The organism is Burkholderia sp. BCC0397, from assembly GCF_902832865.1.
Lineage (GTDB): Bacteria > Pseudomonadota > Gammaproteobacteria > Burkholderiales > Burkholderiaceae > Burkholderia.
Genome location: NZ_CADFDL010000018.1, coordinates 1 through 162,073, shown reverse-complemented (window position 1 = coordinate 162,073; position 162,073 = coordinate 1). Strand labels below are relative to the sequence as shown.

General features: G+C 65.2%; 132 protein-coding genes and 3 pseudogenes. 71 read left to right on the top strand and 64 right to left on the bottom strand.

Annotated features, from left to right (window positions below; translation table 11 throughout):
• The 7 genes and pseudogenes from HWX03_RS33850 to HWX03_RS33820 form a co-directional block, all read right to left on the bottom strand.
• Positions 1–1,044 (bottom strand): annotated as a pseudogene (locus HWX03_RS33850) (lytic transglycosylase domain-containing protein); the annotation flags it as partial.
• A 61-nt stretch (positions 1,045–1,105) separates the two neighbouring features.
• Complete coding sequence (locus tag HWX03_RS33845; RefSeq protein WP_175874280.1) at positions 1,106–3,610, bottom strand: type VI secretion system Vgr family protein; 2,505 nt, start codon at positions 3,608–3,610, stop codon at positions 1,106–1,108.
• A 797-nt stretch (positions 3,611–4,407) separates the two neighbouring features.
• Positions 4,408–5,514, bottom strand: coding sequence for a porin (locus HWX03_RS33840; RefSeq protein ID WP_174387596.1), 1,107 nt, complete (start codon positions 5,512–5,514; stop codon positions 4,408–4,410).
• Between the two features lie 63 nt (positions 5,515–5,577).
• Positions 5,578–5,997, bottom strand: a complete 420-nt coding sequence (locus HWX03_RS33835) for a DoxX family protein (RefSeq protein WP_175874270.1) — start codon at positions 5,995–5,997, stop codon at positions 5,578–5,580.
• 173 nt (positions 5,998–6,170) lie between these two features.
• Entirely contained in the window at positions 6,171–7,448 is a 1,278-nt protein-coding gene (locus HWX03_RS33830) for a cytochrome c (RefSeq protein WP_175874269.1), read from the bottom strand.
• A gap of 2 nt (positions 7,449–7,450) precedes the next feature.
• The gene (locus tag HWX03_RS33825; protein WP_174432826.1) at positions 7,451–9,070 is read right to left on the bottom strand and encodes a GMC family oxidoreductase; all 1,620 of its coding nucleotides are present in this window, start codon (positions 9,068–9,070) and stop codon (positions 7,451–7,453) included.
• The gene (locus HWX03_RS33820; RefSeq protein WP_175821568.1) at positions 9,070–9,576 is read right to left on the bottom strand and encodes a sugar dehydrogenase complex small subunit; all 507 of its coding nucleotides are present in this window, start codon (positions 9,574–9,576) and stop codon (positions 9,070–9,072) included. Before HWX03_RS33820 ends, HWX03_RS33825 begins: the two co-directional genes overlap by 1 nt.
• Positions 9,577–9,886: 310 nt before the next feature.
• Here HWX03_RS33820 and HWX03_RS33815 point away from each other — a divergent pair, with 310 nt between their 5' ends.
• Both HWX03_RS33815 and pbpC read left to right on the top strand, forming a co-directional pair.
• The gene (locus HWX03_RS33815) at positions 9,887–15,937 is read left to right on the top strand and encodes an MG2 domain-containing protein (protein ID WP_175874268.1); all 6,051 of its coding nucleotides are present in this window, start codon (positions 9,887–9,889) and stop codon (positions 15,935–15,937) included.
• A gap of 10 nt (positions 15,938–15,947) precedes the next feature.
• A complete protein-coding gene (gene pbpC / locus HWX03_RS33810; RefSeq protein WP_175874267.1) occupies positions 15,948–18,203 on the top strand; it encodes a penicillin-binding protein 1C in 2,256 nt (751 codons plus the stop codon).
• A 15-nt stretch (positions 18,204–18,218) separates the two neighbouring features.
• On the opposite strand, the gene HWX03_RS33805 is transcribed toward pbpC, so the two are convergent.
• Both HWX03_RS33805 and HWX03_RS37125 read right to left on the bottom strand, forming a co-directional pair.
• Positions 18,219–18,839: a LemA family protein gene (locus HWX03_RS33805; protein WP_175874266.1), complete on the bottom strand. Its 621-nt coding sequence runs from the start codon at positions 18,837–18,839 to the stop codon at positions 18,219–18,221.
• Positions 18,840–18,920: 81 nt separating this feature from the next.
• A complete protein-coding gene (locus HWX03_RS37125) occupies positions 18,921–20,189 on the bottom strand; it encodes a TPM domain-containing protein (RefSeq protein WP_175874265.1) in 1,269 nt (422 codons plus the stop codon).
• Positions 20,190–20,609: 420 nt separating this feature from the next.
• On the opposite strand from HWX03_RS37125, the gene HWX03_RS33795 reads away from it, so the two are divergent.
• The 5 genes from HWX03_RS33795 to HWX03_RS33775 all read left to right on the top strand — a co-directional run bounded on the left by HWX03_RS33795 (position 20,610) and on the right by HWX03_RS33775 (position 26,356).
• The gene (locus HWX03_RS33795) at positions 20,610–20,981 is read left to right on the top strand and encodes a hypothetical protein (protein ID WP_244132843.1); all 372 of its coding nucleotides are present in this window, start codon (positions 20,610–20,612) and stop codon (positions 20,979–20,981) included.
• Between the two features lie 136 nt (positions 20,982–21,117).
• Positions 21,118–21,807: a hypothetical protein gene (locus HWX03_RS33790; RefSeq protein WP_175874264.1), complete on the top strand. Its 690-nt coding sequence runs from the start codon at positions 21,118–21,120 to the stop codon at positions 21,805–21,807.
• A gap of 3 nt (positions 21,808–21,810) precedes the next feature.
• On the top strand, positions 21,811–22,128 hold the full coding sequence (locus HWX03_RS33785; RefSeq protein ID WP_175874263.1) for a hypothetical protein: 318 nt from the start codon (positions 21,811–21,813) through the stop codon (positions 22,126–22,128).
• Positions 22,129–22,195: 67 nt separating this feature from the next.
• Complete coding sequence (locus HWX03_RS33780; RefSeq protein WP_175874262.1) at positions 22,196–25,408, top strand: DEAD/DEAH box helicase; 3,213 nt, start codon at positions 22,196–22,198, stop codon at positions 25,406–25,408.
• A 3-nt stretch (positions 25,409–25,411) separates the two neighbouring features.
• The gene (locus tag HWX03_RS33775; RefSeq protein ID WP_175874261.1) at positions 25,412–26,356 is read left to right on the top strand and encodes a hypothetical protein; all 945 of its coding nucleotides are present in this window, start codon (positions 25,412–25,414) and stop codon (positions 26,354–26,356) included.
• A 106-nt stretch (positions 26,357–26,462) separates the two neighbouring features.
• Here the strand turns inward: HWX03_RS33775 and HWX03_RS33770 are convergent, their stop codons facing one another.
• Positions 26,463–27,710 carry a multidrug effflux MFS transporter gene (locus HWX03_RS33770; protein ID WP_175874260.1) on the bottom strand — a complete coding sequence of 416 codons (1,248 nt, stop codon included), beginning with the start codon at positions 27,708–27,710 and terminating at the stop codon, positions 26,463–26,465.
• 298 nt (positions 27,711–28,008) lie between these two features.
• Here HWX03_RS33770 and HWX03_RS33765 point away from each other — a divergent pair, with 298 nt between their 5' ends.
• The 3 genes from HWX03_RS33765 to HWX03_RS33755 all read left to right on the top strand — a co-directional run bounded on the left by HWX03_RS33765 (position 28,009) and on the right by HWX03_RS33755 (position 30,483).
• Positions 28,009–28,569 carry a hypothetical protein gene (locus HWX03_RS33765; RefSeq protein ID WP_175874259.1) on the top strand — a complete coding sequence of 187 codons (561 nt, stop codon included), beginning with the start codon at positions 28,009–28,011 and terminating at the stop codon, positions 28,567–28,569.
• Between the two features lie 293 nt (positions 28,570–28,862).
• Positions 28,863–29,723, top strand: coding sequence for a DUF1989 domain-containing protein (locus tag HWX03_RS33760; protein ID WP_175874258.1), 861 nt, complete (start codon positions 28,863–28,865; stop codon positions 29,721–29,723).
• A gap of 85 nt (positions 29,724–29,808) precedes the next feature.
• Entirely contained in the window at positions 29,809–30,483 is a 675-nt protein-coding gene (locus tag HWX03_RS33755; RefSeq protein WP_175874257.1) for a GntR family transcriptional regulator, read from the top strand.
• A gap of 61 nt (positions 30,484–30,544) precedes the next feature.
• On the opposite strand, the gene HWX03_RS33750 is transcribed toward HWX03_RS33755, so the two are convergent.
• The 5 genes from HWX03_RS33750 to HWX03_RS33730 all read right to left on the bottom strand — a co-directional run bounded on the left by HWX03_RS33750 (position 30,545) and on the right by HWX03_RS33730 (position 36,153).
• On the bottom strand, positions 30,545–30,943 hold the full coding sequence (locus HWX03_RS33750; protein WP_175874256.1) for an ectoine synthase: 399 nt from the start codon (positions 30,941–30,943) through the stop codon (positions 30,545–30,547).
• Between the two features lie 61 nt (positions 30,944–31,004).
• Positions 31,005–32,351, bottom strand: coding sequence for an amidase family protein (locus HWX03_RS33745; RefSeq protein ID WP_175874255.1), 1,347 nt, complete (start codon positions 32,349–32,351; stop codon positions 31,005–31,007).
• 23 nt (positions 32,352–32,374) lie between these two features.
• The gene (locus tag HWX03_RS33740; protein WP_175874254.1) at positions 32,375–33,877 is read right to left on the bottom strand and encodes an amino acid ABC transporter permease/ATP-binding protein; all 1,503 of its coding nucleotides are present in this window, start codon (positions 33,875–33,877) and stop codon (positions 32,375–32,377) included.
• Positions 33,878–33,978: 101 nt separating this feature from the next.
• Positions 33,979–34,821 (bottom strand): ABC transporter substrate-binding protein, encoded by an 843-nt coding sequence (locus tag HWX03_RS33735; RefSeq protein WP_175874253.1) that lies wholly within the window; start codon positions 34,819–34,821, stop codon positions 33,979–33,981.
• A 435-nt stretch (positions 34,822–35,256) separates the two neighbouring features.
• Entirely contained in the window at positions 35,257–36,153 is an 897-nt protein-coding gene (locus HWX03_RS33730) for a glutamate/aspartate ABC transporter substrate-binding protein (protein WP_175874252.1), read from the bottom strand.
• Between the two features lie 2 nt (positions 36,154–36,155).
• Here HWX03_RS33730 and HWX03_RS33725 point away from each other — a divergent pair, with 2 nt between their 5' ends.
• From HWX03_RS33725 to HWX03_RS33705, 5 genes are all read left to right on the top strand, one after another.
• Positions 36,156–36,575, top strand: coding sequence for a hypothetical protein (locus HWX03_RS33725; protein ID WP_175821581.1), 420 nt, complete (start codon positions 36,156–36,158; stop codon positions 36,573–36,575).
• A complete protein-coding gene (locus HWX03_RS33720) occupies positions 36,572–38,236 on the top strand; it encodes a S8 family peptidase (protein WP_175874251.1) in 1,665 nt (554 codons plus the stop codon). Before HWX03_RS33725 ends, HWX03_RS33720 begins: the two co-directional genes overlap by 4 nt.
• A gap of 509 nt (positions 38,237–38,745) precedes the next feature.
• A complete protein-coding gene (locus tag HWX03_RS33715) occupies positions 38,746–38,904 on the top strand; it encodes a hypothetical protein (protein ID WP_175821583.1) in 159 nt (52 codons plus the stop codon).
• A gap of 47 nt (positions 38,905–38,951) precedes the next feature.
• Positions 38,952–41,717, top strand: a complete 2,766-nt coding sequence (gene mgtA, locus HWX03_RS33710; RefSeq protein WP_175874250.1) for a magnesium-translocating P-type ATPase — start codon at positions 38,952–38,954, stop codon at positions 41,715–41,717.
• 208 nt (positions 41,718–41,925) lie between these two features.
• The gene (locus HWX03_RS33705) at positions 41,926–42,978 is read left to right on the top strand and encodes an RNA-guided endonuclease TnpB family protein (RefSeq protein ID WP_175874278.1); all 1,053 of its coding nucleotides are present in this window, start codon (positions 41,926–41,928) and stop codon (positions 42,976–42,978) included.
• A 19-nt stretch (positions 42,979–42,997) separates the two neighbouring features.
• Here the strand turns inward: HWX03_RS33705 and HWX03_RS33700 are convergent, their stop codons facing one another.
• Both HWX03_RS33700 and HWX03_RS33695 read right to left on the bottom strand, forming a co-directional pair.
• The gene (locus HWX03_RS33700) at positions 42,998–43,282 is read right to left on the bottom strand and encodes a transcriptional regulator (protein WP_071332416.1); all 285 of its coding nucleotides are present in this window, start codon (positions 43,280–43,282) and stop codon (positions 42,998–43,000) included.
• A 71-nt stretch (positions 43,283–43,353) separates the two neighbouring features.
• Positions 43,354–44,229, bottom strand: a complete 876-nt coding sequence (locus tag HWX03_RS33695) for a LysR substrate-binding domain-containing protein (RefSeq protein WP_175874249.1) — start codon at positions 44,227–44,229, stop codon at positions 43,354–43,356.
• Between the two features lie 51 nt (positions 44,230–44,280).
• Between HWX03_RS33695 and HWX03_RS33690 the strand changes: the two genes are divergently transcribed.
• From HWX03_RS33690 to HWX03_RS33665, 6 genes are all read left to right on the top strand, one after another.
• Positions 44,281–44,559: a hypothetical protein gene (locus HWX03_RS33690; RefSeq protein WP_175821587.1), complete on the top strand. Its 279-nt coding sequence runs from the start codon at positions 44,281–44,283 to the stop codon at positions 44,557–44,559.
• Between the two features lie 197 nt (positions 44,560–44,756).
• On the top strand, positions 44,757–45,839 hold the full coding sequence (locus HWX03_RS33685) for a serine hydrolase (protein ID WP_175874248.1): 1,083 nt from the start codon (positions 44,757–44,759) through the stop codon (positions 45,837–45,839).
• A gap of 44 nt (positions 45,840–45,883) precedes the next feature.
• Positions 45,884–46,117 carry a hypothetical protein gene (locus HWX03_RS33680; protein ID WP_175822102.1) on the top strand — a complete coding sequence of 78 codons (234 nt, stop codon included), beginning with the start codon at positions 45,884–45,886 and terminating at the stop codon, positions 46,115–46,117.
• Between the two features lie 81 nt (positions 46,118–46,198).
• Complete coding sequence (locus HWX03_RS33675) at positions 46,199–46,654, top strand: MarR family transcriptional regulator (protein WP_175874247.1); 456 nt, start codon at positions 46,199–46,201, stop codon at positions 46,652–46,654.
• 68 nt (positions 46,655–46,722) lie between these two features.
• Complete coding sequence (locus HWX03_RS33670; protein WP_175874246.1) at positions 46,723–47,286, top strand: cysteine hydrolase; 564 nt, start codon at positions 46,723–46,725, stop codon at positions 47,284–47,286.
• On the top strand, positions 47,283–48,743 hold the full coding sequence (locus HWX03_RS33665; RefSeq protein WP_175874245.1) for a DHA2 family efflux MFS transporter permease subunit: 1,461 nt from the start codon (positions 47,283–47,285) through the stop codon (positions 48,741–48,743). The genes HWX03_RS33670 and HWX03_RS33665 overlap by 4 nt, the downstream gene beginning before the upstream one ends.
• A 36-nt stretch (positions 48,744–48,779) precedes the next feature.
• Here HWX03_RS33665 and HWX03_RS33660 read toward each other — a convergent pair whose 3' ends face one another.
• Positions 48,780–49,379: a LysE family transporter gene (locus HWX03_RS33660; RefSeq protein WP_175874244.1), complete on the bottom strand. Its 600-nt coding sequence runs from the start codon at positions 49,377–49,379 to the stop codon at positions 48,780–48,782.
• 96 nt (positions 49,380–49,475) lie between these two features.
• Here HWX03_RS33660 and HWX03_RS33655 point away from each other — a divergent pair, with 96 nt between their 5' ends.
• On the top strand, positions 49,476–50,351 hold the full coding sequence (locus HWX03_RS33655) for a LysR substrate-binding domain-containing protein (protein ID WP_175821593.1): 876 nt from the start codon (positions 49,476–49,478) through the stop codon (positions 50,349–50,351).
• Between the two features lie 103 nt (positions 50,352–50,454).
• Here HWX03_RS33655 and HWX03_RS33650 read toward each other — a convergent pair whose 3' ends face one another.
• Complete coding sequence (locus HWX03_RS33650) at positions 50,455–52,173, bottom strand: SulP family inorganic anion transporter (protein ID WP_175874243.1); 1,719 nt, start codon at positions 52,171–52,173, stop codon at positions 50,455–50,457.
• A 454-nt stretch (positions 52,174–52,627) separates the two neighbouring features.
• Here HWX03_RS33650 and HWX03_RS33645 point away from each other — a divergent pair, with 454 nt between their 5' ends.
• Complete coding sequence (locus HWX03_RS33645; RefSeq protein ID WP_175874242.1) at positions 52,628–53,869, top strand: mechanosensitive ion channel family protein; 1,242 nt, start codon at positions 52,628–52,630, stop codon at positions 53,867–53,869.
• Between the two features lie 51 nt (positions 53,870–53,920).
• On the opposite strand, the gene HWX03_RS33640 is transcribed toward HWX03_RS33645, so the two are convergent.
• Positions 53,921–55,342 (bottom strand): PLP-dependent aminotransferase family protein, encoded by a 1,422-nt coding sequence (locus tag HWX03_RS33640; RefSeq protein ID WP_175874241.1) that lies wholly within the window; start codon positions 55,340–55,342, stop codon positions 53,921–53,923.
• Between the two features lie 152 nt (positions 55,343–55,494).
• Between HWX03_RS33640 and HWX03_RS33635 the strand changes: the two genes are divergently transcribed.
• Positions 55,495–57,819, top strand: coding sequence for an FdhF/YdeP family oxidoreductase (locus HWX03_RS33635; RefSeq protein ID WP_175874240.1), 2,325 nt, complete (start codon positions 55,495–55,497; stop codon positions 57,817–57,819).
• A 12-nt stretch (positions 57,820–57,831) separates the two neighbouring features.
• Positions 57,832–58,752 (top strand): bestrophin family ion channel, encoded by a 921-nt coding sequence (locus HWX03_RS33630; protein ID WP_175821597.1) that lies wholly within the window; start codon positions 57,832–57,834, stop codon positions 58,750–58,752.
• A 12-nt stretch (positions 58,753–58,764) separates the two neighbouring features.
• Here the strand turns inward: HWX03_RS33630 and HWX03_RS33625 are convergent, their stop codons facing one another.
• Positions 58,765–60,795 (bottom strand): FUSC family protein, encoded by a 2,031-nt coding sequence (locus tag HWX03_RS33625; RefSeq protein WP_175874239.1) that lies wholly within the window; start codon positions 60,793–60,795, stop codon positions 58,765–58,767.
• A gap of 146 nt (positions 60,796–60,941) precedes the next feature.
• Between HWX03_RS33625 and HWX03_RS33620 the strand changes: the two genes are divergently transcribed.
• The 5 genes from HWX03_RS33620 (at position 60,942) to HWX03_RS33600 (ending at position 67,544) form a co-directional block, all read left to right on the top strand.
• Entirely contained in the window at positions 60,942–61,844 is a 903-nt protein-coding gene (locus tag HWX03_RS33620) for a LysR family transcriptional regulator (RefSeq protein WP_175822104.1), read from the top strand.
• Positions 61,845–62,239: 395 nt separating this feature from the next.
• Positions 62,240–63,799 (top strand): DHA2 family efflux MFS transporter permease subunit, encoded by a 1,560-nt coding sequence (locus HWX03_RS33615; protein ID WP_175874238.1) that lies wholly within the window; start codon positions 62,240–62,242, stop codon positions 63,797–63,799.
• 284 nt (positions 63,800–64,083) lie between these two features.
• Positions 64,084–64,416, top strand: coding sequence for a sugar ABC transporter ATPase (locus tag HWX03_RS33610; RefSeq protein ID WP_175874237.1), 333 nt, complete (start codon positions 64,084–64,086; stop codon positions 64,414–64,416).
• 130 nt (positions 64,417–64,546) lie between these two features.
• Entirely contained in the window at positions 64,547–66,136 is a 1,590-nt protein-coding gene (locus HWX03_RS33605) for an ABC transporter substrate-binding protein (protein WP_175874236.1), read from the top strand.
• Positions 66,137–66,290: 154 nt separating this feature from the next.
• The gene (locus tag HWX03_RS33600) at positions 66,291–67,544 is read left to right on the top strand and encodes a hypothetical protein (RefSeq protein WP_175874235.1); all 1,254 of its coding nucleotides are present in this window, start codon (positions 66,291–66,293) and stop codon (positions 67,542–67,544) included.
• An 18-nt stretch (positions 67,545–67,562) separates the two neighbouring features.
• Here the strand turns inward: HWX03_RS33600 and HWX03_RS33595 are convergent, their stop codons facing one another.
• The 4 genes from HWX03_RS33595 to HWX03_RS33580 form a co-directional block, all read right to left on the bottom strand.
• Positions 67,563–68,879, bottom strand: coding sequence for an Nramp family divalent metal transporter (locus tag HWX03_RS33595; protein WP_175874234.1), 1,317 nt, complete (start codon positions 68,877–68,879; stop codon positions 67,563–67,565).
• A gap of 93 nt (positions 68,880–68,972) precedes the next feature.
• The gene (locus HWX03_RS33590; RefSeq protein ID WP_175822105.1) at positions 68,973–70,229 is read right to left on the bottom strand and encodes an oxalate decarboxylase family bicupin; all 1,257 of its coding nucleotides are present in this window, start codon (positions 70,227–70,229) and stop codon (positions 68,973–68,975) included.
• Positions 70,230–70,568: 339 nt separating this feature from the next.
• Positions 70,569–71,903, bottom strand: coding sequence for a type II toxin-antitoxin system HipA family toxin (locus tag HWX03_RS33585; RefSeq protein ID WP_175874233.1), 1,335 nt, complete (start codon positions 71,901–71,903; stop codon positions 70,569–70,571).
• A gap of 3 nt (positions 71,904–71,906) precedes the next feature.
• Positions 71,907–72,155 (bottom strand): helix-turn-helix transcriptional regulator, encoded by a 249-nt coding sequence (locus HWX03_RS33580; protein WP_174430212.1) that lies wholly within the window; start codon positions 72,153–72,155, stop codon positions 71,907–71,909.
• Positions 72,156–72,414: 259 nt separating this feature from the next.
• Here HWX03_RS33580 and HWX03_RS33575 point away from each other — a divergent pair, with 259 nt between their 5' ends.
• From HWX03_RS33575 to HWX03_RS33535, 9 genes are all read left to right on the top strand, one after another.
• Positions 72,415–73,302 (top strand): MurR/RpiR family transcriptional regulator, encoded by an 888-nt coding sequence (locus HWX03_RS33575; RefSeq protein ID WP_175821605.1) that lies wholly within the window; start codon positions 72,415–72,417, stop codon positions 73,300–73,302.
• A gap of 17 nt (positions 73,303–73,319) precedes the next feature.
• The gene (gene ddpX, locus HWX03_RS33570) at positions 73,320–73,883 is read left to right on the top strand and encodes a D-alanyl-D-alanine dipeptidase (RefSeq protein WP_175874277.1); all 564 of its coding nucleotides are present in this window, start codon (positions 73,320–73,322) and stop codon (positions 73,881–73,883) included.
• Positions 73,884–73,944: 61 nt separating this feature from the next.
• Complete coding sequence (locus tag HWX03_RS33565; protein WP_175874232.1) at positions 73,945–75,546, top strand: ABC transporter substrate-binding protein; 1,602 nt, start codon at positions 73,945–73,947, stop codon at positions 75,544–75,546.
• Positions 75,547–75,556: 10 nt separating this feature from the next.
• Entirely contained in the window at positions 75,557–76,627 is a 1,071-nt protein-coding gene (locus HWX03_RS33560; protein WP_175874231.1) for an ABC transporter permease, read from the top strand.
• Positions 76,628–76,693: 66 nt separating this feature from the next.
• A complete protein-coding gene (gene nikC / locus HWX03_RS33555; RefSeq protein WP_175874230.1) occupies positions 76,694–77,608 on the top strand; it encodes a nickel transporter permease in 915 nt (304 codons plus the stop codon).
• Position 77,609: 1 nt separating this feature from the next.
• Complete coding sequence (locus HWX03_RS33550) at positions 77,610–78,524, top strand: ABC transporter ATP-binding protein (RefSeq protein ID WP_175874229.1); 915 nt, start codon at positions 77,610–77,612, stop codon at positions 78,522–78,524.
• Positions 78,521–79,297 carry an ABC transporter ATP-binding protein gene (locus HWX03_RS33545; protein WP_175821610.1) on the top strand — a complete coding sequence of 259 codons (777 nt, stop codon included), beginning with the start codon at positions 78,521–78,523 and terminating at the stop codon, positions 79,295–79,297. Before HWX03_RS33550 ends, HWX03_RS33545 begins: the two co-directional genes overlap by 4 nt.
• A gap of 126 nt (positions 79,298–79,423) precedes the next feature.
• Entirely contained in the window at positions 79,424–79,678 is a 255-nt protein-coding gene (locus tag HWX03_RS33540; protein ID WP_006478831.1) for a GlsB/YeaQ/YmgE family stress response membrane protein, read from the top strand.
• Positions 79,679–80,042: 364 nt separating this feature from the next.
• A complete protein-coding gene (locus tag HWX03_RS33535) occupies positions 80,043–80,378 on the top strand; it encodes a type 1 fimbrial protein (protein ID WP_175821611.1) in 336 nt (111 codons plus the stop codon).
• 25 nt (positions 80,379–80,403) lie between these two features.
• Here HWX03_RS33535 and HWX03_RS33530 read toward each other — a convergent pair whose 3' ends face one another.
• The 3 genes from HWX03_RS33530 to HWX03_RS33520 all read right to left on the bottom strand — a co-directional run bounded on the left by HWX03_RS33530 (position 80,404) and on the right by HWX03_RS33520 (position 83,372).
• A complete protein-coding gene (locus HWX03_RS33530) occupies positions 80,404–81,276 on the bottom strand; it encodes a LysR substrate-binding domain-containing protein (RefSeq protein ID WP_174389283.1) in 873 nt (290 codons plus the stop codon).
• Positions 81,277–81,382: 106 nt separating this feature from the next.
• On the bottom strand, positions 81,383–82,282 hold the full coding sequence (bla, locus tag HWX03_RS33525; RefSeq protein ID WP_175874228.1) for a class A beta-lactamase: 900 nt from the start codon (positions 82,280–82,282) through the stop codon (positions 81,383–81,385).
• Positions 82,283–82,490: 208 nt separating this feature from the next.
• Positions 82,491–83,372, bottom strand: a complete 882-nt coding sequence (locus HWX03_RS33520; protein WP_175874227.1) for a peptidoglycan DD-metalloendopeptidase family protein — start codon at positions 83,370–83,372, stop codon at positions 82,491–82,493.
• A gap of 498 nt (positions 83,373–83,870) precedes the next feature.
• Here HWX03_RS33520 and HWX03_RS33515 point away from each other — a divergent pair, with 498 nt between their 5' ends.
• The 3 genes from HWX03_RS33515 (at position 83,871) to HWX03_RS33505 (ending at position 87,858) form a co-directional block, all read left to right on the top strand.
• Positions 83,871–84,767 carry a LysR substrate-binding domain-containing protein gene (locus tag HWX03_RS33515; protein ID WP_174389281.1) on the top strand — a complete coding sequence of 299 codons (897 nt, stop codon included), beginning with the start codon at positions 83,871–83,873 and terminating at the stop codon, positions 84,765–84,767.
• Positions 84,768–84,813: 46 nt separating this feature from the next.
• The gene (locus tag HWX03_RS33510; RefSeq protein ID WP_175874226.1) at positions 84,814–85,200 is read left to right on the top strand and encodes an ester cyclase; all 387 of its coding nucleotides are present in this window, start codon (positions 84,814–84,816) and stop codon (positions 85,198–85,200) included.
• Between the two features lie 495 nt (positions 85,201–85,695).
• Positions 85,696–87,858 (top strand): hypothetical protein, encoded by a 2,163-nt coding sequence (locus HWX03_RS33505; protein ID WP_175874225.1) that lies wholly within the window; start codon positions 85,696–85,698, stop codon positions 87,856–87,858.
• Positions 87,859–87,941: 83 nt separating this feature from the next.
• Here HWX03_RS33505 and HWX03_RS33500 read toward each other — a convergent pair whose 3' ends face one another.
• Together HWX03_RS33500 and HWX03_RS33495 are read right to left on the bottom strand one after the other, a co-directional pair.
• Positions 87,942–88,682, bottom strand: a complete 741-nt coding sequence (locus tag HWX03_RS33500; protein WP_175874224.1) for a sulfite exporter TauE/SafE family protein — start codon at positions 88,680–88,682, stop codon at positions 87,942–87,944.
• Positions 88,683–88,815: 133 nt separating this feature from the next.
• Positions 88,816–89,817, bottom strand: coding sequence for an aldo/keto reductase (locus HWX03_RS33495; RefSeq protein ID WP_175874223.1), 1,002 nt, complete (start codon positions 89,815–89,817; stop codon positions 88,816–88,818).
• A gap of 141 nt (positions 89,818–89,958) precedes the next feature.
• On the opposite strand from HWX03_RS33495, the gene HWX03_RS33490 reads away from it, so the two are divergent.
• Positions 89,959–90,870 (top strand): LysR family transcriptional regulator, encoded by a 912-nt coding sequence (locus HWX03_RS33490; protein ID WP_175874222.1) that lies wholly within the window; start codon positions 89,959–89,961, stop codon positions 90,868–90,870.
• Between the two features lie 46 nt (positions 90,871–90,916).
• On the opposite strand, the gene HWX03_RS33485 is transcribed toward HWX03_RS33490, so the two are convergent.
• The gene (locus tag HWX03_RS33485; RefSeq protein ID WP_175821619.1) at positions 90,917–92,071 is read right to left on the bottom strand and encodes a porin; all 1,155 of its coding nucleotides are present in this window, start codon (positions 92,069–92,071) and stop codon (positions 90,917–90,919) included.
• Positions 92,072–92,452: 381 nt separating this feature from the next.
• Here HWX03_RS33485 and HWX03_RS33480 point away from each other — a divergent pair, with 381 nt between their 5' ends.
• Positions 92,453–93,550, top strand: a complete 1,098-nt coding sequence (locus HWX03_RS33480; protein WP_175874221.1) for an OpgC domain-containing protein — start codon at positions 92,453–92,455, stop codon at positions 93,548–93,550.
• Positions 93,551–93,611: 61 nt separating this feature from the next.
• Positions 93,612–94,559: an alpha/beta hydrolase-fold protein gene (locus HWX03_RS33475; RefSeq protein WP_175874220.1), complete on the top strand. Its 948-nt coding sequence runs from the start codon at positions 93,612–93,614 to the stop codon at positions 94,557–94,559.
• Between the two features lie 108 nt (positions 94,560–94,667).
• On the opposite strand, the gene HWX03_RS33470 is transcribed toward HWX03_RS33475, so the two are convergent.
• Together HWX03_RS33470 and HWX03_RS33465 are read right to left on the bottom strand one after the other, a co-directional pair.
• Complete coding sequence (locus HWX03_RS33470; protein ID WP_175874219.1) at positions 94,668–95,918, bottom strand: MFS transporter; 1,251 nt, start codon at positions 95,916–95,918, stop codon at positions 94,668–94,670.
• Between the two features lie 316 nt (positions 95,919–96,234).
• The gene (locus tag HWX03_RS33465) at positions 96,235–97,449 is read right to left on the bottom strand and encodes an FAD-dependent monooxygenase (protein ID WP_175874218.1); all 1,215 of its coding nucleotides are present in this window, start codon (positions 97,447–97,449) and stop codon (positions 96,235–96,237) included.
• Positions 97,450–97,612: 163 nt separating this feature from the next.
• Between HWX03_RS33465 and HWX03_RS33460 the strand changes: the two genes are divergently transcribed.
• From HWX03_RS33460 to HWX03_RS33450, 3 genes are all read left to right on the top strand, one after another.
• On the top strand, positions 97,613–98,557 hold the full coding sequence (locus HWX03_RS33460) for a LysR family transcriptional regulator (protein ID WP_175874217.1): 945 nt from the start codon (positions 97,613–97,615) through the stop codon (positions 98,555–98,557).
• Between the two features lie 34 nt (positions 98,558–98,591).
• Positions 98,592–98,963 (top strand): hypothetical protein, encoded by a 372-nt coding sequence (locus HWX03_RS33455; RefSeq protein WP_175874216.1) that lies wholly within the window; start codon positions 98,592–98,594, stop codon positions 98,961–98,963.
• A 151-nt stretch (positions 98,964–99,114) separates the two neighbouring features.
• The gene (locus tag HWX03_RS33450; protein ID WP_175874215.1) at positions 99,115–99,873 is read left to right on the top strand and encodes an SDR family oxidoreductase; all 759 of its coding nucleotides are present in this window, start codon (positions 99,115–99,117) and stop codon (positions 99,871–99,873) included.
• Between the two features lie 102 nt (positions 99,874–99,975).
• Here the strand turns inward: HWX03_RS33450 and HWX03_RS33445 are convergent, their stop codons facing one another.
• Positions 99,976–100,350 carry a hypothetical protein gene (locus HWX03_RS33445; RefSeq protein WP_175874214.1) on the bottom strand — a complete coding sequence of 125 codons (375 nt, stop codon included), beginning with the start codon at positions 100,348–100,350 and terminating at the stop codon, positions 99,976–99,978.
• A gap of 317 nt (positions 100,351–100,667) precedes the next feature.
• On the opposite strand from HWX03_RS33445, the gene HWX03_RS33440 reads away from it, so the two are divergent.
• From HWX03_RS33440 to HWX03_RS33420, 5 genes are all read left to right on the top strand, one after another.
• Positions 100,668–101,591: a LysR family transcriptional regulator gene (locus HWX03_RS33440; protein ID WP_175874213.1), complete on the top strand. Its 924-nt coding sequence runs from the start codon at positions 100,668–100,670 to the stop codon at positions 101,589–101,591.
• A 21-nt stretch (positions 101,592–101,612) separates the two neighbouring features.
• Positions 101,613–102,287 carry a response regulator transcription factor gene (locus HWX03_RS33435; protein WP_175874212.1) on the top strand — a complete coding sequence of 225 codons (675 nt, stop codon included), beginning with the start codon at positions 101,613–101,615 and terminating at the stop codon, positions 102,285–102,287.
• Positions 102,288–102,439: 152 nt separating this feature from the next.
• Positions 102,440–105,694: an efflux RND transporter permease subunit gene (locus HWX03_RS33430; RefSeq protein ID WP_175874211.1), complete on the top strand. Its 3,255-nt coding sequence runs from the start codon at positions 102,440–102,442 to the stop codon at positions 105,692–105,694.
• Positions 105,684–106,889 (top strand): efflux RND transporter periplasmic adaptor subunit, encoded by a 1,206-nt coding sequence (locus HWX03_RS33425; protein WP_175874210.1) that lies wholly within the window; start codon positions 105,684–105,686, stop codon positions 106,887–106,889. Before HWX03_RS33430 ends, HWX03_RS33425 begins: the two co-directional genes overlap by 11 nt.
• Positions 106,882–108,348, top strand: a complete 1,467-nt coding sequence (locus HWX03_RS33420) for an efflux transporter outer membrane subunit (RefSeq protein ID WP_175874209.1) — start codon at positions 106,882–106,884, stop codon at positions 108,346–108,348. Before HWX03_RS33425 ends, HWX03_RS33420 begins: the two co-directional genes overlap by 8 nt.
• An 89-nt stretch (positions 108,349–108,437) precedes the next feature.
• On the opposite strand, the gene HWX03_RS33415 is transcribed toward HWX03_RS33420, so the two are convergent.
• Positions 108,438–109,613, bottom strand: coding sequence for a porin (locus HWX03_RS33415; protein WP_175874208.1), 1,176 nt, complete (start codon positions 109,611–109,613; stop codon positions 108,438–108,440).
• A 323-nt stretch (positions 109,614–109,936) separates the two neighbouring features.
• Here HWX03_RS33415 and HWX03_RS33410 point away from each other — a divergent pair, with 323 nt between their 5' ends.
• Entirely contained in the window at positions 109,937–110,209 is a 273-nt protein-coding gene (locus HWX03_RS33410) for a DUF4148 domain-containing protein (protein WP_175874207.1), read from the top strand.
• 89 nt (positions 110,210–110,298) lie between these two features.
• Here HWX03_RS33410 and HWX03_RS33405 read toward each other — a convergent pair whose 3' ends face one another.
• The 4 genes from HWX03_RS33405 to HWX03_RS33390 all read right to left on the bottom strand — a co-directional run bounded on the left by HWX03_RS33405 (position 110,299) and on the right by HWX03_RS33390 (position 113,368).
• Positions 110,299–110,541 carry a hypothetical protein gene (locus tag HWX03_RS33405; protein WP_175874206.1) on the bottom strand — a complete coding sequence of 81 codons (243 nt, stop codon included), beginning with the start codon at positions 110,539–110,541 and terminating at the stop codon, positions 110,299–110,301.
• Positions 110,538–111,221 carry a response regulator transcription factor gene (locus HWX03_RS33400; RefSeq protein ID WP_175874205.1) on the bottom strand — a complete coding sequence of 228 codons (684 nt, stop codon included), beginning with the start codon at positions 111,219–111,221 and terminating at the stop codon, positions 110,538–110,540. Before HWX03_RS33400 ends, HWX03_RS33405 begins: the two co-directional genes overlap by 4 nt.
• Positions 111,222–111,279: 58 nt before the next feature.
• Positions 111,280–112,611, bottom strand: coding sequence for a HAMP domain-containing sensor histidine kinase (locus HWX03_RS33395; RefSeq protein ID WP_244132844.1), 1,332 nt, complete (start codon positions 112,609–112,611; stop codon positions 111,280–111,282).
• A gap of 79 nt (positions 112,612–112,690) precedes the next feature.
• Positions 112,691–113,368 (bottom strand): response regulator transcription factor, encoded by a 678-nt coding sequence (locus tag HWX03_RS33390; RefSeq protein ID WP_175822106.1) that lies wholly within the window; start codon positions 113,366–113,368, stop codon positions 112,691–112,693.
• A gap of 847 nt (positions 113,369–114,215) precedes the next feature.
• On the opposite strand from HWX03_RS33390, the gene HWX03_RS33385 reads away from it, so the two are divergent.
• The 4 genes from HWX03_RS33385 (at position 114,216) to HWX03_RS33370 (ending at position 118,043) form a co-directional block, all read left to right on the top strand.
• The gene (locus HWX03_RS33385) at positions 114,216–114,521 is read left to right on the top strand and encodes a DUF4148 domain-containing protein (RefSeq protein WP_175821635.1); all 306 of its coding nucleotides are present in this window, start codon (positions 114,216–114,218) and stop codon (positions 114,519–114,521) included.
• A 389-nt stretch (positions 114,522–114,910) separates the two neighbouring features.
• Positions 114,911–116,080: a porin gene (locus tag HWX03_RS33380; RefSeq protein WP_175874203.1), complete on the top strand. Its 1,170-nt coding sequence runs from the start codon at positions 114,911–114,913 to the stop codon at positions 116,078–116,080.
• Between the two features lie 702 nt (positions 116,081–116,782).
• Positions 116,783–117,133 (top strand): hypothetical protein, encoded by a 351-nt coding sequence (locus HWX03_RS33375; protein WP_175874202.1) that lies wholly within the window; start codon positions 116,783–116,785, stop codon positions 117,131–117,133.
• Positions 117,134–117,158: 25 nt separating this feature from the next.
• Entirely contained in the window at positions 117,159–118,043 is an 885-nt protein-coding gene (locus tag HWX03_RS33370; protein ID WP_175874201.1) for a glutathione binding-like protein, read from the top strand.
• A 21-nt stretch (positions 118,044–118,064) separates the two neighbouring features.
• On the opposite strand, the gene HWX03_RS33365 is transcribed toward HWX03_RS33370, so the two are convergent.
• The 3 genes from HWX03_RS33365 to HWX03_RS33355 all read right to left on the bottom strand — a co-directional run bounded on the left by HWX03_RS33365 (position 118,065) and on the right by HWX03_RS33355 (position 121,428).
• On the bottom strand, positions 118,065–118,700 hold the full coding sequence (locus tag HWX03_RS33365) for an ABC transporter ATP-binding protein (RefSeq protein ID WP_175874276.1): 636 nt from the start codon (positions 118,698–118,700) through the stop codon (positions 118,065–118,067).
• Between the two features lie 11 nt (positions 118,701–118,711).
• The gene (locus tag HWX03_RS33360) at positions 118,712–119,914 is read right to left on the bottom strand and encodes a hypothetical protein (protein ID WP_175874200.1); all 1,203 of its coding nucleotides are present in this window, start codon (positions 119,912–119,914) and stop codon (positions 118,712–118,714) included.
• A gap of 113 nt (positions 119,915–120,027) precedes the next feature.
• The gene (locus HWX03_RS33355; RefSeq protein WP_175874199.1) at positions 120,028–121,428 is read right to left on the bottom strand and encodes an MFS transporter; all 1,401 of its coding nucleotides are present in this window, start codon (positions 121,426–121,428) and stop codon (positions 120,028–120,030) included.
• Between the two features lie 96 nt (positions 121,429–121,524).
• On the opposite strand from HWX03_RS33355, the gene HWX03_RS33350 reads away from it, so the two are divergent.
• On the top strand, positions 121,525–122,397 hold the full coding sequence (locus tag HWX03_RS33350) for a LysR family transcriptional regulator (RefSeq protein ID WP_175874198.1): 873 nt from the start codon (positions 121,525–121,527) through the stop codon (positions 122,395–122,397).
• Positions 122,398–122,564: 167 nt separating this feature from the next.
• Here HWX03_RS33350 and HWX03_RS33345 read toward each other — a convergent pair whose 3' ends face one another.
• Entirely contained in the window at positions 122,565–123,566 is a 1,002-nt protein-coding gene (locus HWX03_RS33345) for a zinc-binding dehydrogenase (RefSeq protein WP_175874197.1), read from the bottom strand.
• A gap of 135 nt (positions 123,567–123,701) precedes the next feature.
• Here HWX03_RS33345 and HWX03_RS33340 point away from each other — a divergent pair, with 135 nt between their 5' ends.
• Complete coding sequence (locus HWX03_RS33340; RefSeq protein ID WP_175874196.1) at positions 123,702–124,586, top strand: LysR family transcriptional regulator; 885 nt, start codon at positions 123,702–123,704, stop codon at positions 124,584–124,586.
• Between the two features lie 119 nt (positions 124,587–124,705).
• Here HWX03_RS33340 and HWX03_RS33335 read toward each other — a convergent pair whose 3' ends face one another.
• Positions 124,706–125,623, bottom strand: a complete 918-nt coding sequence (locus HWX03_RS33335; protein WP_175874195.1) for a LysR family transcriptional regulator — start codon at positions 125,621–125,623, stop codon at positions 124,706–124,708.
• A 116-nt stretch (positions 125,624–125,739) separates the two neighbouring features.
• Here HWX03_RS33335 and HWX03_RS33330 point away from each other — a divergent pair, with 116 nt between their 5' ends.
• Positions 125,740–126,552, top strand: a complete 813-nt coding sequence (locus HWX03_RS33330) for an alpha/beta hydrolase (RefSeq protein WP_175874194.1) — start codon at positions 125,740–125,742, stop codon at positions 126,550–126,552.
• 85 nt (positions 126,553–126,637) lie between these two features.
• Here the strand turns inward: HWX03_RS33330 and HWX03_RS33325 are convergent, their stop codons facing one another.
• The 8 genes from HWX03_RS33325 to urtA all read right to left on the bottom strand — a co-directional run bounded on the left by HWX03_RS33325 (position 126,638) and on the right by urtA (position 134,357).
• Positions 126,638–127,663 (bottom strand): aliphatic amidase, encoded by a 1,026-nt coding sequence (locus HWX03_RS33325; RefSeq protein ID WP_175874193.1) that lies wholly within the window; start codon positions 127,661–127,663, stop codon positions 126,638–126,640.
• Between the two features lie 77 nt (positions 127,664–127,740).
• Positions 127,741–128,076 (bottom strand): zinc ribbon domain-containing protein, encoded by a 336-nt coding sequence (locus tag HWX03_RS33320; RefSeq protein ID WP_175874275.1) that lies wholly within the window; start codon positions 128,074–128,076, stop codon positions 127,741–127,743.
• Positions 128,077–128,113: 37 nt separating this feature from the next.
• The gene (gene fmdA / locus HWX03_RS33315) at positions 128,114–129,352 is read right to left on the bottom strand and encodes a formamidase (RefSeq protein WP_174389255.1); all 1,239 of its coding nucleotides are present in this window, start codon (positions 129,350–129,352) and stop codon (positions 128,114–128,116) included.
• Between the two features lie 61 nt (positions 129,353–129,413).
• Positions 129,414–130,103 (bottom strand): urea ABC transporter ATP-binding subunit UrtE, encoded by a 690-nt coding sequence (gene urtE / locus HWX03_RS33310; protein ID WP_174389254.1) that lies wholly within the window; start codon positions 130,101–130,103, stop codon positions 129,414–129,416.
• 34 nt (positions 130,104–130,137) lie between these two features.
• A complete protein-coding gene (urtD, locus tag HWX03_RS33305) occupies positions 130,138–130,881 on the bottom strand; it encodes an urea ABC transporter ATP-binding protein UrtD (RefSeq protein ID WP_175874192.1) in 744 nt (247 codons plus the stop codon).
• Between the two features lie 3 nt (positions 130,882–130,884).
• On the bottom strand, positions 130,885–132,054 hold the full coding sequence (gene urtC, locus HWX03_RS33300) for an urea ABC transporter permease subunit UrtC (RefSeq protein ID WP_175874191.1): 1,170 nt from the start codon (positions 132,052–132,054) through the stop codon (positions 130,885–130,887).
• Between the two features lie 55 nt (positions 132,055–132,109).
• Positions 132,110–133,027, bottom strand: coding sequence for an urea ABC transporter permease subunit UrtB (urtB, locus tag HWX03_RS33295; RefSeq protein WP_175874190.1), 918 nt, complete (start codon positions 133,025–133,027; stop codon positions 132,110–132,112).
• Positions 133,028–133,082: 55 nt separating this feature from the next.
• A complete protein-coding gene (gene urtA / locus HWX03_RS33290; protein ID WP_175874189.1) occupies positions 133,083–134,357 on the bottom strand; it encodes an urea ABC transporter substrate-binding protein in 1,275 nt (424 codons plus the stop codon).
• Positions 134,358–134,581: 224 nt separating this feature from the next.
• Here urtA and HWX03_RS33285 point away from each other — a divergent pair, with 224 nt between their 5' ends.
• The 5 genes from HWX03_RS33285 (at position 134,582) to HWX03_RS33265 (ending at position 143,503) form a co-directional block, all read left to right on the top strand.
• Positions 134,582–138,001, top strand: a complete 3,420-nt coding sequence (locus tag HWX03_RS33285; RefSeq protein WP_175874188.1) for an ATP-binding protein — start codon at positions 134,582–134,584, stop codon at positions 137,999–138,001.
• 67 nt (positions 138,002–138,068) lie between these two features.
• Positions 138,069–139,007 (top strand): response regulator, encoded by a 939-nt coding sequence (locus HWX03_RS33280; RefSeq protein WP_175874274.1) that lies wholly within the window; start codon positions 138,069–138,071, stop codon positions 139,005–139,007.
• A 739-nt stretch (positions 139,008–139,746) separates the two neighbouring features.
• Positions 139,747–141,162, top strand: a complete 1,416-nt coding sequence (locus tag HWX03_RS33275; RefSeq protein ID WP_174430154.1) for a sugar porter family MFS transporter — start codon at positions 139,747–139,749, stop codon at positions 141,160–141,162.
• Between the two features lie 55 nt (positions 141,163–141,217).
• The gene (locus HWX03_RS33270; protein ID WP_175874187.1) at positions 141,218–141,946 is read left to right on the top strand and encodes an HAD-IA family hydrolase; all 729 of its coding nucleotides are present in this window, start codon (positions 141,218–141,220) and stop codon (positions 141,944–141,946) included.
• Between the two features lie 30 nt (positions 141,947–141,976).
• On the top strand, positions 141,977–143,503 hold the full coding sequence (locus HWX03_RS33265) for a mannitol dehydrogenase family protein (RefSeq protein WP_175874186.1): 1,527 nt from the start codon (positions 141,977–141,979) through the stop codon (positions 143,501–143,503).
• 111 nt (positions 143,504–143,614) lie between these two features.
• Here the strand turns inward: HWX03_RS33265 and HWX03_RS33260 are convergent, their stop codons facing one another.
• The gene (locus HWX03_RS33260; RefSeq protein WP_244132841.1) at positions 143,615–145,648 is read right to left on the bottom strand and encodes an FUSC family protein; all 2,034 of its coding nucleotides are present in this window, start codon (positions 145,646–145,648) and stop codon (positions 143,615–143,617) included.
• Between the two features lie 29 nt (positions 145,649–145,677).
• Entirely contained in the window at positions 145,678–146,775 is a 1,098-nt protein-coding gene (locus HWX03_RS33255) for a branched-chain amino acid aminotransferase (protein WP_175874185.1), read from the bottom strand.
• Positions 146,776–146,958: 183 nt separating this feature from the next.
• Here HWX03_RS33255 and HWX03_RS33250 point away from each other — a divergent pair, with 183 nt between their 5' ends.
• Positions 146,959–147,417, top strand: coding sequence for an Lrp/AsnC family transcriptional regulator (locus HWX03_RS33250; RefSeq protein ID WP_174430228.1), 459 nt, complete (start codon positions 146,959–146,961; stop codon positions 147,415–147,417).
• A gap of 121 nt (positions 147,418–147,538) precedes the next feature.
• On the opposite strand, the gene HWX03_RS33245 is transcribed toward HWX03_RS33250, so the two are convergent.
• From HWX03_RS33245 to HWX03_RS33205, 9 genes are all read right to left on the bottom strand, one after another.
• On the bottom strand, positions 147,539–148,687 hold the full coding sequence (locus tag HWX03_RS33245; RefSeq protein WP_174430149.1) for a porin: 1,149 nt from the start codon (positions 148,685–148,687) through the stop codon (positions 147,539–147,541).
• A 369-nt stretch (positions 148,688–149,056) separates the two neighbouring features.
• Positions 149,057–149,824 (bottom strand): class II aldolase/adducin family protein, encoded by a 768-nt coding sequence (locus HWX03_RS33240; RefSeq protein ID WP_175874184.1) that lies wholly within the window; start codon positions 149,822–149,824, stop codon positions 149,057–149,059.
• 39 nt (positions 149,825–149,863) lie between these two features.
• Positions 149,864–150,910, bottom strand: a complete 1,047-nt coding sequence (locus HWX03_RS33235) for a 2-dehydropantoate 2-reductase (RefSeq protein WP_175874183.1) — start codon at positions 150,908–150,910, stop codon at positions 149,864–149,866.
• A gap of 1 nt (position 150,911) precedes the next feature.
• On the bottom strand, positions 150,912–151,634 hold the full coding sequence (locus HWX03_RS33230; RefSeq protein WP_174430146.1) for an ABC transporter ATP-binding protein: 723 nt from the start codon (positions 151,632–151,634) through the stop codon (positions 150,912–150,914).
• On the bottom strand, positions 151,635–153,443 hold the full coding sequence (locus tag HWX03_RS33225; protein WP_175874182.1) for a branched-chain amino acid ABC transporter ATP-binding protein/permease: 1,809 nt from the start codon (positions 153,441–153,443) through the stop codon (positions 151,635–151,637).
• Complete coding sequence (locus tag HWX03_RS33220; RefSeq protein ID WP_175821662.1) at positions 153,440–154,477, bottom strand: branched-chain amino acid ABC transporter permease; 1,038 nt, start codon at positions 154,475–154,477, stop codon at positions 153,440–153,442. The genes HWX03_RS33225 and HWX03_RS33220 overlap by 4 nt, the downstream gene beginning before the upstream one ends.
• Positions 154,478–154,496: 19 nt before the next feature.
• Complete coding sequence (locus HWX03_RS33215; protein WP_174430143.1) at positions 154,497–155,651, bottom strand: ABC transporter substrate-binding protein; 1,155 nt, start codon at positions 155,649–155,651, stop codon at positions 154,497–154,499.
• A 53-nt stretch (positions 155,652–155,704) separates the two neighbouring features.
• Positions 155,705–156,244, bottom strand: coding sequence for a 4-hydroxyphenylacetate 3-monooxygenase, reductase component (gene hpaC, locus HWX03_RS33210; protein WP_175874272.1), 540 nt, complete (start codon positions 156,242–156,244; stop codon positions 155,705–155,707).
• 183 nt (positions 156,245–156,427) lie between these two features.
• Positions 156,428–156,577, bottom strand: coding sequence for a hypothetical protein (locus HWX03_RS33205; RefSeq protein WP_175874181.1), 150 nt, complete (start codon positions 156,575–156,577; stop codon positions 156,428–156,430).
• Between the two features lie 267 nt (positions 156,578–156,844).
• Between HWX03_RS33205 and HWX03_RS33200 the strand changes: the two genes are divergently transcribed.
• Complete coding sequence (locus HWX03_RS33200; RefSeq protein WP_175874180.1) at positions 156,845–157,489, top strand: response regulator; 645 nt, start codon at positions 156,845–156,847, stop codon at positions 157,487–157,489.
• Positions 157,490–157,655: 166 nt separating this feature from the next.
• Positions 157,656–158,141 (top strand): annotated as a pseudogene (locus tag HWX03_RS33195) (transposase); the annotation flags it as partial.
• Between the two features lie 110 nt (positions 158,142–158,251).
• Here the strand turns inward: HWX03_RS33195 and HWX03_RS33190 are convergent.
• Positions 158,252–158,611, bottom strand: a pseudogene (locus HWX03_RS33190) (DDE-type integrase/transposase/recombinase); the annotation flags it as partial.
• Positions 158,612–158,948: 337 nt separating this feature from the next.
• On the opposite strand from HWX03_RS33190, the gene HWX03_RS33185 reads away from it, so the two are divergent.
• Both HWX03_RS33185 and HWX03_RS33180 read left to right on the top strand, forming a co-directional pair.
• On the top strand, positions 158,949–160,031 hold the full coding sequence (locus HWX03_RS33185) for a porin (RefSeq protein ID WP_244132840.1): 1,083 nt from the start codon (positions 158,949–158,951) through the stop codon (positions 160,029–160,031).
• 64 nt (positions 160,032–160,095) lie between these two features.
• Entirely contained in the window at positions 160,096–162,012 is a 1,917-nt protein-coding gene (locus tag HWX03_RS33180; RefSeq protein WP_244132839.1) for a glycoside hydrolase family 3 protein, read from the top strand.
• Positions 162,013–162,073 lie beyond the last annotated feature (61 nt).

Genomic DNA, 162,073 nt, shown 5'->3' with positions numbered 1-162,073 from the left:
CGCGACGCTGCCTGCGATCAAATCGGCAGCATGATTGCCTCGGACGTTCCACTTAAAAATCTCAGAAAACTGTCCGAATGAGCGAGGCCACCTCTCTTCGCCTGCAATGATTTCGGCCCCAGTCGGTAATATCCCGATAATTTTACTCTTGCCGTTCGGCAATTCCCGAATGTGCAAACCTGCCTGGGGAGCCGGCAGATCGACATCTTGATCGCTATCCGCAGGCGGCGATTCCTTTCGATCGCTGTTGTTAATCGGCAGATCGTCGGCCCCATCGGTCCGCTTCTCGGGCGGCTGCGCAGGCGCCTTCGGTTTTGAAACGGTTTGCTTGTCCTTCGCCTTGTTGCCCACACGATAGTAGCGCTCGCCTTCCCAATACGACATCGGCGCGGGAAGTGCCGAGTCAGGCTTCGGGTTCGATTTCGCCTGCTCAATCGCCTTCTGGTAGCTGGCCCAATCCATCGTGTGCATGTACAGGCTGAAAAACACGAGGGATTTGTCGTTCGCCGGTTTGCTGTTGGACGGCTCGTTATTGGCCGGTGCCGGTGCCGGAGGCGTGGCGTTAGTCGATGCAGGCGCGGGAGCCGATGCGGGGGCCGATGCCGGAGCCGGTTTCGCGGGTTCCTTCGGGGCCGGTTTCGGCGGTAATTTCAGTTCATGCCGGACCAGTACAAAGCCCGTCGAGAAGTGCGCCAGACTGTTGTCCGGGTACTGCGTTTCCTCGTATTTCGTGTTCAGCCGGTACGCAACGATCTTGCCGTCCGCAATCGCGCGCACGCCGCCGTCCTGCTTCAGCATTTCCGCACTGCCGTCGGAGAAGTGCACGCCCCCGTGCCACACGCCGCTGACGCCCAACGGATAAAAGCCGTTCTCACACTTCGCCAGCGCCCTGAAATACGTCATCGGGTCGGCTGCGTCGTTCTTGCCTACCGGCGTGAAGGGGTAGGCCCAGCTCAGTGGTGTATCCGCCGGTTCGGCAGGTTTGGGGGCCGATTTTGGGGCGGCCGGTGGGTGGTGCTTCTTTTTAGGCGTTGTCTTGCTCATGATTCCCGACTCGGATTCGGTTTCAGAATTTCTTATGTTGATACGATACCGGCTGCGCGATTCAACCGGAGAACAGCGTAAAACGACCGCCGTCGGCCGATACCGGCGACGAATGCAACGGGTTTTTCAGCGTGCCGCTTGCGGCTCCCGCTTTCTCCCAATTCGCGCACTTTTCTACAATCTGCCCCGACGTTGCGTTCTCGATCATGTTCGCCGTCAGCTTGATATACGAACCGTTTGCGCCGATCCAGATTTCATCGGCCGACAGATACATCTTCTTGCCAGCCGTAATCTTCACATCTTGCGACGCGGCCAAACTCATCGAATCGTTCTGCGCCTGTAGGTCGATCGGGCCGCTCGCCGCGTAGATCTTGACGCCGAGTTTTTCCGCAAACAGGCTGATTTGCTCCAACACACTGGCGAGTAACGCCCGTCCGGCTGCGAGATTGATGTCCTCCCCGGCGACCACGTTGGTTTGCTTGTTTGCCGTGATATGCGCCGACCCTTGCGTCGATGCGGCAATGCCTTCCGGACTCGACAGCAGCATGATCGGCTTCGCGAAGCCATTTGCATTGCCCGTGCCGCCGCCTGCCGTGCGACCGCCCTTGGTCCTGCCAGCCACCGGGTGCTGCGTTGCGTCTGTGAAGGTTTTCAGCGCATCGTGGCCGTCTTGCTGGCTCTGCGCCCGATTTGTCTGGCTCGCCTTCGACGTCGTCGCCAGCATTGCTTCGGCGCGGGTAAGCTGTTCGGACGCTGCCGTCACACTCAGCGGTTGGGTCGCGGCGGGTTGCGTCGAAACGTAGAGCCCTTGTTCGGCCCGCAACGCACCGTAGCCCAATGACTTGAGGTCAAAGCCTTGCCCGATGAACGCACCCCGCGTGTTGCCCGAATGCTGGATCAGGTAGCCCAGGTGCAAATGCGAGCTATAACTCGTCGAGTACAAGTGCACACGGTTCTGCCCGCTGGCGTCGTCCATCATCAGTTGGTTGTAACCTTCGCCGCCGTATTCGCGCGACAGCAAGCCCGAGGTCAGCCCGTGCGTGTGCCATTCGGGCATGCTTTCGCCGCCATGCATTCTCGACAGAATCACGGGGCGATCACAATCACCGTTAATGAAGCCGATCAAGACTTCGTCGTTCTTGCGCAGCGGAAACATGCCGCCGCGCTTGTGGCCCGCATCGGGCATCGCCGCGCGTATCCACGCCGACACGTTCTGGTCGCCGTCATTGAGTCGATCGGATGTCAGCCGAACCTTCGCCCGCAGCATCGCATCCGTATAGATTTCTTCGTTCTCCGGCCCGCCGACGATGCCGGTCTGAAGCTGCATGACGGGCTTCTTGTGTTCGAACGGGCTGCGAAACGCAACGCAACGCCGTTGCGCTTCGATTTCGACGTGGAAAAATCCGACGCCGCCATCGTCGTGGCGCACGGACGAACCTGTACCGTTCGCACGCGCTTGCTCGACCTCTGTGCGCACGCTCTTGCGAAAACGCATCAGGTTTTCGAGACCCGGCACGTTATTCTGGATGAGCCAGTTCACGGAAAGAATCGCCATCTCGCGATCCTGTTCCGACTGCCCATCGTGCACGGGGTGCCCGGTCAGCACGCCATAACGACCAGGCCATGCGCAACGCAGTGCCCCCACCCCGTGGAAGCGCTGCGCGCGCGAGCGCCACTCTTCAGCAATAAAGTTCGCTTGAGTCTCGCCCATGTCGCGATCCGACCACGTATGCGCCCCTGTGTATTCGTACTGCTCGCCCAATCCCGGAACATCGTCAAGATCGAATGCGGGCATCGTGACGTGCTTGGAAAGGTCTGGACGTTTGTAGTCGAACGTGCCCGTGTCGAGTTCGGCCGACTGAATTTCCTGCGAATCGATCCATTCGCTCAGGCCGTCGAATTCCTCGTCCTGTACCGAGCGGCTAAACGAAATGGTCTTGTGTTTCAATTCGGGAACCGAGAAAAGATCGTCCATGATGACGACCTTGTGAGACTTGCCGTCCTGCGCAATATCGAAACGCGGAAAAAGGCCGAGTTCTTCGAATGTACGATGGACGTAGTTCCAGTCGGATTCCCATTGCATCCGCTGAGAATACGAACGCAACGCTTGGCGCAGTTGCCAACTAAAGTTACCGGCAGCCTGCGGATACTTTCCCAGCACATCGGATATGGTTTGTTGCGCGGGTGTTTCGATCCAGTCGCGCCGGTCACTACCGAGCCGCAGCAACGCAAGGAACGAATTGAAGCGGAGCTGGTAGTAGGTGTTGGCTCCGTCCCCGCCCAAGCGACTGAACGCAGTCACATAACCGTGAATCGGCATTTCACTACCGTCCATTTGCCGAATCCACAGCGTCACGGATTGCCGGATCAGCGCCTTGGCCTGAATCGTTTCGAGCCGCGTCGACGTTGCGTCGATCGTGAATTCGAAGTCTCGCCCAAGGCATGCACGCCCCCGGACATAAAGCGGGACCAACCAGTCTTCGCCAAGTGGCGTATCGAGGCGGACAATTCGTCCGTGTTGCACGTATTGCGTGCGCAGCGCCTTGTTCAGCAGATCGGAAACCATCAGGCTACCCCGTACCGTGTAGTAACAAAAACGGCCGCCGGGCAGCGCCGGGCGGCCGATTGGTATCTCATTGAAATAGGAAAAGGCCCGGAATTCCGACCGCTGCAGGGAGCCTTCGGGCGCCGGCGCGTTCAAACCGCTGAATCGCGCCGAGCCGGAATTCATCATGTCAAATCGTGATGCATCCCGTCATACGCTGATGATGTTTCACATTCAGTATCGCGGCGCGCCGAACGACTCCCCCGCAGCTTACATCATGCTTTCGATCAACGATGTCGCGGGAAGCACGGGCTCGCGGCCCGTCGAATGGCTGCATTCGACGGCGCCGGCAAAATCGTGATCGCCAGGATGAAGACGCGGCACTCCATCGTCACGGCGTGCCGCACGAGCGTCGGCGTCTGTTTTCGTGCGGTCCTGGCCGCCGATGCGCAATCTGCCTGGACACCCCCGTGCTGTCGGCCGAACGGATCGAATCGCAGCTCACATCAGTCAGAGCGCGACAAATCGCATAACCGTTGTTCGCCTCAAATTTCCAGGCCATAAACGTCAGAGAGTGTGAACACCTCGAGCGTGTACTACCGGCAACGCAATGCTCATGCGCGTCATGCGCCCCCGGCGAACCGATGGCCGAGCGACGTGCGGCAGCGATATAAAGGCCACCGCGTCTGGCACGACGCATCCAAATCCGGCCGCCGACACCAATATGCTCGTCGCGATGATCCTCGCAATCGCCGTAAACGCAAAAAGGCACGGACCTTGACCGCCCGTGCCTTTTTCACCTACATAAACCGCCTCACTCAGAACGTATGCATCATCCCCACATACGCACCTGTCTGCGACTCGCCCGTTATCGGACTCGTCCCCGACGTCGCATCCCGCGGCGTCGCAAGCAGCGAGAAGTTCGAATTCCCGCCGTTACGTACATACGCAACCGTCCCATACAGGAACGTGCGCTTCGACAGGTTGTACGTAGTGCCGAGCACGTACATCATCGCGTGCCCAGACGGATCGTGCGACGCATCGCCGCCGCCATCACCCACCTTCACGTAGTAGCCACCACCCGTGACGGCCCACTGCGGCGTAGCCGAGTAGGTAGCGCCAAGCCAGTAATGATCCGCACGATCGGCAACACCAGCCGGACTATCCGGCGCCTGATAGTGCGTATAAGCGCCCTGGATCTTGAACTTCGACACCTTCACGTTCGCCCCGACGAAGTACTCGCGCGATGCGGTAAAGATGTTGCTGAACTTGCCGTTGTTGTCGCGCAGCTCGTCGTAGATGCCGCGCACGTCGAGCACCGGCGAGTGGTACGAGATCATGATCCCGTCCGAGCGGCCGAAATCGTCGGCCGCACCGTAGTTGAAGCCGCGCGACTGGTTGCCGAACGCGTATTGCGCCTGCACGTCGAAGCCGCCGATCACCGGGCTGTGATATTCGATGTTGTTGCTGCTCTGCTGCCAGTTGCGGCCACGCACGAGCGACGCCGACGAAAACGCCTGCTGGACGAACGGATCGAATTCCCACACGCCGTCGCTGTCGATGAACAGGTTGCGGCCGGCCTGCAGTTGGCCCCACGTGTTGCTCTTCAACCCGACGTACGCGCGCCGTGACCACATGCGCCCGCCGCCCGTCTGGCCGTTCATCACCTGGAATGCGGTTTCCAGGTTGAACACCGTCGACATCCCGCCGCCGAGATCCTCGACGCCCTTCAGCCCGAACATGCTGGTGCCCCAGTCGCCGCTTTCCGCGCTCCAGCGCGTCCCGCTGCCACCGTTCGGCTTCGCGATGTGGTTCAGGTATTCGATGCCGCCGTCGATCCGGCCGTACAGCGTGACGCTCGTCTGTGCAAACGCAGCCGCCGGCGTGGCGGCCGCAATCAGCCATGCGAAGTATTTGAGTCGCAAAATGATGCCCCCTCGAAGTCTCGACCGTCCGACGCGCGCCCCATGCACGCGCCTCGGGTCTGCTTATCCGCGATCGATCGAAAAACGTCCGGGGCCGGCCGCGCAGAGCGCAAGCAAGCCGCCCGAGATCGCGATGTTCTTGTAGAAATGAATCATGTTGTTGATCTGCTCGCCGCCCGTCATCGTCCAGTAGTGGTGGCCGATGATGCCGGTGCCGATCGTATACAGCGCAAGCAACAGCACGAGCGGCCGCGTCTGGAAACCGACGAGGATCGCAATCCCGACGAACAGCTCCATCACGACGGAGATCGCCGCGGACACGATCGGCGCAGGCGCGCCCTCCGAACCCATGAACGCGATCGTACCGGAGAAGTCGACAATCTTCTTCCAGCCGAACATCACGAACAGGATTACAAGCAGGACTCGGGAAAGCAGCAGCAGCACATCGCGCTGGGACGCGAGAAACGGTTGATTCGGTGTCATGGTGTGATCAACGAAAACGATGCGCGCAACCGCACGCACCGGATTGCCTGTGAACCGGGGCGGACGGCCATTCGCGCCGCCCGCCCCGCTCTGCAACAACCGGCATCGGGGCCCGCCCGATGTGCTGTGCTCCTCCTCTTTTACGTTGTCGCCCTGCTTCGTCGCGTGCCGCGTCAGCGCAGCTTCGCGACGTCCTGCTCGGTCACCTTCGCGGCCGGATTGCCGAACTGCCCGGTCAGGTAGTTCGTCAGCGCGGCGATCTGCGCATCCGACAGCTCGTGGCGGAACGCCGGCATCCCGACGTCCTCGCTGCCGGCCTTGCGCTGCACGCCGTTCAGGATCACCTGTACGAGGTTGGTCGGATTCGGTGCGCCGACCGTCGAGTTGTGGAACAGCGGCGGGTAGTAACCGTCCGGCGTGCCCTTGCCTTGCATCTGGTGGCAGGTCGCGCAGTTGCCGAGATACAGCCGTGCCGGATCGATGCCCGACGACGCGAGCGCGACGCCGCGCAGCTTCTGGCCATCCTCGGCCGGCTTGCCCCACGACGAGCGCGACTGCTTCGCGTCGCCATTGGCCACGGCCGGCACCGTACGGATGTACGTCGAGATCGCGCCGATGTCGGCTTCGGTCATCTTCGAGAAGCTGTGCTCGATCGCCTCGGCCATCGGGCCGGCCGCCTGCGCGAGGCCCGGCACGCTGCCGGTGCGCAGGTACTGGACGAGCTGCTGCTGCGTCCAGCCGCCGATCCCCGCGTTCGGGTCGGACGTGATGTTGTAGCCGTCCCAGCCCGCGAGCACCGAGCCCGACAGGAAGCTGCCGCCCGCTTCGTCGAGCGACTTCTCCTGCATCGCGATGCCGCGCGGCGTGTGGCACGTGCTGCAGTGCGCGAGGCCCTGCACGAGATACGCGCCGCGGTTCCACTCGGCGCTCTGCGCCGGCTTCGGCTGGTATACGCCGTCCTTCAGGAACAGCCAGTTCCAGATCTTCAGCGGCCAGCGCATGCTCAGCAGCGCGGGGATCTCGTTCTTCGGCGGCGCCTGCTTGACCGGTTCGACGCCGTGCATGAAGTACGCGTACAGCGCCTGCACGTCGTCGTCGTTGATCTTCGCGTACGACACGTACGGCATCGCCGGGTACAGGTTGTCGCCGTTCTTCGACACGCCGTGACGCACCGCACGCTCGAAGTCGTCGAACGTCCAGTTGCCGATGCCCGTATCGGGATCGGGCGTGATGTTGCTCGTATAGATCTTGCCGAGCATCGGCACCGGCATGCCGAGGCCGCCCGCGAACGGCTTGCCGCCCTTCGCGGTGTGGCATGCCATGCAGTCGCCCGCGACCGCGAGGTATTCGCCGCGCTTGACCTGCGCCGGATCGGCCGAATCGGCCGCGCGCGCGAGGCCGGGCAGCGCGAGGTAGCCGGCAAGGAGGAAGGTGAGAGTAGATTTCCGCACGGTCAGACTTCCTTCTTCAGCGTGTCCGACATCCGCAGCGCGAGCGCCGCGATCGTCAGCGTCACGTTCACCGTACCGACGGTCGGCATCGTCGAGCTGCTCGAGATGAACAGGTTCGGATGGTCGAACGTGCGGCAGTCCTTGTCGACGACCGAGTCGCGTGCATCCGCGCCCATGATCGTCGCGCCGGTGATGTGGTTGTTCGGCGCGAACTCGTCGTTGAAGACGACGTCGGTGCCGCCGAGCACCTTCGCGGCCGTCGCGTAGACCTCGCGCGTGTGCACGGCGCCGCGCTTCACGTAATCGTCGATCGCATACGTGATCTCGGGGCGCGGGATGCCGATCGCGTCGGTGGCCGTCTTGCTCGGCACGATGCGGTTCTCGGGTTGCGGCAGGATTTCGTGGAAGCAGTCGAACTGCACGAAGCGCGCGGAACGGTCGCGGATCTGCGCGTCGAGCTCCTCGTGCTTCATCAGCTTGCCGGCCTTGAAGATCTTCTGCGTCTCCTGGTTGACGCGCGACATGTTCGACAGGTGGATCTTCTTCGCGGCTTCGGTCGCGCGGAACGGGCCGTCGCGGAAACCGATCAGCGACGTCATCTCCTGCGGGCCGCGGCCCGGCCACAGCTTCTCGTTCGCGTAGAACGACACGCCGGTGCCCGGGTGGTCCATCAGGTTGCGGCCGACCATGTCCGAGCTGTTCGCGACACCGTTCGGGAAATCGCGGTTCGCGGACATCAGCAGGATCTTCGGCGTCTCGATGCCGTTCGCGGCGATCACGAAGTACTTGCCCTCGACGCGATGGTCGGCGCCCGTCTTGTCCTTGTAGATCGCGGCGACGATGCGCTTGTCCGGCCCGGTCTCGAGCTTGTAGACGACCGCGCTGTCGATCAGCTTCGCGCCGGCCTGCTCGGCCTTCTCGACGTGGACGATGCCGTTGTACATCGCACCGATCGGGCAGATCGGCATGCAATTGTTGTTGCCGCAACAGGTCGGCCGGCCGTCGTACGGGCGGCTGTTGCGCGCGACGGGCTCGGTCACCACGTGGAACTTCGGGTCATAGCCGTTGAGCGCGCTCTTGATGGTCTGCTCGTTGAACGACAACGGCAGCGGCGGCATCGGGTACGCCTGCTTGCGCGGCGAGTACAGGTCTTCCTCGGGGCCCGGGCCCCACACGCCGAGTTCCTCCTCGGCGCGCTGATAGTAATGCTCGAGGTCGTCGTACTGGATCGGCCAGTCGCGGCCGACGCCGTACACGGTCTTCATCTTGAAGTCGTTCGGAATGAAGCGCCACGCCGACGCGGCCCAGTGCCACGTCGTGCCGCCCACCGCACGGATGTACTGCGAGTTGAACTTGTGCTCGCCCTTCAGGACCAGGTAGTCGTTCGGCGGGCCGTATTCCGGATGCGGGGCCCACGGGCTCGACGGGTACGGCGCCATGAAATCGGTCTTGTCGGCCTGGTTGCGAAAGCGCTCGACGATTTCCCAGCGCGGCATGCGCGGGCCGGCTTCCAGCAGGATCACGGACTTGCCCGCCATCGCGAGCTGGTGTGCAACGATCGCGCCGGCGACACCCGATCCGACGACGACGATGTCGGCTTTTTGCGTATCGGTATCGGCCATCAGGCTTGCCTCTCGGTCGGTTTTTCGGCCCAGAAGCCGGGTTTGTTGGGGCAATACGAAGGGATCACGAGCGTATCGGACACCACGCTGAACATTAATGCTTCTTCGTAGGTAATCACGACGTTGTCGACGATGCCGAGATACCACGCACCGAGAATCGTCAGTGCGAGCGATTCCTGGTCGGGATTCAGCGAGCCGGATGCGAGCGCACCGGCGAGTTGCGGCAGGCTGTCGGCCGTCTTGAACGAGCCCTTCTGCAATGCCTGCAGATAGCGCTGGCCGGTAATGCGGCTCAGCCCTTTCTTGCCGGTCAATGCTTCGGAAAGCGTCATGAACGTATCGAGCGGCGCGGTGCCGGGATCGTCGGCCAGGGCCCGCAACGCCAGCGAGCCGGTGAGGCCCGCTACCGTCAGCGCCAGTGCGCCCTGCAGCCATTGACGCCGCGTGATGCCGGTTACGGCTGCGTCGTTGTCACGACGCGAGTGGGGGGTGTTGTCGTTATGCATGTTTCCTTCTCTCGAACACCTGATTCGGGAAAACCACGCTTGATATTTCTCAAACATTGGCGCGGACCTGCAATGTACGCGCACAAGCCGGATCAAACAATCTTTTTATAGTCCATTTAATGTTCCGCAATCCGTGACAATCGACATTTCGCTGCATTTTTGTGTCGTCGACGCGACAAATCTGCGGCACGCACCCCCGTGTCGCGTGCCGACCACACACTGCACCTGCACGCCGTGCTGCGCGCGCACGACGGTCGGTTAGAATCCGGTGCAATCAAACAGAAAGCTTCCCTCCGAGGGCAATCGAGCGATGAAGCAGCGCGACAAGCACAACAAAGAAACGCATCAAACCAACCACACCACCCGGCTGCTCTGGCGTATCGGCGCCGTCGCGGCGCTCGGCGGCGCCGCGGCGCTGTCGCTGCATGCGGGCGCGGCGCGCACGGTGAGCGTGTCGCCGCAAGGCACCGTCACCGAAGTCCGGCAGAGCGTCGTCAAGTTCGACGAACCGATGGTCGCCTTCGGCTCGGCCTCCGCGCCGAATCCGGCGCGCGTGACCTGCAACGATTCGACGGCCGCCCGCGGCCAGGGCCACTGGCTCGACGACAAGACCTGGGTTTACGATTTCGAAAGCGACCTGCCGCCCGGCGTCCGCTGCTCGGTCGCGCTCAACGACACGCTGCGTTCGGTCGCCGGCAATGCGGCCAGCGGCCCGCGTCGCTTCACGTTCCAGACGGGCGGCCCGTTCCCGGTGTCGGTGCGCCCCGGCTCCCGCGAGATCGAGGAGCGGCAGGTCTTCGTGATGAAGCTGAATGGTCCGGCCGAGCCGCGCTCGGCGCTCGCGAACATCTGGTGCGAAGCGGCCGGCATCGGCAACCGCATTCCCGTCACCGCGGCCGACGACGATACGCGCACCGCCCTGCTCGATCATTTCGGGTTGAAGAAAGAGGCGGCGCGCGTGCTGACGCTGTCGTGCTCGCAGGCGCTGCCGGCGAGCGCGAAGATGCAGCTCGTGTACGGCAAGGGCGTCGCGAGCCCGAGCGGCATCGCGAACGAAACCGAACGGCGCTTCGATTTCACCGTGCGCGCACCGTTCGCCGCGAGCTTCTCGTGCGAACGCGAGAACGCGAAGGCGCCCTGCACGCCGCTGCGCCCGCTCACGCTGTCGTTCAACGCACCGATCTCGCGCAAGCAGGCCGACGCGATCAAGCTGCGCGGCCCCGACGGTTCGCTGTCGCCCACCTTCGCGGCCGACGATCACAGCGAGGAAGTGACGACCGTCACGTTCAACCCGCCGCTGCCGGCGCAGGCCGGCCTGACCGTCGAGCTGCCGTCGGGCCTGCGCGACGTGACCGACCGGCCGCTGTCCAACGCCGACCTGTTCCCGCTCGCGACGCGCACCGCGCCGATGCCGCCGCTCGCGAAATTCTCGTCGGGCACCTTCGGGATCGTCGAGCGCTTCGCCGAACCCGGTACGCCCGCGCTGGTGCCCGTCACGCTGCGCAACGTCGAGGCCGACCTGCATATCGCCGGCCTCAATGCCGGCGGCGCGCAATTCGCGAACCTGAAGGTCGAGAACGACACTGCGATCCGCCAGTGGATGCGCACCGTCGATCGCTTCGACAACTGGTCGATGACGGCCGGCTCGATCGACAACCAGATCCCCGGCCTGCTGGAACGCAAGGGCCAACACCCCGTCTACGTGCCGCTCGAGGCCGGCGAAAAGCAGCCCGCGCCGAAGAACCGCCGCATCGACGTGCGCTCGCTGTCGCTGCTGACGGGCGAGCCCGGCGCGCAGGTGCTGACGCTACCGAAGGCCGACCCGAAGACGCTGCGCCCGTTCGAGGTGGTCGGCGTGCCGATCGACAAGCCCGGCTTCTATGTGCTCGAACTCGCGTCGCCCGCGCTCGGCCGCTCGCTGCTCGCGAAGCCGTCGAGCATGTACGTGCGCACCACCGTGCTCGTCACGAACCTCGGCGTGCACCTGAAACAGGGCCGCGAGAACAACCTCGTGTGGGTCACGACGCTCGACAAGGGCAAGCCGGTGCCGAATGCGCAGATCCGCGTGTCGGACTGCAACGGCGACGAAATCGCGGCCGGCAAGACCGACGCGCAGGGCCTGCTGAAGATCGACGGGCCGTTCGAGTCGAAGCGCGCATGCAGTTCGTCGGAGCAGCGCTTTGACGACTACTTCGTGTCGGCCCGCGTCGACGATCCGAAGACGGGCCCCGACATGGCGTTCGTCAGCTCGGGCTGGAACCGCGGGATCGAATCGTGGCGCTTCAACGTGCCGACCGACACCGGCAGCGCGCCGACCGTGCGCGCGCATACAGTGTTCGACCGCACGCTGCTGCGCGCCGGCGAAACCGTGTCGATGAAGCATTTCATCCGCACCGAGACGCTGCAGAGCCTCGCGTTCCCGTCGCAATACCCGACGCGCGTGACGATCCGCCATCTCGGCACGGGCCAGACCTACAAGCTGCCGCTCACGTGGGCGGCCGACCACAGCGCAGACTCGCAGTTCACGCTGCCGGCCGCGGCGAAGCTCGGCGAGTACAGCGTCGAGCTCGAAGGCGGCCCGGACGATGCGCCGACTGCTACTTACTATAGCGGCAGCTTCCGCGTCGAGGCGTTCCGCCTGCCGGTGCTGAAAGGCTCGATCGGCGCACGCGACGCGCAGAAGAGCCCGCTCGTCGCCGTGAAGGAAGCGCCGCTCGCGGTGCAGATCGACTACGTGTCGGGCGGCGGCGCATCGAACCTGCCCGTGCAGGTGTCGGCGCTGATGAAATGGGCATCGCCGCCGTTCGCGGATCGTTTCGAGGATTTCAGCTTCACGCCGTACCGCCCCGATACGAGCGACGGCAACGCCGACGACGATTCGCAGGACGGCGACAACGCGTCGTCGTCGGCATCGAGCAACGATCCCGACGCGACGAAGCTGATCGCCGACAAGCTGCCGCTGACGCTCGACCGCAACGGCGCGGGCTCGGTCACGCTCAAGGGCCTGCCGGACGTCGACGCACCGAAGCGCATCGCGCTGGAGGCGACGTTCGCGGACCCGAACGGCGAAGTGCAGACGATCCGCGGCGACACGATCCTGTGGCCGGCCGCGGTGGTGGCCGGCATCAAGGCCGGCCGCTGGGTGTCGGTCGGCCAGCGCGTGCCGGTGCAGGCGCTCGCGGTCGACCTGCAGGGCAAGCCGCGCGCGTCGGTGCCGATCGAGATCAAGGGCGTCGCGCGCATCACGACGTCGTCGCGCAAGCGGATGGTCGGCGGCTTCTATGCGTACGACAACAAGAGCGACACGCGCGACCTCGGCGTGCTGTGCTCGGGCAAGACCGACGACAAGGGCCGCATGGCCTGCGACGCGACGCTCGAGCAGGCCGGCAACGTGCAGCTGATCGCGGTCGCGAAGGACGGCGACGGCCGTACGTCGAATGCATCGACGTCGGTATGGGTCACGCGCGAGGACGAACTCTGGTTCGGCGGCGACAACACCGACCGGATCGACGTGATCCCCGAGAAAACGTCGTACGAACCGGGCGAAACGGCCCGCTTCCAGGTGCGCATGCCGTTCCGCTACGCGACCGCGCTCGTCGCGGTCGAGCGCGGCGGCGTGATGGAAACGCACATCGTCGAGCTGAACGGCAAGAACCCGACCGTCGACCTGAAGGTCGGCGAATCGTGGGGGCCGAACGTCTACGTATCGGTGCTCGCACTGCGCGGCCGGATTCGCGAAGTGCCGTGGTATTCATTCTTCACGTGGGGCTGGAAGGCGCCGGTCGAATGGGCACGCGCGTTCTGGCGCGAAGGCCGCCACTATGAGGCGCCGACCGCGTTCGTCGACCTGTCGAAGCCCGCGTTCCGCTATGGCCTCGGCGAGATCAAGGTCGGCACGGGCGTGCATCGCCTCGGCGTGACCGTGACGACCGACGCGACGCGCTACACGGTACGCAGCAAGGCGCAGGCGCACGTGAAGGTCACGCTGCCGAACGGCCAGCCGGCACCGGCCGGCACGCAGATTGCGATCGCGGCCGTCGATGAAGCGCTGCTCGAACTGATGCCGAACAACAGCTGGGACCTGCTCGACGCGATGCTGCGCCGGCGTGCGTACGGCGTCGAGACGGCCACCGCGCAGATGGAAATCATCGGCCGCCGCCACTTCGGCCGCAAGGCCGTGCCGGCCGGCGGCGGCGGCGGCAGCGCGCCGACCCGCGAGCTGTTCGACACCCTGCTGCTGTGGAACCCGCGCGTGACGCTCGACGCGAACGGCAGCGCAACCGTCGAGGTGCCGCTGAACGACGCGCTCACGCGCTTCCGGATCGTCGCGATCGCGGCGGTCGGCCCCGACCGTTTCGGCACGGGCAGCACGTCGATCCGCAGCACGCAGGATCTGCAACTGATCTCCGGCCTGCCGCCGCTCGTGCGCGAAGGCGACGCGTTCCGCGCGCAGGTCACGCTGCGCAACACGACCGACCGCGCGATGCAGGTCGTCGTGACGCCGCGCGTGACGGGCCTCGACGTCGCGCCGCAAACCGTGTCGCTGGCGGCGAATGCGGCGACCGAAGTCGCGTGGACGATCACCGTACCCGAGCAGGCGCTCGATGCGGCCGGCGCGCTGAACTGGCGCATCGAGGCGGCCGAGCAAGGCGGCAAGCGCGCGTCCGACGCGCTGGCGGTCGCGCAAAAGGTCGTGCCCGCACTGCCGGTAACGGTGCAGCAGGCGACGCTCGCGCAGGTCGACGGCACGCTGACGGTGCCCGTGTCGGCCCCGGCCGGCGCGGTGAGCAACGCACAGGGCGCACCGCGCGGCGGCATCGCCGTGTCGCTGCAGTCGAAGCTCGCCGACGGCCTGCCCGGCGTGCGCCGCTGGTTTGAGCGCTATCCGTACCGCTGCCTTGAACAGCAGACCTCGCGTGCGATCGGGCTGCGCGACCCCGCGCAATGGCAGGCGCTGATCGCGCGCATGCCCGTCTACCTCGACAGCGACGGCCTGGCGAGCTACTTCCCGCCGTCGTCCGACGATTCGCACCACGGCAGCCCGACGCTGTCGTCGTACCTGCTCGTGGTGTCCGACGAAGCCAGCCGTCTCGATCCGCGCTTCGCGCTGCCGGAAGACCTGCGCACGCAGCTCGAAGCCGGGCTCGCGCGCTTCGTCGACGGCCGCCTCGAGCGCAACGCGTGGGCACCGCGCCAGGATCGCGACCTGCGCAAGCTCGCCGCGATCGAGGCGCTGTCGCGCTACGGCGCCGCGCAGGGCCGCATGCTCGGTTCGATCGAGATCGCGCCGAACCAGTGGCCGACGTCGGCGGTGATCGACTATCACGCGATCCTGACGCGCGTAAAGGACATCCCCCAACGCGACGAGAAACGTGCGCAGGTCGACCAGATTCTGCGGGCCCGCCTGACGTACCAGGGCACGCAGCTCGTGTTCTCGACCGCGCGCGACGACGACCTGTGGTGGCTGATGACCAGCAACGAGACCAACGCCGCGCGTCTCGCGCTGGAGTTCGCGGGCGACCCGGCGTGGAAGGACGAGATGCCGCGCGTGACGGCCGGCCTGCTCGCACTGCAACGCCAGGGCGCATGGCAGACGACGACGTCGAACGCGCTCGGCCTGCTCGCGGTCGAGCGCTTCTCGCGGACCTACGAGAGCACGCCGGTCGCCGGCGCGACGAAGGTTGCGCTGGGCGGCGACGAGCGCGCGATCTCGTGGTCGCAGGCGGCGTCGGCCGCGCCCGCCGATACGCCCGCGTCGGCCACGCCCGCGACCCGCGCGGCCGCCGCGCGCAGCGTGCTGATGCCGTGGCCGCGTGCGTCGCAGGGGCCGGCCACGCTGTCGGTCACGCAGGACGGCACCGGCCGCCCGTGGGCGACGGTCGAGAGCCTCGCGGCCGTGCCGCTGCGCGCGCCGTTCGCGGCCGGCTACCGGATCACGAAGACCGTCACGCCCGTGTCGCCGGCCGTCAAGGGCGCGCTGACGCGCGGCGACGTCGTGCGCGTGCATCTCGACATCGATGCGCAGAGCGACATGACGTGGGTCGCCGTCAACGATCCGATCCCGTCCGGCGCGACGATCCTCGGGTCGGGCCTCGGCCGCGATTCCGAAGCCGCGACGCAGGGCGAGAAAACGCCGGACGGCGCGTGGCCGACGTTCATCGAGCGCGACTTCGACGGCTATCGTGCGTACTACGACTATTTGCCGAAGGGCAAATTCTCGGTCGAGTACACGGTGCGGCTGAACAACGTCGGCACGTTCGGACTGCCGCCGACGCGCGTCGAGGCACTGTATGCGCCGTCCGTGTACGGCCTGTGGCCGAACCCGCAGATGACCGTGAAGCCGGCCGACGCGGGCAAGTGACGAGACCGCGATGATCGATCTGGCTTTGCCGCGGCCGGCGCGTTTCGCCGGCCGCGTATTCGTCGCGGTCGTGCTGGCCGCACCGCTCGTCGCGCATGCGCTGCCCGGCTACGACGACGTGCGCCGCAACTGGCGCAGTTCCGACTGGGTGCTGCTCGCGCGCGACGGCACGCCGCTGCAGCGCACCCGCATCGACCTCACCGAACGGCGCGGCGACTGGGTATCGCTCGCCGACGTATCGCCCGCGTTCCGCGAGGCGATCGTCGTGTCCGAGGACAAGCGCTTCTACGAACACAGCGGCGTCGACTGGCGCGGCATCGCCGGCGCCGCGTGGGGCAACCTGTGGAACGAGCGCACGCGCGGCGCGTCGACCGTCACGATGCAGCTCGCGGGCTTGCTCAGCGACTCGCCGCGCCGCTCGGGCCAGCGCTCGCTGCCGCAGAAGGCCACGCAGGCCGTGAACGCGCTGTGGCTCGAACGCAGCTGGCGCAAGGACCAGATCCTCGAGGCCTACCTGAACCTGGTGCCGTTCCGTGGCGAGACGATCGGGCTCGGCGCGCTGTCGCAGGTGCTGTTCGGCAAGGCGCCGTCGGGCCTCGACGCGCGCGAGGCCGCGATCGCGGCCGCACTCGTGCGTGCGCCCAACGCGGCGCCGGCGAAGATCGCCGAGCGCGCGTGCCGGATCCTGCGCGACATGCAGGCCGGGCAGGCGTGCGCGTCGCTCGACGGCTACGTGCAGCTCGTCACAGCGCGCCCGGCCAGCGCCGTGCGTAACGACGTCACGGCGGACGGCGCCGCCCTCGCCCCGCACTTCGCGCGGCGCATCGCGACCGAGGTCAAGCCGGCGGCCGGCGCGCAGGTGCGCACGACGCTCGATGCGCCGCTGCAGCGCTTCGCGCGCGATACGCTGATGCGCGCGCTGACCGAACTCAATGCGCCCGCGCACCGGCGCAACGTGCAGGACGGCGCGGTGGTCGTGATCGACAACGCGACCGGCGAGATCCGCGCGTGGGTCGGCTCGTCCGGGGCGCTGTCGAGCGCGCGCGACGTCGACGCCGTGCTCGCGCCGCGCCAGGCCGGCTCGACGCTCAAGCCGTTCCTCTATGCGCAGGCGCTCGACGAAAAGCGGCTGACGGCCGCGTCGCTGCTCGACGACGCGCCGATCAACCTCGCCGCCGGCGGCGGCCTGTACATTCCGCAGAACTACGACAAGGATTTCAAGGGCTGGGTAAGCGTGCGCAGCGCGCTCGGCGGCTCGCTGAACGTGCCGGCCGTGCGCACGCTCGTGCTCGTCACCCCGCACCGCTTCGCGCGCACGCTGACCGCGCTCGGCCTGCCGCTCGCGCAGGAAGGCGATTACTACGGCTTCAGCCTCGCGCTCGGCAGTGCGGACGTCACGCTGCTGTCGCTGACCAACGCATATCGCGCGCTCGCAAACGGCGGCGTCGCGCGCACGGTCGTCGACCTGCCGGCCACGGCACCGACGCCGGCCTCCGGTGCATCGGCGCCCGCGCGGGCAGACGCCGGCACGCGCGTGTTCAGCGAGGCGGCCAGCTTCGTCGTGACCGACATCCTGTCCGACAACAACGCGCGCGTGCGCACGTTCGGCTTCGACAACCCGCTCGCGACGCGCTTCTTTTCGGCAGTCAAGACCGGCACGAGCAAGGACATGCGCGACAACTGGACCATCGGTTTCACGTCGCGCTATACGGTCGGGGTGTGGGTCGGCAATGCGGACGGCTCGCCGATGTGGGACGTGTCGGGCGTGACGGGCGCGTCGCCCGTGTGGTCGGCCGTCGTCGGCTACCTGCACCGCGACCTGCCGAGCCGCGCGCCGCGGGCGCCGGCCGGCGTCGAAACACGCCGCATCACGTTCGAGCGCGACATCGAGCCGGCCCGCAGCGAGTGGTTCATCGCGGGCACGGCGGTCGACACGATCCGGCTCGCGGCGCCCGTCACGCCGGGCAAGGACGGCGCGCGTGCGCCGCTGACGATCGGCGCGCCGACCGACGGCACCATCTTCGCGATCGACCCGGACATTCCGCCGAAGAACCAGCGGATCTGGTTCGAGCGCTCGGCCGGGCGCGCGGCGAAATTCGCGTGGCGGCTCGACGACAAGGTGATCGGGCATGCCGACCGCGTCGCGTGGCTGCCGTGGCCGGGCCGGCACCGGCTCGAACTCGTCGATGCGCACGGCAGCGTTGCGGATACGATCAGCTTCGAGGTGCGCGGCGCGTTTGCGAAGCCGGCCGCACGCAAGCCGTGAGCGGGCGAGCCGGCCTTATTGGCCGGCCGTGTTCGCTTTCGGCGGCTGGGCGGAGAAGTCGAGTGCCGGCGCGGTCGAGATCGCCGCTTCGTTCGCGACGCTGAAATTCGGGCGCGGCTGATAGCCAAAGAGCTTCGCGATCAGGACACCCGGGAACTGGCGAATCTGCACGTTGTAGTGCTGCACCGTCTTGATGTAGCGGCCGCGCGCGACCGCGATGCGGTTCTCGGTGCCTTCGAGCTGCGTCTGCAGATCGCGGAACGCTTCGTTCGCCTTCAGCTCCGGGTAGCGTTCGGACACTACCATCAGGCGGCTCAGCGCGCCCGACAGCTCGCCCTGGCGCTGGTCGAACGCCGCGAGCGCGGCCGGATCCTTCGCCATCTCCGGCGTCATCTGCACGCTGCCCACGCGTGCGCGGGCCGACGCCACCTCGGTCAGCACGCGTTCCTCGTGCGACGCATAGCCCTTCACCGACGCGGCGAGGTTCGGCACGAGATCGGCGCGGCGCTGGTACTGGTTCAGCACTTCGGACCACGCGGCATTGATGTCCTCGTCGGACGACTGGATCGCGTTATAGCCGCACCCCGCGAGCGGAGCCAGCACGCAGCACACGAGCAGGATTCGAAACCATTTCATTATGGGTGACTTCCGAGTGAACGCTCCGGACGGAGCGGTAGTGAAAAAACGTGGCTTGCACGGGTGCGCCGGGCGTGGCGGCTACCAGCGGCCGGACGCGCCGCCGCCGCCGCTCGAACCGCCGCCGCCGCGGAACGAATCGGACGAGTCGGAACTGGACGAGCGTGAACTGGACGATGGCCACTTGAAGCCCGACGACGTCGAGGACGACGAAGACGACGAACTGCCGCCCGTCAGTTTGTCGACGATCCATAGGATCGCCACCAGCACGAAGAACACCGCGACCAGCACTTCACCCGGCGAATATCCCATCAGATGCCCGATCCCGATCAGCGCGAGCAACGTCCCGCCGATGATCGCCGTGTACTTGCGGATGCTTGCGGATCGGACGAGACCGATGCCGAGCAGCCAAGCCGCGACGCCGATGCCGGTCGGAACGAACGCGAGGGCCGCCAGGATCGCGTCGAGCTTGCCGTCGAAGATCGCGCCGACCGGCAGCATCACGATCGGTGCGATCGTCGCGACGAGATAGCTGGCCGGAAGCATGATCGGCCAGCGCAGCTTGCGCTTCTCGGTCAGCACGCCCAGTGCGACATTGGCCAGCCCGAGCAGCAGCCAGAATGTGAAACTGCCGTAGTCGACCGGCGGCTTGTCGAGCAAGCCGTTCGACAGTCGCCGTTCGGCGCGGGGCGCGACGTCGGCCGCCTCGTCACCGGGTTGCGCATCGGTCGATGCCGCCATTTCCGGCGGCGTCATCTCGCGCGCGAGCGCATCGACCGCGTCGCTCACGCCGGCTTCGATGCGATTCTCGCGAAACGCCGGCACGATTTGCTCGCGGATGATCCGGCCCGCGACGATGTCCGGAATCGCCCCTTCGAGCCCGTAGCCGACCTCGATACGCACGGTACGGTCGTTGAGCGCGGCGACGAGCAGCAGGCCGTTATCGATCTGGCTCTGGCCGAGCCTCCAGTGTTCGAATATGTTGGTCGCGAACTGCTCGATCGTCGACTGCCCGGTCGAGCCGACTAGCAGTACGGCCAGTTGCACGCCAAGCCGTTGCTCGAGCGCGGCGAGTCGATCGGTCAGTTCGGCCGCGCAGGCGGCGCTCAGCGCGCCGGTCAGATCCGTCACGCGACCTTTCAGCGTCGGGGCGGCTTCGGAGTGGCCGGCGACGGGATAGGCGGCCGCTGCAGCCACGCGCGTGCAGGCCGATGGTCCCGCGATCGACGGCTCGCCGGCCGACGATGCGGCGATGGCGATGCTGTCCGCATCTGCCGGCGCTGCAAGGGCGGCGCTGCCTGACAGCAACGCCGCGCCCGTCAGCATGGCCGCCGCCAGCGCGCTCCACATGCTGGATCGGCCGGTTGCGCTGCGCAGCCGCGTGGCTCGGGAAATGTCGTTGCGGAGCACGCGTGCTCGCGATGCCGGATCGCCATCGCGACCCGCCGAGCACGGCCGGCCCATCTGTCGTTTGAAGTTCATGTCGGAAACGGCATGCCGGCTCTCTCGTGCATGGCGCGTGCTCTCGTCGTTTTAATCGTCCCGCAGCATAACCAATTGCGAAGGGAACTGAAAGGTTTCCGGCCGACTTCCGGACCCCGTCATTTCAATATGCCGTCGTATCGTCCCGATGCGGGCGCATACGTCTCAAAGCGGTTGTCTTCCGCGGTTTCGATCAGCAACCTGCCACACGCGGTGCCTTCGTACACCGTTCGTTCCAGGCCGTGAAAGCGTATATGCAGTGCCAAGCCGCGAACCATTGTGGACGTGATGAATTGGTTCGACAATATCGAGCACGCTGTGCATTCGGGCACCGACGACGAACCGATGCAGGCCGATTCCGGACCGATAACGATGACACCCGAAACCGAGGGAAAACTGCTCCGGCATGGCGTACAGATCATCCCGCTCGTCTTGGGCCTGTATGCGGCCGACAGCCTGTGGGACGCGTATCAAAACGGCAGCATCCTGGAATGCCACCAGGCTCGAATGCACCCCATAACCTGCTGGTGGATCACGCCGGACATGGGCGAACACTTCCAGCGGCTGCTCGCCAGCCATTGGCACGTGCTCGGGCTCAGCATCCTGCTGAGCCTGCTGCTCACTTATGTCATGGCGCCGGCCCGCCCGCCGCGCCAATAGCGCATTCGCCCGGCGGTACCGCCGCAAACGGCAGACCGAACAGGCAAGCAGCCGGCCGGTTCGGGACATAGAATGACAGCAGCGCCGCATTCCCGACGCGCACCGATTGCCTCATTCTCTCGGATTGCCCGCGACCATGAACATTCGCCTTACGCGCTTCACCCGTCCCGCGCTGGGTGCGTTGTGCGTTGCAACGCTCGCCACGCTCCAGGCCTGCAACGGCGATGCCTGCTTCGGTGTCGATGCCTGTTTCAACGACAACACGCAAACCGTCTCGCTGGCGGGCACGGCCGCGACGGGCGACGCGCTCGCGAGCGCGCAAGTCACAGTCAATTGCGCGGCAGGCTCGGCGACGACGCTGACGGACGGCGGCGGCAACTACCACGTGACGCTGAACGCCGCGCCGCCATGCGTCATCACCGTGGCGTCGGGCGGCGCGAGCCTGCATTCGCTCGCCTACGCAGGCGGCACCTTCAATACGACGCCCGAGACCGAGCTGATGCTCGTCTATCTCGCGGCGCAACTCGGAACGAACACGGCCGGGCTGATCGGCAATTTCCAGGGCACCCTGCGCTACCAGCGGGCGATGAACAGCCCGGACACCGCGCAGGCCGCGCAATCGGCCGTGGTGACAAACCTGCAGCAGCGCTATGCGGTCACGCTCGCCGCGCCCGCGTTCCTGACCACGTCGTTCGTGGTCGGGCAACCGGGCGTCGACAGCGATCTCGTCGCGCTGGCCAAGGCTGGGGCGATCGATTCGAACGGACTGCCGGACCCGGTTGCCGTGTCGCTGTTGCAGCAGGCCGGGGCCGCGCATCCGCTGTAGGCGATGCAATCGTCGCTGCGCGGATTGATCGCGAGCGATCCTGCGGATATTTCCGATCCATCGCTCCAGCAATGCGCCAGCGCATGCCCTTGCCGATTGGTTGCAATCCATTCGGGAGTCCCGCCGCCGTTCTTTTCATGGGCCACGCATCCGATCCACTTCATTCGAAACCCGACCATTGAACCCCTGTCCTCTGGAATTATCGATATCGAATATATCGGCCTCATTCCTTCGAAATTCGGAATAAAAAGCGGTTTATCTCTTATTTTTTCAACAACCGACATCAAGCCGCGCATTTCAATTCATCGAACAATTAGGTAAAGTGCCTACCATCCGACGACGCGAGCATTTCATTCGCGCCACATAGCGCAACATCGGTCTGCATCAAATGAATACGAAAGCACAGATTCTTCGTTACTGGCGCGCCGCTGAAATCTTCAACCCGCAATCCGTTCCGGATATTGATCTGAAACCCGGAAAGCGAACGAAACAGACCGACCGGTTTACTCACGACGATCTTCTCGCGCCCTGGCAACCCGGGTTCACGCGTCTTCCGGCTGCGGGAAAGGACAGTGTATGGCGTCACGATGTCTACGGCGGTGTCTACCTCGTTCGGCGCGTACGCGAATTGCTCGAGTCGATCTTCGGGAAGGATCCACAATCGTTCGACTCGCGGCTCGACAGCCTGTCGGCATGCTTCCTGATTCGCGTCGATCATGACGGGCGCCCGCTCTTCGATACGTTCGTGCTGTCCGCATGCGTCTGGGCATGGGGACGTACGGCCACACCCGGACCCGATTCGCCGGACTGGCTCGACGGATTCGAATCATTCGCCGCCGACTTCCTGATCAAATTGCGCCAGCTATTCGCGGTTCCCGACGACGACGACGAAGGCAAGGCGCTACTCGCGAAGGAACTCGACGTCGGGCGCAAATTGACGTTGGGCGACATCGACTCGATCACCGCATTGCTGTTCGAGGAAATCGGCCTTGTGGAAGAAGCGCCGGACGAACGCGTCCGCGTTCAGTCGAAGCAGGTCGAGGCCGAAAAGGAGTATCGGGTCGACCGTGTCGACTTCCTGAACAGTTTCTTTGTCGACGACCTGACGCGGGTCGCGGACGCGTTCGAGCGGAACGACGCGGGCGCCGCTTTATCGTCCTATCTGAGGCCGGATCGCGAGATCGACAACGCGGCGCGCACCGACACCCGGCAATCGGTCGATTCGATGTACGAGACGCTGACTCCCAAGCGCTACCCCTCCGGACGCTGGCCGGCAAGCGGACACCACCCGCTGGTCTTCAGTCAGCAGTTCGCGATCAACCGCATGATTCACGAACTGGACAACGACGCCGGGATATTCAGCGTCAATGGACCGCCCGGCACAGGCAAGACCACCCTGCTTCGCGATCTCGTCGCGCACATCGTCGTCAAACGGGCTGAAATGCTTGCGTCGCTGCGCAACCCGGAAGACGCGTTCGACGGTGTCCGCGGCTGGGGATCCGGCAATCGTCAGCGGACCATCTATTTGTGGAAGCCGGAATTCTCGGGCTTCGAGATCGTGGTGGCCTCCGCCAATAATGGCGCCGTCGAAAACATCACGCTCGAACTGCCGGGAGCCGATGCAATCGACGACATGTGGAAATCGAGCGTCGACTATTTCCCGGATCTCGCCGCGCGCGCACTCGGCGGCGACAAGCCGGTCTGGGGCTTGCTCGCGGCCCGTCTCGGCAACAAGACGAACCGGACGGCATTCCTTCGCGACGTCTGGTGGGATGAACAAAAGGACGATCGCCGAACGAACGACGAGCCGGAGAGCGAAAAAGGACTACCGGGCCTCATCACTTGGCTCGGCGACCACGCCAGGCGCCGGCCTTCGATGTGGCGCGAGTCTGTCGAGCGCTTCCGGCGAGCCTGTGCCGATGAGTCGAAACTGCGGACGCAGCGCGAAGACTGGGCCCGGCAGGCCGACATGCTTCGTGCCGCGCGTTCGCGCCGGGATGCACTGAACGCACTTGCGCGGGAACGCAATCGGGCGACGGAGAACGCGACAAACGCCCACGAAATTGCTCGGGCACGTCACTCGACGGCTATCGAACGAGCAAGGCAGGCACACGTTCAAAAAAACGATCACTTGCATGCGCGCCCGGGTTTCTTCGAGAACGTGTTCAGCTTCGGTCGCGCGCACCGGGACTGGCGAATCAGATTTCTCGCGTGTATCGACGCCGAACAGCAAGCCAGCAATGCGATGGACACCGCCGCCGGCATTGTGGATCAAGCCGATGTCGCGCGCCGAGGCGCGGAACGACTCGAACGCGCGACCCACGACGAAATCGCGGTGCTGTCGGGTGACATTACGCGACTCGATGCCGGACTCGCCCAAGCGCGCATGGTCCTGGGCGATCATTTCGTCGATCGCGATTGTGCCGAGCGCACGGACGACGAGCGCGAACTATCGTCGCCATGGACGGACCGGGCATGGAACGACGCCCGGGCAAAGGTGTTCCTTGAAGCGCTGAACCTGCATCAGGCGTTCGCAGCCGAAAACGCCCATATCGTCCGTTCCAATCTGTTCGGCATGGTCGACATCCTGCAAGGCTCCGTACCGGGCGGCGTATCCCGCGAGGCCGTGAAATCCGCGTGGCAAACGCTTTTCGCCGTGGTACCGGTCATATCGAGCACGTTCGCTTCGTTCGGTCGCCTGTTCTCCAATCTTCAGCGAGAGGAAATCGGCTGGCTGTTGATCGACGAGGCCGGACAAGGGCTGCCGCAAGCCGCCGTAGGCGCGCTCTGGCGGGCCCGGCGGGCCGTCGTGGTCGGCGATCCGCTTCAACTCGAGCCGATCCTGCCGCTGCCGTTCACCTCGCAACAGGCGCTGCGCACCCGCTTCGGCGTCGAAACGACGTGGACGCCCGGCCGTCAGTCGATTCAGCGGCTCGCCGACCGGATCTCGACGGTCGGCACCTATCTTCCCGACCACGAAGGCAACCCGCTCTGGGTCAGCGCTCCGCTTCGGGTTCATCGCCGCTGCGACGTCGAGATGTTCAATGTCGCCAACAAAATCGCATACAACGGGATGATGGTATTCGGCACCGTCAAGCGGGCCCAACTCGCGCTTCCCGGCACGACCTGGATTCACGTCGAGGGACGCGATGCGAACGGACACTGGGTCCCCGACGAGGGACGTGCTGTCGCCACGATTCTCGATGACATTCACACACACGACGACGCCTCCGGAACGATCTACGTCATCTCCCCATTCCGGGAAGTGACGCAAGCTTTGCGCGACACGCTCGGCAATCGATACGGGAATGTCAAGATCGGCACGATCCATACGGTGCAGGGCAAGGAATCGGACGTCGTCCTGCTCGTACTGGGCGGCCATCCCGACCGCCCCCGCGCGAAAGCATGGGCGTCGGAAAAGCCGAATCTGCTCAACGTCGCCGTCAGCCGCGCGAAACGCAGACTCTACGTGATCGGCAATCGCGACGCGTGGCGCGACTATCCGTTCTTCAGCGAATGCGCCGCCACGCTCGAACATCGGACGACATGGCCGGGCGTCGCCGGGCACGGCACCGCGATGCTCCTGCGCGGCGAGGCATGACGAATGGACGACGTGATTGAACGCGCAGCGCATCGTGCCGGTTCGATCGATACGATCGACGCCGACACCTATTTCCAGTGGCTCCAACTCGCATATAAGGCACGGGCCGCGGGCGAAGACGTCGTCGTCGCGCTGCGCGCGGCGGGCACACCGGACGCCGACGCGCAAGCCATCGCATGCGGTCTCGACTTACCCGACGAGCCACGTTCCGTGCCGGCGGCTGCCGCCCGTATCGTGTCCGACGGGCTGCCTGACCATGGGATCGACGAACGCCGCAGCATTACACGACGGGTCGGGCGTCCGTCGTCGCGCGTACGATACGGGCGCCGGGTCGCAGTCGGCGCGGCACTCATTGCCGTCGCAGCCGGCGGAGTCCTCGCGCTGATCCATCGCCCGTCCGAGCGCCGGGCCGCGCCCCCCGCTCGGCCCGCCAGCCAGCAGCACGCGGCGGCCGCGATCGAGAATCGCCCGACATCGATACCGCGTCAGCAACGCGACAGCGAGCGGGCCTCGCCATCGGAATCGCCGCCGGCGCTCACGAAACACGCCCGCCCGCTGTCTCGCGACACATCGCTCAAACAAACGGACGATGCGCCCGCGCACACCACGCCGGCACCGGCGCCAATGGGCGCGGCTCGTCCGGAATCCTGTCCGCCGGGTGTCGATCGCCTCGGGTGCCCGGGCGCTGCGGGCCGCATCGAGCGCGAATCGTCGTGCCCCAACGGCTTCAGCCGCGCCGGATCGTCATGCGTGCCGGCCGCAATGCCGCAACACGCACACGCGATACCCACCGGTTTCGGATGGGAATGCGACGTGGGCTTCATTCAGACCGGCCGGATCTGCACGAAACTGCGCGTGCCACCCAACGCGCACGTCGATTTCACCGGACGCTCGTGGGAATGCGATTCAGGTTACGAACTCGCCGGCGAAAGCTGTCGCCCTTCGTGACGTACATACGGCCCACCCGTAAATTCGCGCCGTCACGATACGGCGGGCCTGGCAGACATTCGCAAATCGAGCCATGCATGGCTTGGCTGCGTTGCCAGCCGGCCTGTTACACCGCCTCCCCGCTCCCACACACCACCGGCGCCGCCTGCTGCTGCGACAGATACCGCAGCAGCTTCGTCACCATCCACACGACGATGAACGACAACGCGACGAAGAACACCGCCAGCGGCGTCAGCACCTGAATCGACACGAAACCGGCCAGGCCCATCATCGCGGACGACACGAGCAGCAGCGCGCAGCCGAGAATCGCGCTCGTCAAGCCGGCGATATGCGGAAACAGCGAATTGCCCTTGGCCATCAGCGTCGGATACATCGCGCCCGCGCAGAAGCCCATTACGAGCACCGGCGTCGCGAGCGTCCATACGCGCAGGCCGACGGTCAGCGCCAGCACCAGCATCGCGACGGACGCGCCCGCCATCACGCGCGCGCCGATACGCAGCCGTTGCTCGGCGCTCGGCAGCCCGCGGCCGTGAATCCGGTTCGACAGGCCGCCGAGGAAATACATGAGGCCGATGCCGAGCGCGAGATACCCGAAGAAGGTCGGCGGCTTGTGCAGCGTGGTCTGCACCATGAACGGCCCGACGATGTTGAACACCAGCAGGATGCTGTAGCACAGCCCCTGGGCGAGGAAGCAGCTCTGGAACACCGGGCTGGCCAGCACCTTGCCCGCGTTCGCCATCAGCGTGCGCGGCTCGAGATGCACCGGCTTCGGCAAGGTTTCGCGGTAATGCCACAGCAGCGCCCACATCGCCAGCGAGTAGACCAGCAGGAACACGAGGCACGCGCGCCAGCCGAACCATTCCTGCAGGTGCGCGCCGATCACCGGCGCGATGATCGGCGCCAGCCCCCATGCGATCGACATGTACGTGAATGCGTGCATCAACGCCTGGCCGGAGAACGAATCGGTGATGATCGCCTTCGCCAGCAGGTTGGTGGTCGCGATCCCGAAGCCCTGCAGGCAGCGCGCCAGCACGAACGTCTCGAGGTTCGGCGCGCCGAGCGACAGCAGGCAGCCGATCGTGTAGATCACGAGCCCGAACGCGAGCACGCGCTTGCGTCCGTAGGCGTCGGCGATCGGCCCGAAGATCAATTGGCCGAGCGCATAGGCCGCCATGTAGCCGGACACGCTCGACTGGATCGCCTGCGGCGTGGTCGCGAACGAACGGGCCATGTCGGGCAGTGCGGGCACGTAGATGTCGATCGCGAGCTGGCCGGCGGATGCGAACAGGCAGATCAGGAACAGCAGGAAGCGCGGCGAATTCGACTCGCGCGCGGGAGTGAGCGTGGCGTTCATGACGACTGGGAAGGAGATCGGTGCAGCAGTGCCGCACCGTCAATGTTCGAATGCCGAACACGCGTGCGGTCGTGGCGAATTCTGTATTGTGCCTGCTGTTGCACCGGGCGACAGGATTCCCCTGGCACGGGCGAGGTTGAATGCCGATTGCGGCAGGGCTCGACATGCGCTGATCGGGCCGGCCGGCGGCGGTTTTAATGTTGATTTAAGCCGACGGCCGCACTGTCTCGGGTGGCTCACTCCGTGAGCCGCACGTCATTGTTGATTCGATCAAGTCTCGTTTAATGGAGATACGAAGATGCGATTCCGTTCGTATATGGCGGCGGGCGCGCTGGCGCTGGCGCCCGTGTTCGCCCTGGCCGGGCAGGCCGGCGCGGTGGCCGCCGCCCAACCGATGTTCGTCAATGTCGACGGGCAGGCCGTGCCCGTGAAAGCCGAAACGCGCGTCGTCCAGACGGCGGTCGGCCCGATGAAGGTCAGCACGTGGAGCTGGCACAGCCCGCAAGGCTGCGCGAGCTTCGCGATGCAGACGTCGTCGTCGGGCGGCATGCCGAGCGCGGCGGCGTTGCGGCAAATGCAGGCGGCGCAGTACCGGATGCAGGTGGCGCAGTACCGGATGCAGGTGGCGCAGGCACAAATGGTCGCGATGCAGCAGCAGATGATGGCGCTGCAGCACATCGCGCTCGCCAACGCGTTCGCGATGCCGATGCCGCAGCCGGTCGGGTTCGCGATGGCGCCGTGGGCGATGCCGGAACCGGTCGTCGTGATCGTGCCGGCGCAACCTTCGACGCGTTCGACGGCGCCTGCCCAGGCGGCGCCGGCACGGCCGGCCGCGCGCGGGCCTGAAATCAAGGCCTGACGCGCGCTTCCGGCGCACGAGCGACCGGGCTCCAAAGTGAGACCGCCGGCATATGCCGGCGGTTTTTTATTTGCGGCGCCGGGCGTTTCGCCGAACGCGGCGCGTGCGCCGCCTCACCGCTCCCCCTCCGTACTTCCCTCCGATTGACACACCTCCCCGCCTTCCCCCTATACTCCCCGGAGCGCCAATTTATTGTTGAACAATCCAGCATGTGAATTGACGCCTGACCGGCCGCCACAAAAGGTTTCAGCCGGATCGCCGCATCTGCCAACCTTTGCCGAGAGTACCGCGTCATGTCGAACTATCCCGCCGCCTACCAGGTCACCAAGGGTTCCGTCCTGAACGTCGACAGGGCCTTCTATTCCGCGATCGCGCAGCGCCAGGACGCGCGCGAACGCATCGCGTCGCACGTCGTGCCGATCCGCAGCGGCTTCGCGTGGACGGTGCCGGCCGGCCACGTGTTCCGGATCGTCACGCTCGAAGGCCCGCAGGTCGCCGACTTCAACATGTGGAACCTGCACAATCCGCGCGAACGCATGTGGGCGTCGCGCACGCGCCAGTTGCAAGCCGCACACGTGACGACGTTCGACCGGCTGTGGTCGACGCTGCCGTACCTGCGCCCGATGGTCACGATCACCGACGACACGCTGGCCGACTATGGCGTCGACGGCGACGGCGGCCGCGTGCACGACCTGCTCGGCACGCGCTGCGACCCGTACGTGAACAAGCTGCTGACCGGCGAGGACTTCCATTTCCACTGCCACTCGAATCTCGTGCGCGCGGTGGCGCCGTACGGACTCACCGAATTCGACGTGCACGACGTGCTCAACGTGTTCCAGTGCACCGGCCTGAACGACCACGACAAGTACTTCATGAAGGCGTGCCCCGCGAAGCCGGGCGACTACCTCGAATTCTTCGCCGAAATCGACGTGCTGTGCGCGATGTCCACGTGCCCGGGCGGCGATCTGTCGGTGCCGATGTGGGGACCCGGCGCACGCGATCCGATCGACGTGTGCCGGCCGCTCGGCGTCGAGGTGTACCGGCTCGACCCGAGTTTGCTCGAAGGCTGGTCGTCGCCGTCCGTCGCGCCGTACCGCGGCCAGCACGGAATGCAGCCGCCGCAGGCCGACTGGCAGACCGGTAAAACGGCGTAACCTGGGCCGCAGCCCGTAGAATGGCGAAACGCCGCCGGCCGGCCACGCCGGCGGCGCACGATCAGGAGAGGAGCGAACGAACGGAATGGCAAGCGAAAAAGCGAGAGGACAGTCGGTCGCCGACCGGATCAGCCATCAACTGCGCGAACACATCATCAGCGGCAAGCTGCCGCCCGGCACCGCGCTGATCGAGATGGACCTCGCCGCCGAATACGATACGTCGCGCAACTCGCTCCGCGAAGTCCTGCACCAGCTTGGCCGTGAAGGGCTCGTCACGTTCGTGCGGCACAAGGGCGTCGTCGTGCGCACGCTGAATCGCCAGGACGTGCGCGATCTCTACGTCGCGCGCCGCACGCTCGAACTGCATGCGCTGAACACGGCCGAACTCGCGCAGCCGGCGCTGCTCGAGAAAATGCAGACCGCCATTCGTGCGGCCGAACGCGAACTCGACAAGGAAAACTGGCAGGCGGTCGGCACGCACAGCCTGCGGTTTCACCAGCACATCGTCGCGCTGCAGAAATCGGCGCTGCTCGACGAGTTCTTCCGAACCATCTCGGCGCAACTGCGCCTCGTCTTTGCCGCCGATCCCGACGAGAAGCGCATACAGACGCCCGACTGGATCCAACGCGAATACCGGATCTACGACCTGCTCACGCAGAATCGCCGCAGCGAGGCCGTCACCACGCTCACGCGCTATCTCGACGATTCCGAGCGGATGCTGATCGAAGCGATCAAGCGCAGCCATCGCGAGGTCGCCTGAACCGAATGCCGCCGCTGCGTGCCGCGCGATGCGGCCCTCAGCGGATACGCATCACGCGCGGTCAGGCTTGCGCTTCCGTCGGCAGCGCGTAACTGCCGTCTTCCCGGTGCGTTTCGAGCCCCGTCAGCGGCGGATTGAACACGCACACGAGGTGCAGGTCGCCGCGCGTCGCACGCAGGATATGCGGATCGTTCAGGTTCAGTGCATAGATCGTTCCGGGCGTGATCCGGTGCACGTCGCCGGTCGCCGTATCGACGACTTCCCCTTCTCCCGCCACGCAATAGTTGGTTTCGAAGTGGTTCTTGTAGTGCAGATGCAACTCCGCGCCTTCATGCACGCGTGTCTCGTGGACGGAATAGCCGACGCCGTCCTGCTTGACGATCATGCGTTTGCTGTCCCAGCCCGGACCGCTGGCGTGGCGTTCGGTATTGGCGATATCGGCCGATCTCACGATTATCATAAGTACCTCTGAATAGTGGCGATGAAAGATGGCAAGGCGATCCTTGCCGCAGGGAAACACGTCATGCGAATCCGGTCAGCGTACGTTCGACCGCGGCCGCGGCATCGAAGAGCCGTGCGTCTTCGCCGCGGCGTCCGGTGATCAGCAGGCCGACGGGCTGCCTGCTCTGCAGGTCGCCCGGCACACTGATGCTCGGCAGATCGAGCCGGTTCGCGAATTCGGTGAGCCGGAATGCCCGCGCGTTCTGCGCGAGATAGACGGCTTCGTCGGCCAGATCGGCCACGCGCGGAGGCAGCATCGGCACCGTCGGCGTCAGCACGGCATCCGCGTCGCCGAGATCGGCGTGATACGTGTCGGCAAGCGCGGCGAGACGCAGCAATGCGGCCGCATAGTCGTGCGCGCGCACGTGCTCGCCTGCGGCGATGCGCGGGCCAACCAATGGATCGTAGCGATCCGAGGCCGTTGCGAGACGCGCGCGATGCAGCATGAACGCCTCCGCTGCGATGATGCCGCCCGCGCGTGCGACGGCGCCGGCCTCGGCCACGCAATCGAGCCGCTTACGGCTGATCCGCGCGCCACGCGCGGAAAGACGCGACAACCACGCATCGAATGTGTGCCCGACGACAGGGTCGAGGTCGTCGGTGGCGAACGGCTCGGGCACGATGAAATGCAGATCGCGGATGCTTGCCGGTTGTCCTTGCCGGCGGGATGCGTCTGCGCCATGCAACGCCGCGTCCGCTTGCCGGCACAGACCGACCGTCGCGGCCAGCAAGCCCGGTACGTCGAAGCTGGTCGACAGAAACTGCATGCCGTCGGTCGCATAGCGTCCGCGCGAAGGCTTGAATCCGGTCACCCCGCAGAATGCCGCCGGAATGCGCGCGGAACCGCTCGTATCGGAACCCAGCGACAGGTCGGCCGCGCCGAGCGCCACCGACACCGCCGCACCCGAACTCGATCCGCCGGCCACCCGCTCGCGCCGCGCATCGAGCGGCGTCGTCGGCGTTCCATATGCGCGGTTCACCCCGAGCGCGCCGTACGCGAACTCGGTCATCGCCGTCTGCGCGACCAGCACCGCGCCGGCGCGACGCAGCGCCGACACCAGCGCGGCGTCGCTGCGCGCCGGCGGCTCGTCGGCCAGCACCCGGGAACCGGCATGCGTGACCCAGCCTTCGCAATCGAAACACGCCTTCACCGTCAGCACGGTGCCGGCCAGCGGCACGCCAGCCTCACCTTCGCGCCGCGCCGTATCGCGCGCACGCGCTTCGCCAGCCGCCGCTTGGTCGCGACGTGCGAGCCATGCGGTTCCGATGTCGCCGGGATGCGCATCCGCACGCTCGAGACACCCGCGCAGGCGGTCGGCACACGCCTGTTCGTTCATGTCGTCCTGCCGACGATCCGCGCCGTGCATGCCTGCTCCCGTCCGGTCATTCGTCATGCGAAGTGAACATGCTTGAGAAAGTCCTTCACGCGCGTATCCGCGCTGCCGCGAATCTGCTCCGGCGGCACGTCGTACAGGATCCGGCCGTTCTCCATGAACACGATCCGGTCGGACACCGTGAACGCGAAGTTCATTTCGTGGGTCACGATGATCATCGTCATCCCCTCCTTCGCGAGCGTTTCGACCACTTTCAGCACTTCGCCGACGAGTTCCGGGTCGAGCGCCGAGGTCGGCTCGTCGAACAGCATGATCGACGGCCGCGTCGCGAGTGCGCGCGCAATCGCGACGCGCTGCTGCTGGCCGCCCGACAACTGATGCGGATACTTGTTCGCATGCTCGAGCATCCCGACCTTCGACAGCAGCGACAACGCCTGCAGCCGGATCGCGGCCACATCGGCCTGGCGGTGATAGCACGGCGCCATCATCACGTTCTGCAGCGCGGTGCGATGCGGGAACAGGTTGAAGCTCTGGAACACCATGCCGATATCGAGAATCCGCTCGCTCGACACGCGCGGCGGATGCGAGCCCGACGCGCGAATGAATGACTCGCCGTACAGGTCGATCTCGCCCGCGTTCACCGGCGCGAGACCGTTGATGGTGCGAATCAGCGACGTCTTGCCGGAACCGGACGGGCCGATGATCGACACGACCTGCCCGGGCACGACGTCAAGATGAACGTCCTTCAGCACCTCGTGACGGCCGTAGCGCTGCTGCACGCCTTTCACGCGCAGCGCGAATTCGGCGCTCGCGCGCGGCCGCGGCGCGACGGCAGGCGCCGACAGCGGCAATTCGAGCGTCGCCGGGCCGGCCGGCGCGGACGTGCGGCGGCTCACGTCGAGGTGCCGCTCCAGATAACCGAGCAGCCGGCTGAACACGGTGACGATCAGCACGTAATAGAACGCGACGGCCAGCATCGTTTCGAACACGAGGAAATTCTGCGTGTACAGCCGCTGCCCGACGAGCAGGATCTCGGCCAGCGAAATCACCGACACCAGCGACGTCAGCTTCACGATCGTGATGAACTCGTTCGCGAGCGCCGGCAATGCGATGCGGATCGCCTGCGGCATCACGATCATCCGCTGGATGCCGGTGAAGCGGATGCCGAGCGCACGGCCGGCCTCGATCTGCCCGCGCGGCACCGACAGGATTCCGCCGCGATGAATCTCCGCAAAATACGCGGTCTCGCTCAGCACCATCGCGATCAGGCCGGCCGTGAACGGATCGGACAGCACCGCGCTGGTTGCGGGAAAGACCTGCGGCAGGTTGTAGATGAAGACCAGCAGCACGAGCAGCGGCAGGCTGCGGAAGAACCAGATGTAGATGGCCGCCGCGCGCTTCAGCAGCGGCTGGTGCGACTGCCGCGCGAGCGCCACCGGAAACCCGAGCAACACGCCGAGCACCCACGCGGCGACGCTGAGTTCGACGACCACGACGCACGCGCGCCAGAAATCCCTGTCCCACAAGAGCTGAAACGCATAGTGCCAATCGAACTGCATCGAAGACTCCTCAATCCGGGAGGGTGATGCGGCCGCCCGACGCGCCGCGCGCGGCAGGCGGGTCGCGCGTACGTCGCGCTTACTGCTCGTCTATTGCACGCTTACTTCGCAGTACCAAGCGCGGCGGCGACGTCGGCGGGCGTCGGTTCCTGCAGCCCGTATTTCTTCACGAGACTGTCGTATTCGCCGCTGCGCTTCGCCTCCTTCAGCGCGCCTTCGAGCGTGCCCAGCAGGCTGCCGTCGCCCTTCGTCACGCCCAGGCCGATCACGATCGGATACAGCAACGTGGTCGAACTGATTTCGACGCGCCCGTTCGTCTGCTTCGGAATCCCCTGCGCGACGGCCGCGTCCTCGATCTGGACGTCGACCGCTCTCGACATCAGCGCGGACGTCGCTTCCGGCGACGTCGGAAACTCGCGGATCGCGATCTCGTCGCGCCCAGCCGCCTTGCATGCGTCCTGCGACACCGCGCGCAGCCTGGGCGTCCACGACGCACCCTTGATCGAGCCGACCCGCTTGCCGCACAGGTCCTGCGGCGTCTTCGGCAGAAACGCGCTGCCCTTCGCCACCAGCAGCGACGCACCCGTCTTCAGGTACGGCACGAAATCGACCTGCTTCACGCGATCGGGCGTCACGTAGAGCGCGGACGCGACGACGTCGAAGCGGCGCGCCTTCATCCCGAGGATCAGGTCCGGAAAACGCGTGTCGAGAAACACCGGCTCCAGCTTCAGGTGACGCGCGAGCATCCGCGAGAACTCCGCGTCGAAACCGGCGGGTTTGCCGGCGTCCAGATACGCGTAAGGCGGATACGTGAGGTCCGAGCCCACCAGCAGCGTGCCGGGCCGCACCGTCTGCAGCGGAGCCGCCGCCGCGAACGAGCACGCGAAGGCCAGCGGCACGAGCGCGCCGCGGAGGAAACGACGAAGCGGAAAACGAGCTGACATCGCGAAGCTCCAGGGTTATTCGGCTCTCGCGCTGAAACACCGCAACGCCTCCCGTGCGCCACCGTACGCGGCTTTCCGGGATTTTCCGCCGAAAATTGTTGAACAATTTCGGCAGATTCTGACCAGTTCAAATTGAAATCTGAATCCGGGTTTACGCGACAGGCGGCGTGGCTGGATGCAAATCGCACGCGCATGCGCCGGCCGCCGTTCGGCGCCCGGCGCGGGATTCAGGCGAAAGGGAAAGAGTCGGAAAGGCGGGGCCGGACGGATGCCCGGCGAGGAATCAGGGAAACGGCTTCGTCATGCGACTCAGGTGGTACGGCGACCGCTCACGGCAGCCGCACGGCCATCGCATCGCCGCGAAAGAAACAGCGGAACTCGATCGCGCAGGCCGACACCGGACGTATCGAGCTGCCCATGCTCACGTCGACGCGATCAATACTGCGCCTGGTCCGTCGGATTCCTGAACAGCTGCTTCATCTCCGCCGACAGCGGATAGTTGAGGCTCACGCCCTTCGGCGGAATCGGTTGCGTGAACCACTGGTCGTACAGCTTCTCGGCCGCGCCGGAGGTCTGCATCTTCGCGATCACGCCGTCGACGACGCGCTTGAACGCCGGATCGTCCCTGCGCATCATGCACGCGTAGTTTTCGTGAACGAGCGGCGTGCCGGCGACCGTGTACGCACCCGGGTTGCGGTCCTTCGCGATCTCGCCGTACAGCAGCGGCTCGTCCATCACGAACGCCACCGCGCGCCCGGTTGTGACGTTCATGAACGCTTCGGCATGATCCTTCGCGCTGATGATCGTCATGTTCATCGCCTTCTCTTCGTTGAGCTTGCGCAACAGGCGCTCGTCCGACGTGCCGGCCGTCGTCGCGACCGTCTTGCCGGCCAGGTCCGCAAAGTCCTTCACGCCCGAATCCTTGCGCGTGCTGAAACGGATGCCGTACAGAAAGATGCTGTTCGAGAACGCGGCCTGCTTTTGCCGTTCGAGCGTGTTCGTCGTCGAGCCGCATTCGAAGTCGATCGTCCCGTTCTGCAGCAGCGGAATGCGGTTCTGCGACGTGATCGGGATTTCCTTCACCGCGAGGTTCGGCAGGTTCAGGTCCGTCTTCACCTGATCGATGATGCGCGACGCGATATCGCGCGAGTAGCCGATGTTCTTCTGCTGGTTGTCCGAATACGAAAACGGCACCGACGACTCGCGAATGCCCAGCGACACGACGCCCGTGTCCTTGATCTTCTTCAGCGTACCGGTAAGGGCCTGCGCGTGCGCGGTGCCGGCCAGCGCACAGGCCAGCGCGACGGCGAACCAACGGAAACGGCGATCCATGCGTGTCTCCTGACGAAACGTTGATCGAATCGCGATCCTACGCCCGACAAAATTCGCACCGCATCGGGGAAAGCGTCAAGCGCTTTCCGTCGCGGGCTTCACCGAGCGTAATCGTTTCCGCGGCGCGCAAAAGCGCCTGCGCCGCACGTTTCGCTGGGTCGACCGCCTGCAATCTTGCACCCCATGAACAGATCACCCGTTCCAAACGCGTGTTCATGCTGCAAAGCAGCATCGCAATCGTTTGCGTCTCGCGCCTTTTTCACACAAAACATATTCAAGAAGCCGCCTCATCAGCCGTTACCCAATGCATGGCGCGTCGCAGCAGCCTTGCGTGCGCCCGACAAAAACAAGGTCCGGTTTACGCCGGACCAGGCACCACCGCCGGCACGACGGTTATCTACGAGGATCGACTTTCAACATGAAAGCCAAACGCTTCAATTTCGCGCTGGCGCGCCCCGCACATGCGCGCATGCTCGCCGGCATGCTGTCCGCCGCCGCCCTGCTGCCCCTCGCCGGTTGCGGCGGAGGCGGCGGCGACGGCAGCAACCCGTCTTCGTCCAACGCGGCACCCGCACCGGCACCCGCACCGACGCCAACGCCCACTCCCGCACCCGCGCCGACCACCCCGCCCGTGTCGTCCGGCACCAACGCGTGCACGTCGCAGCAGGCCGCCGTGCAGATGGCCGCGCAGACCGCACCGGTCGAGCCGCCGGTCGATCACCTGATCGTCAAGCTGAAAACGCTGACGGCCACGCGCGCGATGGCGGCCATCGACAACGGCTCGCGACTCGACGCGGTGATCCAGCGCGCGATGACGCGCTGGATGGCGCCGGTGACCGGCAGCGCACGCGCGTACGCGAGCACGGTCCCGCAAACGCCGGTGAACGTGCAGGTCGAGCGAACGATCTCGAACGGCGCGGCCGTGCTGTCGCTCGGCCAGCGCATGGCCGCCACCGATGCCGCCGCGCTCGCACAGGCGTTCGCGGCCGACAGCGATGTCGACTACGCGGAACCGGATCACCCGATGCAGATCCGCGACACGCCGAGCGACCCGCTCTACAACCAGCAGTGGTACCTGTCCGACGCGACCGCCGGCATCGACCTGCCGCCCGCGTGGAACGTGACCAAGGGTTCGCCGACCGTCGTCACGGCCGTGCTCGATACCGGCTACCGGCCGCACGGCGACCTCACCGGCAATCTGATACAGCAAGGCTACAGCTTCATCAGCAACGTCAACACCAGCAACAACGGCTTGACGCGCAGCTCGGACGCAACCGATCCGGGCGACTGGGTCACGCAGCAGGAACTCGACAACGCCAGCGGCCCCTTCTATCACTGCGCAAGCCAGCCGAGCAACAGCAGCTGGCACGGCACGCGCGTGATGGGCGTGATCGGCGCGACCGCCAACAACGGCGCCGGCGTCGCCGGCGTATCGTGGCTCAGCAAGATCCTGCCGGTGCGCGTGCTCGGCAAGTGCGGCGGCGTGACGAGCGACATCGCCGACGGCATGCGCTGGGCAGCCGGCATTCCCGTCAACGGCGTGCCGAACAATCCGAATCCCGCGAAGATCATCAACCTGAGCCTCGGCGGGGTCGGCGCGTGCAGCACGACGTTCCAGCAGGCGATCGACGACGTGACCGCGAAAGGCGTGACCGTGGTCGTCGCGGCCGGCAACGACGGCCTGTCGACCGGGCTCGACCAGCCCGCGAACTGCCGCGGCGTGATCACCGTCGGCGCGACCGACGCGACGGGCCGCCGCGCATCGTTCAGCAACTTCGGCGCCGATGTCTCGCTGAGCGCACCGGGCGTCAACATCCTGTCGACGTCGAACACCGGCACGACGACGCCGGGCTCGGACACCTATGGCCTCGCGAACGGCACCAGCCTCGCGGCGCCGCAGGTAACGGGGGTCGCCGCGCTGATGCTGTCGGTGAACGGCAACCTCACGCCCGCGCAGGTCCTGCAGAAGCTGCAAGGCGGCACGCGCGCGGCGAAGCTGGCGGCCGGCACGTCGTGCACGGCGCTGCCGGCAGGCTCGGGCATCCTCGATGCAGGGGCCGCCGTCGCGACCGCGAACCAGTAACGGACACGCCGTTCGACGCAGCCGCGCGCATGCCGACATGGCACGCGCGCGGCTGTTTCGTGACGGGCTGTCGCACGCGCCCGCGAACGCGCACCGGCGCGATCAAGTATCTCGAAATAACGCCTGACAAAAGGGTTGACGCTTCGCACAGCGAGCCATTACCATCGCCCCCGTCTAGTTACATGGAGTGTTCTGTGAACACCGATGCGAGTTGTAGTTGGTGTCCGACCAACTTGACTGCTGCCTGAGGAAAACGCGCAGAGCCTCGTCTTCTGCCGCATCCCGGGAAGCAGGATGCGGCGCCCTTCCGGCCTGATTACCGGCCAGATCCCCCGCCGAATTTTCGATGTTGTCGAATGCACGCGACGCGCCGTCGCGCGTGTGCGTTCGTGTTGCGCGCGGCGTCAGCCGCGTGCGCTCTCCATTCGCGTGCCGTCCGGCCGCGCGCTTCGTTGCGCGCGCCGCTGCCGATCGCCCGTGCCGACTATCCGCAACCGACAGGAGTGCAGATGAACTCAGACGACAGTAGTCGATTACCGCTCGCCGGTGCGACGCTGCGCATCGACATGCCGACCGCATCGCGCGCGCCGGCGAGCGTTCCCGCCTTTACCGACCCACATCCGATCGCGCCTGACGCGACGCGGCGGGGAGCGCTCGTGCGTCGATAACGTCACGGCCGCTCCCCGCCCGCCGCCTCGTGCGCAAGGAGCGATTCATGACGACACGACACAACACCTCGCACAAGAAACAGCGCGGCTTCATCAAGGCCGGCGCCGGCCAGCAGAACGACCCGCGCACCATGCGCGCCGCGCAGGAAGCAGCCCGCCCGCTCGAAGACACGCTGAAGTCGCTGCACACCAGCACGCGCGGCCTCACCTACGACCAGGCCGCCGACCGCCTGCAGCATGACGGCCCGAACGAAATCGCGCACGACAAGCCGCCGCACTGGACCCGCCAGCTGCTGCTCTCGTTCCACAACCCGTTCGTCTACGTGCTGCTGGTGCTGGCCGCCATCAGCTTCTGCACCGACGTCTATTTCGCGGCGCCCGACGATCGCGATTACGTCGGCATGACGATCCTGCTGACGATGGTCACGATCAGCGCGCTGCTGCGCTTCGTGCAGGAATTCCGTTCGCTGCGCGCGGCCGAGAAGCTCAAGGCGATGGTCCGCACGACTGCCACCGTACAGCGCGCCATGACCGACACGTCGGAGCCGACGCGCCGCGAGGTGCCGATGCGCGAAGTCGTGACCGGCGACATCGTGCATCTTTCCGCCGGCGACATGATCCCCGCCGACGTGCGGCTGCTCGCGTCGCGCGACCTGTTCATCAGCCAGGCGGTGCTGACCGGCGAGGCGCTGCCCGTCGAGAAGTACGACACGCTCGGCGCGGTGGCCGGCAAATCCGCGAGCACGCACGCGGCCGGCGCGGCCAACGACGCACCGGCGTCGCTGCTCGATCTCGAGAACGTCTGCTTCATGGGCACCAACGTCGTCAGCGGTACGGCGACGGCGGTGGTCGTCGCGACCGGCGAAGACACGTACTTCGGCTCGCTCGCGCGCAACGTCGTGAGCCACAAGCGCATCGAGACGAGCTTCGACCGCGGTGTCGCGAGCGTCAGCTGGCTGCTGATCAAGTTCATGTTCGTGATGGTGCCGATCGTATTCATGATCAACGGCCTGACCAAGGGCGACTGGCTGAGCGCACTCACGTTCGCACTCGCGGTGGCCGTCGGCCTGACGCCCGAGATGCTGCCGATGATCGTCAGCGCGAACCTCGCGCGCGGCGCGGTCGCGATGGCGCGCCGCAAGGTCGTCGTCAAGCGGCTGAACTCGGTGCAGAACTTCGGCGCGATGGACGTGCTATGCACCGACAAGACCGGCACGCTCACGCAGGACAAGATCATCCTCGAACACCACCTCGACCTGTCCGGCCACAAGAACGAGGACATCCTGCGGCTCGGCTGGCTGAACAGCTTCCACCAGAGCGGCCAGAAGAACCTGATCGACATCGCGGTCGTCGCGCGCGCCGACGAGATCGGCGAACGCGTGAAGCCGCAGGGCTACAAGAAGATCGACGAACTGCCGTTCGACTTCGTGCGGCGCCGCCTGTCGGTCGTCGTCGAGGATACGCACGGCACGCACCTGCTGATCTGCAAGGGCGCGGTCGAGGAAATGCTGGCGGTTTCCACGCACGTGCAGGACGAAGACGGCGTGCGCCCGCTCGACTTCGTGGCCCGCAAGCGGCTGCTCGAACAGGCCACCGCGTACAACGAGGACGGCTTCCGCGTGCTCGTACTCGCCACGCGCATGATCCCGCGCGGCGACGAACGCGCGCAATACCGCACCGCCGACGAACACGATCTCGTCGTGCGCGGCTTCCTGACCTTCCTCGATCCGCCGAAGGAATCGGCCGCGCCGGCGCTCGCCGCGCTGCGCGGAAACGGCGTCGCGGTGAAGGTGCTGACGGGCGACAATCCGACCGTCACGATGAAGGTGTGCCGCCAGGTCGGCCTCGAACCCGGCAAGCCGATGCTCGGCACCGAAATCGAAGTGCTCGACGATGCCACGCTCGCGCAGGTGGTCGAACGCACGACCGTGTTCGCGAAGCTCACGCCGCTGCAGAAGGCGCGCATCGTCAAGGCGCTGCAGGCGAACGGCCACACGGTCGGCTTCCTCGGCGACGGCATCAACGACGCGCCCGCGCTGCGCGACGCCGACGTCGGCATCTCGGTCGACAGCGGCGCCGACATCGCGAAGGAAACCGCCGACATCATCCTGCTCGAAAAGAGCCTGATGGTGCTCGAGGAAGGCGTGATCAAGGGCCGCGAGACGTTCGGCAACATCCTGAAGTACCTGAACATGACCGCCAGCTCGAACTTCGGCAACGTGTTCTCGGTGCTCGTCGCCAGCGCGTTCCTGCCGTGGGAGCCGATGCTCGCGACGCAGCTGCTCGTGCTGAACCTGATCTACGACACGTCGCAGATGCTGCTGCCGTGGGACAAGATGGACCCCGAGTTCCTGAAGAAGCCGCGCAAGTGGGAAGCCGGCAACATCAGCCGCTTCATGCTGTGGGTCGGGCCCACGTCGTCGGTATTCGACATCACGACGTACATCCTGATGTGGACCGTGTTCGGCGCGGGCGCGCTGTATCACCTGAACGGCGGCGCGAGCGGCCAGATCGTGATGAATTCGGGCTGGTTCATCGAGAGCCTCGTGTCGCAGACGCTCGTCGTGCACCTGCTGCGCACGCAGAAGATCCCGTTCCTGCAGAGCACGGCCGCGCTGCCGGTGCTGCTGTCGACCTTCACCGCGATCGCGATCGGCTGCTGGCTGCCGTTCTCGCCGTTCGCGGATTCGCTCGGCTTCATGCACCTGCCGAACACCTACTGGCTGTGGCTCGCCGCGACGATGGTCGGCTACATCGTGCTCGCGCAGATCGTCAAGACGATCTACGTGCGCCGCTACAAGCAGTGGTTCTGATGTCGCGTCGATGACGACGTGCCGGCCCGTGCTCGCGAGCGACGAACGGGCCGGCGCGACGTCCGCGTCAAGCCACCCGTATGCAACGGGCCGCATCCGCGGCCCGTTTTTTTCATCAGAATTTGCTCCGAGAAACCCCGCCATTGATGGCGGGAAGGAAAGGCGTGCTGTTGACAGGCTGCTTCTTCCACGGGTTAGGATCACCTGCATGATTCTTGTCTACCGCTACCGGGTGAAGTCGCTCAACGGACTGCTTAACAAGCAGAGCCGTGCGGTGAACTACGTCTGGAACTTCTGCAATGACACGCAGAAGCACGCGCTCAAGTGGAGCAAGAAGTGGCCGACCGGTTTCGACTTGAATGTGCTCACGACCGGCAGCAGCAAGGAACTCGGCATTCACTCCGGCACGGTCAACGCGACGTGCGAGCAATACGCGAAGTCGCGCAGTCAGCACCGTCGGCCCTTCCTGCGCTATCGCGGCAGGAAATCGCTGGGCTGGGTGCCGCTGAAGGGGCGTGACCTGAAGCGCGAGGGTGACGCGTTCCGTTTCGCCGGCAACACCTTTCGCGTGTTCAACAGCCGACCGCTTCCCGAAGGGAGGATCAAGGACGGAACCAACTTTGCGCAGGATGCACGCGGCAACTGGTTTCTCAACATCGTGATCGAGATGCCGGATGTTCCGGCCCGACCTATCCATTCCGGTGTCGGCATCGATCTCGGCCTGAAAGACTTCGCCACACTTTCGACCGGCGAGAAGCTGCCCAATGACCCGTTCGGTCGACGAGCGGCGGAAAAGCTGGCGCAAGCGCAACGGGCGCGAAAGCACAGGCGGCATATCGCGAAGCTGCACGCCAAGGTCGCGAATGCGCGTGCCGATTTCCAGCACAAGCTCGCGCTCGATCTGGTGCGGCGCTTCGATTACATCGCGGTCGGCAACGTGTCGGCTGTCAACCTCGCCAGAACCAGGATGGCGAAGAGCGTCTACGACGCGTCCTGGTCGTCCTTCCGAAACAAACTCCGTTACAAAGCGGTCGCGCACGGGGCCACGTTCGAGGAAGTGGACGAAAGCGGTTCGACCCAGTCCTGTTCGGCGTGCGGGTCGAAAGACAGCACGACGCGGCCGAAAGGTATCGCGGGACTGCGAGTAAGAGAGTGGACCTGCAGTGACTGTGGTGTCGAGCATGATCGAGATACCAACGCTGCGCTGAACATTCTCCGATGCGGACGTGCATCGCCAGGTGTGGGAATCCTCCGCCTTTAGGCGCGGAGGAGGACGTCAATCATTGGGCGTCGTTCGCGCCGAACAGCTGCGCGCACACCGCGCGCCCTTCGTCGGTCAGCGCGGCGCTGCCGGTACCGTCCTCGTTCAGCGTCGTCGCGCTCAGGCCGGCGGCGTCCAACTGCGTCAGCACACGGCGCAGCGTGCTCATCGGCAGTTGCGTGCGCTTCGCGATCTTCGGCAGCGACCACGTCTTGCCGGCCGGATCGCTCGCGGCTTCGTTCAGCGTCGCGAGCGTGGCGACGAGTGCGGGATCGAGCGGGGATTCGTCGGATTCTGAAGTCATCGGTTCGGGTTCGTCGGCCGGCGTCGGGCCGGCATGCGTGGAGAAAACGATCGCGGACACTATACGCCGCGTCACGCCCCCTTGAGCGCGGCGCGCATGAACGACACGAAACGCGTGGTGACGGGATCGTCGCGATCGGCCCGCCACGCGAGCCCCACGCGCCACTTCGCGTCCCGGCCGTCGAGCGGCAGCACCGTCGCGTCGCGCAGCAGGTACCGCGCGCTCGACGGGATGAACGCGACGCCGACGCCGGCCGCGACCGACGTCAACACCGACTGCACGTCCTCCGCCTGCTGCATCACGTGCGGCACGAAGCGGCGCTCGACGCACCACCGGTCGATCTGTGCGGCCAGCCCCGGCCCGCGCGCACGCTGCAGCGCGATGAAGCCGATCTCGTTGAGCACGTCGAGGTTGACCGGCACGCGCTTGAAGCCGAGATGCGGCGGCACCGCGAGCGCGAGCGCTTCGTCGATCACCTTGAACGACGACAAGCCTTCGTCGGCAGGCAGACGCAGGAAACCCGCGTCGAGCTTGCCGGCGCGCAGCTGGCGTGTCTGTTCGGACGACGACAGGTCGCTCAGCGTCACCGCGATGCCTGGATTGCAACGGCGGAATTCGGCGATCAGTTTCGGCACGAGCGTCAGCACGGACAGGCAGATGCCGAGCCGCAAATGCCCGCGCTGCCCGCTGGTCGCTTCCCGCGCACGTGCCAGGATTTCGTCGGCATCGCGCACGAGCGCCTGCGCGTCGGGCAGGAAACGTTCGCCGAACGGCGTCAGTTCCGCACCATGCCGACCGCGCTCGAACAGCTTGCCGCCGAGGCTCGCCTCGAGCGCGCCGATCTGCTTGCTGAGCGCAGGCTGGCTCATGTGCAACGCATCGGCCGCACGGCTGAAATGGCACAGCTCGGTGACCGTCAGGAACGTGCGCAGTAATTTCAGTTCCATTCTTTAACGGAATCGTAACGATCAAAACATTCATTTTACCGATCGAATGCAATGGCGTTCAATACGGACATGCCCTTCCCGGAATTCACATTCATGTCTCTCGATCCAGCGTCCGACTGCGTAGTCGAGCCCTCATCCGATGTCGCGGACGCAAACGCATGCGCCGTTGCCGCCGATACCCGCGCACCGAAGCGTCGTGCCGAACGCACGGACGGGCGCAGCCGCCGCTTTCGCTTCGGCGATGTGCTGGAAGACGCGCCGCCACGCGCGGTGACGGGGTCGATCGCGATCAGTTTCGCGGTCGTGTCGCGGCGGAACTGGCCGCGCTGAACCGCGCACCTGCCCGCCTTTCATCCCACGCTCGCCGCTGCCCGGCAGCGCGAAAACGACCGAAATCCTCCTGTATCACGCGTCATTGCGCGTCATCCAATCGTCATCGCCCCGCGATCGACCGTATAATTTCCCGCACCCGCTGACCGCCCATGCATTCCGCGCAGCCGCATCGCGCGTGAAAAGGAGACTTTCGCTTGACCGGCCTCATCGCGCGCCTGCCTCGCGCCCGGACCACCCTGATCCTCGCCCTTTCGTTCCTGCTGCTCGCCTTCGCCACGAATGCGTCCGCGCAACGCGTGCAGCCGTATCGCACCGCCCATGCGCAGCCGCATGCCCACACGAAGGCCGTCAAGAAGAAACCCCATCGCAAGAAAAAGGCCGTCAAGCATCGCCGCTCGCGCGTGACGCATCAAGCGGTCAAACGCCACGCGGCACCCGCGCCGCAACAGCGGCGCGCGAAACGCACGACCGCCGTGCGGCCGCGCCCGCCCGCGAAGCCAAAGCTGCTCGCCAGTTGCGGCTACACCCCGCGCGCCGTCGGTTCGCTGCATTCACGCGCGGCCTACGTGCTCGACGTCGATTCCGGCACCCCGCTGCTGGCGCGCAACGCACGCACCGTACGGCCGATCGCATCGATCTCGAAACTGATGACGGCCGTCGTCGCGCGCGACGCCGACCGTCCGCTGAACGGCGTGCTGCGTGTGACCGCGCGCGATCGCGACACGATCAAGTTCACCGGTTCGCGCCTGCAGGTCGGCTCGGAACTGTCGCGCCGCGACATGTTCCATATCGCGCTGATGTCGTCGGAGAATCGCGCGGCCGCCGCGCTGAGCCGCGACTACCCGGGCGGGCGCGCCGCGTTCGTCAAGGCGATGAACCGCGAAGCGCGCCGGCTCGGCATGCGGCATACGCACTTCCGCGAGCCCACCGGCCTGTCGCCGCACAACGTGTCGACGGCGGAAGATCTCGCGCGGCTCGTCGGCGCGGCGGCGCAGGATCCGCTGATCCGCTATTTCTCGACCGATCTGTCGACCACCGTGCGCCCCGGCGACGGCGAACTCGTGTACGTGAATTCCGACCCGCTCGTGCGCTACCGCCGCCTGCCGATCCGGCTGCAGAAAACCGGCTTCATCAACGAATCGGGGCACGGTGTCGTGATGCGCATGCGTGTGAAGGGCCGCCGCGAAACGGTCGTGCTGCTCGGCGCGCCGACGCGTGCCGGCGTGTCGAGCGACGCAATCAAGATCCATCGCTGGCTGTCCTGTTCGATCCAGTAAGCGCACACGGGCAGCCGGCGCGTTCACGCTCCGGGAGCGACGCCATGCAGGACGAATACCGCTTCAACGCCTTCGGCCGGCTGCTCGCCGTGGTGCGCACGGACGGACGCTGGGCCGTGTTCGATCTCGGCGCCGAAGGCAAGCGGCGCCCGGCCAATCTGCAGATTCCGTCCACGCTCACCGCGGACGAACTCGGCCAGTACCTCGGCGATCTGCTGCACGAAAGCGCGACCCCGCGATACAGCGAAGTCGTACCGGTCGCGCATCGACGCGTGTAGTCGCACCGGAAAGCGCCGGGTAGCGCCGCCGGCCGGCGATCAATTCGACAGTTAAACTTGCAAGTTTAACTGTCGTGATCTATGATTCGCCGCATGAACCCGCCACGCAAACCCGGCGTTTCCGCCGACACCGTCGCCGCCGACCTGACCCTCGCGGTCGGCCAGCTCATCCGCCGGCTGCGCTCCGAAGTCGATTCCGAAGGGCTCGGCATGTCCCAGACGAGCGCGCTCGCGCGGCTCGATCGGCACGGGCCGATGACGACCGCCGATCTCGCGCGCGCCGAGGCGATGAAGCCGCAGTCGATGAAAGCGATCCTCGCGAGCCTCGAGGAAGACGCGCTCGTCGAGCGCGAACCGCATCCGACCGACGGCCGCCAGATCCTGTTCAAACTCACCGCCGCCGGCCTCGACGCACGACGCAAGCGCAACGCCGCGAAACACAAGTGGCTCGGCGCCGCGATCGAGAAGCTCGATCCGCAAGATATCGACACGCTTGTCGCAGCCATCCCGCTGATCCGCCGCATCGGCGAGCAGTGAACCCGGCCCGTGCGCCACGCAGCATGCGCGCGCACGGCTTTCCTCGCCCTCTCCCCCGGAGTCCCATCATGAGCGCAACCCGTCTCGACACGAACACGGCGCTGGTCGTCATCGACCTGCAGAAAGGCATCGTCGCCCTCCCCACCGCGCACCCGGTCGCACCGGTGATCGCCCGCGCCCGCGAACTGCTCGACGCATTCCGCAGCCGCGGCCTGCCGGTCGTGCTGGTCAACGTCGCGGGCGGCGCACCGGGCCGCACCGAGCAAGCGCCGCGCACGGCGCAGCTTCCCGCCGACTGGACCGAACTCGTGCCCGAACTGAACCGCCAGCCGAACGACCACGTCGTGACGAAGCAGACCTGGGGCGCCTTCACCGGCACCGGTCTCGACGCGCACCTGAAGGCAGCCGGCGTCACGCAGATCGTGCTGACCGGCGTCGCGACGAGCATCGGCGTCGAATCGACCGCGCGACAGGCGCACGAACTCGGCTACCACGTGACGCTCGCCGTCGACGCGATGACCGACCTCAACGCGGACGCGCACATCAACAGCATCGAGCGGCTGTTCCCGCGCCTCGGCGAGACCGGCACGACGCAGGACATCGTCGCGCTGCTCGACCGGCGCGGCGCGTGAGCGACGAACGCATCCAGCCGGCGCCGGGCCACGCGGCCGGCCGGCTCGATCCGTCGATCTGGAAAGTCAGCGCGGTCGCGACGCTCGGTTCGCTGCTGTCGCAGCTCGATGCGACGATCGTCAACGTATCGCTGTCGAGCCTCGCGACCGACCTGCATGCGAGCCTGTCGACGATCCAGTGGGTGACGAGCGGCTATCTGCTCGCGCTGACGCTGGTGCTGCCGCTGAACGGCTGGCTCGTCGACCGCATCGGTGCGAAGGCGCTGTACCTGTGGTGCTTCTCGGCGTTCACGTTGACGTCGGCGCTGTGCGGGCTCGCGTGGTCCGCGCCGTCGCTGATCGCGTTCCGCGTATTGCAAGGCGTCAGCGGCGGCTTGCTCGCGCCGATGGCGCAGATGATGATCGCGCGCGTCGCCGGCCAGCAGATGGCGCGCGTGATCGGCTACGCGGCGGTACCGGTGCTGCTCGCGCCGATCCTCGGCCCGGTCGTGGCCGGCGCGATCCTGCAGCACACGTCGTGGCGCTGGCTGTTTCTGGTGAACCTGCCCGTCGGCGCGCTCGCGCTCGCACTGGCCGCACGGTTCCTGCCCGGCGACCGGGACGAGGCACCGCGGCGCGAACTCGACTGGATCGGCCTCGCGTTGCTGTCGCCGGGCCTCGTGCTGTTCCTGTACGGCGTCGAGCGGATCGGCTCGGCGCTCGGCATCGCGGCGGTCGCAGGCTCGGCGCTGCTGCTGGTCATGTTCCTGCGCTTCGAGCGCCGCCAGGGCCAGCGTGCGCTGATCGATCTCGCACTGTTTCGCTCGCGCGTGTTCGGCGCGGCCGCCGGCACGCAGTTCCTGTCGAACGGCGCGCTGTATGCAGGCCAGATGCTGATTCCCGTGTTCCTGATCCAGGCATGCGGACGTACCCCGGGCGAAATGGGCTGGCTGTTCGCGCCGCTCGGGCTCGGCATGCTCGTCACCTATCCGTCGATGGGCGCGCTGACGAGCCGGTTCGGCGTACGGCGGCTGGCCGCCGCCGGCGCCTTGCTCGCACTCGTCGCCACGCTGCCGTTCGTGTTCCTCGCGCTGACCGGCTACGATCCGCTCGTGCTCGTACCGGCGCTGTTTCTGCGCGGCATGGGCCAGAGTGCGATCGGCGCGCCGTCGATCGCCGCCGCGTATGCATCGGTCGAGCGCCGTAACCTGCCGATGGCGACCACGTCGCTCAATATCGTGCAACGGCTCGGCGGCCCGACGTTCACGACGCTATGCACGCTGTTTCTCGCGTGGCGGTTGCAGGCCGAATCGACGTCGGCCGGCGGCACGCAGGCCGTCGCGTATGCGTGGGCGTTCGGCCTGCTGTGCGCGCTGCATGCGGCGAGCTTCGTGACGACGCTGCGGCTGCCGTTACGGTCGGCCGGTGCAGGTACCGACGACCCACGGGCGCGCAACGCACTGGCCGGTTCGCGCTGAAGACGGGACGGGCCGCGCCGCGTGCGCGGCCTCCCGCTACGGCAGCCACATCGGCACGATCGACGCCACGAGCAACAAGCCGAGCCCCGCATTCAGGCAACGCCACTGCCGCTCCGTGCGCAACACGCGAGCGAACAGCAGCCCGGCGAAACACCACAGCGACAACGACGCCATCGCGGCCACGCCGAATGCAAAGCCGAGCAGCACGCCGAGCCGCGCCGGCCCCGACGCGAGCGCCGCGAACGACGCGGCCGCGCCGAGCGTCATCGCCCAGCCTTTCGGGTTGTGCCAGAGCATCCACACGCCGCTGACGAACCCTTGCGGCCGGTGCACGTCGACATCGAGCCGCGGCTTGCCGCCACGGCCGATGCGCACGGCGAGCCACATCAGGTACGCCGAGCCGACCGCCTTCATCGCAAGCTGCAACGCGGGCAGCGCGAGCAGCACACCGCCGAGCCCGGCGGCGGCTGCCGCCGCCATCGACGCGAGGCCAGCCGCGATGCCCGCCATCAGCGGCAGCGAACGCCGATAGCCGAAATGAGCGCCCGATGCGGTCGCGAGCGTCGTCGCGCCACCCGGCGTCACGGTGGACACGATCACGAACAGCACCAGCGGCAAATAGTCGTGAAGCGGCACGAAGGCTCCCGGTTGTCGTTATTGAAGCTCCGTTTTTACCCGCGATTCTTCCATTACGACAGCGAAAGCTTTTTATGCCTGCCATTAGCGTTCATAATGCGACGCATGGCACGCAATCTCGACCTCGCGCTGCTGCGCGCATTCGTCTCGGTCGCCGATCATCGCAGCATGACGGCGGCCGGCCACGCGCTGCACCTGACGCAAGGCGCGATCAGCCAGCAGGTCGCGCGGCTCGAAATGTTGTCCGGCCCGCTGTTCGTCCGCGAGCATCGCAACCTGCTGCTGACGGCGGCCGGCGAGCGGCTGCTCGAACAGGCGCGCCGGCTGCTCGCCGTCCACGATGCGCTGCTCGCCGACCTGAGCGCCGGCGCGGTGGAAGGCGCGGTGCGTCTCGGTGCGCCGCAGGACCTCGTCGGCACCTGTCTCGCGCCGATCCTGAAAAGCTATGCGCACGCGCATCCGCAGGTCTCGCTCACGCTGGTGTGCGCGGCGTCGCCGGAGTTGCGGCGCGGGCTCACGCGCGGCGACCTCGATGTCGCGCTGATCGAGGCGCCGGTCGGATCGGCGCGCGGCGAGTGCATCGCCGTCGACCGGCTGGTGTGGGTCGGCGCGAAAGGCGGCGCCGCGCACCGGCGCTCGCCGCTGCCGGTATCGATGGTCGCGCAGACCTGCGCATTCCGCCCGACGGTGCTCGACGCACTGCGCGGCTGCGATCGCCCGTGGCGCACCGTGTTCGAGAACGGCAGCTTCGATGCGACGGCCGCGACCGTGCGCGCCGATCTCGCCCTGACCGTCTGGCTCGCGTCCACCGTGCCGCCCGATCTCGACATCCTGCCGGCCGGCAGCGGCCTGCCCGCCCTGCCGAATTTCTCGATCAACCTGCACGTGCCGCGCGGCCAGTGCACGCCGGCCGCGACGGAACTGGCCCGCTACCTGCGCAACGGTTTCGCGCGGCTGCGCGCGGTCGCGTAGCGCCGCTGCGCCAGGGCCTGTTCACGCTAATAACGGGCTTGCGCTGGCCCCACGAATGCATTTTTCCAAACAGGGGAACGTGCGTTATCAACGCGAACAGGCGCTACACCGTGCCCGGCTCCTGCGGCGCGGGCGTCGTGCCCGCTGCCTCCAGCGCTTGATGCAGCGTGGCGAAGATGCACGGCGCGCCGACCACCTCGGTGATCCCGTGACGATCCATGTCCGCGCGCAGATAGCGATTCACGCGCCCGAACAGCACGCCGATCCCGCGCGCATGCAGCGCCCTGACGAGATCGGCCAAGGTCCGCGCGGCCGAATAATCGACATCGGTGATCGCGCCCGCATCGACGACGAACCAGCGCGGCGGCACCGGCGCCGCGTCGACGAGCGCGGTCACTTCGGCAGCGAACAGGTGATCGTTCGCGAAGAACAGGTCGGAGCCGAACCGATAGACGATCAACCCGGGCGCCGTCATCGCGCCGCGCCGCGTGGGCACCGGCTGCCACCGTCCGTTGCCGGCGACGGGTTCGAGCACCATCGTGTGCGGCTGGTAGCTGTGGCGCACGTGCCGCATCAGCGACAGCGCGACGGCCAGCAGGATGCCCTGCTCGACGCCGATCGTTACGACCGCCGCAGCCGTGATCAGCGCGAGCGTGAATTCGCCGGGGCTTTCCCGGCGGATCGCCGCGAGGCTGCGCACGTTGATCAGCCCGAGCGCGATCGTGAACACGATGCCGGCCAGCACCGCATGCGGCAGATACTGCAGGGTCGGGCTGAAGAACAGCAGCACGACGGCGACGACAGCAGCGAACGCGAGATGCCCGACCTGGCTGCGTACGCCCGCGCCGTCGGCCATCGCCGTCTGCGTCGGGCTGCCGTTGACGACGAACGCCCCGCCGAGCGCCGCCGCCGCGTTCGCGGCCGCGAGGCCGAGGATGTCGGCATTGGTGTCGACGTCCTCGCCGTACTGCTGCGCGAACACGCGCGCGGCGGCCGCGCTCTGCGCGATGATCATCACGAAGCACGAAGCGGCGACCGGCACGAGATCGAGGAACTGCTGCCACGTGACGGCGGGCCAGCGCAGCGGCGGCAGCCCGCCCGCCACGGGCCCGAGCACCGCGATGCCGTGCGCGGCGAAGCCGAATGCACCGCTCGCGGCGATGCTGCCCGCGACCGCGATCATCGGCATCGGCACGCGCGGCAGGAACCGCTTGCACGCGAGAATCGCGACGACGACGAGCGCCGCGAGCGCGAGCGTCGGCCGGTGCGCGTGAACCAGGTGCGTGACGACATAGTCGAGTTGTGCGAGGCTGCGCGACGCCGGGTACGGCACGGACAGGCCGAGCATGTCGCCGAGCATCGCGATCGACACCTGCACGCCGACGCCGGCGAGGAAGCCGACCAGCACCGTGCGCGACAGGAAATCGGCGAGAAAACCGAGCTTGAAGATCCGCGCGAGCAGCAGCATCGCGGCGGTCAGCAACGCGACCATGCCGGCCAGCGCCGCATAGTCGGCGCTGCCGGCCGGCGCCATCGACGACAGCCGGCTCGCGAAAATCGTCGCGGTCGCCGAATCGGCGGCGACCACGAGATGGCGCGACGCACCGAAGCATGCGAACGCAACGAGCGGCAGGAACACCGTGTAGAGCCCCGTGACGGCCGGCATGCCGGCGATGCGTGCGTAGCCGAGCACCTGCGGGATGTCCATCGACGCGAGCGAAATGCCCGCGAAGATGTCGCGGATGGCGCCCGCGCGGCGGATCGGGAGGATACCTTGCAGCAGCCGCACGCGTGACGGACGGCTTTCGTTGGAATCTTGCATGCGTGAAATGCGTGAGGTCGAAATGACGGGGCCACGAACGGGTGCGCGACGATGTCGCGTGTCGCTCACCGTCGCCGGACGGGCCGCACGCCGACGCGCGCGGCACACCGACGACGCCTGCGACGTCCGCATGATTGCATGGATCGCCGATTGCGCGCATCTAAACGCGAAGGCCTGCCGTCATGGCTTCGGGCGCATCGCGTCCCGGCGTACGCCGCATCCGGCAACCGGCTCGCGCGCCGGCTTGCGGTGATGCGAATTCGCCGCCCGCCCTCACCTCGATGCAGAGGACACCTGCACAAAGGTGAGCCGATTCGGGAGCCGATCGACCCGCCTTCACGGCACGCCTCCGGAACCCGATGGCACAATCACGGTCCCTTTCATGTGCCCTTCACCGGGCGCGCGCCGCATCGCGGCGCCGATTCAACGCACGAGAAGGCCCCTGTCTGCCCCTATGACCCTGAACGAATCCTGGTTGACGCCGCTCGTCGGCATCCTCGTCCTGCTCGCCGCCGCCGGCGCGATCACCGCCGTCGTCCACTTCCTGCTGTTTCGCGTGGTCGCGCGTCTCGCGCGGCTGTCCGCCACGCGCGTCGACGACGCGCTGTTCGAATTCGGCGCGTTCAAATGGCTGAACCGCATCGTCCCGTTCGTCGTGATCAAGCTCGGGCTCGGCGCGGTGCCCGGCATCCCGACTGTGGCCGCGCAGGTCGTCGACAAGGTGCTGTTCGCGCTGATCGTGTTCCTCGTGACGATGACCATCAGCGCGACGCTGTCCGCACTCGAACACACGCACCGCACCACCCAGCGCGACCAGCCGCGCCTGTCGCTGAAAGGCGCGATGCAGCTCGTCAAGCTCGTGATGTTCATCACGGCCGCACTCGTCGTGATCGGCGACGCAACCGGCAAGCAGATCGGCCTGCTGCTGTCCGGCATCGGTGCGATGTCGGCGGTACTGATGCTGATCTTCAAGGACACGCTGCTCGGCCTCGTCGCGGGCGTGCAGCTGTCGTCGAACGACATGCTGCGGATCGGCGACTGGATCACGATGCCGTCGGCCGGCGCGGACGGCACGGTCATCGACATCACGCTGAACACGGTCAAGGTCGCGAACTTCGATCACACGATCATCACGGTGCCGACGTGGAAGCTGATCACCGAGAGCTACCAGAACTGGCGCGGAATGACCGAAGCGGGCGGCCGCCGCATCAAGCGCGCGCTGTTCGTCGATGCGACGAGCGTGCGCTTTCTCACGAACGACGAGATCGAACGGCTCGAACGCCTGACGCTGCTGAAGGACTATCTCGAGGACAAGGTCGACGCGATCGAGCAATGGAACGGCACGCTCGGCGCGGCCGGCGACTGCCCGGCGAACCGCCGCCAGTTGACGAATCTCGGCACGTTCCGCGCGTACGTCGCGAACTACCTGAAGGGCCATCCGCGCATCCGCGGCGACATGACGAACATGGCGCGACAACTGCCGCTCACGGCCGAGGGCATTCCGCTCGAACTGTACTGCTTCACCGATACGACGACGTGGGTCGACTACGAGACCATCCAGGCCGACCTGTTCGATCACCTGATCGCGGTGCTGCCGGAGTTCGGGCTGCGCGTGTACCAGCATCCGTCTGGCTTCGACATGCGGCAGATGGTCGACGCCGCGCAAGCCGGGCTGCACGCGCCGCGCGCGGCCTGATACCGGCCACGGCGGCCGGCCGCCGCCTGCCGTGCCGCCGGGCGGCAGCGCTCATCGCGCCGCACACTCCGACGCGAGCCGCCCCAACACCTTCAGCGCGTCCTCGATCTGCCGCGACCACGGGTAGCTGTAGTTGAGCCGGATGAAATGCCGGTAATCGGTACCGGCCGAGAACATGTGCCCGGGCCCGACCGTGATCCGCTGCGCGAGCGCCAGCGTATACAGCTTCATCGCATCGACCCGCGGCGGCAGCTCGACCCACAGCACATACCCGCCCTGCGGCTGCGACAGCCGCGTGCCTTCCGGGAAGAAACGCCGCACCATCGCACTCATCAGGCTCGCCTGCTGCGCATACAGCTTGCGCATGCGCCGCAGGTGAAAATCGTAGCCGTCGTATTTCAGGTATTCGGCGATCGCGAGTTGCTCGATCGCGGGCGTCGCGAGCGTGTTCAGGAATTTCAGCTTCTCGACCTGGTCGCGGTAACGGCCCGGCATCGCCCAGCCGATCCGGTAGCGCGGCGACAGGCTCTTCGTGAACGACGCGCAATGCAGCACCAGCCCCTGGCGATCGAACGACTTCAGCGCGCTCGGCGCCGTGTCGCCGAAGTGCAGCTCGTGATAGACGTCGCTCTCGATCGCCGGCACGCCGTGCTTCGCGAGCAGTTCGACCAGCGCGCGCTTGCGCGCATCGGGCATCTGGAAACCGAGCGGATTCTGGAAATTCGGCATCACCATGCATGCGGCGATGCGCTCGCGCGCGAGGATCCGCTCGAGCGCGTCGAGATCGATGCCGTCGCCCGGGTGCGTCGCGACTTCCAGCGCACGCATGCCCATCCGCTCGATCGCGTGGAGCATCGCGTAGAACGTCGGCGACTCCACCGCGATCGTGTCGCCCGGCTTCGCGACGGCCTGCAGGCACAGGTTGATCGCCTCGGTCGCGCCGATCGTCATCACGATCTCGCCGGGCTCGACCGCGACCCCGCGCTCCGCATAGCGCCGCGCGATCTGGCGAATCAGTTCCTGGTTGCCGGGCGGCAGGTCGTCGATCACGCCCCAGCGCGTGCGCCGCCGCCCGATCGTCTGCGCATAGCGCGCAAGCCGCTGCACCGGAAACTGCGACGCATCGGGATACGGCGAGCCGAGCGGCACCGCGTCGTCGCGCGCGATCGAGCGCAGCGTCGACAGCACGAGCCGGCTCACGTCCACCGCCGACGGCTCGGCAGCCGGCGCGGAAATATGCAGCTCGGCCTCGGCCGGCGCCGCCGCACGCGCCCGCGCGAAGTAGCCCGACTGCGGCCGGCTTTCGATCAGGCCGCGGCTTTCCAGCACGAGATACGCGCGCAGCACGGTCGTGACGCTGAGCTGCTGTTGCCGGCTCGCCTGCCGCACCGACGGAATCCGCTCGCCCGGCCGGTACACGCCCCGCTCGATCTGCGCCTGGAGATCGTCGGCCAGTTGTTCGTAACGCTTCACGCGCCTCCCTTTCAACTTCCCTTCAGCAACACAGTTGCGATCCGCACGGTATGAATGGTCGAAACTGTACTCTTTTTTGAAGTGAACAGGTGTACACACAGCGCGATGGGTGCCGCGCGTACTCTGCACGCATCGACCCCGACACCCGCATCATGAAAAAGAAATCCGCCACCGCGCGCATCGAACCGTATACCCACCCGGCCGCCGGCTGGGGCGCGCTGAAAGCCGTCACGATCAACCTGATCAAGGAAAAGGTCGCCGGCGGCAACTACCGTACGCTGCTGCGCCAGAACCAGCCGGACGGCTTCGACTGCCCGGGCTGCGCATGGCCCGACCGCCAGCACGCGTCGACGTTCGAATTCTGCGAGAACGGCGTGAAGGCCGTGGCCGCGGAAGCGACGAGCAAGCGCGTGACGCCCGAATTCTTCGCCGCGCACACGGTGACCGAACTGCTCGAACAGTCGGATTTCGAGCTCGAACAGCACGGCCGGCTCACCGACCCGATGGTGTACGACGCGCGGACCGACCGCTACGTGCCGATCGCGTGGGACGACGCGTTCGCGCTGATCGCGCGGCACCTGCGCGCACTGCCCGACCCGAACCAGGCCGCGTTCTACACGTCCGGCCGCGCGAGCAACGAGGCCGCGTTCCTGTACCAGTTGCTGGTGCGCCTGTACGGCACCAACAACTTCCCCGACTGCTCGAACATGTGCCACGAAGCGACGAGCCGCGGGCTGCCGGCGTCGGTCGGCGTCGGCAAGGGCACCGTCACACTCGACGATTTCGAGCACGCGGACACGCTGCTGATCTTCGGCCAGAACCCCGCGACCAACCACCCGCGGATGATGGGCGAGCTGCGCGAGTGCGCGAAGCGCGGCGCGACGATCGTGTCGATCAACCCGCTGAAGGAACGCGGGCTCGAGCGCTTCGCCGATCCGCAAAGCCCGCTCGAGATGCTGACGATGTCGGGCACGAAGATCGCATCGACGTTCATCCAGCCGACGATCGGCGGCGATTTCGCGCTGATCAAGGGGATGGCCAAGCGCGTGCTCGAACTCGACGACGCCGCGCGCGCCGCCGGTACGCCGCGCGTGCTCGACACCGCGTTCATCGGCGAGCACACGGCCGGCTTCGACGCGTTCGCCGACGATCTGCGCGCCGAAAGCTGGTCCGCGCTGACGGCCGAAAGCGGCGTGCCGTACGAGCAGATCGACGCGCTCGCGCACCTCTATGCGCGCAGCGAACGCGTGATCGCGACGTGGGGCATGGGCATCACGCAGCACAAGCATTCGGTCGCAACGGTGCAGATGCTGACGAACCTGATGCTGATGCGCGGCAACATCGGCCGCCCCGGCGCCGGCCTGTGCCCGGTGCGCGGCCACTCGAACGTGCAGGGCAACCGCACGGTCGGCATCGAGGAAAAGCCGTCGCAGGCGTTCCTCGACCGGCTCGGCCACGTGTTCGATTTCGAACCGCCGCGCCATCACGGCTACGACGTCGTCGAAACGATCGAAGGGATGCTCGAAGGCCATGTGAAGGTGCTGATCGGTCTCGGCGGCAACTTCGCGATGGCGACGCCCGACACGCCGCGCACGTGGGAAGGCATGCGCCGCTGCGACCTCTCGGTGCACATCACGACGAAGCTGAACCGCAGCCACCTGATCCACGGCCGCGACGCGCTGATCCTGCCGACGCTCGGCCGCACCGAGATCGACCTGCAGGACAACGTCGCGCAAGGCGTGACGGTCGAGGATTCGATGAGCATGGTCCACGTGTCGTACGGGATGAACAAGCCGGCGTCGCCGAACCTGATGTCGGAGCCGGCGATCGTCGCGCACATGGCGCACGCGCTGTTCGGCAGCGGCAAGATCGACTGGCTCGCGTACAAGGACGACTACGCGAAGATCCGCGATGCGATCGAGGCGACGCTCGACGGTTTCTACGACTACAACACGCGCATCGCGCGGCCGGGCGGCTTTCATCTGCGCGTGGCCTCGCGCGACCGCGAGTGGCTCACGCCGACGGGCAAGGCGAACTTCATCGCGCATGCGTTGCCGACCGACACGCCGATCCAGCGCGCCCGCGCGCTGCACGGCGAACGGCTGATGACGCTGATGACGACGCGCTCGCACGACCAGTACAACACGACCGTCTACGGGCTCGACGACCGCTATCGCGGCGTGTTCGGCCAGCGCCGCGTGGTGTTCGTCAACCGCGACGATCTCGCGATGCTGGGCCTTGCGGCCGGCGAATGGGTCGACATGGAAACCGTGTGGCACGACGGCATCGAGCGGCGCGCGGACGGCTTCCTGCTCGTCGAGTACGACATCCCGCGCGGCTGCATCGGCGCGTACTACCCGGAAACCAACCCGCTCGTGCCGCTCGACAGCGTCGGCGACGTGTGCAACACGCCGACGTCGAAGTCGGTGCCCGTGCTGCTGCATCGCGCGGCCGCGCCGGTGTCGGCCGCCGCCTGACGGAGCACGACGATGATCGTTCGTCCGCGCGAGCACTGGCTGCGGATGCTGCTCGTCTGGAACGGCTCGGTGCTGCCGACCATCCTGCCGCAGCTCGTGCTGACGCTCGCGATCAGCCTCGTCGCGGTGTGGGGCGGCGGCCGCGTGCTCGGCGAGAAGGTGCCGCTGAACCCGACGCCGTTCACGCTGATCGGCCTCACGCTCGCGATCTTCGCGGGGTTTCGCAACAACGCCAGCTACGAACGCTATCGCGAGGGCCGGCAGCTGTGGGGCGGCGTGCTGACCGCCACGCGCACGCTGGTGTCGCAGGCGCTCTGCTACGGCGCGGTCGACCGTGACGACGCATCGCGCCGCGCGTTCGTGCGCACGGTCGTCGCGTTCGTCTACGCGCTCAAGCACCAACTGCGCGGCACCGATCCGGCCGCGGACCTGCGCGGGCTGCTCGACGGCGCGACCCATGCGCGCGTCGCCGCTTCCCGGTTTCGCCCGGTCGTCATCGTGCACGCACTGCGCGAAGCGTTCGCCGCGCGCGCCGATGCAGGCCATCTCGCCGACACGCGGCTGTGGATGCTCGATGCGCGCCTCGACGAGCTCGTCGCGATGGTGAGCGGCTGCGAACGCATCGCGTCGACGCCGATTCCGTTTTCATACGACGTGCTGCTGCACCGGACCATCTACGCATATTGCGTGCTGCTGCCGTTCGGTCTCGTCGATTCGATCGGCGCAGCGACACCCTTCGTCACGGTTTTCGTCGCCTATACGCTGATCGCGCTCGACGCGATCGCGCATGCGATCGCCGAGCCGTTCGGCGACGGGCCGAACCATCTCGCCCTCGATGCGATGACGCGGCAGATCGAGCGCACGCTGCTCGAACTGAACCGCGAGCCGCTGCCGGCCGAGGTGACGCCCGGCCCGTCCTACCGCCTCACCTGACCCGCCGCACGCTCAATCGCGGCGGCCGCGCAGGAAGTCGCCATGCTCGGCGGCCGCGTCCGCGATCCGCCGCAGCAGGACCACGCCGTTCAGCAACGCATGCGCGTCGTCGCCGTCGCGCGCGGCCACGCGACGGCGCAACAGGCGGGCCGCTGCGGCGCAGCCCTGCTCGAGCCGCGCGAAATCGGCTCGCGCGATGCGCCCACGCACCACCGCCGCTGCGCGGCGCGCAGCCGGTTCGCGCGTGGCCAGTTCGGCGAGCGACAGCAGGCTGTCGCCGAGTCCCCAGATCGCGAGCAGATCGCGCATGTCGCGCTCGATCAATGTCTGCGGCAGGCTGCCCGCGAAACCGAGCTCGCGCGCGAGACGGTCGGCCGTGCGGCTCAGCCACGCGCTCGCGGGCCACGCCCGCGGATCGCGCGCGATCCCCGCCAGATCGCGGCGCACCGCGCGATGCAGGCGCCGCCGGCTCGTGCCGGGATCGCCGGGAAACACCAGCGCGAATACCAAAGCGCCGAACGCGATGCCGAGCAGCGTCGCGAGCGCGCTATTCAGGAACGCGGCGTCGCCGATGCGCGTCGTGTTGTCCGGCGACGTGAAATTCCAGAAGAAGATCGAGAACGCGCTGCCCATCGAGGCCGTGCGCGGATGGCGCATCGCGAGGCCGGTGCCGATCAGGAACACGCCGAGGATGTAGGCGAGCATTTCGAAGCCCGACACCGCCGGCAGCAGGATGAAGTTGCAGACGACGCCCGCGACCGCCGCACATGCCGTGCCTTTCAAGAAACCGACGATCGCACGCACCGAATTGGGGCGTGTCGAGAACAGTGCGCTCACCACGGCCGCGATCGCGACGAACCCGCCGCCCGCCGGCCACGCAGTGAAGATCCAGATCGCCGACGCGGCCAGCACCGCGATGAACGCGCGGATGCCGTTGTGGCACGCGAGCACCGGATCGCGGTGGAACGCGTAGCGCACGCGTGTGGGTGCAGGCACCGGCCCGTCGAGCAATGCCTGGCTCGCGAAAGCGCGGTCGAACCCGCCGAGCAGCGCCGACAGCCGGTCGAGCGTGAGCAGGCGCGACGTGTCCGGGGCGGCCGGCGCGGCGGCCTCGGCGCGCAGCGCGTCGTCCACGCGTGCGCGCAGTGCGGCCATCCGGTGCCCCGCGTCGCCCGATGCGGCGATACCGTCGAGCACCTGCGCCGCCTCGTCGACCAGCGGGTCCGGCGCATCGCCCGCGCGCGCCGCGTGTTCCCCAATCGCCTGCCCCGCCGCGTGCGCAGTCAGCACACCGAGCGCCGCCGCGCGCAAATGGCCGATCGCGTTGCGCACCGGCGGTGCGCCGGCCGCCGCATATTCTGCCGCGGTGTCGAGTTCGAGCGCATCCGCGAACAGCCGGTGCACGGCCGCGCCGTTCGGCTCGCGGCGCAGCGCGCCCGCGCCGACCGCCACCGCACGGTCGAGATAGCGCGCGAGCCGCGTCCGGACATCCTTCAGCGGCGCGCCCGGCGCGAACACCGTTTCGAACAGCGCGCCGCACAGGATGCCGACCACCACGTACAGGAACCGCGCGACCGCGATGTCGAACGCCTGCAGCGGCGCCGACACCGCGTCCATCGCGATGATCGCGGCCGTATAGCCGGCCAGTACCGCCGCATACGCGCGAAAATTCCGCTGGAACGTCGCGACGCCCGCACACAGGCCGATCCACGCGGCAAGCGCCGGCAGGAACAGTTCGGGTGTCTGCGCGAACGCGCCGGTCAGCGCGAGCGCGACGGCCGCACCGATCGCGGTACCGAGAATCCGGTACTGACTCTTCGACAGCCCCATCCCGCGACTGCCCTGCGCGACGATCCACACGGTCGAGGCCGCCCACATCGGATCGTCGAGATTCATCCGGAACGCGATATAGAGCGCGAGCAGCGACGCGGCAGTATTGCGGAGTGCGAATGCAAGCGCGCCGGGCGGCAACGTCGGGCGCGCGTCGCGCAGCGCGGCCCGGACGGCCGCGAGCGGCGGCATGCTGGGGAATGCGAATTTCATCCGGCGAGCATACGGTCGCGTGCCGGCCGCCACTACGGGGCAGCGGCGGAATGCGTTATTGCGCCGAGCGGGATAATCGGCTCGACCTGCAGTGATCCGGCCCGCGACGGTAAGATGCGCGCATGCCGACTACCGAAACGAATCGCATGGACCTCGAGAGCATCCGGATATTCTTGCGCGTGGTGGAACGCGGCAGCTTCACCGCCGCCGCCACGCAAATCGACATGCCGCTCAGCCGCGTGAGCCGCAAGATCAGGCAGCTCGAGGACGATCTCGGCGTCCAGTTGCTGTACCGCACGACGCGCCGCGTGTCCGTCACCGAAGCCGGGCGCGACTATTACGAACGTTGCCTGCGCGCCGAGGAGATCCTGCTCGACGCGGACCGTCAGGTGCGCGCGCTGCGCACGGAACCCGAAGGCACGCTGCGCGTGCTGGTGCCCTACGCGATCGGCCTGTTCGAACTGGAACCGGCGCTCGCCGAGTTTCGCCGGCGCTACCCGCTGGTCCAGCTCGTGCTGATCTACGACAACAGCGCGCTCGACCTCGTCGAACACGGCTTCGACGTCGCGCTGCGCGCCGGCGTGCTGACCGATTCCGGCTATGTCGCGCGTTCGCTCGGCTGGTCGCACGCGAAGTTCGCGGCCAGCCCGCGCTATCTCGACCGCGCCGGCCGGCCGCACACGCCGCAGGATCTCGCCGATCACGACATCCTGTTCGTCGGCCGCGACACGCCCGGCCTGACGCTGCGCCTCACCAACGCGGCCGGCGACGTCGCCGACGTGCCGGTTCGGCCCGTGCTGATCTCGAACGAATCGCTCACGGTGCTGCGCCAGGCCGCGAGCGGCGGCGGCATCGCGCTGATTTCGACCCACTTCACCACCCGGCGGCTCGAGAGCAACGAACTCGAAATCGTGCTGCCCGACTGGCATCGCACCGACGACGTCGAGCTGCACGCGCTCTACCCGAAGCGCGCGACGCTCGACAGCAAGGTGCGCGCATTCGTCGAGTTCCTGACCGAGATCTTCACCGCGTGGCGGACCGCGCCGTAGGCCTGCAATCGATGCACGTCGACTGCATTATTGCGGCGCAGGAAAGGAATTAATGAGCGCGCAAGCGTTGATCGCCGTTCGCCGCATCGTTAGCCTGTGACGATGAAAAAAGACCACGCACGCTACAGCAGCCACGCGAGCGCTGCCCGCCGACGCGTCACGCGCGTCGCGCCTTCCTGACCGGCCTGCCTGCTTGCCGAAGCCCGTCACGGCTTCGCCGATCCGATTGAACGCCTGAACCGCACGCTGTGCGCGAGCGGCCCCTCGTTTGCTGGGCCGCTCGCGCGCGGTGCGTGTCTGTCCGCTTCGCGGCCCGCCCGCGCAGGCGTCGCACGCGCGTGCGCGGCTGCCGGCGCGTGCGCCCCGCGGCCTCTCCTTCATCACGCAGGAACACCATGTCATCTCCGTCACCCCAGGCGCCGCTGTCGGGCGGCAAGCTCGCGATCGGCTCGATCGCGGTATCGCTCGCCATGTTCATGAACGTGCTCGACTCGTCGATCGCGAACGTCGCGATCCCGACGATCTCGGGCGACCTCGGCGTGTCGGTCGACGAAGGCACGTGGGTGATCACGATCTTCGCGGCGGCGAACGCGGTGTCGATTCCGCTGACCGGCTGGCTCACGCAGCGCTTCGGCCAGGTTCGCCTGTTCGTCACGTCGATCCTGCTGTTCGTGTTCGCGTCGTGGCTGTGCGGGATCGCGCCGAACCTGCCGACGCTGCTGGCCGCGCGGATCCTGCAAGGCGCGGTCGCGGGGCCGCTCGCGCCGTTGTCGCAGGCGCTGCTGCTCGGCGCGTGGCCACGGCAGAAGTCGTCGGCGGCGCTCGCGCTGTGGTCGATGACGGCGCTCGTCGGGCCGATCGCCGGGCCGTCGCTCGGCGGCTGGATCACCTACGACTACAACTGGTCGTGGATCTTCTACATCAACATTCCGGTCGGTTTCTTCGCGGCGGCCGTCACGTGGTTCGTGTTCCGCGATCGCGAATCGGCCACGCGCCGCATGCCGATCGATACGGTCGGCCTGCTCCTGCTCGTGCTGTGGGTCGCGTCGCTGCAGATCATGCTCGACAAGGGCAAGGATCTCGACTGGTTCAACTCGCCTGTGATCGTCGCACTGGGCATCGTCGCGCTGATCGGTTTCGCGTTCTTCCTCATATGGGAGCTGAACGAAGCCAACCCGATCGTCGACCTGCGGCTCTTCACGCAGCGCAACTTCGCGGGCGGCACGATCGCGATTTCCGTCGCGTACGGGATGTTCTTCGGCACGCTCGTGCTGCTGCCGCAATGGATGCAGGGCTATCTCGGCTACCGCGCGGTCGATTCGGGGCTCGCCACCGCGCCGCTCGGGGTGTTCGCGATCCTGCTCACGCCGGTCATGGGGCGCCTGTTGTCGCGCACCGATCCGCGCTATCTCGCGACGCTCGCGTTCGTCGGCTTCGCGGTCGTGTTCACGATGCGCACGACGTTCTACACCGACGTGTCGCACTGGGATCTCGTGCTGCCGACGCTGTTGCAAGGCATTCCGATGGCGATGTTCTTCGTGCCGCTGACGTCGATCATCCTGTCCGGGTTGCCGCCGGAAAAGATTCCGGCCGCGGCCGGCCTGTCGAATTTCGGCCGCACGTTCTGCGGCGCGGTGGGGACGTCGCTGATCAGCAATGCGTGGAACGACCGCACGATCCTGCACCACGTGCGGCTTACCGAACAGGCGAGCGTCACCAATCCGGTCTTCACGCAGCAGCTCGACACGACCCGTTCGCTGATGCACCTGAGCCCCGATTCGGCGCTCGCGTTCTTCAATGCGTCGGTCGATTCGCAAGCGGCCGTGATGGGATTGAACGACATCTTCTACGTGTCGGCGATCATCTTCATCGCGATCATCCCGCTCATCTGGATCACAAAACCGGCGCGCTCGGGCGGCGGCGAGGCCGATGCGGCGGCGGCCGGCGCGCATTGATCCGCATGCGCGGCGGCGGCTGGCCCGCGCCGGCAGCACGACGACCGGGCGATCCGGCGGTCACGACGACAACCGAAGCAAGCGCTCGTCCGGCAGCGGGCGCTTGTTGTATCGAATCGTTTCAACGCGCCAACGGCGTCAAATGCTGCCGGTATACTCCGTCGTCAGCCGCCTGTTGCATCGCCGTCCGTCAAAAACGGCCCGATTCCGGGCGGTTTCGTCGCGAAGCTTCGCGTTTCGCCACCCCGCGCCCCAGCCTCGATACGAGACACCCGACGACCACCATGAAACGATTCCTGCTGCTCCTTCCCGCCGCCCTGCTCGCCGCCTGCGGTTCCGCGCCCTCGTCCGATTCGGCCGGCTCGGGCGCCGCGCCGATGATCTACGTGTCGTCGCAACGTCCCGCCTACGCGGTCGCGAACTGCCTCGACAGCCGCCTGTCGGGCACCGAACAATCGCAGCACAACGGCGTGACCGATATCTCCGTCGGCTCGAATTCGTACTTCGTCACGCTGACGCCGTCGGGCAACGGCTCGGTGATCAAGGTCGTGCGCGGCTCGGGCAACGAACCGGCCGAGGAAGCGATGCGCTTCGCGGTCGCGCGCTGCGCGATCTGACGCATTCCGGCGCCGGGCGCCCGCCCGGCCCGCCGCCGCTGCGCGCCAACCGGCGCGCCTGCCGAATATTTTCATCCGGGTGCCCGTCGATGAGAGAATCGCACCACGATTCCTTTTCCATGGAGCCCGCATGAAGCACCTGCTGTCCCGGCTGTTCGTCAGCGCCGCGCTCGTCGCGCTTGTTCCGGCGCTGCCGGCGCAGGCTGCCACGCCGCCCGGCATCTTCGTCGTCGCCACGCAACTCGGCGAATTCACGACCCTCGACCCGAGCGGGATCTACGAGCTGGTGCCGTCCGAATACGTCGCGAACACCTACGAACGGCTGGTGCGCGTCGACCTGAAGGACCCGACGCGCTTCGACGGACAGATCGCGCAATCGTGGACGGTCGGCGCCGACGGCGTGACCTACACGTTCAAGCTGCGCCCGGGCCTCACGTTCCACTCCGGCAACCCGCTCACCGCCGACGACGTCGCGTGGTCGCTGCAGCGCACCATCCTGCTCGACAAAGGGCCGGCCGGCGTGCTCGCCGATCTCGGCCTGACGAAGGCGAACGTGACGCAGAAGGTGCGCGTGGTCGATCCGCAAACCGTCGTGCTCGAAACCGACCGCAAGTACGCGCCGAGCTTCGTGCTCAACGTGCTGAGCGCGTGTCCGGCCTCGGTCTTCGACAAGAAACTGCTGCTGTCGCACCAGCAAGGCAACGATTTCGGCAGCGGCTGGCTGCGCACCAACGACGCGGGTTCGGGCCCGTACCAGCTCGTCAAGTGGACGCCGAACGAGACCATCGTGCTGCAGCGCTTCGACAAATACCGCACGCCGTACCCGATGAAGCGCGTCGTGCTGCGCCACGTGCCCGAAGCGTCCGCGCAACGGCTGCTGCTGGAGAACGGCGACGCCGACGCCGCGCGCAACCTGAGCCCCGACAGCCTCGCCGCGCTGTCGAAGGCCGGCAAGATCAAGGTCGCGTCGTGGCCGGTGTCGGCGCTGCTGTACCTGAGCCTGAACACGAAGAACCCGAACCTCGCGAAGCCCGAGGTGCAGCAGGCGATGAAGTGGCTCGTCGATTACGACGGTATCCAGCGCAACATCGTCAGCACGACGTACAAGGTGCATCAGAGCTTCCTGCCCGAAGGCTTCCTCGGCACGCTGAACGCGCGGCCGTACAAGCAGGACGTCGCGAAGGCGAAGGCGCTGCTCGCGAAGGCCGGCTTGCCGAACGGTTTCGACGTGACGATGGACATGCCGAACGACTATCCGTACCTCGAGATCGCGCAGGCGCTGCAGGCGAACTTCGCGCAGGGCGGCATCCGCGTGAAGCTGATCCCCGGCGACGCGAAGCAGGCGATCGGCAAGTACCGCGCGCGCCAGCACGACATCTTCGTCGGCGAATGGTCGCCCGACTACATGGACCCGAACAGCAACGCGCGCGGTTTCGCGTGGAATCCGGACAACTCGGACCAGTCACCGACCAAGATGCTCGCGTGGCGCAACAGCTGGGACATCCCGCAACTGACGAAGGACACCGAGGCCGCGCTCGTCGAGCCGTCGCCCGCGAAGCGCGCGCAGCGTTACGAAGCGCTGCAGAAAGCCGTGCTCGCGAACTCGCCGTTCATCATCATGTTCGAGAAGGTCGTGCAGGTCGCCACGCGCCCCGGCGCGACCGGACCTGAAATCGGACCGATCAACGACCTCGTGTCATACCGCACGCTCGCGAAGTAATCGCGGCCGCCCGCCTGCGCGGCCACGCCGCCGCGCAGGTAATCGCCGCGGGCCGCCGTGCCGGCGCCGGGCCTGCGCCGAGCCGTGCGGCGGCGATCTACAATGACCGGCATCGCGCGGATACCGCGCCGGGCACACGTAACGGGACGAGAACATGCATTCGAGCGAGCACGCAGTCTGCGTGGCGATCAACGACAATAACCGCGCGTGGTACGAAATGCTCGTGCCGTTCCTGCTGTCGCTGCGGCACGCCGGCTACGACGGGCGGATCGCGGTGATCGGCTACGGGCTGTCCGACCGCAAGCGGCAAATCCTCGCGAGCCAGTCGGTCGACGTGATCGACGCGTCGGGCGCCTACGCGCTGCCGGTCGGCCGCTTCATCGAGGCCGCCGGGTATTGCGCGCGCCATCCGCAGATCCGCAAGCTCGCGCTGTACGACGCGGACATCTGGTTCTGCGCGCCGCCGTTCGACCTGTTCTCGCAGATCGGCGACGACCGGCTCCACGTGTGCCCCGACCCGCTGTTCTGCACGTTCGTCGTCACGCCGCTGATCGGCGAGCGGCGCGACCATCACTGGCGCCTCGTCGTCGACGAAGTCAACGCACGCCACGGCGGTGCGCTGCAGGCCGGCCTCGTCGCCGGGACCGCCGACGCATGGGCGCGTTATGCCGACCACCTGCGCGACTGCATCGCCCGCATCGGCACCGATTTCCAGGAATGCTTCGGCATCGATACGACGTTCCTGCATCTGTGGAGCGCGCAAGGCGAAACGGCGCTGCTCGACCCGGTCCATAACTTCGTCAGCAAGTACGGCATTCACGAATCGTTCGATGCGGGCAGCGGCAAGACGACGCTCAGGTATCACGGCGAGCCGATCCGCGCGCTGCACATGACCGGCGACATCCGCTTCCTCGACCGGTGGCGCTACTACGCGAACCACGCCGACGCCGCGTTGCGCGACGGCCGGCCGTTCGCGCTGTCGGACGGCACGCCGGCGCCGTCCGATGCGCTCGCTGCACGCATCGCGGCGGCGGAATACGTGCAGTCGGCCGGGCTGACCGTTGCGTCCGCGGCGATCGAGGCAAGCGCGGGCGCCTACCTGCAGGCGATCGACGAACCGGGCGGCACGATGCTCGTCGGCAGCGGCAACCACGAAATCGTGTTCACCGCGACCCGCGACATCGCACGGCTGAACGTCTATGTCACGCACCCGTCCGGCTCGCCGTCGCCGCTACTGTGCGAGGTGCTCGTCGACGGCCACGCGCAGCGCAAAGGCACCGAACTGATGGCGCATTTCTGGTACCAGGTGGCAGCCGGCGCCGTCATCACGCTGCGCGCGACGAGCCTCGGCGGCCAGCAGTGCAACGCGATCTGGCGGCTGCGCGAAGCGCCGGACATGCAGCAGTAAGCGCCGGCCCGCCCCCGTTCAATTGAACGCCGCCCATACCAGGTACGCATTCAGCCCGACAATCACGACCGTCGCCGCGCCGGCGACGATCCGCAGCGGCATCCGCATTGCATAAGCGCCCATCACGTCCGCGCGCGCCGACAGCATCAGCAGCGCGATCATCGGCATCGGCAGCACGAAGCTCAGCACGACCTGGCTCGCCACCATCGCCCGCGTGACGTCGCAGCCGAGCGCGACCACCACGAACGCGGGCGCGATCGTCACCGCGCGCCGCACCCAGATCGACATGCGGCGGTGGATGAAGCCCTGCATCACGACCTGCCCGGCCATCGTGCCGACCACCGAGCTCGACACGCCCGAGGTCAGCAGCGCGACGAGAAACAGCGCGCCGGCCGCCGGCCCGAGCACCGGGATCAGCGTGTGATAGGCGTCGCCGATGTCGGTCATGCCCGGCGCGGCCACGTGAAACGCCGACGACGCCATCATCACCATCGCGAGATTCACGAAACCGGCGAGCCCGAGCGCGATCACGACCTCGCGGTTCGAGAAACGCACGAGCCGCCGCCGCTGCGCGTCGTCGCGCGGCGCGGTGCGATCCTGCGTGAGGCCCGAATGCAGGTACAGCGTGTGCGGCATGATCGTCGCACCGATGATCCCGACTGCGATCGTCAGCGCCGCATGATCCGGAATCTGCGGAACCACCAGATGGAACGCGGCCGCACGCCAGTCCTGCGGCGCGATCAGCAGTTCGCCGAGATAGCACGCGCCGATCACGCCGACCAGCGCCGCGATCGCCGCTTCGAGCGGCCGGAAGCCGCGCTTTTCGAGCGCGAGGATCGCGCAGGTCGCGAACGCGGTCGCGATCATCCCCGCGAACAGCGACAGATGGCACAACAGTCCGAACGCGAGCGCGCCGCCGAGGAATTCGGCGAGGTCGGTCGCCATCGCGGCGATCTCGGATGCAATCCACATGCCCCACACGACCGGCGCGGGGAAGCGGTCGCGGCACAGTTCGGCGAGATTGCGGCCGGTCACGATGCCGAGCTTCGCCGACATCGCCTGGAACAGCATTGCGATCGCGTTCGCGGCCAGCACGACCCACAGCAGCCGGTAGCCGTACGCGGCGCCGGCCTGGATGTTGGTCGCGAAGTTGCCGGGGTCCATGTAGCCGATCGACGCGATCACGGCCGGGCCGACGAACGGCAGCCACGCGGCGACGCCGGTGCGGCGCCCTTCCAGCGCGGCCCGCGCCGCGCCTTCGGTGTGCTCGGTGTGCTCCGTGGACAGGCCCGGCAGCGCGAAGCCGCCGGCAGGTTTGCTCGGGACGGGAATCATGGTGGAGTTTCCGTTCGAATGAGAAAGGCTGATTCGGGCGCACGTGCCGTGGCCGGCCTGCCGCGTGCCGGCCATGGCAGGACGATGGCGGCGTTACAGCGGCACGACGTCGGGACGATTGCGCGGAAACTGCGCAATCACGTCCGGCGCGACGTTCAGGTGCGCTTCGACGAGCTTCGGCGGCGTATGCGCGAGCCAGTCGGACAACGACACCTCCGCATAGCGGTCGGTCTTGAAGATCTCGAGGAACACGAGGTCGGTCTGGCCGGTGTTCTGCACGTAGTGCCCGAGGCTCTTCTTCACATAGCCGACGTCGCCCGCGCGGAAATCGGCCGTCTGCGCCTTCGGCCCCGTATCGAACACCGTCATCCGCGCGTCGCCTTGCAGGTAGTACTGCCATTCGTCGGCGTTCGGGTGCCAGTGCAGCTCGCGCATGCCGCCCGGATGCACGGTGACGAGCGCCGCCGCGACGGTCGTCGACACGTTGAAGTTGGTGCTGTCCGCGATCCGCACCTCGCCGCCGCGCGTCTTCCTGACCGGCTTCATGTCGCCGAGCGAAAAGACGAACGGATGCGGCGGCGCACCGGCCGACGCGGCCGACGCGCGCTGCGCGTCCGCGAGCGGGCCCGGTTCGTCGCCCTGGAAGATCCACAGGTTGTCGAGCGGCACGTTCCTGAACGCGTCGGCCGGCACGCCGAAGTTGAGCGCGAGCACGTCGGGCGGCGTATGCGCGATCCAGTCGGTCAGCAACAGCGTGTTGAATTCCGATGCGCGGCCGTTATCGAATGCGAGCAGGAATTCGGCGCCGTCGCTGCCGAGGCCCTGCAGCGAATGCGGCAGGCCGGGCGGGAAATACCAGAGATCGCCGGTCTTGACGTCCTGCACCGACGGCCGCCCGAGTTCGTCGAGCACCGTGATCCGGCAGCGACCGTCGAGCATGATGGCCCACTCGGCCTGCTGGTGCCAGTGCATCTCGCGAATGCCGCCGCGCGTCAGCCGCATGTTGACGCCGGAAATGGTTTCGGAAATCGCGAAATCGTCCTGCGTGACTTCGCGCGCCCACCCGCCATTCTGAATCCGTTTATGGGCATTATTGAAAGACGCCCAGAATAACGGCATCCCGTTGATATCGGTGGCCGGCGGATCCTGAAAAGACGGAAATTGATTGGCGATGGCCGGATTTTTAGGCCCCGGGTCGGTCAGGCTCTGGCGGTTGCGCGCATTCACCGCGCCTTCCGGCGGGCGGTCCGGATTACCGAACGAGGCGGCCTTGGCCGATACCGCGATGCCCGCGGCAGCGATGGCGCCGGCCGTGCCCGCCAGCATCTTGCGTCGAGAAAGATTCGTCATGATTTCCTCTTCATTCCTGCAATCGAGAGAATTTCCATTACGGAACACTTGCCGTTTTTCGAATTATCGAAAATCAAACATCCCGTGACGCAAGTTAAATCCAATTTCCACGAAAAATTAAATGAATTATTAACCTTGATTCATGAGTTAATCTGATCGGCTTTAATTTTGTAATGATTGCGATGCAGCGGGAGGGATGAATGGCGACGAGAAGAGATCGATAGGCGCACCGCACGATGGCGGCCCAATGCCATTGATTCGGGTTTCCTGGCGCGCAAACCGGAACGGGAAAATGCGGATGCGCCGGCTTTCACCTGCCCGGCCGAGACCGGGACCGGGTCACTCTCGCGGCATGTCGGCAAGTCGTTGCGCGGCGAAGCGCAATCCGCCGAGAATGCGTTCGGCGATCCTCGCCGGAAACCCTGCCGGCAGCGCCGCGCCGACCGATTCGATCACGTGCGGCGTCATTGCGATGAGTCGTTCGACGATCGGCGTAGCGATATCGCCAAGCAGGCAATATTCAGCCATCGCAGTAAAGTGCCGGCGCGTGATATCGCGCATCGCATAGTGCTTGCGCTTGCCGTGCACGGCCATCGCGAGCTTCGCCTTGTGCCACGACCACTGGTTCGCGCCATCTCCCTCGACCGGCCAGATCGACATCACGTCGTAGAGCGGCGTCAGACGGAAGCGGCCGCCCGGCAGCAGGCGCAGACTGAAGTTCTTCGCATGCCCGTCCGGCGCGGCGAGCATCCAGAACACCACCAACGCGGTGAACAGCGTGTCGAGGTCGGCCTGCGCCGTTTCCGACCGGCGCAGGATGCCGGCCAGATCGGGCACGCCGGGGCCGCCCTGCGATTCGTATTTCAGATGCGGCGGCACACCGAGCGCCTGGCAAAAATCCTCTTGCGGCAAGCGCAACAGCCATCCGCCGTCACGATGCAGCGCACGATCGAAGCGCGCGACCGACAGCACCTTGTGTTCGCCGAAACGCAGGATGTCGGCAGCCGCCGTCGGCAGGCCGAACGCGCGCAGGATCGCGAGGCACAGCCACTCGTTTTCGACGGATGTCGTCAGATCCGCACGCTTGTTGCCGACCAGCCCGAGCGGCAACTTGAGGATATGCGTGGTCGGCGTCGCGCCATGCGGACGCATCCATCGCCCGTCGTGAAACAGCAGCGCGGTCTTTTCCTGCGCGCCGGCCAGCGACAGGCGGAAGTCGTCGTCGTCCTGCGCACCGCCCGCCGCCCCGCTCGCCTGATCGAGCACGCGCGCCACCTCGTCGTCGGACAACGGCGTACCGTCGATCCGGTCATGGCCGGTCGGGGTTTCATCCTCGCCGAGCAACTGCACCGCGCCGACACAGTCCCGGCCGAGCGCGGCGAGCAGATCGAACGGCTCGATCGTCGCCGTGCCGAACCGGGACGCAAGCCGGCGCCGAATCGCGTCGCTGTCGGGCAGCAGATTGTCGAAGTAGTGGTTCACGCGCTCGCCGCGCAACGGCGCAGGGCCGACGCCGAACGGCAGCGACAGCGACAGCGGGCGGCCGGCATCCGACTGTTTCCAGCCGGCGTCGTACAGCAGCTCCATGTCGCCGCGCGCGGGAATCCGCCACGTCCCGACCCGCTGACCGTTGGCCCAGATCGACAGCGCGCGGGTGTGCGATTTGCGCCCCATCGCTTACCACTCGACGTCGGCAGCGCCGCGCCCGTCCTTCGTGCGGATGCAGAGATCGAGACCGTACAGCGCGGTCAATTCGAGCAATTGGCTGAGCGACAGGCTTTCGGTACGCGTGGTCTCGAGCGACGACAGGCGCGACTGGCCGACGCCGATGCGCGCCGCCGCCTCAGCTTGCGTCAGCCCCTTCGCCTGACGCGCGGACGACAGGATTTCGCCCAGTTGAGCGGGGGTATTGACGATGAAATTCACGGCGAGTGTCCTGGATGCAATCCATGCAGTATATCTCTGACAGGCATAAACGCAAATTATCTCTGATAGGAATAAACGTGCAATATTTCTCACAGGAATATTTCCACGTTACGGTTCCTTGCTGCCCGGTCGTGGCGCGCACGTGCCTCGCTCCTATCACACACTGCCAAGTCATAGTTTTTATCCGCTGGCGTGATTGATTTTGGCTTTGTTAGATAGATGACATTGAATCGTTCAATGACAACGATCTAACAGACCCATGACCTGTGCATTCGCCCATACCGTCGAATCCCGCTTTGCCGAGCTGACACCGACGGCCAAGCGCATCGCGAGCTACATGCTCGCGAACCTCGATCGGCTCGGGCTCGAAACGGCCGACCAGATCGCGCAGCAGACCGGCACCAGCGGCATTTCGGTCGGGCGTTTCCTGCGCAGCGTCGGTTACCGGAATCTCGACGACCTGAAACGCGAACTGCGCGGCGGCAGCGACCGCCCGTGGATGATCACCGACCGCCTCGACGAGTACCGCCGCGTCGCCGCCACGCAAACGACCACCGGCGAGCGCGACAGCAACGGCAGCGACGGCACGCTCGCGTCGTCGCTCGAGCGCGAGCTCGACGCGATCCGCCACGTGTACCGCCTCGCCGAAAGCCCGGTGTTCGCGCAGGTGGCCGACCGGATCGCACATGCCGACGCCGTGTTCATCCTCGGTATCCAGTCGACGCGCGGCATCAGCAACGCATTCAGCAGCTACCTCGAATACCTGCGCCCGCGCGTGTTCTATTCCGACGGCCAGTCGGGCTCGTACGTCGATTCGCTGAACTCCGAATTCGAGCGGCCGTACTGCGTCGTCACCGATACGCGCGCGTATTCGCGCAGCGCGCGCCGCTATTGCCAGGCGGCCGCCGAGCGCGGCCAGCCGTTCGCGCTGGTCACCGATCTGTCGTGCCCGTGGGCGCGCGAATGGCCGGCCGACCTGCTGCAGGTGAAGACCGACGTCGGCCAGTTCTGGGATTCGCTCGCGCCGCTCACCTGCCTGTTCAACCTGCTGATCACGGCCGTGGTCGACCGCCTCGGCCCCGCGATCGACCGGCGCGTCGCGCGCAACCGCGAACTGCAGCGCACGTTCGACCAATTCGAATCATGAGCGAGCCCACCCTGCCGATGAACGATCACCGCCTCGTCGAAATCACGCCCGCCACGCATCGCGTCGAGATCGATCTCGTCTATGCGACCGAGCGCAACCTGACCGGCAAGCCGATCTACCGCCATGCGCACTGCCTGCTGCTCGAACCGGCCGAAGCCGCATTGCGCCGCGCGGTCGACGTCGCCGCGCAGGCCGGCTTCACGCTGCGCCTCTACGACGCGTACCGGCCGCCGCAGGCGCAGCAGGTGCTGTGGGAGTTCCTGCCCGATCCGAACTTCGTCGCCGATCTCGGCCGCGGCTCGAATCACAGCCGCGGCACCGCGCTCGACCTGACGCTCGTCGGCGCGAACGGCGCGCCGCTCGATATGGGCACGGGCTTCGACGAGATGGTTGCCGCGTCCGGCCACTTCCACGCGGGGCTGCCCGAAGCCGTGCAATGCAACCGCCTGTTGCTGCTCGGCGTGATGCATGCGGCCGGCTTCGCGCACATCGATAGCGAATGGTGGCACTACGAACTGCCCGGCTCGCACGCGTTGCCGCAGATCGACAACGCGGCCAGCGGCCCGTGGCGCCTGATGTAACGACGCTGCACGCCCCCCTTTCCGTTCACGTTCAACGACTTCAACGCCCCATGGAGCGCACATGAAATTCCCGATCTCCCGGCTCGTCGCGGCGCTGGCCGCCGCGTCCGTACTCGCCGCCGTTCCGCTTTCCGCCGCCCATGCGGAAACGCCGAAGGACATGTTCGTGATGGCCACGCTGCTCGACGAATTCACGACGCTCGATCCGGGCGAGATCTACGAGCTGGTGCCGGAGGAATACGTCGCGAATACGTACGACCGGCTCGTGCGCGTCGACCTGCGCGATCCGTCGAAATTCAACGGCGACGTCGCGCAATCGTGGACGGTGAGCCCCGACGGCCTGACCTATACGTTCAAGCTGCGCTCGGGCCTCAAGTTCCACTCGGGCAACCCGCTGACGGCCGACGACGTCGCGTGGTCGATCCAGCGCGCGGTGCTGCTCGACAAGGGGCCGGCCGCCGTGCTGACCGGCATCGGCCTCACGAAGGCGAACGTCGTCGCGAACGTGAAGAAGCTCGACGACGCGACGGTGTCGGTCACGACCGATCGCAAGTACGCGCCGACCTTCGTGCTGAACGTGCTCGGCTCGTGGCCCGCGTCGGTGCTCGACAGGAAGCTGCTGCTGTCGCACCAGCAGGGCAACGACTTCGGCAACGCATGGCTGAAGACCAACGAAGCGGGCTCCGGCGCATACAAGCTGGTCAAGTGGGCGGCCGGCGACAGCATCGTGCTGCAGCGCTTCGACGGCTACCGGCTGCCGCTCGCGATGAAGCGCATCGTGCTGCGCCACGTGCCCGAAGCCGCGAGCCAGCGCCTGCTGCTGGAAAACGGCGACGTCGATGCGGCGCGCGACTTGAGCCCCGACGATCTGGCGTCGGTGGTGAAGTCCGGCAAGGCGAAGGTCATGGCATCGCCGCAGGCGACGCTGCTGTATCTCGGCCTGAACACGAAGAACCCGACGCTCGCGAAACCCGACGTGCAGGAAGCGCTGAAATGGCTGGTCGATTATGCAGGCATCCAGGGCAACGTCGTGAAGACGACCTACAAGGTGCACCAGACCTTCCTGCCCGAAGGCTTCCTCGGCACGCTGAATTCCAACCCGTACAAGCTCGACGTCGCGAAGGCGAAGGCGCTGCTCGCGAAGGCCGGTGTGTCGAATGGCTTCTCGGTGACGATGGACGTGCGCAACGACTATCCGTACACGGAGATCGCGCAGGCGGTGCAGGCGAACTTCGCGCAAGCCGGCATCAAGGTCCAGCTGATCCCCGGCGACAACAAGCAGACGCTCGCGAAATACCGCGCGCGCCAGCACGACATCTACATCGGCGAATGGTCGGCCGACTACATCGACCCGCACAGCAACGCGCAGGGTTTCGCGTGGAATCCGGACAACGCCGACAAGTCGAGCTATAAAATGCTCGCCTGGCGCAACAGCTGGGACATCCCGCAACTGACGAAGGAAACCGACGCCGCGCTCGCCGAACCGACCGCCGCGAAGCGCGCGCAGTTGTATCAGACGATGCAGAAGGAAGTGCTCGCCCGCTCGCCGTTCGTGATCATGTTCGAGAAAGTCGCGCAGGTCGCGACGCGGCCCGGTGTGAGCGGGCTCGACGTCGGGCCGATCAACGATCTGGTGTCGTACCGCAACCTGAAGAAGCAATAAGGTTCGCCGCATGTCGACTCCCGCCTCCTCCCTCGAAGCACTGCGCACGCTGCCCGCGCGGCGTCCGGCCGTGCGCTGGGCACTGCGCGTGCTGCGCTGGGCGCTCACGCTCGCCGTCACGTTCGCGGGGCTGCTCGCGCTGACGTTCGTGATCGGCCTCAAGGTGCCGATCGATCCCGTGCTCGCGATCCTCGGCGATCGCGCGTCGGCCGAGGCCTACGCGGCCGAGCGCATCGCGCTCGGCCTCGACAAGCCGCTCGTCACGCAATTCCTGATCTACGCGCGTGACGTGCTGCACGGCAATCTCGGCGTATCGCTGCTGACCGCGAATCCGGTGCTCGACGACATCAAGCGCGTGTTTCCGGCCACGCTCGAACTGGCGACGATCGCGACGCTGATCGGCATCGCGATCGGCGTGCCGCTCGGCGTCGCGGCCGCCGTGAAGCACAACCGGCCGATCGACCACATCGCGCGCTTCGTCGGCCTGATCGGCAATTCGGTGCCGGTGTTCTGGCTCGGGCTGATGGGGCTGCTGCTGTTCTATGCGCGGCTGCACTGGGTCGGCGGCCCCGGCCGGCTCGATCCCGTGTACGACGGCATGGTCGACCCGCGCACCGGGAGCCTGCTGATCGATGCGGCGCTCGCGGGCGAGTGGGACGTATTCCGCAACGCGGTGTCGCACATCGCGCTGCCGGCCGCGATCCTCGGCTACTACTCGGTCGCGTATCTCAGCCGCATGACGCGCTCGTTCATGCTCGACCAGCTGAGCCAGGAATACATCGTCACCGCGCGTGCGAAAGGCTTGTCCGAGCGTCGCGTGATCTGGCGGCATGCGTTCGGCAACATCGCGGTGCCGCTGCTCACCGTGATCGCGCTCACGTACAGCAACCTGCTCGAAGGCTCGGTGCTGACCGAGATCGTGTTCGCGTGGCCGGGGCTCGGCTCGTACCTGACCGGCGCGCTGCTGAACGCCGACATGAGCGCGGTGCTCGGCGCGACGCTCGTGATCGGCGTGATGTTCATTACCGTCAACCTGCTGACCGACGCGCTGTACCGCGTGTTCGATCCCCGTGCGCGCTGAGGGCCGCCCCGACATGACCGCTTCCACTCCGCTTCTTTCATCGTCCATGCCGAAGGTCGTCCAATCATGAGCGCCGAGCGTCTCTCCCCGCGCGCGTGGCTGCTGTCCGACGCACCCGCGTCGCGCTCGCAGGCCGCGTTCGGCCTCGCGTACCGCCGCTGGCGCCGGTTCGCCGCGAATCCGCTCAACCTGTTCGGGCTCGCGATCCTGGTCGCGCTGATCGCGGTCGCGATCGTCGGCCCGCTGATCATGCCGCACGATCCGCTGCGCCAGGTATTGTCCGATCGCCTGCTGCCGCCCGGCTCTGCATCGCACTGGTTCGGCACCGACCAGCTCGGCCGCGACATCCTTTCGCGGCTGATCGCCGGGTCGCGCCTGACGCTCGGCATCGCGCTGCTCGTCGTCGTGATCGTCGTGCCGATCGGCCTCTTGATCGGCACGACGGCCGGCTATTGCGGCGGCTTCGTCGACAGCGTGCTGATGCGCATCACCGACATCGCGCTCGCGTTCCCGAAGATCGTGCTCGCGCTCGCCTTCGCGGCCGCGCTCGGCCCCGGCGTGATCAACGCGGTGGTCGCGATCTCGATCACCGCGTGGCCCGCGTATGCGCGGCTCGCGCGCGCCGAAACCATCCGCATCGCGCAGGCCGACTACATCCACGCGGCGCGGCTGCAAGGCGCGTCGGGCCCGCGCATCCTGCTGCGCTACATCATGCCGCTGTGCATGTCGTCGGTGATCGTGCGCGCGACGCTCGACATGGCCGGCATCATCCTGACCGTCGCGGGCCTCGGCTTTCTCGGCCTCGGCGCGCAGCCGCCGAGCCCCGAGTGGGGCTTCATGGTCGCGTCGGGCCGCAACGTGCTGCTCGACGCGTGGTGGGTCGCGACGCTGCCCGGCATCGCGATCCTGCTCGTGAGTCTCGCGTTCAACCTGCTCGGCGACGGGCTGCGCGACGTCTTCGATCCCCGCCATGGAGCATGACATGCCGATGATTTCCACCGCCGCCCCGGCACCGCTCTGCGAGATCGACGGGCTGAAGATCGGCTTTCGCGGGCACGACGGCACCGTCACCGACGCCGTGCGCGACCTGTCGCTGACGCTCGCGCCGGGCGAGCGGCTCGGCATCGTCGGCGAATCGGGCTCCGGCAAGTCGCTGACGGGCCGCGCGCTGCTCGGCCTGCTGCCCGACGCCGCGCGCTGCTCGGCGCGCACGATGCGCTTCGCCGGGCACGACCTGCTCGCGATGTCGGCGAATGAACGCAGGCAGCTGTGCGGCAGCCAGATGAGCATGATCCTGCAGGACCCGAAGTATTCGCTGAACCCGGTGATGACGGTCGCGAAACAGATGGGCGAAGCGTTTCGGCAGCGTGAACCGGGCTTGCGCGGCCGCGCGCTGCGCGAGCGGATCGTCGACGCGCTCGCGGCCGTGCAGATCCGCGACCCGGCGCGCGTCGCCGATGCGTATCCGCACGAGCTGTCGGGCGGCATGGGCCAGCGCGTGATGATCGCGATGATGGTGTCGACCGGCCCGCGCCTTTTGATCGCCGACGAACCGACCTCTGCGCTCGACGTCGCGGTGTCGATGCAGGTGCTCGCGGTACTCGACGCGATGATCGCGCGGCATGGCACGGGCCTGATGTTCATCAGCCACGACCTGCCGCTCGTGATGTCGTTCTGCGACCGCGTCGCGGTCATGTATGCCGGCCGCGTGGTCGAAACCTGCGCCGCGCGCGACCTGCGCGACGCGTCTCATCCCTATACGCGCGGGCTGCTCGCGGCGAATCCGCCGCTCGCGAACCCGCCCGACGAACTGCCGGTGCTGCGGCGCGACCCGGCGTGGCTCGACGCCGCGCCGCCGGCCGCCGCACGCGCCGATCGACAGGAGCCCGCACGATGATCGACGTCGATCACGCATCGATCCGTTTCCCGACCCGCACCGGTCACGTCGACGCCGTGCGCGACGCCAGCTTCGCGGTACGCGACGGCGAAGTGTTCGGGCTCGTCGGCGAATCGGGTTCCGGCAAGTCGACGCTGCTGCGTGCGCTGACGGGCCTCGTGCCGCTCGCGTCCGGCAGCCTGTCGATCGACGGCCGCCCGGTGGGCGGCACGCCCGATCGCGCGTTCCGCCGCCACGTGCAGATGGTGTTCCAGGATCCGTACGCGTCGCTGCATCCGCGCTTCACCGTCGACCAGACGCTGCGCGAGCCGTTGTCGATCCATGCGATCGGCGACGCCGATGCGCGGATCGCCCGCGCGCTCGCCGAAGTCGGCCTCGGCCCCGCGTTCCGCTTCCGCTATCCGCACCAGTTGTCGGGCGGCCAGCGGCAGCGCGTGGCGATCGCGCGCGCGCTGATCGTCGAGCCGCGGGTGCTGCTGCTCGACGAGCCGACCTCCGCGCTCGACGTGTCGGTGCAGGCGGAGATCCTGAACCTGCTGCGCCGCCTGCATCGCGAACGCAACCTGACGATGATCCTCGTCAGCCACAACCTCGCGGTGATCGGCTTCCTGTGCCAGCGCGTCGCGGTGATGCAGCACGGCGAGATCGTCGAGCAGCTGCGGATCGAGGACGTGCGGGCCGGGCAGGTCGCACGCGACTACACGCGCACGCTGCTGAATGCGACCGAAGGCTATCGCCGCCTCGATCCGGTGGCCGACGCGTCTGCCACGTGACATCCGCCGGACGCGGACGCATGCGATACTGCGCACGCCATGCGCCGGCTTGCCGCCGCATGGAACCCTTGTGCACCGCACGGGTCAATTTCCTTTCGTCAACAGCACAGCAATAGGGAGGCGTTCATGCTGCAATTCATCGAAACCCTGGTCGTGGGGCTCATCGTCGGCCTCCTTGCCCGCGCGCTCAAGCCGGGCGACGACAAGATGGGCATCCTGATGACCGTCGTGCTCGGCGTCGTCGGCTCGCTGGTCGCCGGCTACGTCGGCCGCGCGGCCGGCTGGTATGCACCGGGCCAGGGCGCGGGCTGGATCGCGTCGATCATCGGTGCGATCGTGCTGCTCGTCGTGGTGGGTGCGATCCGCAAGCGCGCGGGCTGAACACCGCCCACCCCGCTCCAGCGCAAAACGGCCGCTCGTTACACACGAGCGGCCGTTTTCTTTTGGCGCATCGCCATTCTCAGGATCGCCGAATCGTTGAGCGCTCAACGATTCACCGGCGAATCCCACATCCATTGACGTGCCTCCTTCGAGCTTACGTCATCGGCAATACCCTGACTTGCGGCCACGCAAATTTGAGATAAATTGATTGAAGGAACACGGCGTCGTTTGCTCATCGCCGCTATTTCCGGTTTCTCACTCAAGAGGTTCGATGAAATTGCCGTTTACGCATACAGCACCGCAGCGTTGACGGACTGCCATTCGAGCGGCCTCGCTGCGACGCGCTTCCTCTCTGGAGCCTGTCATGAAGCATCGTCTGTTTGCCGCCTCGTTCGCCCTGGCTGCCTCGCTTCTGGCCTCGTCCTCGTCATTTGCCGCCGGCGCGTCCGGCATCATCCACTTCACCGGCATGATCGTCGAGCCGCCGTGCGCCTTCGCGCTCGATACGGCCGACGCCGCGCATGCACACGTGCGCCCCGACTGCCCGCGCCCGGCGAGCGGACAAGTCGCGTTCGTCGACGCGGCCAGCCTGCGCACGATCAAGACCACGACCTTTACGCAGGCCTCGCGCGCAATCGTTTTACCTGACCGTCCGGGCAACGCGCGCGCGCCGATGATCGCCGTCGTGACCTACCAGTAGAACCCGCTGCCGGAACCGCCGCGCGTCAGTCGCGGTGGCGCGCGATCCAGTCGCTGAACGCGCGGATCTTCTGCTGGCTGCCGAGGTTCTCGGGGTAGACGAAGAAGTAGCGTGCGCCCGTTTCGAGCACGATGTCGAACGGCCGTTCGAGCCGGCGCGCGCTGACGTCGTCGTCGACGAGCGTCACGTCGCCGATCGCGACGCCGAAGCCCTGCATCGCCGCGTTCGTCGCGAGATCGAGCGTGTCGAACGTCGGCCCGCGCGCGGGATCCACACTACGCTCGCCAGCATGGTCGAGCCATGCGCGCCAGTCGCGGTGGTCGCGCGTCGGATGCAGCAGCGTATGGCGTGCGAGATCGCCGACCGCGCCGAGCGGCGACGCCTGCCGCAACTCGGGCGCACAAACGGGCGTGAGCCGCTCGTCGAACAGCGGCAGCGCGACGACGCCCGGGCCCGGCGACGTCCCGTAGACGATCGCCGCATCGAACGGCTCGCTCGAGAAATCGACGACGTGCTGCCACGCGGTCGTGATCTGCACGTGCAGATCGGGATGTTCGCCCTGGAAGCGCATGATGCGCGGCAGCATCCACCGTATCACGCAGGTTGGCACCTTCAGCGCGAGATCGGTGCGTTGCCGCGTGAGCTTCATCGAGATGTCCTCGATTCGCGCGAAGCTCTCGTCGACCACCGGCAACAACTGCTCGCCTTCGGCCGTCAGCGTGAGGCCCTTCGCATGCCGCTTGAACAGCGGAAAACCGTAATGCGCCTCGAGCGTCTGGATCTGCCGGCTCACCGCGCCCTGCGTGATGCACAGCTGCTCGGCCGCGCGCGTGAAGCTGCGGTGGCGAGCCACCGTCGAGAAGATCTGCAGCGCGTGCAGGGGCGGAAGTCGGCGCATGGCGAACGGGAAACGGAAAACGACGCGGAAGGACCGCACGCCGACGCCGGCGCGCGCTGATCGACACGATAAGCCAAACGCCGGCTTCGCGCGAGACGCCGCAGGTTCAGGCCGTCGCGGTGAGCGCGCCCGCCGCGATGCGCGCCGCCGCTGCGACGACATCCGCGCGCGCCGCGGCAGCGGCCTCCGGCTGCGTGAACGACACGGCCATCACGATCGGCGCGCGCGACGGCGGCCACAGCACCGCGATGTCGGTCGTCGTGCCGTAGCCGCCGGTGCCGGCCTTGTCGGCGACGCGCCAGCCGGGCGGTACGCCCGCCGCGATGCCGGTCGCCCCGCGTGCGCCGCCGACCATCCATTCCGTCAGTTGCGCGCGCTGCGGCTCGCGCAGCGCGTCGCCGAGCAGCAGCCGCTGCAGCGTGTCGACCATCGCGACCGGCGTCGACGTGTCGCGCTCGTCGCCGGGCGCGGCCTTGTTCAGTTCGGGCTCCCAGTGATCGAGGCGGAAGGTGGTGTCGCCGCTTTCGCGCGCGAACGCCGTGACGGCCTGCGGGCCGCCGAGCACGCCCATCAGCAGGTTGCCCGCACCCTTGTCGCCCGACTGCAGCATCGCCGCGCACAGTTGCGCGATCGTCATGCCGGTGTCGACGTGGCTCTCCGTAATCGGCGAGCCGGACACGATTTCATAACGGCGATACAGGATGCGGCGCGGCAGCAGCGATGCGTCGAGCGAGCCGCGCGCGAGCATCGCGGCGGCCGCCATGACCGCATACGTGCCGCACAGCGGGAAGCGCTCGCGCGCATGGTGCGCGATGCGCACGCCGTTCGACGTATCGAGCGCGGCGACGCCGAGCCGCCCGTTCGAGGCTTTTTCGAGCGCGGCGAGTTCGGCTTGTGCGGTGTGGGCGCGCCCCTGGTCGGCGACCGGCGCGGACGTGCATGCGGCAACGAACGGCGCGGCAACGGCGGCAAGCAACAGCGAGCGGCGTGTCGGAGAGTGTTCCATGAATGAGATCTGTTCTGTCGGAAACGGTGGCGCGAAGCAACGCGGCCGCGCATCGGCGACGCGCGACCATTCACGCCGACGGCCGGCCCGCGACGGCATTCGCCGCGCTTCCCCGAAAGACGCCCGTCGGCCCCGCGCGATGGCGGGATTCGCATGAACACCTAGCGTAGCAGCGACCGCCGTCGCATTCCAGCGAAACGCCCCTGCTTCACCCTTGCGACGAAGGCAGGTACGGCATCGGATTCACCGGCTTGCCGTCGCGTCGCACCTCGAACAGCAGCGCGACGCGCGAGTTGTCGAGGTCGCCCATCTCGGCGATCGCATCGCCCTGATGCACGATGTCGCCCGTCTTCACGAGCAGCTTGCGGTTGTGCGCATAGGCAGTCAGGAAATCCGCGTTGTGCTGGACGATGATCAGGCTGCCGTAATCGTTCAGGCCGGTGCCCGCATACATCACGCGGCCGTCGGCCGCGGCGCGAACCGGGTCGCCCGGCCGGCCGGCGATCTGGATGCCGCGGTTCTGCCCCGGCCGGAACCCTTCGACGATCTTGCCGTTTGCGGGCCACTTGAGCGCGACGCCGCCCGCATGGCGCCTGGTTTCCTTGACGACCTGGCGATCGCTCGCGGTCGATGCGGCGGCTTGCGAAGTGACTTGTGAAGCGGCCTGTGAACCGGCCTGCGCAGTGGCCTGATCACCCGCCGCGCCATTGCTCGCGACGGCCTGCGTGCCGGCCGCGCCCGCAGGCGGCAGCGGCTGCTGTTTGACGATGCGCAGCACCTGCCCCATGCGCAGCCTGCCGTTGCCGGTCAGCTTGTTCCAGGTGCGCAAGTCGGCCACGCTGCACTCGTTCGCGGAGGCGATGCCCGTCAGCGTGTCGCCGCGTTTCACGACGTACTTCTGCGCGACGAGAATCGGCGCGGGCGGCATGGCGGCGGCCGCCGGCGCGGCAGGCGGCCTCGAATCGGAAGGCTGCCCCGCCAGCGTGTCGCTCGGCGGAACGGACTGCGGACTTGCACAACCGGCCATGACGAGCACGGCGGCCAGGCCCGACAGCCACGCCGCCTTGCGGTGAATCTCGCGCGTTTTCATGGACGATCCGACTCCGGTTTGACAATCTTTCAAGCATCTCAAAAACGGAACGGCCGACGTGTAACCGGATGCAAACAATGATGACAAACGATCACGGACCGGATGCCGGCCGGCATTCGCTACCGGTAATACGGTCCGATCCGGAAAAACTTGATGGTCTTTTCGCAGAAAAGCGGAAGAATTTTCGTCGCAAAAAACTATGACCGGCTTGTTTCAATAGGCGCGAGCCACGCCGTTCACCGCAACCATGCGACGAATTCGGCACCGGCCCATGCGACGCCGATGCACAGGAACAGCAGATGCAGCGCGATCTTGAACGACACACTCCAGGACGAATCGATCTGCATGACAGGCTCCCGGTTGACGTGCGTCCATCATCGGCCATCGATCGCACCCCGAAAATGCGGAAGCGGCGAACCGGGTCTCAGGCTGCCCCTGAGACCGGCGCGGCGGTTCCTGCTAACTTATCGGCCATTCCCACCCATCGCTTCGCCCATCATGCGCTTCGACCTGACCGACCTGCGGCTCTTCCTGAACATCTGCGAAGCCGGCACGATCACGAGCGGCGCCGAACGGACGCACATCACGCTGCAGGCGGCGAGCGAACGCATTCGCGGGATGGAGGACGAACTCGGCGTGCCGCTGCTGCACCGGACCAAGTCGGGCGCGCAGGCAACCGATGCGGGCCGCGCGCTCGAACACCACGCGCGCACCGTGTTGCAGCAGATCGACCACATGCGCGGCGAACTGCAGCAATACGGCCAGGGGTTGCGCGGCCATATCCGGCTGCTGTGCAACACCGCGTCGCTGAGCGAATACCTGCCGGACGCGCTGGCCGATTACCTGCCGCGCCATCCGAAGCTGTCGATCAGCGTCGAGGAACGCTCGAGCCAGGAGATCGTGCATGCGATCCGCAACAAGACGGCCGAGGTCGGCATCGTCGCCGATTCGGTCGGGCTCGGCGGGCTCGAACAGAAGCCGTTCCGCGAAGACTGGCTGATCGTCGTCGTGCCGGCCGCGCATCCGCTCGCGTCGCACGACAAGGTCGCGTTCGACGACATCGCCGGCGAAGACTTCATCGGCCTCACCGACGGCAGCGCGCTGCAGGTGCATCTCGCCGACCAGGCGCGCGCGCTCGGCAAGCGGATCCGCTATCGCGTGCAGTTGAAGAGCTTCGACGCGATCTGCCGCGTGATCGCGAGCGGCGTGGGCATCGGCATCGTGTCGCGGCATGCGGCCGAGCGCGCGATGCAGACGATGGACGTACGGCTCGTCGAACTGTCCGATCCGTGGAGCCATCGAAAACTGACGCTGTGCGCGCGGTCGTTCGACGCGCTGCCGAAGTACACGCGCGAGTTCGTCGCGTTCTTGTCGGGCGACGCACCGCCGCGATGACGCGCGCCGCACTCGACTCGCCCCATCGACATACGGAGACATGCCCATGACCGATACCGACCTCGCCACCCGCTATCGCGCGTATATCGACTGCCTGAACCGGCAGGACTGGACGACGCTCGGCGAGTACGTGTCCGACGACGTGATCCACAACGACCGGCCACTCGGCCTCGCCGGTTACCGCGCGATGCTGGAACAGGACTTCCGCGACATTCCCGATCTGCGCTTCGAGATCCGGCTGCTCATGTGCGAGCCGCCGCGTGTCGCGTGCCGCCTCCGCTTTGCGTGTGCGCCGAAAGGGACGTTCATGGGGCTCGCCGTCGACGGCCGCAAGGTCACGTTCGCGGAGAACGTGTTCTATGAGTTTCACGAAGGCAAGATCCGCCAGGTGTGGTCGGTGATCGACAAGGCGGCGATCGAGAAGCAGCTTTGAATGTCGACGAACCGGCGGGTCGTTGCTCGCGGTGGCCGGTGGCGGTTCGATGCACGTCGATTCTTATGGATAACGTTTTCTCTCGCCATGCATCGAGCACCCGTTTCGATGCCATGCGCCCGCCCGCCGCGTCAAAGCCGATCTCTCTCACGCGATGAACACTCTATCATCAGAAAAAATCCCGATGATTTCCGCATAATTCCGATTCCCCTCCCGCACCCTCCGCTCTCGCCATTCGGGTTTCTACCGGCTCATCCGATGTGAAAGTTCATTGACATCACGCCGCTCGATGCCTAAATTTGGAAAACGTTTTCCATCGCTCGAGCGCGACGCCGGTCATGGCCCGCGCAGGGGGAACGTTTGCCCGCTCGATTTGTGATTCAGGCCGACCGTCTTCAGGGAACAGGTTGCAAGGCGGAGGCCGGGTACGGGCCTCGAGCGCGGCGTCGGCCACACGTGCCCGTCCTTCACCACTATTCAAAAATCGGAGACACCATGCATCCCCGCAGCAGATTCGCGCTCGGCGCCGCGCTCAGCGCCCTTTCCGTCGTGCTCGTCAGCGCATGCGGCGGCAACGACGTGACCAACACGCCGCCGTCGCCCCCTTCGTCCACCCCGCCCGCGCTCGCATCGAACTCGCTGCAGGCGCTCGTCTATGGCGCGCCCGACACCAGCGTGCCGGCCGGCGCGAACATCCCGGTCACGATGATGGGCCAGATGCGCGCGCTGTTCGACCTGATCCGGAAATCGCCCGATTTCACGCAGGTCGTGATGGATCTCGGCGACGGCACGCCCGTCCACGTGCTCGACACGAATACCGGCGACAAATTCCTGCCCGGCAAGCTCGCGCTCGGCCTGTCGTACATCCTGATCGACATGAAGTCGAAGAACGACCCGCAATACGCGAGCTACCTCGCGACGTACCAGACGATCACGACCGCGATGATGGCGCAGTCGGGCAGCAACTACACGTATGCGAACACGTCGTGGGGCGAGTACTACTACCTCGTCGCGCTGAACAACCTGAAGGCGCACGGGATGCTCAACGAAGTCTTCAGCGACGCGATGCTCGCGACGCTGCAGCAGCGGCTCACCTTCTGCGACATGTTCGGCCCCGATGCGAGCGGCAAGACCACGACGTGCCCGGCCGCCGGCACGCCGATCGACATCGCGTCGCTCAACACCGCGCAGAACTACTATGCGGTGTCCTACGGAATTGCCGGGCTGCGCCAGAAGCTCGGCTGGAGCAGCCCGTCGTTCGCGTCGAAGACCGATCCGGCGGTCGCGACGATGGGCGCGCGCGACGCGCTGCTGTACACGCTGACGAACCACATCCGCAACGACTCGTCGGGCGGATTCTCCGACGAAGCGTCGAACACGCACCCGACCTACTACGACCAGGCGCGCTTCGACCGCTACAGCACGCTGCTGATCGGCGAAGTGGTCGAGCGCACGTTCGAGATGGGCAACGAAGCGAATCTCACGCCGGAGCTGAAGGGCTATCTGCGCAAGTCGGTCGACCTGATCCTGCCGCAGCTGAACACCGACGGCCAGGGCTTCAACTACGGCCGCTCGATCGGCCCGTACGGCGATTCCGCGTTCATGGAGGTGCTGACGGCCGCGGCCAATGCCGGCGTGCTGACCGATCGCGAGAAGCAGGTTGCGTATGCGTTCATCTACCAGGCCGCGCGTCGTTTCGACACGTACTGGTACGACCCGTCGCTGCCGACGCCGTCGGTGAACATGTGGGTCAAGGGCCGCGGCACCGACACGTATCGCGGCAAGCCGCGCGTGATGGGCGAGAACTTCAGCCTGCTGCACCAGTACCTGTACGTGAACGCGTGGTGGAACAAGCTCGGCTTCGGCGGCCAGGCGCCGATGGCCGACGCGGACTACCGCGCGTGGCTCGACGCGCTGCCGCGCTACACGCTCACCTGGTACAACCAGCCGGGCGACGCCGCGCATCCGTACAGCGCCGCGCTGCTCACCGTGCGCGACGGCCGGCGCGTGATCAACCTGAACCTCAGCCAGGCGCCCGACTACAACGCGTACACGCCGTATTACCCGGTGCCGTTCTCCGACAAGCTGATCTACGGCACGACCGACCTCGGCTATGCGCTGCTGCTCCCGCAGGTGACGTACAACGCGAAAACCTACATTCCCGTCACGTATTACAAGAACCTGAACGTCCAGCAAGGCAACGGCCAGGTGATCGTGTCGTTCGATACGACGAAGTTCCGGCTCGCGTCGAAGAACGCCGCCTACACGACGGATCTCGACCTGCAGGTGCACACGGTGCTGACGTTCGCGCACGGCACGGTCTCGCGCAGCGATACGCTGAGTTCGGGCACGCTCGCGGGCAACCTCGCGGTCGAGACGGACTTCACGTCGTTCGCGGATTTCGCGTCGACGCAGGCCAATGGGGACGGCGTGTCGGTGACGTACGCGAACAGCGCCGCGACCGGCTATGCGGCATCCGGGTTCGACACCTGCGCGCTGTCCGCCTTCGACACGGCAAACGGCACGACGAATCCGCTGTCGACGACGCCGGTCGGGCAGTTGCATTCGAACTTCGCCTGCACGACGAAGCCGTTTGCGCTCGGCGCGGGCGCGACCCGCACGGTCGGGTGGACGCTGAGGTACGCCGATCCGGCGTGAGCGGAGCAAGCACCACCACGTGACCGATCCCGAAGCCGGTTGCCGAAACCGGCTTCGGGATCATTCAGCGCCCGGGCGCGCGTTCACCACCACCCCGACCCCGCCATATACGCGCCGAGCGCAATCAGCCCGACGAAGAAGCAGCGCTTGAACATCTTCTCGCTCATCACGCGCCGCGCATATTGCCCGCCGGCCATCCCCGCCAGCGCGGGCACGAGCGCGAGCGCCGACACGCCGAGATCGACCGTCTGCAGTGCGCCCGTCACGCGCAACTGCAGGCCGAGCACGATCGTCGATGCGGTGAACGACAGCCCGAGCGCCTGGATCAGATCGTCCTTCGACAGCCGCAACGCCTGCAGGTACGGCACGGCCGGTACGACGAACACGCCGGTCGCGGCCGTCACGACGCCCGTCAGGTAGCCGACCACGGCCGACAGCCATTTTTCATGGCGCCCCGGCGCGGGCAGCCGCGCCGCCGCCAGCCCCCACAGCCCGTACAGCACCAGCACGACGCCGAGCGCCGCGTGCGTCCACGTGCTGCCGGCCGCGAGCGCCGGCAACCCGCCCGTCAGCGTGCCGACCGTCAGGCCGGCGAGCAGCGGCCACAGCCGGCGCAGCAGCGCGCCGAACGACGGGCCGAGCCCCAACTGCCACACGTTGGTGATGAACGACGGCACGAGCAGCAGGCTCGCCGCGGCCGACGGCGGCATCGCGAGCGTCAGCAGCCCCATCGCGATCGTCGGCAGCCCGAGCCCGATCATGCCCTTGACTGCGCCGGCCAGCAGGAACACCAGCACGATGATCGTCAGCGTATGAATTGGCATGGCAGGCATTCCGTCCGTTGAGTACGGCGCCGATAGTGCCTGCCCGCCATGCCGCCCGCCATCTGGCTTTGCCTGAGGCTGGCTCGGGCCCGCCGGCCGGGCCTTTCGGGCCCCGTCGATCCGGCCCCATGAATCACCCCCGGCCCTGCTCGCTGTCGAGGTGCGCCATCTGCGCGGCCGGATAACGGTCGCCGGCAGCCGCCCCGGCGGGAACCGCCGCTTCGATGCGCTCGAGATCATCGACCGTTAGTTGCAATTCAGTCGCCAGCAAACCGTCCTGCAATTGCGTGCGCTTGCGCGCGCCGACCAGCGGCACGATGTCGGCGCCGCGCGACAGCACCCACGCGGTCGCGACCTGCGCCGGATTGCTGCCCTTCTCGTCGGCGATCGTGCGCAGCGCATCGACCAGCGCGAGGTTGTGCTCGAGGTTCTCGCCCTGGAAACGCGGGCTGGCCGCGCGGAAATCGCGCTCGCCGTGCCGCGCAGCGCTCCAGCCGCCGCCGAGCAACCCGCGCGACAGCACGCCGTACGCCGTCACACCGATCCCGAGTTCGCGGCACGCAGGCAGGATGTCGGCCTCGATCCCGCGCGACAGCAACGAGTATTCGATCTGCAGATCGGCGATCGGCGCGACGGCGGCCGCGCGGCGGATCGTGTCCGCACCGGCTTCCGACAGCCCGATATGGCGCACGTAGCCGGCCTTCACGAGATCGGCGATCGCGCCGACCGTCTCCTCGATCGGCACCGCCGGATCGACGCGCGCCGGCCGGTAGATGTCGATATGGTCGGTGCCGAGCCGCTTCAGCGAATACGCGACGAAGTTCCGGATCGCCGCAGGCCGCGCGTCGTAGCCGACAAACCCGCCGGCCGGGTCGCGCAGCGCGCCGAATTTCACGCTGATCAGCACCTGGTCGCGCGCCCGGCCGCGCAGCGCGTCGCGGATCAGCATTTCGTTGTCGCCCATGCCGTAGAAGTCGCCGGTATCGAGCAGCGTGATCCCATGGTCGAGCGCCGCGTGCAGCGTCGCGATGCTTTCGTCGCGATCCGCCGGCCCGTAGAAATCCGACATCCCCATGCAGCCGAGTGCGATCGCCGATACCTGCGGGCCGGTGCGGCCCAGTTGACGCTTGTCCATGTCCGTGTCCTTGCGGTGGTAACTGAATAAACCGGATTCTGAACGCATCGCGGCGCGCGATAAACGCGAAACCCCCAACCAATTCATTCAACGGTGAATAACAATGGAGCCTGTTCCAATCCGCCACGCTCCCGCCCCCGCATGGACCACCTGCAAGCAATGCGCATCTTCGCGCGCGTCGCCCATCTCGGCAGCTTCACGAAAGCGGCCGAGCAACTCCAGCTGCCGCGCCCGACGGTCAGCAACGCCGTCCAGTATCTGGAAAAGCACCTGAAGATCCGCCTGCTGCAACGCACGACGCGGCGCGTCGCGCTGACCGCCGAGGGCACGACCTACTACGAGCGCTGCGTGCGGTTACTGGCCGATCTCGACGACGTGGAAACGCTGTTCGAGGATGCCGGCGCGTCGCCGCGCGGCGTGATCCGCGTCGACTTGCCCGAACGTTTCGCGCTGAACCAGGTGATTCCGGCGCTGCCGGATTTTCACGCGCGCTACCCCGACCTGCGTGTCGTGATCAGCACGACCGACCGCTTCGTCGATCTCGTCGCGGACGGCATCGACTGCGCGGTGCGGGTCGGCGTGCTGTCCGACACGTCGCTGGTCGCGCGGCGCGTCGGCGAGATGGCCCAGATCAACTGCGCGTCGCCCGCCTATCTCGCGCGCCACGGCACGCCGCGCTCGCCGGACGAGCTGCCGGACCACGTCGCGGTCGGTTATTTCTCGAGCCGCACGGGCCGCGAGCTGGACTGGGAATATGCGGACATGGATTCGGGCGAGATGCACACGGTGAAGATGCACAGCGTCGTATCGGTCAACAGCTCGCAGGCGTATCTCGCGTGCTGCCTCGCGGGCCTCGGGCTGATCCAGGCGCCGCGCGACGGGCTCGCGCCGCAGCTCGCCGACGGCTCGCTGGTCGAGGTGCTGCCGGAATGGAATGCCGGGCCGTTGCCGGTGTCGGTGGTGTTTCCGACCGGCCGGCATCTCGCGCCGCGCGTGCGGATCTTCGTCGACTGGCTCGCGGAAACGCTCGGCGGCCCGCACCGGGCAGACTGACGACGGCCGTGCCGGGGCCCTTCTTCGCCCCGGCGCCGGCGCCCGGTCAGAACTTGTGGCGGATCGCCGCGCGCACCGAGAACTGGTTCGACGACGCCGACGGGCCGTCCGTCCCGACGACGTAGCCGCCGTCGGCTGCCGTGCCCGTCTTGTCGCCGCCCACCTTCTGCCACGCACCCTGCAGATACACGTCGGTGCGCTTCGACAGGCTGTAGTCGGCCATCAGGCCAACCGTGTGGTACTTCGGCTTGAACGAACCGGCCGCGGCATCGTACTTGCCGTCCGTGTACACGTACTGCGCGCCGAGGTAGAAATCGGGCGTGAGCTGGTACTTGCCGTTGATCTCGAAGTTCTGGAACTTCGTCGCGGTCAGCCCGAGGCCGGCGAACGTCGACGCCGGCAGGTAGACCGTCGACACCGGGTTCTTCATGTCGGTCTTCGTATAGACGACGCCGACCGTGGCCGGGCCGAACGTATAGTTGACCCCGCCGCCGAAGATGCGCAGCCGATCGGCGACGAAGTTCGCGTCGTCGGCCGCGATCGCGCCCGCGCTACCGACGCCCGGGTTGTTCGCCTGCAGGTACGCGGCCGCGACCTGCAGCCCGGCCAGCGAATACTGCGCGCCGATGCTGTACTGGCGGTTGTTCGAGAAGCCCGTGCTGTTGCTGAAGCTGTACGTGCCGCCGAACGACAGGCCGTTCCAGTCGGGGCTCGCGTACTTGACCGTGTTGTTGACGCGGAACGAGTTGTCCGTGTTGTCGTTGTCGAACGGGTGCGAGAACAGCGTGCCGCCCCAGTTACCGTTCGCGGTCAGCGGCGCGAGATAGTCGACGACGGAATCGTACTGGCGGCCGAACGTCAGCGTGCCGAAGCGCGATTCGGAAAGCCCGACGAACGCCTGACGGCCGAACATGCGGCCGCCCTGGCCGAGCCGGCCGTTGTTCACGTCGAAGCCGTTTTCCAGCGTGAAGATCGCCTTCAGCCCGCCGCCGAGATCCTCGCTGCCCTTCAGGCCCCACCGGCTGCCCTGCGCATAACCGCTCGCGAGCTGGTAATTCGTCTTTCCGACCCCATTGACGTTGACGTTGTTCGTGTAATTGAAGCCTTCGTCGATCAGGCCGTACAGCGTCACGCTGTTCTCGGCAAAGGCCGGCGCGGCGAACGCAGCGAGCGCGGCGACAAAAATGACGTGCTTCTTCATGACGGATCTCCGGAGCCGAGGGCCGGGCGGGCCGAACGCCCGGCGAATGTTTGAGCTGTTGTATGTGTGGCCCGCAGGGCGGACGACGCGGTGTGCGGCCGCGTGAGGACAAAATGGTGTCACGACGCAAACCGTCCGTCCATCGGGTGCCGAGCATCGCGCGCAAAGCGTTGCGCTCGTCCAACTGCCCCGTTGCGCGGACGGCCTGAGCGGGCTTATCGGCAGCGGCCGGCAGGCCCGCCATCCGCGTAAACCCGACAGGCGTCGCATCGGTGGCACAATGCGCATCCGTTCGCCATTTCTCCACGAAGTCATGCTTCCCCCCGATTCATGCGCGGCGCGTGCCGGCCGTGCCCGCGGCCCGCGCCGGAAGGCGCGCCGATGACCGCGCCGGCCCGGGCCGGCCGCTACGCCGAGCTCGATTTCTTCCGCGGCCTCGTGCTGCTCGTCATCGTCGTCGACCACATCGGCGGCAGCATCCTGTCGCGCGTCACGCTGCACGCGTACGCGCTGTGCGACGCGGCCGAGGTGTTCGTGTTCCTCGGCGGCTTCGCGACCGCCATTGCGTACAACTCGCTCGCCGAGCGGCACGACGAGGCCGCCGCGCGCCAGCGTTTCATCCGGCGCGCGTTCGAGATCTACCGCGCGTTCCTCGTGACGGCCGGCCTGATGCTGCTGATCACCGCCGCGCTGAATGCGTTCGCGATCGACGGCCCGAACATGCCGACCAACGATCTCGACGGGCTGCTGCACAAGCCGCTCGCCGCGCTGCGCGACATCCTGCTGTTCCGCCGCCAGCCGTACCTTGCGTCGGTGCTGCCGATGTACGCGTTCTTCGCGCTGCTCGTCCCGCTCGCGCTGCCGCTCGCGCGCACGCAGCCGTGGCTGATGCTCGCGTTCAGCGGATCGCTGTGGTACGCGGCGCCGCACGTCGCGCGCTTTCTGCCGACCGTCGAAGGCGCACCGTGGGATTTCAATCCGTTCGCGTGGCAGTTCCTGTTCGTGCTCGGCGTGATCGCACGCTGCCAGCCCGTCTACCAGACGCTCGCGCCGAAGCCGCAGGGCTGGCTCCTGACGGCCGCGTCGCTCGCGATCGTCGCGGCCGGCGCGTACTACCGGCTGCGCATCGAGCCGTTCCCGACCGATCCGTCGATCAAGCAGAACCTCGGCGCGCTGCGGCTCGTGAACTTCCTCGCGATCGCGTGGCTCGCCGCCAAGCTCGTGCACCTGGGCTGGATGAAGAAGGTCGCGCACACGATGCCGTGGATCGGCACGATCGGCCGGCAGGGATTGCTGTGCTTCGTCGCGGGCACCGGCATCTCGCTCGCGGTCGATTCGCTGCTCTACCAGGCGACCGAAGGCTATCTCGACGTGCCGCTCGGCCTGACCGCCGACGCCGTCGCGATCGGGCTGCTGTATCTCGTCGCCAAACTCTACGGGCCGCTCGTCGCGCGGCTGCCGTTCCGTTCGCGGCCATGACGCGCCGCGCCGTCATGCGCCGCTGCTACGATAGCCGGCGCCTCTCCTGAAACGATTCGCCATGCGCCGACTCGCCCTTCCGTTCGCCCTCGCCCTGATCGCCGGCGCCATCGCCACCGCCCATGCCACGCCGCCGTCGGCCGCGCCTGCTCCCGCGCCGGCGGCATCGCCCGCGCCGCCGGCCGTCCAGACCGCGACGACGCCGTCGGCCGCGCAGGAGCCGTCCGTCAATCCGGGCAGCAGCGTCGTGCTGCGCACGTTCCGGTCGGCGTCGCTGAAGCGCGACTGGTCGTACACGGTCTATCTGCCGCCCGGCTACAACCCGGAAGGTGCGCGCTACCCGGTGATGTACCTGCTGCACGGCAACGCGGGCAACGCGAACGACTGGGTCACGCAGGGCCGGCTGCAGGCCACTGCCGACACGCTGATCGAGCGCCACGACATCCCGCCCGTCGTGATCGTGATGCCGCAGGGCGGCACCGACTGGTACGTCGATCGCAAGGAGAAGATGCAGAGTGCGTTCCTCAACGACCTGCTGCCCGAAGTCGAAGCGCACTTCGCGGTGTCGAACCAGCGCGCGGGCCGCGCGATCGGCGGCGTGTCGATGGGCGGCTTCGGCGCGCTGCGCTTCTCGCTGCTCGAGCCGGGGCTGTTCTGCGGCGCGATGCTGCTGAGCCCCGCGATCTATGCGAACGAGCCGCCGCTCAATTCCGCCGCGCGCTACGTCGGCGTGTTCGGCGACCGGCAGTTCGATTCGCGCGTGTGGCATGAGCTGAACTACCCGGCGCTGCTGCGCGGCTATTTCGCGCGCAGCTGGCGCGTGCCGATGTTCATCGCGGCCGGCGACGACGACCTGACGATCCAGGCGGAATCGAGCGTGCTGTACACGCACCTGCGCCGGGCGCAGAACCCGGCCGAGCTGCGCATCGTCGACGGCGGGCATACGTGGGACGTCTGGCGCGGGTTGCTCGGGCAGGGGTTGAAGTATGCGCTGGAGTGCGTGAAGTGATGGCTGGCGGGCGTTCCGTGCAACATCAATCCAGCGGGGCCCTGCCGGGGAGCGGAACCAACGCCCGGCCCGATACCGTCCTGAAGACAGATACTGCATCGCCACGACTTACCGCGGCGAAACATTCTCATTGTCAGGCTGCTTGCGGCCTTCCTGCGGGTATGCACGCCTGAACACCGCGTAAGCCCCCACGGCGAGCCCGATCGAACCAGCGCCGACGAACGTCGACTCGATGCCTATGTGCTGGGCGACCCACGATCCTGCGATCGGCCCGACGACCAACGCCGTGAGTTGCAGGCTACGTGCCGACGTGGAAATGACGCCGAGCGCCTCCCGCGGCGCGTTCCTCTGCAACGTGATCGAATAGGACATTACCCCGCCACCGTAGCAAAAGCCGTTGATCACCCATAACAGGCAAAGCGCGCCAAGGTTCAATGTCGGCAGGGTGAGCGCCAGCGCGCCGGCTGCTACCACGGTTGTACTGAATCCCGCGAGGAATATCGGCATCGATTTGCTTACGCTGACGCGCGCAAGCACCTTTTTCAGGACGATTGCACAGCTGACCGCCCCGACGGCCGTACAACTGACGATGGTTCCGAACGCGCTGGACGGCAAGCCGTGATCACGCAGTAATACAACGACGATCGAGTCGTACAGACCCAGGATCGTCGAGAACGTCAACATCAGTCCCAGTGCGGAAGCCAAGGCGGGACGCTCCGAGAGCAGATGACGAACCAGCGTGAAATCAAGGAATCGACGCCGTGTCTTCGCATCAGGGCTTCTCCATCCGACGACCCGTGCCACACCGCACGCACATCCCATCGAAAAAACGGCCAGCATGCCCGTTAATGCAAATCCACCACGGGAATGGAGGACCAGCGACAATCCTGCTCCGAGCAACGGCGAGAGAATCTTCGTGCATTGATCGACGACCGATGTCAGCGTGACGGTCGACACAATTTGATCGTCCGATAGCAGTCGCCGTATCACGATCTGCTCCGCCGGGACCGTGCCGAGATTGCTGATGCCCTTCACCAGAACCCATGCAATGAACATCGTTTCGTTCGGTGCAAATGCGAGTCCCAGCGAGGTCACGAAGCGGGCAGTCGCACTCGACAGCATGATCAGCGCCGGAGACTTTCTATCTGCCAGCGCGCCGATGAACGGACCGGCCAAAAGCCCTGGCAAGCCGTACAACGCTGCGGCCAACCCGAGTGTTCCGGGACTTGCGTGATAGCTGAACGACAGCAGAGAAAAAATCAGCGTGAAATCAACCCAGATGGCAATGGAGTTGGCGATCCGTCCAAAAAAGAACGACGGATATCCGCGAACCGAAAATAAAGCGATCGTCGATTGCATCGCACCGCCCTTACCTGGGATTGAGCTTCATATACAGCTTGTCACGAGCGACGAAACCGTCCAGCCCCGCCTCCCTCGCATATCGCGCTAAATCACTCGTTCGGTTGACGAAGCCGGCTCCATGGAAATTCAGTGACGTATCGCATGGTACGCCGGCACCCGACACCGCGTCGCTTTGAGCAACGCATGGGCGCGCGGCTTCGCGATATCGAACAGGTCGAACACGACACCGGACATTCGACTGACTGCGCGTGACGCCGACGCGGCTCGCCGGCCCGCGTCCGGGGATATCAACATTCCCGGCGGGTGGTCCCCCTCAAAGCCACGTCCCGCCCTGCCGCTCGCTCGGCTCCGCATCGAGCGCATCGAAATCGTGAATCCAGCCCAGGTGATGCAGCACGCTGTCGCGGTCGGCCAGACGCGCATTGCGCGCCTGCGCGGCCGGCCCGTCGGGAAGATGCAGCACGTCGGCCGCCGAGATCGACGCGTATTGCACCTTGCGCGTCCGGCCGCGGCGCAGCCGCTCGTATGCTTCCTGCGCTTCGCGCCAATTACCCGGCCCGGCCATCGCCAACTGCGCGGCCAATACCACCGCATCCTCGATCGATTGATTCGCACCCTGCCCATGGTGCGGCACCAGTGCATGCGCGGCATCGCCGATCAACGTCACGCGCCCGCGGCTCCAGCGGCCGAGCGGCGGACGGTGGAACAGCCCCCAGCGCTGGCTGATCGGCACGGCAGTGATCATCTGCACCACCGCCGGATGCCAGTCGCCGAATACACGCAGTTGCTCGCCTTCCTCGGCCGGCATGACCCAGTCGCGCGACGGCCACGGTGAAGGATGCCGCTCGACCAGCAGGAAATTCTGGTCGCCGTTGTCGCCGATCGGATAGTGCAGCAGATGCCCGTGCGGCCCGACCCAGAACTGGATCGTGTCGGGATCGGGCAGCAAATCCATGCGCGCGGCCGGCACCACGCCGCGAAAGCCCGAGCAGCCCGAATACAGCGCATCGTCGTAACCGAGCATCCAGCGCCGCGTGATCGAACGCGCGCCGTCCGCTCCGATCACGAGATCGGCGTCGACGCGCGCACCATTGTCGAACGACAGCGTCACGCGATCGGGGTGCTGCGTCAGATCGACCAGCCGATGGCCGAGATGGATGCAGCCGGGACCGACCGCCGTCGACAGCACGGCCTGCAGATCCGCGCGATGCACGCCCCAGTACGCGCCGCCGAATTGCCGGCGGTAGTCGGGTTCGCCGCGATGATGGCCGATCACCGCGCCGCTGCGCCCGTCGCGATAGACGAGCCCCGGGATGTCCGCACATACCGCGTCGAAGGCCGCGCGCAAGCCCATGCGTTCGTAGAAGCGCGTCGCATTGGCCGACAGCGCGACGGCCGCGCCGACTTCGCGCAATTCAGGGGTCTGCTCGTAGAGTTGCGCATCGATGCCGTGCTCGCGCAATGCAAGCGCGAGGGTCAGGCCGCCGATACCGGCGCCGACGATCGCAATCTTCAGGTTCGTCTGCATGAAGGTGTCTCCGATATTCATGGGTGAGGTGCGCGACTTGTGCGGCGGTCATGTCGAATGCATGCACCGTATCGGTATTTTCAGGAGTGGACTTTTATCCAGCAATAAAATGAAATGAATCTGCTTCATCACTGAACGCAATAAACCGGGCCACGCAAAACCGATGGAACTGAGCGATATCGACCTCAACCTGCTGCTGCTTTTCCAGCGGCTGATGCAGGAACGGCGCGTGTCGAGCGTCGCCGAGCAGATGAACATGAGCCAGCCGGGCGTCAGCAATGCGCTCGCCAAGCTGCGCCGCCGGCTCGGCGATCCGCTGTTCGTGCGTGGGCCCGGCGGCGTCGTGCCGACGCCGTTCGCGCTGCGTCTCGCCGAACCCGTGTCGCATGCGCTCGCGACGCTGCATGCCGCACTGAACCCCGAGACCGGCTTCGATCCGAGGCGCGCCACGCGCACGCTGACCATCGGCATGACCGATATCGGCGAAGTCGTGTTCCTGCCCGCGCTGCTCGAACACCTGTCGCATGCGGCGCCGGGCATCGCGCTCAATACCGTGCGCAACACGAGCGTCAACCTCGGCGACGAAATGGCCGACGGCCGCGTCGATCTCGCGATCGGCCTGCTGCCGCAACTGAAGGGCGGGTTCTATCAGCGCCGGCTGTTCGATCAGCGCTATGTATGCCTGTTCCGACGCGGGCATCCGCTCGAGCGGGCGCCGCTGACGGTCGACGCGTGGCGCGACGCCGAACATCTGGTCGTGGTGTCGGCCGGCACCGGCCACGGGCAGGTGGACGAATGGTTGAAGCGGCGTCGCGTGAAGCGCCAGGTGCGGCTGACGGTGCCGCATTTCATGAGCGTGGGCTACATCCTGCAGCGCACCGACCTGATCGCGACGGTGCCCGAGCATCTCGCGCTGCAGCTCGCCGCGCCGTTCTCGCTCGGCTGGCGTGCGCTGCCCGTCACGCTGCCCGGTGCGCCGATCCATATGCTGTGGCATGCACGGGTCAATCAGGACGAAGGGAACCGCTGGCTGCGCGACGTCGTGGTCGAGTTGTTTGCGGAAACCGGCGCGCGAACGCGAAAGGCCGCACCCGCCCGGCGGAAATGATCATGGCGATCGCCTGTCACGGAGAACCGAGTCGATGATTCCCAGACGCGTGCATGCGCTCTATCTCAAACATCGTCCCGACGTGGATCTGGTCAAATGCGAATGGATCCATCTGCTGTCGACTGGCAGCGTCGATCGCGACCTTCTCTGGAAGATGCTGTCGACGATCGGTTCCGCGGACGTCGTGATCCACGTTCGTCGTAAGATCGGCGATTTTCTGCCGATCGAGCCCGCGATCGCTTTTATCGGCGAACACATCGGCAAAGGGCAGATGCTCGTCTCCGATCGCGCATTCACGAACTTCGTCATCGTCGCGCACAACGGCGTGGCGGCGACCTGGCCACAATGCCTGACGCGAAGCCGGATCGATTTACTGCCGGGCGCGCCAAACGCCACGGCGGTATAGTCGACCGATCGCGAGAGCGTGTCGCGCGGTCAATCGCGCTTCGCGGCTCCGCATCAACAGGCATGTCGCGCATTTCGACTACATTGCCGAAGTGGCGACGGCATCGGCCATCGGCCACCTCTCCCGTCACTCAACCCGCAGGAACCCAGCCATGTCTGTCTCGAAGAAATTCGCCGCCGTCACGGGCGCCGGCTCCGGCATCGGTCGCGCCGCGGCCATCGCGCTCGCCCAGGCCGGCTTCACCGTCGCGCTGCTCGGGCGCACGGAGGCATCGTTACGCGAAACGCAGGACGCCATCCGCGCCGCCGGCAGCGACGCGCAGGTGTTTCCCGTCGACGTCACCGATGAAACCTCGGTCGACCACGCGTTTGCGCAGATCGCGCAGCAGTTCGGCCGGCTCGATGTCCTGTTCAACAATGCCGGCCGCAATGCCCCGGTCGTTTCCCTCGACGACTACGAACTCGACGTGTGGAACAGCGTCGTCGCGACGAACCTGACCGGCGTCTTTCTGTGTGCGCGGGCCGCGTGGCGGCTGATGAAAACGCAGACGCCGCAGGGCGGCCGAATCATCAACAACGGCTCGATCTCGGCGCACGCGCCACGCCCCGATACGATCGCGTACACGGCCACCAAGCATGCGGTGACCGGGATCACGAAGTCGCTGGCGCTGGACGGCCGCCGATACAACATCGCGTGCGGCCAGATCGACATCGGCAACGCCGCGACGTCGCTCACGGAACGCATGACGCAAGGCGTCCCGCAAGCGGACGGCAGCCTGGCGCCCGAGGCGCGGATGGACGTCGCGCATGTCGCGAACGCGGTCGTCCAGATGGCGAATCTGCCGCTCGACACCAACATCCTCAACATGACGATCATGGCGACGGCGATGCCGTTCGTCGGGCGCGGATAGCACGCGCCGCGACCTGCGCCGGGAGGCAGCGTTCACGCACTGACTGCTGCCGAATCACCCCGTGGCGACGACACCGAATGCAAGCGCGTTCACGACACGGCTTCAGTGAGGCAGGCCGAGCGCCTGCTGCTCGTCCTCGAGCAGTTGCGTCAGCGAACCGTGCAACCGTTCAAGGCTGCGCGGCGGCAGTGCAAAGCTTGCCCAACCGAGCCCGCTATGACGCAGTAACAGCACCACGCCACCCTCCAGCGGATGGCGCTCGGCATACCAGCAGGGATCCATTTCCGTCACGAATTGCTGCGCGTGCGGCGGACGTTCCGGCACGGCAGGCTGCATCGACGCGCGCAGCAAGCTCAAGTACTGGATGACTGCGTCCACATCTTCCGGATCGAGCACTGCCGCGCCTCGTTCAATCGACATCAGCACCACGGGCTTGCCGCGCTCTTCGATCATCTTGATGCTCAACGGTTGGGCCATTTTCGTCGTCCTTGCCGCAGTTACGTGTTCCCATTATCGACGTCGGTACACCTTAGCCGCCTGAAGATTTGTGATCTGCGCATGAATCTTTTTTTAGAAAGCTTTAGACAACGCGTCGCGCCGTCGTCTGTCGGGCTCCGCCGCTTTCTAAACGAAATTTCATCCGGCCAGCACTGTTTCTTTAGCGTCCCGCACCCGCGCGCATTCCATACTTGATTCGCCGCCCACTCCGGCGGGCGCAGCGCGATACGCCGACGTAGCCCGATGAAGACGGACGCGCCGCCGCGTATTTCCGGCAAATCCATTCCCCGCCGATCATGAACCAACTGCAAGCGATGCGTGTCTTTATGCGCGTGGTCGAGTTATCGAGCTTCAGTCTCGCCGCCCGTCAGCTCGGCATGTCGGCCGCCGCGGTCACGCGCAGCGTCGGCATGCTCGAGGCCCATCTGAACATGCGTCTGTTGAACCGGACCACGCGCAGCCTGTCGCTCACCGAGACAGGCCGCGACTATCTCGACGGCTGCCGCACGATCATCGAGAAGCTCGACGAGATCGAATCGAACCTCGCGCAGGTCAATCGCGACCCGCACGGTACGCTGCGCATCGCCGCGTCGGCAACCTCGGTTGCGGCCGGGCTTTGTGCACTGCTGTCCTCGTATCGCCTCGCGCATCCGCGCGTGCGATTCGATGTGACGACATTCGATATCCAGGTCGACATGGTAGAAGGCGGCTACGACGTATGCTTCTGCGACGATCACCGCCTCGTCAACTCGACCTTCGTGTCGCGGACCTTGACGCGCGTGCGCGACGTGGTCGTCGCGTCTCCCGACTACCTCGCGCGCCACGGCACGCCGGTCGAGCCGGTCGAACTGAATACGCACAGCCTGCTGACCGTGTCGAACGGCGCCGCGCGCAACTGGGAGTTTTCGGATATCGACGGTTCCTGTCGCATCTATACCGGCAATGCGCTGGCGTCGACCAGCAACATGACGGTGCGGATCGCGGCACTCGATCACATGGGCATCGCGCAATTGCCGCATCCGCTCGTTGCCGACGATCTCGCGCGCGGCACGTTGTTGCCGATTCTCGAACGCTACGAAGTGAACGGCGGCCCGCGCTGCGTATCGATCCTCTACCCGAGTCGCAATTACCTGTCCACGAAAGTGCGCAGCTTCATCGACTACGTGGTCGACCACTATCGCACGCCCGACCGCACCGCCCTGCAGCTTGCCGCTGCCTGATTCCGCCGGATCGCGCACGCCATGGCACACATCCTGACGATCGAGGACGATCCGCTGATTGCGGATCACATTGCGCACACGCTGCGTGCCGAAGGCCACCGGATCGACGTCGCGCGCACCGGCCGGGACGGCATGGCCCGCGCGATGAGCGCGGACTACGACGTCGTCACGCTCGATCGCATGTTGCCTGACCTCGACGGGCTGACGATCCTCGCGACGATGCGCGGCGTCGGCCTCGATACGCCGGTGCTCGTGATGAGTTCGATGTCGGAGGTCGATCAGCGTATCCAGGGGCTGCGCGCAGGCGGCGACGACTACCTCGTCAAGCCGTTCTCGCTCGAAGAGATGTGTGCGCGCATCGACGTGCTGATTCGCCGACGGCCGCGCGGCACGCACGTCGAGACGGTGCTGCGCGCCGGCGAGCTGGAGCTAGACCTGGTGCGGCGACGCGCCATGCTGGGTGCGCACGAGCTCGTACTGCTGCCGACCGAGTCCCGCGTGCTTGAATTCATGATGCGCAACGCCGGCCGCGTGCTCACCCGCACGATGATCTTCGAGGCCGTGTGGGGCTGCCGCTTCGATCCGGGTACGAACCTGATCGACGTGCACATCGGCCGCCTGCGCAAGAAGGTGAACCGGCCAGGCGCGGCGCCGCTGATCCGCACGATCCGCGGCGCGGGCTACCTGCTCGGTTGAATCCGCTCGCTACTTAAAACTTGTTTCATCTTTTTTGCGACCGGCTGTTAGGGGCCGCTCCGCAGAATGCGGGCATCGGATGCGCATCGGTGTTTTCCCGAAGACGTGCGCATCCGGCTCTTCTACGACGATTTTGAACGGAGCAGCACCTCATGCTGAAAATTGTCCGGCTCGCGCTCGCCCGGCCCTATACGTTCGTCGTACTGGCGCTGCTGATCCTGATCGCAGGCCCGCTCGCGGCAGTCCGAACGCCCATCGACATCTTCCCGGACATCCGTATCCCGGTGATCAGCGTCGTCTGGAACTACGCCGGCCTGCAGCCGGACGACATGTCCGGACGCGTGATCACGTACTACGAGCGCACGCTCGGCACGACGGTCAACGATATCCAGCATATCGAGTCGCAATCGTTCCGCGGCTACGGCATCGTGAAGATCTTCTTCCAGCCGACCGTCGATATCCGCACGGCGACCGCGCAGGTCACGTCGATCTCGCAGACCGTGCTCAAGCAGATGCCGCCCGGCACCACGCCGCCGCAGATCCTCAACTACAACGCGTCGACCGTGCCCGTGCTGCAGATCGCACTGACCAGCAACACGCTCGACGAACAGAAGCTGGAGGATTATGCGGTCAACTTCATTCGACCGCAGTTGCTGTCGGTGCCTGGCGTCGCGATTCCGACGCCGTACGGCGGCAAGGCACGTGAAGTACAGATCGACCTCGACCCGCAGGCGCTGCAGTCGAAAGGGCTGTCGGCGCAGGACGTCGCGCACGCGCTCGCGCAGCAGAATCAGATCATCCCGGCCGGCACGCAGAAGATCGGCCGCTTCGAATACAACATCAAGCTCAACAACAGCCCGCTCTCGCTCGACGCGTTGAACGACCTGCCGATCAAGTCGGTCGACGGCACGACGATTTACATCCGCGACGTCGCGCATGTGCGCGACGGCTTCCCGCCGCAGGGCAACATCGTGCGCGTGGACGGCCACCGCGCGGTGCTGATGAGTATCCTGAAGAACGGCTCGGCGTCGACGCTCGACATCATCGCCGGCGTGAAGGCGAAGCTGCCGCTGGTCGAACAGACGCTGCCGCCGGGCCTGAAGCTCGTCACGATGGGCGACCAGTCGACCTTCGTGAAGGGCGCCGTCAGCGGCGTGGCGCGCGAAGGCATCATCGCCGCCGCGCTGACCTCGCTGATGATCCTGCTGTTCCTCGGCTCGTGGCGCTCGACGCTGATCATCGCCGCATCGATCCCGCTGGCCGTGCTCTCGGCGATCGCGCTGCTCGCGGCCACCGGCGAAACGCTCAACGTGATGACGCTCGGCGGCCTCGCGCTCGCGGTCGGGATCCTGGTCGACGATGCGACGGTGACGATCGAGAACGTGAACTGGCACCTCGAACAGGGCAAGGACACGCGCACCGCGATCGTCGACGGCGCGAAACAGATCGTGATGCCGGCGCTCGTCTCACTGCTGTGCATCTGCATCGTGTTCGTGCCGATGTTGATGCTCGACGGCATCTCGCGCTTTCTGTTCGTGCCGATGGCCAAGGCGGTGATCTTCTCGATGGTGTCGTCGTTCGTGCTGTCGCGCACCTTCGTGCCGATGCTCGCGCAATACCTGCTCAAGCCGCACGCATCGGCCGGTCACGCATCGGGCGAACTGGCCGCGGTCATGGATCCGCACGCGGGCCATGCCGGCGCGCACGACGTCCCGCCGTCGCGCAATCCTCTGGTGCGCTTCCAGCGTGCATTCGAGCGCCGCTTCGAGTCCGTGCGCGGGTCGTATCGGATCCTGCTGGGCCTCGCGCTCACGCGCCGCAAGCCGTTCGTCGTCGCCTTCCTCTGCATCGTGGCGGCCTCCTTCCTGCTGGCACCGTGGCTCGGTCGCAATTTCTTCCCGACCATCGATTCCGGCGAGATCGCGCTGCACGTGCGTGCGCCGGTCGGTACGCGTGTCGAGGAAACCGCCGCCGAGCTCGACCGTATCGAGAACACGATTCGTGGCGTGATCCCGCCCGCGCAGTTGCGCGAAGTGATCGACAACATCGGCCTGCCGAACAGCGGGATCAACCTGACCTACAACAACAGCGGCACGCTCGGGCCGCAGGACGGCGACATCCTGATCTCGCTGTCGCACGATCACGCGCCGACCGCCGACTACGTGCGCGAGCTGCGCGAACGCCTGCCGCGCGCCTATCCGGGCACTACGTTCTCGTTCCTGCCCGCCGACATCGTCAGCCAGATCCTCAACTTCGGCGCACCGGCCCCGGTCGACCTGCAGGTGGCCGGCCCCAACCAGCAGGCAAACCTCGCTTATGCGCACGAGCTGTATCGCAAGCTGCGCCTGATCGCCGGTGTCGCCGACCCGCGCATCCAGCAGGCCAGCACCTATCCGCAGTTCACGGTGACGGTCGACCGCACGCGCGCCGACCAGCTCGGCATCACCGAGCAGGACGTGACGAACTCGGTGGTCGCGACGCTGGCCGGCACCAGTCAGGTCGACCCGACCTACTGGCTCAATCCGCACAACGGCGTGTCCTATCCGATCGTCGCGCAAACGCCGCAGTACAGGATGACCACGCTGTCGGCGCTGCAGAACCTGCCGGTCACCGGCGCGAATGGCCAGTCCCAGCTGCTGGGCGGCCTGGCCACGATCACGCGCGGCGTCGGCAACGCAGTGGTGTCGCACTACAACATCGAACCGCTGTTCGACATCTATGCGACCACCCAGGGGCGCGATCTCGGCGCGGTCGCGGCCGACATCGACGGCATCGTCAAGGCCACCGCCAAGGATCTGCCCAAGGGCTCGACCGTCACGCTGCGCGGCCAGGTGCAGACCATGAACGGCGCGTTCGCCGGCCTGCTGCTCGGCCTCGTTGGCGCGATCGTGCTGATCTACCTGCTGATCGTCGTGAACTTCCACTCGTGGGCCGACGCATTCGTGATCGTCTCGGCCCTGCCGGCGGCGCTGGCCGGCATCGTCTGGATGCTGTTCACCACGCATACGCCGCTGTCGGTGCCGGCGCTGACCGGCGCGATCCTGTGCATGGGCGTGGCCACCGCGAACTCGATCCTCGTCGTCAGTTTCGCGCGCGAGCGCCTGGCCGAAACCGGTAACGCGCTGGCCTCCGCGCTCGAAGCCGGTTTCACGCGTTTCCGCCCGGTGCTGATGACCGCGCTCGCGATGATCATCGGCATGGCGCCGATGGCGCTCGGCCTCGGCGACGGCGGCGAGCAGAACGCGCCGCTCGGCCGCGCCGTGATCGGCGGCCTCGCGTGCGCGACGATCGCGACGCTGTTCTTCGTTCCTGTCGTGTTCAGCCTCGTGCATCGGCGCGACGCGCTGAAGCACGACGCTTCCCGCGCTTCCTCCCCTTCCGCGTCCGGAGCTTCCCATGTCCACTGAGATCGATATCAAGTCGCCGAAACGGCTGCCCAACCTCAAGCTCGTCGCCACGATCACCGCGCTGATCGCGGTCGGCATCGTGGCGACCGGCATCATCGGCCGCGCGCACGCGAAACAGGAAATGACCAGCTGGTCCGCCGAACAAGCGGTGCCGACCGTGGTCGCGTACACGCCGTCGACCGGCGGCGACGGTGCGACGCTCGTGCTGCCCGGCCACCTGTCCGCGTTCGAGAGCGCGCCGATCCATGCGCAGGTGTCGGGCTACCTGCATGCGTGGTACACCGATATCGGCGCGCACGTGAAGTCGGGGCAACTGCTCGGGCTGATCGATACGCCCGAGCTCGACCAGCAACTGCAGCAGGCACGCGCCGACCTGCAAAGCTCGCTCGCCAACGAGAAGCTTGCGGCGTCCACGGCCGCGCGCTGGACCAGGATGCTCGCGCAGGATTCGGTGTCGCAGCAGGAAACCGACGAAAAGACCAGCGACCTCGCGGCCAAGCAGGCGATCGTCGCGGCCAACGAGGCCAACGTGCGGCGCCTCGACGCGCTCGAGGCGTTCAAGCGCATCGTCGCGCCGTTCGACGGCGTCGTCACCGCGCGCAAGACCGACATCGGCCAGTTGATCTCGGCCGGCGGCGGCGCCGGCCCGGAGCTGTTTGCGGTGTCCGACGTACACCGGATGCGCGTCTACGTGAGCGTGCCGCAGAACGAGGCCGCCGCGATCCGGCCCGGCATGACGGCCACGCTGACCGTGCCGGAGCATCCGGGCGAGACCTTCCGGGCGACGCTCGCCGACACCGACGACTCGATCGCCGATTCGACCGGCACGCTGCTCGTCCAGTTGATGGTCGACAACCCCGACGGCAAGCTGATTCCCGGCGAATACACCGAAGTGCATTTCGCGCTGCCGGCCGGCAGCACCCACGTGCTGACGATTCCGGCCAGCTCGTTGATCTTCCGGCAGGCCGGCCTGCAGGTCGCCGTGGTCGGCAAGGACAATCGCGCGGTATTCAAGCCCGTGACGATCGCGACCGACCTCGGCACGCACGTGCAGATCGCGACCGGCCTCGCGCCGGACGATCGCGTGATCGACAACCCGCCCGACTCGCTCGCCGCCGGCGACCCGGTCAGGCTCGCGGCGCCGGCCCGCACCGTCGCGTCGGCCGCGCACGATACGGAGCGTGCGAATGGCTAACCGGCTTCGGCTCTGCGCGATGCTCGCCGGCGTCGCGTTCCTCTCCGCGTGCTCGTTCGCGCCCGCCTATCACGCACCGCAGACGGCGCTGCCGGCCAGCTTCAAGGAAGCGGGCGGCTGGCAGGCCGCGAAGCCGGCCGACCGCATCGCGCGCGACGGCTGGTGGAAGGCGTTCCGCGATCCCGTGCTCGACCGGCTCGAAGCACGGGTGGCCGCGGCCAACCCCGACGTGGCCGCGGCCGTGGCTCGCCACGACGAAGCGGCCGCGCTGTTCGATCAGGCGCGTTCGGGGCTGTTCCCGACCATCGGCCTCGGCGCGCAGGTCTCGAGCAACCGTCAATCGGCCACGCGGCCGCTGCGCGGCTCGAACCAGCCGAACGTCTATGGCAACAACACACTCGACGCCGGCTTCGACTACGACCTCGACTTGTGGGGGAAAGTCCGGAACGAAGTCGCGGCCGGGCGCGCCGACGCACAGGCCAGCGCAGACGATCTCGCGTCGGTGCGGCTGAGCCTGCAGGCCAGCCTCGCCAGCGCGTACTTCAGCCTGCGCGGGCTCGACCAGCAGCAACAGCTGCTGATCGACACGATCGACACCTACCAGCGCGCGCTGCACCTGACGATGAGCCGGCACGCGGGCGGCATCGCGTCCGATCTCGACGTCTCTCGCGCGCAGACGCAGCTCGATTCGGCCCGCGCGTCGGCCGAGGACGTCCGGGCGCGGCGCGCGCTTGACGAGCACGCGATCGCGACGCTCACGGGCGTACCGGCGTCGTCGTTCTCGCTGATGCCGGACCTGAACGCGGCGTATCTGCCGACGATCCCGGCCGGCATTCCCGCGACGCTGCTGCAACGGCGTCCCGACGTCGCGGCCGCCGAGCGGCGCATGGCCGCCGCCAACGCGAAGATCGGCGTGGTGCGCGCGGCGTTCTTTCCCGACATCACGCTCGGGCTGGTCGGCGGCTACCAGAGCTCGGGCCTCGGCCACTGGCTCAGCGCGCCGAACGAGATCTGGTCGATCGGGCCCAGCCTCGCGCTGACGCTGTTCGACGGCGGCCGGCGCCAGGCGCTCACCGACCAGGCGCACGCACAGCTGGCCGAGAACGGCGCGAAATACCGCGCCGTGGTGCTCGACGCGTGCCAGCAGGTAGAAGACAACCTCGCACTCACGCACCACCTCGGCGACGAAGCCGATCGCGAGCAGGAGGCGCTCGACGCGGCCGAACGCACGTTGCAGCTGTCGATGTCGCGCTATCGGGACGGCGTCGTCAGCTATCTCGACGTGGTGACGGCGCAGACCACCGAACTCGATACGAAGGTCGCGATGCTGGCGCTGGACACGCGCCGGCAACTGGCGGCGGTGGGGTTGATCGCCGCGCTGGGCGGCGGGTGGTCGACGGATGAAGCCGTATCCGGTCCGCAAGCACCGGCCGCGACGCCGGCCCGTTCAGCGAACTGAACCCCTTGCGACATGTACGAGGCGTGTCGCATTTTCAAGGCACCCGTCGCGATGACGGGTGCCGTTTTTTTTTACGTCAGCCCCGCCACTCAGAACTTGTGACGGATGCCGGCCGCGACCACGGCCTGACGATCGTTGCCCGATGCCGCCAGGTTGAAGATCCCCGCGTTGCCGAGCACCTCGACGCCGTCCGCACCCGTCACGCGCTGGTACACGCCTTCCAGATAGAGGTCGGTACGGCGCGACAGCGCATAGTCGGCCTGCAGCATGAACTGGTTCCACTTCGGCGCGATGCTGCGGCCCGCATCGTCGAAGCGGCCCTGCGTGAACGTATAGGCGCCGCCCAGCGAAAAGGCCGGCGTCAGGAAATAGCGCGCATTCAGTTCGTAGTTGCTGAACGTCAGCAACTGGCCGTTCACCGTGCCGTACGAACCGCCTTGCGACAGTTCGCGCGGATCGTTCAGGATCGTTCTCGTATAGACCAGACCGACCGTCGCATGCTCGAACGCATAGTGCGCACCCGCGCCGAACGTGCGCCAGCGGCCGCCGGCCAGCATCGCATCGCCGTCCGAACTGCTCAGCGAACCGCCGGTGTTCTTCGGCGTGTTCACGCCGCCTGGCTGGTTCGACTGCAGGTACGCGACGGCGAGGTCGACCGGGCCGTTCACGTACTGCGCGCCGACGCTGTACGCGTTGTCGTTGCTGAACCCGCCACCCTGGTTGCTGAAGCCGTACGCGCCGCCGAACGTGAAGCCGCCGTAGTTCGCACTGCGGAACTTCACCGCGTTGTTCATGCGCGTGTCGTTGGCGAGGTTGTCGTTGTCGTATGGGTGATCGGCGAGGTTGCCGCCGAATCCCGACCCCGTCGCCGACAGCGGCGCGACGAAGTCGACCAGGAAGTCGTACTGGCGGCCGAGCGTGACCGTGCCCCACTGGCGGCTCGCGAGGCCGACCCACGCCTGGCGGCCGAACTCGTCGCCGCCGTTGCCGAACTTGCCGTTCGCGACGTTGAAGCCGTTCTCGAGCGTGAACACGGCCGCCAGGCCGCCGCCGAGATCCTCGTTGCCGCGCAACCCCCAGCGCGACGTGCTGACGTTGCCGCTCTGGACACCGTAGACGGGCCCCGCGCCCGCGGCCGATTTCTGGTTGCTGATGTAGTCCAGGCCCGCGTCGATCGTGCCGTACAGCGTCACGCTGCTCTGCGCATGCGCCGCGCTCGCAAGCAGGCATGCGACCGCCGCCGGAATTGCCAGATATTTCTTCATGATGGTTTCATTAGAGTGGATCGGTCTGCTCGCATCGCCGGCCCGTGTGGCAGGGCCGCTCGTGCGCGATGCGATGGCGCACAATTTAGGCAGCGGGCATGACAGCGCCGTTATCGAAACGGCCCGCAAAATGAAACCTGCTTCATCTTCACGACATACCGGTTGCATGTCTGCGCGAATGCGCGCCGGTGCATGAATTTCTTTTCACGTTGCGTATGCCGATCCGCTAACGTCCGTCCTCTATGCTTGTCCTCAACCCGTGCGCGACACCGACACGCCGCGCCGGGGGATCGACCCAGTCAATCATCATGAGGACTCCCAACATGAAGACCGCCAATATCGTCGCCGCCGCCCTGCTCGCCGCCATCGGCACGCTGTCCGTTCCCGCGTTTGCACTGACCGGCAGCCAGCCGATGCAGATGTCCCCGGCCGCCACCAAGGACGGCGCGCCCGGCACTCAGGCTGCCGGCCAGTGGGTGCCGCCTTACGGCCAGCCAATCCACGAGAAGACACGCGCCGAGGTCCATGCCGAGCTCGTGCATGCCGAACAGGACGGGCAGCTCAAGTATCTGAACTCCACGCTCTATTCGCATTGATGCGCGCGACAGGGCGGCCGGGCGCGGCGCCCGGCTCACGCCGTCCACGCCACGCTCGCCGCCAGCAGCGACGCCCCCCGTCCACCGAATTACTCGCCATCGATGAAGCTTCGTCCGTTGCTCGCTCGTTCCGCCCGTATCACGCTCTTGGCGATCGCTGCCGGCGTCGTGTTGTCCGGCTGTGCCGCCGCGCAGCCCGACGGCCCCGGCGATTGTGTCGGCCCGCCCGACTTCTGCGTGCCGTTCTTCGGCTCGTAAACGGACATGACGGGCGCGCCGCCATCGGCAGCGCGCCCGTCATGTCCGTTGCGTGGCCGGAGCCGCGCGTTCATGCGTCCGGCAGCGTCACCTGGTAGCCATAGCGGCTCACCGTATCGATCCGGACGTCGGGCAGATGCCTCGCGAGCTTGCGGCGCAGCCGCGACACCACGAGATTGACGCTCGATGGATCGACATCCTCCTTGTCCTGCCATACATACCGGATCAATTGGTCGCGCGGCACCGGCGCGTTCGGATGGCGCATCAGGCATTCGAGCAACAGGAATTCCCGGTGCGTCACGGCGACGCGCAGCTTGCCGTCCTTGAGTTCGCGCGCCAGGGCTTCGAACGCGGACGCTGCCGCGATCGGACGGTCCGCATCGCGCGGCCCGGCCAGCCGCCGTAACGCCTGCAGGCGTTCGTTCAGCTCGATGAACGAATACGGTGCGCCGAAACACGCATCGGCGCCCGCGCGCAGCACATGAATGCGTTCGCGCGCCGACGCCTCGCCGATCAGCACCACGAGCGCGGCGCCGCCGCCGTCGGCGACGAAACGCGGCAGCATCGCAATCAGCGCGGCATCGCTGCCGGGCTCGAAGGCGGTCGCGACGATCGCGTCGAACGCCTCCTGCGACGCGAGGAACAGGCCGTCGCGCAGATCGTCGGCGCGCTGCAGGCTGTGCCCGCTCTCCTGCAGCGCCTTGTGCAGCCACGACGCTTCCGGATGCGGCGAAGTCACGAACAGGACGCGCATCGTCAACTTGCCCCGCGGCTGAAATATGCAAACACGTGCAGCCTTATCAGGACGGCCATCATCCGAGCGACTTCGGCCAACATTCGATCGTCACGCGCGTGCCGGGCTCGGCATCGCCTATCCGCAGCGTGAAATCGTGCACGTTGACGACCGTCGACACGATGCTCAGGCCGAGCCCGGCCCCGGCGAGATGCCCGGTACGGCGGCTGCGGTAGCGATGCCGCAGCACCGCCTCGCGCTCGTCGGCCGCGATGCCCGGGCCGTTGTCGATTACGTCGATGCGTGGGCCGCACGGCGTGTCATGAAGTTCCAGGCGGACGGTATCGCCCGACGTCGTGTACTTGAGCGCATTGTCGAGCAGGTTGCTCAGCGCCTCGAACAGGAGTGCGCGATCGCCGTGAATCCGCGCGACCGGGTTGACGGACTGCACGAAGTGGATCGCACGACTGTCCGCGAGCGGCTCGAACAACTGCCCGACGTCCATGATCAAATCCTCCAGCGACAGCTCCGCGAATCCGCCTCGCCGCTGCAACGAACCGATTTCGGCGATACGCAGCATCGCCCGGAAACGACTGAGCAACACGTCGGTCTCGTTGCGCGCACGCGAAACGAGGCCCGCCAGCACGGCATCGTCGAACCGCGCCGCACGCTGCGCCGCCTGCGCGAGCAGCGTGTGCACGTGTACGAGTGGTGTCCGCAAGTCATGTGCGATGCCGTCGCAGACACCCTTTACCTCGTTCATCAGGCGCTCGATCTCCTCGAGCATATGGTTGACGAGATGGGACAGCAGATCGATCTCGTCGTGTCCGCCGACCGGCAGCCGCTGGCCGAGATCGCCCTGCGCAATACACTGCGTGATACGCCGGACCTCCTTCAGACGCCGCATTTGCCGCACACTGAGCATCAAGCCGCCGACGACGCCCGCGCCAAGGCAGAGCATCCCGCCGCCGACCAGCGCCTGGATGATCGCCGCGCGGATTCGCAGGATGTGCGTGAGGTCGCGGCCGAGCACCAGCACGTCGCCGTTCGTACGCCGCTCCGCCATCGCGCGGACGACCGGCGGCACCTGGTCCCCCGCGATCGGCATCGTGTGATCGAGCGTCACGCCGTTGCGGGTCGGCCGTATGCCGGCGGGCAACGCCAGCACATCGCCGGCAATATGCCTGCCGTCTGCGGTAAAAAGTCCGTAGTAGTTGGTGTGCATCCGCTCGTGCTCGATCCGGTGCAGGATCGCGGCGGGAAGCTGGTCGTCCTGTATCGAATCGAAGTAGATCATCTGCCAATCGATCACCGTGTCGGTTTCCCGCTCCATGTCGTGCGTGATCACCGATGCGATGAAACCGAGCAGCAGCATGACCGACACGGAGAACGTGACGGCATAGACCGACACGAGCCGAAACGTACTCGAGTACCAGCGTCGCTTGGGTGCCGCGGGGACGTGATCCGCGACGGACGTCACGGTAGCCGACTCAGCCAAGGCGATACCCTGCCCCGCGTACCGTCTGGATCATCTGCTTCGCATCGGGTGGATCGATCTTCCTGCGCAACCGGCCCATGTGCACTTCGATCAGGTTTGTGCCGGGATCGAAGTGATAGCCCCATACGGCCTCGAACAACATCGTCCGCGTGATGGTTTGCCCGGCATTGCGCATCATGTATTCGAGCACGCGGTACTCGGTCGGCAACAACACGATTTCTTCGCCATCGCGAAACACCTTGCGTGAGATCAGATCGAGCTTGAGCGGGCCGACGGCCAGCGTCGTGTCGAGCGCGGCCGGTGCGGCGTGGCTCCGACGCAGCAGCACCTCCAGGCGCGCGGCCATTTCCTCGGGATCGAACGGTTTGGTCAGATAGTCGTCGCCCCCCGCGCGCAGCCCGCGAACCCGCTCGTCGACATCACCGAGCGCACTCAGCATCAGCACGGGTGTGCGCACGCCGACGCTGCGCATCGTGGTCAGGATCGTGAGGCCATCGACGACCGGCAGCATCCGGTCGAGCGTGATCACGTCGAACTCGTTGCCGAGCGCGCGGACCATGCCATCGCGCCCGTTCGCCACCCATTCGACCGTAAAGCCGCGCCCCTTCAGCTCCCTCACTATTTCGTTCGCGGTGATTTCGTCGTCTTCGATCGTGAGTACGCGCGCGATGGCCGTACTGTCCTCGGCCAGCTTGTCAGGCAGGGCCGGCTCGTTACCCGGGGAAGCTGATGATGCCATTTACGATTCTCGTCTTCATCGAAGGGACGTCTGCGTTTCGATACCCGACGGTAGAACGCGCTCGAGTCGAGCTTATACGCGCACGCGTAAAAGATGCGCATCCGCTTCATGAAGAAAGTTTCATGTCCGGCAGCATCGCTGCGGAGCCGTCGTCGGCCCTGGCTGGCGTGCCATTGCAACGAAGATGGAAACGCCACCGCATGCGGGCCGTTGCGACACGATGCCGTATCGCGGCCTTCGGCACGCGCCAGCCGCTGCGATCGGCTGCGTACCGAGCGCCGCAACGCGCAATCAGCCCTGGTTCGTTCGCGTACCCGATCTTCCCGCGCGATGCGAGGCGAGATCACGTGCGGCATCGATCGCACGATCCCTATGTTCGGCCTTCACGTGCGAGAGCGTCACATCGGCGATCGCGAGCCCTGTTCCCTGAACCTTCGCGAACGCCGGCAGCGACGAACATACCAGCGCAATCAGTCCAGCCATCATGACGGTTGATTTCATTGCAATACCCCAGTGCGCACCGCGCGGTGCGCGGCATCGATTGATCCATCGCTCGACGATACGCCGCTGCGCCTAACCATCCGGGAACACGCGCATGAAGGATTCTTTAACTTTCAATGCACTCGGCAGCCCGTGCATGGCCCGATCCGGGCTTGCCTAAAACATGTTTCATCATCTCGCTGCCGTTTAGATAGTCCGCTGTCCCTAATCTTCGTCCTGCGGCCGACGCAGGCATCCTGCCGTACGGCCTCGACCCAACGCTATCCAGGAGCCGAAGATGAATCATCCCGTCCGTTACCTCGTCTGCGCCGCCATGCTCGCATTGAGCGTCTCCGCGCATGCCGAGACGAAGCTCACGTCGGCGCAATGCCATGACTATCCGTTCGTGCACACGAACGGCCAGGTCTCCCACCGACAGCTCGTCAACGAACTGAACGAGCTGGAATCCGTCGGCTACAACCCGTCGTCCGGAGACGAGAGCAGCTATCCCGACGATATCGATTCTGCGCAGGCGCGCCTGATGCAGAAGTACCAGCACGATTGTGCCGGGGCGGCCAATACCGTCGCGTCGAGCGGTAACTGAATCGTCCGCTGCAACCGTTCTCCGACTTTGCGCGCGAGCCTCGTGGCCGCGCGCGTTTTTTTTGTGAAGTTGATCCGACGCGATCGTCGACAGCACGCGCTACCGGTTCCTCGGGCATAAAATTTTCATGTCAACCGGAGGAAATTATAAAAACAACACATCGCAGAGTGTTCGATAGCAGTGCAACTCAACAGCCCCCCATCTTTCCGCGTGACATCGATCGGCGCATGACACTTTCGAATACTGAAAGATTGTCTTTCCACGCGCGGTGCGGCGACCGTTTTTCCCTCTGCCTACACTGCCTCGTCCGTTGAGATCGCATTTCGGGACAACACCGAAGTCAGCGCCATCCAGCGCCGACTACCCGTCCACACCATTAGAGGAACTAAATGAAACGTCAAGCGATGAAATTGTCCTGGTTCGTATTCGCGCCGGCACTCCTGCTCGCAGGTACAGCGCACGCACAACAGAGCGTCACGCTATATGGACTGATAGACGAAGGCCTCAACTTCACGAGCAACGCAGGCGGTCATAGCGCATGGCAGATGTCGAGCGGTGACACATTTGGCAGCCGCTGGGGCTTGAAAGGCAGTGAAGACCTGGGTGGCGGCGACAAGGCCATTTTTCAGCTCGAAAATGGCTTTAACGTGAACAGCGGCAAGCTGGGTCAGGATTCGAGCATGTTCGGCCGTCAGGCGTTCGTGGGCCTGTCGTCTTCACGGTATGGCACGCTCACGCTCGGACGCCAGTACGATACCAGCGTCGATGCGCTCGGCTTCGGCAGTATCACGGCGGCTGGCAACTGGGCGGGCGACATCAATACCCACCCATTCGACAATGACAATACGGATTGGGATTTCCGCGTCAACAATGCCGTCAAGTATGTCACCCCGACATACCGTGGATTCACCGCGGAAGCGATGTACGGCTTCAGCAACCGGCCCGGCGGATTCTCGAACAATCGCGTCTGGGGCGCCACGCTGAACTACCAGAACGGCAACCTGACCGCGGCAGCGTCCTATCTGAAGCTCAACAATCCGGGGCTCGCGGCCGGTGGCGCGGTCAGCAGTGGCGACCTCTTCAACGGGTCGTCGCAGCAGGACATCGGCGTAGCCGCTTCATACCAGTTTACCCACGTACTCGTCGGCGCCGCGTGGTCCCATGTCGATGTCTATCACCCCGGCGGCAATGCATGGATGGACAATACCACCCTGCAGAATGGCGCGACGTGGAATGCGTGGAAATTCGATAACTTCGAACTCAACGCGCAGTACTACTTCACTCATGCCATGTGGCTGGGAGCGGCCTACACTTTTACCATGGCGCATCTGTCCGCGTCCGACACGAAATATGTGCCCAAGTGGCACCAGATCGGCCTGATGCTCGACTATGACCTGAGCAAACGCACTTCGCTGTATCTGCAAGGCGCCTGGCAGCATGTCGTCAGCGCGCATACCGGGACCAGCTTTGACGAAGCACAGATTGTGGACGCGTCGGCCGGAACGTCGTCAGGACCCAACCAGATGGTCTATCGCATGGGCTTGTTGCATCGCTTCTAACCACCCGGGCTCCCGCACCGGAACCTGCTCAGCGCGGCTTCGGTGCGGCCATCGGTGGGTCAATCGAAATTTGATGCGAATCGCCCGCCGGAATCGCAGCATAAACCGATCTAAGATTTTCGCCCCACTAGGGTGCGTTTCGCGCCATGCCGACCCGGCGTGGTCACTTTTCACGTTCCGCCATTTCCCATCGTCCTGATTTCAAGTCTGCAAGCGAGTCATCGCCGGCGAGACATTGCCGCGCGCGACAAAGTACGGCGTCACATCTTAGTGAAAGAACGGCTGAATTGATTTAAATGTCGGAATTATTTTGAATGACCAAATCATGAATGGATAATCTGAAATCTCATTTCGACGAATTCGGTGAATATGTAATGTATCTTTCGATAAAATAACACACCCCGCAATGAAAAAAGCTTGACAGAGTTTGATCACCCAGGCGATCATAAAAATCAAGTAAAACGAATTTCATTCATACCGAGGGATATCTCAGGGTCGACCTGCCTCCCATTTTTCGAGCGACCTCGTCCGAAACGTGAGAGTTTTCTTGTCGTCTATTTCAACTTTCCTCGATGTAATCTGTCATGCGCCGTTGCAGGCGTGGCGGGGAATATCAGTCAGCCATCGAGTTGTCACGGCGTGAATGCCTTTGTATTTCTAATGACATTCTAGTCGTTTGCGCGCGGCACGATCCATGCGCTGGTGGGTGAGGCCCGCCTCTTCATCTCCGGAACGGCGAGTATCCGGTCGCACGAAACCATCGGCTCGACGGTGGACGAACAATTGAAGATCACGTTCGAGAATATTGAAACCCTGGTCGAGAATGGCCGACAGAAGTTGATTACCGAGGGCCGCCGGATCCACGGCGGACATTTCGAGTCCGCGAAGATCTATGTCCGGCACGAGCGCGATCTGCGCTACGTGGCGGATCAGGTTCGTGAGCATTTCCAACTGGGAGCGGATCTCGCTCCGGCTTTACTGTCCGACATCTGTCGCGCGGACCTTCTGCTGGAGATCGAGGGCGTCTACCAATTCTCGCTTTATGAAAACTGATTGTTTCTTTCCACCGGAAGGCTATGTGCTGGGGATTCCCGGCGGGCCGATCCTACCGCAGCAGATTTTTCGTTCGCCGCTCATGGAGCGTCGCCTGCAAGCCGGCAAAAACCGTTATAGCTTGGTCTATTCGGCGGTCGCGCCGTCAGGGCAGAAACTCGCGCTGGCCGTTATCTGCGCGGGTTTGCTCGATACTGTCGGCGTCCTGTGCGTCGAGGAAGGCAAGCTGTCGCATACACGGTCCGACGACGCCAATGCGCTGGTGTGGACGCCATTCGATGCGGCCGACGCGGTGATCGTCCAGATCGCGCGGCAATACCGATTGCCGGCGCTCGTCGATCTGGAGACGCACTCGGTAGTCAGCAATGATCCTTACACGTTGCCGTACAAGATCATCTTCGACCTCGGCAGCGAACACGACAGTAACGATGACGTGCTGAATGCCGCCCGTATGCGCCGCGACGATCACGTCGCGATCGAGCAGGACCTTTTCTACAACCTGCATGCGGCAGTCTACCGGTCAGGATTTCTAGACGGTCAGGCTTCGTACGACGCCGAAGTGGCCAAGGTCTACGACTACCTGCACCGGCTGGACGCGACCCTGGTCAATGAGCGGTATCTGGCCGGCGACGCGCTGAGTATCGCCGACTTGTGGCTGTTCAGCCTGCTGATCCGTTACGACAACGTTTACGCGACTGCATTTCGCTTGCACAAGTATCGGCTGAGGGACTTTTCCGGGATCTGGCGGTACGTCCGACGGCTTTACCAAAAGGAGGCGTTCTGCCTGACTACCAACTTTGACGTGATTTCGAGAGGCTATTTCATAGGCATCCCCGCTCTCAATCGCGGTGTGGTGCCTCGCGGGCCGGATGACCTGTTCTTGTCAGAAAAATATGGAAGGATGAAATGAGACTGAAACGTGACCGGCGAGTCAGATGCGCGCAGTACCCCCCGCACCCAGATCGGCAAAACTGATTGTTCTCGCACCGCAGCCTTCCGTGAACTCGAGATCATGACTCGAAAAGAACACCACCCGATCTTTTGCCAGCGTGCGGAACAGATCCATGAGGACGCCGCGCGCAGCGGCGTCGAGCCCGTTGCTGGGCTCGTCCGCAATGACGACCGAGGCTTTCCCGAGTGTGATGGCACTCAAGAAAATCTTCTTGCGAGTGCCGAGCGACATCTGCTCGAAGCGCTTTTCCAGATGCGGCGCCAACCCGAAACGATGCGCCAGATCGAGCGTGACGTGGTCGACTACCGTCTTCTTCGTCGACGCGACGAGCTCGAGGAACTCGCGGCCGGTCTGGAACGGATACGCCATGCAGTCGTCGGGCACGTACGCCAGCGAGGACTTTGCGTCGAGCGGCGCTTCACGTAGCGAATGACCATTGATCCAGACATCCCCTTCATCGGCATCGACGGTCCCGGCCAGGATGCCGAGCAAGGTCGACTTGCCGCTACCGTTCTCGTCACAAAGCGCCACGCACCCCGCCCCGAACCTGTGATGCAGCCCGTGGAATATGACGCGCTCGCCATAACGTTTGCGGATGTTTTCAATTCGAAGCATCGTAAGGTCGATCAAACGAAGATTTGCCATGCGGCGACGATCCAGACTACGGCGAGTATTACGCCGAGCAATACGGATTCTCTCGGCGCATAGCGTTGTGGAAAACGCAGCAGCACAAGCAGCGGCGCCCCGGCCAATACGATGGCAACAGCGACGTGTATCGACAGGACGCCGTGCACGACCAGAAGCAGTGGCGCGGCGGCCGCAAATGGCAGTGCGATCGCGGTGACCGTCAGTACATCCGCACGAACCTGCACAATCGCGCGCAGTGGGAGCGATTGCACAAAATGGGCCGCCCGAACATGACTCGCGCGCAAATCGCGATAGGTCGCCGCCGCGATCAGCGCGATAACGGCCTGTGCGATCAGCGTCAAGGGCACGACACGTGTGTCGAAATCCCAAAGGCGAGCCACGTAACAAGTGGAAACAGCGACCGCGCCCATGAGTACGCAGCGGCTGACGGTGCCTGCGAAGTGAAACCCCAGAATGCCGAGCTGAAGCTTTACGAACGCCGGAAGCCAACGTACCGCATTGACGGACATGTGACCGGCCAGTCGACGCCACGTCGTACCGAACTGCCTCGCATGCGAAGAGGATGCCGCAGGCATATGGACCAACGCGAACGCAGCAATGATCAACGACGCCACCAGCAGCGTCGTTCGCACGGTGCTACCCGTCTGCAGCGCGCCGATCAGAATGAAATTGGCAATCACCAACGGCGTTCCGCTACGGATATTGCGCGACAGCACGGCCAATTGCCACCCAAGCGTAATCGTCATCAAACCGGTAACGTACAGATAGTTCGAGGCCTTGTCCGGCAAGTAAGCGAACGCGATCGCCGCAGAAATGACAGGTAACAGCAGCGGCGTACTGGCGATCAGCACGACGGCTGCATCCAGGGTGCGCTGACGCCGATCCGAAACAGGCAACGATTTGGCGAAGACGGCGAACGGGCCGCCGCTAATGGCCGTACGCTGGATCAGCACCCAAAGCATGCCGATGGCTTCGAGCATATGCACCCAGACGAACCGCCATTCGAAGCCATGCTCTGCGGCCAGAGGTGCGAGTACGGGTGCGCCCAGGAGGCGGGACTGTGCAAACACGGGCATGGTGGGCAGCAACAGCAGGACACTCAGGGATAGCGCCTGCCAGTGCCGATGCAGCACCCGCGCCGTCGTCAGCACGTACCATCGCAATCGCCACGAAAGCATCATTTTTTTATTCCCGTCACGCACCACGCGGCCCCGCGCGATCGAAGCGGTATCCTGCCATGTCGGCCGGCATGGCACAACTCGTGCGACGACTTCCCGGCACCCGATCGTCAGCGTCAGGACGGTGAACGACCCTTCTGTCTTCGAGCCACAGCCGGTGTGTGGCCCAGATTTCGCCAGGCCGTTGCGGCGCCGACCACCAGCAGGAGCACCGAAACGACCAATGCCCGCTCCATCCCGTGCATGAACGGCACCCACGCTGTCTGCCGAACGAAGAAGCCGAATATCGCGACGCCCATCACGCCGCCGACCTGACGGGCAGCATTCAACAATCCCGATGCAACACCCGAGTGTGCGCTACTCACGGCGGTGAGCGTCGCAGCGGTAATAGTGGGAATCGTCAGGGCGATGCCACTTCCTGCGAGCAGCATCGGCACTGCAAGCAGCCAGAAAGATTCCGCGGCGATTGCCGGCCACATCGCGAGATAGCCGGCTGCGGAAATCAGCAAGCCTACCGTCGCCAACGTCCGCGCGCCTAGCCGACTCGCCAGTCGCCCGGCAACGATGTTCATCAGCATCAAAATACCCATCATCGGCAAGAGTGCGACGCCCGAGCGCACGGGTGTCATGTGCCAGACGGACTGAAAGAGCAGGCTTAACGTGAAGACGATGCCGTAGAAGACCAGATTCGCGATCATGCCGATAACCGTCGCGCTGCGGACGGTCCGGTCCTGCCACAACGCGGCCGGCAGCATCGCGGCCGGATTGCGTGCTTCCAATCGAATGAACACGATACTCAGCCCGATGCATAGCGCGAAGGCGCCGAGAACGATAGGACTGGTCCAGCCCAGCGCGCTGACTTCAGTCGATGCGAACGTGAGCGCCGCCAGCGCGAACGCACCGGTGAGCTGCCCGGGAAGGTCCAGGCTCCTGCCACGTTGGGCTTTCGTTTCAGGCGCGAAACGCCAGGTCAACCAGATGCCTGCAACACCGACGGGCACATTGACCAGAAAAATGCTGCGCCAGCCGATCCCGGCGACGAGCAGCCCGCCCACCAGCGGTCCCGCGGCCAACGCGATACCACCGCCCGCGCCCCACCAGCCAATCGCCCGGCTACGCGCCGTCGTATCCTGAAACGCCAGACGCAGAACGGCCAGCGAATTCGGCACTAGCAGCGCTGCGCCGATTCCCTGGACGAGACGCCACTCGATCAACGCCCGCATGGATTGCGTCAGGCCGCAGCCGATCGATGACAGCGTGAATATCGCGTAGCCTGCGATGAACACATGCTTTGCACCAAGCCGGTCGCCCAGTGCGCCTGCGATCAGCAGCAACGACGCGAAAACGAGCGCATACGCATTGACGACCCATTGCAGGTCCGTGACGTCCGCGCCGAAAGCGGTCCGCAACGTGTCGAGCGCGACGTTGACGACACTGACGTCGACCAGAACGACGACAAAGCCGAGGCATGCCGCCACTTGAACCAGCAACGCGTGATGTTTGGAGGGTGACGGCATCGACAATCCTTTGAATTGGGAAGGTCGAAGCGTAGAGGATCGCGGTCTGTGCGAATATTCCGCAAAATCGCACAGCAATCCGGAGAAAATGCACCGATGTTCGACTGGGAAAACCTTCGCTGCTTCATTGCCGTTGCGCAAACCGGCAGTCTCTCTGCCGCGGCGCGACGACTGAGTATCGATCATGCGACGGTCAGTCGTCGCATCAGCGCACTCGAAGCTGAACTGCAGTTACGTGTGATCGACAGATTGCCGCGCGCGTGCCGACCAACGTCGGCGGGCAGGCAGATTCTGCAATTCGCCGAGCAGATGGAAGCGCACGCGTTTGCGATCGAGCGCCTTGCGCTGGCGGAGCACATGCCGATGCACGGCATCGTGACCTTGAGCGTGCCGCCGGTGCTCGCGAACAACCTCTTCGCGAATCACCTTCGTGAATTTGCTCGATTACACCCGGGCATTCGGCTGTCGATGGCCAGTCAGGCGCAGCGAATCTCGCTCGGCCGCCGTGAAGCGGATCTTGCGGTGCGCCTCGCTCGCCCCGACGAACCACAAAACGTCACGCGCAAGCTTGGTGAGATGACGTTCGGGCTATATGCGAGCCACGGATATGCGCACGCGACCACCCCCGCCGATTGGGCATTCATTGGCTATGAAGCGCAATTCGCGGAAATGCCGCACCAGAAATGGCTCGAGTCGATTGCTCAAGGTCGCCCGATCGTTTGCGAAGTCAGCGACATCACGACGCAGCAGGTGGCGGCCCGAACGGGAGTTGGCGTAGCCGGGTTGCCAATATTCATGGGTGACAGCGATCCTGATCTGCAACGCCTGCCGTTCGATGGGGAGTCGTTCTCTCGTGAAATCTGGCTGGTTGTACATGCCGATCTCAGGCATGCGCCGCCGATTCGCGCGGTGATCGACTTCATCTCGAGCGTGGTCGGCCGGACCTTCGCCGCGAATTTGCAGCCGTAACGACAGTTGCAACGTGGGGCTTGCAACGTCGGGGGGCAAGTGTCCGATGCTACGCCGAACGGACATTCGCCCACCGACTTCTCGATTCCACGAAACGCCGGCTTCCCGACCATAGCGTGGCAGGCATCGAGGGGGCGAACACGGAACTGATACGACCCATTGACGCTTTACGATTGGCTTATCAGGATCGCCTTTCGTCCGTCGACGGATTCGTAGGCCATGGCATCGTCGATCAGATCGAAGCTGAATTCCTGACCGAGGCGCGTCCTGAACATGGAGTCGCCGATCATGCCCTCGAGCGCACTCAGCGCAGCCACCAACCTTTCATGCTCCCTCACCGTCCGGCTCTCGAAATTGCTGAAACGCTGCATCGACAGATCTTTCATCATGAAGAGCGATGCCGACACGGAAAACGGAACCGGTCCGGCCATCGTGCCGTAGAAATATACCGACGAGCGCATCGGCAGGCAGGCTGCCATCTGGCCGGTCAGCGCACCGCCCACGCCATCGAATACAGCCGTCGTTCCAAGCTCGGCGGACAGCTTTCCGAGTGTGTCGGTGAAGTCTTCATCGGCGCGCACGATATGCTCGATACCCCGGCGTTGCAGCGCTTCCTGCGCCGCCTGGCTCCTCACCATGGAGATGACCGGCATATTTCTCCGACGGGCGAGTACTGCGAGCGCTAGCCCGGTTGCCGAGTTCCCCGCCGTGGCAATCACGCCCCGGTGCCCAGCCTCGGCAATCGTTTCGAGAAACGCATAGGCCGTCATCGCGTTCACGAGCGACCCGCAATAGTCCCGTGCGCCGACGTGTTCGGGCAAGATCAGGCAACTCGTATATGGCACCTGCGCTGTTTCGCACCAAAGCCCGATGTTGTACGAGCCACGGTTCAGCGAGCGGTAGATAGCGACGCGTCTACCCATATAACGCGCGGGGACGCCGGCGCCTGTCGCCACCACCGTCCCGGCGCCGGAAGCGCCCCACACGTCGTACTGGCTCGCCGCGAGCGCTTTGCCATCGTCGGCACGCATACGCAGAAATATCTTGTCGCCATGGTTGATGGCAGATGCCTCCATGTCGATCAGCACATGGCCTGCTTCTGGCCGGCCCGGCGGCCGGATATCCCGTACTTCCAACGAGCGTTCAGGGGTCACGCAAATCGCTTTCATGACGCGTTTCTCCAGCGGTAAACAGTGGCGGCGGTAACTGCACAGGCTGTAACTTAAACAAGTCCTCCTGTTGTCGAAACGCAGCCTCCCGGCATACCATCGATTCCGATACAGCATGGATCGATACACATACTCATGGATCGCCTGGATGCAATTCGCCTGTTTGTTCGACTCGTCGAATGCGGCAGTTTTTCCGCCGTGGGGCGAGAGGAAGGCATTGGACAACCGACCGTAAGCAAGCAGATTGCCGCGCTGGAAGCGTATCTCGGCGCTCAGTTGGTGTTGCGAACGTCGCGTCAGGTGGTGATCACTGCGGCGGGCCACGCGTTCTATGAGTCGGCCAAGCCCTGGATGGAGGGCTTCGATTCGCTGGAGTCATCGGTCGGGACGCGACAGCAAGCACCACAAGGACTGGTTCGATTGACGACGGCGCCTGCCTACGGCCGCCTGTGCGTGACGCCGCTACTTCCCGGGTTCTTTCGACAATATCCGCACGTTGCGCTCGAATTGTCCGTATCCGAGCGACAGGTCGACCTGGTCGGGGAAGGATTGGATCTGGCAATCCGCCATGGGCCACTGGTGGATTCCTCGCTTACGGCGAGAAAACTATCAGAGACGGAATCGCTGCTCGTGGCCAGTCCGGGCTATATCGCGGCTAAAGGCAGGCCTACCGGGCTGGCCGATCTGGACGGACATACTGGCGTCGTCTTCGCTCGAAACCGCGAGCGCCGCCCTTGGCACTTCAAGGTCGGACGGGAAACTGTTCGTCGCGTTCCACGGGGGTCTTTCTTGACAGGTGACGCAGAGCAGGTGCGCGCCGCGGTACTGCATGGGCTCGGCATTGCTCAGGCGCCACGATGGCTCTTCGAAGCGGAAATCGATACCGGACAAGTCGAGGTCCTGCTGCCTGAGTTTCAGCCGGAACGGATGGCAATCCACCTCGTCTATCCAGCAGGCCGACGCGTACCGACGCGAGTCCGGGTGGTGATCGATTATTTGATGTCGGCACTCGGAACATGACGTACAACGAGTCGCCCATCGAGCGCAAAGGCATGTGAAGGCTCTCACTGCATCTCGTCGAAACGCAATTGCATTTTGAGGTAGAAGCCTTGCCCGCGCGAGCGGCCGAGCAGCTTCGCCTACCCTTCCATACTTCGATCCCAAGGCGGCTCGTTACCGAACGCTGCAGTCAGGTAGTCGACGAACCGTCGAACTTTAAGCGGTATGCGCCGTGCACTCGGGTAGACCGCCTGTATCGTCAACTCCGTTGCTCGGTAGTTTGGCAGTAGCGCTACGAGCTCGCCACGTCGCACATGCTCCCCGAAGACGAAAGTCGGGCCGTACGCGACGCCGGCGCCCGCCAACGCGGCAGACAGAAGCATTTGGGTGTTGTTGGCAGCGATTCGACAGGGTCCTTCGATAACATGCGCTCGGTTTTTCGCATCGAATAATGTCCAATCTCCGGCCGAGACGGCTTCGCTGAAGACGAGCCGCTGTGCATGAAGCAGATCACCTGGCCTACGCGGCGTTCCATGCCGCTCGATGTACGCGGGTGACGCGCATATGACCATTCGACATGGTGCGATGCGACGTGTAACGAGCCCGTTGTCCTGCAGCTTCCCAATTCGGATTGCGACGTCAATACCGGCTTCCAGGAGGTCGACATAGCGGTCACCGAGAAGCACTTCCACGTTGACCTGCGGGTGGTCCTCGATATAGCGGGCAGTGACCTCGCCCAAGTGCATCGCACCGAACGTGACAGGCGCCGCAATGCGCAGAACGCCGCGCGCCGTGCGTTGCGAATCGTGCGCTTCCCGGTTGGCGTCTTCAAACGCTTCCAGAATTTGCTTGCTGCGAGCGTAGTACGTCTGACCGATATCGGTCAGACTCAAGCGCCGCGTGGTGCGTTGTAGAAGTCGCGCATTCAGTTGCGCCTCGATCGCGCTCACGTGTTTTCCGGCCATCGCCGGCGACAACCCGAAGCGCCGCGCGGCCGCAGCCAGACTGCCCTCTTCGACCGCAGCGACGAACACGCCAAGGCTGGTCAATCGGTCCATTTCGCATCAACCTGATTCGATAACGACATTATCGACTGCCGCCACCCTACGCGCAATTATCGAATTGCAGGCTCGACGCTACGATTCACCCATCAATCCGAGAAGAGGTAGCGCAAATGGAAATTGAAGTGAATGGCACGCGAATCCACGTCACCCAAGCCGGCCAGGGCGAGCCGGCCCTGGTGTTCCTGCATTACTACGGCGGCTCGTCGCGGACATGGCAGCGCGTGACAGACCAGTTATCAAGCCGATATCGCACTGTTGCCATTGACCATCGGGGCTGGGGAAAGTCGGATGCACCAGCGGATGGCTACGGTATTGCCGATCTCGCGGCGGACGCCGAGGGCATCATCAAGACCTTAGGCTTGCAACGCTACGTACTCGTCGGTCATTCCATGGGCGGCAAGGTCGCGCAGTTCATCGCGTCGCGACGCCCGACCGGGCTTCAAGGTCTTGTGCTCGTCGCGCCATCCCCACCGTCACCGATGCTGCTTTCCGTGGAAGAACGTGCGACGCTGACGGGCGCCTATCAATCGCGCGAGTCGGTCGAATTCGTGATCGACCACGTACTTACCGCCAGACCGCTCGACGCCGCCTGCCGCGAAATGGTCATCGAGGATAGCCTGAAGGCTGCGCCGCAGGCCAAAGCTGCCTGGCCGGACGTGGCGATGCGCGAAGATATCAGTGCAGCGGTCGCTTCGATCGACGTTCCGACGATCGTCATCTCCGGGGAACTGGACCAGGTGGATCGCGTGGCCACATTACGGATGGAACTGCTGCCGCGTATTCCGCAGGCGACCATGCACGTTCTTCCTGGTGTCGGCCATTTGGCACCGCTGGAGGCCCCGACCGACGTTGCACGAATCATTGAAAACTTCCTTGCTGCCGCAGAAAACGAGGTTCATCGCGGGAAGCCGTGGAGGGTCTGAGGGCGATTGCGAAAAAGGGGCCGCCACTGAATGGAGTGGCTGCCCTTGCCGCACGATGAACGCCCGATGTCCACGGCGCGCGTACTCAGTCCTCGTGCGGAATGCCTTCGATCGGGCACTCCGGCGTGCCAGGCGTTGCACGCGTGAGCGCTTCGACGCGGCGACGCGTGGCGTCGGGATCCGCAATCCAGTCGCGATAGAAGCCGAATGGACATTCGGCGACGCCATTCGCGCCATCGCCGGAATTGATCGTGCCGGTATAGCCGCGATGCAGCAGCTTGTAGAGATGGTTCTGCGACTGCATGTTGCGCCGCGCGTCGCGAATCATGCCGAGCGACAGCTCTGCATACTGCACGCCCATTTCCTCCTCGCCGCATTCGCCGAGCGTGCGCCCGTCGAACCCGACGATCGCCGAATGGCCGAAGTACGAATACACGCCGTCCCAGCCCGTGGCGTTGGCCACGGCCACGTAGGTGTTGTTCATCCACGCCATGGCCTTCGCGACCATCACCTGCTGCTCTTTCGCCGGGTACATATAGCCCTGGCAGCGCACGATCAGCTCCGCGCCATTCATCGCGCAGTCGCGCCAGATCTCCGGATAATTTCCGTCATCGCAGATGATCAGGCTGATCTTGAGGCCCTTCGGCCCGTCCGTCACGTAGGTGCGGTCGCCCGGATACCAGCCTTCGATCGGCGTCCACGGCATGATCTTGCGATACTTCTGCACGATCTCGCCGCGATTGTCGATCAGCACGAGCGTGTTGTACGGTACCTTGCGCGGATGCGCCTCGTGGCGCTCGCCCGTGATCGAGAACACGCCCCACACGTTGGCCTTGCGGCACGCCGCCGCGAAAATATCCGTCTCTTCGCCGGGAATCGTGGACGCCGTATCGAACATCTCCTGGCGGTCGTACATGATGCCGTGCGTGGAATACTCGGGAAACACCACGAGATCCATGCCCGGCAAACCCTGCTTCATGCCGACCACCATGTCGGCGATATGGCGCGCGTTGTCGAGCACCTCCGCCTTCGTGTGCAGACGCGGCATCTTGTAGTTGACCACCGCGACACCCACACAATCGCGGCTACTCGAAATATCACCATGTCGCATAGCGCTTCCTCCTCGAACACGTTGACGCCGCGCGCGACGGCCGCTGCTTCCGGGCATCGGCTCGCGCGCGGCACACCTTAGTGACTAATCATCCACGGCCGTCCCGCCGGCCGCTTGAGGCCGTCCGGCGCCGCGCCGGCGAGCTTCGCCGCGCCGCCCGAGCAGCAACTGCAACCGGCGCGATGGCGCAGCGGCGGCCCGTCGCCGGACTGACGCGGCGCGTGCGCGGCACGCTCGTTGGTCGCGTGTGCGGCGCGGCGCGCCCCTCCCATCAGCGCCAGCGATGGCGCGCTGATGACGCGTCCGCCTTCTGCGCCGCAGTCGGGACAGCAGCACGGTTTTTCTCGATCCGCGATGCGGCGCATGACGGAGAACGGCCCGCAGTTTGCGCACTCGAAGTCGTAGATTGGCATGACAACCTCCTGTTCCTGCGTCATTTCAGTGGGTCGCTCACGCCTTCGCGAGATCCGGCGAACACGGCAGATCCACGCTGCCCTGGATGTGCTGGATCGGGCCGTCGGCATTCGGGCGAATGTCGAAGTCGAAGATCTGCGTGGGCAGCCACAAGGTCGCGCACGCGTTCGGAATGTCCACCACGCCGCTGATATGCCCTTGCACCGGCGCACAGCCCAGCAGCGAATACGCTTGCGCGCCCGAGTAACCGAATTTCTTCAGATATTCGATGGCGTTCAGACACGCCTGCCGATACGCGGTGGTGACGTCGAGATAATGCTGGCCACCCTGCTCGTCGACGGAAATGCCTTCGAAAATGAGGTAATCGTTATAGTTTGGCGTGATCGGGCTGGGCTGAAAGACGGGGTTGCGAATACCGTATTTCGCCATGCCGCCCTTGATGAGACTCACGCGCATATGCACCCAGCCGGCCATTTCGATCGCGCCGCAGAACGTGATCTCGCCGTCACCCTGGCTGAAGTGCAGGTCGCCGACCGAAAGCCCCGCGCCATCCACGTAGACGGGGAAAAACACCTTGGAGCCGCGCGACAGATCCTTGATGTCGCAATTGCCGCCATGCTCGCGCGGCGGCACCGTGCGCGCGCCCTGCGCGGCGGCCTTGTCGCGCGCCTCGCCGGCGAGCTTGCCCATGTGCGCGGTGGCCGCGAACGGCGGATTCGCGAGCGGCGGCACGCGATCGGGCTCGGTCGCGATCAGGCCGGTTTCGCGCGCGTTCCAGGTTTCCAGCAGTGTCGGATCGGGCAGGCAGCCGATCAGGCCCGGGTGAATCAGGCCCGCGAAATTCACGCCCGGAATATGGCGCGAGCTCGTATAGACCCCGTGAAAATCCCAGATCGATTTTTGCGCACTGGGGAAATGATCGGTGAGAAAGCCGCCGCCGTTCGTCTTCGAAAAGAAGCCGTTGAAGCCCCACTGGCTTTCGGCCTTCGCGCCGATGTCGAGCAGATCGACCACCAGCAGGTCGCCGGGCTCCGCGCCGTGCACGCCCACCGGGCCGGAGAGAAAGTGCACGATCGACAGGTCGATGTCGCGCACGTCGTCGGCGCTGTCGTCGTTCTTGATGAAACCGCCGGTCCAGTCGTAGGTTTCGAGGATGAAATCGTCGCCGGGCTTGACCCAGCAGGCCATCGGAATGTCCGGGTGCCAGCGGTTGTGCACCTGTTCGTTTTCGTAGGCCGACTGGTTCAGATCGACCTTGATGAGAGTCTCGGGCATGGCGTTCACTCCTGGGTTTGCGGATTGACATACGGCGCGGCGCGCGAACGCCGCACCGCGCTCAGACGGACAGGTATTCGCGGATGCGGTCGGTGTCGCCCGCATCGCGCGTGCTCTGGTGCACGAAGCGGCCGCCCTCGATCACGAACAGGCGGTCGGCCACGTCGAGCGCGAAGCTCAACACCTGCTCCGAAACGACGATGGCGATATTGCGGCTGGTGCGAATCTGGTTGAGCGCCTTGGCGATGTCCTTGATGACGGACGGCTGGATGCCTTCGGTCGGCTCGTCGAGCAGCAGCACTTTCGGGTCGGTCGCGAGCGCGCGCGCGATCGCGAGCTGCTGTTGCTGGCCACCCGAGAGATTGCCGCCCTTGCGCTTTCTCATGTCGAACAGCACGGGAAACAACGCGTAAAGTTCGTCGGGCACGCGCTGGCTCTGTGCGTTTTCGAGGCCCGTCTGAATGTTTTCCTCGACGGTCAGCGACGCGAAAATCTGCCGCCCTTGCGGCACGTAGCCGATGCCTCTCGACACGCGGCGGTAGCTCTCGTCCTTCGAAACGTCGGCGCCGGCCACGCGCACCGTGCCGCGATTGGCGGGCAGCATGCCGATCAGCGCCTTGAACAGCGTCGTCTTGCCCATGCCGTTGCGGCCCATCACGGCCACGCTTTCGCCTTGCGCAACGGAAAAGCCGATGCCGTGCAGCACTTCGCTCTGGCCGTAGCTGACGACGAGATCGTCGACTTCCAGCATGATGTGTTCTCCGTGTTGTCGTTCGGTTGCCGACTCAGTGGCCCAAATAGACGTCGATCACGCGCGGATCGGCCTGCACCTGCGCCATCGGCCCTTCCGCGAGAATCTTCCCCTGATGCATGACCGTGACCTTGTGCGCGATGCGTTCGACGAAAGCCATGTCGTGTTCGATCACGATCATCGAGCGGTTGCGGCAGATGCGGTCGAGCAGATCGGCGGTCAGTTCGCGCTCGCGCACGCTCATGCCCGCAATCGGTTCGTCGAGCATCAGCAGTTCAGGATCCTGCATGAGCAGCATGCCGATTTCGAGCCACTGTTTCTGGCCGTGCGAAAGCAGCCCCGCTTCCAGATCGAGCGCGGTGGCGAGGCCGATTTCATTGGCCACGTCGCGCACGCGATCGGCCACTTCGGCATCCTCGCGATAGGCAAGCGCGCCAAACACACTGCGTCCGCGCGGAAACGACACTTCGAGGTTCTGCGCCACGCTCAGGTTTTCGTAAATCGACGGCGTCTGGAACTTGCGGCCAATCCCTTTGCGCACGCGGCGGAATTCCGCGAGATGCGTGATTTCCTCGTTGCGGAACTTGATGCTGCCCGCCGTTTCCTTCGTCTTGCCGCAGATGAGATCGAGCAGCGTGGTCTTGCCCGCGCCGTTCGGGCCGATCACCACGCGCAGCTCGCCGCGTTCGAGATAGAGATTGAGCGAATCGATCGCCTTGAAGCCGTCGAACGACACGGTCAGGTCTTCGATCGCGAGCAGAAAGTCGGTATTGCTCATGCTTCACGCCTCCTCGTTCGCCGCGCCGAGCAGCCGCCGCACGCGCGGGCGCACATGCTCGTCGTAGAGGCCCGCCAGCCCGTTCGGAAACACCATCACCACGCCGATGAACATCGCCGCCATCAGATAGAGCCAGAGGTTCGGAAAGCTCTCCGAGAACCAGCTCTTGCCGAGATTGACGAGAATCGCGCCATACACCGCGCCGACCAGCGACATGCGCCCGCCAATGGCCGCGTAGATCACCATTTCGATCGACGGCACGATGCCGACGAACGACGGCGACATGAAGCCCACCTGCAGCGTGAACATCGCACCGCCGATGGCCGCGAGCATCGCCGCGAGACAGAACGCGAACACCTTGAACATGGCGACGTCGTAGCCGGAGAAGCGCACGCGGTCTTCCTTGTCGCGCATCGCAAGCAGCAGCGTGCCGAGCTTGCTGCGCTGAACCCAGCGGCAGGCGAGCAGCGCGCCGATCAGCAGCGCGGCGTTCACGAAATACAGCACGAGCTTCGCGTGATCGGTGCGGATGTCCCAGCCGAGCAGCGTGCGCAGGTCGGTGATGCCGTTCACGCCGCCCGTATAGCCTTGCTGGCCGATGATGAGCACCGAGAGAATCAGTGCAACGGCCTGCGTGATGATCGCGAAGTACACGCCGCCCACGCGCCGCTTGAACATCGCGTAGCCGATCACGAAGGCGAGCGCCGTCGGCACGACGAGCACCGCGAGGATCGAGAACGGCAAGTAATGAAACGGCTTCCACCACGCGGGCAGCGCGGTGAGCTGGTTCCAGTCCATGAAGTCGGGAATGCCGGGCGTGGTCTGCGTGTGCGTGGCGGCCGGATCGGATGCCTCGAGCTTGAGAAACATCGCCATCGCGTAACCGCCGAGGCCGAAGAACACGCCCTGGCCGAGACTGAGCACGCCGCCGTAGCCCCACGCGATCACGAGGCCGAGCGCCACGAATGCATAGGTCAGGTACTTGCCCATCAGGTTCAGGCGGAACGTGTCGAGCGCGAGCGGAAACACGACCACGATAAGCAGCGCGAGCAGCACGATGCCCGCGTAGCCGGAGGCGTCGAGCCGCGCGACGCACGCGCGCCAGCCGGCCGGCGGCGCGCCCGGGCCGGATCGCGGGGATACGCCGCCCGCCGCGGGTTGGATGGGTTCCATGTCCATCTCTCCAGTCGAATGAAGCTGTGAATGAGGCTTGTGCATGAACGCGCGCTTAAACTCGCCGCACCTTCGAGGCGAACAGACCCTGCGGACGCAGCATCAGGATCACCACGACGGTGAGCAGCGTGAGCACGCGCGCAATCGAGCCGGACAGAAAGAACTCGCTGATCGACTGCATCTGCGCGATGCCGAACGCCGACGCCACGGTACCGAGCAGGCTCGCCGCGCCGCCAAACGTCACGACGAGAAACGAATCGACGATATAGAGCGAGCCGCTCGTCGGTCCCGTCGAGCCGATCGCCGTGAAGGCCGCGCCCGCCACGCCCGCGATGCCGCAGCCAATCGCAAACGTCATGCGGTCGGTGCGCCGCGTGTTGATGCCCGCCGCGTTCGCCATCGGCCGGTTCGCGACCGTGGCGCGCACGCGCAAGCCCCAGCGCGAGCGATAGAGCGCGAGCAGCAGGCCGCCCGTCATCAGCAGCGCGAGGCCCATCACGAACATGCCGCTCACCGGAATGTCGAGGCCGGGCGCGGGCTCCCACGACCCCATCAGCCAGTCGGGCAGCGCCGGACTCACTTCCTTCGGCCCGAAGGTCGAGCGGAACACCTGCTGCATGCCGAGGCTCAGGCCCCAGGTGGCGAGCAGCGTGTCGAGCGGGCGCTTGTAGAGATGGCGGATCAGCGCCCATTCGGCGAGCCAGCCCGCCGCGAAGGCCAGCGCGAACGCCGCAAGAATCGCGAAGAAGAAATACACGGGCGTGAGCGCGTGCCAGACGTTCTGCGAAAACCACGAAAACAGGTAGACCGTATAGGCGCCGATCGTCATGAATTCCCCATGCGCCATGTTGATCACGCCCATCTGGCCGAAGATCACGGCGAGCCCGAGCCCCATCAGGAGCAGGACGCTGAAGAGGCTCAGACCGGCGAAGCCCTGCATCAGCGTGATGTTGAAAATATCGGTAGCGGACATCGAACGCTCCTCGCGCGGCGGCGTCATCGGCCGCCGCGCCGCTGCGGTTGACGGATTACATGTAGCCCTTCGGGAACGGATTCGGCTGGATCGGCTGCTCCGACTGCGCGACGACCTTGAACTGGCCGTCCGCCTGGCCCTGACCGATCAGCGAGCGGCTCCACAGGTGATGGTTCGCATCGACCTTCGCGTAGCCTTGCGGCGCGTTCGCCACGTCGATACCGGCCGAATGCGCGACCACCTTGTCCACGTCGAAGCTGCCCGCGCGCTCGCATGCGGCCTTCCAGATCCACGGGCCGAGATAGGCGGCCTGCGTCACGTCGCCGATCACCGATTTCTGGCCGTAGCGCGCCTTGAACGCCGCGACGAACTTCTTGTTGTTCTCGTTATCGAGCGACTGGAAGTACTTCATCGACGAATAGAAACCCGCGAAGTTGTCGCCGCCGATGCCGAGCACTTCGTCCTCGGTCACCGACAGCGTCAGCAGGAACTGCTTCTGCGGCGTGATGCCCGCGGCCTTGAGCTGCTTGTAGAACGCCACGTTCGAGCCGCCCACCACGGTCGCGAAGATGCAGTCCGGGCGCGCGAGCTTGATCTTGTTCATCAGCGACGCGAACTCGGTCGTGCCGAGCGGGTAATACTCCTCGCCCACCACCTTCGCGTGCAGATGCTGTTCGATATGGCGGCGTGCGATCTTGTTGGACGTGCGCGGCCAGATGTAGTCGGAGCCGATCAGGAAGAAGGTCCTGGCCTTCTTCGCGTTCGACGCCCAGTCGAGCGCCCAGAGAATCTGCTGGGTCGCTTCCTGGCCCGTGTAGAACACGTTCTTCGACTGTTCGAGGCCCTCGTAGAAGGTCGGGTAATACAGCAGGCCGTTGTCCTTCTCGAACACCGGCAGCACCGCCTTGCGCGAGGCCGAGGTCCAGCAGCCGAACACCGCCGCGACGTGATCGTTCTCCAGCAGCTTCTTCGACTTTTCGGCGAAGGTCGGCCAGTCGGAGGCGCCGTCTTCCTGAATGATCCGCACCTTGCGGCCGAGCACGCCGCCCATCGCGTTGATCTGCTCGATGGCGAGGCGTTCGGCCTGGATCGAGCCGGTTTCGGAAATCGCCATCGTGCCCGTGGCCGAGTGGAGCTGGCCGACCGTCACCGTGGTGTCCGTGACCGCGAGGCCCGTGGTGTTGACTTTCGCCGTGGGCGGCGTTTGCGCCAACGCGCCGCGCGGCAGGCCCAGCGCCATCAGCGGCGCGGCGGCGAGACCGCCGAGCATTTTCCGGCGCAGCGGCGAAGGCATCCGGGCATCGTCATCGAATCGATCGTCTGCGGACATCACGTTCTCCTTATCGGGTGCCCGGCGCGGGTCGCTGCGGGCTGGGTCGAGGTTGGACGCAATGTAGGAAGCCAATTTGACGATCGAAATACGTCAATCGACGTATTCCCGGCACGCGTACTGGAATGTAATTTGCATTGCAGGGCGATCCTGAGCGGCGCGGTCCGCCGTCATGCCGTTCGCGCCCCGCTCGCGCCGCTTTCGCACCAATTCGGATCATCGTCATGTCCCAGAGTCACCCATCAGTGGGCGCGCCCGGTACGCAACGCATCGTCAAGGTGCGCCGCGACTACAACGCCTGGGTCGGCGACGAAACCCTCGAGGACTACGCGCTGCGCTTCACGCCGCGCTCATTCCGGCGCTGGTCGGAGCTGCGCGTGGCCAATACGGCGATCGGCGCGGTGTCGTTTCTGGTGCTGGAGGCGATAGGCGGCAGTCTCGTCGTCAACTACGGCTTCACGAACGCGTTCTGGGCCATTGCGGCCGTCTCCGTGCTGATCTGGCTCACCAGCCTGCCCATCAGCTATTACGCGGCGCGCTACGGCGTGGACATGGACCTGCTCACGCGCGGCGCGGGCTTCGGCTATATCGGCTCGACGGTCACTTCGCTGCTGTACGCGGTGTTCACGTTCATTTTTTTCGCGCTCGAAGCGGCCATCATGTCGCTTGCGCTCCAGCTTTATTTCCATATTTCCCTGGCGATCGCCTACGTCGTGAGTTCGCTCGTGGTGATTCCGATCGTCATGTTCGGCATCACGCTGATCAACCGCCTGCAGAGCTGGACGCAGCCGCTGTGGCTCGTATTGTTCGTGCTGCCCTACGCCGCCGTGCTGTGGCGCCATCCCGACCTGATCGCGCAATGGACCACCTTCGCGGGCTTCGCGCCGCAAGGCCGCGCTTTCAGCCTGATCGCCTTCGGTCAAGCCTCGACGGTCGTGTTTGCGCTGATCGTACAGGTGGGTGAACAGGTGGACTATCTGCGTTTCCTGCCGCCGCTCACCGCGAAGAACCGCACGCGCTGGTGGTTCGCGTTGCTGTCGACGGGGCCGGGCTGGATCGTGCCCGGCGCGCTCAAGATGCTGGGCGGCGCCCTTCTCGCCTTCATCGCGCTCCAGTACGAAGTCGATGCCAGCCACGCAACCCAGCCGACGCAGATGTACCTCGTCGCCTATCATCTGCTGCTCGATCCGCTGGGGCTCGCGAGCTGGGCGCTGCCCGCGATGACGCTGTTCGTGATCGTCTCGCAGTTGAAGATCAACGTGACCAATGCCTATGCGGGCTCGCTCGCCTGGTCCAATTTTTTCGCACGGCTCACGCACAGTCATCCGGGCCGCGTGGTATGGCTCGTGTTCAACGTCATGATCGCGCTGCTGCTCGTGGAAATGGGCGTGTTCGATGCGATCGCCAAGGTGCTGTCGCTCTACGCGAACATCGCGATTGCGTGGATCGGCGCGTTGTTCGCCGATCTCGTCATCAACAAGCCGCTCGGCTATAGCCCGCGACATATCGAGTTCAAGCGCGCGCATCTCTACGATGTGAATCCCGTGGGCGTCGGCGCGATGCTGATCGCAGCCGCCGTCGCGATGCTCGCGCATAGCGGCCTGTTCGGCGTGCTCGCCCAGGCGATGTCGTCGTTCATCGCGTTCGGTGCGGCGTTCGCGTGCGCGCCCGTGCTCGCGGTACTCACGCGCGGTCGCTATTACATTGCCCGCGCCGCGCAACCGACCGGCGACGCCACCTCGCTGCGCTGCGCGATTTGTGAAAACACCTTCGAACCCGATGATACGGCGCACTGCCCGGCCTATGGCGGCACCATCTGCTCGCTGTGCTGCTCGCTCGACTCGCGCTGCCACGATCGCTGCAAACCGCATGCGCGCTTCGCGTCGCAGGCCGACCGCGCGCTGCATCGCGTGCTGCCAGGCGCGCGACTCGGTCCCGCCGCGCTGCGCCTCATTCACTATGCGAGCCTCGTGTTCGCCATGCTCGCGGTGCTGGGCAGCGTGCTCTATCTGATCTGGTCGCAGAGCGCGACGTCGATGAGCGCCGCCGGGCCGGCGATCGGCCATGCGCTCTCGGGCAGTTTTCTGAATATCTTTCTCGCGCTCTCGCTGGTGGGCTGCATCGCGGCTTGGTGGTTCGTGCTGGAGCGCGAAAACCGCCGCGTCACGCAGGAGGAGTCGCAGCGGCAAAACGAATTGCTGATGCTCGAAATCGACGCGCATCAGAAAACCGACGCGGCGCTCAAGCGCGCGACCGCCGCCGCAGAATCGGCCAATCAGGCCAAGAGCCGTTACGTGTCCGGCTTGAGCCACGAGTTGCGCACGCCGCTGAACAGCATTCTCGGCTACACGCAATTGCTGCTGCAGGCGAAGGAAGAACTCACGCCCACGCGCTACAACGCCGTGCGCACGATCCATCGCAGCGGCGAGCATTTGCTCGCGCTCGTCGACGGCCTGCTCGACATCGCGCGCATCGAGGCGGGCAAGCTTCAGTTGAACATCGCCAAGGTATCCCTCGCCGATTTCGTCGCGCACCTGACGTCGATGCTGCGTCCGCAGGCGCTCGAGAAAGCGCTCGCATTCGACGTGCAGACGGTCGGCCGGCTGCCCGCCACCGTGCGCACCGACCAGAAGTGCATGAGTCAGATCCTCACCAACCTGATCGGCAATGCGATCCGCTTCACGTCGAGCGGCGCGATCACACTGCGCGTGAGTCACGCGCTCGATACACTCAAATTCGAGGTGATCGATACCGGCCCCGGTATCCCGCCCGCCGAAATGGAGCGCCTGTTCCTGCCGTTCGAACGCGGCGAAGCGGCCCATGCGTACGATCACGGCGCCGGTCTCGGGCTCACGATCTGCCGCCTGCTCACGCAAGCGCTCGGCGGCAGCCTGGAAGTGGACAGCGAAGTCGGGCACGGCACGCGCTTCGTGGTACGCCTGTTCGCCCCCGCCGTCGACGCGGCGGCCGAAACCCACGCCGAACTCGCGTCGATTCGCGGCTATACGGGTGCGCGCCGCGCCATTCTCGTGGTCGACGACCTCGACGATCAGCGCGACATCGTCGTGCAATTGCTCACGCCGCTCGGCTTCGACGTCGCTGAAGCGGCCAGCGGCACCGATGCGCTGCGCTGGCTGGCGATGCACACGGCGGACGCGATCCTCATGGACATTTCGATGCCGTTGATGGACGGCTACGAAACCAGCCGCCTGATCTCCGAGAATCAGTTGTCGAACGCGCCCATCGTTCTGCTCTCCGCCAACGCGTTCGCCGATGACCGTGATCGCGCGAGCGCAACCGGATGCAAGGGTTATCTGGTGAAACCGCTGCAGGTGAACCTGCTGCTCGACAAGCTTGCACAACTGCTTGCACTCGAGTGGATTGCATCCGACACCCGCGCGAGCACGCCGGCCGCGACACAGCCGCTCACCCCCGCCGTGTGGCCACGCGAGCTCGTCGAACAGCTGCATGCGCATCTCGAAGTCGGCTACGTGCAAGGCGTGATCGAACAGCTCGACGCCGCCCACGAGACCTGGCCCGCGTTGCGGGATCAAATCGCCGCGTTGCGCTCGTTGGCGGAACGTTTTCAGCTAAGGGAACTCGAGCATGAACTTGACCGACTCGCACGCGGCGCGGACGCGTGACGCGCACACCACGATCGCGGCCTCACCGATCGTCGACGACCCGGCCGCGCGGCTGCGCGAACGGCCGGTGATCCTGATCGTCGACGACACGCCGGAGAACCTCGCCTTTCTTTCCGATACGCTGCAGGCGCACGGCTACGCGGTGATCGTCGCGCTGTCCGGCGAGGACGCGCTCAAACGCCTCGCGCGCGTGACGCCCGACGTGGTGTTGCTTGACGCAATGATGCCCGACATGGACGGCTTCGAAACATGCCTGCGTATCAAGCAGGACGGACGGCACGAGCATCTGCCCGTGATCTTCATGACTGCGTTGACGGAGAGTGAGCACGTCGTACGCGGCTTTCGCGTCGGCGGCATCGACTACGTGACCAAGCCGGTGCAGCCCGAGGAATTGTGCGCGCGCATCGGCGCCCACGTGCGGCGTTCACGCGCCCAGTTGTACGCGGAGGCGGCACTGTCGCTCGACACGCGCGCGGCGCTGATCGTCGGCGCGGACGGCACGATTCGGTGGCAGAGTCCGCAGGCTGCGCATCATATCGCTGCCTACACGGCTGCGCATGACGCCCCCGCCGGTGCCGCGCAAACCACGAACGCACACGATACCGATGCGCCCCCGAAGCTGCCTGCGCCGCTGCGCACCTGGTTCATCGACTGGCTCGCGCGCGGCGCCCACGGCGACGCCGTGCACGAATTCAGCTCGGGCCCGATACGCCGCTCGGCCAGTGCGACGCTCGGTCCGGAACCGGGCAAATGGATCGTCATCCTCAAGGAAAGAGACGACACCGTGCATTGCAATGCGCTCGCCGAGCGCTTCGGCCTGACCCTGCGGGAGGCCGAGGTACTGCTCTGGGTGTCGCACGGCAAGACGAACCGCGATATCGGCGACATTCTGGGCATCGCCCCGCGCACGGTGAACAAGCATCTCGAACACCTGTTCCGCAAGCTGCATGTCGAAACCCGTGCGGGGGCGGCCGCCGCGGCGATCAAGATGCTCGACCGCACGTGACAAGCGCGGATCCCGGCATCGTCCAGTCCCGATGCCCTTGCCGTGCGGCTCGCCGTGACGCGTCGTTCACGTGGCGATCCCCGTCGCGACGACGTTGAATGCAAGCGCGTTCACGACGCAGATTCTGTGAGGCAGTCCCGCACATAATTTCGCAAACTTGATCTTTTGCTCTGTTTATGGATAATTGTTCATAACTCGGGCGACATGCTCCCCGTAGATCTCGTCACGAGCCCCTAGCCGGCCAGCCCCGCTCGGCTGGCATCCCCTTTTTCGGCACCCGACCCTATTGGTCCGCCGAAATACCGTCACGATTCCACCCGGCAACGGCGGAATCGTTCGCCTGCGACGCAGGCCGTGAAGCGCCAGAGGAGACACTGGCGCCTTACTCCAAAGTGCGGCTCCAGATCGTGCTCAACCAGAGGAATCGTCGCGCCCTCGATCCAAACCGGTTTGGATGGGCCGCGAGCGGTTTCCCCACTCGGTGACCGACATGACCCAGCAATCACCCCGGATACAAACCGGAAGTCCACCCCATCGGCGCGTTCCATTTGCCCGACGCGGCAGCATGCCGCCCGGCCGCGTCCACGCGCTCGCCTGAGCGTCCGTCTGCGCCCTTCTGCGCCCGACTTCAGCGAGGCGTTGCCACCCATGCGGGGGCGCCTTTTACCGCAGTAGGCACATGCCGTCACGCTGCGCGTTCGTTCGCCGTGCGACGAACAGCATCACGAGGAAAACCGTCATGGCTTCTGATTCCGCCCTTCCCGACACCCCCGCGAGCCGCGCCGGGTCCACCCCATCCGCCTACATGCGGACCGTCGCATCGGTCGCGGCGATCGCCGGCGGGCTCTATGGATACGACACCGGCATCATTTCGGGCGCGCTGCCCCTCATCGCGCGAGACTTCGCCCTCGACTACCGCGCACAGGAGCTCGTCGCCGCGGCGATCCTGCTCGGTGCGGTGATCGGTGCGCTGGCCGGCACCCGCATGTCGGCCGCATTCGGACGCCGCAAGACCATTACGATCGTCTCGGCGATTTATGCGGTCGGCGTGCTGGCTGCCGCACTATCGCCCGACGTGTGGTCCCTCGCCGCGTCCCGGCTCGTGCTCGGATTCGCGGTCGGCGGCTCGACGCAGATCGTGCCGACCTACATCGCGGAACTCGCGGAGCCGGACAAGCGCGGTCGCCTGGTCACCTACTTCAACGTATCGATCGGCATCGGCATCCTGCTCGCGGCATTGATCGGCGTCGCGGGGAACGACCTGTTTCCCTGGCGCGCGATGATCGGTATCGCGATCGTCCCGTCGGTGATCTTGATGGTCGGCATGACCCGACTGCCGCGCAGCCCGCGTTGGCTCGTCGAGCAGGATCGCGTGGCCGACGCACATGGCGAGCTGTCGAAGGTGCGGGAATCTCAGGCAGCCGTCCGACACGAGATTGCCGATATTCGGGATGTGGTCGAGCGACAGCAGAGCAGCGCGACATCGGGCTGGCGCACGATGCGCGAGCCCTGGGTACGCCCCGCCCTCGTCGCGGGCCTCGGCGTCGCCGCGTTCACCCAGCTCAGCGGCATCGAGATGATGATCTATTACACGCCGACGTTCCTTCGCGACGCGGGGTTCGGCGCATCGGCATCGCTCTGGGCCGCACTCGGCGTCGCCATCACCTATCTCGTGATGACCTTCATCGGCAAGCTGATCGTCGACCATGTCGGCCGCCGCACGCTCAGCCTTGCGACTCTGCCCGTTGCAGCCGCCAGCCTCGTCCTGCTTGGCTGCCTGCTGCGCGGCGACTTCGTTTCGCCTATGCAGCAACTGTGGATCGTCGCCAGCCTGATCGCGTTCATGGTGTTCAACGCCGGCGGCATCCAGGTCATCGGCTGGCTGACCGGCGCGGAAATCTACCCCGTCGCGATTCGCAACCAGGCCACCGGCGCGCACGCCGCGATGTTATGGGGCTCGAACCTGCTGCTGACCGGGACTGCGCTGACCGTGACCAAATGGCTCGGTGTCGGCGGTGCGATGTGGGCGTACGCGTGTCTCAACGCGCTCGCCTGGGTGTTCATCTACTTCATGGTGCCGGAAACGCGCGGTCGCAGTCTCGAGGACATCGAGCGCGCATTGAAGCGCGGAACGTTCGGACCGCGCCATTCATGATCGAGCCGAGTCAAGCCAGCCACCTCTATCCCGCCTTCTCATCACGGAAACCGACATGAACGAACTCCCTGCCGCTCGTCGACTTTCGGACTACGCGCTCATCAGCGATTGCGATGGCGTGCTCGTCAATAGCGAGGCCGTCGCCGAACGCATCATCGTGACTCGCCTCGAGCACCTCTGGGGGCTAGCCGGCCTTCGCGACGTCGTGCGTCCCATGCTCGGCATGCGAACCGAGCAACTGCTGCGCACGGTCGCGACCGTCGTCGGTCGGCCGCTTGACAACGACACGGTCGAGGCGATTCGCGCGGACGTCCACGCCAACGCGGTGAATGCGCCGGCCATCGACGGCGTGCGCGACGCATTCGCCGCCGTTCCCCTCGTCAAGGCGTGCGCGAGCAACAGCGACTTTTCCTACGTGCGCAGCGTGGTCGACCGGATCGGCCTGGCCGACATGTTCGGCGAACGATTGTTCACGGCCGACCAGGTGCCCTCGCCCAAGCCCGCACCCGACGTCTATCTGGCCGCCGCCCTTCGCATGCATGTCGCGCCCGAGCGTTGCATCGTCATCGAAGACAGCGTGACGGGTACGGCAGCCGCGATTGCCGCCGGCATGACCGTACTCGGTTTCGTCGGCGCCGCGCATGCGGCACGCACGCAAACGGACAAGTTGCACGCTGCAGGTGCGTACGTCGTCTTCAACAACATGGCCGCGCTGCCGTCGCTCGTCGAGCGCTGGCTGCGAAGAATGCACGACACGACACCCGATGTGCGCATGCGCGCCTGACCTTCCTCGATCAAGCAACACCTTGCGATCATGAATGACAAAGAATCCCCGCTGGCACACGAAGATGGCTCGCGCCATCCGCTCTCCCATGCAACCATCGGACACGCCGCACCGCACGTCGCCGTTCCTGCCTACGACCGTCATCGCCTGACGGCAGGCATCGCGCATATCGGTGTCGGCAATTTCCATCGCGCACATCAGGCGCGCTACATCGACCATGTACTGCATCTGCCCCGTCACGAAAACTGGGCAATATGCGGAATCGGACTCGGTAACAGCCGGTCCTCGGTCGCAAAGGCCGATGCGCTCCGCGCGCAGGATTGCCTCTATACGCTGACGGAGTTCTCGAGCGACGGCGCGACAACCGTGCGCGTAATCGGTGCAATGATCGAGTATCTGCACGCACCGAGCGATCCGGAGGCCGTCCTGACCAGGCTTGCCGATCCGGCGATCCGGATCGTATCGCTGACTATCACGGAAGGCGGTTACAACCTCGACGAGACGACCGGCGCATTTCGGTTCGATACGCCCGACGTCGCATACGATCTTCTGGGAGGACCACCCCGTACCGCGTTCGGGTTCATCGTCGAAGCGCTCAGACGGCGCCGGGCCGCCAACGTGCTGCCGTTCACCGTGATGTCCTGCGACAATCTGCGCAGTAACGGCGATACCGCGCGACGCGCGGTGCTCGATTTCGCCCGTGCGGTCGACGTCGATCTCGCTGCCTGGATCGAGCGTTACGTCGCGTTCCCGAACAGCATGGTCGATCGGATCGCGCCGCAGGTGACGGACGCGGTCCGCCTGCACGCCAACCGGTTGTCAGGCATCGACGACACGGTGCCGGTCGTTGCCGAAACATTCTCGCAATGGGTGGTCGAGGACAGTTTCAGCGCGGGACGCCCGGCATTCGACGCCGCGGGCGTCGAATTGCGCGACGACGTCCATGCATACGAGGCAATGAAGGGGCGCATGCTGAACGCTTCTCACATGTTGCTCGCTTATCCGGCGATTCTGTTGGGACATCGCTTCGTCCATGATGCAATGGCCGATCGCGATCTCGCCGCGCTGCTCGATACCTTCCTTACCCAGGACGTCGGCCCGATCCTCACGCTACCGCACGGCGTGTCCGCGCACACCTATGCTCAAAATACGCTCGCGCGCTTTCGCAACGCCGCACTGGGCGACCAGTTGCTGCGCGTCGCGCACGACGGCGCATCGAAGATTCCGGTGTTTCATGAAAAGACCATCGGGGCACTGGTCGCGCGCAACCGCGACATGCGCCGTGAAGCCCTGCTGCTGGCTTGCTTTCAGCATTACCTGAAGGGTGTCGACGATCTCGGCAACCCGTTCGCCGTCAGCGAACCGCAGTTCGATGCATCGGATCTCGATCGCGTGCGAAGCGGCGATCCGCTCGCGATCCTCAAATCAAAGCCGTTCGCCACACTGGGTCTCGATGGCAACGCGGGATTCGTCGATCAATTCCGCACGATGCAGGCAGCCGTGGCAAGAGGCAGGACGCGTGACGCCGTCCGGCTGGCGCTCGATTCGGATGCTTGAGCGGGTGGCGCGATTGATGCTGTCGGAGCAATACGTCGAACGACCGCCTGAATGATCTGCGGATAGCGGGTACCGATGACGACAGCGGGTCGGTAGCCCGCCGCGGCGAGATCAGTCGGTTCCCGTCGAACCCGAACCCGCGCCGGCGATCAAGGGGTGAGAGATGCGAGAGCCGCGGTTATCTCCGCTACCGTTCCTCGCCCGTATTTTTCCGGACAGCGCGTCCTCGAATGCCCGGTTGAGTTCGGTCAGCTTCGCGTCGAGCCAAGCCAGTTCCCGGTGGGCGGGTAACGGATGATCGCCGGACATCGCGAGCGTTCCGGGCCCGACGTTCGCAGCCGCATCGGCTCGCGTCGCGCGGCTGCGAGCCAGATCGCTCATCAACGCATCGATCCGCGTGACGATGGCTGCGCGCGCATGCCGCTCGAATGCGACAACCGGGCCACCGGCTTCGACAGGCAGGCGTGTCGCCACGATTCGACCGTACAGCCAGCAGTACAGCAGCGCGTCCAGCAACCGTCGGGCATCGCCGGATACACGGAGCATGCGCCACGCGGCCAGCGGCCTGACAGCCATGCGCACGTCGTGAAAACGTCGATCGGCCGCGCGCGTCTGCGCCGCCCCCAGCTGCGTGCCATCGTCGCGTTCGTGCACGAGTTCGCGCAGCGCGGCCAACAGGCTGTGCGAGCGCGTCGCAATGTGGCGCGACGCCGCCAGTGGCATCACCAGCATCGCCGCCGCGAACGAAACCGCGCAGCCGATCAACACCTCGCCGATACGCAGTTCCGCAAGCAGTCCGATCTCGAACCCGAGTTGCGCATAGACGAGGCCGATCAGCACCGTGAGAAAGAAAACGCCGCGTCCATAGGCGTGCAGGATGTGGTATGCCCAGGCAAACACACAGACGCCCATGACGATGGCCACGAGTGCATTCGCATGATGAACGGCGCTCACGACGAGTACGCTCGCGAGCGCGCCGGCAAGCGTACCGGCGACGCGTTGCGCGCCGCGATAGATCGTGTCCGCGCACGAATACGTGCCAAAGAACACGACGAACGTGCTGAGCACCGCCCACATCCACCGCTCCGGCGACAGCATCTCGCCGATCAACATGGCGGCGAACGCAGCCGCAGCAGCGCGGATCGCCGGTAGCCATGCAAGCGTGCGCCAGCCGACGAACCACGGAATCGCACGCGCGGGCCGCGGCATCGTGGCCGGACGGGCGGCGGTCATGCGCGCCGCTACTTCGTCGGCGACGGTATCGAAGCGAGCGATCGCGGCGCGCAGCGCCGCGGCGGCAGCGTCGGTCCGATCGTGGTTCAGCACGCGCCGGGCCGCCGCCATCTCCAATGCGACGAGCGCGGCGTGCAGCGCATGCGCGTCGCCTTCATCGAGTTTCGACGCGTGATTCTCGAGTGCGATGGCGGCTTCGTTCAACGCGAGCAAATGCGTCATCGCATCCAACGTGCCCGCGTCCGACATGTCACTTCGTACGATGCATGCCGCTTGCAGCGATACCGAGCGCGCGATGAGCCGGGGCGTGTGCGCCGCATGCGTCGGCAACAGCATCCGGCAGACGAGCACGACGCTCGCCGGGCCTGCGATCGACATCGCCAGCATGCGGCCGACCTGTAGCGCGGTCGGATGCAGATAGAGGCCGAGGTAGTACATGGCGATCGCCAGGAACGCACATCCGACCGTGCGCGGCCCCTGGGTTTGGCACAGCATCGAACAGAACAGGACGATCACGAAACCCGCCTTGCCGACGGCGGGCCACGCGCTCACGACGGCGGCTGCGGCGAAGCTCGCGCATGCGACACCGTACTGCCATGCAAGCGATTCATACCAATCCAGCCGACGAGCATCGCGCAGGAACAGTGGCGCGACCATCGCGAAAAGTATTCCAACGGCGCCGGTGGTGATCGCAAAACCGAGATGGAGCGCCAATGCAATGCCGAGCGCGCCGGCAAGCAGGCTCGCCAGCGCGGCGCGCGCCCCGCCCAGCAGACGATGAAGACCGGGGTCGACGATAAACAGGCGGTCAATCGCGCGTGACAACGAAACAGCTGACATGATCGAAGTATTCCAAGAGGCAGCGCGGCTGCGTTCGGCCGGAATGCCGACCGCGGCGTTCATGACGGCCATCGCGAGTCGCGAGGGCCGCCGTGCCGAACTCAAAACACGCGGTCCACCCAGCCGTGGTGATCGGCGTCGCGCCCGTTCTGGATATCGAGCAGCGCCGCCTTCAGGCGCAACGTGACCGGCCCCGCGCCACCTTCGCCGATCGTGAAGTCGTACGCACGGCCCTTCACCCGGCCGATCGCCGTCACGGCCGCCGCCGTGCCGCACGCGAACGCCTCGACCAGTCGACCGCTGCGCGCGTCCGCCTGCCACTGCTCGATCGTGTAGCCCTCCTCCCGCACCGTGTAATTCAGATCCCGGGCCAGCGTGATCAACGACGCGCGCGTGATGCCCGGCAGAATCGTCCCGTTCAGCGGCGGCGTCTGGATCGACCCGTCGTCGAACACGAAGAACACGTTCATCCCTCCCAGTTCCTCGATCCAGCGGCGTTCGACCGCATCGAGAAACACCACCTGCTCGCAGCCTTCGCGGATCGCCTCCGCCTGCGCTGCCAGGCTCGCCGCATAGTTGCCGCCGCATTTCGCGTCGCCCGTGCCGCCCGGCGCCGCCCGCGTGTAGTGCTCCGACACCCACAGCGTCACCCCCGATGCGCCGCTCTTGAAGTACGCGCCGACCGGCGTCGCGATCACGCAGTACAGATACTCGGGCGACGGCTTCACGCCGAGCACCGCCTCCGTCGCGATCATGAACGGACGCAAATACAGCGCCGCGCCGTCGAACGCCGGAATCCAGTCGCGATCGGCGCGGACCAGCGCACGTACCGATTCGACGAACATCGCCTCCGGCAACGGCGCCATCGAGAGCCGCTCGGCTGAATGGCGAAAGCGCCGCGCATTCGCATCGGGACGGAACAACGCCGCGCCGCCGTCCGGCAACCGGTAGGCTTTCAAGCCCTCGAAAATTTCCTGCGCGTAGTGCAGCACGAGCGTCGCCGGATCGAATCGGAACGATTCGCGCGGCCCGATTTTCGCGTGATGCCACCCTTGTTCCGCCGAGTAGCGGATCGTCACCATGTGATCCGTGAAGACCCGGCCGAAACCGGGATTCTCAAGCAGCGCGGCGCGCTCGGCCGCCGCGACGGGGTGAGGATTTTGTTCGAATTCGAAGTGCTGGACGGAACCGGTGCTCATCTTTTGCCCCTTGATCGGCAGCGGGACCGCCCCGGCTGCTACGGGCAAAAATTTATCGTAGAAAAAATAATTTCAGGTTGCGTGTTCGACTTAAGATGGACGCGGTTCAGCAATTCAATGCTTCAAAAATCGAAAACTCGGGCACCGCGTGCCTCAACCGAATAGGTCGGATCAATGGCCGTGATCGAACTGGACGAAATGGACCGTCGCATTCTGAGGGCGCTCCAGGAAGATGGGCGACTCCAGAACGTGGAACTGGCGCAGAAAGTGGGCTTGTCGCCGTCACCGTGTCTGCGTCGAGTCAAGCAACTGGAACAGGCGGGTGTGATCGAGCGCTACGCGGCGCTGCTCGACGCATCGAAGATCGGCGCGGGGTTGACCGTCTTCGTCCGCATCTGGCTGACGAGCCAGGACGCGAAAACGGTCGATCATTTCACCGAGGTGGTTCAACGTCTCCCACAGGTTCTGGAGTGCCACTTGATGGCGGGCGATTGCGATTGCCTGCTGCGTGTCGTGACCGCCGATATCGACGCCTATCGGACATTCCAGATCGACCACCTGACTCGGATCGACGGCGTGCAGAGCGTGAAGACCGAGATTCCCATGCAGAAGATCAAGCAGACTTCCGTGCTTCCGCTTTGATCGCGCGCGCCGCCACGGAACGCCGCATGCGAAACGCCGGCAAGTCCTGTCGAACCGAGACTCGTGTCGGCGATCAAGTGGCGTTCGCGGAGTCATGCAGCCTCCGCGAACGGCATTGGCGTCAGAAATGATGCAGCAGCGCGATACGCGCGACATATTGATTCGGGCCTGACGAAATATCGGCGGCGCCCGGAATGTACGCGTAGTCGAAGTCGGTTCCAGTGTGCGCGTTCATCGCATGCTGATAGACGCCCTCCACGAATACCGACGTGCGTTTCGACAAGTCGTAATTCAACTTCGTGCTCAGTTGATGCCACTTCGGATTGAACGCGCCGACCGTCGACGCGACGCGGGCCTGAGTGTACGTGTATGCCGCGCCGATGTAGAACGCAGTCGTGAAGTGATAGAGACCGTTCACCTCGAAGTTGTCGAATTTCCACGATTTCCACGCACCGCCCGCCGGCTGCGTCGTACCGGTGAAATACGCGTTCGAAGTCGGATCGTAGACGTCGACGTGCGAATACGTGAATCCCACCAGCGCATTCGAGAACGCATAATTCACGCCGATGCCGATGTTCTGCTGCGACGATGCATCGAACGTGTTGTCGCCGGTGACCGCCCCGTTCGAATCGGCATTGCGTGCGTTATTGATCTTCAAATACGACGCACCGACCGTCAGCCCGCCCTGCTGGTATTGCAGCGCGGCGCCATACAGGCGGTTGTTCGCGAAGCCGCCCGCCTGATTGCTGAATCCATACATCGCCTCTGCGGTAATGCCGTGCCACACCGGCGACACGTACTTGACCGCGTTATTCACGCGGAACGAGTAGTCGGTGTTGTCGTTGTCGTACGGATGCGAGAACAGGTAGCCGGTCCAGTTGCCGTTTGCGGTGAGCGGCGAGAAGAGATCGACGCTCGGATCGTACTGGCGGCCGAACGTCAGCGTGCCGTATCGATCCGACGCGATGCCGACGAAGGCCTGGCGGCCGAATTCCCGACCACCTTGGTTCATTTTGCCGGTGTTGACGTCGAAACCGCTCTCGAGCGTGAAAATCGCCTGGTAGCCTGCGCCAAGGTCTTCCGTGCCCTTGATACCCCAGCGGCTGCCGTAGTCATAGCCGCTTTGCAGTTGCACGGTCCCGTGGCCGCGTGCGTTGCTCGTGTAGTTGATACCGTCCTCGATCTTGCCGTACAGGGTCACGCTGCTCTGCGCATGTGCGGCTGCAGCAAGCAAGGCGGCGGGTGCGATGATCCCCCAACGCTTGTTCATGACGATTTACCCCCAAGTCTTTCGTTTGCCGGTCGTAACGCTTCCGCGCTGCGTATGTGCCGCGTCGAGGCTTCTCGACGATGCGACGGGCGCAGTGTAATGAGCCGATTTTCTGCTGATAGCCCTTCGCGGCAGGAAGGTGCTCTCCAAAACGGGGGGTGTTTGTCAGCGCGGGAAACGGCTAGCGGGCTGTTGAAAAGCGGACCGGCCAGCGCTCTGTAGACAGTCACGAGCCGTTTGGCGCGTAGCATGGCTGGCAGTCACGGAGACCGGAAACGGGGCGGCGCCTTCAGGTGCATCGAACGGGCGCTTGCTCGGGCAGCTTGATTTTATTCGTGCCTGCTTCTTTCGGCAGGCAGAGCATTTCCGTCACTTCCGCGGACCGTGCCGCATCTTCCTCACCATCGCATCGAACAGCTTGATCGCGAACCGATCATTGCGGATCAGCTGCGCTGCAAGCTCCGAACAACGCGCCTTGAGCGCATCCGCCAGCGGCACATCGCTGCCACGCAGCGCCGCGGCCTGGCATTGAATTTCAGCGGCACGCTGCGCGGTCCACAGCAGCATGAAGGTACCCGGAATATCCTTCTCGCAAACAGCGATGCCGTGATTGCGTAGCACCAGCACATGTTTGTCGCCGAGGCTCGCGAGCATCCGTGTTTTCTCATCGTCAAACAGCGTGATCCCTTCAAACGTGTGATAGGCCACCCGCCCAAACAACTGCGCTCCGTAGAAATCGTCGTGGCGAAAGCCCTCTTCCTTCAAGGCTATCGCCGAAATCGGAGTCGTATGGGTATGGACGATACAATGCACGTCGTCCCGCGCGCCATGGATCGCACTATGCAACGCGAACCCGGCGGGATTGCCCGGATACGGCGACGGATCAATCAGATGGCCCTCGTGGTCGACCTTCAGCAAGTTCTCCGGCGTCACCTCGTAGTAGTTCAAACCGAATGGATTAACGAGGTAATGTCCATCTTCGCCCGGCAACCGTGCCGAGATATGGTTGAAGATCATTTCCGTCCAGCCCATGTAATCGATCAGATGATAGAACTCCGTCAGTTGAACGCGCAGCGCCCATTCGGCATCGGCGATATGGTCCGGTTTGCGAATATCTGAAAGGATGGCATATGTCATGACTATTCCCGTTTAAAAGACACTTCTGTAGTACATGCTTTAACGAAGCGTGCGCTGCGTCGTTCGATAGCGGGTGAGCGCGAGGATCGCGCGGGTAGTCGGCATCGGAATGCCATACCGGTCGGCAAGCTCGAGCACGGCGTCGCCGATCGCCGCCAGCTCCAGACGCTGCCCCTTCTCGTAGTCCTGCAGCATCGACGTGCGGAATGCCCCCATCTTTTCTCCCTGGACGAGAAATGCGTCCTGATTCAGTGCGATGCGTGCGCCGTAGCGCTCCGCCACGCTCATCACCTCATCCATCATGTCGACCACCACCTCGCGCAACTCCGCTGCGCCGTAGATGTCCTGCAAGGTTCCACCGGTGACGACGGAGAGCGGATTGGACGTGAGATTGGCAATTAGCTTGGTCCACACGTCATCGCGAATGCACCTGCTGGCGCGCGCGTCGATGCCCGCGTCCGACAGCAGCGCGCAGACTTGCCGCAGTCGCGCGCTCGGACGGTTGTCCAGCTCGCCCAGAATCATCCGGTGCGGATTGGTTGCGATAACACGTCCGGGTTCGCGCACCTCGGCGGTGATATACACGACACACCCCAGGATCTGCTGCGACGGCAGCATCGCAGCGAGGCTGCCGTCCGGGTCCACGGCGCGTACCGATTCGTAGCCGAGACCACTACCGGTGCTGCCGTGCCCACGACCGCCCTCACCGCCGAAATACCACCACGGCACCCCGTTGACCGTCGGCACGACCAACGTCTCTTTTCCGAGCATGGGCTTGATGGACGTCAGCAAACCCGATAACGCGTGAGCCTTTGCACAAACGAATACGATGTCCTGAATATCGAAATCGTCGACCCGATCACTGGCAGGCACATTCACCCGGATCGAACCGGACAGATCATCCAGTTCGATCCCTCGTCGACTGATGGTCTCGAGTGTCGCGCCCCGCGCAAACACGCTGACCACCCGACCGCTAGCGGCGAGTCGCGCCGCCAGGGTGGTGCCGATCGCACCCGCACCCGCCACGCATATCTTCGGGTCCGACGGAATGCTGTCTCGATGACCTCGTTCTTCCGTGCGATCCATCTCAAGACAATCCCAAGTAAACGTCGACGATCCGCGAGTCCCGGGCGATCTCGTCCGCCGGCCCCTCCATCGTCAACGCACCCGTTTCCAGCACGTACGCGTAGTCCGCGACTTTCAGCGCGGCACGCGCGTTCTGCTCGATCAGCAGGATCGACACACCGCGCTCACGCAGCGCAGCCACGATACGGAACATTTCACGCACGATCAGCGGCGCCAAACCCAGACTCGGTTCGTCGAGCATCAGCAGCCTGGGCCGCGCCATCAACGCGCGTCCGACTGCAAGCATCTGGCGCTCGCCGCCGGACAGCGTGCCCGCGGCCTGGTTGCGACGCTGCCGCAAGCGTGGAAACAGTTCGTAGACCTCCTGCATCGTCTGCGGATGGTCGCGATGGCCTTTGCGAATCCGACTGAACGCGCCTAGCAACAGGTTGTCCTCCACGGGCATTTCGGCAAACAACTCGCGCTTTTCGGGCACGAGATTCATACCCGCCGCTACCCTGTCCTCGATCAGCGCATGCGGGTGATGACGGCCGCAGAAGGCGATCTCGCCCTCCGACGGCAGCACGCCCATGAGGGCCGACAGCAGTGTGGTCTTGCCTGCGCCGTTCGGCCCGATCACGGTCACGATCTGCCCTTCGCCCACCCGTAGACTGACGTCCGACAGCGCACGCACCTTGCCATATGAGGCCGACAGATTGCGTACCTCCAGCAGTTCTCCGGCCATTCATTCCTCCCCGCCCAGATAGGCCTCGAGTACCGCTGGATGCTTTTGCACCTCGGCCGGCAGACCTTCGGCGATCTTCTTGCCAAAATCCATCACCACCACGCGATCGACCAGATTCATCACGAAGTCCATGTCGTGCTCGACCAGCAGAATCGCGAGTCCCTCTTCGCGCAGCTTGTTCAGCAGCTCGGCGAGATCGCGTTTCTCCTGATAGCGCAAGCCGGCTGCCGGCTCGTCGAGTAACAGCAGGCACGGATCGGACGCGAGTGCCCTGGCGATTTCCAGTACGCGTTGCTGTCCAAGAGCCAGCGATCCGGCTTCCTCGTTCAGATAGGCACCCAGCCCAACCCGATGGATCTGCCGCGCAGCTTCGGCCAGCAAACTGCGCTCTTCATCCCGTTCGCACCGGAACGCGGCGCGCAGCTCGCCACTGCTTCCGCGCAGGTGTGCACCCAGCGCGACGTTGTCGAGCACGCTCATCCGGCTCAGCAGCCGCACATGCTGAAAGGTGCGGCTCATACCACGCCGGGCAATCTTTCTCGAGCCGATGCCGGTGATGCGTTCGCCGCGAAACACGACCTCACCGGAGGTCGGCGTATCGACGCCGGAGATCTGATTGAACATCGTGCTCTTGCCCGCACCGTTCGGCCCCAGCAACGCGACGATCTCCGCTGCATGCACGCTCAGGCTGACGGCATCGTTCGCCACCAGGCCACCAAAGCGGCGCGTGACGTCGCGCACCTCCAGCAGGACTTCGCCCCGTGGCGGCATGGAGCGCCTCGACAACGCAGCGGCATTCGCATCCACGCGGGAACCCATGCGGCTCGCGCTTCGGCCGATCACCGACAGTTGACGCGCGAACAGCGGCCACAAACCACCCCGCGCGTAATGCAGCAGGAATACCATGCCAAAGCCGAACACGATGATCTCGAAGTTGCCTGTCTCGCCGAGCAGCTTCGGCAGGATGTCCTGCAACCACTGCTTCGCGATGGTGAATACGCCCGCTCCCAGCAGTGCGCCCCACACCTGCCCCGCACCACCGATGACGGCCATGAACACATAGTCGATCCCCATCTGGATGCCGAATGGCACCGGGTTCACGAACTGCTGCATATGCGCATAGAGCCAGCCGGACGCACTCGCCTGCAATGCGGCGATGACGAAGATCACCATGCGCGCACGCGCCGTATTTACCCCCATTGCTTCGGCCATTACCGTGCCGCCCTTGAGCGCCCGTATCGCGCGGCCTGCACGTGAATCGAGCAGATTGCCGGTACAGACGATCGCCACCAGCAGGAACAACCAGATCAGGTAGTACATGCGGGCGCCGTCGCGCAGGCTGACACCCGCCAGCGTCACCGGCGGAATATCGGCGATGCCCGTGTTGCCGCCCAATCCGCCGATCGCGCCGAACGCGAAATAGAGACTCAGGCCCCATGCGATCGTTCCGAGCGGCAGGAAGTGGCCCGACAGGCGCAAAGTCAACGCGCCGATCAGGCAGGACGCCACCAGCGTCAACACCAGCCCCGCCACGAGCGTCAGCCATGGCGATGTACCCAGCCAGCCAATCCATGCCGGCAGCGTCGCAGCCTGCACGGTTAGCACGGCGGTGGTGTAGGCACCGATGCCGACAAACGCCGCCTGGCCAAAGCTGGTCATACCGCCGACGCCCGTCAACAGCACGAGACCCAGCGTCACGAGTGCGTACAACGCAATGTAGTTGAGCAGAGTCACGTAGAACGGCGGCAGCACGAGTGGGGCAACCGCTAATAGCACCAGTGCACAAATGAAGATGCGGCGAGGCGTCATTCCTCCTCCTCAACAGGATGACTCTTCAGGGAGCGCCACAGCAGCACCGGGATGAGCAGCGTAAAAACGATGATCTCCTTGTAGGGACTGGCCCAGAATGCCGAGAACGATTCAATCAGCCCCACCAGAAACGCCCCTGCCACTGCGACCGGATAGCTGACAAGCCCCCCGATGATCGAGCCGACGAAGCCTTTCAGACTGATCAGAAAACCCGAGTCGAAATACAGCGTGGTAAGCGGCGCGATCAGAATCCCGGACAGCACGCCGATTAGCGCAGCGATGAAAAACGTCGCCTTGCCTGCGAATACCGGTGAAATACCCATCAGCCGGGCACCGATCCGGTTGAATGCGACTGCACGCAACGCTTTTCCATAAACGGTGCGTTCGAACGCCTGGCGCATCACGACCATCAACAGTATGGATGTCGAAATAATCAGCAACGCCTGACTGCTTAGGTTGATGGTGCCGAGCTGCAACGGCACGTCGATGAACGGCGTGATGCGCGCGCCCTCCGGACCGAAGATCAGCAAACCCAACCCCACGAGTGCCATATGCACCGAAATCGACACGATCATCAGCACCAACACCGACGATCCAGCCAGCGGTTGATAGAAGAGTCGATACAACTGCGGGCCGAGCGGCACGATCAGCGCAAAGGTCAGCAACGCTTGCAGCGAAACAGGGAGTTGAGCCACCGGCAGCACATGTACCAAGACGGCGAGCACGCATGCGTAAGCGAGCTTCCCGCATTCCACGGCCGACAAGCGAAGCGCGTGTATGCGTCGATAGCGCGCAGCGAGGTCCGCCGCCGCTTCAGCTAATGAGAAGGCGACCAGCAACCAGACGACGAGTAGTGGCTTGCCCGACTGCATCGTTGCCAGCGTCAGCGCGCCGTAGACCACGAATTCACCCTGAGGGATGAACAGCACCCGGGTGACACTGAATACCAGCAGGATCGACAACGCCAGCAACGCATAAATTGCACCGTTGGTGAAGCCGTCCTGACTGAGGATCGAAACTATCTGAGCGTTCATCGGGACGTCTGGCTTTGACTTATTTGATGAGTGCCCAATTGCCGTTCTTGACGGTAATCAGCACGCGACCGCGATCGTCAAAACCGCTATGATCGGCGGAACTCATGTTGTAGACGCCCTGCGTGCCGACCAGATCGCGGGTCTGCTCGAGTGCATCTCGCAATGCACTGCGAAACGCAGCCGTACCGGGTCGCCCCGCCTTTTTTTCCGCAATCGGCACCGCATGTTCGAGCAGGAGCCCCGCATCGTAGACGTTCGCACCGAAGGTTGCGGGCTTTACGCCGTTCAGCTTTTGATAAGCGTCGATATAGGTGGTCGCGACTTTCTTCGACGGATTACTGTCGGGTATCTCGGGTAACACGAGCATGAGACTAGCAGCCAGCACCGTGCCCTCGACCTTGCGGCCGCCAAGCTTCAGAAAATCGGGCAACGCCGCGCCGTGTGTCTGATAAAACTTGCCCTTGTAGCCGAGGTCATAGAGCGTCGCTTCCGGCAGCACACTGGCGCCGCCGGGCGCTGCGATCAGTACGGCGTCCGGATGGCTCGCCATCACCTTGAGCGCCTGCCCCGTCACCGAACTGTCTGCGCGCTGATAGCGTTCATTCGCCGTAATCTGTATCCCGTGAGTCTTGGCAAGCCCCGAGAACACCCGATACCAGTTCTCGCCATACGGGTCATTCAAGCCGAGGAAGCCCACGGTCTTCACGTTGGTCCTGACCATATAGTCAACCAGCGCCTGAGCAATCAGGTCATCGTTTTGCGTGGTCTTGAATACCCACTTTTTCTGCTCGGTCATTGGCAGCACCACCGCGGCGGTGCCGACCGGGGCCAACATCGGCGTGCCGGATTCGGCGGCGAACTGGATCACACCCATCGCATTGGGCGACCCGGTCGGTCCAATGATCGCGTCGACCTTGTTTTCGGAAATGAGCTTCTTGAAGTTGGTCACCGATGCCGTGGGATCGCTCGCATCATCCAGAGAAATATAGTCGACGCTCAGATCGCCGATTTTCTTCGGTAACAGCGGCACCGTATTTTTCTGTGGAATACCGACAAGTGCTGTCGGCCCCGTCGACGAAGTAACCACGCCGATCTTGAGTTGCGCATAAGCCGGCAGCGAACAAGCGGCGGCCATCGCGACAAGCGCCACCGTCGAAACTTTCTTCAACAACATTGCAAACCCCCGAGGACAGGTTGACTGATACCAGTGAATGACTTTTGGATGGCTCATGAATTCGGCCCTGCCGGCGTAGAAGCAGCCGGTTCGCGCACGCAGCGCACCCGATGAAACTGTCGACCGTAATAAACCAGCGCTTCCGCGTCTTCGCGAACCCTGATGTCGATCAGTTTGATGAACATGACCGAATGCGAGCCGACCGCCTTGCATTCGACGATCTGTCCCTGGAGGCTGACGAGCGCATCGCGCAGCACCGGGAGATCGTGCTGCCCGCGATCCCAGATCGGCCATTCGAAGCGTGCACTCATCGGCACGCCGGTCACGCCTGAAAAGTGCCTGGCAAGTTCGGTATGCTCGCCCTCCAGCACGTTGACGCAGAGCATCTGATTTGTCGCAAAGACCTCGTGCATCGCGCTCGAACGGTTCAGACAGACCAGCAGTGTCGGTGGCGAATCGGTCACCGAACAGACTGCGCTGGCAGTCACGCCGCATTTGCCGCCAGGGCCGTTGGTTGTCAACACGCTCACGGCGGCGGACAGATGCGCCATGGCTTGTCGAAAAGACTTCTGGGGATCGCTTATGCGTTGCATGCCTTGCCCAACAGAAAGGAGCGACACGTGTCGCACGTGCCCACTGGTTAAGCGGTGAAGGCAGTCTAAGTGAACGTTTTTTTGGCGGTAACCCAACAAAACCACCGTCCACCTCAGAAAAATCTTTAGATAGACAGGTAGTTCGAGGCGAGGTCGGATCAGTGGATGAACTTGCGCTGCACGCTATCGACGATGTTGGTGAGCATCAGGGTCGATCAGCGAAATCAGTACCAGCAGGAAGAACATGTCGACCGTGCTGAAGCTGCGGGACGAGACCGCAAAAAGATGACCGAGGCGACTGGTCGAGGCGATCATTTCGGCCAGGAAGAGCACGCAAGATTGCCAGCGACGACTCGTTCAGCATTCCTACGACTACCCGCTGTCGAAGCGCACCATCGTGTATGCCGGTGGCCCCGCGGCGCGGGCCGCCCCCAAGCCGGGCCAGGATTCGAACCCGCTCGTGGTCCGCATGGGGCGCATGTTCCAGAAGGATCGCCATTTACAGCGTTTTTTTGACTCACTACGATGACGGCTGGTCGGCTTGATCTCCTCGCTGTCCGGGCAGTCAGCCATTCCCGCAGCGGTGAACAGAAGCGAATTATGGACGCAGAGTCTCAGTCCCCCATTGTGTATATCGTCGACGACGATGAGGATATGCGTACGTCGCTTTCGTGGCTGCTCGCTTCCGTGAAGATTCAGGCGCACTGCTACCGGGGCCCCGCGGAGTTCCTCGCGCAATTCGATCCGAGCGTGCCGGGCTGCATGGTGCTGGATGTCCGGATGCCTGAAGTCAGCGGCTTCGATCTGCAGGCAGAACTCAATCGCCGGGGTGTCTCGTTGCCGATCATTTTCGTGTCGGGCCATGGCGATATTCCGATGTCGGTGCGCGCTCTGCAAAACGGCGCGATCGATTTCGTCGAGAAGCCATACAACTCACAGCAAATGCTCGAGCGGATCCAGAGAGCGATCCGCGTCGCGAGCGACACGCATCAGGAAAACCAGCATCGCCAGGCGATGATCCAGCGCATCCGGGCGCTCACACCGCGAGAGCGGGAAGTGCTGAACGGCGTGATCGAAGGGAAGGCGAGTAAGTTGATTGCTCGCGAACTGGGGATCACTGCGAAGACTGTTGACGTTTATCGGGCGAGTATCAAGGAGAAGCTTGGTGCGTCGTCGATTGCCAGCTTGCTCAAGGACGTGATTGAGGCGCAGTTCGCCATGGCTGGGCAGCAGCCGCCTGTTTAGCGTTTTTTACCCTGCTGGTAGTTCTTTCGGTGGTTTGCTTGTTGTTGGCCTTTCTTTGAATTGCTATTGATTTATTAGCGTTGCTCCGATGTGGCACAGGCACCAAACCTATCCGTCATGTCGTGGGTGAGGCATATCTTAAGGTGTAAAAGCCATGGATATGCCGATGAAGAAAAAACGCACAGTCGCTTTGCAGGCAGCGGCCCGAGGGCCGCTGCCTGAACTGCCTGAAGGCCTGCTCGATGAACTGATGAAGGGCCCGATGACGCCCGCCGAAGTCCACGATCTGAGGCTGGCATTCAACAAGGTGCTGATTGAACGCGCCATGGGCGCCGAGACAAGCATGCATCTGGGCTACCAGCTGGGCACGCCGGGGCCGTCTTGCTAGACCAACGAACGCAATGGCGGCAACGGCAAGACGCTCACCACTGATCACGACCCGCTCAGGGTCGATCTGCCGCGGGACCGCGAGGGAAGCTTCGGGCCCGTCCTGATTTCCAAGCATGAACACCGCTTCACCGGCGTTGACGAACGCATCATTGCGACGTACGCGCGCGGCATGAGCGTGCATGAGATTCAGGCCTTTCTGGCCGAGCGCTACGGCACCGAGATGTCGCCCGACTTCATCAGCTCGGTGATCGACGAGGTCATGCCCGCGCTTTGCCATGAACCAGTTTGCCATCCTGTTCGGCGAGCGATTCACGCGCGCGCGTGGCTAACGATTTTTTCAACCATCTCACCCACGAAAATGCGGACAGGTTCGAAAAAGGCTTTTGCCGACTTCACGTCGCGCCTGGCGCCGAGCATGAAGTCGACCGTCTGCCCCCGATCCACCGCTCGATAAAGATAGCCCCACTTGCCGCGCAGCTTGGGGTAAGTCTCGTCGACACGACCGGCCAGCGGGCCTGCCAAAGCGGTTCCACCGCTTGACGAATTCCGGCGTGAAGCGCCGCACCGAGCGCAGGATCATCGTGTGCGCCAGCGACAGCTCCCTCGCCATCATTTCGACCAGATCGCGCAGGCTAAGCTTGTAGCGCAGGCACCATCGATCACACGGGATGATCACATCGCGCAAAAGTGACGGCCTGCGAGCAGTTCCTCCAGTCTCTTCGTCCTGCTCATCGTCGGCTCTCAATTCGTTCGGCCCGACACCTTACCCGCTTCGCCCCCTCGCTATTTGTAGCAGAGCCGCGCTCCCCGAGCGCAGATCATATGAATCCGTTAACAAAGCAACACTAAAGATTTCACCCGGGATCGCGGGCGATCTCCCCTATTTCCTCAATAAATATGGAGTTCCAAGATTCGGCCACTGACCTTGCCAAACGAATAAAACGTTAAAAAATTTCTGACAGGCGAGATGATGAAGCGAACTTGAACTCCGACTCCCCGCGGAACGCCGCTATTTTCCGCAGGGCAAATGCATCTTCGTCAGGTCGAATTCCTGAATGATTAGATTTATATGATGAAAAAGGGAACTGCAATGAAAAGAAGAGCATTGAAACTATCGCTGTATGTGGCTACAGGTGTAGTGACGTCGCAAGCACATGCTCAGTCATCTGTTACGTTGTATGGCCTTATGGACGCGGGCTTGACCTACACCAACAACGTCACGACCAATTCCGGCCGCGCCAATCGCCTGCAAATGACGACCGGCTCGGCGCAGGGAGATCGCTGGGGATTGCGCGGGTCGGAAAATATCGGGAGTGGTAACTCGATCAATTTTGTCCTTGAAAACGGCTATCACCTGAATACTGGAACCTTGGGGCAAGGCGGCCTGGAGTTCGGTCGACTGGCTTACCTGAGCGCTTCCGGAGATTGGGGAACGTTCTCGATGGGACGGCAGGACGATTTTATCGGCGATATCTTTCCTGCTTATGCAATCGGTTCTAATACGCCGGCCGGTTTGCTGGAGTGGGGCATCGAAAGTTACGCGGCAGGCGGCTACTCACTCGACAACCGCGTGTGGGGCGTTGCCGTCAACAATGCCGTCAAATATGTGACACCGACGGTCTCAGGCTTTTCCGCAGGCGCGATGTACGGGTTCGGCAATACGGCGGGCAGTGTCGGGACGAACAGTTCGATAAGCTTCGTGGTGTCATACAACCGGGGGCCCTTGAGTGGATCGCTGTCGTATTACAACGGGCACAACATTGCAGCGGGGGGGAATGTCAACGAATGGGCGGCTGGTCTCGCCTACAACATAGGTAAGGCTCGTATTTTCGGATTGCTTACGACAGTCGAACAGACAGCCGGAAAAAAACCTCGTGCGACAACAGCGGAGGTAGGATCTTCATACTATATCCGACCGTACTTGAACGTAGGAGGTGGATTTACATATCAGGCACGCAACCACGGCGTCGGCAGCGCCAACCAGATAACCCTCTCCGCTGATTACTTCCTCTCCAAGGCAACGGACGTTTATGTCGTGGTCGCGGATGAACGCGATAGTGGATTCCACGGCGAAGTCGAGGCGGCCGAAGGCTTGCCCTCCACCACTCATCACCAGGCCGCAATCCGCGTCGGGATGCGTCACAAATTCTAAGGCGCACGACAGGCAGATCATTGTCAGGTGGCTTAGCAGGAACACGTCGGAATTCTACGAAAACATGCATACATTCAAACGTATCCGGTGGGGTTGGCCCGCCGCAGCGCTGACTATCGTCACGCCCATTTTGATGTCTTGTAGCTCTGCGCCCACATCCCAGCATGCCGACGAGAAGATCGATCGGCGCGCAAACTCCTTGCTGTCGAAAATGACGCTCGATGAAAAAATACAAATGGTTCATGGTGCAGGAGCCCATACATCGCCATTGGGCGGGGCCGGCTACATTCCGGGAATTTCGCGTCTCGGCATCCCTGATCTGAATTCGGCAAATTCCACTTCGGGCGTCAATGCCGAGCATGCTAAATCGACTGCCCTGCCCGCACCATTGGCGTTGTCGGCAACGTGGGACCCTGCGCTTGCGTACGAGTACGGTGCATTGATAGGACGGGAATTGCGCGCACAGGGCTTTGCCGAGGGCCTGGGCGGCGGGGTCAATCTTGCAAGAAATCCGCGCCAGGGGCGAACTTTCGAATTCTTCGGGGAGGACCCGGTTCTGGCCGGCAACATGGCGGCTGCCATGACGAACGGAACCCAGGCGCAGAATGTCGTCGGCACGATAAAGCACCTCGCAATGAATAATCAGGAAACCAATCGTTTCACGTCAAACTCGATTGTCGACGAGAGAACGATGCGTGAGCTTGAATTGCTCGCGTTTCAAATTGCAATCGAACAGTCGGACCCCGGCAATGTCATGTGTGCCTATAACCTCGTCAACGGGAGCAAGGCATGCGAGAACAAATACCTCATCACCGACGTCCTGAAAAATGAATGGCACTTCAAGGGCATCGTTCAGTCCGATTGGTATCTAGCAGTCAGCGATACCGTCCGAGCGGCGAACGCGGGCCTGGATGAAGAGCAGTCCGGCTCGAAAGACGATGCCGTTGGAGTATTGGGCTTCCCAACGCATTTCAATCAACGTTTGAAGGCCGCCATCGCTCTCGGCACAGTCTCGAAAACGCGACTCGACGACATGGTGTTTCGGAAACTGCGTACGCTCTACCGCTTTGACTTGATCGATAACCCGCCGAAACCCGGTGGCGCGATTGACCTGGCCGCGGGCAGAGCGCTATCTTTGAAAACAGCACAGGAATCGATCGTCCTGTTGAAAAACGACATCAGGGGTAGCGGGCCGGAGCCTGTGTTGCCGCTTGGGCCAAAAGTTCGCAAGCTTGTCGTGATCGGAGGACACGCCGATGTCGCCGTTATTTCGGGTGGCGGATCCGGGCATGTACCAGGTCCTGATGCGAATGCCGTCAACTGCCGCACGCCCGGTGCGAAGGCAGATGCGATGCGCACTGAACCGGCTTGCGCGCAATGGTACAAATCTTCACCGCTGGAAGCGCTCAAGGCGGAGCTCCCCGGAACGCAGGTCACCTTTTTCGATGGCAACGACGCCGCGGCGGCTGCGTACGCTGCTGCACAAGCGGACGTGGCGATAGTATTCGCGACGCAATGGACCACCGAAGCGCTGGATCTGAAGTCCTTATCCTTACCGGATGGGAAAGCCGATGCGGCGAATCAGACATATGACCAGAACGCACTGATTGCTGCCGTCGCCGCGAAGGCAAAGCGGACCGTCGTCGTGCTGGAAACGGGTACTGCCGTCACCATGCCGTGGCTTGACAACGTGGATGCCGTCCTGGAAGCCTGGTACCCCGGGGAGCAAGGCGGCGAAGCAATCGCTAGCGTATTGGCGGGACGCGTCAGTCCCTCCGGCAAGTTGACTCTTACGTTCCCGACAAGTGATCGCGATCTCGCCGCTCCTCCGGCCGAGGACGTTGATCTTAACCTCAAAACTATCCATGACGCGCACTACACGGAAGGCCTGGCGATGGGATATCGCTGGTATGCCGGAAAGCATATCAAGCCGCTTTTCCCGTTCGGAGAGGTGGCCGCGCGAATTCAGACAACCGGATAAGTGGAACGGCCAGGGCCTGAGCCGGCGATAATGCAGGCAAAGGAATCCGAGAAATGACGAA

Coding starts and splice junctions, on each gene's coding strand:
- HWX03_RS33845 (WP_175874280.1), bottom strand. CDS start 3,610: ATGGTTTCCGATCTGCTGAACAAGGCGCTGCGCACGCAATACGTGCAA.
- HWX03_RS33835 (WP_175874270.1), bottom strand. CDS start 5,997: ATGACACCGAATCAACCGTTTCTCGCGTCCCAGCGCGATGTGCTGCTG.
- HWX03_RS33825 (WP_174432826.1), bottom strand. CDS start 9,070: ATGGCCGATACCGATACGCAAAAAGCCGACATCGTCGTCGTCGGATCG.
- HWX03_RS33820 (WP_175821568.1), bottom strand. CDS start 9,576: ATGCATAACGACAACACCCCCCACTCGCGTCGTGACAACGACGCAGCC.
- HWX03_RS33815 (WP_175874268.1), top strand. CDS start 9,887: ATGAAGCAGCGCGACAAGCACAACAAAGAAACGCATCAAACCAACCAC.
- pbpC (WP_175874267.1), top strand. CDS start 15,948: ATGATCGATCTGGCTTTGCCGCGGCCGGCGCGTTTCGCCGGCCGCGTA.
- HWX03_RS33805 (WP_175874266.1), bottom strand. CDS start 18,839: ATGAAATGGTTTCGAATCCTGCTCGTGTGCTGCGTGCTGGCTCCGCTC.
- HWX03_RS37125 (WP_175874265.1), bottom strand. CDS start 20,189: ATGTGGAGCGCGCTGGCGGCGGCCATGCTGACGGGCGCGGCGTTGCTG.
- HWX03_RS33795 (WP_244132843.1), top strand. CDS start 20,610: ATGAATTGGTTCGACAATATCGAGCACGCTGTGCATTCGGGCACCGAC.
- HWX03_RS33790 (WP_175874264.1), top strand. CDS start 21,118: ATGAACATTCGCCTTACGCGCTTCACCCGTCCCGCGCTGGGTGCGTTG.
- HWX03_RS33785 (WP_175874263.1), top strand. CDS start 21,811: ATGCAATCGTCGCTGCGCGGATTGATCGCGAGCGATCCTGCGGATATT.
- HWX03_RS33780 (WP_175874262.1), top strand. CDS start 22,196: ATGAATACGAAAGCACAGATTCTTCGTTACTGGCGCGCCGCTGAAATC.
- HWX03_RS33775 (WP_175874261.1), top strand. CDS start 25,412: ATGGACGACGTGATTGAACGCGCAGCGCATCGTGCCGGTTCGATCGAT.
- HWX03_RS33770 (WP_175874260.1), bottom strand. CDS start 27,710: ATGAACGCCACGCTCACTCCCGCGCGCGAGTCGAATTCGCCGCGCTTC.
- HWX03_RS33765 (WP_175874259.1), top strand. CDS start 28,009: ATGCGATTCCGTTCGTATATGGCGGCGGGCGCGCTGGCGCTGGCGCCC.
- HWX03_RS33760 (WP_175874258.1), top strand. CDS start 28,863: ATGTCGAACTATCCCGCCGCCTACCAGGTCACCAAGGGTTCCGTCCTG.
- HWX03_RS33755 (WP_175874257.1), top strand. CDS start 29,809: ATGGCAAGCGAAAAAGCGAGAGGACAGTCGGTCGCCGACCGGATCAGC.
- HWX03_RS33750 (WP_175874256.1), bottom strand. CDS start 30,943: ATGATAATCGTGAGATCGGCCGATATCGCCAATACCGAACGCCACGCC.
- HWX03_RS33745 (WP_175874255.1), bottom strand. CDS start 32,351: ATGCACGGCGCGGATCGTCGGCAGGACGACATGAACGAACAGGCGTGT.
- HWX03_RS33740 (WP_175874254.1), bottom strand. CDS start 33,877: ATGCAGTTCGATTGGCACTATGCGTTTCAGCTCTTGTGGGACAGGGAT.
- HWX03_RS33735 (WP_175874253.1), bottom strand. CDS start 34,821: ATGTCAGCTCGTTTTCCGCTTCGTCGTTTCCTCCGCGGCGCGCTCGTG.
- HWX03_RS33730 (WP_175874252.1), bottom strand. CDS start 36,153: ATGGATCGCCGTTTCCGTTGGTTCGCCGTCGCGCTGGCCTGTGCGCTG.
- HWX03_RS33720 (WP_175874251.1), top strand. CDS start 36,572: ATGAAAGCCAAACGCTTCAATTTCGCGCTGGCGCGCCCCGCACATGCG.
- HWX03_RS33715 (WP_175821583.1), top strand. CDS start 38,746: ATGAACTCAGACGACAGTAGTCGATTACCGCTCGCCGGTGCGACGCTG.
- mgtA (WP_175874250.1), top strand. CDS start 38,952: ATGACGACACGACACAACACCTCGCACAAGAAACAGCGCGGCTTCATC.
- HWX03_RS33705 (WP_175874278.1), top strand. CDS start 41,926: ATGATTCTTGTCTACCGCTACCGGGTGAAGTCGCTCAACGGACTGCTT.
- HWX03_RS33700 (WP_071332416.1), bottom strand. CDS start 43,282: ATGACTTCAGAATCCGACGAATCCCCGCTCGATCCCGCACTCGTCGCC.
- HWX03_RS33695 (WP_175874249.1), bottom strand. CDS start 44,229: ATGGAACTGAAATTACTGCGCACGTTCCTGACGGTCACCGAGCTGTGC.
- HWX03_RS33690 (WP_175821587.1), top strand. CDS start 44,281: ATGGCGTTCAATACGGACATGCCCTTCCCGGAATTCACATTCATGTCT.
- HWX03_RS33680 (WP_175822102.1), top strand. CDS start 45,884: ATGCAGGACGAATACCGCTTCAACGCCTTCGGCCGGCTGCTCGCCGTG.
- HWX03_RS33675 (WP_175874247.1), top strand. CDS start 46,199: ATGATTCGCCGCATGAACCCGCCACGCAAACCCGGCGTTTCCGCCGAC.
- HWX03_RS33670 (WP_175874246.1), top strand. CDS start 46,723: ATGAGCGCAACCCGTCTCGACACGAACACGGCGCTGGTCGTCATCGAC.
- HWX03_RS33655 (WP_175821593.1), top strand. CDS start 49,476: ATGCGACGCATGGCACGCAATCTCGACCTCGCGCTGCTGCGCGCATTC.
- HWX03_RS33650 (WP_175874243.1), bottom strand. CDS start 52,173: ATGCAAGATTCCAACGAAAGCCGTCCGTCACGCGTGCGGCTGCTGCAA.
- HWX03_RS33645 (WP_175874242.1), top strand. CDS start 52,628: ATGACCCTGAACGAATCCTGGTTGACGCCGCTCGTCGGCATCCTCGTC.
- HWX03_RS33635 (WP_175874240.1), top strand. CDS start 55,495: ATGAAAAAGAAATCCGCCACCGCGCGCATCGAACCGTATACCCACCCG.
- HWX03_RS33630 (WP_175821597.1), top strand. CDS start 57,832: ATGATCGTTCGTCCGCGCGAGCACTGGCTGCGGATGCTGCTCGTCTGG.
- HWX03_RS33625 (WP_175874239.1), bottom strand. CDS start 60,795: ATGAAATTCGCATTCCCCAGCATGCCGCCGCTCGCGGCCGTCCGGGCC.
- HWX03_RS33620 (WP_175822104.1), top strand. CDS start 60,942: ATGGACCTCGAGAGCATCCGGATATTCTTGCGCGTGGTGGAACGCGGC.
- HWX03_RS33615 (WP_175874238.1), top strand. CDS start 62,240: ATGTCATCTCCGTCACCCCAGGCGCCGCTGTCGGGCGGCAAGCTCGCG.
- HWX03_RS33610 (WP_175874237.1), top strand. CDS start 64,084: ATGAAACGATTCCTGCTGCTCCTTCCCGCCGCCCTGCTCGCCGCCTGC.
- HWX03_RS33605 (WP_175874236.1), top strand. CDS start 64,547: ATGAAGCACCTGCTGTCCCGGCTGTTCGTCAGCGCCGCGCTCGTCGCG.
- HWX03_RS33600 (WP_175874235.1), top strand. CDS start 66,291: ATGCATTCGAGCGAGCACGCAGTCTGCGTGGCGATCAACGACAATAAC.
- HWX03_RS33595 (WP_175874234.1), bottom strand. CDS start 68,879: ATGATTCCCGTCCCGAGCAAACCTGCCGGCGGCTTCGCGCTGCCGGGC.
- HWX03_RS33590 (WP_175822105.1), bottom strand. CDS start 70,229: ATGACGAATCTTTCTCGACGCAAGATGCTGGCGGGCACGGCCGGCGCC.
- HWX03_RS33585 (WP_175874233.1), bottom strand. CDS start 71,903: ATGGGGCGCAAATCGCACACCCGCGCGCTGTCGATCTGGGCCAACGGT.
- HWX03_RS33575 (WP_175821605.1), top strand. CDS start 72,415: ATGACCTGTGCATTCGCCCATACCGTCGAATCCCGCTTTGCCGAGCTG.
- ddpX (WP_175874277.1), top strand. CDS start 73,320: ATGAACGATCACCGCCTCGTCGAAATCACGCCCGCCACGCATCGCGTC.
- HWX03_RS33565 (WP_175874232.1), top strand. CDS start 73,945: ATGAAATTCCCGATCTCCCGGCTCGTCGCGGCGCTGGCCGCCGCGTCC.
- HWX03_RS33560 (WP_175874231.1), top strand. CDS start 75,557: ATGTCGACTCCCGCCTCCTCCCTCGAAGCACTGCGCACGCTGCCCGCG.
- nikC (WP_175874230.1), top strand. CDS start 76,694: ATGAGCGCCGAGCGTCTCTCCCCGCGCGCGTGGCTGCTGTCCGACGCA.
- HWX03_RS33550 (WP_175874229.1), top strand. CDS start 77,610: ATGCCGATGATTTCCACCGCCGCCCCGGCACCGCTCTGCGAGATCGAC.
- HWX03_RS33545 (WP_175821610.1), top strand. CDS start 78,521: ATGATCGACGTCGATCACGCATCGATCCGTTTCCCGACCCGCACCGGT.
- HWX03_RS33540 (WP_006478831.1), top strand. CDS start 79,424: ATGCTGCAATTCATCGAAACCCTGGTCGTGGGGCTCATCGTCGGCCTC.
- HWX03_RS33535 (WP_175821611.1), top strand. CDS start 80,043: ATGAAGCATCGTCTGTTTGCCGCCTCGTTCGCCCTGGCTGCCTCGCTT.
- HWX03_RS33530 (WP_174389283.1), bottom strand. CDS start 81,276: ATGCGCCGACTTCCGCCCCTGCACGCGCTGCAGATCTTCTCGACGGTG.
- bla (WP_175874228.1), bottom strand. CDS start 82,282: ATGGAACACTCTCCGACACGCCGCTCGCTGTTGCTTGCCGCCGTTGCC.
- HWX03_RS33520 (WP_175874227.1), bottom strand. CDS start 83,372: ATGAAAACGCGCGAGATTCACCGCAAGGCGGCGTGGCTGTCGGGCCTG.
- HWX03_RS33515 (WP_174389281.1), top strand. CDS start 83,871: ATGCGCTTCGACCTGACCGACCTGCGGCTCTTCCTGAACATCTGCGAA.
- HWX03_RS33510 (WP_175874226.1), top strand. CDS start 84,814: ATGACCGATACCGACCTCGCCACCCGCTATCGCGCGTATATCGACTGC.
- HWX03_RS33505 (WP_175874225.1), top strand. CDS start 85,696: ATGCATCCCCGCAGCAGATTCGCGCTCGGCGCCGCGCTCAGCGCCCTT.
- HWX03_RS33500 (WP_175874224.1), bottom strand. CDS start 88,682: ATGCCAATTCATACGCTGACGATCATCGTGCTGGTGTTCCTGCTGGCC.
- HWX03_RS33495 (WP_175874223.1), bottom strand. CDS start 89,817: ATGGACAAGCGTCAACTGGGCCGCACCGGCCCGCAGGTATCGGCGATC.
- HWX03_RS33490 (WP_175874222.1), top strand. CDS start 89,959: ATGGACCACCTGCAAGCAATGCGCATCTTCGCGCGCGTCGCCCATCTC.
- HWX03_RS33485 (WP_175821619.1), bottom strand. CDS start 92,071: ATGAAGAAGCACGTCATTTTTGTCGCCGCGCTCGCTGCGTTCGCCGCG.
- HWX03_RS33480 (WP_175874221.1), top strand. CDS start 92,453: ATGACCGCGCCGGCCCGGGCCGGCCGCTACGCCGAGCTCGATTTCTTC.
- HWX03_RS33475 (WP_175874220.1), top strand. CDS start 93,612: ATGCGCCGACTCGCCCTTCCGTTCGCCCTCGCCCTGATCGCCGGCGCC.
- HWX03_RS33470 (WP_175874219.1), bottom strand. CDS start 95,918: ATGCAATCGACGATCGCTTTATTTTCGGTTCGCGGATATCCGTCGTTC.
- HWX03_RS33465 (WP_175874218.1), bottom strand. CDS start 97,449: ATGCAGACGAACCTGAAGATTGCGATCGTCGGCGCCGGTATCGGCGGC.
- HWX03_RS33460 (WP_175874217.1), top strand. CDS start 97,613: ATGGAACTGAGCGATATCGACCTCAACCTGCTGCTGCTTTTCCAGCGG.
- HWX03_RS33455 (WP_175874216.1), top strand. CDS start 98,592: ATGATTCCCAGACGCGTGCATGCGCTCTATCTCAAACATCGTCCCGAC.
- HWX03_RS33450 (WP_175874215.1), top strand. CDS start 99,115: ATGTCTGTCTCGAAGAAATTCGCCGCCGTCACGGGCGCCGGCTCCGGC.
- HWX03_RS33445 (WP_175874214.1), bottom strand. CDS start 100,350: ATGGCCCAACCGTTGAGCATCAAGATGATCGAAGAGCGCGGCAAGCCC.
- HWX03_RS33440 (WP_175874213.1), top strand. CDS start 100,668: ATGAACCAACTGCAAGCGATGCGTGTCTTTATGCGCGTGGTCGAGTTA.
- HWX03_RS33435 (WP_175874212.1), top strand. CDS start 101,613: ATGGCACACATCCTGACGATCGAGGACGATCCGCTGATTGCGGATCAC.
- HWX03_RS33430 (WP_175874211.1), top strand. CDS start 102,440: ATGCTGAAAATTGTCCGGCTCGCGCTCGCCCGGCCCTATACGTTCGTC.
- HWX03_RS33425 (WP_175874210.1), top strand. CDS start 105,684: ATGTCCACTGAGATCGATATCAAGTCGCCGAAACGGCTGCCCAACCTC.
- HWX03_RS33420 (WP_175874209.1), top strand. CDS start 106,882: ATGGCTAACCGGCTTCGGCTCTGCGCGATGCTCGCCGGCGTCGCGTTC.
- HWX03_RS33415 (WP_175874208.1), bottom strand. CDS start 109,613: ATGAAGAAATATCTGGCAATTCCGGCGGCGGTCGCATGCCTGCTTGCG.
- HWX03_RS33410 (WP_175874207.1), top strand. CDS start 109,937: ATGAAGACCGCCAATATCGTCGCCGCCGCCCTGCTCGCCGCCATCGGC.
- HWX03_RS33405 (WP_175874206.1), bottom strand. CDS start 110,541: ATGAACGCGCGGCTCCGGCCACGCAACGGACATGACGGGCGCGCTGCC.
- HWX03_RS33400 (WP_175874205.1), bottom strand. CDS start 111,221: ATGCGCGTCCTGTTCGTGACTTCGCCGCATCCGGAAGCGTCGTGGCTG.
- HWX03_RS33385 (WP_175821635.1), top strand. CDS start 114,216: ATGAATCATCCCGTCCGTTACCTCGTCTGCGCCGCCATGCTCGCATTG.
- HWX03_RS33380 (WP_175874203.1), top strand. CDS start 114,911: ATGAAACGTCAAGCGATGAAATTGTCCTGGTTCGTATTCGCGCCGGCA.
- HWX03_RS33365 (WP_175874276.1), bottom strand. CDS start 118,700: ATGCTTCGAATTGAAAACATCCGCAAACGTTATGGCGAGCGCGTCATA.
- HWX03_RS33360 (WP_175874200.1), bottom strand. CDS start 119,914: ATGATGCTTTCGTGGCGATTGCGATGGTACGTGCTGACGACGGCGCGG.
- HWX03_RS33355 (WP_175874199.1), bottom strand. CDS start 121,428: ATGCCGTCACCCTCCAAACATCACGCGTTGCTGGTTCAAGTGGCGGCA.
- HWX03_RS33350 (WP_175874198.1), top strand. CDS start 121,525: ATGTTCGACTGGGAAAACCTTCGCTGCTTCATTGCCGTTGCGCAAACC.
- HWX03_RS33345 (WP_175874197.1), bottom strand. CDS start 123,566: ATGAAAGCGATTTGCGTGACCCCTGAACGCTCGTTGGAAGTACGGGAT.
- HWX03_RS33340 (WP_175874196.1), top strand. CDS start 123,702: ATGGATCGCCTGGATGCAATTCGCCTGTTTGTTCGACTCGTCGAATGC.
- HWX03_RS33335 (WP_175874195.1), bottom strand. CDS start 125,623: ATGGACCGATTGACCAGCCTTGGCGTGTTCGTCGCTGCGGTCGAAGAG.
- HWX03_RS33330 (WP_175874194.1), top strand. CDS start 125,740: ATGGAAATTGAAGTGAATGGCACGCGAATCCACGTCACCCAAGCCGGC.
- HWX03_RS33325 (WP_175874193.1), bottom strand. CDS start 127,663: ATGCGACATGGTGATATTTCGAGTAGCCGCGATTGTGTGGGTGTCGCG.
- HWX03_RS33320 (WP_175874275.1), bottom strand. CDS start 128,076: ATGCCAATCTACGACTTCGAGTGCGCAAACTGCGGGCCGTTCTCCGTC.
- fmdA (WP_174389255.1), bottom strand. CDS start 129,352: ATGCCCGAGACTCTCATCAAGGTCGATCTGAACCAGTCGGCCTACGAA.
- urtE (WP_174389254.1), bottom strand. CDS start 130,103: ATGCTGGAAGTCGACGATCTCGTCGTCAGCTACGGCCAGAGCGAAGTG.
- urtD (WP_175874192.1), bottom strand. CDS start 130,881: ATGAGCAATACCGACTTTCTGCTCGCGATCGAAGACCTGACCGTGTCG.
- urtC (WP_175874191.1), bottom strand. CDS start 132,054: ATGGAACCCATCCAACCCGCGGCGGGCGGCGTATCCCCGCGATCCGGC.
- urtB (WP_175874190.1), bottom strand. CDS start 133,027: ATGTCCGCTACCGATATTTTCAACATCACGCTGATGCAGGGCTTCGCC.
- urtA (WP_175874189.1), bottom strand. CDS start 134,357: ATGTCCGCAGACGATCGATTCGATGACGATGCCCGGATGCCTTCGCCG.
- HWX03_RS33285 (WP_175874188.1), top strand. CDS start 134,582: ATGTCCCAGAGTCACCCATCAGTGGGCGCGCCCGGTACGCAACGCATC.
- HWX03_RS33275 (WP_174430154.1), top strand. CDS start 139,747: ATGGCTTCTGATTCCGCCCTTCCCGACACCCCCGCGAGCCGCGCCGGG.
- HWX03_RS33270 (WP_175874187.1), top strand. CDS start 141,218: ATGAACGAACTCCCTGCCGCTCGTCGACTTTCGGACTACGCGCTCATC.
- HWX03_RS33265 (WP_175874186.1), top strand. CDS start 141,977: ATGAATGACAAAGAATCCCCGCTGGCACACGAAGATGGCTCGCGCCAT.
- HWX03_RS33260 (WP_244132841.1), bottom strand. CDS start 145,648: ATGGCCGTCATGAACGCCGCGGTCGGCATTCCGGCCGAACGCAGCCGC.
- HWX03_RS33255 (WP_175874185.1), bottom strand. CDS start 146,775: ATGAGCACCGGTTCCGTCCAGCACTTCGAATTCGAACAAAATCCTCAC.
- HWX03_RS33245 (WP_174430149.1), bottom strand. CDS start 148,687: ATGAACAAGCGTTGGGGGATCATCGCACCCGCCGCCTTGCTTGCTGCA.
- HWX03_RS33240 (WP_175874184.1), bottom strand. CDS start 149,824: ATGACATATGCCATCCTTTCAGATATTCGCAAACCGGACCATATCGCC.
- HWX03_RS33235 (WP_175874183.1), bottom strand. CDS start 150,910: ATGGATCGCACGGAAGAACGAGGTCATCGAGACAGCATTCCGTCGGAC.
- HWX03_RS33230 (WP_174430146.1), bottom strand. CDS start 151,634: ATGGCCGGAGAACTGCTGGAGGTACGCAATCTGTCGGCCTCATATGGC.
- HWX03_RS33225 (WP_175874182.1), bottom strand. CDS start 153,443: ATGACGCCTCGCCGCATCTTCATTTGTGCACTGGTGCTATTAGCGGTT.
- HWX03_RS33220 (WP_175821662.1), bottom strand. CDS start 154,477: ATGAACGCTCAGATAGTTTCGATCCTCAGTCAGGACGGCTTCACCAAC.
- HWX03_RS33215 (WP_174430143.1), bottom strand. CDS start 155,651: ATGTTGTTGAAGAAAGTTTCGACGGTGGCGCTTGTCGCGATGGCCGCC.
- hpaC (WP_175874272.1), bottom strand. CDS start 156,244: ATGCAACGCATAAGCGATCCCCAGAAGTCTTTTCGACAAGCCATGGCG.
- HWX03_RS33200 (WP_175874180.1), top strand. CDS start 156,845: ATGGACGCAGAGTCTCAGTCCCCCATTGTGTATATCGTCGACGACGAT.
- HWX03_RS33185 (WP_244132840.1), top strand. CDS start 158,949: ATGATGAAAAAGGGAACTGCAATGAAAAGAAGAGCATTGAAACTATCG.
- HWX03_RS33180 (WP_244132839.1), top strand. CDS start 160,096: ATGCATACATTCAAACGTATCCGGTGGGGTTGGCCCGCCGCAGCGCTG.